Genomic DNA, 222,199 nt, shown 5'->3' with positions numbered 1-222,199 from the left:
CGGCACGTGCGGGGACTGGACCGGCCGGAGGTCGCGCAGCGAGGCCCCGGCGTCCTTCAGCTCGTAGAAGCGTCCCTTGTGGTCGAAGACCTCGCCCGCGGTGAGCCGCTTCACGATCGACCAGTACTCGGCGCTCAGCGCGTACCGCTCGTCGTGGCCGACGTGCAGCCCGTACTCCTGCAGCGCCCTGGTCGAGCCGTTGACGACGTTGAAGCGCAGCCGGCCGCCGAAGAGGTGGTCGAAGGTCAGCGCCATCTTGGCGAGCAGGGTCGGCGAGATCAGCCCGGGGTGGACCGCCAGCAGCGGCCGGAAGCCGGGGCCGGTCGCCGTGGCGAGCGCGCTGCCGAGCGGCCACACGTCGTGCAGGTCGGTGGCGAGCAGCGCGCCGCTGAAGCCGAGCCGCTCGACCGAGGCGGCCAGGTGCTGGAGGTAGCCGAGGTCGACCGGGCGCCGCCCCTCGGGTTCCCAGGGGTAGGCGCCCTCGCGCGGGATGACGTACCAGAGGACTTCGGGTGCGGTGTGCGGACTCATGCGCGGTGGGCCTCTCGGGGCAGGGCGTCGGCGACGGTGACGGGGCGACCGGTGAAGCCGGTGCGGTGGAAGATGTCGGCGGCCCGCTGCTGCTCGGCCAGGAACTCCTCCGACACCTCCTCGATCGTCCAGGGCAGGGCCCGCAGCGCGGTCTCCCAGTCGTCGGCGGAACCCCCGAGCGCGGCCGCGGTGACCTCGGCGGCCTCGCGCGGACGGTCCGCGACCCACGCGTCGGCGCGCCGCAGCGCCCGGGTCAGCGCCGCCACGAGCTCGGGGCGCCGCTCGGCCAGGTCGCGGCGGGTGAAGAAGACCGAGCGGTCGGAGATGACCTCGCCGGTGGGGATCAGGACGCGCAGGCCTCCGGTGCGGCGGGCCGCGGCGAGCCGGTCGCCCTGGGCGACCCAGGCGGTGATCGCGCCGGAGCGGAGCAGGTCCTCGCTGCCGTCGCCGGAGCGCACGGCGGTGATGTCGGTGGCGTACGAGAGGCCGGCGTCGTCCAGCGCCTTGGCCACCAGGTGGGTCTGCCAGGAGCCGACGGCGAGGTGGACGGTGCCGCCCGCCAGGTCCGCGACGGTGCGGACGGGCCCGTCCTCGGTGACCAGGAGGGCGCCGTGGCCGGGCCGGGGCGCGGAGACGGCGGTGTAGACGATGTCGTGGCCCTCGGCCTGAGCGGTGACCGGCGGGGTGGAGCCGGTGCCGCCGAAGTCGATGGTGCCGTCGGCGAGATGGGCGCCGGTACGGACACCGTCGGTGTACGCGTGCCAGGCCACGGTCTCGCCGAGGGCCGCCAGCTCCTCCTCGGCGTAGCCGAGCCGGGAAAGGTGGAAGAGGGTGGGGTTGCTGCTGTGGACGCCGATGGTGACGGTCATGCCGGGAGCTCCGTTCCGGGGGCTGGGGGTCAGGGGACGAGGGGGGCGAGCGGGGTGCGGACCGGTGCCGGGCCGGCCGGTGCCGGTTCCGGTTCCGGGCTGTGTACGCCGAGGTCCGCGAGGAGGCGGCGGCGCAGGGCGGTGAAGGCGGGGTCGCCGGGGTCGCGGGGCCGGTCGACGGCGACGGGTTCGTCGGTGATCAGCCGGCCGTCGCGCAGCACCGCCACCCGGTCGGCGAGCCGGATGGCCTCGTCGACGTCGTGGGTGACGAGCAGCACGGCCGGGCGGTGGATCCGGCACAGCTCGCCGACGAGGTCCTGCATCCGCAGCCGGGTCAGCGCGTCCAGCGCGGCGAACGGTTCGTCGAGCAGCAGGAGTTCGGGCTCGCGGACGAGGGCGCGGGCGAGCGCGGCGCGCTGGGCCTCGCCGCCGGAGAGAGTGGCGGGCCAGGCGTCCGCGTGGCGCTCGAGACCGACCTCGGCGAGCGCCCGCAGCCCGGTGGCCCGGGTGTGCGCGCCGCGCGGGAGGCCGATGGTGACGTTGGCGAGGACCTTCTTGGAGGGGATGAGCCGGGGCTCCTGGAAGACGAGGGTGCGGACCGCGGGGACCAGGGCCTCTCCCCCGTCGGCGCCGTCGAGGGCGCCGAGGATCCGCAGCAGGGTGGTCTTCCCGCTGCCGCTCGCCCCGAGGAGTGCGACGAACTCGCCGCGCCGGATACTCAGGGCGAGTCCGTCGAGGACGGCCCGGTCGCCGAAGACCCGGCGCAGGCCCCGTACGCGTACGGCGTCGGTCATCGGGCACCTCCGCCGCCCGGACCGGCCGTGCGCCAGGGCATGAGGACCCGCTCCAGACCGCGCACGAGCACGTCGGCGGTGAGGCCGAGCAGCCCGTAGACGAGGATGCAGACGGCGAGGACGTCGGTGCGGGCGTAGCTCTGCGCCTGGGCCATCAGATAGCCGATCCCTTCGGTGGCGTTGATCTCCTCGGCGGCGATGAGCGCGATGACGCTGAGGGTCATCGAGAGCCGCAGCCCGGCGAGGAGCGAGGGCAGCGCGCCGGGCAGGACGACCTGCCGCACGATCGCGAGCCGGCCGAGCCCGAAGGCGCGCATCGCCTCGACGAGCCGGCGGTCGGTGTCCCGGACGCCGCCGGCCGTGGAGACGTACATGGGGAAGGTGGTGGCGACCGCGATGAGCAGGATCTTCGCGGTCTCGTTGATCCCGAACCAGACCATGAAGAGCGGGACGAGGGAGAGGAAGGGGATGGTCCGCAGGGTCTGGAGGGAGGAGTCGAGCAGTTCGTCGCCGAGCCGGGTGAAGCCCGTGACGACCCCCAGGGTCAGTCCGGTCACGAGCCCGATCACCAGGCCGATCCCGGACCGGGTGAGCGAGGTGGCGAGCGCGTCGGGCAGCTGCCCGTTGCCCCACAGCTCCCCGACGGCGTCCAGGACCTGGGCGGGCGAGGCGAGTACGTCGGGGGTCAGCGCTCCGGTCGTGGAGGCCGCCCACCACAGGACGAGCAGTCCGACCGGGCCGAGGGCGCGCACGACGAGGGTGTACGTACGGGAACGGGCGCGGCGCGCGGGAGGGCGCGGCAGGACGAGCGGGGACGGCTCCGGGGCACGGGCATCGGAGGCGGGTGCGGGCGTACCTGCTTCGGGGGCCGGGGTCACGAGAGCTTCTCGACGTCGAGGAGGTGGGCCGCGATGTCGACCCTGCCGGGGGTCACCTTCCGCTCGGCGTAGAACCGGGCGACCTCCTCGAAGCGCTTCACGTCCTCGGGGCCGATGGGGTCGACGGTGCCGCCCTTGGCGGTGAAGCCGAGCTGGACCTCACGGGCCCGGCCGGTGACGGCGGTCGGCCCCGCGTCGGTGAAGACGTTGAGGTAGGCGGCCGGGTCCCGACGCTCCTTGGCGCTCTCCTCGTGGAGGTAGCCGTACAGCGCCCGGACGATCTCCGGGTGGGCGTCGGCGAAGCCCTTGCGGACCGCGTTGAGGCTGTAGTTGTCAGAACCGATCGCGGCGCCGTCGGCGACGAAACGGGCCTTGCCGCCGCCGATCTCGGCGACCGCGTAGGTGGACCAGACGGCCCAGGCGTCGACCTGCCCCGCGTTGAGGACGGCGGCGGTCTGGTCGGGCCGGAGATAGACGCGCTCGACCTTCTCGGCCGGGACGCCCGCCGTGGCGAGGGCCTTGAGCAGCAGGTACTCGCCGGTACCGCCCTTGTTGACGGCGACCTTCCGGCCGACGAGGTCGGCGACCGAGTCGATGCCGGAGCCCTCACGGACGAGGATGCCCTCGCCGACGGGGTCCGGGTCGGTGGCGGTGAAGAACACGAAGCCGGGGCTCTGGGCGAGCGAGGTGATACCGGAGGTGATGGAGCCGGTGGCGATGTCGAGCTGGTCCGCGTTCATGGCCTGCGCGGCCGGTGCGAAGGGCCCGGCGCTGCCGGTCCAGGCGACCTTGGCGTTCACCTTGGCGAGCGCCTTGTCGAGGCTGCCGTCCTTCTTCCCCCGGGCCAGCACTCCGGAGTTGCCGGGGTCGGGGATGCGGACGGTGACGGTGCCCTTCCCGGCGGCGTCCGCGGTGGAGCCGCCGCAGGCGGCGAGCGCGGGGAGGGCGGCGAGGGCCGCGAGAGCGGCGAGGACGCGGAGCGGGCGCATGGCGGAGGTCCTTCGGTACACGGGCGGGCGGGCGGTGGTCGGGGCGTTCACGGGAGCCTGCGCGGAGCCGGGGTTCACGGGCGCCCCGCCCTCGGTGCGGGCACGGGCTCGGGTGCCGGTGCGCCGGCCAGGAGCCGGGCGCGGCGCAGCGGCTCGGGGTCGGCCCATTCCCGTACGTCCACGGCCCCGGCCAGGAAGCCGTGGGCGCGCAGGGCCGCCGACTGCCGGGCGAGCAGGTCGAGCCGGGTCGTGGAGAGGTCGGGGTGCAGGGTGCGGTGGGTGCCACCGCGGTAGGCCCCGGCGACGCCCTCGGGTCCGGCCCCGGTCTCGGCACCGAGGATGCGGGCCACCTCATCGGGCTCGTCCGCCGCCCAGTCGGCCGCGCGGAGCAGGACGGCGAGGAAGCGGTCGACCAGCTCCGGGCTGCGGTCGAGGAGGTCCTGGTGGACGGTGAGGGGACGCGGGGTGCCGTTGTTGACGCGGTGCGCCGGGTCGGGGAGCTCGTCGAGCTCGACGGCCACCTCGGCCCCGGCCCGGCGGGCGGCCTCGACGGCCAGTGCGCCCTTCACGTACACCGCGTCCACCTCGCCCCGGCGCAGGGCGGCCAGCTCGGCGGCCCACTGGCCGCGGTGGCCCTCGGCGTCCACGTCGACGAGGACGGCGTCCGGCAGGCCGTGCCCGGCGGAGGCGAGTGCCCCCTCGAACCCGCGCAGGGCCATCGCCCGCCAGAAGTCGATGGCGATGGGGTGCCGTGGCAGGGCGAGCCGGCGGCCGCGCAGGTCGGCGGCCGAGCGCACCGGCGAGCCGGGGGCGACCAGGACGGCCTGGCGTTCCTCGATCCAGGTGAGCCCGATCAGCCGGGTGCGTTCGCCGCGCGAACGGGCCCACAGGGCGGGGACGTTACCGCCCTCGCGGAAGAGACCGGGCAGGGCGTGGGTGTAGTGGGCGGCGCGGTCGGCGCCGGGTTCGGCGTCCTGGAGCGAGCGTACGGCGATGCCGTCGGGCGCGAAGGCCTCGGCGAGCCAGCCGCGGTCGGCGGCGATGCCGGTGGCGGTGGGCACGGGGCAGCGGGTGAACCAGAGCGTGTCGGGCACGCGGGCAGTCGTCATGGGGACTTCCGGGAGAGGAGGAGGCGTGGCGGAGGAGGCGGACGCCGGACGGGGACGCCGGACGGGGTCTCGGCCGACGGGGCCGTGAGGAGAGCGACGCGGACCGGGCGGGCACCGTGGGAGGCGAGCGTGCGGAACCGGCCCGTGCGGAGCGGTCGCGATCCGCTCCGGGAGGCCCGGACCACCGCCGGGGCGGCGGTGGGGTCAGCGACAGGCGGCGGCGGTGGCGCGGGCCAGGTCGATGTGACGGCGGCGGGTGAGGGCCGCGGGAGCGGGCGCTACGGCGCGTCGGCGTGCGGTCATGGCGGCCTGCTCCCTTCCGTGCTCGTTCCGCTGCTGGTCCGGGTCGGCGCCGCGGTGCGTCGCGGCGGCGTTGGCCGGAACCTTGCCATGGACGTTCCGCCGCGTTCAACTCGCCTCCCACGATGTGGGATTGCACATGAACGGCATGTTTCCGACCTGGTCTCGATGCTGCTTCGGCTCCCGCCATGTGGGAGCGTGGGAGCGCGTTCAGAGCATTCGGCGAGGGGGAGCGAACCACATATGACCACCGAGGCCGGCCCGGTCCGCGCACCGGCCGGGGCCCAGGCGGTGCGCCGGGCCCTGGACGTCCTGCACTGCTTCCACGACAACGGGCCCGACCTCAGCGCCTCGGACCTGGCGCGCCGGCTCGGCCTGTCGACGTCGACCGCGCACCGGCTGGCCAGGACACTGCTGGGGGCCGGTTTCCTGGAGCAGGACGCGCGCACGGCCCGCTACCGGCTCGGCCCGGCCGTCACCGAGCTGGGCCGGCTCTCCTACCACCAGCGCGGGCTGCACCTGGCCGCGCCGGAGCTGGGCGACCTGGCCGCGCGCACCGGCGCCACGGCCGACCTGGCGCTGCGCAGCGGCGCGTACGCGGTGATCGTGGCGGGCGGTTCGGTCACGCCGAAGGTGGGGCTGCGCCGGCCGCTCCACTCGACGGCGCTCGGCAAAGTGCTGCTCGCCTGGCCGCGGGTGGGCGAGGGCGTGCCGCGGGCGCTGCCTCCGCTGTACGCGTTCACCGAGCGGACCATCGTCGAACCCGTGGCCCTCGCGGGCGAGTTGACACGCGTCCGGGAGCAGGGCTACGCCCTCAACGACGGCGAGTCGGCGCTCGGGGTGCGGACGGTCGCGGTACCGGTCCTGGAGCGGGCCGGTCACGCGCGCTTCGCGCTCGCGGTGCGGGCGACGCCTTCGCTGATCACCGACGAGCGGCTCGACTGGTTCCTGGCGCAGGCGCGGGCCTGTGCCCGCGCCCTGGAGGTGCTGCTGCTCGCACCGGGCGAGCGGCGCGCGCCGGAGGCGTAGCCCCCGCACGAGGGCACGCACAGAGTGTCCGCACGATCGTGCGTTCAGTACGATGGGGGCATGAGCGGCAGCACCAGCACCGACGGGCGCGTCGAGCGCGGCAACCAGACCCGGCGGCTCGTGCTGGGCCGCACGATGGACATCGCCTCGGTCGAGGGCCTGGAGGGCCTGTCGCTCGGGCGGCTCGCGACCGAGCTGAAGCTGAGCAAGAGCGGCGTCTTCGCCCTGTTCGGCTCCAAGGAGGAGCTCCAGCTGGCGACGGTACGGGCGGCCGCCGCCGTCTTCGCCCGCCGGGTCGTGACCCCGCTGGCCGAGCTCCCGCCCGGCCCCGGCAGGGTCTGGGCGCTGTGCCGCAACTGGCTCGCCTACTCCGCGGAGCGGGTCTTCGCCGGTGGCTGCTTCTTCTACGCGGTCTCCGCCGAGTTCGACGCCCGTACGGGCCCGGTGCACGACGCGATCGCGCGGGCCCGGCAGGACTGGATCACCTATGTGGAGGGGACGGTCGAGGAGGCCCAGCAGGCCGGCGGTCTCGTCGAGGACGTCGACGCCCCGCAGCTCGCCTTCGAGATCATCGCCCTGATGGAGTCGGCCAACGCCCAGTCCGTCCTGCTCTCCGACCCCTCCGCGTACGAGCGGGCCGCACGCGGCATCGTCCGCCGCCTGCGGGCCGAGGCGACGGACGGGGCACGGGACGAGATCGACGCCGCCGGGGTCTGACCCCCGGCGGGAGGTCAGCGGGAGCCGGCCTCCGCCGTCACGGCGGGCGGGACCGCACGATCGCGCGCACCGGACACGCCGGGCGCCTGGGTCGCACCGGGCCCGACGGGTGCGCCGGACTCACCGGGCTCACCGGTGTCTCCGGCGACGAACTCCACCACCTGTGCGACGACCTGAGGGTCGATCAGGACGCGGCGGTGGCCGAGGCCCTGGGTGACCACGAGCCGGGCGCGGTCGCCGTGCGCGTCCCGGAGGGCGTGGGCGTGGGCGAGCGGCACCATGTCGTCCGTCTCGTCATGGATCAGCAGGAGCGGGGCGCCGAGGTCCTCGGGCCGCCACGAGGCGTCGAAGTGGCCCCAGACGCCGGGCTCTTCGGGGGCCAGCCGCCGCTCGACGTGCCGGCGCATCGTGGCGAGCGCGCGCTCGCCGAAGCCGGTCATGGCCTGGAAGGACGCGGTGAGCAGGCCGAAGGACCCGACCCCCGCGATGCCGACGAACCGCTTCGTCCGGACGCCGTCGCGGAGCGCGAAGAGCGAGGCGAGGGCGCCGAAGGAGTGTGCCACGACGGCGTCGAAGTCGCCGTGCCGGGAGTGCAGTTCGCGGATGATCGCGCGGTAGTCGAGGATGTTGCTCGCCCGGCCGGCGGCTTCCCCGCTGCCGGGGGCGTCGAAGGCGATCGGGCTGTAGCCGCGGGCGAGCAGCGCCTCGGCGAAGGCGGCGAGCCGCGAGGCGCGCGAGGTCCAGCCGTGCACGAGCAGGACCGGGCGCTCGCCGTCGCCCCAGACGTACGTGACGGCCTCCTTGCGCCCGACCCGGATCCGGTCGACCCGGGCGGAGCCCATCAGTGGCTCCTCGGCCGGCTTGACGCGGGGCCGCCCGAGGGGGCGGACGAAGAGGTGGAAGACGGCCCGTCCGGTCGGTCCCGGGGCGACGTACGCGGTGGCGTTCAGTGTGGTGCGGGCCAGCAGGGCCATGGCATGCATGCCGGTTCTCCTCGATCGGTTCTCGCGCGCCCTCGACAGCAAAAATGCTAGCACGATCGTTCGTTTAGTTTCTGGGTGCGAAAGAGGGGGAGGCGGGGCCGCCGCACCGGGCGCGGCTCCCGCCTCCCCTCACGCCCCTACTCGGGCTCCTTCTTCGCCCGGCTCGGCTGGACCCGTTTCGGCTCGCCCGGCATCTTCGGGTACTCCGGCGGATACGGCAGGTCGCCCAGGCCGTGGTCCGCCTCGTCCCGGCGGGCGAGCTCCAGGAGCGGTTCCAGGCTGAAGCGCTCGGCGTCCATGTCCGCGTGCACGTCGCCGAGTTCGGCGTACCGCTCGGGCATGGTGCGGATGTCGAAGTCGCGCGGCACCGCGTCGTCGATCTCCTCCCAGCGCAGGGGCGCGGAGACGGGGGCGTGCGGGCGGGGGCGGACGGAGTACGCGGAGGCGATGGTGCGGTCGCGGGCGGTCTGGTTGTAGTCCACGAAGATGCGCTCGCCGCGCTCCTCCTTCCACCACTTGATCGTGACCTGGTCCGGCATCCGCCGCTCCAGCTGCCGGCCGCAGGCGATTGCGGCCCGCCTGACCTGTGTGAACGTCCATTCCGGCCGGATCGGCACGAAGACGTGCAGCCCGCGCCCGCCGGAGGTCTTCGGCCAGCCGCGCAGCCCGTGCTCGTCGAGGACGGCGCGCAGCTCGTGGGCCGCGCGGACGGCGTCCGCGTAGTCGGTGCCGGGCTGGGGGTCGAGGTCGATGCGCAGTTCGTCCGGGTGGTCGGTGTCCTCCCTGCGCACCGGCCAGGGGTGGAAGGTGACGGCCCCCTGGTTGGCCGCCCACAGCACGGCGGCGGGCTCGGTCGGGCACATCTCGTCGGCCGAGCGCCCGCTGGGGAAGGTGATGTGGGCCGTCGGGATCCACTCCGGGAGGTACTTGGGCGCCCGCTTCTGGAAGAAGGACTCCCCCGTCACGCCGTCCGGGTAGCGCTCCAGCGTGGTGGGCCGGTCCCGCAGGGCGCGGGTGATGCCGTCGCCGACCGCGAGGTAGTAGCGGACCATGTCCAGCTTCGTGTAGCCGGGCTCGGGAAAGTACACCTTGTCCGGATGGGACACCCGCACGGTCCGGTCGCCGACCTCGAGCTCCACCGCGTCCGCCTTGCCTGCCATGGCGGCCAGCCTAGGCGGGACACCCGTAAGCCGCATATCGGCACTTAATGACACGGATCGCCCCGGATCGTCTCTAGAATCGCCGCATGGACCTGCCGGTGATGCCGCCCCTGAAGCCGATGCTGGCGAAGGCGGTGAAGAAGATCCCGCCGGGGATGCAGTACGAGGCCAAGTGGGACGGCTTCCGCGCCCTGGTGCACCGGGACGGGCCGGAGCTGTTCCTCGGCAGCCGTACGGGCAAGCCGCTGACCCGCTACTTCCCGGAGCTCGTCGAGGCCCTGCTCGCCCGGCTCCCCGAGCGTTGCGTGGTGGACGGGGAGATCGTCGTCGAGCACGGCGGGCGGCTCGACTTCGACCGGCTCAGCGAACGGATCCACCCGGCGGCCTCGCGGGTGCGGATGCTCGCGGAGACCACCCCGGCCCGCTTCATCGCCTTCGACCTGCTCGCCCTGGGCGACGACTCCTTCCTCGACACCCCGCTCGCCGAGCGCCGGGCCGCCCTCGAACGCGCCCTGGCCGGCGTCGACGCCCCGGTCCATCTCGCGCCCGCCACCCGGGACCCGGAGCTCGCGGCGCGCTGGTTCGAGCAGTACGAGGGCGCCGGTCTGGACGGTGTGATCGCCAAACCCCTCGATCTGCTGTACCGGCCGGACGCCCGGCTGATGTACAAGATCAAGCACGAGCGCACGGCCGACGTGGTCGTGGCCGGGTACCGCCTCCACAAGAGCGGCCCGGTGGTCGGCTCGCTGCTGCTGGGCCTCCACGACGCCGGGGGCGCCCTCCAGCACGTGGGCGTCTGCGCGGCGTTCACCGCGAAGCGGCGCGCGGAGCTGGTCGAGGAGCTGGAGCCGCTGCGGATGGACCCGCCCGACGGGCATCCGTGGGCGGCATGGACGGACGAGTCGGCGCACGAGGGGGCCCGGCTGCCGGGTGCGCCGAGCCGCTGGTCCGGCAAGAAGGACCTGTCCTGGGTGGCGCTGCGCCCGGAGCGGGTCTGCGAGGTGGGGTACGACCACATGGAGGGCGACCGGTTCCGGCACACCGCGCAGTTCAAGCGCTGGCGCCCGGACCGTACCCCGGAGTCCTGCGGGTACGGGCAGCTGGAGGAGCCGGTCTCGTACGATCTGAACGCGATCCTGGGGTGAGATGCCCCACACTCCGGGGGTGCCGCAACTCCCTTCCGCCAGATCGGCGTTCGGCGCGCTGACGGACGCTCCGGCGCGCGGACCCGCGCGCACCTGCGGGAACGCGGGCCGGGCCGGCCGTCCGCTCCGTACGGCACGCCGCATCCGGCGCGGGCGCGTTGCCGTGCGGTGACGGGCCCGTCGTCGAACCGCCACCGCGATCCGGTACGTATGGAGGGGAGAACCTCTCCCGCCCGACAGACCCACAAGGACTGCCCGTGATCGCGTCGCCCTCGCCGCTCGTACCCGTCCCGATCCCCGACAGCGTCGCCGCGCTGATCGGGTCCTGCCTGCCGCTGGACGTGCTCCAGGCCGAGGTCGACGCCGACTGCGCCGCGCGCGAGGTGTACCGCTTCCGGGGCCCGCTCTGCGCGGAGGACCGCGCCGACCGCGAGCACGCGCTGGCCGCGCTCGCCCGGGCCAACAAGGTGCTGGCCAAGCACCACCCGCAGCTGCCGGTGCGGCCCGGACACTGACGGCCGGGTCACTGACCGCAGGGACACTGACGGCTGGGACACTGACCGCAGGGACACTGACGGCTGGGACACTGACCGCTGAGGCACCCAAGGCCGCTCCGGCACCGACCACGGGGACGCCGATCGCCGCCGGGCTCTGACCCCGGGGGCGCCCGCGCCGGACACCGCCCCGCGCCGCTCGGCCGTTCGGGGTGCGGCCCCGGTGCCGCACCGGTTCGGGTGTACTCCCCATGCGGGACACCGCAGCCGGTGTGAGGCTGCGAGAGTGACCACCACCAGCGAAGCCGCTCCCGCGCCCCGGACCAGCGAGCCGCCCGTGCTCGACCGCCGTCGCCGCAACATCGTCTTCGGCACGATCATGCTCGGCGTGCTCCTGGCCGCCCTGGACCAGACGATCGTGGGCACCGCCCTGCCGACGATCGTCTCGGATCTCGGCGGTGCCGCCCACATGTCCTGGGTGGTCACCGCGTACCTGCTGGCCGAGACGGTCGCGACCGTGCTGGTCGGCAAGTTCGGCGATCTCTTCGGCCGCAAGGTGATCTTCCAGATCTCCGCGATCATCTTCATCACGGGCTCGTTCCTGTGCGGTCTCGCCACCAACATGACCCTGCTGATCGTCTGGCGCGGTCTCCAGGGTATCGGCGCCGGCGGGCTCATGGTCACCTCGATGGCGCTGATCGCCGACGTCATCCCGCTGCGCGAGCGCGGCAAGTACCAGGGCGCCATCGGCGCGGTGTTCGGCGTGTCGACCGTCATCGGGCCGCTCCTCGGCGGCCTGTTCACCGACCACCTCACCTGGCGCTGGGCGTTCTACGTCAACGTGCCGATCGCGATCCTGGTCGTCATCGCCGCCGCCCGCACCATCCCCTCCGTCCGCTCCGTGAGCCGTCCGGTCATCGACTACGCGGGCATCGCGCTCGTCGCCGCCGGGTCCAGCGCCCTGATCCTGGCCACCAGTTGGGGCGGCAACGAGTACGCGTGGAGCTCGGGCGTCATCATCGGGCTGTTCGCCGGCGGTCTGCTCGCCCTCGGCCTGTTCTGCTGGGTGGAGACCCGCGCGGCCGAACCGATGCTGCCCATGCGGCTCTTCCGCAATCCGGTCTTCACCGTCTGCTCGGTGCTCAGCTTCGTCGTCGGCTTCGCGATGCTCGGCGCGATGACCTTCCTGCCGACCTATCTGCAGTACGTCGACGGGGACTCGGCGACGATCTCCGGCATCCGCACCCTGCCCATGGTCGTCGGTCTGCTCATCGCGTCCGTCTTCAGCGGCAACGTCGTCAGCAAGACCGGCCACTACCGGACCTTCCCCATCGTGGGCTGCCTCGTGATGGGCCTGGGCCTGTACCTGCTCTCCCTCATGGAGCCCGGCACCAGCACCTGGCTGGCGTCCCTGTACATGTTCGTCCTCGGCGTCGGCATCGGCCTGTGCATGCAGGTGCTCACCATCGCCGTGCAGAACACCGTCGACTACGCGGACCTGGGCACCGCCACCTCGGGCGTCACCTTCTTCCGTACCCTGGGCAGCTCCTTCGGCACGGCCGTCTTCGGCACCATCTACGCCAACTCCCTCAAGCCCAACCTCACCGAGGGCACCGCCGAGGCCGCGGCGATCGCCTCGGGTCTCGGGCTGGACCCGGCGTCCGTCGCCAAGGCCGCGCAGAGCCCGGCGGGCGTGCACGGACTGCCGGACGCGGTGGCGGAGCCGATCGTGCAGGCCTACGCGGACACCCTGCACACGGTCTTCCTGTGGACGGTGCCGGTGGCGGCCGTCGGCTTCGTCGTGGCGCTCTTCCTCAAGCAGGTGACGCTGCGCGACACGGCCCGCGCCTCGGCCCCCGACATGGGCGAGGGCTTCGCCTCCCCCACCGGCGGCGGCGACTCGGCCACGTACCTGGAGCTGTCCGTCGGGCGGATCATCCGCAAGACCGACCTGGACACCGCGCGGCGGATCATCGACGGCTCCGACACCCGGCTCGACATGGCCGGCGCGTGGGCGGTCATGCAGGTGGAGCTCTACACCCGGGTGGTCGGGCACGCGAGCCTCGGTCTGGTCTCGGCCGGCCGCCGCGTGCCGCCGGAGGTGCTGCTCCCGGTCTTCGACCGCATGGTCGACGAGGGCTTCCTCACCCGGGACGGCAACCTGCTCTCCCACACCTCCGCCGGGAAGCGGGAGGCGGAGGTCATCACCCGGGCGTGGGGCGACTGGCTGAGCGACCGGGTGGAGCAGGAGCGCGGCCGCCCCAGCGGCCCGGAGCTGCGGGCCGCGACGGACGCCATCGCGAAGAAGCTGATCGCGGAGGACCTGGCGCAGGGACTGCCGCAGCGGGAGCCGGCGGCGGTGGGCGCCCCGGCGCGATGAGGTGCGGTGAGCCGAGGCGGGTGAGCCTAGCTGGGGCGGGATGAGCCCAGGCGACGCGGCGTGAGCCGGCGGGCGCTCCGGTCCGACCGCTCCGATCAGTCCAGGAACTCCCCGTCCACGTACACCCACGCCCCCTCGTGCCGCTCGAACCGGCTCCGCTCGTGGAGTTCGCCCGCCGCGCCGCCCTGGCGGTAGTGGGCCCGGAAGGTGACGGTGCCGTGCTGGTGGAAGGCGGTGCCGTCGCCGGTCTCCTCGATGTCGAGGCCGGTCCAGCGCAGCGCCGGGTCGAAGTCGACGTCCGCGGGCCGGGTGCGCGGCGCCCAGGTGCGCAGCAGGTACGCCTCGTCGCGGGCGACGAAGGCGCTGTAGCGGGAGCGCATGAGCAGTGCGGCGGTGGGCGCGCCGGCCGGTCCGGCGTGGAAGCGCCCGCAGCACGCGCCGTACGCGGCGTCGAGGCCGCAGGGGCAGGGCGCGTCCGGCGTGAGGGCGGGGGCGGCGGGACGGGCGGGCTTGGTGCGGGCGTTGCGTCGGGACATGCGGTCATTGTCTCGTGCGGATGCGGGGTCGGGATCGCGCCATGTGCGGGGCGGGACGGGGCGCGGTGCTTCCGGTGTCCGGCGGGCGCCCCTATGCTCCTGCGCCGGACCGGACTGTTACCGGCGGTAAAGGGGTGGGGCATGGAGCGTACGGGCACCTCACGGCGCGGATTCGTGGCGGGAGCGGCCGCCGTCACCGGAGCGGTCGCGGCCGGAGGCGTCGCCTTCGACGCCCGGCCGGCGGTCGCGGCCGGGACGGCGGAGGCACCCTCCGTCGCCGTCCTCGGCGGCGGGGTCGCGGGGCTGACCGCGGCCCACGAACTCGCCGAACGCGGCTACCGCGTCACCGTCTACGAGCGCCGGGCGCTGGGCGGCAAGGCGCGCTCCATGGACGTGCCGGAGAGCGCCCGCGGCGGGCGGCGAGCGCTACCGGCCGAGCACGGCTTCCGCTTCATCCCGGGCATCTACCACAACCTGCCCGACACGATGCGGCGCATCCCGTTCCCCGGCAACGCCAACGGCGTGTGGGACAACCTCGTGGCCCCGGCCGAGATGTCCTTCGCCCGGACCGGCCGCGAGGACCTGCGCATCCCGCTGCCCTGGCCCGGCCACCGGCCGGCCGAGCTCACCCTCGACGAGATCCACCGGGCGCTGACCGCCCTCCTGGACACCGCCCGCTCGATCCCGCTGCACGAGGCCGCGTACTTCGTCGACCGCTTCCTCGTCTTCCTCACCAGCTGCGACGAGCGCCGCGACGACACCTGGGAGCGCACGCCCTGGTGGGAGTTCCTGCGGGCCGGCCGGATGAGCTACGACTACCAGCGCGTCCTCGCCGTCGGGCTGACCCGCAACATCGTGGCCACCAAGGCCGAGGAGGCCAGCACCCGCACGGTCGCCACGCTCCTGGAGGCCTTCGCCTTCAACGCCCTGGGGCGCGGCGCCGACGGCCCCCTCGACCGGATCCTCGACCTGCCCACCAACGAGGCGTGGATCGACCCGTGGGTCACCCACCTGACCGGTCTGGGCGTGGAGTTCCGGGTCGGCTGGACCGTGCGGGAGCTCGACTACGACGCCACGGCCGGGCGGATCGCGGCGGCGGTGACCGAGGACCCGCAGGGCGTCCGCCGGCGGGTGACCGCGGACCACTACGTCAGCGCGATGCCGGTCGAGCACGCCCGGCGCACCTGGAGCGCCGCCCTGCGCGCGGCCGACCCGCAGCTGGCCCGCTGCGACGCGCTGGAGACGGACTGGATGACCGGCATCCAGTTCTATCTGACCGAGAGCGCCCCGCTGCTCGCCGGCCACGCCAACTGCATCGACTCGCCCTGGTCGCTGACCGCCATCCAGCAGGCCCGGCACTGGCCGTCGCGGTCCTTCGCCGCCGACTACGGCGACGGGACGGTCGTCGACTGCCTGTCGGTGGACATCTCCGAGTGGGACCGGCCCGGCATCCTCTACGGGAAGACCGCGAAGCAGTGCACCCGCACGGAGGTCGCCCGGGAGGTGTGGGCCCAGCTGAAGGCCTCGTTCAACGACACGGGGCGCACGGTGCTGAAGGACAGCACCCTGCACTCCTGGTTCCTGGACCCGGGCGTGGACGGTCTCGGCACCCCGAACCCGACCAACGAGGACCAGCTGCTGGTGCACCCGGTCGGCACCTTCCACAACCGGCCGAAGGCGGCCACCCGGGTCCCGAACCTGTACCTGGCGGGCGACTACGTGGCCGTGGACATCGACCTGGCCACCATGGAGGGCGCCAACGCCTCCGCGCGCCAGGCCGTCAACGCGCTGCTCGACCGCACGGGCTCGACCGCCGCCCGCTGCACGGTCCAGCCGCTGTTCCGCCCGCCGGAGCTGGAGGGCCTCAAGCGGCACGACCGGCTGCGCTACCGGCTGGGGCTGCGCAACGCGCTCGACCTGGGGTGAGGCGCCCGGCGCTCCCGGGGCGACCGGCCGGGGCGTCCAAGGGCTGGTCACGGAAACGGACGGGCGGCGGCGAATCCCGTGGCCGCCGCATCCGGCCGAGTAGCGTACGCGCATGAAACTGACGATTCTCGGAGGCGGCGGATTCCGGGTGCCGCTCGTGTACGGCGCCCTCCTCGGCGACCACGCCGAGGGCCGGGTCACCCACGTGACCCTGTACGACCTGGACCCGGGGCGCCTGGCGGCGATCGCCCGGGTCCTCGCCGAGCAGGGCGAGGGGGTGCCGGACGCGCCGGTGGTGACCGCGACGACGGAGCTCGACGAGGCCCTGCGCGGAGCGGACTTCGTCTTCTCCGCGATCCGCGTGGGCGGGCTCGCCGGCCGGGCCGCCGACGAGCGGATCGCGCTGGCCGAGGGCGTGCTCGGCCAGGAGACGGTGGGCGCCGGCGGCATCGCGTACGGCCTGCGGACGCTGCCGGTGGTGACGCACATCGCGCGCCGGGTCGCCGAACTCGCCCCGGACGCCTGGGTCATCAACTTCACCAACCCGGCGGGCATGGTCACCGAGGCGATGTCGCGGATCCTCGGCGACCGGGTGATCGGCATCTGCGACTCCCCCGTGGGCCTCGGCCGCCGGGTGGCGCGGGTGCTCGGCGCGCGCCCGGGCGAGGCGTGGATCGACTACGTGGGGCTCAACCACCTGGGCTGGCTGCGGGGGTTGCGGGTCGGCGGGGAGGACCTGCTGCCGCGCCTCTTCGAGGACGACCAGCTGCTCGGCTCGTTCGAGGAGGGCAAGCTCTTCGGCACCGAGTGGCTGCGCTCGCTGGGCGCGGTGCCCAACGAGTACCTGCACTACTACTACTTCAACCGGGAGGCGGTGCGCGCCTACCGGGAGGCCGAGCGGACCCGGGGCGCCTATCTGCTGGACCAGCAGTCCGGTTTCTACGACGAGGCGGGCCGGCCGGACGCGCCCGCCCTGACCGCCTGGCACCGCACCCTCGCCGAGCGCGAGGCGACGTACATGGCGCACAACCGGGAGGCGGCCGGGGTCGGCGAGCGGGACGAGGAGGACCTGGAGTCGGGCGGCTACGAGAAGGTGGCGCTCGCGCTGATGCGGGCCATCGCCCGTAACGAGCGGGCCACGCTGATCCTCAACGTGCGCAACCGGCACACCCTGTCCGTCCTGGACGCCGACGCGGTGATCGAGGTGCCCTGCTTCGTCGACGCGGCCGGCGCCCACCCGGTGTCGGTGGAACCGCTGCCCTACCACGCGGTGGGTCTGGTGACGGCGGTGAAGGCGGTCGAGCGGGAGGTGCTCGCGGCGGCGGAGAGCGGTTCGCGGGCGACGGCGGTGAAGGCGTTCGCGCTGCATCCGCTGGTCGACTCGGTGACGGTGGCCCGGCGGCTGGTCGAGGGCTACACGGCCGAGCACGCGGGCCTTGCGTATTTGCGTCACTGAGCTGGACGGCCGACGAACATCTTTACGAGGTCAGGGGTGCGGCCTAGGCTCGCGCCCCATGACTTCACAGCGACGCAGAGGTGTTCGAAGAGGGGTGGCCCGGTTCGCCGCGGGCTGTCTGCTGGCCGCGGGCCTGGTGGGCACCGGGTCCGTGGCCGGCGGCGGCAGCCCGGCCGCAGCGGAGACCGCGACCGCGGCGGGCGGGGCGACGGTCGTGCCGGTCCAGTCGACCGGGCCCGCCGACCGGCGCTTCAACCTGGTGGTCATGGGCGACGGGTACACCGCCGCCGAGCTGCCGAAGTTCCGGGCGGACGTCGAACGGCACCTGAGCACGCTGTGGAGCTTCGAGCCGTTCGCCTCGTACCGCTCCTACATCAACGTGTGGGCGGTGGAGGTGCCGTCGCGGGAATCGGGCGTGGACTGCGACCCGGGGCTCGACGCGCCCGCCCGTGACACGGCGCTCGACATGGGCTTCTGGGGCGGCTGCAATCCCGGCAGCGTGCAGCGGCTGCTCACCGTCGACAGCGCGAAGGCGGCGGCGTTCGCCGACCTCGTCCCGGGGACGAGCCGCGCCAACCGGCAGATCGTGGCGCTGGCGAACAGCTCCACCTACGGCGGCGCGGGCGGGAGCTACGCCACCGCGTCCGGCGGGAACGCGCTGTCCGCGCTCATCACCCCGCACGAGATCGGGCATTCGCTGGGCGGGCTCCAGGACGAGTACGACTACTACGGGCGCGGGGTGCCCGGCGGCGCGTACACCGACGGCGAGCCGTCCTCCGCGCACCACACCCTCCTGACGGAGCGGCAGATGCGGGACCAGCGGGCCAAGTGGTGGCGCTGGCTCGGCGAGGAGAGCGAGTCGGGCGGGGTCATCGGCCGCCACGAGGGCGGTCTGTACAGCACCGCGGGCGTGTGGCGGCCCAGCCGGCACTCGATGATGAAGACCCTCGGCTACGCCTTCGACCAGGTCGAACGCGAGGTGATGGTGCGGGCGATCTCCGCGAAGGTGGACCTGGTCCAGGAGCACGCGCCGAACGCGGCACCGGTCGGCGCCGACCGCGTCCTGTGGGTGGACACGCTGCACCCGGTGGGCGGCGAACTGGCCGTCGACTGGCGGCTCGACGGGCGCCCGCTGCGCACCGGCGGCGCCCGCTCCCTGGACCTACGCGGCCTGGACCTGGCCCCGGGGCGTACGTACGCGCTGACGGCGACGGTCACCGACCCGACCCCGTTCGTCCGGGACCCGGCGGTACGCGCCTCGGCGGCGCTGACCCGTACCGTCACCTGGACCGTGGACCCGGCGCTGAGCACCCCGAAGGACACCGTGCGGCCGGCCTTCACCGGGCACACGGCGACCGGCGTCCCGGTGGGCGCGCGGTCCGTCGTGCACGCGGACACCACCCACCCGGCGCGCCGGATCCCGGCCGTGCGCTGGACCGTCGACGGGCGGACGGTGCCGAACCCGGGCAACGACCGCGATCTGGACCTGGGCGCGCTGCGCCTCTCCCCCGGCACCCACACCGTGGCCGCCCGGATCCCTGGCACGGACGAGAGGCTGAGCTGGACGGTGGACGCGGTGGCCGCCTCCGCCGGGTACGAGCTGTCGCCGCCGCTGCGTACGGTGAAGCGGCCGGGGCGGCCCGTCGAGTACGTCTACGACGCCGAGTTCACGATGCGGCTGAACGCGCGGGACGACCGGGACGGGGCCGTGGTGAGCCAGTTCCGGGTGGACGGCGACGGCTGGTACACGTACTACGGCTGGCCGACGGACGCCTCGGCGCCGTTCCGCTTCTCGCCCTCGGGCACGGTGATCGACGACCTGGTCTACGGCAAGCTGGGCCGCAGCCGGGCGGTGCCGTGGGACGACGCGACGCCGGACTACGGCACGCACACGGTGGAGTACCGCACGGTCGACGCGGCGGGGAACGTCGGCCCGGCGCGGAGCTTCCTGGTGACGCTGGTGCGGAAGTAGGACCCCTGACAGGCCGAAGGCCCGCCGGATTCCGGCGGGCCTTCGTGCGTCGTGCGTGTGCGTCGTGCGCCGTGCGTGTGCGTCGTGCGTGTGCGTCGTGCGTGTGCCGGGCGCTCCGTACGGGCCGGTCAGCGCTTGCGGCCGACGGCGGCCCAGCCGGGGATGGGGTCGTCGCCCTGGACCTGGACCGGCTCGCCCAGCTCCGGGTGCCACTCGGCGGTGAGCGAGACGCCCGGCTCGACCAGGTCGAGGCCGTCGAAGAAGGCGGCCAGCTCGTTCCGGGAGCGCGGCCGCAGGGTCAGCCCGCGCGCCTTGTACATGGCGGCGGCCTTCGCCGCGCCCTCGGGGTCGAAGTCCCCGGTGACGTGCGAGAGGACGAGGTAGCTGCCCGGGGCCAGCTTCTCGACCAGCTTGCCGACCAGGTCGTAGGCGCCGTCCTCGTCGCCCACGAAGTGCAGCAGCGCGAGCATGGACAGGGCGATGGGCTGATCGAAGTCAAGGACCTTTCCGGCCCTTTCGAGGATCAGTTCGGGGTCGCGGGCGTCCGCCTGGATGTACTCGGTGGCCCCGGCGGGGGTCGAGCGCAGCAGCGCGGCCGCGTGCGCGAGCACGATCGGGTCGTTGTCGCAGTAGACGATCCGGGAGTCCGGCGCGACCCCCTGCGCGATCTGGTGCAGGTTGGGCTCGGTCGGGATCCCGGTGCCGACGTCCAGGTACTGGCGTACGCCCTCGGCGCTGAGCCAGCGGATGGCGCGGTGCATGAAGGCCCGGTTGACGCGGGCCATGTCCCGGCCCCGGGCGTCGACGGTGAGGAGCTGGCGGGCCATCTCCTCGTCGACGGGATAGTTGTCCTTGCCGCCCAGGAACCAGTCGTACATCCGCGCGGGATGCGGCTTGCTGGTGTCGATGATCGCTGCGCCGTGCGGGGCTGCGGGGTCCTGGGTCATCGGCTCTCTCCTCGGCGGGTCCAACGGTGGTGCTCACTGCAAGAGTTACGCGATATGCGGGGTGGGGCGGAAGGGGTCAGGTGAGCAGAAAGTCAGCCTGACCTGATTTGGCCCCCTGGATGAAGGCGGCGATCTCCCCGTGGGTGTAGATGAGCGCGGGTCCTTCAGGGTCTGCGGACTGTCGCACGGCGACCCTGCCGTCGGCCAGCTTCATGGCCTCGACGCAGTTGCCCCCGTTCCCGCCGCTCCACGGCTTGTGCCATCCCTCGGCACCGAGCTCAGCGGCGGGCATGCCGTTGTATATGCGATCCATTCACAGCTCCTTGCGGAGGTTCCGCAGAACCTCCTTCGTGCGTTGTGCAGTCGCGGCCTGAGCCGCCATGCGGTCCATGACCTCGAGGTGGGAGGCCACCTCGGGACGCGCGTCGAGATAGACCGCGCCGGTCAGGTACTCGCTGTAGACCATGTCCGGGAGTTCGGGCATGGCGAAGCGGAAGAGGACGAACGGCCCGTAGGTACCGGGGTGGTGGCCGGAGCCGAACTCCGCGATCTGCAGGGTGACGTTCGGCAGCTCGGACGCTTCGAGCAGCCGGTCGAGCTGGTCGCGCATCACCTGTGGCCCGTCACCGACCGGTCGGCGGAAGACCGTCTCGTCCATGATCACCCAGAACTTGGGCGCGTCCTCCCTGGTGAGCAGGGACTGGCGCTCCATGCGGAGGGCTACATGGCGGTCGATCTCCTCGGCGTTGCTGCCGCCGACCGCCCCGCTGCGCAGGATGGCGCGGGCGTAGTCCTCGGTCTGCAGCAGACCGGGGACGAACTGGGGCTCGTACGCGCGGATGAGGCTCGCGGCCCCTTCCAGGCTGACGTACATCGAGAACCAGCCGGGCAGCACGTCGTGGAACCGCTGCCACCAGCCGGGGAGGTTGGCCTCCTCCGCGAGGGCGATGAAGCCCTCGGCCTCGGAGTCCGTGATGCCGTACGCCTTCAGCAGGAGCTGGACGTACGGGATCTTCAGCGCGACTTCGGCGGTCTCCATGCGGCGGATCGTGGCCGGAGCCACCCGAAGGATCTTCGCGGCCTCTTCCCGCTTGAGGCCGGCCCGCTCCCGCAGATCCTGCAGACGCCTGCCGAGTACGACCTGTCCCACCGTGGGGGCGGACCGCGGCTCGCTCACTCTCAAGACCTCCCCGACGCGCTGTTTCGTCGAGTGTGCCACGAACACCGCCAGAGAGAACACAGCACTCTGCATTTTTCAGAGTGCCTCTTGCCAAGTGTCGGAGTCAGGAGCACAGTATTCCGGTGAACCAGTACGCACTGCCGCCGTGCGCCGCCGCGGAGGAGTGTGTACGGCACCCTGCCCACAGTTGTGAGGACCCGGTCGTGGCTTCTGGTAACGCGCACTCCTCAGGTCTCATGAGCCCTCGCGTCATGGACCAGCGCCCACGGCCCCACTCCGACGTCCGCAGGTTCGCCTTCGAACTGCCCGCACGCACCGCGTCCGTCGCCCGCGCCCGGCGCCTCGCCGAGGAGCGGCTCGTCCTGTGGGGCTGCGACCCGGAGATCCGCGACACCGTCGCCCTCGTCGTCTCCGAGCTCTTCACCAACGCCATCGTGCACACCGCGAGCGACCGCGTCGTCTGCGAACTGCGCGAGGGCGAGGAGCGCCTGCGGATAGCCGTGCGCGACGAGGGAGGCCCCGCCGGGCCCTGCATACGCGAGTGCGGCGAGGACGAACGGGGCCGCGGCCTCATCCTCGTCGACGCCCTCTGCGCGGCCTGGGGCGCCGACCGCACCGGGCACGGCACCGCGCAGGTGGTCTGGGCGGAGCTCGCGCACGGCATGGCGGAGCCGTGCTGAGGTCCATGGCGACGCTGCTCGTCCCGCGCGCCCGCCGGAGCCCCGAGAACTCCGCCACCCGCACCGCGGTCGGCGTGACCCGCCTCCCGGTCCCCGTTGACCTCCCCGCCACCCTGGGCTGCGACGCCGTCGGCGTGCCCGCCCGCTACGGTTTCCGCATCCTGTCCCGGCTGCCCGCCAAGGGCTGTGTGTACGCGGACGGCGACTGGTGGTGGTGGCTGGTCCCGGCCGGCTCCGACCTCGACCTGACCTGGCCCCTCCCGGCCTGCTACGCCCCCGGCGCCGTGGTCCCCGACCGCCGCCCGCGCCTGATCCACCACCCGGACGGCGGCTCCCCGTACACCCCGCCCATCCCGCTCTACCTGCTGATCTGCCAGCTGACCGGCATCGCCCCCGCCTGGAGCGTCCCGCCGCAGGTGCGCAGCGCCCTGTGATGCCCGCGCCCCGGGGGCGGCGGACCGTAGGGTCGGGGCATGTTCTCCCCCGAGGGCCCCACCCTCCGTGAGCTGACCGCGCAGGCACTCTCGTCGGTCGAGCACGGCTACGACCTGCTCGCCACGAAGTTCGACCTGACCCCGTTCCGCACCTCGGACCGGCTCCTCGGCGCGGTCGCCGACGCCCTGGAACCGCTCGGCCCCTTCGACACGGGCCTCGACGTCTGCTGCGGCACCGGCGCGGGGCTCTCCGTACTGCGGTCGGTGTGCGCCGGGCCGGTCACCGGCGTCGACTTCAGCGCCGGCATGCTCGCCGAGGCCCGCGCGGCCCACCCGGACGCGACCCTGGTCCGCGCCGACGCGCTCGCCCTCCCCTTCGCCCCGGTCTTCGACCTGGCGGTCAGCTTCGGCGCCTTCGGCCACTTCCTCCCGTCCGAACAGGAGACCCTCTTCCGCCAGATCCACACGGCCCTGCGCCCCGGCGGCACCCTCGCCTTCCCCCTCCCGGCCCCGCCCCGCGTCGGCTCCGCCCCCTACTGGACGCTGTGGGGCTTCGACGCGGCGATGCGCGTCCGCAACGCGCTGTGGCACCCCCCGTTCGTCATGTACTACCGCACCTTCCGCCTCCAGGACGTCCACCACCGCCTGACCACGGCCGGCTTCCACGTGGAACTCCTCCCCCTGCACTCCCTGGGCACACGCGAGGACGGCAGCCCTCGGTGCCGGCTGGTGGTGGCGCGGAAGGCGTGACGGGTCGGCTCAGCGGGAAGCGCAGGAGGCCGGGCGTTTCTCCCGCGGAGCGATCCTCAACCGGTCGAGCGGCGCCTTCAGGGCCGAACCGGACCGCGGGTCCCACAGCACGACCGTCCCAACGGCGTCTCCCAGCTTGAGATAGGCCGTGGTCACGGAGAGCGCACCGCCGTCGACGGGGACGCCGTCCAGCCTGCCGACGGGCAGAACACAGACCCACTCCGGTTCGATGCCGTAGTAGGCGGCCGGCGTACGTCCCTTCGCCGCATCCGCCACCGCGTCGGCCCCTGCCTGGCCGGCCGGTACCAGCCCGAGTCCGAGCACACCCTGCGTCAGCAAGGCCACGCTCACGGTCAGCAGGACCGCGTTGCCGAACCAGCGGTCCTTCACGTACAGGTGAAAGTGCTTCATGTAGCCGAGGAGGCTCGGTGCGAACAACCAGAGACTCACGCACGCGGTCAGTTTGAGCATCGCGATCAGTTGGTACGCCCGGGGAATCTCGACATCCTCGAGGTTGAGGCCGAAGGCATCCAGATACATCGTGTGGATGCCCAGCCCCAGCCCCGGGAGGAAGCCGAAGCAGAGCGGCACGAGAGCGGGGATCAACCACGGTGCCGTGCGCTGCCAGCTCCACTGACGCACGAGGAGCCTGACGCCGTTGACGAGCACTGCGCCGACGAGGCCCACCAAGAGGACGGACGAGCCGTAGCCGACATTCGGCGCCGCACGGGCGGAGGAAACTCCCATCGTGACCGCGATCAGCGTGAACAGACAGCCGAACACAAAGGATCCGGTACGCGTCGCCCCCGGCGCCATTGCCCTCCAGACTGTCGCGGCACCCCCCGCCACTCCGCAGAGAACGGCGAGGACCGACCACCAGCCGACTCCGCCGGCATGGCCGTCCGCGAGACTCGCCCCGGCCCAGGCGCCGACGACGAAGAGCACGACGAGGCGGACCAGCCGGGAGGAGCCCTCCCTGCGCCCGACGCGTGGCGCGACCGGGCGGGTGCTCCCCCCTGAGGGTCGACGAGCCGCGACTCGGCCGCCATATCGCGGAACACCGGGCAGGGATCGGGTGGCGAGGTGTCGCGCTTCTCCCGGAGTCCGGGCAAGGACCAGCCGACCCGTGTCCCGCGTACCGGCGTGCTCGGCCAGCCACGAGTCCAATCGTTCCCGCCATCTGAGGCTCTGCGGAAGGCTGACGGTCCGGGGGTGGGTGGCGGGGGGCTCATAGGCGAACCAGTGCGGCAGGTCCGCGGGGTCGCGTACGAGGAGCTCGACCGCCTGGACCTGGAGATCGACCTGCAGCTCGTCGGCCAGCAGTTCGATGCGTTCTCTGGCTCCACGCGCCGCATTGCGGCTGCTGCCGGGAAACCGCGTCTCGACGACGTACCAGATGAGCCGGTCCACCACCTCGGACATCTGACCCCGGCGCTCGAAGACCGGCCATCCCTGCTCGTCGAGTGCTCGCTCCAACAGCTCACAGTCCGCGGCTGTGCCCTTCAGCTCGACCAACGCCACAGCCCGCTGGTCGAACCTCCGCCCGCCACTCATGGCAGCCTCCCCCAGAATGCGCAAAAGGCCCCAGCTTAGCTGGAGCCTTTTGTCTGGTGTCCGAGGGGGGACTTGAACCCCCACGCCCGATAAAGGGCACTAGCACCTCAAGCTAGCGCGTCTGCCATTCCGCCACCCGGACTAGGTGGTTGTCGCTCCGGGGCGTTCCCCGCGGCGACATGGATAACTCTACCAGGGGTTCGAGGTGCCTTTCACCAGTGTTTTCCGTGGTCAGTGGGGTGAACCCGCCTTGTTGTCCTTGATCCAGTCCTGGTTGTCCTGCCAGGCGTACAGGGTGTGTCCGTCCATGTACGCGTAGGTGAGGCCGCAGCGGGCGGTGGCCTTGGCGGGGGCGTCCTTCGGGAACCAGTCGGGGGTGAGGGCGGGGGCGGGGCGGGGGGTGTCGGCCGGGAGGGGGGTGCAGATGGTGGGGAGGGTGGTCGTCGGGAGGGTGGCCTTCAGGGCGCGGTCGCCGCCGGTGGTCTTCATGGCGTACTCGACGGAGGTCGCGTCGTCGGGGAGCCAGCGGGGGACCGAGGCCCGGTCGGTCTTGGCGGCGGCGCCGGTCGCGTACGAGGCGTATTCGTCGTGGCGGCCGTCGAACCAGTCGGCGACGGCCGGGGCGGCCACGGCGCCGGTGAAGGCGACGGCGGCGAGGGTGCCGCCGAGGGCGAGGGCGAGGGTGGTGCGCTTCATGTGTTCCATCGTCGGGGCGGTCCGGGTCGGCTCCCGTACGCCGGGAGGACCGTTCCGGGTACGACCGGGGGCTCACGGGGCGTCGCCGCTCCCTAGGGGACACCTGCGCCTAATCTGCCCCGGATGAACCAATTCACGCCTTCCGTACCGTATCGGCGGCCCCGGATGCTCTCCCCGCTGCGCGAGCACCTGCGGGACACCTTCTGGTTCGCGCCCGTGGCGTCGATGGTCCTGGTCACCCTGTTGTGGTGGGGGTGCTCCGCGATCGACACGGCGATCGTCGAGACCTTGCAGGACGCCGGTGAGTACGAGGTGGTCGCGGATCTCGCCGGGGTCGCCGAGGACGCGAAGACGATCGTGACGACGATCAGCTCGGCGATGATGACCTTCATCGGTGTGGTCTTCTCGATCTCCCTGGTCGCGGTGCAGATGGCGAGCGGGCAGTTCAGCCCCCGGATCGTGCGGATCTTCATCCGGAGCCGCATCACCAAGGCGACCTTCTCCGTCTTCCTCGCCACCTTCCTGCTGTCGCTGCTCGTGCTGACCTCGTACGAGAGCGAGACGGACCCGCGGCTGATGTCGACCGTGCCCCTGGTGCAGTCGATCCTGACGCTCGTCATGGTGGGCCTGAGCCTGTTGCTCTTCGTGGCCTACGTGAACCAGACGCTGCGGCTGATGCGGGTGGGGCACGTGGTCGACCGGATCACGGGTGAGGCGTTCCGGGTGATCGAGAAGACCCCGGCGTACGCCGCGCAGGCCCGGGACCTCGGACGGCCGACCGGCGAGCTGCTGCACCGGGGGCGCGCGGGGGTGCTCCGGGACGTGAACGTGGTGCTCCTGGTGGCGGCGGCCCGGCGGCACGGGGTGGTGCTGCGGCTGCTGCCGCGCATCGGCGACTTCGTGGTGCCGGGGACCCCGATCCTGGCCGTGTACGGCGGGACGGTGCCGCGCCGGGTGTCGGGCGCCGTGTCGGTGGGCATCGAGCGGACCTTCCACCAGGACCTGGGCTTCGGGCTGCGGCAGCTCTCGGACATCGCGCTGCGGGCCCTGTCCCCCGCCGTCAACGACCCGACGACGGCCGTGCAGGCGCTGGACCGGATCGTCCAGTTCCTGACGGCGCTCGCCACCCGGCCGCTGGGCCCGGTGGAGTACCGGGACGGGCGGCACGGCAGCGGGGAGGTCCGGCTCGTGCAGGACGGGCCCGAGTGGACGGACCTGGTGGATCTGGGGTTCGCCGAGATCCGGGGGTGCGCGGCGGACAGCCCGCAGGTGTCGCGGCGGATGCTCGCCGGCCTCGACGACCTGCTCGCCCGGGTGCCTCCGGAGCGGGCGGAGCCCCTGCTGCGGCACCGCACGCTGCTGGTCCGGCTGGTGGAGCGCACCGTGCCGGAGGCGGCGGACCGGGCGTTCGCCCTGGAGCCGGACCGTCAGGGCATCGGCTGAGCCGCCCCTCGGTCGAGGGGTCGAGGGGGCTAGGGGGCCAGGGGGCAAGAGTGGGGAGGTGGGAGCTCGACGCCCCCCGACGCCGGCTCCGTACGGCCAACATCGACGACCCCCGGCCTCAGGTCCAGTCCTCTCCGGAAGTCCGTCAGGTCGGAGGGGCGGTCCGCTCGGGCGGGAGCGGGATCGGGAGCGGCGGCGGGAGCGGGCCCGGTGGCTGCGCCCGCGCCCGCGCCCCCGGGTCAGCGGGGGCTCGTGCGGATCTCCGTCAGGCGGGCCGAGACGACCACGTTGCCCTCGTAGCCCCCGTCCCGCGCGTACGGCCCGCCGCAGGTGATCAGGCGGAGTTCCGGGCGTCCCGTCGAGCCGTAGACGCGGTCGGCGGGGAAGCCGTCCTTGGGGACGACCTCGATGCCGTACACGGTGAAGACGGCGGTCCGCCCGTCCGCGCGGGCGATCTCGACGCGCCGGTCCTTGGTGAGCGCGCCGAGGTCGTAGAAGACCCCGCGGCCCTCCGGGGTGTCGACGTGTCCGACGACGACGGCCGTGCCGCGTTCACCGGGGGTGACGGCGCCGGTGAACCAGCCGGCCGACGCGCGCGCGTCCGGGGGCGGGGCCTCGATCCAGCCGTCGGCGTCCAGGCCCACCTCGGCGACGGGCGCGTCGATGCGGACGGACGGCACCCTGACCCGTACGGGGAGCGAGGCGGGCAGCGGGCCGGGGGCGGCGGCCCCGGGGAGGAGACCGGCGGTGTCCGGGGCGGCGGCGGCCAGGGGCTGCGGGGGCCCGTCGGCCCGCAGCTCGTCCGCGCCGCCGCGCAGGAGGTGCACCCCGATCAGGAGGACGACGGCGACGACGCCCCAGGCACCGCGCCGTCCCGGCCCGCTCGACCCGTGCACCGTCCGTCCTCGCCTTCTCCTCGTACCCCCGCACGGGGGTGGTTGGCGCCCCTTCGCCCCGGTCCTCGTCACACCGGGGCGAAGGGGCCGTCTCGGGTTCCCCTGGGTCGTGTCCGGAAAGTAGCGCCGTCTGCCCGCGAGCCAGGCGGGACTCTCCGGACACGACCTAGGGCCCGGCTCAGGTGCCGAAGGTGTCGCGGCGGCGGATCAGCACCACGGCCGCGCCGAGCGCGCCCACGATGAGCACCGCGCCGGTGACGGCCTCGGTGGCGCCGATGCCGTCCGAGCCGTCGGCTCCCGCGGCGGTGCCGAAGCCGGCCTTGACGCCCTTGTGGGCTCCGGTGGTGCCGGTGGTGCCGCCGTTCTCGTGGCCGCCGTTCTCGTGGCCGCCACCGCCGGAGACGGTGAGCTTGGCGGCGCCGCGTTCGCCCTTGCAGTCGAAGGTGACCTCGTACTGGGCTCCCGCCTTGGCGTCGAAGTCGACGATGGCGGTGGACTGGCGGCCCTCGGTGAGGGTGACGGTGTCGAAGACGCCGGACTCGACGGTCACGGAGGGCACCTCGCAGCCGTCGGCCTTGAGGGTGACGGTGCCGCCGGGCGCGACGGTCTGCGGCGTCACGGAGTAGCCGAACGACGTGATGCCGTGGCCCGTGCCGTCGTTCGGACCGCCGCCGTCCTCCGCCAGGGCCGCCGGGGCGGCGAGGACGAGCGCGGTGGCGGCGAGGGGGGCGGCGAGCAGGGCTGCGGAAGCGACGCGTATCGCACGCATGGCGGATCCTCCAGATCACGCGAGGGGCGGACGCGGAGGGTTCCGCGGACGGGCCGTCGAAAGACCCTCGCCGCGATCGAAGCTAGGCGCGCCCCCGGTGCCCCGCCACCGGGCTCCGCCGAACGGGCCAGCGGGGCGGGGAGCCCGTCGGCCGGGGCGTCCGCCGCCCCGGCGCGGGCGTCACGGGACGCGGACGACCTGCCCCGCGTACGAGAGGTTGCCGCCGAAGCCGAAGAGCAGGACCGGCGCGCCGGAGGGCAGCTCGCCGCGCTCGACCAGCTTGGACAGGGCGAGCGGTACGGAGGCGGCGGAGGTGTTGCCGGAGTCGACCACGTCGCGGGCGACGACGGCGTTGACGGCGCCGATCTTCGCCGCGAGCGGCTCGACGATCCGCAGGTTGGCCTGGTGGAGCACGACGCCGGCGAGCTCCTCGGGGGTGACGCCGGAGCGCTCGCAGGCCTGGCGGGCCAGGGCGGGGAGCCGCTGGGTGGCCCAGCGGTAGACGGCCTGGCCCTCCTGGGCGAAGCGCGGCGGGGTGCCCTCGATGCGGACGGCGTGGCCCATCTCGGGGACCGAGCCCCACAGGACCGGGCCGATGGCGCCGGTGTCGGTCTCGGTGGCCTCGACGACCGCGGCGCCCGCGCCGTCCCCGACCAGCACGCAGGTGGTGCGGTCGGTCCAGTCGGTGACGTCGGTCATCTTGTCGGCGCCGATGACCAGGGCACGGCGGGCGGCGCCCGCCCGTACCGCGTGGTCGGCGGTGGCCAGCGCGTGGGTGAACCCGGCGCAGACCACGTTGAGGTCCATGGTCGCGGGCGACGCCATGCCGAGCCGGGCGGCCACCCGGGCGGCGGTGTTCGGCGAGCGGTCGATCGCCGTGGAGGTGGCGACCAGGACCAGGTCGATGTCGGCCGCGGTGAGGCCGGCGGCGGCGAGCGCCTTGCCGCCGGCGTGCGCGGCGAGCTCGTCGACCGGCTCCTCCGGGCCGGCGATGTGCCGGGTGCGGATGCCGACCCGGCTGGTGATCCAGTCGTCGCTCGTGTCGACCAGCGCGGCCAGATCGTCGTTGGTGAGCACCTTGGCGGGCTGGTAGTGCCCGAGCGCGGCGATTCGAGTGCCCGTCATACCCGGGACCCCCTCGGTGGTTCGTTCGTCGGCAGGACCCCCCAGTCTTGTGAGCGACTGATGGGTAACCGGTGACGTAAACCACCAAGATTCACCCGAAGTGCCTGTCCGACCGTGACAAGAGGACAATGGGGCGGTCAGGCCTCTGGGGCTTACGCACGGACGGAATCGAGTGCAGAGCATGGGACGGGTCACCGAGCGACGGCGGGTCGTGCGCATACGGGGCGGGGCGGTGAACGAGCGGCCGGACACCCTGGTGGCGGAGGAACCGCTGGAGATCCGCCTCAACGGGCGGCCGATCGCCATCACCATGCGCACGCCGGGCGACGACTTCGCGCTCGCCGCGGGCTTCCTGGTCAGCGAGGGGGTCCTCGGCGCCGCCTCCGACGTGCGGAACATCGTGTACTGCGCCGGCGCGAAGGACGACGGCTCCAACACGTACAACGTGGTGGACGTGCAGCTCGCGCCGGGCGTGCCGGTCCCGGACATCACGCTGGAGCGGAACGTCTACACCACCTCCTCGTGCGGCCTGTGCGGCAAGGCCAGCCTGGACGCGGTGCGCACCACGGCGCGCTTCCCCATCGCCGACGCTCCCCCGCTGCGGCTCGCCCCGGCCCTGCTGTCCGCGCTGCCCGACCGGCTGCGCGCGGCGCAGCGCGTCTTCGACCGGACCGGCGGCCTGCACGCGGCGGCGCTGTTCTCGGAGGACGGCGAGCTGCTGGACGTACGGGAGGACGTGGGCCGGCACAACGCGGTGGACAAACTGGTCGGCCGGGCGCTGCGGGAGGGCCTGCTGCCGCTGACGCGCGCGGTGCTCCTGGTCTCGGGGCGGGCCTCGTTCGAGCTGGCGCAGAAGGCGGTGATGGCCGGCCTCCCGGTGCTCGCGGCGGTGTCGGCGCCGTCCTCGCTGGCGGTGGACCTGGCGGCGGAGACGGGCCTGACGCTGGTGGGCTTCCTGCGCGGGGAGGACATGAACGTGTACGCGGGCGAGCACCGGATCGTGCTGGAGCGGGGGGTGTGACGGCGGGAGGGTGCGACGGCGGGCTGTGGCAGCGGGGCCGTGACGGCGGGGCGCTGACAGCGGGGCCGCAACGGCGGGCTGTGACGGCCGAGCTCTGACGGCGGGCTGTGACGGCGAGGCTTTGACGGCGGGCTGTGACGGCGAGGCTTTGACGGCGGGCTGTGACGGCGAGGCTTAACGGCCGGGCTGTGACGGCGAGGCTTAACGGCCGGGCTCCGACGGCGGCGTGGTCCGCTGGGGACGAGCGGGGCCGGGTGCCGCCGCGGCGGGGCGCGGCGGGCGAAGTGGCGGCGGGCCGGGCCCTGTTGCGCCGAGAGTGAAGCGCGGTCCGGGCGGCGACCCCGGCCGCTAGCGTCCGGGCGTATGACCACGATCACGACGCACACGGTCGCGTACCCGGCCGACGGCCTGACGATGACCGGGCACCTCGCGCTGCCCGCCGGCACCGGCCCCCGGCCCGCGGTCCTGGTCGGGCCCGAGGGGCCGGGGCTGAGCGACGTCGAGCGCGGCCGGGCCGAGGCCCTGGCCCGGCTGGGGTACGTGGCGCTGGCCTTCGACCTCCACGGCGGGCGCCTGCTCGACGACCCCGAGGAGATGCTGGCCCGCTGCATGCCACTGCTCGCGGACCCCGTCCGGATGCGGGACATCGGCCACGCGGCCCTCGACGTGCTGCGCGCGGAGCCGCGGACCGATCCCGGCCGGATCGCGGCCGTCGGCTACGGCACCGGGGGCGCGATCGCGCTGGAGCTCGGGCGGGACGGGGTCGGGCTGCGGGCCATCGCGACGGTGAACGCGCTGACCACGGGCCGACCGGGCGAGGCGGCGCGCATCCGCTGCCCGGTGTGGGCGGGGGTCGGCTCGCGGGACCCGATCATGCCACCCGCCCAACGGGAGGCGTTCGCCGCCGAGATGGAGGAGGCGGGCGTCGACTGGCGGCTGGTGGTCTACGGCGGGGCTCTGCACGCCTTCCACCACCCGCCGGTGCCCGGTCCGGTCGTCCCGGGGGTCGGCCACCACCCGCTGCACGCTCAGCGGGCCTGGCGGGACGTCGTCGCCGTTCTCGACGAGTGCGTGCCCGTGAGGACGCCGGTCGCCGCCTCCCACTGAGCGCGGGTCGGGCCGTCGTCCTGGGGCGTGAAGTCCGGGTGGGCGTCCAGCCAGGCGGTGAGGTGGCGTTCGACCTCCTCGGTGCCGTACGCGTCGGCCGCCGGGAGCAGGAGGTGGCGCACCTGGGCGCGGGCCCGCATGACGACGGGGTCGTCGAAGGCGCAGGCGCCCCGGGCGGCGGACCGGCGGTCTGCGGGCGGCTCGTCGCCGGTGAGGCGGCGTTCGTGGCCGCGGTCGGCGGTGACCTGGGCGTCGAACCACGGGCGGAGGGTCCGGGTGGTCCAGGCGTGGTAGCCGGCGGGGTCCGCGGCGACGGCGTCGGCGTGGGCGGCGAGGTACTGGGCGGCCTGGAGGCCGAGGGCCACTCCGTGCCCGAGGGTGGGGTTGGTGTGCAGGAGGCTGTCGCCGGCGTTGACGAGGCCGGTGACGACGGGGCCTTCGGCGTCGGCGAGGGAGGCCCAGCGGTTGTCCAGGCCGGCCATCGCCAGGACGCCGGAGCGGGGTTCCGGGTCCAGGTCGAGCCAGGCGGCGGTGGCGGGGAAGCGGCGGGCGGCGGCCTCGAAGACGGCGGGGTCGGTGAGCGCGCCGCGGGTGGGATCAGCGGTGGAGACCACCAGGTGCAGCGCGAAGGTGTCGTTGTCGGAGGGGAAGACGCCGGCGAGGGCGAACGGCGCGGACGAGCCGGTCTTCACCCGCCCGGGGTCGCGCGGGCCGTCGTCGCGCAGGCGGTACCAGCGGCAGAGGTAGGCGATGCCGGTGCGGTGGGCCTCGACGACGGGCGGCCGGCAGCCAGCCTCGACGAGCCAGCCGGGGACCGGCGAGCGGCGTCCGGAGGCGTCGACGACGAGGTCCGCGGCGTGGGTCTCGTCGGGGGGTCCGCCGAGGGGCCCGCTGGGGGGCGTGTCGGGGCGCGTGTCGGGGGTCGCGTCGGGGGTGGCCCGGCTCGTCCGTACGCCGGTGACGCGGGCGGGGCGGCCCGCCTCGATGGTGAGGCCGCGCACCCGGTGCCCGGTCCGGACGTCGACGCCGCCTTCCCGCCGTACGGCCGCCGCGAGGGCGGCCTCCAGGACGATACGGCGGGTCCGCACGGTCACCAGGTCCTCGTCGCCCGGCCGGTGCGGCGGACGCGTGTCGAACCAGTCGAAGTCGTGGTACTCCCGGGCGCCGCGGGCCAGCAGGTCCGCGTAGACGTCGGGGGCCTCGGCGCGCAGCACGGTGCGCACCGGCGCGAGGAACGAGTGGGGTTGGACGGCCTGGGGGACGCGGGGTCTGGTCCAGTGGTGGAAGTCGTGGTCCGGTTCGTCCCCGGCCTGTCGCGCGTCCTGCTCGAACAGCGTGACCTGGTGGCCCCGTCTGCCGAGCATCAGGGCCGTGCCCAGTCCGCTGATTCCCCCGCCGATCACCGCAACCCGCGCCACCCGGTTCCCCTTCGCGTCGTGTTGCGAACGGATCCTATCGAACGGCCTGTTCTAGTTCTTGGGCGGGTCGATCATCTGGAGTTGGAGGGTGGCCGGGGGCGGGACGACGCCGGGGCCGCCTGCCGCGGTCCAGGCGAGGACCTCGTCGAGGCAGTCCTGGTCGGCGCTCCAGCCGATCCACGCGGCCCGGCCGCCGCGGCGGCGGCCCTCGGTGGAGGGCTGGACCACGAGCACGTTGGCCTGGGCGCAGGGGCCGAGGCAGTCGCTGGTGCGGACGACGAGCCGGCCGCCGGAGGCCGCGGCGGCCTCGCGGAGGCGGGCGAGCTGCCCGGCGTGGTCCATGCCGGGGTTCTTGCGGGCGTCGCCGCAGCAGCAGCCGCGGCAGACGACGAGCGAGCAGGGGCGGGCCCCGTAACGTATCGGCACCGGGGTCACGCGGGGCCGTCCAGGGTGATGGCGGCGGTGGGGGCGACGGTGCCCAGGCGCGGGAAGTCGAGCTGGACGGAGGCGCGGTGTTCGTCGGCGGTGAGAGCGGTCATGGCGTCCTCGGCGAAGACGAGGTCGTAGCCCAGGTCGGCGGCGGCGCGGGCGGTGGACTCGACGCCGAGGTTGGTGGCGATGCCGCCGAACACGACGGTGGAGACGCCGTGTCCGGCGAGCAGCTCGTGCAGACCGGTGTCGTGGAAGCCGCCGATGGTGCGCTTGACGACCACGGCGTCGTCCGGGTGGACGAGCGCGGCGACGAGCTCGCTGCCGGGCGGCTGGGTGTCGACGCCCGGCCGTTCGACCCGGATGTGGACGACGGGCGCGCCGGCGGTCCGGAAGGCGTGGGCGAGGCGGTCGGCCGCGGCCAGGACGTCGGTGCCGGAGTGGGGGGCGAGGGGCAGCGCGACGATGCGTTCCATCAGGTCGACGAGGACGAGCGCGGTGCGGCCGGGTGCGAGTGCGGGCATGGGAGCACCGTAGCGGCCCCGATGATCACCGCGGGGTGGCCGGGGATGTGATCCCGCCAACGGGCTCGGCGTCCGGGCCGCGCGCAGCCCCCGCCGACCGCCCGGTCGCCGGGGGCGGCGGGCTGGTCGGCGGGGGCGGCGAACTGGTGGGTGGGCGCGGCCTGATGGGCAGGCGCGGGCCGGTCGGCGGCGCGAGCTGGTGGGCAGGCGCGGCCTGGTCGGCGGGGCAGGCTGGTGGGCAGGCGCGGCCTGGTCGGCGGGGCAGGCTGGTGGGCAGGCGCGGCCTGATGGGCACGCGCGGCCTGGTCGGCAGGCGCAAGACCGGCTGCCGCGGCCTAGCGGGCACGCACGGCCTAGCGGGCACGCACGGCCTAGCAGGCAGGCGCGAGGCGGTCGGCAGCCGCGGCCTAGCGGGCAGGCGCGGCCTGATCGGCGAGCGCGGCCTGATCGGCGGTGTCCTGGCTCGTGTCCGTGTCCTCCGGGTCGCGCGAGCGGCGCTTCGCGATCACCGCGCAGACCATCAGCTGCATCTGGTGGAAGAGCATCAGCGGCAGCACCGCGAGCGCGGCCTGGGCGCCGAACAGCACGCTCGCCATCGGGAGTCCGGCCGCCAGGCTCTTCTTGGAGCCGGCGAACTGGATCGCGATCCGGTCCGCCCGGCCGAAGCCGAGCCGCTTCGCCCCGTACCAGGTCAGCGAGAGCATCACGGCGAGCAGCACCGCCTCCACCGCCACCAGCATCCCGAGCCTGGCGGGGGTGACCAGGTGCCAGACGCCCTGGGTCATGCCCGCGCTGAAGGCGGTGTAGACGACGAGCAGGATCGAGCCCCGGTCGACGTAGCCGAGCACCTTCTTGTTCCGGACCAGGAAGCCGCCGACCCAGCGGCGCAGCAGCTGTCCCGCCACGAAGGGCACGAGCAGCTGGAGCACGATCTTCACCAGCCCGTCCCCGGAGAGGCCGCCCGCGCTGTTGCCGAGCAGGGCCGCGGCGAGGAGCGGGGTGAGGACGATGCCGGCGAGCGAGGAGAAGGAGCCGGCGCAGATCGCGGCGGGCACGTTGCCGCGCGCGATCGAGGTGAAGGCGATCGAGGACTGGATGGTGGACGGCACCAGGCACAGGAAGAGGAGGCCGCTGTGGAGGGAGGGCGTGAGCACCGTCGGCACCAGAGCGCGCGCCGCCAGCCCGAGCACCGGGAAGAGGACGAACGTGCAGACCAGGACGGTGATGTGGAGCCGCCAGTGCTTCAGTCCTTCCAGCGCCTCGCGGGTCGACAGGCGTGCCCCGTAGAGGAAGAACAGCAGCGCGACGGCCGCCTTCGAGGCGCCCTCCGCCACCGTCGCGGCGGTCCCGGAGGCGGGCAGCAGCGCGGCCAGGCCGACCGTGCCGAGCAGCGCCAGTATGTACGGGTCGACCGGCAGCCAGGACGGCAGCAGGGGCCTGCGGGACGGGCGGGGCGGGCGGGAACTCATGCGTCCATCCTGGTGGACCGGCCGCCGATCGGGAATCCCGCACAGCACACTGACTGTCATCACGAACCGTGATAGCCGCCGCCGCGCGCGGTACGGTCGGCGGGTGACCGTGACCGTGTACGAGCCGACGCAGCTGCGCACCTTCCTCGCGGTCGCGCAGACCCTGAGCTTCACCCAGGCGGCCCGGAGGCTCGGGCTGCGCCAGTCGACCGTGAGCCAGCACGTGCGCCGCCTGGAGGAGGCGACCGGCCGCCCCCTCTTCGTCCGGGACACGCACGGGGTGGAGCTGACCGAGGACGGCGAGGCGATGCTCGGCTTCGCCCGCGCGATCCTGGAGGCGCACGAGCGGGCGGCGGCCTTCTTCACCGGGACCCGGCTGCGCGGGCGGCTGCGCTTCGGGGCCTCGGAGGACTTCGTGACGACCCGCCTCCCGGAGATCCTGGAGGCCTTCCGGCGCGAGCACCCCGAGGTCGACCTGGAGCTCACGGTGGAGCTCTCCGGCACGCTCCAGTCGCGGCTGGAGGCCGGGCGGCTCGACCTGATCCTCGCCAAGCGGCGGGGTGACGAGACCGGCGGCGAGCTGGTCTGGCAGGACGTGCTGGTGTGGATCGGCTCGCCGCGGCTGCGGATCGACCCGGAGCGCCCGGTGCCGCTGATCGTCTTCCCGCCGCCCGGGATCACCCGGGCCCGCGCCCTGGAGGCCCTGCGGGAGCAGGGGCGGCCCTGGCGGATCGCGTGCACCAGTACGAGCCTGAGCGCGAACGTGGCGGCGGCCCGCGCCGGCCTCGGGGTCATGGCGCACACCCGCGGCCTGGTCCCGCAGGGCCTGGCCGAGGTCCCGGCGCGGGCGGGGCTGCCGGAACTCGGCGCGGTCGACTTCGTGCTCCGCAAGGGGCGGCGGGGCGGGGCGACCCAGGACGCGGCGGACGCCCTCGCCGCGGCGATCCTGGCGGGCGGCGACCGGCTGCACCGGCCACGGTGAGGCGGGGCCCGACCCGCTCCCGATCCGCTCCCGCTCTGCCCCTGCCCCACTCCCGATTCGCCCCCGATCCGCCCCGACCCGCCCCCGACCCATCCCCCGTCGAGAACGGCCGACATCCCTCTTGCGCTCCCCGCGCCCCCTCCGGACCCGGTCTCCCGGTGAGCGCTCGGTACAGATTCCGTGGAGATTCCCCGCCGCGGGACTTACCGGCGGTCACGCAACGAGGCCCCGACTCCTTCCACTTGCCCGGTTTCCCGGGCCTGACCTGTGGATACGGTCAATGTCGCGGCTTGGTGAAGGCCCTCCCGCCCGTGAGCGCCGTGGGGTACCGTCACCGGCGCCGTACGGATGGCGACATCGAGTGGGCGAGGAGCAGGTCAGTGCGCGAGTTCACCGTGCCGCCCGTCGAGGCGGCGCCTCAGGTCGGCGGTCTGGCGGACGCCGTGTTCGATCATGCCGAGCGGGATCCGGACAGGGTCGCCCTCGGCCGCAAGGACGCCGAGGGCGAGTGGCGTGATGTGACCGCTGCCGCGTTCCGCGACGAGGTGCTGTCCCTCGCGAAGGGGCTCATCGCGCACGGGGTGCGGTTCGGCGACCGGGTCGCGATCATGTCGCGGACCCGGTACGAGTGGACCCTCTTCGACTTCGCGCTGTGGACGCTGGGCGCGCAGCCGGTGCCGGTCTATCCGACCTCCTCGGCCGAGCAGGTCTTCTGGATGCTGCACGACGCCGAGGTCACCGCGTGCGTGGTGGAGCACGAGGACCACGCGATGACGATCGGCTCGGTGATCGACCGGCTGCCCCGGCTGCAACGCCTGTGGCAGCTGGACGCGGGCCGCGGCGCGGTCGCGGAGCTGGTCGAGGCGGGCGTCGAGATCGACGAGGACGTGGTGCACCGGCACCGGCGGGCGGTGACGCCCGATTCGGTGGCGACGGTCATCTACACCTCGGGGACGACGGGCCGCCCCAAGGGCTGTGTGATCACCCACGCCAACTTCATGTTCGAGACGGACATGCTGATCGGGCGCTGGGAGCCGGTGTTCCGCTCCCGTCCGGGGGACGCCGCGTCCACGCTGCTCTTCCTGCCGCTCGCGCACGTCTTCGGGCGGATGGTGGAGGTGGCGGCGATCCGGGGCGCGGTGAAGGTGGGCCACCAGCCGGTGATGGCCGCCGCCGAGCTGCTGCCGGACCTGGCCGCGTTCCGGCCCACGTTCGTGCTGGCCGTGCCGTACGTCTTCGAGAAGGTGTTCAACGCGGCCCGGCGCCGCGCCGAGTCGGAGGGCAGGAGGGGCCCGTTCGACAAGGCCGTGGACGTGGCGGTCCGCTACGCGGAGGCGCTGGAGCACAAGGCCTTCGGCATCGGTCCGGGTCCGTCGGCGGCGCTGCGGATGCAGCACCAGTTCTTCGAGAAGACGGTGTACGGGAAGGTCCGCGACGCGCTCGGCGGCCGGGTGCGGCACGCGATGTCGGGCGGCTCGGGCATGGACCGGCGGCTGGGCCTGTTCTTCGAGGGCGCCGGGGTGACGGTCTTCGAGGGGTACGGCCTGACGGAGTCGTCGGCGGCGGCGACGGCGAACCCGCCGGAGCGCACGAAGTACGGGACCGTGGGGCAGCCGGTGCCGGGGACGACGGTGCACATCGCGGAGGACGGCGAGGTGTGGCTGCACGGTGGGCAGGTGTTCTCCGGCTACCTCAACGACCCCCGGTCGACGGCGGCCGTGCTGAACGACGGCTGGCTGGCCACCGGGGACCTGGGCGTCCTCGACGAGGACGGCTATCTGACGATCACCGGGCGGAAGAAGGAGATCCTGGTGACCTCGGGCGGCAAGAGCGTCGCCCCGGCCGGCCTGGAGGAGCGGGTGCGCAACCATCCGCTGGTGGCCCAGTGCATCGTCGTGGGCAACGACCGGCCGTACGTCGCCGCGCTGGTCACGCTGGACCAGGAGGCCGTGGACCACTGGCTCTCGATGCAGAACCGGGCCCCGCTGCCGGCCGCCGAGCTGGTGCGGGACCCGGTACTGGAGGCGGAGATACGGCGGGCGGTGGTGACGGCGAACACCGCCGTGTCGCAGGCCGAGTCGATCCGCACCTTCCGCATCCTGGCGCACCCGTTCAGCGAGGAGCACGGGCTGCTCACCCCGTCCCTGAAGCTGAAGCGGAAGGCGATCGAGAAGGCGTACGCGGTGGAGGTCGACGCGCTGTACGGCTGACCCGGGCGGGTCCGGAGCGAGGCCGGAGCGGGGCCGGAGCGAGGCCGGAGCGGGCCCGGAGCGGGCCCGGAGCAGGGCCGGAGGACCGGACATGGCCTCGCCAAACACTACTGACGCATCATCAATTGACGTCGCATCAGTTATTGACGGTTCATCAGGTCACTCACAGAATGCGGTCACCCGACGGAGGGATGACCGACCGTGTCCAGAACGATCCGCACCCTGGCCACCGCGGCGGCGGCCCTGCTCCTCGCCACCGCCTGCAACTCCGCCTCCACCAACGGCGGTCCGACGAAGCCCACGGACGCGAAGGGGACGGTACGCGGAGTGACCGCCGACTCGGTCAAGGTCGGCGGCATCGTCTCCATGACCAGCGCCAGCGGCTACTCCAAGAAGGACACCGACCTCGGCGCCCGGGCCCGCTACGACCGGGCCAACGCGGAGGGCGGCGTCAACGGGCGCCGCATCGAGTACCTGGGCGCCGAGGACGACGGCCAGGACCCCGCCCGCAACCTCGCCGCCGCCCGCAAACTGGTCCAGCAGGAGCAGGTCTTCGCGGTCGCGCCGATGAGCTCGGTGACCTTCGCGGGCGCCGACTTCCTCGACTCCCGGGCCGTCCCCACCGTCGGCTGGGGCACCCTGCCCTCCTTCTGCGGCCCGAAGCACCTCTACGGCTTCAACGGCTGCCTCGTCCCCACCCCCGGCGGCACCCTCAACCAGACCTGGCCCGAGGGGCTCGCCACCGTCCTCGGCGGCGCGAAGGGCCGCTCGGTCGCGCTGATCGCCGGCGACAGCGACGCCGGGCGCTTCGGCATCCGCACCTTCACCCAGGGCTTCCGGGCCGCCGGCTTCGGACTCGCCTACGCCAAGGCGTCCGTGCCCGCCACCTCCCTGCCGAGCGACTGGTCCGCGTACACCAAGGAGATCCTGCGCTCCGGGCCCGGCGGCCGGGCCCCGGACGCCGTGGTGTCGGTCATGCAGACCCCGTACAACATCGGTCTGTTCACCGCGCTCAAGCGGGCCGGGTACAAGGGCGTGCTCTCCGACCCGACCGACTACGACCCGGGGCTGCTCGCCAAGGACGCCACCCGGCAGGCCCTCGACGGGGTCGTGGTGCTGCTCCAGTTCCAGCCCTTCGAGTCCGACAGCCCGGCGATGCGCCGGTTCAAGGCGGACATCAGGAAGGCGGCGGGCGGCAAGGACGTACCGCTGAACATGCACATGCTCACCGGGTACATGAGTGCCGACCTCTTCCTCTCCATCGCCGCCAAGGCCGGCAAGGAGCTCAGCGTCGAGTCCTTCCAGAAGGCGGCGGCCGGCTTCTCCGACACCGGCACCCTCGTCGGCGACCGGGCCGAGCCCAAGGGCCAGAAGGAGAGCTTCGGCTGCGGCGCGCTCGTCCGGCTGACGAACGGGCGGTACGAGGTGGCCGTGCCCTTCCGCTGCTACCCGCCGATCCCCTTCGCGTAGGGGCGCGGTCACGTGGGCGACCTCCTGGGCTTCGTGCTGAGCGGTCTGGTCTCCGGGGCGCTGTACGCGCTGCTGGCGACCGGTCTTGTGCTCTCCTCCGCCGCCTCCGGGCTCTTCAACTTCGCGCACGGCGCGACGGCGTACCTGTGCGCGCTCGCCTTCTACGAGCTCCACTCCGGCTTCGGCTGGCCCGCCGTGCCGACCGCCCTGCTGCTCGTCCTCGGCGTGGCGCCCTGCCTCGGCTGGGCGCTGGACCGGCTGATGTTCCGGAAGCTGGCCCGGGTCGGCGAGACCGCGCAGATCACGGCGACGATCGGCCTGCTGGTCGCGCTCCCGGCGGCCGGGCTGTGGGCGGTGGAGCTGCTGGAACGGGCCGGGGCCCCCGTCAGGCCCGCCGAGAACCAGTTCGGGCTGCCGGGGGTCGGGCCGAGCCCGGCGGTCTCCTGGCAGCCGTTCGAGGGGCTCGGCGTCGACGGGGTCGGCGTCGACTCCGACCAGCTGATCACCTGGCTGGTGACGGCGGCCGTGGCGGCCGGCCTGTGGGTGCTGCTGCGGCACACCCGGCTCGGGCTGCGGCTGCGGGCCGCCGTCGACAACCGCTCCCTCGCCGAACTGCGCGGCGTGGACGCCGACCGGCTCTCCTCCGTCGCCTGGATGCTGTCGTCCGCGCTCGCCGGTCTCGCCGGAGTGCTCGCGACGCCGCTGCTCGGGCTCTCCGCGCACGACTACACCCTCTTCCTCTTCGTCTCGGCGACCGCCGCCGTCCTCGGCCGCTTCGCCTCCGTGCCGCTCGCGTTCGCGGGCGGGCTGGCACTGGGCGTGGTGCAGAACCTGGTCGCCGGGTACGCGAGTTTCGCCGAGGGCCTGACCGGCTTCCGCACGGCGGTGCCGTTCCTGATCCTGTTCGCCGGCCTGGTGCTGCTGGCCCGGCGGGAGCGGGCCGCGGGCACCGCCGCCGCCGACCCGCCGCCCGACGACCGGCTCGCGGGCCTCGGGCCGCTGCGCCGCTGGGGCCCGTGGGCGCTGGCCGGGGCGCTGCTGTGCGCGGCCTTCTACACCGTCACCACCCCGTTCTGGAGCGGCATCCTCGCCCAGGGCCTCGCCATCGGGCTCGTCTTCCTCTCCTTCGCGGTGGTGACCGGGCTCGGCGCGATGGTGTCGCTGGCCCAGTCCACGTTCGTGACGAGCGCGGCGCTGGTGGCCGGGCTGCTGATGAGCCGCGGCTGGCCGTTCGCGGCGGCGGCGCTCGCGGGCACGGCGGTGGCCGGGCTGCTCGGCGCGGTCGTGGCGCTGCCCGCGCTGCGCCTCGGCGGGCGCTCCCTGGCCCTGGCGACGCTCGCCCTGGCCTTCCTCGCCGACCAGGTCCTCTTCCAGTTCGGGTGGCTGCGCAACGGCGACACCGGCTGGGAGATCCCGCGCCCGGTCCTCGGGCCGCTCGACCTGTCCGACGACCGGGCGATGGGCGTCGTCCTCGTCCTGCTCAGCGCGGCGGGCGTCGCCGGGCTGACCCGGCTGCGGAACTCCCGGCGGGGCCGGGCGATGCTCGCGGTCCGCTCGGCGCCCGCCGCCGCGGCGGCCTCGGGGGTGTCGGTGGTGCGCACCAAGCTGCTGGTGTTCACGGTGTCGGCGGCCCTCGCCGGTTTCGGCGGGGTGCTCTACGCCTCGTACAACACGCGGGTCACGGCGACCGACTTCCCGGCGATGACGGGCCTGGTGTGGCTCGCGGTGGTGGTCGCGGCGGGCGTGCGGCGCCCGCAGTACGCGGTGCTCGCGGGGCTGGTCTTCGCGGTGGCCCCGCAGCTGCTCGCCCAGTACGTGACGGACTCCGCCCATCTGCCCGTCGTGCTGTTCGGCCTCGCGGGCCTGGCCCTCGCCAACGACCCGGACGGGTACGCGGCGGCCGTCCCCGCCCGCTGGGCGGCCCGCCGGGCGAGGGCCGCCGCCGCGAAGGCCGAGGCCGGAGCCCGGCCCGCGCCGGTCGCGCCGCCACGCCCGGCGGCCCTGGAGCTCACCTCCGTACGGGCCGGGTACGGCGGCGGAGCGGATGTGCTGCACGGCGTCGACCTGCTCGTACGGCCCGGGGAGATCGTCGCCGTCCTCGGGGCCAACGGCGCCGGGAAGTCCACCCTGTGCCGGGTCGCCGGCGGGCTCCTCGCGGCCAGGGAGGGCGCGGTCCGGGTCGACGGGACCGAGGCGCGCGGCGACTCGGCGGTCGCGCGGGCCCGGCGCGGGGTGCGGCTCGCACCCGAGGGGCGGGGCATCTTCGCGGGGCTCTCCATCGAGGAGAACCTGGCGCTCCAGCTCCCCGGCGCCGAGGACCGGGAAGCCGTCTACGCCCGCTTCCCCGCGCTCGCCGCCCGCCGCGCCGTGCCCGCCGGCTCGCTCTCCGGCGGCGAACAGCAACTGCTCGCCCTCGCCCCGCTGCTCCAGCGCCCGCCCGCCGTCCTCGTCGCCGACGAGCCGTCCCTCGGGCTGGCGCCCCGCGTCGTCGACGAGGTGTTCCGGCTGCTCGCCGAGCTGAGGGCGCGGGGCACCGCGCTGCTCCTGGTCGAGGAGAAGGCCGCCGAGGCGCTGGGGCTCGCGGACACCGTCGCCTACCTGGCCGAGGGGCGGATCGTGTGGTGCGGGCCGCGCGCCGAGGCCGACGCCGACCGGCTGGCCGACGCCTACCTGGGAACGGGGGTCCGGACATGAGCGAGGGCACGCTGCTCGACGCCCGGGGCATCGGGGTCCGCTTCGGCGGGGTCCGAGCCCTCGACGACGTCGACATCTCCGTACGGTCCGGTGAGGTCTGCGGCCTCATCGGGCCCAACGGGGCGGGGAAGACGACCCTCTTCGACGTGCTGTCCGGGATCCGGCGCCCGGACCGGGGCCGGGTCCTCCTGGACGGTACGGACGTCTCGCGCCGCTCCCCCGTGTGGCGGGCCCGGCACGGGGTGCGGCGCACCTTCCAGCGCCAGCAGCTCTTCGGCCAGCTGACGGTGACGGACAACCTGGTCGTCGCCCAGGAGTGGCGCCGGGGCCCGGTCGCGGCCCGCCGGGCCCGGGCCGCCCGGGTGCTGCGCTCCTGCGGGCTCGACGCGCTCGCCGGCGCGTACGCGGGCGCGCTGCCGGTCGGGCAGGCCCGGATGGTGGAGCTGGCCCGGGCGCTGGCCGACCCGCCGCGGCTGCTCCTGCTCGACGAGCCCGCCTCCGGCATGTCGGCCGAGGAACGCGGGCAACTCGCGGCCGTGGTGCGCTACATGGCGGACGAGGAGGGGTGCGCGGTGCTGCTCGTCGAGCACCACGTCTCCTTCGTGATGGAGCTGTGCGCCCGGGTCGTGGTGCTCGACCTGGGCCGGGTGCTGGCCGAGGGACCGGCGGAACGGGTGCGGGCCGACCCAAGGGTGCGGGCGGCGTATCTGGGGACGGCGGAGGGGGCCGAGGAGACCAGGGGGTCGGCGCCGGCGGGCGGGCCGCGCGCGGCGGCCGGCCCGGCCGATTCCTCCCGCACGGCGGAGTCGTCCGGCACGGCGGAATGAGATCGGCGCGCCGATCGTTGAAGCTGACACCTGCAATGGACGACGAACGTAAGGATCGACCGCTCGTGAGCACGGACAGCAAGGTCCCCTTCCTCACCCTCAACAACGGCGTGCGGATGCCGCAGCTCGGCTTCGGCGTCTGGCAGGTGCCGGACGCGGAGGCCGAGCAGGCCGTCGGCACGGCCCTTGAGGCGGGCTACCGCTCCATCGACACCGCCGCCATCTACGGCAACGAGACCGGCACCGGCAAGGCCGTCGCCGCCTCGGGTCTGCCCCGCGAGGAGCTCTTCGTCACCACGAAGCTGTGGAACAGCGACCAGGGCTACGACTCGACCCTGCGCGCCTTCGACGACTCGCTCGGCAAGCTGGGCCTGGAGTACGTCGACCTGTACCTGATCCACTGGCCGGTGCCGAACAAGGGGGCGTACGTCGACACGTACCGCGCCTTCGAGAAGATCCTGGCCGACGGGCGCGCCCGGGCCATCGGCGTGTCGAACTTCCTGCCCGAGCACCTGGAGCACCTGATCGGCGAGACCTCGGTGGTGCCCGCGGTCAACCAGATCGAGCTGCACCCGCAGCTCCCGCAGGCCGCCTCCCGCGCCGCGCACGAGCGGCACGGCATCGCGACCGAGGCGTGGTCGCCGCTGGGCCAGGGCCGGGGTCTGCTCGACGTCCCCGCGATCGTCGCCATCGCCCGCAAGCACGCCCGCACTCCGGCCCAGGTGGTGCTGCGCTGGCACATCCAGCTGGGCAACCTGGTCATCCCCAAGTCGGTGACCCCGTCCCGCATCCGCGAGAACATCGCCGTCTTCGACTTCACGCTGGACGCGGAGGACCTCGCGGGCCTCGCCGCCCTCGACGAGGGCCGCCGCCTCGGCCCGGACCCGGCCGAGTTCCACGTCGGAGCCTGATCCATGCAGGTCACGGAGGGGGTCTACCGGGTACGGAACGTGGCCAGCGGGCTCCTTCTGGAGGTGTACGAGGGGTCCACGCGCAGCGGGGCCCCGGTGCGGCAGGCCGTGGACCGGGGCACCCCGGGCCAGCACTGGCACATAGCGCCGGTCCCGAACGGCGGCGGCCTCTACCACCTGGTGAACGTCGCCGGGGGCAAGCGCCTCGACGTGAAGGGCGCCTCAACGGAGAACGGCGCGGCGGTCCAGCAGTGGAAGCCGAACAACTTCGGCGCCCAGGAGTGGACCATCGAGGAGGACCTCCAGTCGCCGGGCACGGTGGCGCTGGTCAGCTTCGTCAGCGGGCTGCTCCTGGAGGTCGCTGACGGCTCGCCGGAGGACGGCGCCGACGTGCGGCAGTGGGAGGACACCGACTCCCCGGCGCAGTGGTGGCGCCTGGAGCCGGTGTCCTGAGCCCGGGCCTCAGCCGTCCTTGCGCCCCGTGTGGACGGTCCGGGCACTGAGCAGGAACAGGTCCGGGCGGCGGTGCAGGGAGAGCGGGTCGGCCGGGTCGAGCAGCCGGTCGAGGGCCGCGCGGTCGTCGGCCGCGAGGCTCTCGACCAGGCCGTCGCGCTGCCGCTCGTAGTGGGCGACGATCTGTCCCCGTACCTCCGCCGGCAGCGGCGCCGGGACGTCGGACAGGAAGCTGCGGGTGCCGCTCGGGGTGAGCCCGGCGCCGCTGAGCAGCGCGTTCCAGTCGTCGATCTCGTCCTTGGCGTCGGGCAGCGAGGCCCGCATCTCGCCGAACCAGTCGGCGGCGGCCGCGTCGATCCGGGCCTCCAGGCCCGGGCGTCCGACGCCGGCGTTCCACGGCAGGTGCCGGGCCGGCAGCCCGCCTTCGGCGAGGGCGATGATCCCGCCGGGGTTCAGCACCTTGGCGAACGAGGTGAGCGCGGCCTGCTGGTCGCCGATGTGGTGCAGGGAGTGGCTGGCCCAGATCAGGTCGGCGGTGCCCAGCGCGTCGAAGTCGGCGGGGAGTTCGGCGCGCAGGGTGGTGACCCGGTCGCCGAGCCCGCGGGCCTCGGCGCGCTCCTTGGCGAGGGCGAGGAGTTCGGGGGTCGCGTCGACGGCGACGACCTCCGCCTCCGGGAAGGCCTCGGCGAGCAGGGCGGTGACGACCCCGGGCCCGCTGCCGAAGTCCAAAACCCTGCGGACCCGCGCGGCGGGGGCGAGGGCGGCCAGCCAGGCGGCGGCCTCCGTGTAGAGGGGGCTCGCGGTCTCGGCCTGCGCGGTGAGGAGCGGTGCGAGCTCGGCCCAGTCGAGGTGGGTGTGGTCGTGGTGGTGGCCGGAGCCCTTGCCGTGACCGTGGCCTTCGCCCGTGCCGTGGGCGTCTCCGTGGCCGTGCCCGTGCCCGTGGCCGTGGCCCTTGCCCTGCCGGTGTCCGTCGTGGAGGTCGTTTTCGCTCATGCGGACAGCGTGCGCCGCTTCTGCCGGAAGTGCGAGGAAACTTGCCGTTCCGGCAAGCATCCGGGCGTCCCGTCCCGGCGCCCGGGTCAGCCCCGCGCGCCGCGGTGCTCCTGCGGGCTCACCCCGCGGACCCGCTTGAAGGCGGCGCTCAGCGCGAACGCGCTGCTGTAGCCGACCTGGCGGGCGACGGACTCCACGGTGACGTCGCTCTCCCGCAGCAGGTCGGCGGCGCGCGCGATCCGCCAGCCGGTGAGGTACGCCATCGGGGGCTCCCCCACCAGCTCGGCGAAGCGCCGGGCGAGCGCGGCCCGGGAGACGCCCGCCTTCTCGGCGAGCGAGGCGACGGTCCACGGGTGGGCCGGGTCGTTCTGCAGCAGCCGCAGCGCGCGCCCCACCACCGGGTCGCCCATCGCCCGGTACCAGGCGGGCGCCTCGGCGCCGGGGCGGGAGAACCAGGCGCGGACGGCGGCGATCAGCAGCAGGTCCAGCACCCGGTCGAGGACGACGCTCTGGCCGGGCTCGTCGCGGGAGATCTCGTCCTCCAGGAACGGCATGAGCGGGCAGTCCCACACCTCGGCCGGCAGGTGGAGCAGCCCGGGCAGCGCGTCCATGAGCCGACGGCTGACCTCGCCGGCCAGCAGGTAGGTGCCGACGAGGACGCTGGTGCCGCCGTCGGGGGCGTTGCCCCAGGTCCGTACGCCCAGGTCCATCGCCTCGGCGAGCGGCTCGCCGCGCAGGGTGGTGCAGCGTCCGCCGGGCCCGATGACGGCGGAGGGCGGCGCGTCGGGGGCGTGGGCGACGGTGTACGGCGCGGGGCCGCGGGCGATGGCGATGTCACCGGGGCGCAGCAGGACGGGCGCTCCGCGCTCGGGCACGACCCAGGCCTCGCCGTGGGTGACGCACATCAGACAGAGCGGGGCCCGGTCCTCGATCCGTACGGACCAGGGCGGGTCCATGACCATGCGGAGGATGAAGGCGCCCTGGGCCCTCGGCCCGTCGAGCAGGCCGGCGAGTGCGTCCATGGCGGCAAGCGTAGACGGACGCGTATGCGGGTGAGTCTGTGGAGCATGGGAACGCGGCGGCCGGGCCGCGAAGGTGGAGCCATGACGAACACGACGCACCACACGACGAACACGACGAACACGACCGACACCACCGACACCACCGACACCACCGACACGAAGAGCACGACGGACACCGCGAGCGGCGCGGGCCGCGCCGACGGAACGGACGGCGTCACGGTGTCGACGGTCCTCGTGACCGCGGCGACCGGGAAGACCGGCCGCCGGGTGGCGGAGGGGCTGGCCGCGTACGGCGCGCGGGTGCGGGCGGGATCGCGGGCCGGCACCACCCGCTTCGACTGGGAGGACGCCGCCACCTGGGGCCCGGCCCTGGACGGCGCGGACGCCGCGTACGTCAACTACTACCCCGATCTCGCCGCGCCCGGCGCGGTGGAGGCGGTGCGGGCCTTCGGCGAACTGGCACTCGCGCACGGGGTGCGGCGGGTGACGCTGCTGTCCGGGCGGGGCGAGCCGGAGGCGTTGGCGGCGGAGGAGGCGCTGCGCGCGACCGGGGTCGAACTCACCGTGGTCCGGGCCTCGTTCTTCGCGCAGAACTTCGACGAGGGGCTGCTCGCGGAGGGCGTCGCAGCCGGCACGATCCCGTTCCCCGCGGGCGACACGGCCGAGCCTTTCATCGACGCGGACGACCTCGCGGACGTGATCGTGGCGACGCTGGTCCAGGACGGGCACGCGGGCCTGGTGCACGAGGTGACGGGCCCGCGTCTGCTGACCTTCGCCGAGGTGGCCGCGGAGGTGTCCCGGGCGGCCGGCCACGAGGTCGCGTACCTGCCGATGAGCGAGCCCGAGTTCGCGGGCATGCTGGGCGGGTTCGGGCTTCCGGAGCCGGAGGCGGTCTGGCTGGCGGGCCTGTTCGCGACGCTGCTCGACGGGCACAACGCGTCGGTGACGGACGGGGTGCAGCGGGTCCTCGGCCGGGAGCCCCGTGACTTCTCGGCGTACGCGGAGCGGGCGTTCGGCGCGGGGGCGAAGACGGCGCGGGCGGACGTACGGGCGTGACGCCGGGCCGGGGCCCCGGCGCGTCGATGGGCGTCGCCGCCTCACCCGTACCGCGCGGCCAGGGTCCGTGCCGTCGCGGCGACGCGGGCGCGGAGGTCCTCGGGGGCGAGGACCTCCACCTCCTCGCCGAGGGCGAGCAGGAAGCCGTGCGCGTGCTCGGGGGACTCCACGGGCAGAGTGGCCCGGGTCCAGCCGTCGGGCTCCGGGGTGCCGTTCTCGGCGAGGGCCCGGGCGGCGGCGCCGGTGAGCCGGGCGGCGCCGCGTGGGGAGAGCCGGACGAGGGCGTCGCCCTGGTGCAGCCGGGCGTGGAAGTCGGCCTGGCTCGCCCGCCAGTGGGCCGGCAGGTCGAAGTCGTCGGGGATCCGGGCCTCCTCGTCGGTGACGGTGAGGTCGAGGATCTGGTCGACCCGGTAGGTGCGGGGTCCGGGCCCGGCGACCAGGTACCAGCGGCCGGCCTTCAGGACGAGCCCGTACGGTGCGAGTCTGCGGTCGACCTCGGTCGGCTCCTTCCAGCGGCTGTAGCGGACCGCGAGCACCCGCCCGGTGCGCACGGCCTCGGCGACCTGGGCGAGGAAGGGGACCTCGGTCTCCTCCGCGTACCAGCCGGGGGCGTCGATGTGGAAGCGGGCCCGCAGCCGGTCGACGTGCTCCCGCAGCGGGGCGGGGAGGGCCGCGCGCAGCTTCAGCTGGGCGTCCGCGAAGTGCCCGCCCAGGCCGAGCTCGTCGGCGGCGACGGGCAGTCCGGCGAGGACGAGGGCCTCGGCCTCGCGCGCGTACAGGTCGGTGAGGCGGGAGCGGTGGCCGGCGAGCAGCCGGTAGCCGCCGCGATGGCCGGCGTCCCCGTACAGCGGCACGCCGGCGGCGTGCAGCGCCTCCACGTCGCGGTAGACGGTCCGGACCGAGACCTCCAGCTCCTCGGCGAGCCGGGCCGCGGTCATGGTGCCCCGGGTCTGGAGGAGCAGCAGGATGGACAGGAGTCGGCTGGACTTCACTGACACAAGGTGTCAGTGAAGGGTTCCTACAGTCCAGCCATGGCTTTCGCAGAGAAGAACCTCTTCGTCCTGGAGCCGGTCGAGATCGCCGGCCGGCACGTCAAGCGCTACCACGTCACCGCCGACCCGGGCGGCATCGAGCCGGAGGTGGAGCAGGCGGCGTACGCGCTGCTCCCCGAGCTCCTTCCGGAGCCGGACGGCACCCCGGCGGCGGCCTTCGCGGTGCTGCACCGGGGCGGCGACACCGGCGCGTACCTGAACGTCTACAGCTGGGTGTGGGACAACGTGCTCCACTTCGGCGGCGCGGCGGCGGGCCAGCCGGCCCTGGACTGCCCCGACACCGATCCGGCGCACTTCGTCCGCGTCGCCCCGGGCGCGCGGAACTGGATCGGCTGTGTGTGGGAGCTGGCACCGCTCGGCCACGAACGGGACGCCTGGGTACGGCACATGCTGGCCCCGGACCGCCCGGACCTGGCGGGCTACCTCGCGGACGCGCTGACGTCCGGGACGACGGGGGCGACGGGGACGACGGAGGCGGCAGCGGCGACGGAGGTAACGAGGACGACGGGGACGACGGGGACGACGGGGACGACGGAGGCGGGCGCGGGGCCGGTCGCCGGGCGCCCCTAGCGCTTCACGAACAGGGCCAGCCGGTAGTCGGGGGCGTCGCGGGGGCGGTCCTGGTCCGGCAGGGCCGCGAGGGCGGTCGTCAGCCGGTCCACGGTCGCGGGGGTGCCGTGGAACCAGGAGGCGTAGTAGCCGCGCCGCAGCTTCTCGGCGGTGCCGCGCGGGGTGGCGCCCTGGCCGTGGCCGGTGAAGCTCGTGCCGGGTGCGGGCGTGAGGCCGTGGGCGACGGCGTGGGCGGTGACGAGGCCGGCCCGGTCGGAGCCGCTGTCGGGGGCGCGGTGCGGGCGCAGCACGGCGTCGATGTCGCTGCCGACGTCGTGGGCGGTGTCCTTGTCGACGGTGGCGACGAGGACACCGCCGGGGCGCAGCACCCGGGCCGCTTCGGCGACGATCCGCCCGGTGAAGGGGACGAGGTGGAGGAGCCAGATCGCGCTGACCGCGTCGACGGAGGCGTCGGGCAGCGGGAGGTGGCGGGCGTCGGCGCGCACGGCACGGCCCGGGAGGCGTCCGGCGGCGGTCCGCAGCATGGCGTGCGCGGCGTCGGCGCCGTAGACGGTGAGGCCGGGCCGCGCGAGGCGTTCGGTGACGAGGCCGGTGCCGCAGGCGACGTCGACGAGGGTGCGGGTGCCGGGCGGAAGGAGCCGCAGCACGGCCGCGGCGGCGGCTTCCGCCCTGGGCACCCCGCCGCGGGTCTCGTCGTAGCGCGCGGCCTCGGTCTCGTAGTCGAGCATGGTCTCCCCCATGCGGTGATCGTACGGGGGGGGGTTGCGCGGGGTCAGTTCGCGCCGTGTCCGGGGGCCACCGCCTCGACGCGGTCGGCGAGCGCGAAGTCCTTGTCGGTGACGCCGCCGGCCGTGTGGGTGTTCACGGACAGGACGACGCTGTTGTAACCGAGCGTCAGATCGCTGTGGTGGTCCAGCTCCTGCTGGATCGAGGCGACGTGGACGACGAGGGCGGTCGCGGCGAAGTGGTCGGCGAGCCGGTAGGTGCGGGTGATGCGGTCACCGTCGAGGGACCAGCCGGGGAGCTCCCGCAGGCGGTCCTCGATCTCCTTCTGCGACAGCGGCTGTGTGGGCACGTGTTGCTCCCTCCGGTCGGGTCCTGCGGTGACCTGGTGGCCACGGGGGAGAAGGTACCCGAGTACCCCTCTGGGATACCGTCTGCCCATGACGACTGTCGCGAGCGACACGGGTGTGGGGCCGCTGCTGCGCGGCTGGCGCGAGCGGCGGCGGCTGAGCCAGCTGGAGCTGGCGCTGCGGGCGGACTCGTCCGCGCGGCACATCTCCTTCGTCGAGACGGGCCGTTCGCGCCCGAGCGAGGAGATGGTCCTGCGGCTGGCCGAGCACCTGGAGGTGCCGGTGCGGGAGCGCAACGCCCTGCTGCTGGCGGCCGGTTACGCCCCTCGGTTCACCGAGTCGACGATGGACGCGCCGCTCCTGGAGGCGCTCCGCGACGGCATCGACCGGCTGCTCCAGGGCTACGAGCCGTATCCGGCGCTGGTCGTGGACGGCTCGTACACGGTGGTGGCGGCCAACCAGGGCATCGGGATGCTGCTGGCGGGGCTGCCGGAACATCTGCTGACCCCGCCGCTGAACGCCATGCGGATCACCCTGCACCCGGAGGGCCTCGCGCCGCGCATCCGCAATCTGCGGGCGTGGCGGGGACACCTGCTCGCCCAGATGGAGCGTCAGATCGGGCTGGTCCGCTCGGAGTCGCTGCGGGCGCTGTACGAGGAGGTGGCGGCCTATCCGCTGCCGGAGGGTGCCGGCGATCCGGCGGACCGGGAGGACCCGGAGCCGTACCCCTACTTCGCGCTGCCGCTGCGGATCGAGCACGACGGGCGGGTGCTGTCGTTCGTGTCGTCGATCTCGACGTTCAACACGCCGCTGGACGTGACCGTCGCCGAGCTGGCCATCGAGACCTTCCTGCCGGCCGACCCGGAGACGGTCGCGTACCTCCAGTCGCTCAAGGGGTAGCGTTCGCCCGCAGCGCGCCCCACTGGAGGGCGGCGAAGCCGGCGACGGTGCCCGCCTGGAGCAGGGTCCAGACGGCGCCCGCGGTGCTGGGCTCCAGCCAGGCGACGAGCGCGACGACGCTGAGCGCCGCCCACAGCAGGTTGGCGTCGACGACGGCCTTCACGCCGAGGACCGGGGGCTGCGGCCGGCTCGCCAGCCAGGCCACCCCCGCGGCGAACACGGTGAGGAAGACGCCGAGTTCGAGCAGCAGGCCCCGGCTCACCCCGAGGAGCTCGGCCAGGGGCCCGGAGGCGGCGAGGTACGCGAGTCCGTTGCCGCCGGTGACGACGGCGTCGAGGGCGAGGAACCGGCGCACCATGGACCGCGGCCGGGTGGTGCGGGAGAGACCGGCGAGCAGAGCCTGGGACATGGTGGATCACCCTCCTGGAAGGCTGTTTCTACGGCTTGGGGGCCGGCGCCCGGGCGGAGTGCGCCGCCCGGGACCCGGTGCTCACGAGCATGCCGGGGCGGGCCGCGGGGGTCGATTACGCGGGAGGTAATGAGGCACCCGCCGGGGCCGCGCCGCGAGCCCGCCGGCCCGCCGGGCCGCTACGCCGTGGTCGGTGCGGCCGTCCTGGCGGCCCGCTCGATCGTGGCGCGGTGGGCCGCGCGGGCTTCCTCGTCGATCCGCCGCTCGTGTTCGGCGCGCACGCCGGTGCGGCCGTCGAGGCCCTCGCGCAGGATGTCGGCGTGCCCGGCGTGCCGGTTGGACTCGCCGAGGACGTGGACCATGACGGCGAACAGGTTCGTGCGGGAGTGCGGCTCCGGCCACCACGGCACGTGGCCGGGGGCGTCGAGGGGAAGCGCCTCGATCGTCGCGTCCGCGTGCTCCCAGGTACGCCGGTAGAACGCGGCGATCCGGTCGAGGGTCTCGTCCTCGGTGGCCCACAGGTCGCTGCCGTCGGCGTCCTGCCACCGGGGCAGCGGTTCCGGGGAGGGGCGGTCGAAGACCTCGCCGAAGTACCGGGCCTCGACGGTGGCCACGTGCTTGACCAGTCCGAGGAGGTTGGTGCCGGTCGCCGTCAGAGGCCGACGGGCGTCGTACGCGGACAAGCCGTCGAGTTTCCAGAGCAGCGCCTCGCGGTCCCGCCGCAGTCTCCTGTGCAGGTTGTCCTTCGCGAATTCATCGATCATGCGGCACGAGCCTGCCACGCGCCGCTCACGACCTCAAGATCACCTACGTGGCCCGCGACGACGGGGCGTTGTAGGGTGCGCGCCTGGATGGCCGAAAGTGTGTGCTGCGCAAGGGGGATGCGGTGGCTGGCAGGGAACGGGCGCGGATGGTCGCGGCCGGGGGCGATCACAAGGTGACGCCCGCGGAGCTCTTCTTCGATCTGGTCTTCGTCTACGCGATCACCCAGGTGACCGCCCTGATGGCGGCCCACCCGACCCCGGTGCGGGTGGTCGGCGCGATGACGGTGCTGGCGCTGCTGTGGTGGTGCTGGTGCGCGTTCGCCTGGCTGGGCAATGTCGTACGAGCCGACTCCGGCGCCCTGTTCGCGGTGCTGGTCACCGTGATGACCGTGGTGTTCGTGGTGTCGCTCGCGGTCCCGGAGGTGTTCGCGGACGCACCGGGCGGGCTGCCCGCGCCGGTGGTGTTCGTGGTCTGCTACGGCCTGGTGCGGACGCTGCACCTCGTCTCCTACTGGGTGTCCAGCCCCGGCGACACGGCCCTGCGGGCCACCCTGCGGCGCACGGCCCTGCTGTCGGTGGCGCCGCCGTTCGTGCTGCTGCTCATGGGCTGCGCGTACGACGGGCCGCCGCGGCTGCTGCTGTGGCTGGGCGCGGTCGTCGTGGACTACGGCGGCGTCTACGTCACCGGCGCCTCCGGCTGGCGGATCGTCTCCCCCGGGCACTTCTCCGAGCGGCACGGCCTCATCGTGATCATCGCGCTCGGCGAGTCCATCGTGGCGATGGGCGTCGGCATGGCCGGGTTCCCGCTGACGGTGGCGGTGATCGGGGCGTGCGCGGCGGGACTGCTGCTCGCGGCGGCGCTGTGGGCGCTGTACTTCCGGCGCTTCGGGGAGCCCGCGGAGCACCGGCTCGCGGCGCTCGACGGCGACGAGCGCACCCGCTTCGCCCGGGACACGTACACGTTCCTGCACCTGCCGCTGGTCGCGGGCGTGGTGCTGACCGCGCTCGGCATGAAGAAGGTGCTCACCCAGGTCGCCGACACCGGCCACTACGGCCTCGCCGAGCCCCTGCACGGCACGGTGGCCTGGTCCCTGACGGGCGGCGTCGGCGTCTTCCTGCTCGGCGCGGCGGCGATCGTGCTGCGCTGCTCGGGCCCGCGCCCGACCGCCCTCCTCGTGGGCGGCGTCTGCTGCCTGGCGGCGGGCCCGCTGGTGGCCCTGGTCCCGGCCCTGCTCGCGCTGGCCCTGCTGGCGGCGGTGGTGACGGCCCTGGTGCTCACGCACGACCACCGGGCACGGGCGGCGACGACGACGGCGACGGCCGGGTAGCGGGGGTCGGGCGACCGGCGAGTAGCGGGCGACTGGCAGCGGCCGGGCGGCGGGAGTCGGGCAGCGGCCGGGAGTCGGGCAGCGGCCGGGGGTCGGGCAGCAGTCATCGGCAGGGGCTGTTTTCGGACGGGTTCGGTGTGTGCTCGGGCTCGGAGGATCGTGGCGGGGGCCGGGTCGTGGGACGGGCGATCGGCCAAGGACCCGCGAGCCCTCGGGTGGGAGGGGGTCGACATCGGCACACTGACCCCATGTCACCCACAGTCCCCAGTGGTCCCGCCGCCCCCACGCTCATAGGCTCGGTCCGTCGCGCGCTCGGCCTGCTCCAGGCGGTCGCCGAGCACGGCGAGCTCACCGCCAAACGCCTGTCCCGGATGACGGACCTGCCGCTCCCGACCACGTACCACCTGCTGCGGACCCTGGTCCACGACGGCTATCTGCACCACGAGCACGGCGCGTTCCGGCTGGGTCCGGCGGCGCCCCGGCTCTCGGGGCAACGGGACCGTCCGGGGGTGCGGCTGCCCGAGTGGCTGCGGCTGCTGCGCGACGAGCTGGACGCGCCGGTGTACTGCGGCGTCCTGGACGAGGGCGAGGTCGCGGTGGTGGGCGTCGCCGACTCGCCGGAACGGCCGGCCGCCGAGCAGTGGACCGAGTTCCGCGCGAGCGCCCACGCGCACGCCCTCGGACAGTGCCTCCTCGCCCAGCTCGACGTGGCGGCCCGGCGGGAGTACCTGGCCCGGCGGCCGGTGAGCCGGCTGACCCCGCGCACGGTGCGCGACGAGGACGCGCTGATGTGGCGGCTGGCGCGGGTGCGGCGCGGCGCCCCGGTCCACGAGGTGGAGGAGTACGCGCTGGGCACGGTGTGCGCGGCGGTGCCGGTCACGGTCGGCGGGGTGGTGGCGTCGGTGGGGTTCTCGCTGCCGCTGGCCGAGATCGACCGGCTGCGGCCCACCGCGGTCCGGCTCCGGGACCGGCTGGAGCGGGCGCTGGTCACGCAGTCGTTCACGATCGTGCCGTGAGCGGGCCGGCGTGGGCCGGCCCGACGGGGCGGTCCCGGGCCTGACCGGGGGTCAGTCCTTCGTGGGTTCCGGTTCGGCGGCCGGCCCGGGGGTCGCGCGGAGGGGGCGCCGTTCGGGTTCGCGTTCCGGTGCGGCGGGGTGGCCGGAGCGTTCCTGACGGGCCGCCTCGGCGCGCAGCAGCGCGTTGAGCACGGCGAAGGGGTCCACGGGCATGACGAAGCTCCTTGCGGTGGGGTGACGGGGTGCTGGGGAGGCCGGGCCTCTCAGCACCGCATCACCGCCGACCGGTGCGCGTCGCCGCGCGAGGGCGGGACGGGCACCGGCGCGGGAGCCGGAGCGGTGGCGGGCGCCGCCGTGCGCACGCCGCGGGGCGGAGCGGGGCGGCGCGCTCCTCGTACGGGGGTGGTCGCCTCGGTCCCGGCGAGGTCGTGGACCTCGGGCACGGGGTCGGCCGCCGCGCCGACGGCGCGCGGTTCCACGCCGGACGTCCCGGCGAGGGCTCCCCCGGTGCCGAGCAGCGCGGCGAGCACGAGCAGCACCGCGACGGCGAACCGCCGGGCCCGCACGGCGGTGACGCCGGGGTGCGCGGGGAGGGACCTCATGGAGATGCGTCCTGCCCCGTAGGGGCGGCCCCGAGCCGCCCCTATCGCCGCATTCGCCCGTGTGGCCTACGTCCGGGGCCGGGAATTCACCGCACCGGCGGGCGCGCGCGCCGGTGCGCGGGGGCGCGCGTTCCGCCGGACGGCGGCGCCCCGGCGCGGCCGGTCCCCGGCGGTCAGTCCTCGGTGCGCCCGGCGGCCGTCGCGCGCGTCCGGCGCGCCGCCATCGCCGCGTAGACGAGGACGCCCGCGAAGAGGAAGAGGACGCCCTGGTAGACCGCCGCGTAGCCGGAACCCGCGACGAGCCAGAGGGAGAAGCCGAAGGCGGCGACGGCGAGGACGGCGTCGCGGGCGAGGCGGCCGGGCGAGACCTTCTCGCCCTGGCCGGAGAGCAGGAAGTAGACCTGGGCGGCGGTGGAGAGCAGGTAGGGGACGGTGGCGGTGAACGTGGTGACGAGCACCAGCGTCTCGAAGACGCCCTGGGTGCCGGCCGTGTAGTTGTAGACGGTCAGGAGCGAGGCGAGGACGACGGTCACCAGGACGCCGACCGTCGGGACGCCGCGCCGCTTGACGGCGAAGACCTTCGGGAAGAGGCCGTCGCGGGCGGCGGCGTACGGCGCCTGGGCGCTCAGCAGGGTCCAGCCGTTGAGCGCGCCGACCATCGAGACCAGGGCCATGCAGGCGACGGCGGCGCCGCCCCAGGATCCGCCGAACATGACGTCGACGGCGTCGGAGAAGGGCGCGGTGGAGGTGATCAGCTTGTCGTGGGCGACGGTGCCGAAGACGGCGAGGGTGCCGAGGAGGTAGAGCGTGGCGGCGCCGAGGGTGCCGAGGACGGTGGCGCGGCCGACGTTGCGGCGCGGGTCGCGGACCTCGCCGGCGCTGACGGCGGCGGACTCGACGCCGAGGTAGCTGAAGAGCAGGATCGCCGCGGACGCGGAGACCGCGCCGAGCGCGCCGGTGTCGCCGGTCCTGAAGGGGCCGAGGTTGGCGCTGTCGAAGAAGAACAGGCCGCCGACGGCGACGAGGAGCAGCGGGACGAACTTGAGCACGGTCGCGACGAGCTGGACGGCGCCGACGTACCGGGTGCCGGCCAGGTTGGCGAGCGCCGGCAGCCACTGCACCAGCAGGGCGGCGCCGATGGTGGCCGCCGTGGAGTCGTGGATCGGGACGAGCACGTCGAGGTAGCCGACGGCGGCGACGGCGAGGGCGGCGTTGGAGACCCAGGTGGTGATCCAGTACGACCAGGCGGCGAGGAATCCGGCGAAGTCGCCGAAGGCGGCGCGGGCGTAGACGTACGGGCCGCCGGTCTGCGGGTGGCGCCGGGCGAGCCGGCCGAAGACCAGGGCGAGGGAGAGCGCGCCGAGGGTGAGGATGCCGAAGGCGACCAGGCTGATGGTGCCGTAGGGGGCGACGGAGGCGGGGAGGAGGAAGATGCCGCCGCCGATGATGTTGCCGACGACGAGGGCGGTGGCGACGGGGAGGCCGAAGCCCCGGGTGTGCCGGCCGGCCGCTTCCCCGTCCGGCCGGTGTTCGGGCTGCGGCTCCTGGTCGGGGGTGCCGCGGTGGGTCTCGGGGGTGGCCGTGCTCATGGGGGGTGGTGCGCCTCTCGTCGTACAAACGCACCTATCGTCCGCTTGCTGAGACGGCGCTCCAAATCACCCGCTTTTGTCCTGTACGGCCGGACCCTCGACCGGAAGAAATGCTTCCGCATCGCCCTCGGACGGTGGAATCTCCAGCGGGACCCGCGGCCCCGCGCTCTCCCGCAGCCAGCCCCGCAGCACCCGGTGCACCTGCTCCGCCCCCACGATCCCGGCGGGCGGCTCCGTGAGCTCGCGCGGCCAGAGCAGGAAGGGGCGCCCCTGCTCGCCGCCGAGGCCGCCGTGCGAGCCGATCTGCTCCTCGAAGGCGTGCACGGTGCCCGTCGCCGGGTCGTACATCGAGTTGACCATGATGTCGGCGACGTGCGGGAAACCGTCGGTGCGCCGCACGGCGTCCGCCGCGCCCGGGCCGAAGACGGCCAGCGGCCCGCCGTCGGTCAGCTCCGCGACCGGCACCTCGACCCCGTCGCAGGCCAGCACGACCGAGCCGTGCTCCTCGCTCGCCACCAGCAGGAACCCGATGCCCGGGTGGTGGGCGAGGGTCCGCAGGAGCGCCGGGTGGAGCCGGTCGATCTCCTCGCGGGTCATCCGGTGCGGCACGCCCGGGAAGGAGATCAGGCCGAGGTTGCCGGAGGCCAGCACCAGCGGCTCGGGCGCCCTGGCCGCCGCCACCGCGGCCGCCTCCGCCCCCTCCCTGCCCTGCTCGGCCGTCTCGTCGACGGTCCGGTGCAGCGCGCCGCGCAGCGCGTCGCGGGCGGCGTCCCGCGCCTCCGAGCCTCCTCCGGACTCCGTCTGCGGGTGCCCCCAGCGGGTCCGCCGCACCCGGCGCGGCACCGGCAGCCCGCAGCCGGCCCGCACGAGCTCGCGCAGGGTCAGCCCGTACGCGCCCCCGAAGGTCTCCCCCGGGCTCTGGCCGTGATCGGACAGCAGCACGATCCGGTACGGGCGGGGCGCGTGCTCGGCGACCTGGGCGATCAGGGCCAGCGAGCGGTCCAGCCGCCGGAGCACCTGGTCGGTGTCGTGGCCGTGCGGTCCCGAGTGGTGGGCGACCTCGTCGTAGGCGACCAGGTCGGCGTAGACGGCGGTCCGGCCGGCCAGCATGTCGCCCATCACCGCCGCGACCACCACGTCCCGCTCGACGACCGTGGCGAAGGCCCGGACCAGGGGGTAGAGGCCGCCGCGGGAGACCCGGGGCGTCGTGCGGCGCAGCCGCGCCCGGGTCGACTGGGCCAACTCGCGCAGCGTCTCGGTGACGAAGGAGCCGGCGGTGCGGACCGCGTTGGCGGGGTCGGAGAAGTACGCGAAGTAGCCGGACCGCGAACGGTTGCGGCGGCCCCGGCGGGCGGCCATCGACAGGACCAGGGCGAGCTGGTCGGCGCCGCCGCTGAAGAGGTTGCCGCGGGAGGCGCCGTCGAAGCCGAGCAGTCCGGCGTCGCCGGTGCGCTCGACCGCGCGGCGCTGGAGCTCGACCGCGCTGGCGGGCCGGTTGGAGACCATCAGCCGGCCGGTGTCCTTCTCGTACCACCGGAAGGCCGGCACGTCCTCGTTGGAGCCGTGCAGGATGCCGAGCTGGCTGGCGCCGGTCTGGCTGGACCAGTCGGTGCGCCATTCCGTCAGCCGGTGGGTGGTGGCGAGCCACTCGCCGACGGTGGGCATCAGGCCGTCGTCGACGGCGTCGCGGAGCACCCGGTGGCCGACGCCGTCGAGCTGCAGGAAGACGGTGCCGGGGACGGGTTCGGGGCCCTCGGCGAGGCGGGGACGCCGGCGGTCGGCGAGCCGGTAGAGGCGCCGCCGGTACGCCCCGTCGTCGCGCACGGCGAGGGAGGTGGAGGTGGCGGAGGCGACCGCGGACATCACGGCGGCCACCAGGACGGCGGTCTGCGGGGCCGCGGTGCCGCGCCCGTCGGGGGTCAGCCAGAGCGCGACGAGCAGCAGCGAGCCGTTGAGGAAGAACACCAGCAGGCCCAGCACGAGGGCCGGGACGAGCAGCAGCGCGCGCACGATCACCGGCCACACGAGGGCGCTGAGCAGGCCGAAGACCCCCGCGCCCAGGGCCGCGGTGAACGCGATCGTGGTGAGGCTGTCGCCGTCGCGGGACTGGAGCTGGAAGTCGGGCAGGATGCCGGCGAGCATCAGCATGGTGAGGGTGGAGACCGCCCACACCGTGATCACCCGCATCGCGGCCCTGCCCATGCTCAGCCAGCGGCCGGAGGGACGCCCTCGCCGTTCACCCACGCCTGGTTCACCTTTCACCCGATTCCTGCCCCAAGCGTGGCACAACGGCCACCGCACGCAGGCCGGCCGGGAGAAGGCGCGTGGGTACGGACGCTCTCAGCAGCCGTCGTACCCGGCGGTGGGCATGGACATGCGCCGGTGCACCCCGGCCTTCATCGGCGCGTCGTAGGCGGGTTCGTCGAGACCGGCGGTCTCCAGGCGCACGCCGCGCCGCTCGCACTCCGCGAGGAACGCCGGCACGTCCGTCAGCGCGCGGGCCAGGACGCGCTCGTTCGGGGCGACGAACAGGTCCACGACCCCCGCGTCCACGTCCGCCCACAGGGCCTCGTGGTCCGGCCGGATGCCGTAGAACAGCAGCCGCCTCGCCACCACGTACCCCTTGTCGAGGGCCCAGCGGACGCACATGGCGTGCTGGCTGCGGGTGTCGACCAGGAAGGGATCTTCGTCGAGCTCTTCGAGCGGGGTGAGGCTGGCGATCGCCGCCACCCGAACGTCGTCCATGGGGGGACCCTACTGTGTCGCCGGACACCCGAGGTGCCTTCCGGGCACCGGCTCCGGGCGGTCCGTCGAAGACCGGCCACGCCGACGGCACCGGACATTTACCCTCGTTACGGAAGGGCTCGCGGACAGGCACGGGCGACGGGCGGAACGGACGAGGAAGGACGGCGTGCCGGTGGAGGTCACCTGGTGGGGTCATGCCACATGCACGGTCGAGGACTCCGGGGTCCGCATTCTGACGGACCCGCTGTTCACCCGGCGGCTCGCGCACCTGCGCCGGCGCCGCGGCGAGCTGCCCCCGCCCGAGGCGGCCCGCGCCGAGGCCGTGCTCGTCTCGCACCTGCACGCCGACCACCTCCACCTCCCCTCGCTGGCCCGGCTCGCCCCCGGCACCCGGGTGATCGTCCCGGCCGGCGCGCCGCGGGCCGTCCCCGCGCTGCGGCGGCTCGACGGGCTGGGGCTGCGGCTGACCGAGGTGCTGCCCGGTGACGAGGTGGATGTCGAGGGCGTGACCGTACGGGCCGTCCCCGCGCTGCACGACGGGCGGCGGCTGCCGGTCGGACCGCACCGCTCCCCCGCGCTCGGCTACGTGGTGGAGGGCGAGGCACGGACCTACTTCGCCGGGGACACCGGACTGTTCGACGAGATGGCGGAGGCCGTCGGCGCGGTGGACGTGGTGCTCCTCCCGGTCGGCGGCTGGGGTCCGTACCTCGGCCACGGGCACCTCGACGCGGGCCGGGCGGCGCAGGCGCTCGCCGCGCTGTCGCCCGCCGCCGCGGTGCCGGTGCACTACGGCACGTACTGGCCGATCGGCATGGACGCGATCCGCCCCCACGAGTTCCACGCGCCGGGCGACGAGTTCGTCCGGCACGCGGCCCTCCTGGCGCCCAAGGTGGCGGTGCATCTGCTCGGCCACGGCGAGCGGGTGCGGCCGGAGGTCGCCCGGTGATCGACCGGATCGTGGCGGCGGTGCGCGAGCTGCCGCCGGAGTCGACCCAGCAGGCCGTCGGCTATCCCTCCCTGTTCCTTCTCGTGGCGCTCGGCGCGCTGGTGCCGGTGGTGCCGACCGGGGCGATCGTGAGCTCGGCCGCGGTGGTGGCCTTCCATCAGACGGCGCCGCTGTCCCTGCTCTACGTCTTCCTGGTGTCGGCCTCCGCCGCGTTCCTCGGCGACCTGTGCCTGTACTGGCTGGGGCAGCGCGGGGTGCGCTCCCGCAACGGCTCGCGCTGGCTGGAGGCGCTGCGTGGCCGGGTCACCCCGGAGCGGCTCGCCCAGGCGCGGGAGCGTCTGGACACGCACCAGGTGCCGGTGCTCGTCCTCTCCCGGCTGGTGCCGGCGGGCCGGATCCCGGTGATGCTGGCCTGCCTGCTCGCCGGGATGCCGCTGCGCCGCTTCGCCCGCGGCGACCTTCCGGCGTGCCTGGCGTGGGCGGCGACGTACCAGCTGATCGGCATCCTCGGCGGCTCGCTCTTCCCCGAGCCGTGGCAGGGCGTGGTGGCGGCGGTCGGCCTGACGGTGCTGCTCAGCGCGGCGCCCGCGCTGTGGCGACGGCTGCGGGGGCGGGACGGCGACGCGAGCGGGGGGAAGCCCTCGGCCTCCTGAGGCGCCTCCGCCGCACCGGCTCGGGCCAGGCCTGAGACCCGACTCAGGGCCGGCCTGAGGCCCGGCTCAGGCCCGGGGGCCTAAGGCCCGAGCGTCCGTGAGGCCCCGACCGGGAGGTCCCACAGGTCCTCTCGGGGCAGTCCGGTCCGCTCCCAGGCGGCCCGGACCCGGGTGAGCGGTTCGAGGACGGGCTCGGACGAGAGCACGAAGGTCGCCCAGTGCATGGGCGCCATCCGGCGCGCGCCGAGGTCCTGGAAGGCCCGCACCGCCTCCTCCGGGTCGGTGTGGACGTCGCTGAGCCACCAGCGCGGGTCGTACGCGCCGATCGGGAGCAGCGCGAGGTCGATGCCGGGGTGGCGCCGGCCGATCTCGGCGAACCAGTGGCCGTAGCCGGTGTCCCCGGCGAAGTAGACCCGCCGGCCGTCCCGGTCGCCGATCACCCAGCCGCCCCACAGGGAGCGGCAGGTGTCCAGGAGGGTGCGCTTGGACCAGTGGTGGGCCGGGACGAACTCGAAGCGCACGCCGTCGAGTTCGGCGGCCTCCCACCAGTCGAGCTCGGTGACGCGGCTGAACCGGCGGCGGCCGAACCAGCGGCCGAGCCCGGCGGGCACGAAGACCGGGGTGTGGCGCGGGAGGCGCCGGAGGGTGGGGGCGTCGAGGTGGTCGAAGTGGTTGTGGCTGATGACGACGGCGTCGACGCGCGGCAGGTCCTCCCAGCGGACGCCGACGGGCGTGAGCCGCGCCGAGGTGCCGAGGATGCGGCGCGACCAGACGGGGTCGGTGAGCACGGTCAGCCCGCCGATCCGCACCACCCAGCTGGCGTGTCCCGCCCAGGTGACGGCGAGGGTGCCGGGTCCTGCGTCGGGCAGCGGCCCGGGGGCGAAGGGCAGCAGCGGGATGTCCCGCAGCCCCTCGGGCCCGGGGCGGACGGCGCCCTCGCGGGCGAGCCGGGCCATGGCGCGGACGCCGGGCAGCGGCGCGGTGAGCCGGTCGGCGAAGGAGCGCGGCCAGTCGTGGCGCAGCCGGCCGAGGGGCTGGAGGGCGGGCGCGGGACGCGGGGCTTGGGGGGTGCCCGCGGTGTGCGGGGCCCGGGGTGGCCGGGCGGTCCGTTCCGTCATCGCTTCGACCTCCTTCTCTAGCGGGCCAGTTCGTCGAGCGCGGCCCCGAAGGTGCTCAACGCGCGGGCCACGTGCGGTGATTCCTCGGGGCGGGCGGACGCGAGGGCTTCGGTCCGCTCCTCCTCGGTGGCGCCCAGGAAGGCGGCGGTGCCGAACCGGACGCGGAGCGCGCCGAGTTCGTCGCCGAAGCGGTGGCCGCCGGGGACCGGGGTGCCGAGCCGCCCGGTGAGGTGGTTCTCCAGCTCCAGGGAGTCCGTGACCCCGCGAGCGGCGAGCCCGGCGCGCAGCGGGCCCAGGTCGGCGTAGAGGTGGCGGCCGGCCTGCGGGGGTCGGGCGAGGGCCCCGGCGGCCAGGACGGCGCGGTGGGCGGCCGTGGCGATCCGCCCGTGCAGGGCGGCCGTCGTCCGGACCCGTACGGTGACGTCCTCGGGTTCGTCGAGGGCGTGGGCGGCGGCCGGGGCGACCGGGCCGGCCACGAGGGCGCCGAGCACGGTGAGGATGTCGAGGGTGCGGGCCCTGCGGTCGGCGTACCGGTCCGCCCGGGTGGCGGCGGTGGGCGGGAAGCGGGCGACGGCGCACGGCCAGCCGGCGGGCGTGAGGGCCCCGGACAGGTCGCTGAGGACGGTGACGTCCTCGGGGCACATCTCGGCGGGGCTGAGCAGCACCGTCTCCTGCGGGCGGTGCACGGTGTCGCGCCAGGTCTCGTCGCTGATGATGTGCAGGCCCTCGGCGACGGCCGCCTCGCATGCCTCGCGGACGAGTTCGGGCGGGGCGACGGTGGCGGTGGGGTCGTCGGCGACGGAGAGGAGCAGCAGGCGGGGGTCGCCGCCTTCGGCGCGGACCCGCCGTACGGTCTCCAGCAGGGCGTACGGGTCGGGGACGCCGCCGCACTCGGCGGGCGTGGGCACGTGGTAGGCCGGCCGGCCGAGCAGCCGGGCCTGCGGGGTCCACCAGGCGGGGCAGGGCCGGGGCAGCAGGAGGTCGCCGCCGTGGGCGGCGATGAGGGCGAGCAGCAGGGGCTGGGCGCCGGGGGCGGCGACCACGTCCTCGGCGTGGGTGCGCAGGCCGCGGCGCCACCAGTAGCCGGCGGCGGCCCCGCGCAGGACCGGTCCGCCGCCGGGCGGTTCGGGCGCGGTGCGGCCGGCCGCGGCGGCGACGAGGGCGGCGAGGCCGGGCAGCACGGGGAGGCCGGGCTCCGGTGCGGGCGGTCCGTAGCGCACCGGTCCGCGGCCTTCCGGAGCTGTCTGCCGCATGTTCCGAACCTCCCGGGCCCGCTGGGGACGCTGCCGGGGCGCGCACGGCACCGACGGCACCCCAGTGCCCTTTATACGGAGGTTCGGGGCATCTCGCCGCCCGGCCCGAGCCGGGCGGGGTCCGCCAAGGGCTCAGTCGAGGGTGACGGGATGGCGGACGATCCCGTCGAAGAGGTACCCCTGGGTGTTGGGGACGGCCCGCTCCGGCTGGACGTTGCCGGCCGCGTCGGTGACCCGGGACAGCAGGGTGGCGGGCCCGGTCCCGTGCGGGTGCCAGGACGCCGTCCAGCGGACCCAGCCGGCCCGTCGGGGCGGGTCGAGGAGCCGCGCGGGCCGCCAGTGGGCGCCGCCGTCGGTGGAGACGTCGACGCGGCGCACGGGCGCGAGGGCGGACCAGGCGCGGCCGGTGAGCCGGTGCGTCCTGCGCGTCTCCAGGGTGGCGCCGAAAGGCAGTTCGTAGGCGCTCTTGAGGGTCTGGCGGGTGAGCGGGGCGCTGCCGCCGGGCGGGTGGGCCGCGCCGAACAGGCGGTAGTAGTCGGTGGACCAGGGCGAGGCGAGCGGGGTGCGGGAGACCTCGATGTCGCCGAGCCACTTGATGGAGGCGATGCCGATCCAGGAGGGGACGATGAGCCGCACCGGGTACCCGTGGTCGTACGGGAGGGGCTCGCCGTTCATCTCGTACGCGAGGATGACGTCGTCCAGGGCCTTGGCGACGGGCAGCGGGCGGCGGACCCGGCCGAGGTCGGCGCCGCCGGTGACGTACGGGTCGTCGAGGCCGCGGGGCTGGACGTCGACGGCGTCGGCGGCGATCCCGGCGAGCCGCAGCACGTCGGAGAGCCGGGCGCCGCGCCAGCGGGCGGCGCCGATCGCGCCGAGGGTCCAGGGGGTGCCGGCGACGGTCTCGCCCTGCTGGGTGGTGTAGAGGCTGCGGCCGTTCCCGGCGCACTCCACCAGGGCCGTCCGGGTGACGGCGGGCAGGTCGCGCAGCTGCCCGTACCCGAAGCGGACCGGGGTCCGGCCGTGCAGTCCGTCGCCCCAGACGGTGAGGCTCCAGGTGGCGGCGTCGAGGACGGGCGTGGAGGTGTGGTTGCGGACGAAGAAGCGGTCGACCGGGGTGAGCGGGCCGGTGCCCGCGAAGGTCTCGTACCGGGCCTCGGCGTTGGTGCCGCGGAGGGTGAAGTACGCGGACGGCGTCGGCTTCACGATGCCGGGGGCGAAGCCCGGCGCGGGGGCGGCCACGGGGGCCGCCGCGGCGGGCGTGCCGCCCAGGAGGGGCAGGGCGGGGGCGCCGGCGAGCGCCTTCAGGAGGGTGCGGCGGGCGGGCACGGGGCGGGTTCTCCTCGACACGTCGGGGCGGGGTCCGCCACACCCTAGGGGCGGGCCGGGGGGTGGGACGGGCCGTTCACGGAGCCGTCATGTGAACATTCGTCAGGTCGGCGTGGATCGGGGCGGCTCGGGGCGGACCAGGGAGGCCCCACTCGACTCACCCACCTCATCCACCGCACCGGGCTCCCCTGTCCCACACGCCTCGGGCGACACTGGTCTCATGATCCCCGCCTTCACCACCGTTCCCCTGCGCACCGCTCGTCTGGACCTGGAGCCGCTGCGGCTCGACCACGCGCCCGAGATGGCGGTGGTGCTGGCCGATCCGGCGCTGCACGCGTTCATCGGGGGCGCCCCGCTGTCCGAGCCTGAGCTGCGGGCCCGTTACGCCCGGATGCTGGCGGGCCCGGCGGATCCGGGGACGGCCTGGTGCAACTGGGTGCTGCGGCTGCGGGAGACGGGGGCCGCCGTCGGCACCGTCCAGGCCACGGTCACGGGTGGGGCGGCCGAGATCGCCTGGGTGACGGGCTCCGCCTGGCAGGGCCGGGGGTTCGCCAAGGAGGCGGCGGGCGCGCTGGCCGGCCGGCTGCGGTCGCTCGGCAGCCCGGTGATCCTGGCGCACGTCCACCCGGACCACCACGCCTCCGCGGCGGTGGCGTCGGCGGCGGGACTGGCGCCGACGGAGGAGTTCGAGGACGGGGAGCGGCGCTGGGAGTGGCGGGCGGCCTGAGCGGGCCCCGGAAACGCCAAGCGGGACCCCCGTCGGGGGTCCCGCTCCCGGCTGGGGGTCAGCAGCCGCTGGTCAGCCAACGGCAGGCGGTGATGAGCGCGGCGGCGTGCTCCTCACCGCGGGCGTCCTCGGTGCGGACCTCCTGGGGCAGCACCTGCAGGGCGTCGATGTCGTGCTCCATCATGGCGTTCTCCTTCGCGTGTTCCGGGCGGGTGCCGGCCCGTGCGGGACCGGCGTCCGTCGGCCGGCGACCGACGGAAGTCTCAGGGGATGCGGGCGGCTCAGCCCTCGGGGAGCCAGGCGCGGGGGCCGCCGGCGCTCAGGCGCAGCAACAGGGAGAGGCTGCCGGCGAGGCCGGTGGCGTACTCGGCGAGCACGGTCCTGCGGTTCTCGTCGGGCACCAGGAGGCGTCCGTCGCGCAGGACGGCCTGGGCCGCCAGGTGTTCGACGAGCAGTTCGGCGTCGGCGCGGTGGCGCGGGTCTCCGGTGAGCTCGGCGGCGTCGAGGAGGAACTCGGCGTTGCCCACGAGTCCGTGGCAGGTGGCGGGCGAGTCGGTGACCCGGCCCGCGCGGACGGCGCGGGCCGCCCCGTCCACGAGGGCGAGCAGGCCGTCGGCGGCGCGGTCGCCGGCCGCCCAGAGCCGGACCAGGAAGGTGCCGACGCCGGACGAGCCGCTGCACCAGTGGCGGGCGAGTTCCGGGGAGTCGGACAGGTGGCGGGCCCGGTCCACGGGCCACAGCACGCCGGCCGCCCCGCCGCGCGCGGCGCAGGCCAGGGTGGCGCCGGCTTCGACGGCCGCCGCGCGGAACCGTTCCTCCCCGGTCGCCTCGGCGGCGAGCAGGAGGAAGGCGCCCACTCCGGCGACGCCGTGCGCGAAGCCGTAGTGCCAGGCGCCGGCGAGCGCGGACCCGAAGTCCTCCGGTACCGGCCAGAACAGGCCCTCGGGGGTGCGCCGGCCCGCCTCCAGGAGCCCTTCGGCGGCCTGCGCGGCCCGGTCGAGGAAGCGGGGGTCGCCGGTGGTCCGCCAGAAGTGCAGCTGGGCCAGGCCGGAGCCGGCGGCGCCGTGGCAGACGTCGGGGTTGGGCCAGCGGACGGGCAGGGCGAGGGCCAGGGCGGTGGCGCGCCCGGCCAGCGCGGGGTCGTCCAGGGCCCGGGCGGCGTCGAGCAGCGCCCAGGCGGTGCCGGAGCGGCCGAAGTGGAGCCCGGGGAGGTGCCCCGGCAGGGCGTCGGCCCGGTCCGCGGTCCATCGGGCCGCGGTGCGCAGTCCTTCGCGGAGCGCGGCCCGGTCCAGGGGTGCTCCGGCGGTGTCGAGGGCGTCCGCGTGGCGCAGGGCCCGGGCGAGGACGGCGACCCCGCCGGTCGAGCCGTGCTGGACGGCGACCGGGTCGCAGTTCTCGCCGAACGAGTCGGAGGACCAGAGCCGTTCGGGGTGCTCGGGGCGGAGGGTGGCCAGCAGGTGGGCGAGGCCGTCGCGGAGCAGGCGGTCGCGGACCGCCCGCGGCTCGGGCGGCTCCGTCGCGCGGGTGTCCGCCGTCCGGGCTCGGGCGAGGGGCGCGGGGGCCGGGGGTCCGTCGCCGCGGAGCCGGGTGACGAAGGTCCGTGCCCGGTCCAGGGTCCAGCGGTCCTCGGCGGCGTCCCGCATCAGGCCCCGTACGAGCGGGGCGAAGCGGCGGACGAGCGGGTGGTCTCGGGCCAGCAGGGCCACGAGGCCGGCGAGGCGTTCCTCGTCGGGGCGGGCGTCGGCGGCGGGCCGGTCGGCGGCGAACAGCGGGTCGGCGCCGCTCAGCGCGTGCAGGACGGTCGCGCCCAGGGCGTACAGGTCGACGGCCGGCGGGAAGGCGGGGGCCACCTGGTCGGCGGCGCGGAGTTCGGGCGCGGTGTAGCCGGGGGTGGCGCCGAGCACCCAGCGTTCGCCGGGCGGGGCGGCCATCTCCAGGTCGATGAGGAGGAGCCGCCCGTCGGGGGTGACCATGACGTTGTTGGGGTTGAAGTCGTGGAGGGTGACGCCGAGTCCGTGGGCGGTGGCGACCAGTTCGATCAGCTGCCAGACGAGGGAGTCGGCGGTGCGTTCGTCGGGGCAGGCGGTGCCCTCGGCGGCGAGGCGCTCGGCGACCGTGCGGCGCAGGGTCGCCCCGGGCACGGACTCGGCGGCCAGGAACACGCTGCCCTGCTGCTCGAACACCTCGACGGGCTCCGGGACGCGGTCGCGGGCGGTGGCGGCGAAGCGCCCGAGGAGGGCGGCCTCGCGGCGCAACAGGTCCCGGACGTCGAGTCCTTCGAGTCCGGCGCCGACGTGCGGGCGGGCCTGCTTGACGACGACCTGGGCGCCGGTGCGGGTGTCCTCGGCGCGGAAGACGCCGCCCTTGTTGGAGTGCTGGATGGCGCCCGTGACGACGTAACGGTCGGCGAGGAGGACGGGTTTGGCGGCGGCCGTGCTGCGGGCGGGGGCGGCCGGGCGGTCCGGGAAGGGGTCTCCGGCCCAGGCGGGCGGACTGAACCAGGCGTTGCGCTCGTCCTCGACGGGGCGGCCCTCGGGGTCGGTGAGCCGGGCCGCGAAGCCGCCGTCTGCGGTCAGCTCCCGTACGCCCGTGAACACGCCGTACCGGTAGGAGACCTGGCTGTCGGGCCGGTAGCGGCGGTCGGAGAGGACCGCGGGGCCGGGCAGGCCGGCGGTGGCCCGGTGCAGCTCCTCGGCGAGCAGCCGGAAGCGGTCGTCGTCGGCCGGGTAGACGGTGAGGAACTTGCCGCCCCCGCCGCGGGCGGAGCGGCCGGAGACCAGGGCGGCGACCCGGGCGGGGCTGCCGGCGAACTTGAAGGTCGCGCCGTGGGCGACGAGCACCTCGGCGGCGCGGGCCAGGACCAGCGGGGCGGACAGCGGGGTGGCGGAGACGTGCAGTTTCCAGCCCTGCGCCCGGCGGACCGCTCCGGCCGGTACGACGTGGCACCAGAACGCGCCCGGTTCGACGGACCAGCCGGCGGCGCCGGAGCGGGCGACGGCGGCGCGCACCAGATCGGGCAGGAGCGCGAGGTCGGCGGCGTGTTCGGCGCGGGCCCGGCGGGGGCCGGGGCCGGTCGTGAACGGGGAGGAGGTCGACACGGTCTCGCCCCGCCCTACTTCAGCGGCCGGATGTAGTCGTCGCCCCAGCTGGTGTCCAGCGGGGAGGCGGCGACCGTGCGCACCGTGAGCGGGCCGTCCCCGTCTCCCTGATGCCCCGCGGTCGCGGCGGCGGCGCCGGTGAGCAGGACGGTGAGGACGAGCAGACAGCGGACGGCTGCGGACATGCGGGGGCTCCTGGTTCGGGAGGCACGGGACGGCGGAGGACCCGCGTGTGGCGGGTTCGCGCCGCATGTCGTCCTGGTGGGGTTCTCCCCTGCCGGACATCCACAGTCCATCCCGGCGGGCCCCCGTGGTCCAGGGCCGCGACCCGGCAATACCCTGCATGGCACGGAAGTAGCAGGGCCGCAAAGCGGGGGGAATCCATGCCGATGGGGGCACATCTCGATGCAATGCCACGACTGGACGCGCGGGCCGTCGCCGTCTTCGAGTACGTGCTCGCGCGCGGCAGCCTGACCCGCTGGCCGCCCGACGTCGTCCCCGCGCTCGGCCTGAGCCAGGAGGAGGTGGAGGCCGCCTCCCGCACGCTGCTGCGCCTGCGGCTGCTGCGCCCGGCGCCCGGCAGGCCCGAGGAGTTGATCCCGGTGAGCCCGGACGCGGCGGCGGCGGAGGTGGTCGGCCCCCTGGAGGCGGAGCTCGCCCAGGCCGCCGCGCACGCCCAGGCCCTGCGCGACGAACTGCACGCCCTGATGCCGCAGTACCGGGCCGCGCGGAGCGAGCAGGCGCGCCGGCAGGGCGTCGACGTGCTGCCCGACATGGCCTCCTCGTCCGCGATGCTGACGGAGGAGTCGGCCCGCTGCCGCGAGGAGGTCTTCAGCATCCAGCCGGGCGGCGGGCGCGCGCCCGGCCGGCTCGGCGACGCCATCGACCGGGACCTGGCGATGCTCGGCCGGGGCGTGCGGATGCGCACCCTGTACCAGCACTCGGCGCGCTCCAGCCTCTCCACACAGGGGTACGTGGAGAGGCTCACCGAAGCCGGGGCCGAGTACCGCACGGCCGCCGAACTCCCGGACCGGGCCGTGGTGTTCGACCGGGCGGTGGCGTTCCTGCCGCGCCGCGCCGACGGCGGTACGGGCGAGGGCGCGGTCCTCGTCCGCGACCCGGACGTCGTGGCGTACCTGTGCCGCGTCTTCGAGCAGCACTGGTCCGGCGCCGTCCCGTTCCGCGGCACCAGCGAGGCCGCGTACAAGGAGGTCGGCCCGAGTCTGCGCCGCGCGCTGGTGGGGCTGCTCGCCGAGGGCGCCAAGGACGAGGTCATCGCCCGCCGCATGGGGATGTCGCTGCGCACCTGCCGGCGCCACGTCGCCGAACTCCTGGAGGAGCTGGGCGCCGAGAGCCGCTTCCAGGGCGGCGCGCTCGCCGAGCGGGCGGGCCTCACGGGCCCGGAGGCCGGTCCCGAGTAGCCCGCGCCGTCCCGGGAAACCGGCTGGCCGGCGGCGGGGCCGGGTCTCCAGAATGCGCCCATGCCGATCCGTGAAGCAGGACCCTCCGACGCCGCGGCCGTGGCCGCCGTGCACGTCCACTCCTGGCGCGCCGCCTATCGCGGTCTGGTGCCCGACGCGTACCTCGACTCCCTCGATGTCGGGGAGCGGACGGAGGTGTGGCGGGAGAGGCTGTCGGCCCCCGGCGCGCCGACCGTCCTGGTGGCCGAGGAGGAGGGCGGCGGCACGGTGGCGTTCTCGTGCTTCCGCCCGTGGTCCGGCCAGGAGGCGGACCCCTCGGTGACGGCCGAACTGTCGGCGCTGTACGCGTTGCCGGAGGCGTGGGGCCGGGGTGTGGGCCGCACGCTGCTCGCCGCGACGGGCGCCGCGATGACGGCCGCCGGTTTCCGCGAGGCGGGGCTGTGGGTGCTGGAGGGCAACGCGCGGGCGCGGGCCTTCTACGAGGCGGCGGGATGGCGGCCGGACGGGACGTCCGTGGCGGAGGAGACGGGTGGCCGGGTGCTCGACGAACTCCTTTACCGGGTGGGCCTGTTGCGCTGACACACCCTCGGGCTGTCCATATGGCGAGAACAGGGTCTCACGATGCGGGTGATCGGCGTACCGTTGCCGTACCCACTCACACGAGCACGAGGCACGAGGGAGTCCGGCCATGACGCACGCCGAAGAGCGGACCGCGCCGCACGAGACCGCCGTCTACACCCACGGGCACCACGAGTCGGTGCTGCGGTCGCACACCTGGCGCACCGTGGAGAACTCCGCCGCCTACCTGATCCCCGAACTGCGGGCCGGGCTGGAGGTCCTGGACGTCGGGTGCGGGCCGGGCACCATCACCGCCGATCTGGCCGCGCGGGTCGCGCCGGGCCGGGTGACCGCGGTGGACGCGGCCGAGGACGTACTGGAGACGGCTCGCGCGACGGCGGCCGAACGGGGCGTGGAGAACGTCGCGTTCGCGGTCGCCGACGTCCACGCCCTGGACTTCCCCGACGACTCCTTCGACCTCGTCCACGCCCACCAGGTGCTGCAGCATGTCGGCGACCCGGTCCAGGCGCTGCGGGAGATGCGGCGGGTGTGCCGGCCGGGCGGCGTGGTCGCCGCCCGGGACAGCGACTACGGGGCGTTCACCTGGTTCCCCGAGCACCCGGGTCTGGACCGCTGGTCCGGCCTGTACCGGCAGGTGGCCCGCGCCAACGGCGGCGAACCCGACGCCGGGCGGCGGCTGTTCTCGTGGGCCCGCCGGGCGGGCTTCACCGAGGTGACCACCACCGCCGCCACCTGGTGTTTCGCCCAGCCCGACGAGCGGGCCTGGTGGAGCGGCCTGTGGGCGGACCGCACCACGCAGTCCTCGTACGCGCGGCTGGCCGTCGACGGCGGCCACGCGCGGCGGGAGGAGCTGGAGGAGATCGCCGGGGCGTGGCGGGCCTGGGGCGCCCAGGAGGACGCCTGGTTCATGGTGCCGCACGGCGAGATCCTGTGCCGCGTCTGACCGCGCCCCCCGCCCGGGCCGCCGCCCCGGCCACCGCCATGGCCCCGGCTCAGCTGGGGCGCATCCTGAACTCGTAGGCGTCCGGGAGCGGTTCGTCCGTGATCCGGGCCCACACCTCGCCGAGGACCTCCGCGCCCTCGCGCAGGTCGGCCACCTCGAAGCCCGCGTCGAACACGGCGCGGGCCTCGTCCTTCCGGCCCTCGGCCAGCAGCAGCCGCGCCTCCAGGAAGCGGAACGCGCCCCGGGCCCGGGTCTCGGCGGGCAGGCGCTCCAGGACGGCGCGGGCCCGCGCGGTGCCGCCGGTCTCCAGGAGCACGGTCACCGTCTCGCGCCCGAGGGCCGCCGTGACCAGCGGATCGCCCCCGTACTGCTGCTCGAACGCCTCCTCGTGGCGCTCGGCGGCCCGGCGCGGGTGGCCGCACTCCCGGTCGGCGACGGCCAGGCAGTACAGCAGCGGCCAGCGCACGGAGGCGTTCTTCAGGCCGCGTTCCCAGCTGCGTACCGCCTGGGCCAGGTCGCCCGCGGCCCACTGGGCGACGCCGAGGTGGTACTCGGTGGCCGGATCGGCCGGGGCGGTCTCCAGCATGTCCCGCCAGGCCCCCGACACCGGCGCGTGTCCGGCGGGCGCCGCCTCGGGCGCGGGCAGGGCACCCGTGCGGAGCAGGTGGACCCACGGCCGCTGCGCGTCGCCGAGCTGCTCCTCGGTGAACGGCGTGCCGGGCAACGTGTAGCCCCCGCGCAGGACTTCGAGCGCACCCCAGCCGGAGCCGGCGGCGAGCGGCGGGCCAGGCTCGGCGTCGGCGCCCCGCTCCCGCCACCGCGCGTACGCGGCCTCCACCTCGTCCCGGGGCAGCACCCGGCCGAGCTCCTCCTCGACACCGCCGGTGGCCTCGGTCCAGTCCGTGCCGTGGACGGCCGCCGGGTCGACGGAGAGCGGACCGTACACCTCCATCCAGGAGACCTCGGTCTCCGGTTCCAGGGTCGGGTGCTCCAGCTGGGTGCGGGCGAGTCCGGCCTGGATCTCGGCGTACCCGGGGGTGCCGGGTTCGGTCAGCCACTCCTGCCAGCGGCGCCCGCCGCGGCCCGAGCCCCACAGGAACAGCTTGCGGCCGCGCAGCCCGTCCGTGGAGGTCTGCACGAGTCCCGTGCCGCTCTCGTCGAGCGCGGCGATCCAGCGGCGCCGCCCGTCCGGCAGGTCGTAGAAGTAGTCGGCGGCGTGGGTGCTCCGCAGCGGGTACGTGTGGTCGGCGCCGTCCGGGGCGGCGGGCACCGGCACCCGGCGCAGGGCGCGCTCGTAGCCGTACTGCCAGGCCCGGTCGGCGGGGGCGAGGACGCGGCGGTCCTCGGGGACGGCGGTGTTGGACCACCAGTAGGTGGGGACGGCCCGCTCGTGCGGGTTGCGGATCCGGATCCCGACGCGCAGGTGCGCGGCCCCGGCCGGCAGCCACAGGTCGACCTGGAACGGCAGGTCGCGCAGCGGCTCCCACTCCCACAGCCGGAGCATCTCGCCGCCGTCGGGCGCGGGGACGGCCGCCGCGTGCAGCGGGGCGCAGGAGAGGGTGGTGTGGCCGCGGGCGCCGATGTTCCACTCGATGCCGCCGGAGTACCAGGCCCCGTTCAGGGCGAAGGCCGCGGGCTGGAACACCGGGTTGCGGTACAGCAGTTCGCGGCCGGCCGTCTTGTCGAACAGGGAGTGGACCCGGCCGCCGAGACCGGGCAGCACGGTGACCCGCAGCCGTTCGTTCTCGAGCACGAGCGCGTCGAGGTCCAGGGGCGTCCGCTCGCGCCCGTAGCCGTCCCGGACCGGGACGGGCAGCAGGGTGCGCAGCGGGGCGTGACCGAGTCGGCGGGCCATGTCGCGCGGGAGGGCGGCCCGGTCGTCGACCGCGGGGGCGGCGAAGCCGTCGAGGAGACGCAGGGCCGGGAGGGGGTTGTCCGGGCCCAACGGCGCCGCGGGCAGGGTGAGTACGGCACGTCGTACGGTCGTCATGACGCCCATGGAACACGCCGGAACCACCGCTGGCCAGAGGGTGGACAACACCCCGCCCGGGTGCCCGGAAATTCCGTTGCGGCGTACACCCGTCGCCGTAGGCTGGTCGCTTTGCGGTTGTTCCACCGAGGAGGCAGGGCATGGGCACGCAGCACACCTACCGGGTGATCGTGCGCGGTACGTTCGACGGGCTGACCGACGAGAGCCGCGAGCGGCTGCTCGCCGAGGTCGACGAGCACGGGATGTCGGCGATGCAGTTCACCGAGGAGGGCTCCCTCGCCTACGACCGGACCCTGAAGCCCTTCTCGTACCGCCTGGTCGTCGTCTCCGAGGCGGCGGACGGCGACGAGATGGCGGGGGCGATCGCCGAGGACCGGGTGGAGAGCGCGCTGAAGGAGCGGGGGCTCGGCTTCCGCGGTCTGAAGTCCAAGGTCACCGACATGGACACGATGAAGATCAACTACAAGCGCTGAGCGTGGGGGCGGGCGCCCGTCGGACACCGCCGGGCGCCCGGACACCGCCGGGGGTCGCCGCCGTCACCGCCCGGACCGTCGCCGTCACCGCCGGGCCGTCGCCGTCACCGCCGGGCCGCCGTCACCCGGGCCGGGCAGACCTCGCCCTTCTTCACCACGCCCACCACCACCCTCCCCCGGGCGCGCCGGCGGCACCCCGGCGCGGGGTGCTGTGTGCAGACGCGCCAGTTCGGCGGCCACAGCACCCGCCGGTCGCCGCCGCCCACGTCGTGGACGTCGAGCCGGGTGCGCGGGTCGAGCGAGGTGAACACCCGCCACAGCCCCTTGCCCAGGAAGTCCGGCATCGGCGACCCGCCGGTGCCGCCCGCACCCGCCGCCTCCTCCGCCTCGGCCTCGGCCTCGGCCGCTGCCGCCGCCTCCGCCGAGCTGACGGCCATCGCGGCGAGCGCGAGCACGGCCCCCGCGCCCACGAGCGCCGCGCGCCTCACTTGCGCCTCCGGGCCGCCGCGTAATAGCCGCAGACCGCGCCGAGCAGCGTGGTGGCCAGCAGGGCCAGGTAGAGCGGCATGGAGACCTCGGGGATCAGCAGCCGGATCCGCACCTGCCGGGTGTTCTCGAAGATGAAGACGAGCAGCAGGACCAGGACCACCCCGATGGCGATCCGGCCGGGGGTGAGGACCCCGCCGGAGCGGGCCGCCCTTTCCGTGCTCGACGTACCCCTGGAACTCATCGCCGGCCCTCTCCTCCGTCGTCCGTCCCACCAGGATGGGCCGATTCACACCTCGGGGAGGCGGTGAACACGCCCGTCCGAGTGACTTGTCAGACAAGGTGGGGCGGCTACGGTAAGAGCGCAGGCGCAGGCAGACAGGCGGGCACGAGCACGAGGAGGATCCGTGGCAGCCGGCGGACAGCAGCGGCGACCGGTCGTCGCGCTCTACGAGCGGATCGCGGACGCCATCCACGAGGGCACCTACCCCCCGGGATCGACGCTCCCCTCCGAGCCCAAGCTGGCGGGCGAGCTCGGCGTGAGCCGGCCCGCCCTGCGCGAGGCGCTGCTGCTGCTCCAGGAGGACGGGCTGCTCACCGTGCGGCGCGGGGTGGGCCGGACGGTCAACGCGCACCCGCCCCGGCGCGGCTTCGAACACCTCCAGCCGCTGGAGGAGCTGCTCGGCGGGGCCGGCCCGCTGCGGGTGCGGGGGCTGCTGCGCTCCACGGAGGAGCCCACCGACTTCACCACCCAGCACCTGCTCGCCCCGGCCGGTTCCGAGCTGCGGTTCTGGGAGTCCGTGCTCACCGGGGAGGCGGGTCCGGCCGCGCTGAGCCACGAGTGGGCGGCGGCCGACGCGGTCCTGGAGAGGACCCATCCGGGCTTCGCGGAGGCCCTGCGCGCGGCGGGATCGCCGGAGCTCACCTCGATGCTGGCCGTCCTCGCCGGGGCCTCGCGCGGCCTCCAGCTCGCGGGGCACAGCGCCGTCACCGCGACCCTCCTCGGCCGCCGCAGGGGCGAGCAGCTCGGGCGCTCGGCGGACACCCCGGCGGTGCTGGTCACCCAGGTCGTACGGGTCGGGGAGACACCGGTGCTGGCGGCCAAGCACATGCTGCCGACGGGAGCCCCGGCGCTGCCGGTCCTCCAGTCGAACTGACCGGTGTCACCGGGGTCACATCCCGGCCCCGCCGCGGTGGCGTACACTTCCCGGCCATGCACTTGTCTGACAACCCTGCCGCCCCTGCCTCCGCCCCGGCCCCGACGCCGGTCTCCCCGGCGTCCGCCCCCGCCGTCGCCGACTGGATCCGCGAGGCTCCGAAGGCCGTCCTGCACGACCACCTCGACGGCGGCCTGCGCCCGGCCACGATCATCGAACTGGCCCGGTCCTGCGGCTACACCGCGCTCCCCACCGAGGACCCGGCGGAGCTCGCCGAGTGGTTCCGGGACGCCGCCGACTCCGGTTCGCTGGAGCGGTACCTGGAGACCTTCGCCCACACCTGCGCGGTGATGCAGACCCGCGAGGCCCTGGAGCGGATCGCGGCCGAGTGCGCCGAGGACCTGGCCGGGGACGGCGTCGTCTACGCCGAGATCCGGTACGCCCCCGAGCAGCACCTGGAGGGCGGGCTGACCCTCGACGAGGTGGTCGAGGCCGTGAACGAGGGCTTCCGCGAGGGCGAGCGCCGCACCGGCGGCCGGATCACCGTCCGCACCCTGCTCACCGGCATGCGGCACACCGACCGCTCGCTGGAGATCGCCCGGCTCACCGTCGCGCACCGGGACCGGGGCGTGGCGGGCTTCGACATCGCCGGCGGCGAGATCGGCAACCCGCCGGCCCGCCACCTCCCCGCCTTCCAGCACCTGAAGCGCGAGAACTGCCACTTCACCATCCACGCGGGCGAGGCCGTCGGCGCGGAGTCGATCCACGAGGCCGTGCAGGTCTGCGGCACCGAGCGGATCGGCCACGGCGTGCGGATCACCGACGACATCGCCGAGGACGGCACGCTCGGCCGGCTCGCCTCGTACGTGCGGGACAACGCCATCGCCCTGGAGGTCTGCCCGACCTCCAACCTGCAGACCGGCGCCGCGAAGGACTACGCCTCGCACCCGATCGACGAGCTGCGCCGGCTGGGCTTCCGGATCACCCTGAACACGGACAACCGGCTGGTCTCCGGCACCACCATGAGCGAGGAGTTCCAGCACATGGCGGACGCCTTCGGCTACGGCCCGGAGGTCTTCGAGGAGTTCACGGTCGCCGCCCTGGAGGCCGCGTTCCTGCCGCTGCCGGAGCGCCGTCGCCTGATCGACGAGCTGGTCCGGCCCGGGTACGCGGCCCTGACGGCGCGCTAGCCGCTACTCCACCCGCCCCCGCACCAGGGGCAGCTCCAGCGCCCCCGGCTCCCCGGGGGCGCTGGAGACGGTCACGGGCTTGATCCCCCGGTTGCCGAAGTACGCGGTGTCGCTGGCCGCGATCGCGAACTCCAGCCGGTGGCCGGTCTCGTAGCGGTGCACGATGCCGGGGAGTTCGACCGTGAACGGCCGGGTGACGTCCGGTACGCGGACCGGGGCGACCAGCCGGTTGACCAGGGTCCGGGTGCCGTCCGGGGCGACGTCGTACAGCTTGGCGAAGAGCACCAGCTTGTCGGCGGCGTCGCCGGAGTCCTGGACGCGCTCGGTCCACGGCGACTCGACCCGGAGCGTCGCGCGCGGCGCGCCGACGAGGTCGACGGGGGCGGTGAGCGGGGCGCTGCGCCAGCCGAGGTAGGTGCCCGGGAGGTCGTACGGGGCGGGGTCGGGCAGTCCGACCAGACCGGCGATCGAGGACTCGGAATGGCTGGTCGGCAGCGGCCAGTTGAGGTACGAGCGGGAGCCGCGGGCCACCTTGGACGGGGCGTCGACCAGCGTGCCGTCGCCGGAGAGGTACAGCGTCTGGCTGAGCGCGGGCACGGCGGCGGCGGTGCCGTAGCCGCCCTGCCAGTCTCGGTAGTAGGCGAACGCGGGCCCGGTGTCGGCCGTCCGGTCGTCGCGCAGGTGCCGGTCGAACCAGCCGAGGATCCGCCGGCCGACGTAGCTGCTCTCCAGGTCCCCCTGCCCGAGGTCGAGTTCGCCGGGCCTCCGGCCGCCGCTGTGGCCCCAGGACTGCCAGATCATCCGCGTGTCGACGCCCCGGGCCGCCAGCCGCTCGTAGGTGGCGCGGGCCTCGTTGAGGTTGAACAGGCTGTCGGCCTGGCCCTGGACGATCAGCGTGGGGGCCTTGACCCGGTCGAGGTAGGAGACCGGGGAGACGCCGCGGGCGAAGTCGAGCACCTTCCTGGTCTCGGCGTCCGGGTAGGAGCCGGAGTTGAGCAGCCGGACCGTGTCACAGGCGTCGGTGACGAAGTGCAGGCAGCTCAGGGAGTTGATCCGGCTGGGGTCGAGCGAGGGCACGAGCAGCGGCTGGCCCTCGCCCATCAGGTAGAAGGCGTTGGCCCACTGCCATTTGAAGACGCCGGGGGTGGCGCGGTCGGCGCCGTTGGGGGCGAGGGAGTAGGCCAGGTCGTTCCAGGTGATGAGAGGGACGAGCGCGTCGAGGCGGGGGTCCACGGAGGCGGTGGCGAGCTGGACGGCGCCGCCGTAGGAGCCGCCGATCATGCCGACGCGGGGGTCGCCCGTGCCGTCCTGGGTGACGAAGTCGGCTCGGGTGCCGTCGTCGGCGGCCCGGCCGCCGGCCAGGAAGTCGACCAGCCGGGTGGCGGCCCGGCCGTCCGCGCGCGGGTCGTCGAGGGAGATCAGGCAGCCGGTGCGACCGAAGCCGAGACCGGAGTAGACGAGCGCGACGTAGCCGTGGGAGGCGACGGCCCTGCCGATGGCGTCGGTGGTGCCGTCGGCCTTGCTGCCGCCGAAGCCGTTGGTGGCGAGGACGGCCGGGGCGGGGTGGGCGGCGTCGACACCGGCGGGCCGGTAGAGGTCGGCGTCCACGGCGCAACGCCGGCCGCCCGCCTCGACGGTGAAGCTCAGCGGGGTCACCGTGTACGGGCCGGGCCCGGCGCCCTGCGCGGGGGCGGCGAGCGCGAGGGGCGCGGCGAGCGCGGCCCCGGCCGTGAGCGTCGCGAGCAGGTTTCGGGAGCGGGGCAGGGCACGGGACACGGGGACCTCCACACCGAGGGCGCACGAGGTGCCCACCTGTCGGCAGACACCGATCCGCGCCCATCGTGTGACAGGCGTCACTGGGCCGTCAACGCGCCGGGCGGGGCTTGTTGACGGATGTTCAGCGACGGGCCGTGCGCCCGCGCGCCGGTCAGCGCAGGGCCGGCACCTCCAGCGTGAGCGTTCCCGCCTCCGCGTCCAGCACCCCGGGAATCCCGAACGGCACGGTCGGCGCGCTCGCCTCGTGCCCGAAGCCCATCCGCTCGACGACGGGGACCCCGAGCCCGCCGAGCCGGTCGGCGAGCACCGCGCGCACCTCCTCGTACGGACCGCACTCCTCCCAGGACCCGAGCCCGATCCCGGCGACCCCGTCCAGCCAGCCGGAGCGCAGCAGTTGGGTGAGGATCCGGTCCAGCCGGTACGGCTCCTCCCCCACGTCCTCCAGGAGCAGCAGCCCGCCGCGGGCGGAGGGCCGGGCCTGCGGGGTGCCGAGCTCGGCCGCGAGCAGGCTGACGCAGCCGCCGAGGGTGACGCCGCGGGCCCGGCCCGGCACCAGGGCGCCGGCCGTCGCCGTGGCGAGGGTGCGGACCGACTCGGGCTCGAAGAGGGTGGCCCGCAGGGACGCGCGGGTGTGCGGGTCCTGGAGGAAGGCGGCGGCCGCGACCATCGGGCCGTGCAGGGTGACGAGGCCGAGCCGGGTGGCGAAGGCCTCGTGGAGGGCGGTGACGTCGCTGTATCCGACGAGGACCTTCGGGCCGGCGGCCCGCATCGCCGTCCAGTCGACGAGCTCGACGGTCCGCTGGGCGCCGTAGCCGCCGCGGGCGCAGAACACGGCGGAGACGTCCGGGTCGCACCACGCCTCGGTGAGGTCGCGCGCGCGGTCCTCGTCCGTCCCCGCGAGGTAGCCGAGGTCCGGGTGGGTGTCGAGGACGTGCGGGGCCACGACCGGGTCGAGGTCCCAGCCGCGGAGGATGTCGAGGCCGGCCCGGAGCCGGTCCTCCGGGATGGGGCCGCTGGGCGCGACGACGGCCACCCGGGCACCGGGGCGCAGCCGGGGCGGCCGGGTGAGCGCGGGCACCGGTCCGCTCGCGGGCGGGCCGGCGGGCGGCGTCGTGGCGGTGGTGGCGGTCACGTGCGGAACTCCAGGTGGGGGACGTCCGTCCGCTCGATGCCGAAGGTCCTCGTGTAGAGCGCGAGTTCGGCTTCGAGGGCGCGGATCATGGTGTCGGCCCTGCGGAAGCCGTGCCCCTCGCCCTCGAAGGCGAGGTAGGCGTGCGGGACGCCCCGGCCGGCCATCCGGGCGAGGAAGCGCTCGGCCTGCGCGGGCGGGCAGATGGGGTCGTCGAGCCCCTGGAGCAGCACGAAGGGTGCGGTGATCTTCTCGACGTGTTCCAGCGGGGAGCGTTCGCGGTACCGGTCGGGCACCTCGTCGAGCGGGCCGATCAGCGAGTGCAGGTACTGCGACTCGAAGTCGTGGGTCTCCTCGGTGCCCCAGCCGGTCAGGTCCAGGACGGGGTAGATGATCGTGCCGCAGGCGTAGACGTCGCTCTGCGCGAGGGAGGCGGCGCTGGTCCAGCCGCCGGCGCTGCCGCCGCGGATCGCGAGGCGGTCCGGGTCGGCCGTGCCCTCGTCGGCCAGCGCGCGGGCGACGGCGGCGCAGTCCTCCACGTCGACCACGCCCCACTGCTCGCGCAGCCGTTCGCGGTACTCCCGGCCGTAGCCGGTGGAGCCGCCGTAGTTGACCTCGGCGACGCCGATGCCCCGGGAGGTGAAGTAGGCGATCTCCAGGTCGAGGACGAGCGGGGAGTGCCCGGTGGGACCTCCGTGCGCCCACACCACGAAGGGCGGGAGCTCGGTGTCGGGCGCGGTCCGGTCGGGGCTGTGCGGCGGGTGGACGTGGGCGTGGATCTCCCGGCCGCCGGGTCCGGTGAAGACCCGGCTGCGAGGCTCGGGGTAGTAGGCGGGGTCGACCGGGTCGGTGTGCGGGGCGCCGATGACCCGGGCCCGGCCGGTACGGGTGTCCAGCTCGACGACCTCGGCGCCGCTGCGGGGGCCGGCGGCGACGCCGACGACCCGGGTGCCGTGGACGGCGAGGGTGGCGGCCCATTCGGTCCAGGGGCCGGCGGCGTCGACGAGTTCGCCGCTGCCGGGATCGAGTATGCCGAGGGCGTTGGCGCCCTTGCCGTGGACGACGGCGATCAGGCCGTTCTCCAGGGGCGCGAACCAGCTCCGGCCCAGCGTCCAGAGCGGTCCGCCGAACTCCTCGGGGCGCGGGGTGAGCGCGACCGGGGCGCCGTCCGCGCCGGTGCGGTAGAGGTTCCACCAGCCGGTGCGGTCGCTGAGGTGGAGCAGCTGTCCGTCGGCGGTCCAGCCGACCTGGGGCACCGACTCCTCGGGGCCGCCCGCGACGGTGCGGGTGTCGTGGAAGGTGCCGTCGTCGGCGACCCGGGCGAGCTGGACCTCGGTGCCGTCCCACGGCATCCGGGGGTGGTCCCAGGCGATCCAGGCGGCCTGCCGGCCGTCCGGCGAGAGGCGCGGTGCGGTGACGAACCGGTGCCGCCCGTCGGACAGTTCGCGCACCCGGCCGCGGTCCTCGGCGGCGGAGCCGTCCAGCGGCACGGCGGCGATCACCCGGCGCACGTCGGTCGGCGCGGGCCCGGTGAACTCCTCCAGGACGCACCACACCTCGCCCCGGTCGGCGTGGACGACGGGGTCGGCCCAACGCAGTCCGCCGCCGGTCGCCGAGACCGGGGTGAGCGGCCGGGGCTCGGTGCCCGGTGCCGCGTCCGGCTCGTGGGCGTAGAGGCGCTGGTCGGGGAAGTGGCAGAAGACGAGGAGCGGCGAGCCGTCGGGCCGCACCGTGCCGGCCCAGGGCTGCCCGCCGTACTCGATGACCCGGGTCCGCACGTTCCACGGCGCGGGCAGGACGGATTCCTCCGTGCCGTCGGGGCGGCGCCGCACCAGCGCGCGGCGGCCTCCCTCGGTGGGGCGCGGCGCGGTCCACCACACGTCGTCGCCGACCACCCCGACATGGTCGGGGCGCCCGTCGTGTGCGGCGGCGAGCGCGGCGCCGATGGGTGACGGCCAGCTGCCGTAGGCGGCCGTGGATACCATCTCGATCCCCCCTGGGTGGAAACGTGAGAACGGTCGGGTGTCACCACCGCGGCGGGCCGCCGCGATGGTCAGGCGGACCGCAGATAGCGGTCCAGGACGCGGACGCCGAAGTGGAGCGCGTCGACGGGGACGCGTTCGTCGACGCCGTGGAAGAGCGCCCCGTAGTCGAGCTCCGGGGGCAGCTTCAGCGGCGAGAAGCCGTAGCCGGTGATGCCGAGGCGGGAGAACTGCTTGGCGTCGGTGCCGCCCGACATGGAGAAGGGGACGACGCGCCCGGTCGGGTCGACGTGCTCGACGGCGGCGCGCAGCTTGGCGAAGGTCGGCGAGTCGACGGGGGCCTCCAGCGGCACCTCGCGGTGGTGGAACTCCCACGCGACGTCCGGGCCGGTGAGCCGGTCCATGGTCGCGACGAACTCCTCCTCGCCGCCCGGCAGCATCCGCCCGTCGACGTAGGCCACGGCGTGGCCCGGGATCACGTTCACCTTGTAGCCGGCGTCCAGCATCGTGGGGTTGGCGCTGTTGCGGACGATGGGCTCGACCAGGGCGGCGGCCGGGCCCAGCTTCTTCAGGAGCAGGTCGACGTCGAAGTCGGGGGCGTCGACGTCGACGTCGATGCCGTACACCGCGGCCAGCTCGGTGAGCGAGGCCCTGACCGTCCGGGTGAGCCGGACGGGCCAGGTGTGGGCGCCGATGCGGGCGACGGCCTCGGCGAGGCGGGTGACCGCGTTGGCCGTGTTGACCTTGGAGCCGTGGCCCGCCCGGCCGCGGGCGGTGAGCTTGATCCAGGCGGTGCCGCGCTCGCCCGCGGCGATCGGGTAGAGGGTCGTGCGGGGGTCCGGGTGGAAGCTGAAGGCGCCGGACTCGCTGATGCCCTCCGTGCAGCCCTCGAAGAGGCCGGGGTGCCGCTCGGCGAGGAACTCGGAGCCGTCCTCGGCGCTGGCCTCCTCGTCGGCGGTGTAGGCGACGACGATGTCACGGCGGGGCCGGAAGCCCTCGCGGGCCCAGGAGCGGACGACGGCGAGCACCATCGCGTCCATGTTCTTCATGTCGACGGCGCCGCGCCCCCACACGACGCCGTCGCGGATCTCGCCGGAGAAGGGGTGGACGGTCCAGTCGGCGGCCTCGGCCGGCACGACGTCCAGGTGCCCGTGGACCAGCAGGGCCTCGGCGGTGGGGTCGGTGCCGGGGATGCGGGCGACGACGTTGGTACGGCCCGGGGTCCGCTCCAGCAGGGCCGGTTCGAGGCCGGCGCCGGCGAGCCGCTCCGCCACGTACTCGGCGGCGGGCCGCTCGCGGCAGTCGCCGCCGCCGCGGTTGGTGGTGTCGATCCTGATCAGCTCGGAGGTGAAGGTGACCACCTCGTCGAGCGCCGTCGCGTCCGGGCCCCGGACCTCCTCAGCCATACTGCTCCTCCACTGCGGCGGAGACGATGGTCGTGACCGCCTTGAACGTGCGAATCGCCTCGTACATCGTCTCGCTGGTGTAGGCGGTCCTGCGTTCGCCACTCCGCTCGGCGCCGGGGACCACCGTGGCGGCGGCGGCCAGGTGCTCCGCGTCGAACTCCAGCTCCACGGTGAACGGCCCGCCGACGACCGGTTCGCGCCGCACGGCGAGCGCGGCCGCGGCCTTCGCCGCCGCGCGGATGTCGGCGGCCGTCCTGGTGGGGGTGCGGCAGACCGCCGCGTACCGCGAGACGTGGTCCTTGACGGCGACCTTGTGCGCCTCCGGCGCGTACCCCAGCGCGTCCTCGCAGGTCAGGTCGTCGCCGGTGACCAGGACGACGGGGACTCCGTACTCGGCGACCACGTGCGCGTTGAGCAGGCCCTCGCTGGCGCGCACCCCGTTGAGCCAGACGCCGGTGATGGAGTTGGCGAGGTAGGTGTGGGCGAGGACGCCCTCGGCCCCGGCGCCGGTGTGGTAGCCGACGAAGGCGATGCCGTCGACGTCGCCGTGCTGGACGCCCTCGACCATGGAGAGCGACTTGTGGCGCCCGGTGAGCATCTCGGCCCGCTCGTCGAGCCGCTCCAGGAGCAGATTGCGCATGCTCCAGTGCGCCTCGTTGATCAGCACCTCGTCGGCGCCGCCGTCGAAGAATCCGAGCACCGCCGCGTTCACGTCCGAGGTGAACAGGGAGCGGCATCTCTCCCACTGGGGAGTCCCGGGCAGCACGTCGGCGGGCCAGGTCACACCGGTGGCGCCTTCCATGTCGGCGCTGATCAGGATCTTCATGTCTGGCACCGTACGCGCCGACCGGCGGAGCCGACCACCCCTGTGGAAAAGTGTCGGAGGCGTGGACCACTGGCGGTGTTGATTCGGGCGAATCCGTTCATCTCGTACGTATAGGCTGACGGGCGCAGTTTTCTCGCCCCGCAGACCCCAGGAGACCCCTCGGTGACCACCTCGCTCGCTCCGTCCGAGACCCCCGCCGACCTCACGACCGACGTCGCGGCCGACCTCACGACCGACGTCGAGGCCGATGTCGCGACCGACCTCACGACCGACATCGAGGAGGCCCCCGTCGTCCTCGACACCGGTGAGTGGGTCGAGCCCGCCGCTGAGGCCGTCGCCGAGGCCGTCGTCCGGGACGCCCACGACTTCGGCGTGTACGCGCGGACGGGCGGCTGGGCGTTCGCGCTCAAGGTGGCGCGGAGCGTGCGGCCGGGCGGTCAGGCCGCCGAGGGCACCGAGAAGGTGTCGGCGAAGGCGTTCGCCGAGCTCGCCGGCTGCTCCCCCGAGCGGGTCATGCGCTACTACAAGGCCTGGGACATGGCCGCGGACGACGCCCTCGTGCCGCAGTTCGAGGCGCTGGCGCCCGGCCAGGAGGTCGAGCTGCCCGAGGCCGACGTCTGGCTCTCGTACTACTCCTCCCGCTCCAGCGCGACCTCGGTCCGCGGCCACGCGATCAGCGCGGCGGCCGAGGCCGAGGGCATCAAGCCGACCAAGGCGCTGGAGGTGGCCGAGAACCCGACCGCGCTGCGTGCGGCCATCCTCGCCGACCCCGGTACGGCCGAGGCGGCGCGCGGCGCGCTGCTCGACCGGATGAAGGAGGACCCGGCGCTGCAGACCGAGATGGCCCGGGCGATCGCCCGCACCGGCGACCTGAAGAAGGCGGTGGCGCAGGAGGCGAAGGCGGCCGACCGGATCGAGTACGTCCGGCAGATCGCCGAGGGCGGGCAGATCAGGACGCCCGCGGGACAGACCGTCGCCGCCCCGGCGGAGCTGCGCGCGGAGGCCGAGCGGCACCTGTCGCTCATCGACGAGCTGGACGACTCGGAGGAGGCCGGCGAGTGGGCCGGCGAGGCCTACGACACGGTGAAGTCGCTGGTCGTCCAGGCCGTGGAGGCGGACCCGGCGCTGCGGGTGCAGGAGCGCCGCACGAAGTTCTACAGCAGCCTGCAGAAGGCGACGAAGGTCTTCGAGGAGCTGACCCTGGACGAGGTCCTGGAGGAGGACGTCGTCGAGGAGGACATGCTCCAGCGCCTTGAGGCGCTCCAGGAGGCGATCGGCGCCTGCATCAGCGCGATCCGCAAGGCGACCACCGCCTCCTGATCCGTACGGGCCGGCCCGGGCGACCGGTCCGGCCCGCGGTCCCGCCGGTCCGGTCAGTCCTCGTGGCCGAGCTGGAGGTCGCGCTCGGTGCGCCCGCCGCCCGCGACCTGGAGGACGGTGGCGACCGGCGGGTATCCGGCGGCGATGACCGTGTACTCGCCGGAGGACAGGTCGACGAAGCGGAAGGTCCCATCGGGACCGGTGGTGAGGGTGTCGACGACGTTGCCGGCGGCGTCGAGCAGGGTCACCCGGGCGTCCTCGACGGGCCGCCCGCCGCCCGCCCGCACCGTGCCGCGCAGCACCGCGCCGCCGGCCAGCTCGATGTCCTGGCGGGTCTCGCGGGAGGCCTGGACGCTCACCGGGAGGGCGGCGGGCCGGAAGGCGGGGGCGCTCGCGGCCAGGGTGTACTCGCCGGCGACCAGCTCCCCGATGACGTAGCCGCCCTCGCGCCCGCTGCGGGTGGAGGCGACGACCTCGCCGCGGACGTCGGTGAGGGTGACGGCGGCGTCCCGTACCGGGGTGCCGTCGGCGGTGACCACGGCACCGGCGAGCCGCCCGGCGCCGCCGAGGACGACGTCGAGGTCGACCGGGCGCTCCCCGACGGTGACGGAGACGGCCTGCGGCTGGTGTCCGCCGGCCGCCGCGATCAGGACGTACGCGCCGGGGCCGGGCACGCTCAGCGCGTACCGTCCGTCGTCGCCGCTCGCGCCGCGGCCGACCTGGCGGCCCTGGACGTCGATGAGCGTGAGGGCGGCGCGGGGCACGCAGCTGCCGTCGTGGTGCTGGACGGTGCCGCAGACGGGCACCCCCGCGAGCAGCGGGGCGGGGGCGCCGGTGGGCACGCCGGGCCGGGCGTGCGGGACGGCGGAGACCGGGGCGGGCGCGGGGGCGGTGGCGGGCAGGGGGACCTCGGTGGCGGGGGTGTGGTGGGACACCAGCGGTTTCTCCTTGAGGAAGAAGGCGAGGACGAGGCCGAGCACGAGGACCGGCACGAGGTAGAGGAAGATCCGGGGCATCGCGTCGGCGTACGCCTGGACGAAGGCGTCGCGCAGGGCGGGCGGCAGCGCGTGGACCACCTGCGGGGTGATCGAGTCGGCGGGCGGCAGCGCGGCGGCGCCGTCCTCGGGGAGCCGCTCGGCGAGGGCGGAGTCGAGGCGGGAGGCGAAGAGGGTGCCGAACACGGCGGCGCCGACGCTGCCGCCGATCTGCCGGAAGTAGGTGTGGGCGCTGGTGGCGGTGCCCAGGTCGGCGGGGCGCACGGAGTTCTGCACGGCGAGCACGAGGACCGGCATGACGAGGCCGATGCCGAGGCCGAGGACGGCCTGCCAGAGGCTCTGCTGGAGGCGGGGCGTGTCGGTGTCCAGGCGGGAGAGCAGCCACATGCCGAGGGTGGCGACGGCGCCGCCGAGCACGGGGTAGACCTTGTAGCGGCCGGTGCGGCTGATGAGCTGGCCGGAGACGACGGAGGCGACGACGATGCCTCCCATCAGCGGCAGCATGAGCAGGCCGGACTCGGTGGCGGAGGCGCCCTCGACCATCTGCAGGAAGGTCGGCAGATAGCTGGCGGCACCGAAGAGGGCGATGCCGACGACCGTGCCGACGAGGCTGGTGACGGTGAAGACGGAGTCGCGGAACAGGCGCAGCGGGATGAGCGGTTCGGGCGCGAGGCGCTCGACGACGAGGAAGAGGGCGGCGGCCGCGACGGCGCCGCAGCCGAGGCCGAGGATGACCCCGGAGTCCCAGGCGTGGCGGGTGCCGCCCCAGCTGGTCAGCAGGACCAGACAGGTGGAGGAGGCGGCCAGCAGCAGGGCGCCGAGGACGTCGAAGCGGGCCCGGACGGCGGGCTTGGGCAGTTTCAGGACGACGGCGACGACGGCGAGGGTGACCAGGCCGAAGGGCACGTTGAAGTAGAAGCACCAGCGCCAGGAGACGTGGTCGGTGAAGAAGCCGCCGAGCAGCGGTCCGGCGACGGAGGCGAGCCCGAAGGCGGCGCCGATGAGGCCCATGTAGCGGCCGCGTTCCCGGGAGGGGACGATGTCGGCGATGATCGCCTGGACGCCGATCATCAGGCCGCCGGCGCCGGCGCCCTGGAGGGCGCGGAAGGCGATGAGCTGGTCCATGCTGCGCGACCAGCCGGCCAGTCCCGAGCCGATCACGAAGACGACGATGGCGAAGAGGAACACGCCCTTGCGGCCGAGGAGGTCGCCGAGCTTCCCGTAGACGGGCAGGCCGATGGTGGCGGTGAGCAGGTAGGCGGTGATCGCCCAGGACATCCGGTCCAGGCCCTGGAGTTCGCCGACGATCTTCGGCAGGGCGGTGGCGACGATCATCTGCTCCAGCGCGGCGAGCAGCAGCGCGAGCATGAGGCCGCAGAAGACGAGCCGGACCCGTCGCGGGTCGAGGGCGACCGGCGCTCCGGGCGGCGGCGGGGCCTGGCCGACGGGCCGGTCCTCGACGGGCAGCGGGACCGTTTCCCCGGCCTCCTGGGCGGCCTGGGCGGCTTCGGTTCCTCGGGCGTGCTTCGCCAGCGTGATCGCACCCACGTGCTGCTCCCCTCGTCACGGCGTCTGCGCGCGTCATTCTTCGCATTGCGCGCGAAGCGGGAGCAAGTCGGGCGGTACGGGAGGAGGGTGGGCCACCGGGCCCCGAACACCCCTCGGGGGCGGCGCACTTGGGGCGCTCATCAGGGCGTTTACGAGGCTCCCCGCGACCCCTGGGCGCGCCGGGCGCTCTTGTGGGGGCCGCGGGGAAACCACTCGAATCGGTGACGGACCGGGGCGTTACTTCTCCGATCCGTTTCCCGAGGCTACTTCTCTACTTCTTCTCCACCTCGGCGGCCAGCTTGGCCAGCACGGCGTCGTAGATGCGCCCGAGGCCCTTGGGCGCGAAGGTCCGCTCGAAGAAGCCGCCGATGCCGCCGGCGCCGTTCCAGACGGTGCTGACGACGACCTTCGAGCCGCCCTCGCCGGCCGGGGTCACGGTCCAGGTGGTGACCATGGAGGAGTTGCGGTCCTTCTCGACCAGCTGTCCGTCGGTGGGCTCGGCGACCTCCAGGAGGCAGTCGCGGACGCGCTTGCTGGTGGCCTGCAGCTTCCAGTGGACGAGGGTGCCCTGCCCGTCGCCGCCCTCGCGCACCTCGTACTCGCTGAAGTGCTCGGGGAGCAGCTTCGCGCGCGTGCCGCTGTAGTCGGCCAGGGCATCGAACACCGTCTCCGCGTCGGCGGCGATGATCCGCTCCGTCGTGGCCTCGACCTGCGCCATGGGACTTCCTCCAGCTTGAACTCTCGGGGATGTGCGCCAAGCCAACCACCTGCGCGCCGGGGCGCGAAATCCGGGCGGCAGCTCCGGGCCGCGGAGTTCGTCGTCAGGGACGATCAGCGTCTCCGGCTCGCCGACATTGCGCCGGCGGCGCTGTCGTCCGCCTCCTCCAGGACCACGTGTGCGCCGGCCATGGTCAGTCCTCCAGCGCTGGGCGTGTGGGCTTGGGCTTGTGCGTACGCACGCGCCCTGGGCCGGCTGCTGTGCCGCCCTCACTGGCGCTCTTCCTACGGTGGCACCAGGTGCACAGCAACCGCCGGTTGTCGTCACTGTGGTCATCGCCAGGGATGACGTGCCCTACGCTGTGCCCTCATCGCGGGGCCCACGGGAGGGGCTGCGCTCATCGGGGTGGGGATCATGAACAACCGTGTCCGGTGGGTCATCAACGCTGCCGCCATGGGGGCGTCTGTTGCCCTTCTGGCAGCCTGCGGCGCCTCACCCAAGGTCGAGACTCGGGCGCCTACTACGACGCACTCTGCAGCCCCGCCGGCGGCCACGCCCAAGTCGGCCTCACCGTCCTCCGCGGCACCGAAGGTGGCGGAGCTGAAGATCGGCGAGACAGGTCGATTCGAAGACATGGAGCCGAACCCCGACGCCACAGACTCCGCACCGAACACGACCTTCGAGGTGAAGGCCGTCAGCGCGAAGTACGCGACGCCGGCAGAGGTCGGAACAACCCATAGGCCGAAGCTCGGCCAGTACCTCGTCCTCACCCTCGCCGTGAAGAACGTCGGCGCCAAGGACGGCCGCTTCAGCAGCCACGGCATGATGAAGTGGGAGAACGAAGGGACGGCTGCACAGGAGGCCACGACGCTGGAATCCGTCGGCGGCCCCGAGCTTGACACGACATACAAGCCGGGTCAGTCCGTTACGGGGAAGCTCGTGCTCGACGTCGGCGGGAAGGGCGGCCTCGTGAGCTACTTCGACGGCATGACGGACGTGCCGTCGCTCGTCGTGTCGCTGCCCTCCTCCTGACTTTGTCGGGACGGCTGGATTCGAACCAGCGACTCCCCGGCCCCAAGCCGGGTGCTCTGACCTCTGAACTACGTCCCGTTGCACGCATGTTGCTTCTGCTACTCTGGGGTGTACGCCCTCAACTCCCCTGTTGGAGGGTCTGTGCCTGCACTACGGCGCGCACTCAGAGCGACATTCCGTCGCCCTCAGGCTCCATAGAGCCTGTCGCGCGTCTCACCCATCGCTACGGCGTTTCGCCGTACCGCGATTCGGTGTACTCGCACGCAGACCTAGCAGGAGGACGACTTCATGGCTACCACTCAGGCGACGCCCCAGGCTTGCACTCACCCGGGCCGTGACCTGGCGATCGTTGCGCTCAGCGCTGCCCTTGTCGGCCTCTTCGCCTTCACGGTGGTGACGCTGCTGAACGGCACCCCGCTGGGCGCACTGAAGGCCGGCAGCGGCGCCTTCGCTACCGTTGCCGGGTTTGGGCTCGCGCTGCTGCAGCACCTTAAGCGGAACCAGTAGGCCTGCTTGAAGGGGCGGTCTCATGACGAGGCCGCCCCTTCCGCATGTGTGCCGCACGAGGGATTCGAACCCCCGACCTCCTGATCCTGGATCAGGCGCCTCTACCAGTTGGGCTACTGCGGCACGACGTCGGCCGGCTGTGCCGGATGCCTTCGGAGAGACGGCCGTACGTCAGTGGGATCAGTGGACGTGCACCATCTTGGGCCCGGTGATCAGCACGGGCTTAGCGACTTGCATCCCCCGTCCGGACCGTGAGGCCCGGGTGCCGGCAGCCGCGGACCTCATCCCGCTGCCTCTGACGCCCGGATCCTGGTCCGCTTGCACGGTCCCCGCACCCGTCAGCCACAGCCGCGCCGGTCCCGGAGGAGAGTACGGGGAGCACAGGAGCGGCACCGGCCGTCGAGAGGGAGCGGGGAGCCGTGCCAGTCGCCGGCTCCGCCTGATCGACTTGGTGTGCCGGAACCAGGAGCTCATCCGGCAGGCCGCCGAGGTGACGGAGGTCGGCGTGTCCGTCTCCGTCGGCTTCACCGACCGCGAGCTGTGGCGCACGATCGAGCCCGGCAGCCCCTCCCCCGAGCGGCGCCTCGGCGTCGTGCGCGCCTTCGCCGGGCACGGCATCGACTGCGGGGTCCTGATGGCCCCGGTCGTGCCCTTCCTGGGCGACCGGCCCGAGCAGCTGCACGACACGGTCCGCGCCATCGCCGAGGCGGGCGCCGGCTCCGTCACCCCGCTCGTGCTCCCTCTGCGGCCCGGCGCCCGCGAGTGGTTCTTCGGCCGGCTGCGGCACCACCACCCGGCACTGGTGAGGCGCTACGAGCGGATGTACGCGGCCGGGGCCTACGCGCCGACCTGGTACCAGCGCCGGATCACCCGTCAGGTGCACGAAATGGGCGCCGAGTTCGGCACCGGTCCCACCCGCCGGGGCTCCCCGCGCCGCATCCCGGTCCCCGACCACCACGCTCCCCCGGCGGCGGCCGAACAGCTGCCCCCGCTCCGAATCGCCGCACCGGAGCCGCCGGAACGTCCGCTGATCGGGTCAACTCTGACCGGAAGCGGTCCTTCCGGACCGGGTTCTGGGCACGGACGCCGTATGACACCACGCGCAGGAACGCTGATCGCCGTTGGGGCTCTGGTCGCCGGGACGGTCACCGTCCTGCCCGCATCCGCCTCGGCCACCACCCCCGGCGGGACGGCGCCGGCCCCCCGCCCCGCCGCCCCGCTCCGCTGGTCCGGCTGCGCCACCGCGGCGTACCCGAGGCTCCAGTGCGCCACCCTGAAGGTGCCCCTGGACCACGACCGGCCCACCGGGCGGACGATCACGCTGGCCCTCACCCGGGTCGCGCACACGGCCACGACCTACCAGGGGCCGCTGCTCGTCAACCCCGGCGGCCCGGGCGGCAGCGGGCGCGGGATGGCCGGGTACGTGGCGGCCGCCCTGAAGCCGGAGGTGGCGGCCCAGTACGACGTCATCGGCTTCGACCCGCGCGGCGTCGGCAGGAGCGAGCCCGCCCTGGACTGCCGGCCCGGCCACTTCGCCCCCGTCCGGCCGGACTCCGTCCCGCGCGGCGCCGACGAGGAGCGGGCCGGCGTCGAGCGCGCCCAGGCCTTCGCCAAGGCCTGCGGCGACAAGTACGCCGACGTCCTGCCGTACATCGACACCGTCTCCACCGCCAAGGACCTCGACGCCATCCGCGCGGCGCTCGGCGCGCCGAAGCTCAACTACCTGGGCTACTCCTACGGCACCTACCTGGGCGCCGTGTACGCCCGCCTGTTCCCCGAGCGGGTCCGGCGCATGGCCCTGGACTCCGTCGTCAACCCGCACGGCGTCTGGTACGAGGACAACCTGGCGCAGGACTACGCCTTCGACACCCGGCACAAGGACTTCACCGCCTGGGTGGCCCGCAACGACGCCACGTACCGGCTCGGCACCGACCCCGGGGAGGTCGACGCGGCCTGGTACCGGATGCGCGAGGAGCTGCGCACCACTCCGGCCGGCGGCCGGGTCGGGCCGGGGGAGCTGGAGGACACCTTCCTGCCGGGCGGCTACTACGACGGCTACTGGCCGCGGCTCGCGGGCGCGTTCGCCGCGTACGTCAACGACGCCGACCCCGCCCCGCTGGTGAAGGCGTACGAGGCGCTCGGCGCCGCGGACGCCGCGACGGACAACGGCTACTCGGTCTACACGAGCGTCCAGTGCCGCGACGCCGCCTGGCCGCGCGACTGGAACGTCTGGCGCAAGGACAACTGGGAGGCGCACACCAAGGCGCCGTTCTCCACCTGGAACAACGCCTGGTACAACGCGCCCTGCGCGTTCTGGCCGGTCGCGTCGCTGACCCCGCCGGACGTCACCAACGACCGGCTGCCCCCGGTGCTGATCCTCCAGGCGACCGAGGACGCGGCCACCCCGTACGAGGGCGGGGTAGCCCTGCACCGGATGCTGAGCGGCTCCTCTCTGGTGGTCGACCAGGGCGGCGGCAACCACGGGGTGACCCTGGCCGGCAACGCCTGCCTGGACACCCATCTCGACACGTACCTCGCCACCGGGACGGTGCCGCGCGGCGCGGCCGGTTCGGAGGCGGACGCGGTCTGCGAGACGCTCCCCGAGCCGGAGCCCGCGAAGGCCGACGCGGCCCGCGGGGACGCCCCGACGGCGGGCACCGCGCTGCACGGGCTGCTCGGCCACGAGCAGTGAGCGGGCGCCTGATCCGGACCCGGCCGGGCGGCGGGTCCGCCGCCCGGGCTACGGGGATCCCGGGGTGCCCGTCGGGACGGCCGGTCTCGGGCAGGCGACCGCGCCGCGCTTGACCGACAGGCTCAGCCGCGGGGCGGTCAAGCGGACCGGGGATCCGCATGTCCTGCGCGGTGCCGGTGATCGCGTCGAACTTGGCGTAGCGGGCCTGGATGCCGAAGCGGTGCCGCGGGCTGTCCAGCGGGTTGACGACATAGCCGCCCGAGGTGTCCTTCACGGTCCTCACGTCCGCCCGGCCGACCTCCCCGCCGCCCGCCCGGCCGACCATCCCGTCACCCGACCACCCGCCGCCCCGCGCCCCGCCCCTACCCCTCCAACCGCCCCAGCGCCTCCCGCGCCGCTCCCCCGAGTCGCGGGTGCGGCAGCGCCGCCTCCAGGACGTCGCGGGCGCGCGCGTCGGCGAGCGTGCCGAGACCCTCCACGCACGCGAGGCCGACCCGCCAGTGCGGGTCGCCGGCCGCCAGCCGTCGCTCCAGGACCGCGACCAGCGCGGGCACGCTCTCCGGGGCCCGCAGCTCGGCGAGCAGCCGGACCGGCAACAGGGCGTAGGCGACCCGCAGTTCGTTGGTGGCGAGCGCGGCGGCGGCGCGCGCGGTGCGCGGGTCGCCGAGCCGGGTCAGGGCGTAGGCGGCGGAGACGCAGCGCTCGGGGTCGCGATGGTTGAGGAGGAGGACCAGCGCCTCGAAGGAGCGTGGATCACCGGCGAGGCCGAGCCGGAAGGCCGCGATCTCACGGGCCCAGAGCGGCTGTCCGGGGGCGGTGAGCGCCTCGTGCAGCCGCTCCGCCCCGAGTGGCCCGGCGAGTTCCTCGAATGCGGCGGGGAGGGCGCCTTCCGCATTCTCGATCTCTTCCCTCAATCGATCGATCATCGAGCAGAATTCGGGATCCTCGGCGCTGTTCATGAATCGGACCATGAATCGGAGCCTATCCGCGATCCAGATCACATCTTCCTCAACTTCCCGGGGCTGGCGCGCTCGTTACCGGCCGGTTAGTCTCAGGTGAGCGGGTCACCCCCCGCACTTCTCACGACGGCCTGGTGACGCAGCCTTCGTGAGCGCTTGTCGGTTCGGCAGTTTCGACGTGGCTCCGGGACAGGGTCCGTCTCCTCTCTTCTTTTACGTGCGCCCTCGCGCGCCTTCCTCCGGCATTCCGCGTGCCTTTCCGCGCGGTTTTCGCCGCACTGCCTTCAGTCGTCACTCTTCCTCCCAGGAGTCCCCTGATGGACACCCCTCTCTCCACCATCGCCGTCGTCGGTCTCGGCACCATGGGCACCGGCATCGCCGACGTCCTCGCCCGGGCCGGCCGTACGGTCATCGGCATCGACATCAGCGAGAACGCCGCCGCCAAGGCCGTCGCCGCCCTGGAGGCCTCCACGGCCCGCGCCGTCGACCGGGGCCGGATCACCCAGGAGGAGCGACAGGACGTCCTGGCCCGTTTCCGCACCTTCTCCGACCTCGGCGCCGCCGCCGACGCCGACCTCGTCATCGAGGTCGTCCCCGAGTCGTACGAGACGAAGCAGGAGGTGTTCCGGGCCCTGGACGGCATCGTCCGGCCCGGCACGATCCTCGCCACCGGCACCAACGCGCTCTCCGTCACCCGGCTCGCCGCCGACTCCGCCCACCCCGAGCGGGTCCTCGGACTGCACTTCTTCACCCCGGTCCAGGCGATGAAGCTGGTCGAGGTGGTCTCCTCGGTGCTGACCGCCCCGCAGGCCGTCGACGCCGTGACCGTCCTCGCGCAGGAGCTCGGCAAGGAGCCCGTCGCGGTCGGCGACCGGCCCGGCTTCGTCGCCGACGGGCTGCTCTTCGGCTACCTCAACCAGGCCGCCGCGATGTACGAGGCCAAGTACGCCTCCCGCGAGGACATCGACGCGGCCATGCGGCTCGGCTGCGGTCTCCCGATGGGCCCGCTGGCGCTGCTCGACCTGATCGGCGTCGACACCGCCCGTACCGTCCTGGAGGCGATGTACGCCTCCTCGCAGGACCGGCTGCACGCCCCCGCCCCGATCCTCAAGCAGCTCAGCGAGGCGGGCCTGACCGGCCGCAAGTCCGGCCGCGGCTTCTACACCTACGCCGCCCCCGGCTCCGCCGAGGTGGTCCACGACGCGCTGACCCCGGCGGACGCCGCCGCCACGGGCGAGAGCCGTGAGGTCCGGTCGGTGGGCGTGGCCGGTTCCGGCACCATGGCCTCCGGCATCGCCGAGGTCTTCGCCAAGGCCGGCTACGACGTCGTCCTCGCCGCCCGCTCGCAGGAGAAGGCGGACACCGCGAAGGCCCGCATCGCCAAGTCCCTGGCCCGCTCCGTGGACAAGGGCCGGATGACGGGCGAGGCGCGCGACGAGACGCTGGCCCGGATCGTCGCGGCCGGCTCGCTGGACGCCTTCGCCGAGGTCGACCTCGCGGTCGAGGCGGTCGCCGAGGACCTGGAGATCAAGCAGGAGCTCTTCGCCCGCCTGGACAAGATCTGCAAGCCGGGCGCGGTGCTCGCCACCACGACCTCCTCGCTGCCGGTCGTCGCCTGCGCCCGCGCCACCTCGCGCCCGCAGGACGTCATCGGGATGCACTTCTTCAACCCGGCGCCCGCGATGAAGCTGGTCGAGATCGTCCGTACCGTCCTGACGGCCGACGACGTCCACGCCACCGTCCGCGAGGTCACCACGAAGATCCGGAAGCACCCGGTGGACTGCGGCGACCGGGCCGGCTTCATCGTGAACGCGCTGCTCTTCCCGTACCTGAACAACGCGATCAAGATGGTCCAGGAGCACTACGCGACCCTGGACGACATCGACGCCGCCATGAAGCTGGGCGGCGGCTACCCGATGGGGCCCTTCGAGCTCCTCGACGTGGTCGGTCTGGACGTGTCGCTCGCCATCGAGCAGGTGCTGCACCGCGAGTTCCGCGACCCCGGCCTCGCCCCGGCGCCGCTCCTGGAGCACCTGGTGGCCGCGGGCTGCCTGGGCCGCAAGACCGGGCGCGGCTTCCGCGAATATGCCCGCCGCTGAGGCCCCTACCGAGGCGTACGGGCAGTGGGGAGGGCTGCTGAGCCCCTCCGGCACCACCGGTGCCGGGTCCGGCTCCCCTCCCCCACCTGGGCACACTCCCGCTCCGATGCAGTACGTTCGGGACATGTCCAAGGCCGCGAAGACACCCCGTGCCACGTCCACGCCCGACGCTCAGGAGAGCGCGGCGGGGACCCGAGCCGCCGCGCAGCGGCTCAAGATGCGCCGGGAGCTCGCGACCGCGGCCATGGAGCTCTTCGCGACCAAGGGGTACGAGGCCACCACGGTCGACGAGATCGCCGCGGCGGCGGGGGTGGCCCGGCGGACCTTCTTCCGTCACTTCCGCTCCAAGGAAGAGGCGATCTTCCCGGACCACGACGACACCCTGGTGCGCGCCGAGGCGGTCCTGAACGCGGCCCCGCCGCACGAGCACCCGCTCGACACGGTGTGCCGGGGCATCAAGGAAGTCATGAAGATGTACGCCGGTTCGCCCGCGGTCTCCGTGGAGCGCTACCGGCTGACCCGCGAGGTGCCGACCCTGCGGGAGCGCGAGATCGCCTCGGTGGCCCGTTACGAGCGCCTGTTCACGCGCTATCTGCTCGGGCACTTCGACGAGCGCGACCACCACGACGGCAACGACGACCCGCTGCTCGCCGAGGTGGCCGCCTCCGCGGTGGTCACCGCCCACAACCACGTGCTGCGGCGCTGGCTGCGGGCGGGCGGGCAGGGCGACGTGGAGACGCAGCTCGACCACGCCTTCGCGATCGTGCGGGAGACCTTCGGCACGGGCATAGGCGCGGGCCGTCCCACGACGTCGGCGGGGACGCCGGTGGCCTCCCCGGCCGCCGAGCCGGTGCCGGCCGCGGCCGTCTCCGCGGCGGGTGACGTGGTCATCGCCGTCGCCCGGACGGACGCGCCGCTCGACGAGGTCATGCGGACCATCCAGAAGGCACTCAAGCAGGGCTGAGCGCCCTCCAGGGGCCTCTCGGGGCCTCTCCGGCACCCTCACTCATGGGCCGTTCCCGGTTTTCCGGGGGCGGCCCATGTCGCGTTTGCGCAGCTCAGCCGGGTTTTCGATCGATCATCGCTCATCCGTGACCACCAGATTGCATCTGAGTGAAATTGTTGGCACGCAGTGCCTTGTCACGTGACACGGCGTGCCATACGTTGATGTTGTCCGGGCGGTCGGCCCGCCGAGAAACTCCTCGCGCGCCGGCTGTCCCCACGAGCGATCCCGCTCGTGCGTCCGGGCGCCTGCGTCACAGGCATCCCTCGCGCCACACCCGGCGCCGCCACCGCACCACCGAGCCGAACCGACGGCACACCTCCACAGCACCCACCCCGACGAAACCCTCAGCGCGTCCCCCTCGGACGCCGCACCGCCGGAGGCATCCCGTGAAGGACATCCTGGACGCGATCCAGTCGCCCGACTCCACGTCGGCCGACTTCGCCCACCTCAAGCTCCCCGAGTCGTACCGTGCCGTGACCGTCCACAAGGACGAGGCCGACATGTTCGCCGGGCTCGCCAGCCGCGACAAGGACCCGCGCAAGTCGCTCCACCTCGACGACGTGGCCCTGCCCGAGCTCGGCCCGGGCGAGGCCCTGGTCGCCGTCATGGCCAGCTCCGTCAACTACAACTCGGTCTGGACCTCGATCTTCGAGCCCGTCTCGACCTTCGGCTTCCTGGAGCGCTACGGCCGTCTGTCGGAGCTCAGCAAGCGCCACGACCTGCCGTACCACGTCATCGGTTCCGACCTCGCGGGCGTCGTCCTGCGCACCGGCCCGGGCGTCAACTCCTGGAAGCCCGGCGACGAGGTCGTCGCGCACTGCCTGAGCGTCGAGCTGGAGTCCTCGGACGGCCACAACGACACGATGCTCGACCCCGAGCAGCGCATCTGGGGCTTCGAGACCAACTTCGGCGGCCTCGCCGAGATCGCCCTGGTCAAGTCCAACCAGCTGATGCCGAAGCCGGACCACCTCAGCTGGGAGGAGGCCGCCTCCCCCGGTCTGGTGAACTCCACCGCGTACCGCCAGCTGGTCTCCCGCAACGGCGCCGGCATGAAGCAGGGCGACAACGTCCTCATCTGGGGCGCGAGCGGCGGACTCGGCTCGTACGCCACCCAGTTCGCGCTGGCCGGCGGCGCCAACCCGATCTGTGTCGTCTCCTCCCCGGAGAAGGCCGACATCTGCCGGGCCATGGGCGCGGACGCGGTCATCGACCGCAACGCCGAGGGCTACAAGTTCTGGAAGGACGAGCACACCCAGGACCCGCGGGAGTGGAAGCGCTTCGGCTCGAAGATCCGTGAGCTGACCGGCGGCGAGGACGTCGACATCGTCTTCGAGCACCCGGGCCGCGAGACCTTCGGCGCCAGCGTCTACGTCACCCGCAAGGGCGGCACGATCGTCACCTGCGCGTCCACGTCGGGCTACAACCACGAGTACGACAACCGCTACCTGTGGATGTCGCTGAAGCGGATCATCGGCTCGCACTTCGCCAACTACCGCGAGGCGTGGGAGGCCAACCGCCTGATCGCCAAGGGCAAGATCCACCCCACCCTCTCCAAGGTCTACTCCCTGGCGGACACCGGCCAGGCCGCGTACGACGTGCACCGCAACCTGCACCAGGGCAAGGTCGGCGTCCTCGCCCTCGCCCCGGAGGAGGGCCTCGGCGTCCGCGACCCGGAGATGCGCGCCAAGCACATCGACGCCATCAACCGCTTCCGTAACATCTGACCCCGGGACCACAGATGACAGAGCGTCAGAAGGACCGGCCGTGGCTCATGCGGACCTACGCCGGCCACTCGACCGCCGAGGCGTCGAACGAGCTCTACCGGCGGAACCTCGCCAAGGGCCAGACCGGCCTCTCGGTCGCGTTCGACCTGCCCACCCAGACCGGCTACGACCCCGACCACGTCCTCGCCCGCGGCGAGGTCGGCCGGGTCGGGGTGCCCGTCTCGCACCTCGGTGACATGCGGCGGCTGTTCCAGGACATCCCCCTGGAGCAGATGAACACCTCCATGACCATCAACGCCACCGCGATGTGGCTGCTGGCGCTCTACCAGGTGGTGGCCGAGGAGCAGGGCGCGGACATCACCAAGCTCCAGGGCACCACCCAGAACGACATCGTGAAGGAGTACCTGTCGCGCGGGACGCACGTCTTCCCGCCCGGGCCCTCCCTCCGTCTCACGACGGACATGATCGCCTACACGGTGAACCACATCCCGAAGTGGAACCCGATCAACATCTGCAGCTACCACCTGCAGGAGGCGGGGGCCACCCCGGTCCAGGAGATCGCGTACGCGATGTCCACGGCCATCGCCGTCCTCGACGCCGTCCGCGACTCGGGGCAGGTGCCCGAGGAGCGGTTCGGCGAGGTCGTCGCCCGGATCTCCTTCTTCGTCAACGCCGGCGTCCGCTTCATCGAGGAGATGTGCAAGATGCGCGCCTTCGGGCGCATCTGGGACACCGTCACCCGGGAGCGGTACGGCATCGAGGACGCCAAGCAGCGCCGCTTCCGCTACGGCGTGCAGGTCAACTCGCTGGGCCTGACCGAGGCCCAGCCGGAGAACAACGTCCAGCGGATCGTCCTGGAGATGCTGGCCGTCACCCTCTCCAAGGACGCCCGCGCCCGGGCCGTGCAGCTGCCCGCCTGGAACGAGGCGCTCGGCCTGCCCCGCCCCTGGGACCAGCAGTGGTCGCTGCGCATCCAGCAGGTCCTCGCCCACGAGTCCGACCTGCTGGAGTACGAGGACATCTTCGCCGGCTCGCACGTCATCGAGGCCAAGGTGGAGGCCCTGGTCGCCGAGTGCCTGGCCGAGATCGAGCGGATCCAGGAGATGGGCGGCGCCATGGCCGCCGTCGAGTCCGGCTACCTCAAGGCCCAGCTGGTCTCCTCGCACGCCGAGCGGCGGGCCCGCATCGAGTCGGGCGACGACAAGATCATCGGCGTCAACATCTTCGAGACGACCGAGCCCAACCCGCTCACCGCCGACCTGGACACCGCGATCCAGACGGTCGACCCGGCCGTCGAGGCCCAGGTGGTCTCCGCCGTCGGCCGCTGGCGCGCCGAGCGCCAGGAGTCCACGGACCGGCAGGGCAACGGCGACCCCTTCGTCTTCCCCACCACCCAGCAGGCCCTGGAGCAGCTCAAGGAGGCCGCGAAGGGCACCGGGAACCTGATGGAGGCCACCCTGGAGTGCGCCAGGGCCGGTGTCACCACCGGCGAGTGGTCCGGGGCGCTGCGCGAGGTCTTCGGCGAGTTCCGCGCCCCGACCGGCGTCTCCTCCGCCCCGGTGGCCGTGCCTGCCGAGCCGGGCTCCCCGATGGCCGAGGTGCGCCGCAAGGTGGACCGCACGGCCGAGGACATGGGCGTCGGCAAGCTGCGCTTCCTGGTCGGCAAGCCGGGCCTCGACGGACACTCCAACGGCGCCGAGCAGATCGCCGTGCGGGCCCGCGACGCCGGTTTCGAGGTGGTCTACCAGGGCATCCGGCTGACCCCCGAGCAGATCGTGGACGCGGCCCTGGAGGAGGATGTGCACGCCGTCGGCCTGTCGATCCTCTCCGGCTCCCACGCCCAGCTCGTGCCGGACGTGCTGGACCGCCTGAGGCTGGCCGGCGCGGCCGACATCCCGGTGGTCGTCGGCGGGATCATCCCGAACGCCGACGCCGAGGAGCTCAAGGCCGCCGGCGTGGCCGCCGTCTTCACCCCGAAGGACTTCGGCATCACCGGGATCATCGGCCGTATCGTCGACGAGATCCGCACAGCGAACCAGCTCGCCCCCCTTGAAAGTACGGAGGTCCCCGCATGACCAGCCCTGTCTCCCCCGTGAACCGCCTGCGCCCCCGCCGTTCCTGCCTCGCGGTGCCCGGCTCCAACCCGCGGTTCCTGGAGAAGGCCCAGGGCCTCGCCGCCGACCAGGTCTTCCTGGACCTGGAGGACGCCTGCGCGCCGCTGGCCAAGCCGGAGGCCCGGCACACCATCGTGAAGTTCCTGAACGAGGGCGACTGGACCGGCAAGACCCGCGTGGTCCGCGTCAACGACTGGACCACCCACTGGACGTACCGTGACGTCGTCACGGTCGTCGAGGGCGCCGGCCAGAACCTCGACTGCATCATGCTGCCGAAGGTCCAGAACGCCGAGCAGATCGTCGCGCTCGACCTGCTGCTCACCCAGATCGAGAAGACCATGGGCTTCGAGGTCGGCAAGATCGGCATCGAGGCGCAGATCGAGAACGCCCAGGGCCTCAACAACGTCAACGCGATCGCCCAGGCCTCGCAGCGCGTGGAGACCATCATCTTCGGCCCGGCCGACTTCATGGCCTCCATCAACATGAAGTCGCTGGTCGTCGGCGAGCAGCCGCCCGGCTACCCGGCGGACGCCTACCACCACATCCTGATGAGCATCCTGATGGCCGCCCGCGCCAACAACCTGCAGGCGATCGACGGCCCCTACCTGCAGATCCGCAACCAGGAGGGGTACCGCGCGGTCGCGCAGCGCGCCGCCGCCCTCGGCTTCGACGGCAAGTGGGTGCTGCACCCGGACCAGGTCGCCGCGGCGAACGAGATCTTCTCGCCCGCGCAGGAGGACTTCGACCACGCCGAGCTGATCCTCGACGCGTACGACTACTACACCTCCGAGGCCGGCGGCAAGAAGGGCTCGGCCATGCTCGGCGACGAGATGATCGACGAGGCCTCCCGCAAGATGGCCCTGGTCATCTCCGGCAAGGGCCGCGCCGCCGGCATGCAGCGCACCACCAAGTTCGAGATCCCGGAGGCCTGAGTTCCATGCAGTTCGGCCGCACCTACGAAGAGTTCGAGATCGGCGCCGTCTACAAGCACTGGCCCGGGAAGACGGTCACCGAGTACGACGACCATCTCTTCTGTCTGCTGACGATGAACCACCATCCGCTGCACATGGACGTGAATTACGCGGAGAACACGACGGACTTCAAGCGGAACGTCGTCGTCGGCAACTACATCTACTCGCTGCTGCTCGGCATGTCCGTCCCGGACGTCTCGGGCAAGGCGATCGCCAACCTGGAGATCGAGTCGCTGCGCCACGTCGCGCCGACCTTCCACGGCGACACGATCTACGGCGAGACGACCGTCCTGGACAAGACGCCGTCGAAGTCGAAGAGCGACCGCGGGATCGTCTACGTCGAGACCAAGGGCTACAAGCAGGACGGCACCCTGGTGTGCGTCTTCCGCCGCAAGGTGATGGTCCCGACCGCCGAGTACATCGAAGCGCGCGGCGGCGAGCAGCCCGGCCGCCCCCAGCTGAAGGAACAGGGGAAGTAGTCATGGCGCGACTCGCCCAGACCCACGGTCTGACCGACGTCCAGCAGGAGATCCTGGCCACCGTCCGGGACTTCGTCGACAAGGAGATCATCCCGGTCGCCACGGAGCTGGAGCACCGTGACGAGTACCCCCAGCAGATCGTCGACGGGCTCAAGGAGCTCGGTGTCTTCGGTCTGATGATCCCCGAGGAGTACGGGGGCCTGGGTGAGTCGCTGCTCACCTACGCGCTGTGCGTGGAGGAGATCGCGCGTGGCTGGATGTCGGTCTCCGGCATCATCAACACCCACTTCATCGTGGCGTACATGCTCAAGCAGCACGGCACGCAGGAGCAGAAGGACCACTTCCTGCCGCGGATGGCGGCCGGCGAGACCCGGGGCGCGTTCTCGATGTCGGAGCCGGCTCTCGGCTCGGACGTCTCGGCCATCACGTCCAAGGCGGTCAAGGACGGCGACGAGTACGTCCTCAACGGCCAGAAGATGTGGCTGACCAACGGCGGCACGTCAAGCCTGGTCGCCGTCCTCGTCCGAAGTGACGAAGGACACCCGGAGGGCACCGCCCCCCACAAGTCGATGACGACCTTCCTCGTCGAGAAGGAGCCGGGCTTCGGAGAGGTGCGTCCCGGACTCACCATTCCCGGCAAGATCGACAAGATGGGTTACAAGGGCGTCGACACGACGGAACTCATCATGGACGGACTACGCATTCCGGCCAATCGGGTCCTCGGCGGCGAGACCGGACGAGGGTTTTACCAAATGATGGACGGCGTGGAAGTCGGCCGGGTGAACGTGGCGGCCCGTGGTTGCGGTGTCGCGCAGCGTGCTTTCGAACTCGGCGTCCAGTATGCCCAGCAGCGTCACACTTTCGGTAAGCCGATCGCCCAGCACCAGGCCATTCAGTTCAAGCTGGCCGAGATGGCTACCAAGGTCGAGGCCGCCCATGCGATGATGGTGAACGCAGCACGCAAAAAGGACTCCGGGGAACGAAACGACCTCGAAGCGGGGATGGCGAAGTACCTCGCCTCCGAATACTGCAAGGAGGTCGTCGAGGATGCGTTCCGCATTCACGGTGGCTACGGCTTCTCGAAGGAGTACGAGATCGAGCGCCTCTACCGCGAGGCCCCGATGCTGCTCATCGGTGAAGGTACCGCCGAGATCCAGAAAATGATCATTGGCCGCCGCCTCCTGGAGGAGTACCGAATCCAGGGCTGATTGTCGCTTTTGAGTCGGTTCGGCCGCGAAGAAGATCACACCCCGTGTTCGTCTTCCGGCCTCCGACTCGGTTCCTGGCTTGCCCAGTTGCGCCCCGCAACCGATAGCATCGCCGGAAAGCCGCCGTCCCCCTGTTGCCAGCGCGGCATCATCCGCTACGAAGGTCATCCATGCCCCACAGCCAAACCTCTGCACCTCGCGACAGCCGCAAGGGCGTTCGCATCGCACGCGGAGCATCGCCGTGGCTTCTGCCGACCGTCGCCACCGCGGCGCTCAGCCTCGCGCGCTCCCGCAAGTCGAAGCGCGCCGCGGCCATCGCCGTACCGGCCACCGCTCTCGCGGCCGGCATGCTGTGGTTCTTCCGCGACCCCGAGCGCGAGATCGCTCAGGGCCGGGTCATCTCGCCCGCCGACGGCGTGGTGCAGAGCATCATGCCGTGGAAGGACGGGCGCACCCGCGTCGCCATCTTCATGAGCCCGCTGAACGTGCACGTCAACCGCGCGCCGCTGGCCGGAACGGTCACGTCCGTGGAGCACGTCCCCGGCGGCTTCGTGCCCGCGTTCAACAAGGAGAGCGAGAACAACGAGCGCGTTGTCTGGCACTTCGACACCGAGCTCGGCGACATCGAGATGATCCAGATCGCGGGTGCCGTCGCCCGGCGCATCGTGCCGTACATCCCGCAGGGGACGAAGGTCGAGCAGGGTGACCGCATCGGTCTGATCCGCTTCGGGTCGCGCGTCGACATCTACCTTCCGGAAGGTGTCGAGGTCGCCGTCGAGGTCGGGCAGACCACGACCGCGGGGGTGACTCGCATTGACCGTGATTGATCCCGACACACGGGCGGCCGACTGGGCCGCCGACGCGGAGCCGGAGGCCGCCGACGAGGCCGAGGAGATGCCGTTGTCGCTGAGGCTGTCCATAGCGGACGCCCTCACGCTCGGTAACGCCACGTGCGGCTTCATGGCGGTGTACTTCACCACCACCGGCATCCTCATCCCGCACCTCACCGGCAGCAGCGAGACCGGCATGGCGCGCAACAGCGCCGCCACCGCCGTGATCCTGATGCTGGCCGCGGCGATCTTCGACCTCTTCGACGGCATCGTGGCCCGCAAGCTGCGCAGCTCGCCGATGGGGGCCGAGCTCGACAACCTGTCGGACCTGATCAGCTTCGGCCTCGCCCCGGCGTACTTCGTGCTCGTGTACGGCATGGTCGCGGACGACGCGCAGCAGAAGGTCTCGGCGCTGGCCGCGATCGTGGTGCTGCTGGCGGTGGTGCTCAGGCTCGCGCGGTTCTCCTGCGTGACGATGAAGGACGGCATGTTCCAGGGCATGCCGAGCCCCTTCGGCGCGCTGACCGTCGTGTCGATCATCCTGCTCGAGCTGCCGTTCATCCCGACGCTGCTCGCGATCATCGGGGTCGCCTGGCTGATGGTGAGCCGGGTCGAGTACCCGAAGCCGCGGGGCATCCTCGCGGTGGCGATGCTCAGCTGGATCGTCGGCGCGATGGCGATGCTGGCGGCGTGGGCGTTCGACGCGCCGGGCGGAGCGTTCCTGCTCCAGACCGGCTGCGCGCTGCAGGTGGTGCTGGGCGCCGTGATCCCCCTCTTCGCGACCGCCCGCCGGGTGAACACCTTCCGCGACAACCGGCGCGAGAGCCGGGAGGCGCGGCAGGCGCAGACGGCGCAGCTGCCGTAGCGAAGCCCGCAGGACCTGGGAAGGGCCCCGGACGTGAGAACGTCCGGGGCCCTTTCGCGTGCCGGCCGGGAGTCCGGTCCGGCGTCGCGCCGGCGGCTCGGCGGCCTCCAGGTCAGCCGAGCCGCTTGTAGAACAGGGTGGTGGCCCGCAGCGTGCCGCCGGGGTCGGCGGCGAAGTCCGGGACGGTGCCGGCGGCGGTCCAGCCGGCCGCGCGGTAGAGGCGTTCGGCGGGGCTGCCGGTCTCGGTGTCCAGGACGAGCAGGGTGAGCCCGCCGGCCTCCGCGTGGGCCTCGGCGGCGGCCAGCAGCCGGGGCCCGAGGCCACGGCCGCGCGCCCCGCTGTGCACGACCAGCTTGGCGATCTCGCCCCGGTGCCGCCCGTTGGCCTTGTCCTCCCGGACCAGGGTGACGGCCCCGAGCACCTCGCCCCCCGGGCCGTACGCCGCCCAGACCGCGCGGGTACCGGCCGCGGCGGACCACCAGGCGGCGGCCTCCGCGGCGTCCAGGGGCGCCAGGAAGCCCAGGGAGGCCCCATCCGCCACGGCATCCACGAGAAGGGCTCCGAGGCCGTCAGGGGCCCGCTGGAGCACTTCCTCGGGCGGGAGCAGCCGGATGGTGTCGTCGTGTGCGTTCATACGGGCGAGCCTCACATGTGCGTGTTACGTACACGTGTCCGGCGGCTCAGGGCGGCCGGGGCCCTCGGCGCAGGTGCCTGGGCGCGGGTGACCGGCTGTCCGCGCCCGGCGGCCGGGGCCGGCGGCCAGGGCTTGGCCGCGGGGGCGTGGGCGCGGGTGCCTGGGCGCAGGCGACCGGGCACGGGTGACCGGCTGTCCGCGCCCGGCGGTCGGGGCCCGGTGGGCAGGGCTTGGCCGCGGGGGCGTGGGCGCGGGTGCCTGGGCGCAGGCGACCGGCCGCAGGTCACCGGCACAGGTGACCGACTGTCCGCGCCGGGCCGTCGGGGCTCAGCCCTCGGCGGCCGGCCCTCGGCGGCCGGCCGTCCGCGGCCAGTCGTACGCGGCCAGTCGTCGCGCCCGGCGGCTCGACGCCCGGCCGGCCGTGGCCTAGCCGAGGAAGTCCCGTGCGATGTTCGCCGCGACCCGCTCCAGCAGGGGTCCCGCGTTCGCCATGGACTTCGCGGGCTCGGGCTCCAGGTCGGTCAGCGGGTAGGCGCGCCGGATCCCGGCGGCGCCCAGCGCCTCGGGGGGCAGGGCGAGGCGCCCGCACACCGCGACGACCTCCTTGCCGGCCGCGCGGGCCGCGGCGGCGACGCCCGCCGGGGCCTTGCCGTGCAGGGTCTGCTCGTCGAGGGAGCCCTCGCCGGTGATGACGAGGGTCGCGCGCTCCAGGGCCGGGGCGAAGCCCAGCACCTCCAGCATCAGCTCGATGCCGGGCCGGAAGCTCGCGTCGAGGAGCAGCGCGCCGTAGCCGATGCCGCCCGCGCCGCCGGCGCCCGGGGAGGCGGCCAGCTCGGCGGCCTTGGGCCCGATGGCCTTCTCCAGGATCCCGGCGTAGTGCGCGAGGGCGGCGTCCAGGGTCGCCACGTCCTCGGGGGTGGCGCCCTTCTGCGGGCCGTACACCGCGGCGCAGCCCTTCGGGCCGGTCAGCGGGTTGTCGACGTCGCTGGCGAGGACCAGGTCCACGGCGGCGAAGCGCGGGTCGACGCCGGTCAGGTCGGCGGAGGCCAGGCCCGCGAGGGCGCCGCCGCCGGGGCCGACCGGGGCGCCGTCCGCGTCCAGGAAGACCGCGCCGAGCGCGGCGAGCATGCCGGCGCCGCCGTCGGTGGTGGCGCTGCCGCCCACGCCGAAGACGATCGAGGTGGCACCGGCGTCGAGGGCCGCGCGCAGCAGCTCGCCGGAGCCGTAGGTGGTGGCGGTGAGCGGCGCGAAGACCCCGGCCGGCAGGAGCTGGAGGCCGGAGGCCTCCGCCATCTCCACCACCGCCGTGGTCCCGCGCAGCGCGAACGCCGCGGTGACGGGCGCGCCGAGCGGCCCGGTCACGGTGACCTCATGGCGCTCGAATCCGGCCGCGACCGCGGCCGCGACGGTGCCGTCGCCGCCGTCCGCGACGGGCAGTGTCTCCACTTCGAGCTCCGGGACGACCTGTCGCAGGCCGGCCGTGACCCGCTCGGCGACCTGTACGGCCGTGAGCGAACCCTTGAACTTGTCGGCCGCGACCAATACGCGTGCGACCTCAGTAACTGCTCCGTCCGTCACCTTGCATCCCTTGCTTTCGAACAGGCAGTCGCGCCGAGGCCGACCCTATCCGCACGGCAAGACGGCGTGCCACCCCCTGATAAAGCGAAATTCCGCACCATAGTGGGCCATCATGAGTACCGAACTGATCGATCAAACATCACAAGAAGGCCCTGGTCCCGCTCCTTCTCCCGGCCCCGACGCAAAAGTCATCGCCATCGGAATGGCGGCCGTGGTCGGCGTGGTCGGCTGGGCGGCGCTCGGCAAGAGCTCCTTCGACAGCGCTTCGTCCTCCGCACTGAACTGGGTCCTGTCGAATTTCGCCTGGCTCTTCGTGACCGCCGCCGACGTCTTCCTGGTGCTGTGCGTGGTGATCGCGCTGAGCCGCTACGGGCGGATCCGGCTCGGCGCCGACGACTCGGAGCCGGAGTTCACCGATCTGGCCTGGATCGCGATGATGTTCAGCGCCGGCATGGGCATCGGCCTGATGTTCTACGGGGTGGGGGAACCGCTCCAGCACTTCCTGAGCCCGCCCCCGGCGAGCGGGGTGCCGGCCCAGTCCGGCGAGGCGGCCCGTACGGCCCTGGAGTACTCGTTCTTCCACTGGACGCTCACCCCGTGGGCGATCTACGGCATCGCGGGTCTCGCCCTGGCGTACGCGGGCTTCCGCAAGGGGCGCGGCAACACGCTGAGCGCCGCGTTCGTGCCGCTGATGGGCGAGCGCAGGGCGCGCGGCTGGCCCGGGAAGTCGATCGACCTGCTGGCCGTCTTCGCGACGGTCTTCGGCACGGCGACCAGCCTGGGGCTCGGCGCCCTCCAGGTCGCCGAGGGCCTGAACCTGACGATGGGCGTGAAGGACTCCACGGCCACCGAGCTGATCATCATCGTGTCGCTGTCGGCGGCCTTCGTGCTGTCGGCGTTCTCGGGCCTGCACAAGGGCGTGAAGTGGCTCTCCACGCTGAACATCGTGCTCGCCGGGTGCATGGCGCTCTTCGTGTTCCTGCTCGGCCCGACGGTCTACATCCTCGACACCATCCCCGCCTCGGTCGGCGGCTATCTGTACCAGCTGCTGCCGATGGCCAGCCGCACCGGCGCGTTCACGGACCGGACGTGGCTGGGCGCGTGGACGATCTTCTACTGGGCGTGGTGGCTGTCCTGGGCCCCCTTCGTCGGCACCTTCATCGCCCGCATCTCGCGCGGCCGGACGGTGCGCGAGTTCCTGTTCGGGGTGCTGCTCGTGCCCTCGGGGGCGACGGTCATCTGGTTCTGCGTGATGGGCGGCACCGCGATCCGGCTCCAGTCCACCGGCGAGGCGGACCTGGCGACCGCGGTCAAGGACGGCCCGGAGGCCTCGCTGTTCGCGATGCTCGACGCGCTGCCGATCGGCACGGTCACCTCGTACCTGGCGATGCTGCTGGTGATGACGTACTTCGTGACCAGCGCCGACTCGGCGTCCCTGGTGATGGGTTCGCTGACCAGCCGGGGCGCCCTGGACCCGCCGACCTGGCTCGTGGTGGCCTGGGGCGTGCTGATGGCCGCGGTCGCGGCGGTGCTGCTGGTGGCGGGCGGGCTCAGCTCGCTGCAGACGGCGACGATCCTGGTCGCGCTGCCGTTCGTGCTGGTGATGCTGGGTCTGTGCTGGGCGCTCCTGAAGGAGCTCCGGGAGGACCCGGGCGCGGGCCCGGCCCGGCACCAGGCGCTCCACGGGGTGCGGGACGCGGTCCGCGCGGCGGTCGGCGAGGCGATCAGCGAGCAGGGGGTGTCCCGTCACCACCGGCTGCGCCGGGCGGCGAAGTCCCGCTCGGGCACGGAGACGGAGGACGACTGAGGACGCTTCGGGGACGGTCCGGGGCCTTGCCCGGGGCCGAGCCGGGGACGGTCCGGGGACCCGTCCGGGGCCTTGCCCGGGGCCCGTCCGGGAACAGACCGGGGACGGTCCGGGGACAGACCGGAGGTCGCCCGGGGACAGACCGGGGACGGTCCGGGGACGGTCCGGGGACCGTCCGGGAACAGATCAGAGGTCGCCCGGGGCCGAGCCGGGGACGGTCCGGGACCCTGCCCAGGGCCGAGCCGGGGACGGTCCGGGAACCCCGTCCAGGGGCAAGCCGCAAAGGGCCCCCCGGGGACCGACGGAACGATCTCTCGGGGCCGCGCGGGTGCGTCGGCGCGCGGCTCGGCGGCGCATTCGGTAGACCGGTGCCATGGGCCTCCTCAAGCACAGTGAACTCGCCGACCGGATCCTCGGCGGCTGGACGGGGCGGATCGCCGGGAACATGCTCGGCAAGCCGGTCGAGTGCGGCGACCACTGGACGCCCGAGCGGATCGACGCCTATCTGCGCCTGACCGACGCCCTGCCGCTCACCGACTACCTGCCCCCGCCGCCCGCCGGCGCGGACGGCTTCGAGCTGCGGCCCGAGTGGCCGCAGTGCGTGCGCGGCCGGATCCACGGCAGCTGCCGGGACGACGACATCGACTACTCGATCCTGGGCCTGCACCTCCTGGAGACGCGGGGTTTCGCCTTCACCACGGAGCAGGTCGGCGAGGTGTGGCTGCTGCGGCTGCCGTATCTGCAGACCTTCACGGCCGAGCGGGCCGCGTACCGCAATCTCGTCAACGGGCTGAGGCCGCCGCTGACGGCCACGTACGACAATCCGCACCAGGAGTGGATCGGCGCGCTGATCCGGGCGGACGTGTACGGCTGGACCTCCCCCGGCGACCCGCGCCGGGCCGCCTCGCTGGCGCGCCGGGACGCGGTCCTGTCGCACACGGGCAACGGGGTGTACGGGGCGATGTGGGCGGCCGCCCTGGTCGCCGCCGCGTTCACCGCGCCGGGCCCGCGCGCCGCGCTGGAGACCGCCCTGGACCGGGTTCCGGCCGGCAGCCGGCTGGCCAGGGTGGTGCGGCACACCATGGCCCTGCACGAGGCGGGCCTGGAGTGGTCCGAGACCCTCGCCGAGCTGCGGAAGGACACCGGCGGGCTGGGCTGGATCCACACCGTCCCGAACGCCGCCGTGCTCACCGCCGGACTCCTGTACGGGGAGGGCGACTTCACCCGCACCATCACGCTCACCGTGCGCGGCGGCCTGGACACCGACTCCAACGGGGCGACGGCCGGCTCGGTGGCGGGGGTGCTGTGCGGGGCGGCGGCGATCCCCGCGCAGTGGTCGGAGCCGCTGCGCGACCGGGTGCGCAGCGCGGTGTCCGGCTTCGACGGCGTCCGGATCGGCGAGCTGGCCGAACGGACCCTGCGGCTGGCTACGCTGACGGGATGACGACCTCAGAATCCTCCGCGTACGCCACGTACATCGCGGGTCTGCCCCGCGTCCTGGCCGGCGCGGCCGCCCTGTTCCGCGACGCCGACGGCCGCATCCTCGTCGTCGAGCCGAACTACCGGGAGGGCTGGACGCTGCCGGGCGGCACGATCGAGTCCGACACGGGCGAGACGCCCCGGCAGGCGGCCCGCCGCGAGACGGCCGAGGAGATCGGCCTCGACCTGGAGCTGGGCGCGCTCCTCGTGGTCGACTGGGTCCACGGGGCGGCCCGGCCGCCGGTCGTGGCATACGTGTACGACGGCGGGGTCCTGTCGGACGCGCTCTTCGCGGCGATCCGACTCCAGGAGGAGGAGCTGCTCTCCTGGAAGCTGATCGACCCCTCCGAGGCCACCGCCTACCTGCCGGGCGCCCTCGGTCCGCGGGTCCTGGCCGCCCTCGACGCCCTGGCCGCGGGCCGCGGCCCGGCGGAGCTGGAGAACGGCCGCCCGCCGCGCTGAGCGGCGCGGGGACACCGGCCGGGCGCGTCCGGCCGGTGCCGTCCCCGGGCGATGCGCACCGTGGCCACGCCGGGGGACGCGGCACCCGATTATCGGCTCGCGTGAGCCGTTCGGGCCGCTCTACGCTCGCGGTATGACCATGGTCGCGATCCTCAGCGGAGCCGGAATCTCCACCGACTCGGGCATTCCCGACTACCGGGGGCCCGACGGGCTGTGGCGGCGCGACCCGGGGGCGGAACGGCTCGTCACCTACGGGCCCTACATGGCCGACCCGGAGATCCGCCGCCGCTCCTGGCGGATGCGGCTCGACGGGCCGGTCCTGCGGGCCGAGCCGAACGTGGCGCACCGCGCGATCGCGGCCTTCGAGAGGAGCGGGCACGCGCTGCGGGTCGTCACGCAGAACGTGGACGGGCTGCACCAGGCCGCCGGGGTGCCGGAGCGCAAGGTGCTCGAACTGCACGGCTCGGCGCGGTCGGTGGTGTGCACCGCGTGTCACGCCCGGTCGTCGATGGCCCAGGCCCTGGACCGGGTGCGGGGCGGCGAGGACGATCCGGCCTGTCGGGTGTGCGGCGGGATCCTGAAGTCGGCGACGGTGATGTTCGGGCAGCGGCTCGATCCGAAGGTGCTCGGCGACGCGATGGGCATCGCCAAGGCGGCGGAGGTGTTCCTCGCCGTCGGCACGAGCCTGCAGGTGCAGCCGGCCGCCTCCCTCGCGGGGCTCGCGGCGGAGCACGGGGCCCGCCTGATCATCGTGAACGCCGAGCCCACGCCGTACGATCGGCTGGCCGACGAGGTGGTGCGCGAGCCGATCGGGACGGCGCTGCCGGCGCTGCTGGAGCGGCTGCGCTAGAAGAGGGTGTCCTCGCGGCCCGACTCGAAGGCGAGCAGGCGCTTCTTGCGGTCCAGGCCGCCGCCGTAGCCGGTCAGGGAGCCGCCGGCGCCGATGACGCGGTGACAGGGGACGATCACGGAGACCGGGTTCTTGCCGTTGGCCAGGCCCACCGCGCGGGAGGCGCCGGGGTTGCCGAGGGCCTCGGCGAGTTCCCCGTACGTCCGGGTCTCCCCGTACGGGATGAGGCGCAGCTGCTCCCAGACGCGCAGCTGGAACGGGGTGCCGAGGAGGCGCAACGGCAGGTCGAACTCGGTGAGTTCGCCGGCGAAGTAGGCGTCGAGCTGGCGGATCGCCTCGGTGAAGGGGCGGGGGTCGGGCGAGCCGAAGGTGTCCTCCGCCGGGCGGTGGCGCTGGTCGGTCATGTGGACGCGGCTGAGGACTCCGTCGACGGCGACCAGGGTCAGCGCGTCGTAGGGACTGTCCACGACCGTGTGCTGGACGGTGGGCATGAGCGGGGTTCCTTACGCGGGGAGTCGGTTGATCGGGTGGGCTTCGGTGGCCCACAGGTACTGGACCGCGTAGGCGCGCCAGGGCCGCCAGCGGGCGGCGCGGTCGGTGAGCGCGGCGGGCGTGGCGGGCAGTCCGAGGCCCTGGGCGGCGCGGCGGACGCCGAGGTCGCCGGGGAGGAAGGCGTCGGGGTCGCCGAGCGCCCGCATCGCGATGACCTCGGTGGTCCACGGGCCGAAGCCTTGCAGGCCGAGGAGCCGGGCGCGGGCCTCGGCCCAGTCGCTCTCCGGGCCGAGGGTCAGGCCGCCGTCGGCGAGCGAGGTGACGAGGGTGAGCAGGGTGGCGCGGCGGCTGCGGGGCAGTGCGAGGGTCTCCGGGTCGAGCCCGGCGAGCGCCTCGGGGGTCGGGAAGAGGTGGGTGAGGCCGCCCTCGGGGTCGTCGACGGGGGTGCCGTGCGCGGTGACCAGGCGGGCCGCGTGGGTGCGGGCGGCGGCGGTGGACACCTGCTGGCCGAGCACGGCCCGTACGGCGAACTCGGCGGCGTCCACGGTGCGCGGCACGCGGCGGCCGGGCGCCGCGTCGACGAGCGGGGCGAGCACCGGGTCGGTGCGCAGCTGTCCGGCGACGGCGACGGGGTCGGCGTCGAGGTCGAGCAGCCAGCGGCAGCGGCTGATGGCGTGGGTGAGGTCGCGGGGGTCGGTGAGGGAGAGCCGGCACAGGACGTGGTCGGCGCGGGGCGCGAGGGCGACGATCCCGTGTCCGTAGGGCAGGGCGAGGGTCCTGCGGTAGGCGCCGTCGCGCCATTCCTCGACGCCGGGGACGGCGGTGGCGGCGAGGTGGCCGAAGAGGTTGGAGGGGTCGAGCGGGGCGCGGAACGGCAGCCGGAGGGTGAGCGTGCCGGGGGTGCCGGTGGGCGCGGTGCGCGAGCGGCCGGCGCGGGCGCGGAGTTCGCCGGGGGTGAGGGCGAAGACCTCACGGACGGTGTCGTTGAAGGTGCGGACGGAGGAGAAGCCGGCCGCGAAGGCGATCTCGGCCATGGGCAGGGCGGTGGTCTCGATGAGCAGCCGCGCGGTCTGGGCGCGCTGGGCGCGGGCGAGCGCGAGCGGCCCGGCGCCGAGCTCGGCGAGCAGCTGCCGTTCGATCTGGCGGGCGGAGTAGCCGAGCCGGGCGGCGAGCCCCGGCACGCCCTCCCGGTCCACGACGCCGTCCCGGATGAGCCGCATGGCGCGGGCGACGGCGTCGGCCCGGACGTCCCACTGGGGCGAGCCGGGGCTGGTGTCGGGGCGGCAGCGCTTGCAGGCCCGGAACCCGGCCCGCTGGCAGGAGGCGGCGCTGGGGTGGAACTCCATGTTCTCGGCTTTGGGCGGGACGGCCGGGCAGCTGGGCCGGCAGTAGATCCGAGTGGTGCGGACGGCGGTGAAGAAGACGCCGTCGAAGCGGGCGTCCCTCGATCGGACGGCCCGCACGCAGCGCTCGGAGTCGGTGTGCATGGGTCAAGGATCGGTGATCGACGGCGGTCGGGGCTGGCGGGAAAACGACATCAACGTCCGGTGGCGTCGGCCTCGGCGAGCGCCAGGGCGAAGACGGCGTAGGCGGCGGTGTCGAAGAGCACGAAGCGGATCTCCCGGAGGGGCGCGGTGGCCTCCGCGCGGACGGTGCGGATCGCGATGCGGGCGGCGTCCTCCATGGGCCAGTGGTAGACGCCGGTGGAGACGGCCGGGAAGGCGACCGTCTCGGCGCCCAGCTCGGCGGCCACCCGGAGGGATTCGGCGTAGCAGGAGGCCAGCAGCTCCGAGCGGTCCTCCTCGGTGCTGTGCACGGGGCCGACGGTGTGGACGACCCAGCGGGCGGCGAGGTCACCGGCGGTGGTGGCGACGGCGCGCCCGGTGGGCAGGCCGCGGCCGTAGTGCCCGGCGCGCAGCGCGCGGCATGCGGCGAGGACGGCGGGTCCGCCCTTGCGGTGGATGGCGCCGTCCACTCCCCCGCCGCCGAGCAGCGAGGAGTTGGCGGCGTTCACGATGACGTCGGTGTGCTGCTGGGTGATGTCGCCGAGGACGAGGACGATCGCGGGCCGGTCGGTCATGCCCCCATCCTCCCGCCCCGGCCCCCGGGGCCGCACCCGCTTTGCCCGCGGGGCCGGTGGTCCCGCGGGCGTCGGCGGGTCCTGGCGGCTACCGTCCGACGGGGGTGCGCAGTCTGCGCCAGACCGCCTTGGCCGCGTTGTGGCCGGACATGCCGTGGACGCCGGGGCCGGGCGGGGTGGCGGAGGAGCAGAGGAAGACCGCGGGGTGCGGGGTGGAGTACGGGAAGAGGGACAGTTTGGGGCGCAGCAGCAGCTGGAGGCCGCGGGCCGCGCCGCAGGCGATGTCGCCGCCGACGTAGTTGGCGTTGCGCTCGGCCAGCTCGGGCGGGCCGGCGGTGGCGCGGGCGAGGACCAGGTCGCGGAAGCCGGGGGCGAAGCGCTCGATCTGCCGCTCGATGGCGTCGGTGAGGTCGCCCTGCCAGCCGTTGGGGACGTGCCCGTAGACCCAGAAGACGTGCTTGCCCTCGGGGGCGCGGCCGGGGTCCACGAGGCTGGGCTGGGCGGCGATGAGGAAGGGTGTGTCGGGGGCCGTGCCGGAGGACGCCTGGCGCAGGGCGGTGCCGATCTCGCCCGCGGTGGGGCCGATCTGGACGGTGCCGGCGCGGCGGGGGGCCTCGGCGGTCCACGGCACGGGGCCCGAGAGCGCGTAGTCGATCTTGAAGGCGCTGGCGCCGTAGCGGTAGGCGTCGTAGTGGCCGCCGAGGTCGGCGATCCGGGCGAGGGCGGTGGGCGAGGTGTCGAAGACGTAGGCGCGGGCGGGCGGCAGGTCGTCGAGCCGCTTGACCTCGTAGTCGGTGTGGACGGCGCCGCCGAGCTCCGTCAGGTACGAGGTGAGGGCGTCGGAGATGGACTGGGAGCCGCCCCGGGGCAGCGGCCAGCCGCCCGCGTGCGCGGCCAGCGCGAAGACCAGGCCGACCGCGCCGGTGGCGAGGCCGTCGAGCGGGGCGATGACGTGGCCGACCAGGCCGGCGAACAGGGCGCGCGCCTTCTCGTCGTGGAAGCGGTGGGTCAGCCAGGTGGACGGCGGGAGGCCGGCGAGTCCGAAGCGGGCCAGGGTGAGCGGGTCGCGGGGCAGTGCCGTCAGCGGCAGCTGCATGAAGTCCGCGGCGAGGCGGTCCCACTTGCCGAGGAACGGCGCGACGAGCCGCCGGTAGGTGCCGGCGTCGCGCGGCCCGAAGGAGGCGGCGGTCTCGGCGACGGAGCGGGAGAGGACGGCCGCGGTGCCGTCGTCCCAGGGGTGGGCCATGGGCAGCTCGGGGTGCAGCCACTCCAGGCCGTGGCGGTCCAGTGGCATCGTCTTGAAGACCGGCGATCCGGCGCCCAGCGGGTGCACCGCCGAGCAGGGGTCGTGGCGGAAGCCGGGGAGGGTGAGCTCCTCGGTCCGGGCTCCGCCGCCCACGGTGGACTTCGCCTCGAAGACCGCGACGGAGAATCCGCGCCGCGCGAGCTCCACGGCGGCGGTCAGCCCGTTGGGTCCGGCTCCCACGACGACGGCATCGAGCATCGACGGCACCTTCGGACTCCTTCGTCAGCCGACGGCCAGGGATTCCAGCATATGCGCGGCCCCGTAAGGGACTTACCCGGCCCCGAGCAGGGTTCGGATCCGCCGCGCGGTGGCCGCGTCGCGGGCCGCGGTGAACGGCAGCGCGTTGCCCCCGGTGACGCGGAACCGCTCGCCGGTGAGGGTGAGGTCGGTGCCGCCCGCCTCCTCGACGAGGAGCAGCCCGGCGGCGTGGTCCCAGGCGTACTCCCAGGAGAAGGCGACGGCGTCGAGCTCGCCCTTGGCGACGGCCAGGTACTCCAGGCCCGCCGAGCCGCAGGGGCGGGGGCGGACGCCCTCGGTGCGCAGTCCGAGCAGGGCGCGCTTCTGGTCCGGGGTGGTGTAGTCGGGGTGCGAGGTGGCCACCTCCAGGACGGCTCCCGGGGCGGGGGCGCCGGAGCGTATGGGCGTGCCGTTCACCGTGGCGCCGCGGCCGCGCACGGCGACGGCCAGCTCCTCCCGGACGGGGGCGAAGGTCCAGGAGGCGAGCAGCTCGCCTCGGACGGCCAGGGCGACCAGGGTGCAGAAGCCGGCCTCGCCGTCGACGAACTGGCGGGTGCCGTCCACCGGGTCGACGATCCAGACGGGGGCGTCGCCCTTGAGCGCCCCGTACACCTCGGGGTCGGCGTGCACGGCCTCCTCGCCGACGACGACGGAGCCGGGGAGCAGGGCGGTGAGCGAGGCGGTCAGGTGCGCCTCGGCGGCCCGGTCGGCGACGGTGACCAGGTCGTGCGGCCCGTTCTTCTCGACGATCTCCTCCGCGCCGAGCTGCCGGAAGCGCGGCATGATCTCGGCGGCGGCGGCCTTGCGGACCGCCTCCTCCACCTCGGCCGTACCCCCGGCGAGGACGTGGTCGAGGAAGGCTGCGGTGTCTGCGGCGGCTGCGGTCTCGGCGTATCCGGTCATGTGACCAGCCAAGCACACCCGGCTGACATTCCGGAGGCTCCGTGGCGACCTGTGGACAACCGGCGGACGACCTGACGGCCGCGAGTACGCTTTGATCGAGTTCACCCCTTTTTACTTCCAGGGAGGGTCCCGTGCACGGCGAGTACAAGGTTCCGGGCGGCAAGCTGGTCGTCGTCGACCTCGACGCGGAGGACGGCGTCCTGCGCCGGGTCCGGGTCGCGGGCGACTTCTTCCTGGAGCCGGACGAGGCGATTCTGGCGATCGACCGCGCGCTGGAGGGCGCCCCGGCCGACACGGACGCGGCCGGTCTCGCGGCCCGGATCGACGCGGCGCTGCCGCCGGGGACGCAGATGTACGGGCTGACCACGGAGGGCATCGGGGTGGCGGTCCGGCGGGCCCTCGCGCACGCCACGGACTGGACGGACTACGACTGGCAGCTGATCCACGAGCCGGCGCAGTCCCCCGCCCTGCACATGGCGCTCGACGAGGTGCTGACCGCCGAGGTCGCGGCGGGCCGCCGGCCGCCGACCCTGCGGGTGTGGGAGTGGGGCTCCCCCGCCGTCGTCATCGGCAGCTTCCAGTCGCTGCGCAACGAGGTGGACCCGGAGGCGGCGGAGCGGCACGGCATCGAGGTGGTGCGCCGGATCAGCGGCGGCGGGGCGATGTTCATCGAGCCGGGCAACACCATCACGTACTCGCTCTCGGTCCCCGACGCCCTGGTCCAGGGCCTGTCCTTCACCGACAGCTACGCGTATCTGGACGACTGGGTGCTGGGCGCGCTCGGCGACATGGGCGTCAAGGCGTGGTACCAGCCGCTCAACGACATCGCCACCGAGGCCGGCAAGATCGCCGGGGCCGCGCAGAAGCGGATGGTCGCGGGCGACGGCGCGGTGCTGCACCACGTGACGATGGCGTACGACATCGACGCCGACAAGATGACCGAGGTGCTGCGGATCGGCCGGGAGAAGCTGTCCGACAAGGGCACCCGGAGCGCCAAGAAGCGGGTGGATCCGCTGCGCCGCCAGACCGGGCTGCCCCGGGAGGCGGTCATCGACCGGATGGTCGCCTCCTTCCGCTCCCGTTACGGCCTGTCCGAGGGCACGGTCACGGAGGAGGAGCTGACCCGGGCGAAGGAGCTCGCGGAGACGAAGTTCGCCACCCCGGAGTGGACCGCCCGGGTGCCGTGAGGCGGGGTGCCGGGGCCGGTCCCGCGGACCGGCCTCAGGTGCGGGCGACGAGGATGAACTCGTTGTACGGGAAGACCTTGCCCATCGACCGCGCGAAGGGGAACGAGTACACCCGGTCGACGGTCAGGCCCACCTTCTCCGCGTGCCCGCGCAGGCCCTCGAAGTCGACGAAGCGGACGTGGGTGGCGTCCGTCTTGTAGCCGGCCTCCTGCGGGGTGATGAGGACGACCGAGCCGCCCGGCTTCACCAGCGGCAGGTACTGCTCCAGGATCGAGTTCGCCAGGGACTCGTCCATGTGCTCCAGGACGTGGGCGCACAGCAGCGAGTCGAAGGAGCCGGGACCGCAGTCCGGGGCGGCGGCGAGCTCGTCGGGCGTGTAGGCGGTGAGGCCGCGCTCGCGACAGGTCTCCACCGAGGTCGCGTTGTGGTCGACGCCGACGCTCTCGGGACCGCAGTTCAGCAGGTTGCGCCCGAGGCCGCAGCCCACGTCGAGCACCCGGCCCAGACCGAGGCGCTTGAGATTCCATCGGTAGGGGGCCTGTGTCGGCAACAGCCGCTTGATCCCCGAGGTCTCCAGCCGCGCGAGCCGCTGGGTGTAGTCGGAGGACTCCGTACCGGGCATGTGATGACCGCCTTCGCTGCGTGGTGTACACGCAGAACGACACCGTGGGAAGCGAGTTACGGAGGCGGACACCCGTCCGGGCAGGGTCGGGCACCGGACCCGGGCACGTCTTTTCCGTGTCTCGGTACGGGGAGGCTATGGCAAGGGGGACGGTCGGGTCCAGGGTTCACGGCGCGTCGTCGTGATCAGTGCGGCCGGGGGTCCGGCGGGGCAGTTCCACGCGGACCGTGAGGCCGCCGTGGGGGCGGGGTTCGGCGGTGACCCGACCGTGGTGGGTGGCGGTGATCGCGCGGACCACGGCGAGTCCGAGACCGGTGCCGTCGGCGCGGCGCTCCGTTCCCCGCCGGAAGGGTTCGAACAGCTCGGGGACCTCCGCCGGGTCCAGCACCGGGCCGGTGTTGCCGACCTCGACGAAGGACCGGTCGCCGGCGGTGCCGGTGGTCACCGTCGCCGTGCCGCCGGGATGGTTGTGCCGCACCGCGTTGGCGACCAGGTTGAGGGCGATCTGGCGCAGCAGGGAGACGTCGCCGGTGACCGGCGCGGGCCGCGTGTCGGAGGTGATCAGGACACCGGCCGCCCGGGCCTCCTCGGCCAGGTCCCCGACCGCGGCCCCGGCGACGTCCGCCAGGTCGGCCGGGTACGGCGCGGGGCGCTCGCTCTCGCCGCGCGCCAGGGTCAGCAGCGCGGCGATGAGGCGCTCCGTACGGGCGTTGGCGTCCAGGGCGCGCTGGAGGTCGGGGCGCAGGTCGGCGGGGACCCGGCCCTGGGCGAGCGGGATCTCCAGGGCGGTGCGCTGGAGGGTGAGCGGGGTGCGCAGTTCGTGGGAGGCGTGGGCGGTGAAGCGGCGCTGGGCGGTGAAGCTGCGGTCCAGGCGGTCGAGCATCGCGTCGAAGGTGTCGCCGAGCTCGCGGACCTCGTCGTGCGGCCCGGTCAGGGCGAGCCGCTCGTCCAGGGTGCTGCCGGAGCCGATCCGCCGGGCGGCGGCGGTGACCTGGCTGAGGCGGAGCAGCGACCGGCGTCCGGCCCACCAGGCGAGGAGCGCGGCGAGCGCGGTGAAGACGAGGAGCAGGAGCAGGGAGCGCGCCAGCAGGTCGCCGAGGACGCTGCGCTGGAACTCCTCGAAGCCCTGCGCGGGCGCGACGGTCGCGGCGGGCGCCTCGAACGTGGCGTTCGGGTCGGGGAGTTCGAGGGGAGCGGGGCTGGTGGCGGATCCCGGCCCCGAGGTCTGCGCGGGGACCGTCGCGGGGGGCTCGGGGGGCCGCGCCGGGTTCGTGTCGACCGCGGGGACGATCAGGTAGCGGTTGTCCTCGATGAGCTGACGGGAGCTCAGCCAGTTCAGGACGAGGAGTCCGCAGCCCAGGAGGGCGAACACCACCGTGGTGACCAGGGTCAGCCGGCCGCGCAGCGGCAGCCGCGGGCGCGGGGTCCGGCGGCCGGTCCGGGCCCGGTTCACAGCCGGTACCCGAATCCGGGGTCGTGGGTGATCAGGGCCGGTTCGCCCAGCTTGCGGCGCAGCGAGTGGACGGTGACCCGCACGGCGGTGGTGGCCGGGTCGAGCGCCGCGTCCCACAGGCTGTCCCGCAGCTCCTCGGTGGTGACGGGGGCCCCGTCGGCGGCGAGCAGCATCTCCAGGACGCCGAGCTCCCTGGGGGTCAGCCTGAGCGGCCTGCCGTCGCGTTCGGCGACCCGGCGGGCGGTGTCCAGGCTGAGGCCGCGCCGGCTCAGCACCGTGGGCAGGCCGCCCCCGGCGGTGCGGCGGGCCAGCGCGCGCAGCCGGGCGACCAGCTCCAGGTAGGAGAACGGCTTGGTCATGTAGTCGTCGGCGCCCTGGCCGAGGCCGTCCACGAGGTCGGACAGGGCGCCGGCGGCGGTCAGCATGAGGATCCTGGCCGGGTAGCCGGCGGTGTTCAGCGCCCGGCAGACGGCGTCCCCGCTCAGCCGGGGCAGGTCCCGGTCCAGCACGAGGACGTCGTACGTGGTGGCGGCCGTGAGTTCGAGGGCGCGGGCGCCGTCGTGGGCGACGTCGCAGACCATGCCCTCGCCGCGCAGGCCGTCGGCGAGCATCGCCGCCAGTTCCGCCTCGTCCTCGACGATGAGCACCCGCATCCTGTCCCACCCGCTCCGCTCGGCCGCGTCCCGCGCCGTGCTCGCCACGGCTCCTGCCCGCCAAGGATGCCCCGGCCGGGGTTAGCCGCACGTTAGGCGCACGCTCACGGGTGGCTCACCGGACCCTCCGTAGAACTGACCGACGTCAGTGACGACAGCCGGCAGGGAGATGCGAGATGCGAAGCGGAACACGACGAGTGGTACTGGCGGCGGCCGCCGTGGCGGCCGTGCTGATGGCGAGCGGCTGCTCGGCCGAGGACGCGGCCCCCCGGGTCGCCGGCGACGGCGGCGCGCAGAAGAGCGGCGGGCAGAACGACGACGCGGTGCGCAAGGCCTGGGTGGACTGCATGCACGCGCAGGGGCAGAGCGGCGTCCAGCAGGACAAGGAGGGCAACATCGCCATCCCGGCCGCCGGTACCGACGGCAGCTCCCCCGAGGGCTACGAGAACGCCGCCAAGGTGTGCGACGCGAAGGTCCCCGGCATCCACCAGGTCAAGTCCAAGAACGACGCGAAGTTCGCGGAGATGGGTCGCGCGTACGTCGCGTGCGCGCGGAAGAACGGCTACCCGGACCTGCCCGACCCCGACGAGAAGGGCATCCTCGTCATCCCGACGAACGTGTTCGACGCCGCCAAGTGGGACGCCATCCAGCCGGCCTGCTCCAAGCTGCCGATGCCCGGCTACCGGATCGGGCAGTGACCATGAGCGGCACGCTGGAGAACACCGACGAGAACACCGGCGCCTCCGCTCCCGCCGACCGCGCGCACGGGCGGCCCCGGCGCGGGCGGCGCCGGATCGTGATCCCGCTCGCCCTGATCGCGGTGATCGGCGGCTCGGGCGCGCTCGCCGTGACGCGCCCCTGGGAGGGCCCCGGCACCGCCTCCGCGCAGCCGTCCCTCGGCCACGGCACCGTGGTCGTGGAGAAGGGCTCGCTGTCCAGCGGCATCCAGGTCGGCGGCGCGCTGGCGTACGACGCGCCCACGCCCGTCGTCCCCGCCGGCCAGGGCACGCTCACGGGCCTGCCCGCGGTCGGCTCCGTCGTCAAGGCCGGCGGGAAGCTGTACGAGGTCGACGGGCGTCCGGTGATCCTGATGACCGGGAAGCGTCCCCTGTGGCGTGACCTCGGCCCCGGGATACCCGACGGCCCCGACGTGGAGCAGCTGGAGCGCAATCTGGTGCGGCTGGGCCACGCGGACGGGCTCGGCCTGAGCGTGGACGGGAAGTTCACCAAGGCCACGGAGACGGCGGTGAAGCGCTGGCAGAAGGCGCACGGCGAGCGGCAGACCGGGACGGTCGCCCGCGGCGGCGTCGTCATGCTGCCGCACTCCGCCGTGCGGGTGGAGCGGGTCGGCGCCCAGCTGGGCTCGGCCGTCGGCTCGACGTCCGTCATGACGGTCACCGACACGGCCCTCGTCGCCCTCGTGCAGCCCGCCGAGAACCAGCTCTCCCGGTTCAAGCCGAACGGGCGCGTCACGGTGAAGCTGTCCGACGGCGGCACCGTCCAGGGGCGGATCCGCTCCCTCATCCGCGGCGGCGCCGACGGCGGGGGCGACGGGGACCAGGGCGGCGGCGCGGAGAAGACCAAGGTCACCATCACCCTGGACGGGCAGCGGGAGGCCCGTCAGGCCGGTCCCTCCTCCGTGACCGTCACGATCGTCGGCGACACCGCGCAGGACGCGCTGATCGTCCCGGTCACCGCGCTCCTCGCCCTCGACGTCGGCGGGTACGGCGTGCGGATCGAGGAGGGCGCCGGGTCCCGGCTGGTCAAGGTCCAGCTGGGTCTGGTCGCCGACGCGCGGGCGCAGATCAGCGGCGAGGTCCGCGCGGGCGACCGGGTGGTGGTCCCGAAGTGACGCCCCGACAGTCCCCGGCGGCGGCACCCGTACTGGAGCTCACCGGCGTGGTGAAGGAGTACCCGGGCTCGCCCCCGCTGCGGATCCTGCACGGCATCGACCTGACGGTCGAGGCGGGCGAACTCCTCGCCGTCGTCGGGCCCTCGGGCTCCGGCAAGTCGACGCTCCTCGCCCTGCTCGGCTCGCTCGACCGGCCCACCGCCGGGCGGCTGCGCTTCGAAGGGCGCGACCTGGACGGCCTGTCCGACCCCGAACTGGCGGCGCTGCGCGCCCACCGGATCGGCTTCGTCTTCCAGCAGTTCTTCCTGCTGGCGGGCCTCAGCACGGTCGAGAACGTCGCCACCGGGCTGCTCTACAGCGGGGTGCCCGCCGCGCGGCGCCGGGCCGCCGCCGTGGAGGCCCTGCGCGAGGTGGGGCTCGGGCACCGGCTCGACCACCGTCCGGACCAGCTGTCCGGCGGGGAGAAGCAGCGCGTGGCCATCGCCCGCGCGCTGGTCGGCCGCCCGGCCCTGCTCCTCGCCGACGAGCCCACGGGCGCCCTGGACAGCGTCTCCGGGGCGGCCGTCGTCGACCTGCTGCGGGCGCTGAACGGGAAGGGCACCACGGTCGTCGTCATCACCCACGACCGCGAGCTCGCCGCCTCCTTCCCCCGGCGCATCGGCATCCACGACGGCCGCGTCGACTTCGACGAACGCGGCCCCCACCCCGTAGGAGCTGCCCTGTGACGACCGCACCACGCCGCACCCGGCTGCGTCCGACGGACCTGCTGCGGCTGGGCATGATCGGACCGCGCACCCGCAGGACCCGCTCCGCGCTGTCCGCGCTCGGCATCGCGCTGGGCATCGCCGCGGTCATCGCGGTGACCGGGATCTCCCTGTCGAACCAGGAGCACCTGCTGGCCCGGCTGGACCAGCTCGGCTCCAACCTGATCACCGTGGGGCCCGGCAAGGACGCCTCCCAGCAGCCGGTGCCGCTGCCGGCCACGGCGGAGAAGATGCTCGCCGACATCGCCCCCGTGCAGCGGGTCACCGCGACCGGGGCGACCAAGGCCGAGGTGTACCGCAACGACCTCGTGCCGAAGCAGCAGACCGGCGGCCTCAGCGTGCTGGCGGCCCGGCTCGACCTCCTGGACGTCCTGCACGCGAAATTGCGCAGCGGCAGGTGGCTGGACCGGGCGAGCGAGCGGCTCCCGGTGACCGTCCTCGGCGACCAGGCCGCCGAGCGGCTCGGCGTCACCGCACCCGGCGAACGGGTGTGGCTCGGCGGCCAGTCGTACGTCGTGGCCGGGATCCTGGCGCCGAACGAGCTCGCGCCCGAACTGGGCACCGCCGCGCTCGTCGGCTGGCCGCAGGCGACCGCCCAGCTGGGCGCGGACGGCACGGCCGCCACGGTCTACCTGCGGACCTACCCGGAGCGCGTCCCCGACGTGCAGGCCGTGGCCGGCGCGACCGCCAACCCCGCCAACCCGAGCGGGGTGGCCGTCAGCCGTCCCTCCGACCTGCTCGCGGCACGCGGCGAGACGAAGGACGCGCTCACCGGTCTGGTGCTCTCGCTCGCGGCGGTCGCCCTCCTGGTGGGCGGCGTGGGCATCGCCAACACCATGGTGGTGGGCGTGATGGAGCGGCGCGGCGAGATCGGGCTGCGCCGCGCGCTCGGCGCGCGGGGCGGTCAGATCGCCACCCAGTTCCTCCTGGAGGCCGTCCTGATGGGCTTCGTCGGAGGGGTCGGCGGCCTCGCGATGGGCGCCCTCACCGTGTACGGCTACGCCCTCGCGCAGGGCTGGCCCGCGGCGGTCCCGCTGACGATGGTGGTCGCGGGCCCGGTGGTCTCCGTCGTGGTCGCGGCCCTCGCCGGCATCTACCCGGCCCTGCGCGCGGCGGGCTCGTCGCCGACGGACGCCCTGCGGTCGGCCTGACGGGACGGGGCCCCACTCCCGTGCCCGCGGCCCAACGGCACGGGGTCCCACCCAGGCCCGACGGCACAGGGGTCCCACCCACGGCCCGACGGCACGGGGTGGGACCCCCGTCCCTCGTTCAGCCCGCTCCCGTGGCGTCGCGCCAGCGGGTGAAGAGCTGTTCCGGGTCGCCGGAGCAGTCCCACGGGACCTCGGTGGCGTGGTTGCCGAGGAGTCGGAAGATCTCGCCCGCGCGGTCGGTCAGGCCGGCCTTGACCAGGCCGTGGGCCAGGTGGTTGAGGTCGGCGACGTCCTGCGCGTGCGGGCGGCGGTGCGCGATCCACGCGTCGAGGGCGTGCCGCAGGTCCCCGCGGGCCCGCTCGTCGCTCCAGTGGTGCGCGAGGCCGAGCGCCGCCCTGCCCTCCGTACGGACCCGGTGGCGGTAGTGCTCGGCCCGCGCCACCTGGGCGAGGATCGCGAGCGGTGAGCCCTGCGGGGCGCAGCCCGCCGCGTCCCAGGCGAAGTTGAGCGCCGCGCCGTACGAGCCGTGCCAGCGGGCGGAGAGGTGCCGCAGCACCTGGTGGTGCCCCTCGCGGTGGTACGGGTCGCGGGCGAGGAGCTCCTGCCACCAGGCGGACATCGGGGCGTGGCCGTCCGGGTGGAGCCGGCCCAGGGCGAGCAGCGAGACCCACGGGTGCGGGTCGGCGGGGGCGAGTTCGGCCGCCCGGTGGCAGAACCGGGCCGCCTTGCGGAGGGCTTCGGCGTCGGGGGCGCGTCCGGTGCGGGCGGCGGCGAACATCCGCATCACCTCGGTCTCCGCGCGGAGCACGGCGGCGTCGGGATGCCCCGGCTCGGACGCCTGCCACAGGTCGACCGTGCGGCGGCCCGCCGCGGCGTCGGCGAGCAGCCGGATGCGGTGCGCCCGCCGGTCCCAGTCGCCGGGGGTCCGCGCGAGCAGGTCGCGGGCTCCTTCCCAGCGGCCCAGGAGCATGTCGTCGCGGCCCTCGGCGAGTTCGGTGTCGCCGAACGCGGGATCGTAGACGGGTGCCGATCCGTCCCGGCGGCGCAGCCATGCGGACATGTCGGTGCTCCCTCGTGCGGGTTCGAACGGTGGGGTCGGAGGTCCCGGGACGTCCGGGGCGCGGTCAGAAGTCGGAGAGGACTCCGCCGCGTCGGCCGTCGGCCGGTCCGGGCACCGGGAGGGCGTCCGTGAGGCGGTCCTCGGCGGCGCCCTGCTCGTACGGGACGAGCGGCCGGGGGCGGAAGTAGGACCGCCCGCCCTGGAACCAGGCCGCGCCCAGCGGGACGAGGCCGAGGGCCAGCGCGCCGAGGCCGATGCCGAGCTGGGTGCCGGTGAGGGTGCGGACCGACCCGTACAGGATCCAGAGGTTGAAGGCCGCGCCGAGAAGCGGCCACAGCCCCAGCAGGACGAGGCGGCCCGGGGAGTCGAGGAGCAGGCGGCGGCAGGCCACGGCGACGGTCAGGCCGGCCAGCGCGTAGTAGAAGGCGATCAGCAGGCCGATGCCCATCAGGGCGTCGTCGAGGATGTCGACGCCGCGGCCGGCGAGCACGACGGCCGCCAGCGCCGTCACGGTGATCCCGGTGACGAACAGGGTGGAGGCCACGGGGGTCCCGCGCCGGGGGTGGACGCGGCCGAGGAACGCGGGGACGGTGCGGTCGCGGCCCATGGCGAACAGGGTGCGGGTGGCCTGGAGGAGCGTGGTCTCCAGGGTCGCGACCATGGAGAGCGGTACGGCGAGGGCGAGCAGGTCGCCGCCCGTGCCGGGCCAGGCGGCCTCGCCGAGCCGGTGCAGGAAGTCCCCGTCGGCGGCGGTGGTGGCCTCGGGGCCGAGGAGCACGTTCGCGCTGAGGGTGAGGGTGATCAGGGTGGCGGCGACGGCCAGGAGGCCGATCAGCCCGCCGAGTCCGGAGCCGCCCCGGCCGCCGCGGGTCTCCTCGCTGAGGTTGGCCGTCACGTCCCAGCCCCAGTACAGGCCGCCGACGATGAGCGCGCCCGCGGTGAACGAGTGGGTCGCGTCGAAGTGCCCGAAGCCGAACCAGGAGAGCGAGAACGCCGCGGCGTGGGTGTCCCGGGTGAGCGCCGCTCCGGCCACGACGAGGAGCACGGCCAGCTGGGTCGCGACGGCCAGGGCGCGCACCCCGGCGGCGATCCGCACGCCGGAGGCGACGAGGGCGGCCGTCAGCAGGAACAGGCCGAGGCCGACGCCCGTGGCGAGGACGTCGTCGCCGGCCGGGCGCGCGTCGAGGAGGGACAGGGTGGCCGCGCCGGTGGGGGTGGTCGAGGCGATGACGAAGAGGGTGGTGGCGGCGACCACGGCCCAGCCGCCGAGGAAGCCGAGGACGGGGTGGAGGGCGCGGGCGGCCCAGGAGTAGGTGGCGCCGGAGTTGACGTCGAGCCGTCCCAGGTGGCGGAAGGCGAGGGCGATGCCGACCATCGGGACGGCGCCGTAGAGCAGCGCGGCGGGGGCGGCGAGGCCGACCGCCGCGACGAGGGCGGGGATCAGGGCCACGACGGTGTACGCGGGTCCGCACCCCGCGACCGCCATCACCACGGAGTCGAGGGTGCCGAGGCTGCCGGACCTGAGCCCGCCCCCGCCGTGGTTCCTTGATCTGTCGAGCACCTGGGTGCGCCTTTCCTCTGCGGTACGGGACGGGGGGCGGGGTCCGGCCGGGGCGGGCGGTGGTCTCCCGCCCCGGCCGGACGTCCGGCGGCCGGCGGCGTGCGCGGCCGCGCACGCCGGTGCGTCAGCGGACGGGCTGCTGCTGGGTGACGCAGTGGATGCCGCCGCCGCCGGTGCCGAGGCGGTCGATGTTGAGCTGCTCGATCACGCGGTCGGGGTAGAGCCGGGCGAGGGTGGCCCGGGCGGCGGTGTCGGCGGCGGTGTCACCGAACTGGCCGGAGATGACGGCCCCGTTGCACAGGTAGTAGTTGGCGTAGGAGGCGAGGAAGTCCCGGTTGGTGGAGCGGATCTTGTAGTAGTCGGGGCCCTGGAGCTTGCTCGCGGTCATGGCGGCGCCGGTGGCCGTGGTGGCCGCCGACAGCACCTGGTACTGCTGGCGGGCGTCCTTGGCGTAGGCGTCGGTGTCGGTGGACAGCGGCATCTGCACCAGCGCCTTGCCGGGGGCGAGGAAGCGCGAGGTGGCGTCGACGTGGTCGTCGGTGATGTCCTGGTTGCGGACGCCGTCGAACCAGATGACCTTGGAGGCGCCGTAGGCGGCGCACATCGCCGCCTCGATCTGGCGCTCCGTCATGCCGGGGTTGCGGTTGGTGTTCACGAGGCTGCTGCGGGTGGCCATGAGCGTGCCGGCGCCGTCCTGCTCGATGGCGCCGCCCTCTCCGACCAGGTCGGCGGAGGTGAACGGGACGCCGACGTAGGCGGCGATCCGCCCGGCGACGAGCGCGTCCTTGGCGTGGGTCTGCTTGTTGCCCCACCCGTTGAAGTTAAGGCCGACCGCGTCGAGGCCGCCGGCCCCGTCGGTGCGGAAGACCGGGCCGGAGTCGCGCATCCAGCAGTCGTCGACGGGGATGGTGCTGATGACGGTGACCGTGGAGCCGCACAGCGAGCGGGCCTTGGCGGCGCTGCCCGAGTTGGCGCACACGATGACCGGCTCGTACTTCGCGATGGTCCGGGCGATCAGGGCGATGTCGTTCTGGACCCCGCTCAGCTTGCTGCCCCAGATCGAGGTGGAGTCCGGGAAGGCCATCCAGGTGCGGGTGTGCCGGACGTCCTCGATCGGGACGGCGAAGGTGCCCGCCGCGGCGGTGCCGTTGACCAGCGACCTGACCCCGGCGTGGGCCTCGGTCCCCATCAGCGCGGTCCCGACGGCCGCGAGTCCCGCGGCCTTCAGGAACCGGCGCCTGCCCAGCCCGCCGCCGTCGCGCGGGCCGCTCTCGGCGTGATCGTTCACTGCTGCCTCCTGCTGTCAACTCACCGCGGAACGCCCGCGGTTGCTTCGAGAACGTAGAACTGACCGAGCGCTCGGTCAATATTTTCGGACGGTGCAGTTCGGCCACGTCGGCCGGCAGGCCGGCGCACGGACCGGGGCGCACGCCGGCCGGCCGGCCGCGTACCCCCGGGGCAAGCCGCGGAAGCCGCAGGTGGCGGCCGGTGGGGCTGACTAGAGTGAGGCCATGGCCGCATCCGCGAAGGACTCCCGGAACGTCACCGCTCCCCCGCCCCCGAGGGTCGCGACACCGCGCCCGCGGGCCTCGGCCAAGGGCGAACAGACCCGCGCGCGCCTGATCGCGGCGGCCCGCACCCTGCTGGCCGGCGAGATGAGCGAGCGGTTCACCACCCGCAACGTGGCCGCGCTGTGCGGGGTCTCGCACGGGATGTGCCACTACCACTTCCAGGACCGCACCGACCTCGTGCTGGCCGTCGTCGAGGACATCCGCCCCGAGTGGATCCTGCCGCTGGAGGAGGCCGTCGCCGCCCCCGGCACCTTCGCCGAGCGCGCCGAACGGGTCCTCGGCCTGCTCGACGGCCCCGAGGGCGCGGACCTCGCCCACCTCCACTCCGCGCTGCACTGGCACGCCCTCAACGACGAGCGGGTACGGGCGTCCCTGGAGGCGGAGTACCGGCGCTGGCGCGCCTGTTTCGTCGCGCTGTTCCAGGTGCTGGCCGACGAGCGCGGCGGCGGCGTCGACCCCCGGCCGCTGGGCGAGGCGGTCGCCGCGGCCGTCGACGGGCTGGCTGCGGTGGAGTCCCTGGACGCCGAGGTCGACGGCGGGGCGGTGCTGCGGACGCTGGTCCACACCCTCGCGGCCGGGGTCTGAACCGGCCGCGCGGCGCCCGTCCCGGGCCGGCCTCCCGGCGCCCCTCCCGGCGCCCCTCCCGAGCCGGCCTCCCAGCGCCCGTCCCTAGCCGACCTCCCGGCGCCCGTCCCGGGCCAACCGCCCGGCGCCGTTACAGCGCCCGACGGGCGGCCGCGATCCGCTCCGGGTCCCAGCCCGGCCGGGGCACCGACTCCAACAGGAGCCGGGTGTAGGGGTGTTGCGGGTCGGCGAGTACCTCGCCGGTACGGCCGGCCTCGACGACCGCGCCGTGCCGCATCACGATGACCTCGTCGGTGACGCAGCGGACCACGCCGAGGTCGTGGGTGATGAAGAGATAGCCGATGGAGGTCTCCTCCCGGATGTCCGCGAGCAGGTTGAGGATCTGTGCCTGCACGGACACGTCCAGCGCCGCGACCGCCTCGTCCAGCACCAGCACGGCCGGTTCCACGGCCAGCGCCCGCGCGATGGCCACCCGCTGCCGCTGTCCGCCGGAGAGCTGACGCGGCAGCGCGTCGGCCGCCCGCGTGCCCAGTCCGACCTGGTCGAGCAGTTCCCGCACCCGCCGGGCGTGGTCCCGGTCCGGGAAGTGCAGCCTGAGCGTCTCGCGGAGGGCCGCCTCGACGCTGGTCCGGGGGTCGAGCGACAAGTAGGGGTCCTGGAAGACCATCTGGACCTCGCGGGCCCGGGCGAGGCGCTGGGCCCGGCCGCGGCCCCGTTCGGTGCGGGACCGGCCGAGGACGTGGACCTCGCCCTCGTCCGCCCGCTCCAGGCCGACGACGATCCGCGCGGTGGTGGTCTTCCCGGAGCCCGACTCGCCCACGATGCCCAGCGATCCGCCCGGCGGCAGCGTGAACGACACGTCGTCGACGGCCTTCACGGGCCCGTAGGTGCGGCGCAGTCCCTTGACGACCAGCACCGGCTCGGCGTGCGCGCCGGGCGCGCCGGGTGCGGCGGACTCCTCGGCGCGTGGGGGCGTCTCGCGGTCCTCGACCCGCTCGGCGTTCTCAGACATCGACGGCGCTCCCTTCGAGCCGGTCGCTGTGGTGGCAGGCGGCCTGGTGGTCCGGCCGTCCGGGGGCGGAGATCGGCGCGGGCGCCCGCAGGTCGCACACCTCGGTGGCCAGCACGCAGCGGGCGGCGAAGGCGCAGCCCGGCAGTTCCGCCCGCAGGTCGGGGGGCTGCCCGTCGATGGCGGCGAGCCTGCCCGCGGGGCCCTCCATCCGGGGGGTGGAGGCCAGCAGGGCGGCCGTGTAGGGGTGGCGGGGGTGCGCGAAGATCTCCCGCGCGGGCCCGCTCTCGGCGATCCGCCCCGCGTACATCACGTACACGCGGTCGCTGATGGCGGCTGCGAGGTCGAGGTCGTGGGTGACGAACAGCAGCCCGGTGCCGAAGCGTTCGCGCAGCCGCCCGAGGAGCGCGATGACCTCCGCCTGGGTGGTGACGTCCAGGGCGGTGGTGGGCTCGTCGGCGAGCAGCAGCGTCGGATCGCCCATGAGGGCCGCGGCGATCATGACGCGCTGGAGCATGCCGCCGGACACCTGGCTGGGGTACTTGGCCAGGGCGGTGGCGTCCAGGCCGACCGCCTCCAGGAGTTCCACGGCGCGGGCCCGGGCCTGGGCGGCCGTCATCGTCCTGGTCAGGCAGACGCTCTCGGTGAGGAAGTCGCCGATGCGCCGGAGCGGGTTGATGGCGGCGCGCGGGTCCTGGAAGACCATGGCGACGGTGCCGGTGCGCAGCGCGCGCAGCCGGTCGGCGTCCAGGGTGAGGACGTCCTCGCCGTCGACGAGGACGGAGCCCTCGGTGACAGCGCCGGGCGGCAGCAGGCACAGGGCGCTGCGCGAGGTGAGGCTCTTGCCGGAGCCGGACTCGCCGACGAGCGCGACGGTCTCGCCGGCCGCGACGGTGAGGTCGACCCCGTCGAGGACGGGGCGGGCGGTGCCGGGGAGGGTGATCCGGAGCCCTCGGACGTCGAGCGCCGGCCGGTCGGTCGTGTTCATCGGTCTCTCCTGGCGACGCGGTCGGCCCAGCGCTCTCCGGCCACGTTGAACGCGACGACCGTCAGCACGATGAACGCGCAGGGCAGGATCGCGGACAGCGGGTAGCCGTGCTGGACGGCGGTCTGGCCGTCGAAGACCATGCGGCCCCAGTCGGGGGTGAGCGCCGGGACGCCGAGTCCGAGGAAGGAGAGGCCGGCGAGGTCCATGAGGGCGTAGCCGAAGTTGATGGTGGACTGGGCGAGCACGACCGGGGCGATGTTGGGCAGGACGTGGCGCAGGCAGATCTGGAGCGCCGAGTGGCCCTGGACCTGGTAGGCGCTGACGTACGGGCGGGCCCGTTCGGCGAGGACCAGGGAGCGGGTCAGGCGGCTGACGTAGGGCAGGTAGGCGATGGCGAGGGCGAGGACCGGGGCCGTCAGCCCCTCGCCGTACATCGAGATGATGAGGATCGCCAGCAGCATGCCGGGGAAGGCGAAGACCAGCTCGGTGCTGCGGGAGAGGAGCGAGTCGAGCCAGCCGCCCCGCCAGGCCGCCGCCATGCCGACGACGACGCCGGCGACGGTGGAGAAGAGGACCACCCCGAGCGGGCCGAGCAGCGAGGTGCGGGCCCCGAGGAGCAGCCGGGAGAGGGTGTCGCGGCCCGCCGCGTCCACGCCGAGCAGGTGCTCGGGCGAGGGTCCGGCGAGCGCGTTGCCGAGGTCGACGGCGTTCGGGTCGTACGGCACGACGAGCGGGGCGAGCAGCGCGGCGGCGACGACCAGCAGGACGAAGCCCAGACAGCACAGGTGCAGCGGTGAGCGGGCCGTACGGATCCGGGCGAGGCCGGGCCGGCGGCTGAGGACGGCGGTCATGCGGCGGACCCCTTCGATCCGAGGGTGATCCGCGGGTCGACCAGCGGGAGCAGGAGGTCGACGACGAGATTCACGATCATGAACAGGGCGACGATGATCAGGGAGATGGCCTGGACGGTCGGGAAGTCCTTGGTGGAGGTCGACAGTTCCAGGAGCTGGCCGATGCCGCCGATGCTGAACGCGGTCTCGACGAGGATCGTGCAGACCAGCAGGGTCGAGACGATCAGGCCGCCGGTGGTCAGGACCGTGCCCAGGGAGTTGCGGAACACATGGCGGCGGATGACCTGGCGCTCGGGCACGCCCCGGCTGCGGGCCACGGTGACGTGCTCGCTGTCGAGGGCTTCGAGCATCGCCGTGCGGGTGACCCGGGCGAGCATGCCGATCAGGTAGAGGGCGAGCGCGACCGCCGGCAGGACCAGGTGCCACACCTGGTCGAGGAAGCCCTCTCCGGCGCCGCCGCTGGGGAACCAGCCCAGCTTCACGGCGAACAGCGCCTGGAGCAGGACCGCCGCGACGAACGACGGGGTGCCGACGGCGAAGGTGGTGGTGACGAGGACGGCGGAGTCGGTGGCGCCGCCGCGCACGGCGGCCACCCGGCCGAGCACCAGGCCGACGGCCACGACGACGACCAGCGCCATCAGGACGAGGAGCAGGGTGGTGGGCAGCCGGTCGGCCAGCAGGCGCGAGACGTCGGTGCGGTAGGTGATGGAGCGTCCGAAGTCGCCCTGGAGCATGTCGCCGAGCCACCGGAGGTACCGGACCAGGAACGGGTCGTCCAGGTGGTACTGGGCGTTGATCGTGGCGAGCGCCTCGGGCGAGGCCGAGCGGCCCGAGAGCAGGAAGCTCGCGGGGCTGCCCGGGGCCAGGTACATCGCGCCGAAGACGACGAACGACGCGCACAGCAGGGTCGCGGCCATCTCGGCGAGCCGCCGGGCGGCGAATCTCGTGAAGCTCACCGCGCGGCCCCCACATCGGCGGCCCACGGGTAGTACATGTACGCGATGGTGGTGGGCGCGCCGGTGATCCTCTTGTTGAGGAAGACGGCGGTGGGCCACTCGGCCACCGGGATCCACAGCAGCTGCTCGGCGGCCTGCTTCTGGAGATCGGCCTCGATCATCAGGCGCTTGTCGGGGTCGTACTCGGCGGTCGCCCGGTCGACGCCCGCGTCGTACTTCTTGTCGCTGTAGCCCGCGAAGTTCAGGTACGCGCCGGTCTTGAAGCCGGTGAGCAGGTCCAGCGGGTCGGTGATCGAGTCGTAGTAGGTGAGCGGGAACATGTCGATGCCCTCGCGCGCCTTGGGGTCGGTGAAGAGCGCCGTGAACGCGTTCGGGGCGATGGTCTTGAGCCGGATGTCGAGACCGATCTGCGCGCCGGCGGACTGGACGGCGGTGGCGAGCAGCGAGACGTCCTGGCCGATCGAGCTGGTGGCGACGGTGAGGGTCTTGCCGGTGGCACCGGCCTCCTTGACGAGTGCCTTGGCCTTCGCGAGGTCGGGTGCCGCGGACGGCAGGCCGTCGAGGGCCGCCTTCCGGGTCTCCGGCGAGGCCGCGGCCCAGGCGGCGCGGGTGGTGAGCGAGTGGGTGACGGTGCCCGCGCCGCCGAGGCCGGCCTTGACGAAGCCGGAGCGGTCGAGCGCGAGGGAGAGCGCGCGGCGGACGCGGACGTCGCCGAGCGGGCCCTTCATGTTGGTGATGTTGACGTTGACCGTGCTCAGGCCCTCGCCGAAGTAGAGGGTGCCGACGCCGCTGCCCTTGAGCCGGCCGTAGCTCTCGGTCGGGATGAGGTAGCCGCCGTCGGCCTCGCCGCTGAGCAGGGCGTTGGTCCGGGCGGAGGGGTCGGTCATGAAGCGGAAGACGACCTTGCCGGACTTGGCCTTGCGGCCCCAGTAGCCGTCGAAGCGGTCGAGCTCGACGGACTGGCCCTTGTTCCAGGTGCCCAGCTCGAACGGGCCGGTGCAGGCGAGGCCGCCGGAGGTGCCGTAGTCCTTGCCGGCCTTCTCGACCCCGGCCTTGGAGGCGACGACGCCCGCGGCGGTGGCCATGTACTGGGGGAACTGGGAGTCGGGCTTCTTGAGCTTGACGGTGACCTGGAGCGGGCCGGTCTTCCGGATGGTGGCGACGTTCTGGAAGTTCTGGGCCCAGGCGGCGGCGTTGTCGGGGTCCGTCTGCCGGCCGAGGCTGTACACCACGTCGTCGGCGGTCATCGTGCCGCCGTTGTGGAACCGCACCCCGGGGCGGAGGTCGTAGACCCAGGTGGTGGGGTCGGGGTTGGACGCCTTGCGGGCGAGGCCGGGTTCGAGGGTGAGGCCCGGGGTCCAGCGCATCAGGCTCTCGCACACGTTGGACAGGATGGTGTTCTGCGGGTAGTCGAACGCCACCGTGTAGTCGAGCGTGGGCGGCTCGGCGTAGACGGCCCAGGTGAAGGAGTCGAGCTCGCCCTTGGCGGCGGGCGTGGTCTTCGACAGGGACACGTCGCCGGCGTCGTCCCCGCCCTTCGGCGGCCCCGCGCAGGCGGCGAGCAGGGCCGCGGACGTCAGGAGGGCGGCCGCGGCGGCGAGCGGGCGGCCGGACCTGCGGCCGCGCAGCGCGCCGGCGCGTCTGCTGGTGCGGAGTACGGGTGTGATCATCGTCGCGCTCTCTTTCCGTACGGTGTGTGCGTACGCGATGGGGGAGGCTGCCGGACCGGGGGGACGGTCCGGCAGGAGCGGTCGGGGCCGGTCCGGTTACGGCAGGGGGCGCGCGACGGGGATCTGCTGCGTGATGCAGTGCACTCCCCCGCCGCCGAACGCGATCGCGAGCGCCCGCACGCCGACCACCTTGCGGCCGGGGTGGGCCGCGGCGATCACCGTGAGGGCCGCGTCGTCCTGGGGCAGACCGGCCACGGGCACGACGACACCGCCGTTGGCGACGTAGTAGTTCAGGTACGACACCTCGACCTCGCCGTCGGCGACGTCGACGAACGCGGCCTGCGGCACGTCGACGATCTCCAGGCGCCGGCCCTGTGCGTCGGTGGTGGCCTCCAGTACCGCGCGGTTGGCCCGCATCCGGGCGTAGTCGGGGTGCGCGGGGTCCTCGGGGAGGGAGACGACGACCTTGCCGGGGGCGGCGAAGGCGCACACCCCGTCGACGTGGCCGTCGGTCTCGGTGTCGAGCAGACCACCGTACGGAAGCCAGACAACCTTAAGGACGCCCAGCCGGGATTTCAGCTCGGCCTCGATCTCGTCCCGGTTCATGCCGGGATTCCGGTTGGGATGCAGAAGGCACTGCTCGGTCGTGATCAGGGTGCCCTCGCCGTCGACGGTGATCGCGCCGCCTTCGAGGATCATGTCGGAGCCGATCCGCTCCACCCCGAGGTGGTCGAGGAGCAGGGAGCTGATCCGGTCGTCGGAGTCGTACGGGTGGTGCTTGCGGCCCCAGGCGTTGAAGCGGAAGTCGAGGCCGGCGCGGCGGCCCTCGCCGTCGAGGACGAACAGCGGGGCGGAGTCGCGGAACCAGGAGTCGTCCAGCGGGAGCTCCACGACGGTGATCTCCGGACCGCACCAGGTGCGGGCGTCCTCGCCGTGGCCGGGCGGGGCGACCATCGTCACCGGCTCGAACTCGGCGATGGCCCGGGCGACGTTCGCGTACTCCTCCTTGACGTCGTTCAGCACGCTGCCCCAGAGGTCGGGGCGGGTGGGCCAGGCCATCAGACAGCCCTCGTGCTCGGACCACTCGGCGGGCATGCGGAAGGTGCTCATCGGAAGCTCTCTCTTCGGTGGGTGGAATCTTCCTCTCGACTGAAAATTCAGTCAAGAGGCGAGTCATGCGAGATCGCGGCCCTGATCAGGGCCTGGGGGCCCGGGTGGGCTGGTCGGGCGGGCTGGCTGGCTGGGCGGGGCCGGTCGGGGCTCAGAGGAAGTAGAGGCGGCTGAGCGAGACCTCTTCGGCCGGTTCTGACCGCAGCGGCTGTCCGTCGAGCGTGACGAGGCCGGTGGCGCCGTCGACCTGCACGTCGCCGACCCGGCTGTTCCCGATCATGTCCGCGGGTCCGATGCCCCGGGTGCCGCGCACGGCGACCCGGCGCCTGCGGGTGGCCATCGCGTCGTACGGGCGCCCGAAGGACCCGGACTCGGCGGCGGCCCGGCTGACGAAGGCCACCGACAGGTCGGCGGGGGTGGCACCGTGGGCACCGAAGAGCGGGCCGAGGACGAGCGGCTCGCAGGTGTCCGTGGCCGCGTTCGGATCGCCGGTGACGCCGTAGGCGGGAAAGCCGTTCTTGATGACCATCTGGGGCTTGGCGCCGAAGAACGGCGGGCGCCACAGCACGATGTCGGCCATCTTGCCGACCTCGATGGAGCCGATCTCGTGGGCGAGGCCGTGGGCGATCGCCGGGTTGATGGTCAGCTTGGCCATGTAGCGGAGCACGCGCGCGTTGTCGTCGTGCGCGCCGTCGCCCTCCAGCGGACCCAGTTCGCCCTTCATCTTGCCGGCCATGGCGAAGGTGCGGCGGATCGTCTCGCCGGCACGGCCCATGCCCTGGGCGTCGGAGGAGGTGATGCCGATGGCACCGAGGTCGTGCAGGACGTCCTCCGCACCCATGGTCCCGGCCCTGATCCGGTCCCGCGCCATGGCCGCGTCGCCCGGCAGGTCCGTCTTGAGCGCGTGGACGGAGACGATCATGCCGTAGTGCTCGGCGACGGCGTCGCGTCCGAAGGGGAGCGTGGGGTTGGTGGAGGAGCCGATGACGTTCGGCACGCCGGCCATCTTCAGGACGTTGGGGACGTGCCCGCCGCCGCAGCCCTCGATGTGGAAGGCGTGGATCGTGCGCCCCTCCAGGACTCGCAGGGTGTCCTCGACCGACAGGCACTCGTTCAACCCGTCGCTGTGGAGCGCCACTTGCACGTCGTGCTCCTCGGCCACCCGCAGCGCGGTGTCCAGGGCCCGGGTGTGGGCACCCATGTCCTCGTGCACCTTGAAGCCCGACGCGCCGCCCTCGGCCAGCGCCTCGACCAGCGGGGCCGGGTCCGAGGACGAACCCCGGGCCAGGAAGCCGATGTTCACCGGCCACGCGTCGAAGGCGTTGAACGCGTGGCGCAGCGCCCACGCCGAGTTGACGCCCACGCCCCAGCTCGGACCTATCTCCTGGCCGATGATGGTGGTGACGCCGCTCGCGAGCGAAGCCTCCATGATGCGCGGCGACAGCAGGTGCACGTGGGTGTCGACGGCGCCGGCGGTGGCGATCAGACCCTCGCCCGGGATCATCGTCGTGCCCGTGCCGACGACGACGTCGACGCCGTCGACGGTGTCGGGGTTGCCGGCCCGGCCGATCGCGTGGATGCGCCCCTCGCGGATGCCGATCGAGGTCTTCCGGATGCCCTGCACGGCGTCGATCACCAGCACGTTGGTGATGACGACGTCGCAGGTCGCGCTGGCCGCCGCGGCCTTGAGGTGCATGCCGTCGCGGGCGGTCTTGCCGAAGCCGGCGAGGAACTCGTCGCCGGGCTTCTGGGAGTCGGACTCGACCCGGACGACGAGGCCGGAGTCGCCGAGACGGACCCGGTCGCCGGCACGGGGTCCGTGCACGGCCGCGTAGTCGTGCGGGTCGACGTGCCGGCTGACGCCCGGCGCGCAGTGGTCACTGTGCTTGGTCGGCTTGCTCACGGGTTCGTTCCTTCCGGCGCCGCGGCGGACGCGGGGTCTGCTGCGGACACGGGCTGCTCCGCCGGTACGCCGAGGTAGCCGCAGGCGGCGGCCCTGCGCAGGGCCTCCTCCTTCGCCCCGGGAGCGTCCAGCGGACCGTCGACCAGACCCGCGAAACCGATCGCCACCCGCGCACCACCGATCGGCACCAGACCCACCTCCGCCTCACCACCCGGATCGAAACGGAACGACGCACCCGCCGGAATCGCCAACCGCATCCCGTACGCCGCACCACGATCGAACGCCAACCGCGGATTCGCCTCGAAGAAATGGAAGTGCGAGGTCACACTCACCGGCACCGCCGCCGTGTTGCGGACGGGGAGGGTCGTGACGGGCTCGGGCCCCTCGACGCTCTCCACGGCGGGCAGGACGGCCCCGGGGGCGGCGTCGTCGCGCTCTAGCGCCCCGAAGGGCTCGGCGATCGCGGCGAGCCGGGTGCCGTCGTCGAAGACGGCCTCGACCTGGACCTCGGTGACGATGTCGACGACCCCGGGCAGCACGTCGTCCGGGCGCAGGACCGTACGGCCCCGCTCGACGGCCTCCGCGAGGCGCAGCCCGTCGCGGGCGGCCTCGCAGACGGTGTCGGCGATGAGCGCGGTCGCCTCGGGGACGTTCAGCCGCAGGCCGCGCGCGTGGCGGGCGCGGGCCAGCTCGGCGGCGGTGAACAGCAGCAGCCGGTCACGCTCGGTGGGAGTCAGGGGCATGACGACCCCTGCCCCGCTTCCGCGACGGGTGCGCCGGTCGAAACCATGGTGTTCATTCCTTCTCCGGAAGGTGGGCGAGTGCCTGTACGGCGGGCCGCCGCCGGGCGCCGGGGCCGGGTGACGGCCGGGGAGGCGAGCGGGGGCGGCGAGGGCCGAGGGGGCCCGGAAGGCACGGGAGCCGGCGGATGCGAGAGCGGTCCGTTCTCGGCGTGTTCACTCTGGCACTGACTGAAAAGACAGTCAAGGTTTCCGACATGACACAGTCCCACCAGGTCGAGCCGGGTGGGACTGCGGGGCGGATGCCTTCAGGAAGGGACCCGGAGGGGGACGGGTAGCGGCCCGGAGGGGTGCAGAGGAGGGCGCGGCAAGGACAGGGATGAGCCCGGGAAGGACGGGAAAGCGCCCGGGAAGAGGTGGTGCGGCGGGCTCAGCGGAGTCCGGCCAGCTCCGCCTCGATGGCACCGAGCAGCAGGGTGCGGGCGTGGTCGACCTGGATGCCGCCGCCGAGCCAGCGCATGCTCAGCCCTTCCAGCAGGGCGGTGAGCCGCTCCCCCGAGGCGGCGAGCGCCGAGGCCGGTGCCATCGGCTGGACCTGGCCGAGCAGGGCGGCGACCTCCTGGGTCCACACCAGGGTGGCCCGGGCGAGGTCCTCGCGCAGCAGCTCGTCGAAGACGGCGCTCGCCCGCAACTCGCCCCAGGCCGCACTGTTCTCCCGTACCTCGACGACGTCCTGGAGTTCCAGGAGCAGCGTCTCCTCCAGCTCCTCGCGCGCGGTCAGCGGCGGGGCGTCGGGGTCGCGGTCGGTGGTGTAGCGCTCGGCGCGGTCGTTGATGAACTCCAGGGTGTGGCGCAGGATGCCGGCGCGGTCCTTGAAGTAGTAGTAGATCAGCGCCGTGGACACGCCCGCCTCGGCCGCGAGTTCCTCCACCCGCAGCCCGCGGATCCCGCGCCGGGCGATCACCCGCGCGGCCGCTTCCAGGATCTGAGTACGACGTGTCGCCATGCCCGAACCCTACCTGGCGGTTCAGCCCTCCCGGTGGTGGCGGTCGACCGAGACGGTGACGGCACCGCCGTCGGACGCCACCTCCAGGAGGCGCACGATCACGAGGTCCTTCTGGTCGGCGCTCCGGACGCAGAAGGGCCGCTCGTCGGCGAGTTCGGCGAAGGGCAGGGCCGCCACCGGCTGCGTCTCGATGCCGCGCACGCAGTCGGCGACGCTCAGGTCGTCGCCGGCCGCGACGAAGGCGTCGCTCTCCTCGGACACGACGAAGGCGCTGCCGGTGCGGGCGAGGTACCAGGGGGCCGTGTCCTCGGGGACGACCTTTCCAGCCCGGAGGTCGAACTCGTAGCCGGTGTCGGGCGAGGTGAGCTCGGCGTTCCGGTATCCGGGCCGGTACCCGGCCGCGCCGGAAGGCCGCGGCGCGGCGCTCCCGGTGCCGGCGCCCGGCCGGGCCGACGGCTTCCCGGAGCTCCCGGCACCCGCCGCCCCGTTCTCCGGCGGATAGTCGAGGTAATAGAAGGCGGCGGCGCCGCCGAGGAGCAGCGCGAGGACCGCCACCAGGGCGGTGAACAGGGCGCGGCGGCCACGGCGGGGCGCGCGGCGCGGTGACGGGGTGCGGGCGGCGGGGTGCGCGCCCGGCCGTTCGGTCCCCGCCGTGCCGGCGCCGTCCGTGTACCCCTGTCCCTGGAGGCCCGCGGCGGCGGTGACGGTGGCCTGTACGTGGGTCGGGGTCCGGGTCGGCGCGGGCGTCGGCGGCGGGGTCGGTACGGGGGGTGGCGTCAGGCCCGCGCCGTACTCCTCCACGTCGTCGCTGACCCGGTGGGGCAGCCAGTCGTCGGCGAATCCGGGCCGGGGGCCGACGGCCGGGTGGGACTGGACGGCCGCGATGAGTTCCACGGTGGTGGGCCGGTCGCGCGGGTCCTTGGCGAGGCAGCGTCCGAGCAGGTCCCGCAGCTCCGGCGGTACGGGGGTGAGGTCGGGCACCTCGTGGACCACGCGGTAGAGCGCGGCGGCCTCCGGCCCGTCCCCGAAGGGCGTGCGGCCGCAGGCGACGTAGACGGCGAGGGCGCCGAGCGCGAACACGTCGGTCGCGGGGGTCACCGGGTGGCCGAGCGCCTGCTCGGGTGCCATGTAGGCGGCGGTGCCGATCCGGAGCCCGGTCCCGGTGAGCGCGGCGGCGTCGGCGGCCCTCGCGATCCCGAAGTCGATCACGCGCGGGCCGTCGGCGGCGATCAGCACGTTGGCGGGCTTGAGGTCCCGGTGCACGACGCCCACGCCGTGGATGCCCTGGAGCGCCTCGGCGATGCCCGCCACCAGCGGCAGGACCGTGCGGACCGGCAGCGGGCCGTGCCGCTGGACGACCTGCTGGAGGGTGGGGCCGGGGACGTACGCGGTCGCGAGCCACGGGGTGCGGGCGTCGATGCCGAAGTCGACCACCTGGGCGGTGAACAGGCCGTGGATCCGGCGGGCGCTGGACACCTCCTGGGCGAAGCGCTCACGGAACTCGGGGTCCGCGGCGAACTCCTCCCGTACGGCCTTCAGCGCGATGGGCCGGCCGCCGGGGGTGTACGCCAGGTACACGACGCCCATGCCGCCCGCGCCCAGCCGGGCGTGCAGGCGGTACCCGCCGATCTCGCGGGGGTCGTCGGGGGACAGAGCCGTGCGGGCGGGTGGTGCACCGGGGGGCTGAGCGGACATGCGGCGGCTCTTTCGGCAGGGGTCGTGAGGCCCCCGCATCGTGCCCCTAACTAAAGTTTCAGTCAATATGGGACGATGGTCGGCAGAAACACGGGAAGGGATCACGTGGCGACGGATCGCAGAACCGCCATCCTGGAGGCGGCAGCCCGCACCCTGACACGGCGCGGAGTCCGCGGACTGCGGGTCGACGAGCTCGCGGCCGAGGCCGGGGTGTCGACCGCGCTGGTCTACTACCACTTCAAGGACCGGTCCGGCCTCCTGAGACGCACCCTGGAGTTCCTCACCGACCGGGCAAGACAGTACACGGCGGGGCAGAACGGGGCCGCGGCCCCCGCCGACCCGCGGGTCCTCCTGGAGCTCGCCTTACTGGGAGGGCTCCCTGACACCCCGGGTGTGCCGGACACCCCGGGGGTGCCGGACGACAGCACCGCCTGGAGCGAGCTGCGGGCCGGCGCGGTCTTCGAGCCCGAGCTGCGGGCGGCGCTGGCCGAGGCCGGCGCGGCGCGGGTCCGGGAGGTCACGGGCCTCCTCGCGCGCGTGCGCCCGGCCGCGGGCCCGACGGAGCTGAGCTCCTCGGCCGAGCGCCTGACCGCGCTGCGCGAGGGGCTCGACGCCCGCCGGCTCGGCGGGGTCCTGCATCCGCGGCACGCCCGCGCGCTGATGCGGGAGGCGATCGGGGTGGAGATCGCGCACCTCTCCCGCGCCGTCCGGCCCAACCAACCCGTCCAGCCCACCCAGCCCACCCAGCCCGTAGACGCCTCTACACCTCCCCCACAGTTTGACTGAAATTCCAGTCAGTGCCATGGTGTGGACCATGAGGCCGTTCCCGCCGTCGCGGCAACCGGCGCTCGGGGTTCGCGTCACGCACTCTTGAAGCAGGACTCGCCCGGCGCTCTCGCGCCCCCACTCCCCCGTGCCCCCCACCTCGGCCGGACGCCCTCCGTCCCGTCAGTCCACGATCGGAGTCCACCGTGACCTTCCTCCCTTCCCGTCGTTCCGCCCTCCGCTCCTTCGCCGGCATCAGCGCGCTCGTCCTCGGCGTCTCGGCCTGCGGCCCCGCCGACCCCGGCCTGGCCGGTACCGCCGCCGGCAGCACGGGCACGGACTCCGGGTCGGGCGGGGAGCGCCGGCTGGGCGCCGAGTGGGAGAGCCACACCCGTACCTTCATGTCCTGGCCGGCCCTGGAGGCGGTCTGGGAGGACGACCTGCGCTACGTACGCGAGGACATCGCCCGGATCGCGCGGGCCGTCGGCGAGTACGAGGCGGTCGTGATGATGGCCCGCCCGGACCAGCTGAAGGCGGCCCAGCGGGCGTGCGGGTCCCAGGTGGAGGTCATTCCGCTGGAGGTCGACGACCTGTGGGCCCGTGACACGGTACCCGTCTTCGTCGAGGAGGACGGTGTCGTCACCGGCGTCGACTTCAACTTCAACGGCTGGGGCGACAAGCAGCGGCACGACAACGACGCCCTGGTCGGCGAGACGCTGCTGGGGAAGTACCGGATCCCGCGGGTCGAGGCGCCGCTGGTGGCCGAGGGCGGCTCCTTCGAGACCGACGGCGAGGGCACCCTGCTCATCACCGAGAGCTCGATCGTCAACGACAACCGCAACCGGGGCAAGAACCGCGACCGGATCGAAGCCGGACTCAAGGACACCCTCGGGGTCGAGAAGGTGGTCTGGCTGGCGGGCGTCCGCGGTGAGGACATCACCGACGCGCACGTCGACAGCCTCGTCCGCTTCACCGCCCCCGGCGTCGTCCTGCTGGACCGGGCGCACCCCAGCACCCCCGCCGACTCCTGGTCGCGCTCGGCCGACCAGGCGAAGTCCGTGCTCTCCCGGGCCACCGACGCGCGCGGGCGGCGCTTCGAGGTCATCGACCTGCCGCAGCCCGACCTGAACAGGATCACCGGCGAGGGCGACGACTTCGTCTCCACCTACGCCAACTTCTACATCGCCAACGACGCCGTCTTCATGCCGAGGTTCGGCGACCGGAAGGCCGACGCCCGGGCGAAGGGCATCCTCCAGGAGCACTTCCCCAAGCGGGACATCGTCCCGGTCCCGATCGACACCATCGCCTCGGGCGGCGGCGGCATCCACTGCTCCACCCACGACCAGCCCGGCAAGCCCGCCGCCTGACCGCACGCACCCTCGGAGTCACCGTGTCCAAGAACCGGCGCCAACGGCCCACCCGTAAGAGAACGCTGGTCACCAGCCTGATCCTGCTCGCCGTGGTGGCGGCCGTCTCGGTGGGCGCCTGGCTGCAGTTCGGCGAGCGCCAGGCCCTGGACACGGTGTACTCGGCGGGCGAGGAGGAGCCCGACCGGATCGACGTCGACGCCACCCTCCAGCGCGTCGACGCGGCCGGCCGGGAGCTGGTGCTGCGGATCCTGGTGACGCCGCGCGGTGCGCTCGCCGAGGCCGGCGGGGTGTCCCCCGCCGAGGATCTCGTCGTGCAGACCTCGACGTCCACCGGGGGCGACCTGACCTTCAAGGCCCACAGCCGGATCTCCACCCGGGACGTGCCGGTGGCCCTCACCGGCGGGCCGATCACCGACTACCCCTTCGACGCCTACGACACGACCCTGGAGTTCGGCGCCACGCAGGGGGGCGAGAAGGTCCCGGTCCGCATGCGGCTGACCAACAACGACGCGCTCTTCGCGGCCTCGGTGGACGCCTCCGAGAGCGACGGGGTCGCCGTCTTCGAGATCGGTCTCGCCCGGTCCAACAGCGTGCTCGTGTTCGCCGTCTTCATGATGGCGGCCATGTGGGCGCTGGCCGTGTCGGTGCTGATCGGCGCGTGGTACCTGGTCACCCGCCGCAAGGGGCTGACCTGGCCGGCCCTCGGCTGGATGGCCGCCACGCTGTTCGCCCTGGCCGCGTTCCGCAACACGGCCCCGGGCGCCCCGCCCATCGGCTCCCTCCTCGACTACCTGGCCTTCCTCTGGGCGGAGTCGATCGTCGCGTTCTGCCTGATCACCGTGGTGGTGGCGGGCATCAGGGCCGAACCGCCCGCCCCCTCCGACCCCGCCACACCCACGGACGCGCCCACGGACGCGCCCTGAGGCCGCGCCCCGAGGACGCCTCCGACGCGACGGCCCGCCCGGTACCCCGTACCGGGCGGGCCGTCGCGTCCGTGCGTCCGTGCGTCGGCGGTCGGACGTCTCGGGCCGTCGGGCGTCGGGCGTCGGGCGTCCTGGGAGGTCCTCACTTTCGTTGCGCCGTCATGGCCGATCGGCAGTTTCGGCCGCCCCCGCCGTCGCTGAAGGCTGGGGACGTGCAAGACCTCCTGAAGAACGAAACGTATACGGACGGGTCCTCCGGGCGGCGGCTCCGCAAGGCGCCGGCCCTCGTGAAGGTGCTGGCGGCCGTGGCCGGCCTGGGCGTCCTCCTCCTCGCAGTGCTCGGCTCCCCGGACCGGCCCATCGGCCGCGGCCCCGAGGTCGTCGGCGAGCGGGAGATGGTGCGCGTCAGCGGGCCCGACGGCCGGTCGGCCGAAGTCCTCGCCATGATCGACACCGGCGCCTCCGCCTCGTCGCTGGACACCTCCCTGGCCAGGGAGCTCGGCTTCGACCTGGCGGCGGCGCCCAAGATCACCGTGGCCTCGGCGCTCGGCCGCGAGAGACGCCCGGTGGTGGACACCACGGTGCGCCTGGCCGGCCGCTCCTTCGTCGCCAAGACCAGCGTCAACAACCGGACCCGCCGCGACACCCCCGTACTGCTGGGGCGTCAGGACGTGCAGGGCCTCCACATCGCCGTCGGAAAGCGGCTGCTCACCCAGCCCGACGCGACGGCCGCGCCCTCGGCCCTGCGCATCCTGTTCGCCAAGGCACCGGCCATCGACCCGGTGTCGATGATGGCGCTGCTGCCCCTGGCCGCCCTGCTGATCGTGGTGCTCCGGGTCGTCGTCGGGCTCAACACGCTCGGCACGTTCAGCCCCGTACTGCTCGCCTTGGCGTACGCGCAGTCCGGCCTGCCCCTGGGCGTCCCCCTGACCCTGGCGATGTTCGCGCTCGGCTTCGTCCTGCAACCCCTGCTCCGCGGCCTCCATCTGCCCCGGGTCGCCCGGCTCGGCGTCCTGATCGCGGTGGTCACCTCGGGGCTGATCGGCGCCCAGCTCGGCCTCGGCAGCTTCGGGCTCTCCGACTCCTGGGGCATGTCGCTGCCCATCGTCGTCACGGCGATCGTCACCGAGCGCCTGTGGGAGGCGTGGGACCTCGACGGCCTCCGGGCCGCCGCCACCGGGGCCGCCCTCACCATGGGCACCGCCGTCCTGGTGGCGGCGGTCCTGCTCACGCCGTACGTGCGGGAGCTCGCCGAAGCGGTCCCCCTCCAGCTCGCGGTCGTCTGCGCCGTCTGGACCGCGGTCGTCGGCACGTACCGGGGACTGCGCCTGAGCGAACTCTTCCGGTTCGCTCCCGCGGCCCGGGCCCAGGAGGGCGCCTCGTGATCGGGCTCCGCAGCTGGGACCCCGTCATGGGCATGAACCTGCGCAACGCCCGGATCGCCCGGCAGAACCCGTCCGCCGCGATCCGGCTCGTCAACGACAAGTACGCCACCAAGGAGGCGCTGGCCTCGGTCGGCGCCCCCACCTCGCCCACCCTCGCCGTGCTGCGTTCCCGGCGGGAGATCGCCGCCCTCGACTGGGACGCCCTGCCCGCCTCCTGGGCGCTCAAGCCGAACCAGAGCCTGGGCGGCAACGGCATCCTGCTGGCCTTCGGCCGCCGCCGCGCGTACTGGACGTCCTCCTCCGGGAAGCGGATCACCCGGGCGGTGGTCGCCGACCAGCTGCGCCGCATCGTGGACGGGGAGTTCTCGCCGCGGCCCAGCGACTGGGCGATGTTCGAGCCGCTGATCCGGGCCCATCCGGGGCTGGCCCACCTCTCCCACCAGGGCCTGCCCGACATCCGGGTCATCTGCGAACGGGACCGGCCCCGGCTGGCGATGCTGCGGCTGCCCACCCGGTTCAGCGGCGGCCGGGCCAACCTGCACCAGAGGGCCATCGGCGCCGCCTTGGACCTGCCCACCGGCCGGATCACCCACGCGCTGGTCGGCAAGGAGCCCACCGACACCCACCCCGACACCGGCGCGCGCCTCATCGGGGCGACCGTCCCGCACTGGCCGGAGGTCCTCGACGCGGCCCGCCGCTGCGCGGGGGCGACCGGCCTGCGCTACCTGGGCGCGGACATCGTCGTCGACGCCGACCGCGGGCCGCTCGTCCTGGAGGTCAACGCCCGTCCGGGACTGCAGATCCAGAACGTCACCGGTCGCGGCCTGATGGACGCGGTCGAACCCCCGAGGAGCCTCTGATGCGCCGGATCGCGTGGACCGCGCTCGTGACCAAGACCGCCGTCGCCGGAACGGCGGGCGCCTTCCTGGCGTTCAGCGCGGCGGGGGCAGGACCGGCCCCGACCCCGGCACTGACCCCGGCCGAGACCCCGGCGGAAACCCCGGCTCGGACCCCGGCTTCGGATCCGAAGCCGACCCCCACACCCACACCCACACCCACACCCACACGGATACCGGCGCCGACACCGACGTCTACGCCCCCGGTCGGCGTTCCCCCCGCCTGAGCCGGGCGTCATGGGCCAGGAGTGCCGCCTGGACGCGGTTGGCGCAGCCCAGCTTCGTCAGCATCCGGCTCACGTACGCCTTGACCGTGCCCTCCCCCAGGTGCAGCCGCTTGCCGATCTCCGCGTTCGAGGCGCCGGTCCCCACCATCGCGAGCACGTCCCGCTCGCGGTCGGTGAGGGCGGCGATCCGGCCGACGCGGGGGTCGGCCGGCGGCTCTCCGCGGTCGAGGTAGTGGTCGATGAGGTGCCGGGTGATCGGCGGGGAGACGACCGGTGCGCCGCCGGCGACCCGGCGGACGGCCTGGATGAGCTCCTGGGGCGTGCTGTCCTTCAGCAGGAAGCCCATCGCCCCCGCCTTGAGGGCGCGGTCCACGTACGCGTGCTCGCCGAACGTGGTGAGCATGACGACCCGTACCGAGGGCGCCGCCCCGGCGATGCGTTCGGCCGCCTCCAGTCCGTCCTCCGTGCCCTGCATCTGGATGTCGAGCATCGCCACGTCGACCCGGTGCCGGGCGGCGAGCCGGGCGGCCTCGGGGCCGTCGGACGCCTCCGCCACGACCTCGATGTCGTCGGCGTGCTTGAGGACCAGTCGGATGCCGGCGCGGACGAGGTCCTGGTCGTCGGCGAGGAGAACACGTATCACTGCGGGGCCTCGGGTCGTGGGGGAGGAAGGTGCGCGGCACGCGGTCTAGGGGAGGTCGGGGCAGGGGACGAAGGCGAGGGTGACGAACTGCAGGGCGACCACGCCGGCGACGCCGAGCACCATGGCCGCGGCGGCGGCCACCCGGTCCCCCCAGGTCCGTTCGGCGGAGACGGCCCGGTGCCCGGGCGGTGCGGGGGTGCGCACCACGGCCGGTCCGGCGCCCAGCGGGATGCGGGCGGCCACGGCGTAGCCGCCGCCGTCGGCGGGTTCGGCCCGCAGCGTGCCCCCGAGGAGGCGGATCCGCTCGTGCAGGCCGACCAGGCCGAGGTCGCTGCCGGGCAGGCGGTACGGGCTGGCGCCGGCCGTCTCGGGCCCGTTGCGCACGTCGATCCGCACCTCGCGGGCCTCACGGCGCACGACCACCCGCACGTCGGCCGCCGCCGCGTGTTTGTGCACGTTGGTCAGCGCCTCGCGGACCACCCGGTCCACGGCCCGCCGGGCGGTGGGGCTCTCCCCCGACAGGTCCGTGCCGGTCCATTCGAGGTCCACGGCGATGCCGGCCCTGCGGGACTGGGCGACCATGGCGACGAGCTCCGCGTGGGTCCCGGTCCGGGCCGTCAGCGGCTCCGGGCCGGCCACCGGGTCCCCGGCGCGCAGGACGCCCAGGATGTCCCGGAGTTCGTCCATCGCGCGCCGCACGGTGCTGTGCACGAGCAGCGCGCTGCGGTGGACGTCGGGGTCGCCCCCCTCGGTGGCCATCCCCAGGCCGCCCGAGTGCAGGGCGATGAGGCTCAGCCGGTGCCCGAGCAGGTCGTGCATCTCGCCGGCGATCCGGGAGCGTTCCCGGGCCCTGGCCTGTTCCTCGGCGGAGTGGTGCGCCTTCTCCAGGTGGGCGTTGCGTTCCGCCAGGGCGTGGACCAGCCGCTCGCGCTGGCCGGCGAGGGCGCCGGCGAGACCGGGCAGCACCCCGCAGACGATGCCGGTGACGAGGACGACCATCACGTCGTACTCCAGGATCGGGGTCGGCCGCGTGGCCGAGCCGGCCGCGGTGACCGCCAGGGGCAGGGTGACGCACCCGGCCAGGAGCGGGACCCGGCCGCGGAGGCGGGCCCAGCGCGCGCCGGCCGTGTACGCCACGGCGGCCAGGGCTCCGCCGGTGAGCGGCTCCAGGGCGACGAGCAGCGAGGCGCCCGCGAGTGTGGTCGCGGGCGCCGCCCGGCGGGCGAGGACGGCGACCACCGCGCCGGCGGCGATGAGGAGCCGGCCCGCGGTGCCGAGCGGCGCTTCCTGTACGGAGCTCCAGCCGTCCCAGTCCAGGAGCGCGCCGACCGTCGCCCCGGTCACGGCGATGAGGACGAGATCGGCGCCCGTCCGGAACACGCGGTCCCGCATGCCGCTCACCTCTTCTCTTCTGCTCCGGCAGGACGCCGGCCGTCGCCCGGGGGCGGCGGCCGGCGCGTGGTACGGGTGTGGTGCGGGTGTGGCTCAGACGGCCGGGGGGACGACCGGCTGCGACTGGGTGGCGCAGTGGATGCCGCCGCCGCCGCTCGCGATGTTGTCGATGTCGAGCTGGACGACGGTCCGGTCGGGGTACGCGGACTGGAGGATCGCGTAGGCGACGCCGTCGGCGTGGGGGTCGCCGAACTGCGGCATCAGGACGGCGCCGTTCGCGGTGTAGTAGTTGGTGTAGCTGGACAGGAAGCCGTCCTCCCCCTTGCGGCGGATGGCGGCGCGGTCCGGGCCGGGGAGCTCGGTGACGGTGAGGCGGCGGCCCTGGGCGTCGGTGGCGCTCTGCAGCACGCGCTTGGTCTCCTCGTAGACGGCGACCCACTTGGCTTCGGTCTTGGGGCCTGGCTTGTCGAGGATGACCTGGCCGGGGGCGACGAAGCGGGCCAGGCAGTCGATATGGCAGTCGGTGATGTCCTGGCCCGCCAGGCCGGGCACCCAGACGACCTTGTCGATGCCGAGCGCGGACTTCAGGGCCTGCTCGACCTGCGCCTGGGACATGCCCGGGTTGCGGTTGGCGTTGACCAGCGAGCTGACGGTGGCGAGCAGGGTGCCCTGGCCGTCGGTCTCCAGGGAGCCGCCCTCGCCCACGAAGGCGGCCTGGACGCGGTCGACGCCGTACTGGCCGAGCAGGGTCGCGGCCGCGGCGGCGTCGTTCGCGTAGGGCTGGGCGTACGTGGTGCCGGCCTTGCCCCAGCCGTTGAAGTTGGTGTCCACGCCCGCGACGGCGCCGGGGGCGACGAGGAAGGTGGGGCCGAAGTCGCGGATCCACAGGTCGTCGTTGGGGATCTCGACGACCTCGATGCCGTAGGAGGCGCCGCTTCCGCACTGGTAGCGGGCCTCGGCGGCCTGACCGGGCCGGGCCAGCATCACGACGGGCTCGAAGCGCGAGAGGGCGTACGCGACGTTGGCGATGTCACGGCGGACCGCGCCGAGGGAGCGCGGCCACACGGACGCCAGGGCGGGCCAGGCCATGAAGGTGCGGACGTGCGGGTCCGTCTCGGCGGGCATCCGGAGGGTGGCGCCGGACGGCGCGGTGGCCGCGCGGGCGACCGTCGGCAGTGCGGCCCCGAGAGCGGCGAGGGGCACGGCGGCGGCGGCGAGCTGGAGCAGCCGGCGTCGGGAAGGGGCTGGCGTGTTCATGGGACTCCCCTGAGGAGGGACGGGAGGACGCCGTCATCCTGGCCCGGACTGAATTTTCAGTCAATACGCGAACTGAAGATTCAGTCAGCATGAGACAATCGCCGGGACCAGGAGGAGGAAAGAGTGGCGACGGACCGCCGAACGGCAATTCTGGAGGGGGCCGCCCGCGTCATCGCCCGGCGGGGAGTGCGCGGGCTGCGGGTCGAGGAACTGGCCGCCGAAGCGGGGGTGTCCACCGCGTTGATCTACTACCACTTCAAGGACCGGGCGGGCATCCTGCGCCACACGCTGGAGTTCATCAGCGACCGGGCCGACCGCTACACCGCCGACCTGGACGGGGCGGACGGCCCGTTCGACCCGCACCAGGAGCTGGAGCGGTCACTGCTCCTCGAGTTCCAGGACCTCCCCGAGGTGCGGGAGAACAGCACGGCCTGGGGCGAGCTGCGGGCCAGCGCGGTCTTCGAGCCGGAGCTGCGGGCGGACCTGGCCAGGGCCGGGCTCACCTGGGTGCACGAGGTGGCGGCCCTGCTGGCCCAGGCCTGCCCCGCGGCCCCCGCCCCGACCCTGACGGCGTCGGCGGAGCGCCTGACGGCCCTCCTGGAGGGCCTGAGCACCCGGTGGCTGACCGACGCCCTCACCGTGAGCCACGCCCGCACCCTGATGCGGGAGGCCGTCGCCGTGGAGATCGGCCACCTGCGCGGGAGCTGGGCGCCGGACGGCGGGCGCGCGGCCGACGGGTGAGGAGATCTCGTCGCACCAGCGGGAGCCGCCCGGATCAGGCGCCGAGCGCCGGGATGACCGCGGAGCCGTAGGCGTCGATGGTGCCCTCGCGGTCGTCGTGCATGGCGTAGACCGCGAACTGGTCGACGCCGAGGTCCTTCAGGTGGCGGAGCTTGGCGAGGTGGGCCTCGGCGGGGCCCAGGAGGCAGAAGCGGTCGACGATCTCGTCGGGGACGAAGGCGGTGTCGGGGTTGTCGGCGCGGCCGTGGTGGGAGTAGTCGTAGCCCTGCCGGTCCTTGATGTACGCGGTGAGCTCCTCGGGGACCATCGAGGAGTGCTCACCGTACTTGGCGACCAGGTCGGCGACGTGGTTGCCGACCATGCCGCCGAACCAGCGGCACTGGTCGCGGGCGTGCGCCAGGGCCTTTGGGGAGTCGTCGGCCGTGACGTAGGCCGGGGCGGCGACACAGATCGTGAGGGCGTCGGGGTCGCGGCCGGCGTCCCGGGCGGCCTTCCGGACCGCCTTGACCATCCACTCGGTGAGGAACGGGTCGGCGAGCTGGAGGATGAAGCCGTCCGCCTTCTCGCCCGCCAGGGCGAGGGCCTTCGGCCCGTACGCGGCCATCCAGACGGGCAGCTTGCCGTTCTTGATCCAAGGGATCTGGATCGCGTTGCCGTCGACGGTCGCCTCCCGTCCCTCCGCCAGGTCCCGGATGACGTCGATGGCCTCGCCCAGGCGGGCCAGGGTGTTCGGTTTGCGGCCGGCGACGCGCATGGCGGAGTCGCCGCGGCCGATGCCGCAGACGGTCCGGTTGCCGTACATGTCGTTGAGGGTGGCGAAGGTGGAGGCCGTCACCTCCCAGGTGCGGGTGCCCGGGTTGGTGACCATGGGGCCGACGTGGAGCTTGGTGGTGTTGGCGAGGATCTGGCTGTAGATGACGAAGGGTTCCTGCCAGAGCACGGCGGAGTCGAAGGTCCAGCCGTAGCGGAAGCCGTTGCGCTCCGCGCGGCGCATCAGGCCGACGACCTGCGAGGCGGGCGGATCGGTCTGCAGGACGAGTCCGAAGTCCACGGGGCGGTCTCCTAGTTCAGGTACTGGCAGGTGGAACGGGGTACGAAGCTGCCGTGTCCGGCGCGGCCGACGTACGCGCGCCGGTCGATGACGGGTTCGCCGCGCGAGAGGACGCTCTCGACCTGCCCGGTGACCGTCCTCCCCTCGTACGCGGAGTAGTCGACGTTCATGTGGTGGGTGGCCGCGGAAAGCGTCTGGCGGGCGTGCGGGTCGTAGATGACGACGTCCGCGTCCGCACCGGGCGCGAGGGTCCCCTTCTGCGGGTAGAGGCCGAACATCCGGGCCGGGGTGGCGCACGCGATCTCGATCCAGCGGCGCCGGGAGATGTGCCCGTCGACGACGGCCTGGTGGAGCAGGTCCATCCGGTTCTCGACGCCCGGCAGCCCGTTGGGGATCTTGGAGAAGTCGCCGAGGCCGAGCTCCTTCTGCCCCTTGAAGCAGAACGGGCAGTGGTCCGTCGACACCACCTGGAGGTCGTTGGTGCGCAGCCCGCGCCAGAGCGCCTCCTGGTGCTCCTTCGGCCGCAGGGGCGTCGAGCAGACGTACTTGGCGCCCTCGAAGCCGGGCTCGGCGAGGTTGTCCGTGGACAGGAACAGGTACTGCGGACAGGTCTCGCCGAAGACCGGCAGGCCCTTGTCGCGGGCGGCGGCGAGTTCGGCGACGGCCTCCTCTGCGGAGACGTGCACGACGTAGAGCGGGCTCCCGGCGACCCGGGCGAGCTGGATCGCCCGGTGCGTCGCCTCCGCCTCCAGGAGCGCCTTGCGGACCTCCCCGTGATGGCGCGGGTCGGTCTCGCCGCGGGCCAGGGCCTGTTCGACGAGGACGTCGATGGCGAGCCCGTTCTCCGCGTGCATCATGATCAGCCCGCCGTTGGCGGAGGCCCGCTGCATGGCCCGCAGGATCTTTCCGTCGTCGCTGTAGAAGACCCCGGGGTAGGCCATGAAGAGCTTGAAGGAGGTGATGCCCTCCTGGACCAGCTTGTCCATCTCCTTCAGGGAGTGCTCGTCGACGTCGGAGAGGATCATGTGGAAGGCGTAGTCGATCGCGCAGACGCCGTCGGCCTTGGCGTACCAGGTGTCGAGCCCTTCGCGCAAGGAGTGGCCGACGGTCTGTACGGCGAAGTCGACGATGGTGGTGGTGCCGCCCCAGGCGGCGGCGCGGGTGCCGGTCTCGAAGGTGTCGGAGGCGGCGGTGCCGCCGAAGGGGAGCTCCATGTGGGTGTGGGCGTCGACGCCGCCCGGGATGACGTAGCGGTCGGTGGCGTCGATGGTCCGCTCGGCGGTCCACCCGGCGGCGATGTCGGAGCCGTGGGCGGCGAGGGCGGCGATCCGGCCGTCCTCGATGAGCACGTCGGCGTGGAGCTCGTCGGCGGCGGTGATCACCAGACCGCCCCGGATGAGAGTACGGGTGCTGCTCACGGACTTCTCCCCTGCGAACGGGACGGGTGCGGTCTGGTGGTGACGGGCGGGCGGGGCGGGGCCGGGCCGGGGGCCCGCCGGCGGCGGGCTAGACCGACCGGAGGGCCTGTTCGAGGATGGCCGCGCCCTCCTCGGCCTCGGCGACGGTCAGGGAGAGCGGGGGTGCGACACGCAGGGCGCTGGTGTTGTGGCCGCCGCCCTTGCCGATGAGCAGGCCGCCGGCGCGGGCCGCCTCCAGGACGGCGCCGGCCGTGTCGGGGGCGGCGCGGTCGGTGCCGGGCTCGGTGAGTTCGATGCCGATCATCAGCCCGCGGCCGCGGACCTCCCGTACGGACGCGGCTCCCGCGGCGGCGGCGCGCAGCCGCTCGATGAGCAGGCCGCCGACACGGCGGGCGTTGCCCTGGAGGTCGTGTTCGAGGAGGTACGTGAGGTTGGCGAGGCCGGCGGCCATGGTGACGGGCGAACCGCCGAAGGTGGAGATGGAGTTCGCGTCGAGGCAGTTCATGATCTCGGCGCGGGCGACCACCCCGCCGATGGACATGCCGTTGCCGATGCCCTTGGCGAAGGTGAGGATGTCGGGCGGTCCGGCCTGGCCGTGCGCCTGCCAGCCCCAGAAGTGCTCGCCGGTCCGGCCCCAGCCCGTCTGCACCTCGTCGGCGATCCAGAGGATGCCGTGCCGGTCGAGGACGCGGCGGAAGGCGGCGTAGAGGCCGTCGGGCGGGGAGGTGAAGCCGCCGACGCCCTGGATGGGTTCGGCGATGAGGGCGGCGACGTCGCGGGTGTGGCCGAGGAGGTCCTCCAGGTCGGCGACGCAGGCGTCGACGAACCGCTCGTCGGTGAACTCGGCGTAGGGGCCCCGGTGGCGGACGCCGCCGTGCACGTACAGCGTCTGCAGCGGGGAGAGGCCGGTGGGCGACCAGGAGCGGTTGCCGGTGATGCCGACGGTCGAGAAGGAGCGCCCGTGGTAGCTGTTGCGCATCGCCAGGATCTGGGAGGAACGGCGGTACGCGGTGGCGAGGAGCAGGGCGGTGTCGTTGGCCTCGGTGCCGGAGGTGGTGAAGAAGACGCGGGCGTCGGGGATGCCGGAGAGGGCGGCGATCCGTTCGGCGAGCTCCACCATGGGGCGGTTGAGGTAGAGGGTGGAGGAGTGGATGATCCGCCCGGCCTGTTCGGCGACGGCCTTGGTGACCTCGGGGAGGGCGTGGGCGGTCATCGTGGTGAGGATGCCGCCGAAGAAGTCCAGGTAGCGGTTGCCGTCGGCGTCCCAGACGTGGCGGCCCTCGCCGTGGGTGAGCTCGATCGGGTCGCGGTAGTAGAGCGAGACCCAGTCGGGGATGACGGCGCGGTGGCGCGCGTAGAGGCCGCTCACGGCTGCACCAGCCCGTCGTAGGCGTCGGGGCGGCGGTCCCGGTAGAAGGCCCACTGCTGCCTGACCTCCTCGATGAGGCCGAAGTCGAGGTCGCGGACGACGAGTTCCTCGGTCTTGTCTGAGGCGGTGTCGCCGACGAACCGGCCGCGGGGGTCGACGAAGTAGCTGGTGCCGTAGAAGTCGTTGTCGCCGTACTCCTCCTGGCCGACACGGTTGATGGCGGCGACGAAGTACTCGTTGGCGACGGCGGCGGCGGGCTGTTCCAGCTGCCAGAGGTAGGAGGAGAGGCCGCGCGAGGTGGCGGACGGGTTGTACACCAGCTGGGCGCCGTTCAGGCCGAGTTGGCGCCAGCCTTCCGGGAAGTGCCGGTCGTAGCAGATGTAGACGCCGATCTTGCCGACGGCGGTGTCGAAGACGGGCCAGCCGGCGTTGCCCGGGCGGAAGTAGTACTTCTCCCAGAAGCCCTTGACCTGCGGGATGTGGTGCTTGCGGTACTTGCCGAGGTAGCTGCCGTCGGCGTCGATGACGGCGGCCGTGTTGTAGTAGAACCCGGCCTCCTCGACCTCGAAGACGGGGACGACGATCACCATCCCGGTCTCCCGGGCGAGCTCCCGCATCCTGCGCACGGTCGGCCCGTCGGGCACGGGCTCGGCCCAGCGGTAGTGCTCGGGCTCCTGCACCTGGCAGAAGTACGGGGCGTTGAACACCTCCTGGAACCCGATGACCTTCGCGCCCTGCCGGGCCGCCACGCGGGCGTGTTCCTCATGCTTGGCGATCATGGATTCGGTGTCGCCGGTCCAGGTCGCCTGGACGAGCGCGGCGCGTACGACGTCGGTCATGAGCTGCTCCTTCGGCACGGCGTCAGAGAGCCTCTACGCACGTAGACGCGGTGCGTAGGAGGAGAACGTAAGCCCCGTCACAGCCCGGAGCAAGACCACTGCCGTGAACCGGCCGAGTCGATCATGTTTCATACCCGAGTGGTCCACGTCGGACACGTACCGACACGTCCTCTTCGGCCCGATCGCGCCCTTGTACGAGCCTTCCGCGGGCCGGCCGGCGGGCGGGACGGGTCCGGCACCTCAGGCCGGACAGGCCCGTCGCCTCAGGCCAGACCGGCGACCCGCAGGGCGTGCAGCAGGTCGCGCGCGTGCGACGGCGAGACGGCGCGGGCCGCGGCGAGCAGCCGGGGCGTGAGGGCGGCGGGGTCGAGGGCGGCCAGGCGCGCCGCGTCCTCCGGTGTGCGGGTGCGGACGAACGCGGTGAGCAGGGCCTGCGCCTCGGGGTCGTGCCCCTCGGCGGCCAGGACGGCGCAGGCGTCGGCCAGTTCCGCCACGGGGCGGGCGACGCCCTGGCGGAGGAGCTGGTCGCGGTCGTGCGGGCGGCCGGCGTCGGCGAGGGCACCCGCGACCGCGGCGAGCCGGGCCGGTGGCAGTGCGGCGGCCTCCCACAGCAGCGTGTCCCAGTCGGCGGCCAGACCGGCGCGGTGCAGCTCGGCCGCCAGGACCGGCAGCCAGGCGGGCGGCCCGGCCAGCGCCTCGCACAGCAGCCCGTGCGCGTCACCGCCCCGCCCCTGGGCGCGCAGCCGGCGCAGGGCGTAGACGGCGTTCCCCGCGGCGCGGGCCGCGTGCCCGGGGTCGGCGGCCGGGGCGGGCACCGGGGCGACGGCCGGGGCGGGCACCGGGGCGGCGGCCGGCGCCCCGCCGAACCGGGCTCCGCGCGGGGCCGCGCCCCCCGCGGGCAGCTCGGGGACGGCGGCCTGCGCCGGACCGTCGGCGGCGTCGTCCAGCCAGGCGTAGCGGGCGCCGCGGGGGCGGCGCTTGGGCGGGCGCACGGAGTCGGCCGGGGGTGGGGCGGGGGCCGGGGCCACGCTCGGGGCCGCTGCCGCCCCCGCCGCCGGGGCCACGGTCACCACCCCCGGCACTCCCGCCACCCCCGGCACTCCCGCCGCTCCCGCCGCTCCCGCCGCCCCCGTCCCCGCCAGCCTCGTCATCCGTGCCGCGAGTTCCGCCACCCGGGCCCGGGAGCGGGTCAGGTCGTCGCGGGCCCAGGCCAGGGCGGGGCCGGGGGTGGCGGACAGGTGGTGGAGGCGGGTCTCGGCGTCGGCGGCGGCCCGGTGTGCCTGGCGGTGGCGGGCGGCGAGGGTCCGCGCGGCGTCCGGGGCGCGGTCGTGGGCGGCCGCCGCGGCCCCGTGCAGGGCCAGGCCGCGCACGGCCCGGGGGCCGCCGGGCGGTTCGCCGAGGTCCTGGAGCAGGGAGGCGACGAGGTCCCAGGGCGGCAGCTCCGTACCGTCGAAGCAGGCGCGCAGGCCCTCCGGGTCGCGGGCGGCGAAGACCCCGTACCAGCCCTCGCCCGGCCGGAGCCGGCCGGCGAGCTCGCTCAGCCAGCCGGCGAACGTGACCTGCTCCGCCGGGAGTTGATGCACCGTCATAACCCTGCCTTTCGGTCCCGGGCATTGGACCGCAGTCGTGTTACGGGACGGCTACGCAGAGTTTTCGGTCAGGCGCCGGGGAAGCTCACGACGATCCCGGTGTGGGGGCGCTTTCCGAGGCGGGCGACGGTCGCGGGCCAGTCGACGGCCCAGAACTGCCAGGTGTACTTGCGGGAGAGCAGCCGGCGCACCCGGCGCAGCTCCTCCCCCGTCACCAGCCGGGCCGTGCCCTCCACCCGGACGGCCCCCTCGGGGACGTTCCCGCGCACGTCGCAGACGGCGGCCACGGTCCGGGGGTCGCGGCGCAGCCGCTTGACCTTCCAGGAGTCGGTGCGGGTCCAGGCGTACAGCCGGTCGCCGTCCACCGCGTACCAGACGGGGGTGGCGACCCCGGTGCCGTTCTTGCGGAAGGTGGTGAGGCTGACGTAGCGGCCGTGGCGCAGCTCGTCGGGGATCGTGTCGGGCGTCATGCCCGGGAGCCTACGCAGGGGCCGGGGCGACGGCGCGGGTGAGGGTCTCCCGGGCCGCCGGACGGCCCGGGGCGGAGCGGGACGTGACGGACCGGTCAGCCCTTGGGCTGGATGGCACTGAGGCCCCTGCGCAGGTCCTCCGGGTTCATGACGGGCGAGTAGTGGATCTTGGCGTCGAGCCCGACGAAGAAGGGCTCCGAGATCATCGGCAGGTCGGAGGGGTCGATCAGGTCGAAGAAGAGATACGCCGTCCGGCAGCCGTCCTCGACGGTGAAGTAGGCGGCCTCGGGACGCAGTTTGTCGAGCGCGGCCTCCATGGTCTTCTGGAGGGTGCCCGACTTGATGGCCTCGTTGGAGGCCGGCGTGTCCATCTGAACCTTCAGCAGCATGCGCATGACGCGGCCCTTCCCGGCCGGGCGGAGGCTCCGTTCGCTACGCCCTCGGCACACCCGGACGCTCGTTTCCAGCGTCCCCCCTCCGGCGCGGCCGGTCCACTCGGCACCCCTCCTACACGGGGGCGAGGGCGCAGCGGGTCACGAGCTCGTCCATCGACAGGCCGAGCACCCCGGCGAGGGCGGCGACGGTGAAGAAGGCCGGGGTCGGGGCCCGGCCCGTCTCGATCTTGCGGAGGGTCTCGGCGGAGAGGCCGGCCGCCGCGGCGATCTCGGCCATCGAGCGCCCGCCGCGGGCTTCGCGGAGCAGCGTGCCGAGGCGTTCGCCGCGTTCGCGCTCTTCTGGGGTGAGGGGTGTGCGCACCATGCCACCCATTCTAATACCGGTATAGTAATTGGCATGATGGAGATCAAGACGGATGCGACCCTGCTGGCGATGCGCGAGGCCGGCCGGGTGGTCGCGCAGGCCCTCGCGGCCGTACGGGAGAAGGCGGCGCCCGGTGTCACACCGGCCGAACTGGACCGGGTGGCCCGGGAGGTGCTGACCGGGGCGGGGGCGGGATCGCCGTTCCTGGACTACCACCCGGAGTGGGCCCCGCGGCCCTTCCCGGCGGTACTCTGCCTCTCGGTGAACGACGCGATCGTGCACGGGATCCCCGACGGCACCCCGCTCGCCGACGGCGACCTGGTCAGCGCGGACTGCGGGGCCGTCCTGGGCGGCTGGGTCGGGGACGCGGCCGTCAGCTTCACGGTCGGCCGGGCCCGCCCCGAGGACACCCGGCTCGTCGACACGGCGTACGAGGCGCTGGAGGCGGGGATCGCGGCGGCGACGGTCGGCAACCGGGTCGGCGACATCGCGCACGCGATCGGCCGGGTCTGCCGCCGCGCCGGATACGGCATCCCCGACGGCCTCGGCGGCCACGGCGTGGGCCGCACCATGCACGAGGACCCGGGCATCCCCAACGAGGGACGCCCGGGCCGGGGCGTGCCGCTGCGGCACGGCATGGTGATCGCGATCGAACCGATGCTCGCCGGCGGCGGCCTCGACGCCCACTACACGGCGCGCGACGGCTGGACCATTCGCACCCTCGACGGCTCCCGCGCGGCCCACGCCGAACACACCGTGGCGATCACGGACGAGGGGCCGCGCGTGCTGACCGCACTCTGAGCGCGGCCGTGGCCACTCAGGGCGCCGGCCGGACCACCATCGCCGAGCCGCCGCCCCTGCGGACCGGCTCCGCCGCGGCCAGCCAGCGGCCGTCCGGGAGGCGTTGGACACCGGTGGCGGCGCCGATCTCCGGGTTCTGGCGGAAGCCGTGGCCGATCGCTTCGAGTTCGGCGCGGAGCGGGCTGTTCCACAGCTCGGGTTCGAGCTCGGTGGTGGCCTGGTTGCGCTGGCTGGCCCGGGGCGCGGCGATGGCGTCGACCAGCGGCAGGCCCCGGTCCACGACCCCGGTGAGGGTCTGGAGGACGGTGGTGATGATGGTCGCGCCGCCCGGCGAGCCGAGCGCGAGCACCGGCCGGCCGGTCTTGTCGAGCACGATCGTCGGCGAGATGGAGGAGCGCGGACGCTTCCCGGGGCCCGGCAGGTTGGGGTCGTGGACGGCCGGGTTCGCCGGGGCGAAGGAGAAGTCGGTCAGCTCGTTGTTGAGCAGGAAGCCGCGCCCGGGGACGGTGATGCCGCTGCCGCCGGTCGACTCGATGGTCAGCGTGTAGGCGACGACGTTGCCCCACTTGTCGGCGACCGTCAGGTGGGTGGTGTTCTCGCCCTCGTACGGCGTCGGCGCGGCCGTCCCGCCGCTCGCGCAGGCCGCCGGGTGGCGCGGGTCGCCGGGTGCGAGCGGGCTGGTCAGGACGGCGTCGTCGCGGATCAGGCAGGCCCGGGAGTCGGCGAACCGCTGGGAGAGCAGCGCGCGGGCCGGGACGTCCTCGAAGGCCGGGTCGCCGACCCAGCGGCCCCGGTCGGCGAAGGCGATCCGGCTGGCCTCGATGAAGCGGTGCAGGTAGCGGGCCTGCGAGGCGCGGGAGAGGTCGGTGCCCTCCAGGATGTTGAGGGCCTCGCCGACGGTGGTGCCGCCGGAGGAGGACGGCGCCATGGAGTAGACGTCGAGGCCGCGGTAGGACACCTTCGTGGGCTTGCGCTGGATCGTGTCGTAGCCGGCGAGGTCCCGTTCCGTCAGGTCGCCGGAGCGCACCACGCGGGTGGCGCCCGCGCGGACCGGCGGGCGCTGGACGGTGTTCACGATGTCGCGGGCGAGCGGGCCCCGGTAGAGCGCGCCGACGCCCTCGCGGCCCAGCTTCGCGTACGTCCGCGCCAGGTCGGGATTCTTGAACGTCGTGCCGACGACCGGCAGTTGCCCGCCGGGCAGGAAGAGTGCGGAGGTGGCGGGGAAGTCGCGGAAGCGGGCCTCGTTCGCGGCGGTCTGGGCGCGGAAGGTCGCGTCCACGGTGAAGCCCTGGCGGGCGAGCCGCTCGGCGGGTTCGAGGAGCCTGCCCAGCGGCCTGCTGCCCCACTCGTCGAGCACGGTGTCCCAGGTGGCGGGGGTGCCGGGGGTGCCGACGCCGCGACCGCTGGTCTGCCCCTCCTCGAAGGGGATGGGCTTGCCGTTCTCCACGAAGAGTCCGGCGTCGGCGGAGCGGGGCGCGGTCTCGCGCCCGTCGACGGTGTGGACCGTACGGGTCCTGGCGTCGTAGTAGACGAAGTAGCCGCCTCCGCCGATGCCGGCCGAGTACGGCTCGGTGACGCCGAGCGCGGCGGCGACGGCGACGGCGGCGTCCACCGCGTTGCCGCCCTTGCGCAGCACCTCGATGCCGGCTGCCGACGCGTCCGCGTCCACGCTGGACACCGCGCCGCCCCAGCCGCTGGCGACGGGCACCTTGGCGGGCGGCGGCGGTGCCGCAGCCGTCGGGGGTGCCGCGGCACCCACCGAGAGGACCGTCGCGGCGACGGTGAGGACCGCCAGGTTCCGCGCGGTCGAACGCCGCATTCGAGACTGCATCCGTACCTCCAGTCAACGCCCGTCCCCGCAGCGTAACTTCTGCCCGTGCTCCCGTCAGGAGCGCGTCCGGGCCGCAACAGGACTGTCACGCGGACGCCCCTCGAACAACGGCCCGCTCCCCCGCTAGCATGCGCGCCCATGAACGAAGACCTGCGCAACATCGTGCTGGGCGTGCTCGCCACCGGGGTCAGCGGCTCCCTCGGCTGGCTGACCCGCACCCACCTCTGGCGACGCGGGCTCCGCCGGAAGCAGGCCTTCTTCGGCCTCCCCCACCACTCGGAGTGCCTGCTGGTCGTCAACCGGGAGGCGGGCAACGACGGGGCCGTGCACCGCTTCGACGTCTCGGCGCTGCTCGAACTCGCCGCGCTGATCAAGGACTGCGGTGCGCACGCGCAGATCGTCCAGCACGATCTGGCCCGGCTCGGCTTCGGCGACCGCACGGAGTTCTGCGTCGGCGGCCCGGGGTCGAACCGGCGCATGGCGGCGCACCTCTCGTCCCTTCTGCCCGGTCTGACGATGAGCGTGGCGCGGGAGCCGGTGGAGGAGCGGGGGGCGATACGGATCGGCGAGGACCGCTACCTCATGGAGCCGGGCGTGTCCGAGTACGTCCTGCTCGCCCGGGTCACCGCGGGCGAGGGCGGGCGCCCGGTGTTCCTGTTCTGCGGCCAGCGGGCCATCACCAACCAGGCGGCCACCCGCTATCTGGCCCGGCACCACGAGCGGCTCGCGCGTTCCCACCGGGGCGGCAGCTTCGTGCTGCTCCTGAGGGTGGTCAACTCGCAGGCGTACGGCCCCGACGTCGTGGAGCTGGTGGCCGACGTGACCCGGCGGGCGCTGACGCCTAGCCCCGCCACTCCACCCGTACCGGCAGCGACTTGACGCCGTTGATGAAGTGGGAGACCAGCCGCCGGGGCGGTCCGGCGGTCTCCAGGTCCGCGCAGGCGTCCCTGATCTCCTCGTGGAGGAGCCGGAGTTGGAGCCGGGCGAAGTGGGCGCCGAGGCAGACGTGCGGGCCGTCGCCGAAGGAGAGCTGAGGGTTCGGCGTCCGGGTGAGGTCGAGGCGGTGGGGGTCGGCGAAGACGCGGTCGTCGAAGTTCGCGGAGGCGTGGAAGACGACGACCTTGTCCCCGGCGCGGATCGGCACTCCGGCGAGCTCGGTGTCGCGGGCGGCGGTGCGCCGGATGTGCAGCACGGGCGGGTGGACGCGCAGGAGTTCGCCGACGGCCGTGTCGACGTCCCGGTCGCCCGCCCAGAGGCGGCGCCGTTCGTCGGGGTGTCCGGCGAGCGCGAGCACGCCGCCGGGGGCGGCGCTGCGGACGGTGTCGTTGCCCGCGACGGTGAGCAGGAAGAAGAACATCTCCAGTTCGGCGTCCTGGAGTTCGGAGTGCGCGAGGACGGTCATGACGTCGTCGGCGGGGTGGGCGCGCTTGTGCGCGGCGAGGTCCTGCGCGTAGCCGAACATGTCCGCGAGCATGGCCGGTGAGCGGGGGTTGACCGGGCGCCCGTCGGCGTCGAGGACGGGCGGTTCGTCGGGGTCCTGGTAGGCGATGACCCGTTCGGTCCAGGTGTGCAGGAGGCCGCGGTCGTCGGGCGGCACGCCGAGGAGGTCGGTGAGGTTGAGCAGCGCGTAGTCGTCCGTGACGGCCCGGACGAGGTCGGTCACGCCGCCCGCCTCGCGCGCGTCGCGCAGCAGTCCGCGGGCCCGCAGCCGTGCGGTGCCGGCGAAGCGCTCGATCCGGCCGGGGGTGAAGGCGCGGCTGACCAGACGCCTCAGCCTCCCGTGGTGGGGCGGGTCCTGATTGAGCATCATGCGCCGGATGAACGGCAGGTCGGCGGGGTCGGGGTCGCGGATCTGGGTGGCGCCGAGGTGCGAGGACCAGGTGCCGGGGTCCTTCAAGACGCGCAGGACGTCGGCGTGCCGGGTGACGGCCCAGAACCCGGGGCCGGCGGGCCAGCCGAGCACCTCGTACTCGTCCTGGCGGGCGACGGGGTGGTGGTCGCGCAGGACGCGGAACCGGTCGTGCGGGATGCCCTCGACGTAGAGCCGCGGGTCGAAGACGTCGGGCACCTCGGGCACGTGGCTCGCGCCGGGCCCTTCGCGTACGTCGCTCGCGTCGCTCAACGGCCCTCCCGTAGGGGTGAAGACGTCACCATGATGACAGGCCGGCGCGTTTTCCGTGGGTCCTCCTCGCCGTGCGGCGGTACGGGGAGGCGGCGGGGCCTCGCGGACGCGGTGGAGGCACGGGCGCGCTGTCGTGAGGTGGACGCCTCAACAATCGTTACCCTCGCGTAACTTACCGACCGGTTACCTGGAGTAAGCCACCGAGGTTACCGTCGGGTCACTTTCACTGCCCCCCACTCAACGCACCAGTGAGGAGTGACCCGTGCGCACAGCCCTGGCCTTCGCCGTCTCGGCCGCCCTCGTCGCCGGGACGGCCCTCGGGCTCGCCCCCGCCGCCCAGGCCGCCCAGGCCGACGCCTCCCTCCGCTTCGTCGACATCGCCGGGGACGGCGGAACCGTCCTCAAGGCCAACGTCGTCACCCCGGCCGGCGCCGACGGCTCGTCCCGCTACCCGGTGATCGTGCTCCCCACCAGCTGGGCCATGCCCCAGGTCGAGTACCTCGCCCAGGCCAAGAAGCTGGCCGACTCCGGCTACGTCGTGGTGAGTTACAACTCGCGCGGCTTCTGGCAGTCCGGCGGCGAGATCGAGACCGCGGGCCCCAAGGACATCGCGGACGCCTCCCTCGTCATCGACTGGGCGCTCGCCCACACCCCCGCGGACCCCGCCAAGGTCGGCATGGCCGGCGTCTCCTACGGCGCCGGCATCAGCCTGCTCGCCGCCGCGCACGACAAGCGGATCAAGGCCGTCGCCGCGCTCAGCGGCTGGGCCGACCTCATCGACTCCATCTACAGCGGACGCACCCAGCACCTCCAGGCCGCCGCCCTGCTCGGCGGCGCCGGCTACCTCACCGGGCGCCCCGGCCCCGAACTCCAGCAGATCCTCGCCGACTTCCTCTCGTCCAACCTGGACAAGGAGGACGAGATGATCGCCTGGGGGCGCGAGCGCTCCGCCGTCACCTACCTGGACGCCCTCAACACCAACCGCCCGGCGGTCATGCTCGGCAACGCCTGGGGCGACACGATCTTCCCGCCCAACCAGTTCGCGAGCTTCTACGAGAAGCTCAGCGGCCCCAAGCGGCTGGAGTTCCGCCCCGGCGACCACGCCACCGCCGAGGCCACCGGCCTGCTCGGACTGCCCAACGACACCTGGACCAACGCCCACCGCTGGTTCGACCACTACCTCAAGGGCGCCGACAACGGCGTCGACCGCGAGCAGCCCGTCCAGCTCAAGCCCCGCTCCGACGCCGGCTACGAGGGGTACGCGGACTGGAAGTCGGTCAACGCCGACCGGCGGAAGTTCGCGCTGGCCGGCTCCGAGCACGTCTGGGCCAACGTCGACTCCGGCGCCAACGGCGGCATCGTCATGCTGTCCAACCTGCTCGACCAGTTCTTCCAGGCACCCCCGGTCGCCTCGATCCCGCTGCTCCCCCGCGCCTTCGCCGGCGTCTGGCAGTCCGAGCGGTACGCCACCGCGCAGCGGGTACGCGGCACGGCCCGGCTGCACACCACCGTCACCCCCACCGCGGAGAGCGGCACCTTCGTCGCGTACCTCTACGACGTGGGCCCGCTCGGCGTCGGCAAGCTGGTGACCAACGCCCCGTACACCTTCCACGACCGGACCCCGGGGAAGCCCTTCGCCGTCGACCTGGACCTGTTCTCCACCGCGTACGACGTGCCCGCCGGACACCGGCTCGCCCTGGTCGTCGACACCGTCGACCCGCTCTACATCGAGCACAACCCGACCGGCGCGCAGCTGACCTTCTCCTCCCCCACGGCCGACCCGTCGTACGTGTCGGTACCGCTTCGGACGGAGTGATCACCGGCTGCTGCCGGGCGGGCAGGGCCCGTGCGGGGCGGGCTAGTCCCGGCCCGGCAGCACCGTGACCGGCTCGGCGGGGGCCACGTCCGCGGCCCTGGTCCGCGGACTGCGCCGCTCCCGCCTGGCCACCCAGGTGGCGAACCAGGAGAGCAGCATGCACATCCCGATGTAGATGGGCGAGATCACCATCACGACCGGGATGAACGGCAGGTCGTAGTCGAGGTTGGACGCGATCAGCTTGCCCGCGTGCAGGAACTCCTCGTAGGTGATGAGGTAGCCGAGCGAGGTGTCCTTCAGCGCCACCACCAGCTGGCTGATGATGGCGGGCAGCATGGCCCGCAGCGCCTGCGGTGCCAGCACGTACGTCATCACCTGGGTCTTGCGCATGCCGAGCGCGTACGCCGCCTCCCGCTGGCCGCGGGCCACCGCGTGGATGCCGGTGCGGAAGACCTCGGCGAGCACCGAGCCGTTGTACAGGGCGAGGCCGGCCACCAGCGCGGGCAGCGGCTGGACCTTGAGGGCCACGAAGATGAAGAAGATCATCACCAGGACCGGCATGGCCCGGAAGAACTCCACCAGCACCGTGCAGGTCCAGCGGAAGACCCGGTGCTCGGAGAGCCGCCCCGTGGCGAGCACCGCGCCCAGCGCGAGCGAGAGCACCGAGGCGTACGCGAAGGCCTTGAGGGTGTTGCCGAGGCCGCGCAGCAGCAGCTCCTGGATGCCCTTGTACGTGAAGGGCGCCCACTTGGTGGCGGTGAACTGGCCGGTGTCGAAGAGGAGATAGAGGACCCAGGCCGCGAGTCCCAGGATGACGACGGTCGAGATCAGTCCGTAGATCAGGTGGCGCTTGCGGGTGCGGGGGCCCGGGATGTCGTAGAGCGCGGTGGAGGCGGCGGCGGCGGCGGTGGTCATCGGGCGACTCCCCAGCGCTTCTCCAGGACGTGGAAGAGCGCGCTGATGGCGAGGGTGATGATGAGGTAGCCGACGGCGATCCAGACGAAGGTCCAGACGATGTTGTAGCCGAGCTCGCTCAGGGTCTTGTACGTGCCGAGGAGTTCGGTGACGCTGAACGCCCCGGCGATGGCCGAGTTCTTGGCGAGGGCGATGAGGGTGGAGCCGATCGGCGGGATCACCGAACGGAAGGCCTGCGGCAGGACGACGGCGCCGAGGGTCTGCCCGAAGCTCATGCCGAGGCTGCGGGCGGCCTCGCCCTGCCCGAGGGGCACGGTGTTGATGCCGGAGCGCAGCACCTCGCAGATGAAGGCCGAGGTGTAGCAGCCGAGCGCGAGGATCGCGAACAGCTTGAAGGGCAGCACGAGCCCGAACCGGGGCAGTCCCAGCATCACCGCGAAGAACAGCAGGGTGAGCGGGGTGTTGCGCAGGATGGTCACCCACACGGTGCCGAAGACCCGGAAGGAGCCCACGGGCGCGACCCGGAACGAGGCCATCAGGAAGCCGAGGACGAGGGCCAGGATCGAGGCATAGAAGGTGAGTTCGACGGTGCCGAGGAAGCCGTCGCCGTAGAGCGAGAAGTTCTGTGTCAGGACGTCCATGGGAGGCGGTGCTCCTTCCTCAGCCCGCCGGGTAGCGGTCGATGGCGGGCGGTGTCGGGGCGGGCACGCCGGACAGGCCGAGGGTCACGTCGTAGGCCTTCTTCCAGTCGCCGTTCTTCTCGTGGGCCGCGATGGCGTCGTCCAGCGCGAAGCGCAGCGCGTTGTCGTCGTGCGGCACGCCGATGCCGTAGGGCTCCTTCGAGAACGGCTTCCCGGCCAGCTTGAGCTCGTCGGGCACCTTGGCCGCGTACCCCATGAGGATGGTGTCGTCCGTGGTGACCGCGTCGACCTGGTAGGTGAGCAGGTTGTCGACGCAGACCGAGTAGGTGTCGTACGCGACGAGTTCGGCCTTCGGGTACTCCTTCTGGATGCGCTGGTACGGGGTCGATCCGGCGGCCGAGCAGACCCGTTTGCCGTCGAGGTCCTGCGGCCCGTGGATGTCGTTCTCGTCGGTGCGCACGAGCAGCGACTGGCCGGCCATGTAGTAGGGGCCGGCGAAGCCCACCAGCTTCTTGCGGTTGTCGTTGATCGTGTACGTGCCGACGTAGTAGTCGATCTGGCCGTTCTGCAGGGCGGTCTCGCGGTTGGCCGAGGCGATGGTGCGGAACTGGATGGTGGCCGGGTCGAAGCCGAGCGAGGCGGACATCATGCGGGCGATCTCGATGTCGAAGCCCGAGTAGGTGCCGGTGGCGGGGTCCTTCTCGCCCATGTAGGGCTGGTCCTCCTTGGCGCCGACCACCAGGTGGCCGCGCTTCTTCGCCCGGTCCCAGGTCGGCGAGTCGGGCAGGGTGAAACCCGACCGGACCTGGTAGACGGGGAGTTGGCCGGGCTGGGGGCCCTTGACCGGCGGACTGCCCTCCTTGCCGCAGCCCGCGGTGCCGCCGAACGCGGCGGCGAGCAGCAGGGCGAGCGCGGCGAGGGTTCGTTTCGTACGCTGCATGGCTCCCGGTCCGGTCAGTGCTTGAGGATCTTGGACAGGAAGTCCTTGGCGCGCTCGCTGCGCGGGGCGGTGAAGAAGTCCTCGGGCGCGCGGTCCTCGACGATCCGGCCGTCGGCCATGAAGACCACGCGGTTGGCGGCGGAGCGCGCGAAGCCCATCTCGTGGGTGACGACCACCATCGTCATGCCCTCCTGGGCCAGCTGCTGCATGACCTCCAGGACCTCGTTGATCATCTCCGGGTCGAGGGCGGAGGTCGGCTCGTCGAAGAGCAGCGCCTTGGGGTCCATGGCGAGGGCGCGGGCGATGGCCACGCGCTGCTGCTGGCCGCCGGACAGCTGGGCGGGGAACTTGTCGGCCTGCGCGGCGAGTCCGACGCGTTCGAGGAGTTCGCGGGAGCGCCGGTCGGCCTCGTCCCGTTTCCGCTTGCGGACCTTGATCTGCGCGAGCGAGACGTTGGCGAGGACGGTCTTGTGGGCGAAGAGGTTGAAGGACTGGAAGACCATGCCGACCTCGGCGCGCAGCCGGGCGAGCGCCCGGCCCTCCTCGGGCAGCGGCTGCCCCTCGATGAGGATCTCGCCCGACTCCACGGCCTCCAGGCGGTTCATGGCACGGCAGAGCGTGGACTTGCCGGAGCCGGAGGGGCCGATGACGACGACCACCTCGCCGCGGCCGACGGTGAGGTCGATGTCCTGGAGGACGTGCAGCGTGCCGTAGTGCTTGTTGACGCCACGCAGTTCGATCAACGGTTCGTCGACGACGCCCATACGCTGCCCCTGCCCCTGTGTCTCTCGGCCGGTGTCGAGGTCAGCGCAAACTATCCAGCTCGGAAAGGGACTTCACCGCCGACACGCATGAAAGCGGGATAAGCGCGATAAGCCGTATTTACTGCGGAAGGAGCGGCGGGCCGTCAGTACTCCGCCGACTCCGCGTAGACCTGGGAGAGCTCGGGGGCACCGGTGGCGGCCCAGTCGAGCCCGGCCTCCACCACGTTGACCTCGCGGCCGGAGGGCAGCAGCACGACCGGCTGCCCGTCGGGGCGCAGCCGCCAGCCGGCCGCGGCGACCGTGCGCACGATGACCGTGCCCAGGTACAGCCCCGCGTCGTTGCCGAGCCAGGGCAGCTCCTCGGGGTCGTCCCGCCAGCGCGGCGGGAGCTGGTCGAGCGCCGCGAGGGAGCGGGGCGTGTCGTCGAGCGCCACCCCGGCCTCCTGGGCACGGGCGCGCAGCAGCTCGCACTCGGCGAGCAGTTCGGCGGCCCCCTCCGGGTCCCGGTCGAAGGCCGAGACCAGAGGGGAACGCCCCGCATCATGCTTCTTGCGCCAGTTGTCCAGGAAAGGAATGTTCATCCGAACAGCGTCGCATCGGTCCCTCCCGGGGCACCACCCGGCGCGCGGAGATCATCGGGAGTGGACGGCCCGGCCGGCCCGCGCCGGTCGGGGACGCCGCCCCGTCGGTCACACGTCGAGGTCGACGACGACCGGGGCGTGGTCGGATGCTCCCTTGCCCTTGCGCTCCTCGCGGTCGACGTAGCTGTCCTTGACGGCGTCGGAGAAGGGCTTGTTGCCGTAGACCAGGTCGATGCGCATGCCCTTGTTCTTCGGGAAGCGCAGCTGGCGGTAGTCCCAGTACGTGTACGGGTGGGCGTACTTCAGCGGGCGGGGCACCACGTCGCCGAGCCCGGTCTCGCGCAGTCCGGCGAGCGCGGCCCGCTCCGGGGCGGTGACGTGGGTCGCGCCCTCGAACTCGGCGATGTCCCAGACGTCCTCGTCGGTCGGGGCGATGTTGTAGTCGCCGAGCACCGCGAAGGGGCGCTCGCCCGCCGCGTCGTCGGCGACGGCGGCCTTGAGCGCCTCCAGCCAGCGCAGCTTGTACGCGTAGTGGTCGTGGTCGACCTCCCGCCCGTTCGGCACGTAGACCGACCAGACGCGGACGCCGCCACAGGTCGCGGAGATGGCCCGGGGCTCCTGCACGCCCTCGTAGTCGGGGCCGCCGGGCAGCCCGGTGACGACGTCCTCCAGGCCCACCCGGGAGATCAGGGCGACCCCGTTCCACCGGCCGGTGGCGTTGACGGCCGACTCGTACCCCAGTGCGCGGAGCTCCTCGGTGGGGAACTGCTCGGCGGTGCACTTGGTCTCCTGGATGCACAGCACGTCGGTGCCGGTGCTCTCCAGCCAGGCCAGGAGCCGGGGCAGTCGGGCCGTGATCGAATTGACGTTCCAGGTGGCGATGCGCATGGGCGCAAGCCTAGCCGCGCCCTGTGACAGTCACCGGGACCCCGCTCACAGCTCGGCGGAGGCCCCCGGGGCGAGCCGTCCGTGGTCGGTGCCGCCGAGGGCGCCGATCTGGCGGTCGTAGATCGGCCGGGCGAGGTCGGTGAGCAGGGCGTCGTGGACGTCGTAGGCGCGCCGCGGCTTCACCTCGCGCACGTAGTCGATGACCTCGGAGATCTTGTTCCAGGGGGCCATCACCGGGAGCAGCAGGGTCTCCACCGGGTGGTCGGGGACGGTGAGGGCGTCGCCGGGGTGGAAGACGGACCCGTCGACGAGGTAGCCGACGTTGGTGACCCGCGGGATGTCGGGGTGGATCACGGCGTGCAGCTCGCCGTGCACCTGGACCTCGAAGCCGGCCGCGCTGAAGGTGTCGCCGTGCCCGACGGTGCGGACCCGGCCGGGGAACGCGGCCGTCAGCTGCTCGGCGACGCTCCGCAGCGTCCACAGCTCGGCGGCCGGGTTCGCGTCCAGGGCGGCCCGCAGGTGCCCCTCGTCGAAGTGGTCGGGGTGCTCGTGGGTGACGAGCAGGACGTCCGCGCCGAGCGCGGCGTCCTGCTCGGTGAACGCGCCGGGGTCGATGACGAGCGACCGCCCGTCCTTCTCCAGCCGGACACAGGCGTGGGTGTTCTTCGTCAGCTTCACGGCACCCACCCTAGGCCGGTCAGGCCTGCGGTGTGGTGTCCTCCTTGACGACCCGCCCGACGACCCGCAGCGCGCTCTCGGCGGCGGGCAGGCCGCAGTAGACGGCGGTCTGCAGCAGGATCTCGCGGATCTCGTCCGGGGTGAGGCCGTTGCGCAGGGCGGCCCGGGTGTGGTCGGCGAGGGCGTCGTGGTGGCCGCCGGTGATGAGCGCGGCGAGGGTCACGGCGCTGCGGGTGCGCCGGTCGAGGCCGTCGCGGCTCCACACCTCGCCCCAGGCGAAGCGGGTGACCAGGCCCTGGAAGTCGGTGCCGAACTCGTCGGCCAGGGCCTCGTCGACCTGGGCGTCGCCGAGGATCTCCCGGCGCAGCTTGAGCCCGTGCTCGTACGGGTCCGGGAGCGGCGCCCGCTCGTCCTCGGCGGGCGCGGCGGGGGCCGGCTCCCCGGCGGTGGCGACGGGGGCGGGGCCGGGCGGCATCGGCGGGGCGGTGAGGGAGCCGGTGTCCGAGGCGAGGCCGGCGAAGTGCCCGACGAGCAGTTCGGTGACGGCGGCGGGCTGCTCGACGGGCGCCAGGTGGGAGGCGCCGGGGACGACGGCCAGCGGCGCGTCGGCGATCCCGGCGACCAGGGTACGGGCCTCGGCCGGGCCGGTGACCTGGTCGTCGGCGCCGACCAGCACGAGCGCGGGGACCGCGATCCGGCCCAGCGCCTCGCGGACGTCGAAGACGGCGAGCGCCTCGCAGCCGGCGATGTAGCAGCCGGGGTCGGTGGTGCGGACCATCTGCACGGCCCAGTCGACGATGGCGGGCTGCGCGGAGGCGAAGGCGGGGGTGAACCACTGCTCGGGCGCGGTGCGGGCGATCGGCTCCAGACCGTTGGTCCGCACGATCACCCCGCGCTGGCGGAACTCGTCGGGGGTGCCGAAGCGGGGCGAGGTGGCGACCAGGGCGAGCGAGGCCACCCGGTGCGGCGCCCGGAGTGCCAGGTCGAGCCCGATGGCCCCACCGAGCGCGCAGCCCGCGTACCCGAACCGCTGGATCCCCAGCTCGTCGAGCGTGGCGAGCACCCGGTCCCCGAGCTCGGCCACCGATCCGGCGGGCTGCACGGGCGCGCCGCCGTGCCCGGGCAGATCGAAGCGGACGACCCGCCAGGTGCGGGTGAGCTCCGGTATCTGCCGGTCCCACATGTGCCAGGTGGTGCCCAAGGACGGGCCGAGGACCAGGACGGGGGCGTCCTCCGGGCCGTCGGATCGGTATTGCAGGGGGTTCGTCGCTGTCTCACTCACTCGCCCGACCCTCTCATCTCCCGTCCGACCGCACGTCGCCGGGTCGGATCCCGCACCGTTTCTCCATGAAGGGGCGGCGGCGCGCGCTCAGCGTGTCCCGAGCCACTGCTCGGCGCCGTACTCCTCGTAGCGCTCCACCTCGGTGAAGCCCAGTTTCTCCGCGAGGCGCAGGGAGGGGGTGTTGGCGGTGCGGGTGACGAGCAGGACGGGTGCGCCGGGGTGGCCGGTGGTGAACCAGTCGAGGGCGGCCGCGCAGGCCTCGGCGGCGTAGCCCTTGCCCCAGGCGTGCGGCAGGAGGAGGTAGCCGAGTTCGGTGGCGCCGGGGGCGGGGCGGTCCGGGCCGCGCGGGTCGAGGGTGACGAGTCCGATCATCGTGCCGTCGAGGTCGACGACGAAGCAGCCGGGGCGTTGCCCGGGGACCTCGGGCATCGTGCGTTCGACCTCTTCGCGCGGGCGGGCGCCGCCGATGTGGGTGCCCACCTCCGGCGAGGAGAACAGGTCGACGAACGCCGCCCGGTCCCGGGCCTCGGACGCGCGGAGCGCGAGCCGGGCGGTGCGTATCGGGGCGGGCGGCGGCCAGGCGGCGGCGCCGGGTGCGGTCGGTCCGTCGGGTGTGGTCATGCGGGGGAACCTACCCCAACGGCCTTGAGCGGCCCGGCAGTCGGGTCAGAGGGTCGGGATGCCGGCCCACGGACGGACGGCCTCGATCGCGGTGGCGGCGCGGAAGACGGTGGTGTCGTCGTAGGTGCGGCCGACGATCTGCACCCCGGTCGGCACCCCGTGGGAGGCGAAGCCGGACGGCACGCTCAGCACCGGGCAGCGGCTGGCGATGTTGAACACCGTGGTCATGGCCGCGTCCATGTAGTGGCCGAGGGTCACGCCGTCGACGACGACCTCGGTCGAGGTGTAGTCGTCGTCGGCCGCGTAGGCCGGGATGGCGAGGGTCGGGCAGAGCAGGACGTCGTACCGGTCGAGCAGCGTGCCGAGCGCGGCCTGGATCTCGCCCTCGACGACCAGGCCCTCCAGGAAGCTGCCGGGCTCGGCGACGTACGCGGCGGTCTCCTCGGCGAAGGCGAGCGCGTACGGGGTGAGCAGCTCGGCGTGCTCGGCGGCCACGGAGGCCACGTACGGGCCGAAGACCGAACCGAAGTGGATCATCGACGCCTTGCGGACCTGGGCCCGGGTGATCGGGACCGCGACCTCCTCGACGACGGCCCCGGCGGCGCGCAGCGCGTCGGCGACGGCGCGGGTGTTGGCCTCGACCTCGGGGTCGACCGGCCAGTCGCCGAGGCCGACGGAGAGCGCGACCCGCAGTCCGGCGGCGCCCTCGAAGCGCTCCGGCAGCACCAGCTTGGGCCGCAGGGACACCGCGTCGAGCGGGTGCGGTCCCGCGATGACGTTCTGCAGCAGGGCGCAGTCGGCGACGGTGCGGGCCATCGGGCCGTCGTGGCAGTACGTGTCGAGGTTGAACGGCGCCATGGCCGGTACCCGCCCGTACGGGGGCTTGTAGCCGACCGTGCCGGTGGCCGAGGCGGGGATGCGGATGGAGCCGCCGATGTCGGAGCCGGTGGCGAGGGTGGTCTCGCCCGCCGCGAGGGCCGCGCCGGCGCCGCCGGAGGAGCCGCCCGGCGAGTAGGCCGGGTTCCACGGGTTGCGGGTGACGCCCCACAGCCGCGACTGGGTGAAGGCGGCGCTGCTGAACTCCGGTGTGGTGGTGCGGGCGTGCACGATGCCGCCGGCGGCCAGGACCCGTTCGACGACCGGGTGGGTCTCGTCGGCGACCTCGTCCTTGAAGGCGAGGGAGCCGTCGGTGGCCAGGCGGCCGGCGATCGGCTGCTCCTCCTTGGTGGCGACGGCGAGCCCCTCCAGGGGGCGCGGGGCCTCGCCCTTGCCGGCGTAGCGCGCCTCGGCGGCCCGGGCGGCGTCCATCGCCGCGTCGAAGGTCCGCTCGGCGAGGGCGTTGACGGTCGGCTCGGCGGCCTCGGCGCGGGCGATGACGGCGCCCATCAGCTCGACGGGTGACAGCGTGCGGTCGCGGAACCGGCGCAGCGCCTCGGTGGCGGGGAGGTAGGCGAGCTCGGTGGTGTCGGTCATGTGCCTGTTTCCTTGTGACGTACTGCCCGATGGGTACGGCCTGTTGACGCATGCGTGCTCCGGATGGGCGTCATGAAAGCCGTCGCGCTCGGGGAACGTCAATGCTGTTGTCGTAAGGCCGCCCCTCGCGCGGCTCAGGCTCCGTCGCCGCCCGCCCAGGTCAGCGCGGCCTCCCGGGTGTCGAACTCCTCCCAGGTCCGCGGCTGTCCCTCCGCCGCCTCCTCGAAGGTGAGCCGGGTGGCGACGGCGACGCGGTGGCCTCGGCGTACGAGGTCGGCCAGGACGGCGGACAGGGCGGTCGCCGGGCCCGGGAGCACGCCGGAGACCGCCGTCAGGTCCAGGACCAGCCGGCCGGCGGCGGGCGGGGTGAGGTCGCGCAGGGCGTACAGGAGCGCTTCGGTCTCGGTGAACTCCAGGGTGCCCTGGGCGGTGACGACGCCGATGCTCCGGCCCTCGCGTTCGACGCGTTCGACGCCGGTGACGGTCGCCGCGCGGAGCCCGGAGTTGTGCATGATGTGCAGCCCGAAGCGCCCGGACATCTCGCCGAGGGCCGCCACGGCCCGGACCGGGTTGCCGGAGGCGTCGAGCGGGGGACTGTGGACGGCGACGCCGAAGCGGCCGGGGCTGGCGGCGATGAGGCCGCCCGAGACACCGCTCTTGGCGGGCAGGCCGACGTCCAGGAGCCACTGCCCGGCGCCGTCGTACATGCCGCAGGTGGCCATGACGGCGAGGGTGCGGACGGCGTCGGGTTCGGCGACGACCCGGACGCCGGTGACGGGGTTGCGGCCGCCGTCGGCGAGGGTCGCGGCCATGACGGCGAGGTCGCTCACGGTGACCCGGACCGCGCACTGCCGGAAGTACGTGTCGGCGGCCTCCGCCGGGTCGGCGCGCAGGGAGCCGGCCGAGCGCATCAGGTAGGCGAGGGCGCGGTTGCGGTCGCCCGTGGCGGCCTCGCTGGCGTAGACGTCCTCGTCGACGTCGAGGGGGCGGCCGGCGAACGCGGACAGGCAGGCGAGGACGCGGGCGAAGCGTTCGGCGGGACCGTCGGCGCGGACGAGGGCGGTGGTGGCGATGGCGCCGGCGTTGATCATCGGGTTGGCCGGGCGGCCGGTGCCGGGTTCCAGGCTGATGGCGTTGAACGCGTTGCCGCTGGGCTCGACCCCGACGTGGCGCAGGGTCTCGCGCGGGCCGAGGTCGCCCAGGGCGAGGGCGTAGACGAAGGGCTTGGACACCGACTGGATGGTGAACGGGCTGTCCGCCTTCCCGGCCCGGTACACGTGTCCGCCCATGCTGACCAGGGCGAGGCCGAAGTCGTCCGGGTCGGCCCTGGCCAGCTCGGGGATGTAGTCGGCGACCTTCCCGTCCCGCAGGCCGCCGAGTCTGCGGTGGATGTCGTTCAGGGATTCGGTCACCGGATCCACGGCACCGGACCTTCCTCGCGCGGGAGTGCTGGCGAGACAGATCCTTTCCCCGCCGGTCAGGAAAGCTCCGCCGCCTCGCGGGCGATCCGCTCGAACTGGGCCCCCATGGCCTCGGCGAGCGCCTGGGCCGCGGAGAGCGGGCGGACCATGACGGTGAAGTCGTCGATCCTGCCGTCCTCGTCGAAGTGGAGGAAGTCGCAGCCCTGGATCCGCCGGCCGCCGACGGTCGCGGTGAAGACGAGGGCGTGGTCGCGGCCGCCGGGGTCGGCGATCTCGCGGACGTAGCTGAAGTCCTCGAAGACGCGCAGCACGGCGCGCAGGATGGCGGCGGTGATCGCCTTGCCGGGGTACGGCTTGAAGGCGATCGGGCTGGTGAAGACGACGTCCTCGGCGAGCAGCGCCTCGATGGCGGCGATGTCGCGGGCCTCGACCGCCGTGCGGAACGGGTGCATGGGAAACGTACCCCTCAATACTCAACGAGTTGATTAGGTACGTCGGACAGTACTGTCTCGCCGGACGCCCGACAAGGAGCGGTGGCCGCGCCTCAGGGCGAGGTCGCGGAGACCACGTACACGCGCGGGAAGGCCGGGTCCGTCAGGTCGACCGTGATGTCGCTGGTGGGGCGCGGCTTCTCGTGGGTGACGGTCGTGCCGGTCCAGGCGTGGGCCGGCACGAAGTCCCAGCCGACGATGCCGGCGTCGTGGTCGCCGACGGTGACGCCCGGGGTCAGCGCGGAGCGGCTGGTGCCGCTGTCGTGGAGGTAGCTGTCGAGGCCGTTCGCGGTGGTCGTGAACTGGACGTAGAGCCGGCTGGTCTTCCAGTTGCTGGTCTCGTAGTAGCTGACGTCCCAGGCGCCCGTGGGGACGGGGATCTCGAAGACCCGGCGCTTCATCTGGGAGGGCCAGTTGTCCTGGAGCCCGGCCGCGGAGGACTCGCGCTCCTTGTCGCGGCCGCTGTCGCGGCTCTGACCGGCCGAGATGACGAGGTAGCCGGCCGGGATGCCGACGAGGAGCACGATGGTGATGGCGGTGAGCCAGCGGCGGCGCAGCATGTGGCGCCGGTCCTCGGGGAGCTTTCCGTCCTGGGGGGCCGTCGGGTGGGGCAGGGTCATGAAGGCGGGTCCTGGGGGTTGCGGGGGTCCCGGTCCGTCGCGGGGACCCCGCGCAGGACCTGGGCGTAGCGGCCGTAGCGCTCGTAGCGCTCGACCCGGCGGCGGTTGGCGCGGCGGAAGCGGCGGGCGACCAGCCGGGCGAGGTCGGCGGCGCCGACCATGCCGGCCTCGGGGCCGAGCTGGGCGCGGGCGATCCGGGCCTCGGGGCGGTAGCCGCGGCCGGTGAGGTGGCGGCGGAAGGCGTCCCTGGCGGGGCCGATGAGCAGGTCGTCGGCGGCCGAGACGCCGCCGCCGATGACGAAGCAGGAGGGGTCGAGCGCGGCGGCCAGGTTGGCGATGCCGACGCCGAGCCACTGGCCGATGTCCTGGAGGAGCTCGACGCACATGGCGTCGCCCTCGCGGGCCAGCTCGGTGATGAGCGGGCCGGTGATGTCGGGGACGTTGCCCTTGACCCGCTCGATGATGTTGTACGCGACCGGGGAGTCGGCCGCGGCCAGCTCACGGGCCTCGCGGACCAGCGCGTTGCCCGAGCTGTACTGCTCCCAGCAGCCGCGGTTGCCGCAGGGGCAGCGGTGCCCGCCGGGGACCACCTGCATGTGCCCGAACTCGCCGGCCACCCCGTACTTGCCCCGCTTGACCTGGCCGTCCTCCAGGATGGCGCCGCCGATGCCGGTGCCGAGCGTGATCATGACCAGGTGGTCCTCGCCGCGGCCGGCGCCGAAGCGCCATTCGGCCCAGGCGGCGGTGTTGGCGTCGTTGTCGACCATGACGGGGACGGCGAGCCGGTCCTGGAGCGCGTCGCGCAGCGGCTCGTTGCGCCAGGCGAGGTGGGGGGCGAAGAGCACCCTGGCCCGGTCGGCGTCCACCCAGCCGGCCGCGCCGATGCCGACGGCGTGCACGTCGTGCCGGTCGGACAGGTCGAGGACGAGCTCGGTGATGGTGTCCTCGACGACCTTGGCGCTCTTCGACTTGTCGGGCGTCTCGGTCTTGATCTTCTCCAGGATGTTGCCGTCCGCGTCGACGACGCCGGCCATCACCTTCGTACCGCCGATGTCGATGCCGACGGTCGGCACCCGCGGCGCGGTGAGGTGCGAGCGCCGCTCCCGGGTGCCGACGGTCCGCAGGACCGTGCCGCGAGCCGAGCCGCGGTGCGTGAGGTCACGGTAGGTACTCATCGGCTCGATTCTGCCAGCAGTGGCGTGTGGGGCGCGTTACGAAGCGGAGGTCGGTCCGGAGGGGCGTTCCAGCTCGTGGCGCAGGTCCTCCAGCTCGCTGCCGCCGGCCATCTGGCGGGTCAACTCGTCCAGGGTGACGGAGTTCTTGGTGTGGCTGCCCGCCATGACACCGCGCTTCAGGAGCACGAAACGATCACCCACGAGATACGCGTGGTGCGGGTTGTGGGTGATGAGGACCACGCCGAGGCCCTGGTCACGTGCGGCGGCCACGTACTTCAGGACCACCCCGGACTGCTTGACGCCCAGCGCGGCCGTCGGCTCGTCGAGGACGAGGACCTTGGCGCCGAAGTGGACGGCCCGCGCGATGGCCACGCACTGCCGCTCGCCGCCCGACAGGGTGCCGATCGGCTGGTCGACGTCGCGCAGGTCGATGCCCATGCGCAGCAGCTCGGTGCGGGTGGTGGCGCGCATCAGGTCGACGTCGAGGCGCTTGAAGGGGCCCTTGCCCTTCGTGGGCTCGGAGCCGAGGAAGAAGTTGCGCCAGACCGGCATCAGCGGGACGACGGCGAGGTCCTGGTAGACGGTGGCGATGCCCCGGTCCAGGGCGTCGCGCGGGTTGGCGAGCTCGACGTCCTCGCCCTCGATGCGGAAGGTGCCGCCGTCGTGCCGGTGCAGACCGGCGACGATCTTGATGAGGGTGGACTTGCCCGCGCCGTTGTCGCCGAGGACACAGGAGATCTCGCCGGCCCGGACCTCCAGGGACACCCCTTCGAGGGCCCGGATGTTGCCGTAGTACTTGCTGACGTCGTCGAGCTCCACGAGGGGAGCGGGCGAGCCGGGGGTGGCTTCCGTGGTCGCTTCAGTCACTTCGTCGCCTCCACGCGCTTGCGGATCCAGGCGTTCAGGAGGGTCGCGAGCAGCAGCATGGCGCCCAGGAAGAACTTGAACCAGTCCGGGTTCCACTCCGCGTACACGATGCCCTTGCTGGTCATGCCGAAGATGAGGGCGCCGACCGCCGAGCCGATCGCCGAGCCGTAGCCGCCGGTGATCAGACAGCCGCCGATGACGGCCGCGATGATGTAGATCAGCTCGTTGCCGACGCCCTCGCCCGACTGGACGACGTCGAAGGAGAACAGCAGGTGCTGGCCGGAGATCCAGGCGCAGAAGGCCACGCCCATGTAGAGGCCGATCTTCGTCTTGAAGACCGGGACGCCGACCGCGCGGGCCGCGTCGGAGCCGCCGCCGACCGCGAAGATCCAGTTGCCGAAGCGGGTGCGGAGCAGGATCCAGGTGGCGACGGCCACCAGGCCGAGCCACCACAGGATGGTGACCTTGAGCTCGACGCCGCCGACGGTCCAGGTCGAGGCGAAGAGCTTCTTGGCGGAGGGGAAGCCCTCCATGTCGGCGATCGACTTGGTGGAGACCGTGCCGCTGATCAGCTTGGTGAAGCCGAGGTTCAGACCGGTCAGCATGAGGAAGGTGCCGAGCGTGATGATGAAGCTGGGCAGTTTGGTGCGGGTCAGCATGAAGCCGTTGAACGCGCCGATGGCGAGGGTGACGAGCAGCGAGACCCCGACGCCGACCCAGACGTTCGCGGTCAGCTGGTAGCTGACCATCGAGGAGATCAGCGCCGAGCTGGTCACCAGCACACCGGCCGAGAGGTCGAACTCGCCGCCGATCATCAGCAGCGCGACCGGCACCGCCATGATGCCGATGGTGGACGCCGCGTACAGCACGGTGCCGAGGCTGGCGGCCTTCACGAAGCTGTCGGCGGCCAGCGCGAAGAAGACGAAGACGGCGAGCGCGCCGACGACCGAGCCGAGCTCGGGGCGGGCCAGCAGCTTCTTCATCGGCGAGGTGCGCAGCAGCCGCTCGTCGACGTGGTCCAGGCCGTCGGCGGGCGCCGGTGGCGGGGCGGTGGCGCTCATCGGGTACCCCGCTCCGTGTAGCCCTTGAGCGCGGCGGCGTCGTCCTTGGTGATGATCTGCGGGCCGGTCAGGACCGGCTTGCCGCCGCCGAGGACGTCGGCGTTGTAGCGGTAGAGCCAGAGCAGGTCGACGGCCTCGTACCCCTGGAGGTAGGGCTGCTGGTCGACGGCGAAGCCGAGGGTGCCGGCGGCGAGCGCGTCGGCGACCTTGGCGTTGAGGTCGAAGGTGTCGACCTCGGCCTTGCTGCCCGCGCTCTTCTTCGCCTGGACGGCGGCGTCGGCGAACGGCGCGCCGAGCGTGACGACGGCGTCGATGGACGGGTCGGACTGCAGCTTGGCGAGGATGGACGCCTGCACGTCGGGCATGTTGGTGCCGTCGACGTAGAGGTTGGTGAGCTCGCCGCCGAAGGTCTTCTTCGCCCCGGCGCAGCGCTGCTCGTGGCCCACGTTGCCCTGCTCGTGCAGGACGCACAGGGCCTTCTTCCGGCCGCGCTTGTCCAGCTCGTCGCCGACCGCCTCGCCCGCGACGGTCTCGTCCTGGCCGATGTGGGTGAGGGCACCGAAGGCCTTGGAGGCGTCGGCTCCGGAGTTCACCGTGATCACCGGGATGCCGGCCTTCACGGCCTTCTGCACGGCCGTCTTCATCGCGTCCGGCTTGGCGAGCGTGACGATGAGACCGTCGACGCCCTTCGCCACGTACGAGTCGATCAGCTGGGCCTGCTGCTGGGCCTCGTCGCTGTGGGCGTAGAGGAAGTTGATGTTGTCCTTGACCGCGGCCTGCTTGGCACCGTTCTGGACGATGTCCCAGAAGGTGTCGCCGTCGCCCGAGTGGGTGACCATGGCGAAGGTCCAGCGGGGGGTGTCCACCGCTGCCCGTCCCTGGGCCGCGGCCGCCTTGCGGGCGTCCTCCGCGCGCTTGCCGCCGGTGCTGCTGCATCCCGCGAGCGCGGCGGTCAGCGCCACCGCGAGCACGGCGGTCAGCGCCACCGCGAGCACGGCGCCGATGGCCGCGCGTACCCCTCCATTAGGAACCCTGGTCACGAGGCCGTGCCCTCCTTTGTGTCCTTCTGCGTGCATTGCAGTATCGGTCATGGGGGTCGCGCGGATCTTCAGGGGGCCTACCCACGGGCCAGCAACTGGAACTCGAAGGAGTAACGCGAGGCCCGGTAGAGGTGCGAACCGAACTCCACGGCACGGCCCGTCGCGTCGGAGGTGACGCGTTCCATCGTGAGCAGCGGCGCGCCCGGGCGCTCGCCGAGCGGCTCCGCCTCCGCCGGTTCCGCGGCGCGCGCCCCGACGGTCTGGCGGGCGCTGTGCAGGGTGAGTCCGGCGGCGCGCAGCAGCCGGTAGAGGCCGGTCGCGGCGACCCCCTCGGCGTCCGCGGCGAGCAGGCCGGCCGGGAGGTGGTTGCGCAGCAGCGCGAGGGGTTCGCCGTGCGCGGAGCGCAGCCGCTCCAGGTAGCGCACCTCGGTGCCCTCGGCGACACCGAGCGCCGCGGCGGCCCGCGGTCCGGCCGGTTCGAGCCGGTCGGCCAGGACCCGGGTGGCGGGCCGCTGCCCGGACGCCTCCAGGTCGTCGTACAGACTGCTCAGCTCCAGCGGACGGCGGACGCTGCTGTGCACGACCTGCGTGCCGATGCCCCTGCGGCGCACCAGGAGGCCCTTGTCGACGAGCGAGCGGATGGCCTGGCGGACGGTGGGCCGGGACAGGCCCAGACGCGTGGCGAGGTCGATCTCGTTGCCGAGCAGGGTGCCCGGGGTCAGCGCGCCGGTCTCGATCGCCGCCTGGAGCTGCCCGGCGAGCTGGAAGTAGAGGGGCACCGGGCTGGCGCGGTCCACGGACAGCGGGAGCGAAGCGGGGTCGGTCGAGGGTGACGGGGAGGGCGAGGACGAGGGTGAGGACGAGGGGGGTGGGTACTGGGGCGGCTGGGGAAGCACGTCCGGGAGCGTAGCCCCGGGGTTCGGCCCCGGGAAGGCGTGGCGTCCTGTTGTCCTGACATTTCCTTGACAGGGAGTCCGTTCCGCACCACCTTGGGGCCATGCGTATCGGACTGATCGGCACGGGACGGATCGGGGCCTTCCACGCGGGGGTGCTCGCCCGGCATCCGGAGGTCGAGGCGCTCGTCCTGGCCGACGCCGACGCGGTGCGGGCGGCCCGGGTGGCGGAGGCGATCGGGGCCGGGGCGGCCCCGTCGGTCGACTCCCTGCTGGAGCACCCGCTGGACGCCGTGGTCATCGCGTCGGCCACCGCCGCGCACGCAGAGCTGATCGGGCGCGCCGCGGCGGCGGGTCTGCCGGCCTTCTGCGAGAAGCCGATCGCCCTGGACGTGCCGGGGACGCTGGAGGCGCTGCGGGCGGTCGAGGCGGCCGGCACCGAGTTGCAGCTGGGCTTCATGCGCCGGTTCGACGCCGGGTACCGGGCGGCGCGGGACGCCGTGCTCGACGGGCGGCTCGGGCGCCTGCACACCGTCCGCGCGGCCACCTCCGACCCGGCGCCGCCGCCCGCCGCGTATCTGCCGCAGTCGGGCGGGCTGTTCCGGGACTGCCTGGTGCACGACTTCGACATCGTGCGCTGGGTGACCGGCCGGGAGGTCGTGGAGGTGTACGCGACCGGGTCGGACGCGGGGCCCGCGATGTTCCGGGAGGCCGGGGACGTGGACACGGCGGCGGCCCTGCTGACCCTGGACGACGGCACGCTGGTGACGGTGACCGGGACCCGGTGCAACGGGGCCGGGTACGACGTGCGGATGGAGCTGGCGGGCGAGCTGGACCAGATCGCGGTGGGGTGGGACGAGCGGACCCCGGTCGAGTCGGTCGAGCCGCTGGGTCCGCGCCCGCCCGCCAAGCCGTGGAGCGGCTTCCTCGACCGGTTCACGCCGGCGTACGAGGCGGAGTTGGACGCGTTCGTACGCCTGGTGCGCGGCGAGCGGGACAACCCCTGCGACGGGGCCGAGGCGCTCGCCGCGCTGCGCGTCGCGGAGGCGTGCGAGCGGTCGCGGCGGGAGCGGCGCGCGGTGCGGCCGGCGGAGATCCCCTAGGCCGTTTCTCCCCGATCCAGCCCGATCCGGAAGAAACGGCCTAGTTCGCGGGCCGGAGGCGGGTCGCGGTGCGGACGAGGTCGGCGACGGGTCGGGATCGGCTGTGGGGTGGCCAGGCGATGACGGTCGTGACGGCCGGCGCGTCCGGCACCGGCACCGTCGTGTGATCGTCGCGCAGGTGGGCCCGGAGGGACTCGGGCACGAGCGCGCAGGCCCGTCCGAGCGCGATCAGCTGGAACAGCTGGGTGTGGTCGCGCACCTGCGGGCCGGGCCCGTCCGGATAGCCCCCGCCCCGTAGCGGCCAGCGTGGCAGGGGCAGTTCCGTCAGGGTGGTGACCTCGGCCATCGACAGGTGGGGCCGGTCGGCCAAGGGGTGCCCCGCGGGCAGGACCACGACCTGCCGTTCGGTGTGCAGGTCCTCGGTGTCGAGTCCGGCCGTCGTGTCGAAGGGCCGCAGGAGCAGGGCGACGTCGGCCCGCCCGTCGCGCACCAGCCTCTCCTGCTCGCCGGGTCCGCACAGCATCACCTCGACGGCGACCGCGCCGGGCTCGGCGGCGTAGGCGTCGAGCAGCTTCGACAACAGCTCGCTGGACGCTCCGGCCTTGGTTGCCAGCACCACACCGGGCCGTTCGGCGGCCGCGCGGCGGGTGCGGCGCTCGGCGGCTTCGACCGCGTCGAGTGCGGCCCTCGCCTCCCTCAGGAGCACCGCCCCGGCCTCGGTCAAGGCGACCGAGCGGGCGGTGCGGTGCAGCAGGACCACTCCGAGCCGCCGTTCGAGCTGCTGGATCGCCCGCGACAGCGGCGGTTGCGCCATGGTGAGCCGCTGCGCCGCCCGCCCGAAGTGCAACTCCTCTGCGACGGCGACGAAATACCGCAGCTCCCGCGTCTCCACCGCGTCATCGTATCCGGCGCTCACCAACCATCGAGATCCGCGTAACCGGCGCTCACCACCATCGACATCCGCGCATCCGGCGCTGACCACGATCGATATCCGTGAGGTATCGCCGTCCACCCGGTCGGTCTTGGACGTCCCGCCCGGGTCGGCAGCACGCTCGACGGCATGAGTGAACGGACGATCGCGCTGGTGACCGGCGCGAACAAGGGAATCGGGTACGAGATCGCGGCGGGCCTGGGCGCGCTCGGCTGGCGGGTCGGTGTGGGGGCGCGGGATCGACGGCGCCGCGACGCCGCGGTGGAGAAGCTGCGTGCGGCCGGGACCGACGCGTTCGGCGTTCCGCTCGACGTGGCGGACGACGCGAGTGCGGCCGCCGCGGCCGAGCTGGTCGCCGACCGCGCCGGCGGGCTCGACGTCCTGGTCAACAACGCCGCGATCACCGGCGGGATGCCGCAGACGCCGACCACGGTCGATCCCGCGACCGTGCGGGCCGTCGTGGAGACCAACGTGGTCGGGGTCATCCGCGTCACCAACGCGATGCTGCCCCTGCTGCGCGCCTCGGCATCGCCGCGGATCGTGAACATGTCCAGCAGTGTCGGCTCGCTCGGGCTGCGGACCACGCCCGGCGTCGACATGGGCCCGGTACCCGCCGCGTACGCGGCGTCCAAGACCTTCCTCAACGCGGTCACCGTCCTCTACGCCGAGGAGCTGCGCGGCACCCGCGTCCTGGTCAACTCCGGCTGTCCCGGCTTCACCGCCACCGACCTCAACGGCTTCCGGGGCGTCCGCACTGCCCGGCAGGGCGCGGCGATCGCGGTGCGCCTCGCCACGCTGCCCGACGACGGACCGACCGGCGGGTTCTTCGACGACGGCGGCACCGTGCCCTGGTGACAGGCTCAACCGCCCTGGATGGAGCGGGTGTTCGCGGGTGTCACCACACGACGGGCAGGCGGCGGGTGCCGCGGATCAGCATGCCGGGGAGCCACTCCAGGGGATCCGCCTCGGGGTCGAGTTCCAGCCGCGGGAAGCGTTCGAGGAGTGTCCGGATCGCTGTCTTGCCTTCCAGCCGGGCGAGCGGGGCGCCCAGGCAGAAGTGGATGCCGTGGCCGAAGGCGAGGTGGCCGCGCGGGTCGCGGCGGATGTCGAAGCGGTCCGGCTCCGGGAAGCGGCCCGGGTCGTGGGCGCCGGCGGCGAGGCCGATCAGGACGATGGCCCCGGCGGGGATCTCGGTGCCGCCGAGGGTGAGCGCCTCGGGGGCGAAGCGGAGGGTCGCGTTCTCCACCGGGCCGTCGTAGCGGAGCCCTTCCTCGATCGCGCCGTCGAGCAGGCCGGGGTCCGCCCGCAGGGCCGCCAGTTGCTCGGGGTGCGTGAGCAGGGCGCGGACCGTGTTGGAGATCAGGTTGACGGTGGTCTCGTGGCCCGCGATGAGCAGCAGGTAGGCGAGGGCCCGGAGTTCGGGCAGGGAGAGCCGGTCGCCGTCCTCGGCGCGGGTGGCGATGAGGGCCGAGAGCAGGTCGTCGGCGGGGCCCGCGGCCCGCTTGTCCTCGATGAGCGCGTCGAGGTAGCCGCCGAAGCCCTCGACGGCCTCCCGGTCGGTCATCGCGCCGGTCGGCGTGACGAGTTCGTTGGACCAGGCGCGGAAGGAGTCGCGGTCGGCGGCCGGGACGCCGAGGAGCTCGCAGATGACGGTGATGGGCAGCGGGAAGGCGAAGGAGTCGACGAGGTCGGCGCGGCCGTCCGGCTCCATCGCGTCGAGGAGTTCGTCGGTGAGCTGCTGGACGCGCGGGCGCAGGGCCTCGACGCGGCGGCCGGTGAACTCGCCCGCGACCAGCTTGCGCAGCCGGGTGTGGTCCGGCGGGTCGACGATGAGCAGGTTGGGTCCGACGATCTCCTCCTCGGGCAGTGGCATGCCGAAGGCGGAGAAGGACTTGGAGAGGCGCTGGTCGGCGAGGGCGGCGCGGGCCTCCTCGTACCCGACGACCAGCCAGGCAGGCATGCCGTCCGGTGTCAGGACCTCGTGGACGGGCCCCTGTGCGCGGAGCTTGGCGTAATACGGGTACGGGTTCGCGGTGAAGTCCGCGCCGTACTCCCCCAGATCGATGACGGACATCGTTCAAGCCTATGCATCGGGCTCGCCCTCGTGAAGATCGACAAGTCCGGCGTCGTGGACGAGCAGGGCGATCTGGACACGGTTGTTGAGGCCGAGTTTGGCCAGAATCCGTGAGACGTGCGTCTTGACGGTGGGGACGCTCATGTACAGGGCGGCGCCGATCTCGGCGTTGGACCGGCCCTGCCCGACGGCGACGGCGACCTCGCGCTCGCGGTCGGCGAGCAGGGCCAGGCGCGCGGTGGCGGTGGTGCGGCGGGGCGGTTCGTGCGCCTGCGCGGCGACGTGGCCCATCAGCTGGCGGGTGACGGCCGGGGAGAGCACCGGTTCGCCGGCGGCGACCCGGCGGACCGCGGTGACGATCTCGGCGGGCGGGGTGTCCTTGAGGACGAAGCCGGCGGCTCCGGCGCGCAGCGCCCGCAGCACCTGCTCGTCGGCGTGGAAGGTGGTGAGGACGACGACCTCGGGGGCTCCGCCGGTGGCGCGCAGCCGTTCGGTGGCGGTGAGGCCGTCGACCCGCGGCATGCGGATGTCCATGAGGATCACGTCGGGGGCGAGCCGTTCGACGAGCGCGGGCACCTCGGATCCGTCGGCGCCCTCGCCGACGATCTCGATGTCCTCGGCGCCGCCGAGCATCAGGGCGAGGCCGCCGCGGACCAGTGGGTCGTCGTCGACGATGAGCAGACGGATGGTCATGCGGGCCACGGTAGCCAGGCCCGCAGGGCGAACCCTCCGTCGGGGGCGGGTCCGTGGTCCAGCCGCCCGCCGGCGAGGGTGGCGCGTTCGGTGAGTCCGATGAGGCCCTGTCCGGAGCCGGGGACCTCGGGGACGGGTCCGGTGGGGGCGGGATTGCGGACCTCGACGGTCAGGCCCTCGCCGGGGCGGCCGCGCAGGGTGACGGTGACCTCGGCGCCGGGGGCGTGCTTGCGGGCGTTGGTGAGGGCTTCCTGGGCGATGCGGTAGACGGTGCGCCCGGTGGAGGCGGGGACGGACCCGGGGTCGGTGACGGTGGTGTCGAGGACGACCCGCATCCCTGCCTCGCGGACCTCCTCGACCAGGGCGTCGAGGGTGGCGAGGGTGGGCTGGGGCCGGTCGGCGGCCTCCTCCCCCGGGGCGCGCAGGACGCCGATGATCTCGCGCAGGTCCTGGAGGGCCTCGTGGGCGCTGTCGCGGATGACGCCGGCGGCGCGGGCGACCTGCTCGGGCGGGGCGTCGGGCCGGAACTCCAGGGCGCCGGCGTGCACGCTGAGCAGGGTGAGCCGGTGCGCGAGGACGTCGTGCATCTCGCGGGCGATGGCCTCCCGGGCGAGCCGCTGGGCCTGCTCGAAGCGCAGTTCGGCCTCGGCCTCGGCGCGCAGGGCCCGGTCGCGCAGGGCCTCGACGAGCTGGCGGCGGGAGCGGACGAGCATGCCCCAGGCGGTGACGAGGAGGATCAGGACGATGCCGAGGCCGATGGCGACGACGACGTTGACGGTGGGGTCGGGCCGGACGAAGACCTGGACGACGGAGGCGCCCGCGGCGAGCGCCCCGATCCAGGCGACCTCGCGGAAGGGGCGCCGTACGCCGACGCTGAACAGACTCGCGAGGACGGCGCCGCTGGCGGTGGGCGCGACGACGCTGACCGCGGAGAGGGTGACGGCGAGCCCGGCGGGCCAGCGGCGGCGCAGCCAGAGGGCGCAGCAGGCGAGGCCGCCGAGGATCTGGTCGGTGAGCGCGACCGGCTCGCTGCTGTATTTGACGCTGGTCTCGGCGGCGAGCAGCCCGACGAAGGCGGCGAGCAGGAAGAGGGTGGTGTCGACGATCCAGTCCCGCACGGTGCGCCGGGGCCGGCCGTGCGGACCGGGCGGCTCGGTCCCGGCGGCCTCGACGAGGTGGGAGGGGAGCAGCCAGGTGTGCCGCTCCGGGCGTGCCGTGCGTGTCATACCGGAAATGTACGCAGGCGGGGGCGGGGAACGCGGGGTGCGGCGGCCGGTCGGATACCAAAGTCGCGGGGGCGTCGACTTCGGTCGTACGGCGGGGTCCGGGCGGGATACCGGTGGCCGACGCGGCCCGCGGCGCGTGTGGATCATGCTCGGGGCATGAAGAGGTTTCTTGAGGTCACGGGTTTTCTGGTCATGGTCTTCGGCGTGTGCGGGGTGGTCCGCGAGCTCACCGACGGCTGGTTCAAGCTGATGGGTCTGACCCGGTTCCTGACGGACCACGTGTGGTTCCTGGAGGGCCGGGAGCTGTTCGCGAACATCGTGATCGCGGCGCTCGGCCTGGTGATCATGGTGGTGTCGGACCGGGTCCCGAAGTCCTGACGCCTACCGCGCGGCGGTGTCGGCGTCGTCGGCGGCGTCGGCGGCCCGGCGGCCCCAGGTGGTGCCGGCCAGGACGAGGACCGCGCCCGCGAGGCCGAGGGTGCCGGGGCGGTCGCCGGCGAGGGCGATGCCCGCGCCGGCGGCCCACAGCGGCTCGGTGCCGAGCAGCAGGCTGACCCGGGACGGGGAGGTGCGGCGGACGGCCCACATCTGCACGAAGAAGGCGAAGAGCGTGCAGAAGACGGAGAGGAAGAGCAGTCCGGCCCACTCGCGGGGCCCGAAGCCGAGCGCGACGGACCAGGGGGAGGCCCCGGTGCCGGGCAGTGCCGCCAGGACGGCGAAGACCGCGACGGCGGAGCCCAGCTGGACGGTGGTGAGGGAGAGCGAGTCGGCGCTCCGCACCGCCTTGATCCGGGACATCGCGAGGACGTGCGCGGTGCGGGCCAGGGCGGCGAGCAGCATCAGCAGGTCGCCGAGGGTGGGCGCGGTGAAGCCGCCGCCCTGCGTCAGCAGCACCACGCCCGCGACGGAGAGCGCGGCGGCGGCGAGGAAGGCGCGGGGCGGCCGGGTGCCGGTGACGGCGGCTTCGGCGAGCGGGGTGAGGATCATGGTGAGGCTGATGATCAGGCCCGCGTTCGTGGCGGAGGTGTGGACGACCCCGTACGTCTCCAGGAGGAAGATCCCGGCGAGGATCAGCCCGAGCGTGCCCGCCCCGCGCCACTGGGCGGCGCTCAGGGCCGTCAGCCTGCGCCACCCCGCCGCCACGAGGACGGGCAGCACCACCGCGAAGCGCAGGACCAGCACCGCGATGACGGTGTGGGTGGTGGTGATGCCCTTGGCGGCGAGGTAGCTGGCGCCCCAGACGACCGCGACCAGCAGGACGGGCAGGTCGGTGAGCCAGCCGCGGCGCGGGGCGTCGAGGGGTACGGGTACGGCGAAGGAGGACATGGGAGCCGGCTCCAACTCGATGAACGGGGTGGAGACTTCGACGGCTCGCACGCGGAAGGGTCACCGTATCCAAAGCGGCCCGTGGTGGCTACACCTTGTCGGTGCGAGGTGGTCAGTAGCTCCCGTATGTGGGGCGTCCCGCCTGCTCGTACGTCTGGATGGCGACGCCGGCGGCCGTGGTGCGGGCGTCGGTGAGCCGGAAGGCGCTGGGGGTGGCGCCGTCCGCGAAGAAGCGGAGGCCCTTGCCGAGGACGACGGGGAAGACGGCCAGGTGCAGGGTGTCGATGAGGTCGTGCTCCATCAGGGTCTTGGCGAGCCCGGCGCTGCCGTGCATCTGGATCTCGCCGTCGAGCTCCTCCTTGAGCGCGGCGACCTGCTGGGCGACGTCGCCGGAGAGGACGGTGGTGCCGTTCCAGTCGGCGGTGGTGAGGGTGCGTGAGGCGACGTACTTGGGGAGGCCGTTGAGCTTGCTCGCGACCGGGTCGTCCGGGTCGGTGTGCTTGGGCCAGTAGCCCGCGAAGATGTCGTACGTGCGGCGGCCGAGCAGGAAGGCGGTGGGCCGTTCGAAGACCTCGGTGATGAAGCGGCCGAAGTCCTCGTCCCCGTACGGGACGGACCAGCCGCCGAGGTCGAAGTCGTCGCTCGGGTCCTCCTCCGGGCCGCCGGGGGCCTGGTGGACGCCGTCGAGGGAGAGGAACTGGGTGAGGCTCAGGGTGGCCATGACAGGTGCCCTTTCTCTTCTTCCGGACCATCGTGTCTCACCCCTGTGGACCGCGCCGCCCGGCGGAACTCATCGGTGATCGCCTCACCGTCCGATTCCCGCCAGCGTCGGAACCGCGCCCCGCGTTTGATTGAACTCGCAACGATGCGAACGACGCAGACGACGCGAACAACGCAAGCAACGCGGACAACGCGGCGGCATGACGACGAACGACGGATACGAAGGAGTACGACATGGCCGGCATGAGCGGCAAGGCGGTTCTGGTCACCGGGGGCAGCCGGGGCATGGGGGCGGCGACGGCTGTCCGGTTCGCCCAGGAGGGCGCGGACGTGGCCTTCACCTACGTCCAGGGCGAGGAGCGGGCCCGCGAGGTCGCGGCGCGCGTCGAGGCCGCCGGCGGGAAGGCGCTGGCGCTGCGCGCCGACGCGGGGAGCGCGGGCGACGCGGCCGGCGCCGTGGAGTGGGCGGCGGACGCCCTCGGGCGCCTGGACGTGCTCGTCAACAACGTGGGCGCCGGGGTGCTCGGCCCGCTGGAGTCACTGACCCTGGCCGACGTGGACCGGGTGCTCGCGGTGAACGTCCGCGCGGCCTTCCTGGCCTCGCAGGCCGCGGCGGCGCGGATGGAGCGGGGCGGGCGGATCGTCACGATCGGCAGCTGCATGACGCAGCGGGTCCCGGGTCCCGGCGGCACGCTGTACGCGACGAGCAAGGCGGCGCTGGTCGGCCTGACGAAGGCGCTGGCGCGGGAGCTGGGCGGCCGCGGCATCACCGCGAACATCGTCCACCCGGGCCCGACGGACACCGACATGAACCCGGCCGACGGCCCGTACGCGGAGCCCCAGACGCAGATGACGGCCCTGGGCCGGTTCGGCACCGCCGAGGAGGTCGCGGCGATGGTCGCGTTCCTGGCCGGTCCGGACGCGGCGTACGTGACGGGCGCGGAGTTCTCGGTGGACGGCGGGCACGCGGCGTAGCCGCACCACCGGGACCGACGAGTGAGCCGAAGGGCGCGCCGGTCGCACGGCTCCGAGCGCGCGGAGCCTCCCGAGGAACGAGGGAGGCGAGCACGCTCGGAGCCGTGCGACGGGCTCAAGGCGCCCGGAGGCGAACCGAGTCCCGAAAAAGAGCGAAGGCGAGGGCGCACCGTTGCTGTCGGTCGGTGCGCCCTCGTGTGCCGGGCGGGGTGTCGTGCCCGCCCAGTTCATGGTCCGGGTGGCGTCAGCCGCCCAGCTCCTGGTGGCGGGCGGTCAGCCGCGCCGTGCCCGCTTCGGTGAGCGAGCCGAAGAGACGGAGGCGGGAGATGCCGCCGTCGGGGAAGATGTCGATCCGCACCCGCGAGCCGACGGCCGGCGTGTCGAGCACGAAGCGGTGGTTGGTGTCGGGCTGGAGGCGGGTCCGGGGCAGGATCTCGGTCCAGTCCTCGGAGCCCTCGGCGGCCACGGAGAGCGCGGCCCAGCCGGCGCTGTTGCCCTTGAGGTACGCGGTGTCGATCTCGACGGCGCGGATCTCGGACTCGGCGGCGAGGCTGTAGCGGATCCAGTCGTTGCCCTTGTCGCGGCGGCGGCGCGTCTCCCAGCCGTCGTCCATCTTGCGCGAGCGGCCGGGCTGGATGGTGTTGGTGGCCGGGGAGTAGAAGCGGTCGGAGGCGTCCTCGACCTGGCCGCCGTTCTCCAGGGCCGCGAGGTCGAAGGTGCCGAGCACGCCGAGCCACCGCGGGTCCGGGGCGACCTCGCCGTACACCCGCAGGCGGGCGATGCCGCCGTCGGGGTGCTGGTTGACGCGCAGGTGGGTGAAGCGCTGCTCGACGTCGACGGCGAAGCCGTTGGCGGCGTGGCCGCCGATGGCGGTGCGCGGGACGAGCGTCGTCCACTTCACGTCGTCGGCGAGGAGTTCCTCGGGCGAGGGCGAGCCGGCGACGGAGGTGGCCTCGACGGAGACGGCCTGCGGGTAGTTGCCGCGGAAGTGGGCGGTGTCGACGACGATGCCGCGGATGACGCCGGGGGCGCCGAGGCGTACGAGGGCCCAGTCGTGGTCGTCCTCGGTGGGGTGCGGCACGGCGGCGGAGACGCCGCGGCGGCGGCGGGTCTCCCAGCCGTCCATGATCTTGCCCTTGTGCCCGAAGTGCTCGGGGTCGAACTCGGCGGCCTCGGGCTTGAGCAGGTTCTCGCGCTCGGCGAAGAACTCGTCGTTGGCGGCGGTCACGCCCGCGCCGAGGCGCCGGTCGGCGAGGTCGGCGTACTGGGTGAAGGGGAAGTCCGCGGTGCGGTAGTCGGCGTACGGGTCGCCGCCGCCGTAGGGGCTCGCGTCACCGGTGAAGCTGGGTATGGACGACACGTCAGTTGTTCCTTTCGAGGAGGCGGCCGGAGGGCTCGGCGAGGGTGCCGCGGTCGGCGATCCGCTCTCCGCGCAGCCAGGTGGAGGTGACGACGCCGTACAGGGTGCGGCCCGCGTAGGCGGTGACCCGGTTGCGGTGCTGGAGCTCCGCCGGGTCGACGGTGAAGGTGGCGTCGGGGTCGACCACGGCGAAGTCGGCGTCGCGGCCGGCCTCGATGGCGCCCTTCTGCCCGAGGCCCGCGAGCCGTGCCGGTGCCTCGGACATCCAGCGGGCCACGTCGGTGAGGTCGTGGCCGCGGCGGCGGGCCTCGGTCCAGATGGCGGGCAGGCCGAGCTGGAGGGAGGAGATGCCGCCCCAGGCGGAGGCGAAGTCGGGGGTCTTGAGGTCGGCGGTGGACGGCGAGTGGTCCGAGACGATGCAGTCGATGGTGCCGTCGGCGAGGCCCTGCCAGAGCAGGTCCTGGTTGGCCTCCTCGCGGATCGGCGGGCAGCACTTGAACTCGGTGGCGCCGTCCGGGACCTCCTCGGCCGTGAGGGTGAGGAAGTGCGGGCAGGACTCGACGCTGATGCGCACGCCCTCGGCCTTGGCGGCGGCGATCAGCGGCAGCGCGTCGGCGGAGGAGAGGTGCAGCACGTGGACGCGGGCGCCCAGGCGGCGGGCCTGGTTGATCAGGTTCTCGATCGCGGTGTTCTCGGCGACGCGCGGCCGGGAGGCGAGGAAGTCGGCGTACTTGACGGCCTTCTCACCGGCCATCTGGGGGGCCGCGGCGAGCTCGTGCGGGTCCTCGGCGTGGACGATCATCAGTCCGTCGAAGCCCGCGATCTCGGCCAGCGAGGCGGCCAGCTGGTCCTGGTCGAGTTGCGGGAACTCGTCGACGCCGGAGGGCGAGAGGAAGCACTTGAAGCCGAAGACGCCGGCGTCGTGCAGGGGGCGCAGGTCCTTGACGTTGTCGGGCAGCGCGCCGCCCCAGAAGCCGGTGTCGATGTGCGCCTTGGCCCGGGCGACGTCCTGCTTGACGCGCAGGTGGTCGACCGTGGTGGTGGGCGGCAGCGAGTTGAGCGGCATGTCGACGAGGGTGGTGATGCCGCCGGCGGCCGCGGCGCGGGTGGCGGTCCAGAAGCCCTCCCACTCGGTGCGGCCGGGGTCGTTCACATGGACGTGGGTGTCGACGAGTCCGGGCAGGACGACATCGTCGCCGACGTCCTCCAGCCGGGCGCCGGCCGGTACCTCGGCGTCGTACGGCAGCACGGCCGCGATCGTCCCGCCGGCGACGGCGATCGAGGCGGCGCGCGTCCCCTCGGGAGTGATGACGCGCGTCGAGCGCAGGACCAGGTTGACGTCCACCCGTACCCCTTCTTCCAGGAACTTCTTCCACGAACATCCACGAAGAACTTCCACGAAGCAGAAATTCAACGAACTGTTGAAGGAGTCTTCCCGCGAGACGACATGTCGTCAAGGGCACACTTCCAGCATGGGCGACTCTTGAACCCGCCTTGGATGTTTCCACAGAGTGGAATGTAAATTTCGTACAGTAGAACGTAGCTCCGCACATGCGGGGCCCACAAGGACCCCTCCCGGCGGCCTCCGACACCGGACAAACACCCCCCTGACCGGCCCGGACGCCGGAACCGGGCCGTGTGTCCCGGCCACCCGCCCGGTAGGCTGCTGCCTTGCCCGCCTGCCCCGAAAGGACCGTTGCCGTGCCGACGTCCAGCGCCAGCACCACCGACGCCGCCAAGCCCGCCGCCGCGAGCGGCGGCGTCCAGTCCCTCGAGCGTGCCTTCGATCTCCTGGAGCGGATGGCCGACGCCGGCGGCGAGGTCGGGCTGAGCGAGCTCTCCGCCAGCAGCGGGCTCCCGCTGCCCACCATCCACCGCCTCATGCGCACCCTCGTCGCCTGCGGGTACGTACGCCAGCAGCCCAACCGGCGGTACGCGCTCGGCCCCCGGCTGATCCGCCTCGGCGAGTCCGCCTCCCGCCTGCTCGGCACCTGGGCCCGGCCGTACCTGGCCCGGCTCGTCGAGGAGACCGGCGAGACGGCGAACATGGCCCTGCTCGACGGCGACGAGATCGTGTACGTCGCACAGGTGCCGTCCAAGCACTCCATGCGCATGTTCACCGAGGTCGGCCGCCGGGTGCTGCCGCACTCCACCGGTGTCGGCAAGGCGCTGCTCGCGTACACCCCGGCGGACGAGGTGCGCGCGCTCCTCTCCCGTACCGGCATGCCGGCCGCCACCGAGAAGACCATCACCACGCCCGAGGGCTTCCTCGACGCGCTCGCCGCCGTGCGGGAGACCGGGTACGCGGTCGACGACAACGAGCAGGAGATAGGAGTCCGCTGCCTGGCGGTCTCCGTCCCCGACTCCCCCACCGCGGCGGCGATCTCCATCTCGGGCCCGGCCGGCCGGGTCACCGAGGCGGCCACGGAGAAGATCGTCCCGATCCTCCAGCAGGTCGCCGAGGAGCTGTCCGCGGCCCTCGCGAACACGGCGGCCAACGGCAACGGGCAGGGCTGAGACCCGTACACCGGCACACCGAAGGGGGCGCCCGGAGTCCGAAGACTCCGGGCGCCCCCTTCGCCGTACCCGCGCCGGATCAGACCGCGGCGGGATCCCCGGCGTCCGTCGCGAGGTCCGCACCGCCGACGCCGTGAGCACCGTGAGCACCGTCCGTGCCGCCCGTGCCGTCCACGCCGTCTTCGGTGAGGCGTCCGTCCCGCACGGTCACCGTGCGGTCCGCGCGGCTCAGGTGGGTGCGGTCGTGGGTGACCAGGACGGTCGCGGTGCCCCGCTCCCGGGTGAGGCCGGCGAGCAGTTCCATGACCGCCGCCCCCCGCTCGTGGTCCAGGGCGCTGGTCGGCTCGTCGACCAGGAGGACCGAGGGCTCGTTCATCAGGGCGCGCGCGATGTTCACGCGCTGGCGCTGACCGCCGGACAGCTGGTGCGGGCGCTTGTGGGCCTGGTCCGCGAGGCCGACCGCGTCGAGGAGCTCCATGGCCCGCTGCCGCGCCGCCCGGCCCATCCGCCCGGACAGGTGCGCCATCACCTCCAGCTGCTCCAGCGTGCTGAGCGAGGGCAGCAGGTTGGGCTGCTGGAAGACGATGCCGATCTTCTCCCGCCGCAGCTCCGCCTTGGCCGCCTGGCTCAGCGGCCCGATGTCCGTGCCGGCCACCACCACCCGGCCGCTGTCCGGGGTGACCAGCGTCGCAGCCACCGCGAGCAGGCTGGACTTGCCGGAGCCCGAGGGGCCGACGACGGCGGCCAGGGTGCCGCCGGGGACGTCCAGGGAGACCGCGTCGAGGGCGGTCAGGCGTCCGTCGCCGTCGGGGTAGGTCAGGGTCACGTCGTCGAGGACGAGGTTGTCGGTGGTCACCGCGCGCTCCCAAGGGCGGTCAGAGGGTCGACGGCCGTGATCCGCCGGATGGACAGCGCCGCGCCGAGCACACCGAGCACGATGATCACGGCGGCCGGGCCCAGCACGGTCAGCGGCTGGAGGACGAAGGGCACGTTCCCGCCGCTGATCAGGGCGCCGATGCCGGTGGCGAGACCGGTGCCGACCAGGGTGCCCGCGCCGAGCATGATCACGGCCTGCCCCAGCGCGTCCTTGAGGAGGTACGGGGTGGAGGCGCCAAGCGCCTTGAGGACGGCCACGTCACCGCTGCGCTGGATGGTCCAGACGGTGAAGAAGGCTCCTATGACGAGCGCAGAGATCGCGAACAGGAAGCCGCGCATCATCTGCAGCGAGCCGTTCTCGGCCTGGTAGGACCCTATGGCGGTGAGCGCCTCGTCGGGCGTCTTCGACGAGGTCTTGTCGGCCGCGTCGCCGGCGGCCCAGTCCACGCCGGAGCCGCTGAGCGCGATCACCGTGGCCTGCTCCTCGGACGTGGTGCCGCTGTGGCCCAGCTTCTGCCAGTCGTCGAGCGACGTCCACACGACGGGCGTGTGGCTGTACGAGGCGTCGCCGGAGACCGCGACGACCGTGGCCTCCACGGAGCCGAGCCGCACGGCGTCGCCCGTCCGGACGTCCAGCTCCTCGGCCGCCGACTCCGACAGGACCGCCTTGCCGGGGGCAAGCCTGCCGCTCTCCGGGGCGATCCCGGAGCCCGGCTCCGTACCGAAGGCGGAGAGCGCGGCCGTGCGGTCGCCCGCGGTGGCGTTGAGGCTGCGGATGCCGAGCGGCTCCGCGCTCTCCACGCCCGGGCGCGCGGCCCAGTCCCGCCACTGCTTCTCGGTGACGGTCGAATTGGTGAAGGACACCGACTGGCCGGCGGGCGGGGCCGCGAAGGCCAGCCGGTCCGCGGACAGACCGGTGATCGCGGAGATGTTCTCCCGCGCGAGCCCGGCGGTCAGGCCGGACAGCAGTCCCACCAGCAGGGTGATCAGGACGATCACCGTGCCCATCAAGGTGAATCGCCCCTTGGCGAATCTCAGGTCTCTCCATGCCACGAACATGGGACCAAGCCTGCTCGGCGGGGCCCTCCCCGGGCATCGCGCCACGGATTGCACCGCAATCAAACTTTCGGTTGAGTCCGGAATGTCCGGACCGGCCCCCGGGCCCGCATACGCTGGACGGACCATGGATCCCCGTTCACTGACCCCCGTCATGCGCGCCCTGCGGCTCTGCCTCCATCTGCTGATGGCGGGGCTGCTGGTGCTCGCCGCGCTGCGCGCCGAGTCGGCCGCGGGTGTCGCGGCGGCCGTACTGACCGCCGCCGTCTACGCGGCCGGCTCGCTGCTCCCGTCGGTGCGGGAGTCGCGGCGGGGCGCGGCGGTGTGGCTGGGCGCGCTGTCCGCGGCCTGGCTGCTGCTGCTGTGGACCACGCCGGACGGACTCTGGGTGGCCTTCCCGCTCTACTTCCTCCAGCTGCACCTGCTGCCGGTGCGCTGGTCGGTGCCGGCCGTGGCGCTGACGGCGGGCGCGGCGATCCTGTCGTACGTGCGGCACGGCGCCCAGCTCAATCCGGGGGTGTTCATCGGGCCGGTGCTCGGCGGGGCGGTGGCCGTCGCGACCGTGCTCGGCTACGAGGCCCTGTACCGGGAGAGCGAACGGCGGCGGCGGCTCATCGAGGAGCTGATCGCCACCCGGGCCGAGCTGGCGGCTGCGGAGCGGCACGCGGGGACGCTCGCCGAGCGCGAGCGGCTGGCCCGGGAGATCCACGACACGCTGGCGCAGGGGCTCTCCTCGATCCAGCTGCTGCTGCGGGCCGCCGAGCGGGCGCTGCCCGCGGACTCCCCGGCCGCCGGGCACATCGAGGAGGCCCGGCGGGCCGCGCAGGACAACCTGGCGGAGGCCCGGCGCTTCGTGCGCGCGCTCAGCCCGCCGGACCTGGAGCACGGCTCACTGGCCGGGGCCCTGGAGCGGCTGTGCCGGACGGCCGGTCCGGACGGTCCCCGGGTGCGTTTCTCGGTGAGCGGGACGCCGGCCGAGCTGCCCACCCCGTACGAGGTGGCGCTGCTGCGGATCGCGCAGTCGGCGCTCGCCAACACCGTCCGGCACGCCGCGGCCTCACGGGCCGAGATCACCCTGTCGTTCATGGGCGGTTCGGTGGCCCTGGACGTCGTGGACGACGGTACGGGCTTCGAGCCGGGCGCGGTCCGGCCCTCCTCCGAGGGCGGCTTCGGGCTGCCCGCGATGCGCTCCCGGGCCGAGTCGCTGGGCGGTGCGTTCACCGTCGAGTCGGCGCCCGGCCAGGGCACCGCCGTCGCCGTCACCCTTCCCCTGCCCGCCGCCCCTCTGCCCGCTGGAGCCGACGCATGACCATCCGACTGCTGCTCGCCGACGACCATCCGGTGGTACGGGCCGGGCTGCGCGCCGTCCTCGACACGGAGCCGGACTTCGCCGTGGTCGCGGAGGCCGCCACGGCCGAGCGGGCGGTGGAGCTGGCCGCCGCCGGGGACGTGGACGTGGTCCTGATGGACCTCCAGTTCGGTGCCGGGATGCACGGCTCGGAGGCGACGGCCGCGATCACGGCCGTGCCGGGCGGGCCGCGGGTGCTGGTCCTGACGACGTACGACACCGACGCGGACATCCTGGCGGCGGTGGAGGCCGGGGCCTCGGGCTATCTGCTGAAGGACGCCCCGCCGGAGGAGCTCGCGGCGGCGGTACGGACAGCCGCGGCCGGCCAGTCGGCGCTGGCGCCCGCGGTGGCGCACCGGCTGATGGACCGGATGCGGACCCCGTCGGAGGCGCTGACCAAGCGGGAGCTGGAGGTGCTCCAGCTGGTGGGCGAGGGCCTGTCGAACCAGCAGATCAGCAAGGCGCTGTTCCTGAGCCAGGCGACGGTGAAGTCCCACCTGGTGCACGTCTTCGCCAAGCTGGGCGTCGACTCGCGCACGGCGGCGGTGGCGACGGCGACGGCCCGGCGGCTGATCAGGCGCTGAGCTCGGGCCCGGGTGGGCACCCTGGGGCGGCCCACCGTCGGCGGGAGCGTCGGCGCCGTGGGCCCGCCTACCGTCGGCGGGCGGTTGGGCGGGTGTCCCCCGTCGGCCGGAGGTTCGGCGGGTGTCCCCGTCGGCGGGCGGTTGGGCGGGTGTCCCCCGTCGGCCGGAGGTTCGGCGGGTGTCCCCCGTCGGCCGGAGGTTCGGCGGGTGTCCCCGTCGGCGGGCGGTTGGGCCGTGTCGCCGTCGGTCGGTGGGCGGTTGGGCGGTGTCGCCGCCGGTCGTCGGACGGTTGGGCGATGTCGCCGTCCGTGGACGGTGCCGCCCTCGGCGGTGTCAGCCCGTCGGCGGGCCGAAGAGGTCCACGGCGCGGCGGAGGACGGTCAGGCCGTCGGCGAGGGCGCTGACGGAGCCGACCGAGCCGGCGACGAGCAGCAGCGAGCGGCGCAGCCGGCGGACCTCGGGGGCGCCGCCCGCGGCCATGGCGTCCAGCGCCGCGAGCTCGTCCTCGGCGATGCCCCGGTCGGTGAAGTCGGTGCGCAGCGCGGCCAGTTCGCGCCTGAGCCGGGAGACGGCGGTCCTCAGCCCGTCCACCCTGGGGTCCACGCCCTCGCCGGTCACTCGCCTCTGCCCCACGCTTCGCAACATGGTTCCCCCCTCGTGCACGTCCTTGTGCCGACCCGCCGGGCGCACTCCGGCGCCCGGGGTCGCGGGCCAGTTAACTCCTTCGCGCGCCCGGCGCGCCAGCGGGCGGACGTAATTCAGGCGTCCGTGTGACGGGGGCGCGGGAAGGGCGATGCGGTATGCAGTCCTCATGACTGGTGAGACGACTGGTGAGACGACTGGTGAGATGACCGGTGAGACGGCGGAACCCCTCGTGGCGGGCCTGCTGCTGGCGGCCGGCGGCGGCCGGCGGCTCGGCGGCCGGCCCAAGGCCCTGCTCACGCACCGCGGGCGCCCGCTCGTCGAGAACGCGGTGCGGGTGCTGCGCGAGGGCGGCTGCGAGGTGGTGCACGTGGTGCTCGGCGCGGCGGCCGACGGGGTGCGGGAGCGGGCGGTGCTGCCGGGCTGCGTGCTGGTGGACAACCCGGACTGGGCCGAGGGCATGGGCTCCTCGCTGCGGGTGGGCCTCGCCTCCCTGCGGGCGGCGGCGCTGCCGGTGGACGCGGCACTGGTGTCGCTGGTGGACCAGCCGGGGATCGGGGCGGCGGCGGTGGCCCGGGTGCGGGCGGCGTACCGCTCGCGGGACAGCCTGGCGGCGGCCTCGTACGAGGGGAAGCGCGGCCATCCGGTGCTGTTCGGCGCCGGCCGGTGGGCGGGGATCGCGGCGGGGGCGGTCGGGGACCAGGGGGCGCGCGACTACCTGAAGGCGCACCGGGATGCGATCACGCTCGTGGACTGTTCGGATGTGGCCGAGCCCTATGACATCGACACGGAGGCGGACCTGGTGCACCTGGAGTGAAGGCGGTGGCACCGAGCGCCACGTTGTGTCGACCCGAAGAATCTCGACATCAACAAACCATTGAACTTCCACCATGAGGAAACTAGTATCCACTGTTCAGAAGCGCCTGCTCTTTGAGACGGCGCTCGCGGCCGTACCTCGGCGCCTATGGCACTCCGTGCCGTACGCGATGCCCGGCGGCCGTCTGGCACCGCCCGTGAAGCCCGCTGAAGGAAGTGACAGTTCATGTCCGCACCAGCGCCGTCCTCCCTGGTCGTCGTCGAAGCCGAGCCCCTGCCGCGCCAGGAGGAGGTGCTCACCGACGCGGCGCTCGCCTTCGTGGCCGAGCTGCACCGCCGGTTCACCCCGCGCCGCGACGAGCTGCTCGCGCGCCGCGCCGAGCGCCGCGCCGAGATCGCCCGCACCTCCTCGCTGGGCTTCCTTCCCGAGACCGAGGCGGTCCGCGCCGACGACTCCTGGAAGGTCGCGCCCGCCCCGGCGGCCCTGAACGACCGGCGGGTCGAGATCACCGGCCCGACCGACCGCAAGATGACGATCAACGCGCTGAACTCGGGCGCGAAGGTCTGGCTCGCGGACTTCGAGGACGCCTCGGCGCCCACCTGGGAGAACGTGGTCCTCGGCCAGGTCAACCTGGTCGACGCGTACACCCGGAACATCGACTTCACCGACCCGCGGTCGGGCAAGTCCTACGCGCTGAAGTCGGCCGACGAGCTCGCCACGGTCGTCATGCGCCCGCGCGGCTGGCACCTGGAGGAGCGTCACCTGACCGTCGACGGGCGCCCGGTGCCCGGCGCCCTGGTCGACTTCGGCCTCTACTTCTTCCACAACGCCCAGCGCCTCATCGACCTCGGCAAGGGCCCGTACTTCTACCTGCCGAAGACCGAGTCCCACCTGGAGGCCCGCCTCTGGAACGAGATCTTCGTCTTCGCCCAGGACTACGTCGGCATCCCGCAGGGCACCGTCCGCGCCACGGTCCTCATCGAGACCATCACGGCCGCGTACGAGATGGAGGAGATCCTCTACGAACTCCGCGACCACGCCGCCGGGTTGAACGCGGGCCGCTGGGACTACCTGTTCTCCATCGTCAAGAACTTCCGTGACGGCGGAGCCAAGTTCGTCCTCCCGGACCGCAACCTGGTCACGATGACGGCCCCGTTCATGCGCGCGTACACCGAACTCCTCGTCCGCACCTGCCACAAGCGCGGCGCGCACGCGATCGGCGGCATGGCGGCCTTCATCCCGTCCCGCCGGGACGCCGAGGTCAACAAGGTCGCCTTCGAGAAGGTCAAGGCCGACAAGGACCGCGAGGCCGGCGACGGCTTCGACGGCTCCTGGGTCGCCCACCCCGACCTGGTCCCGATCGCCATGGCCTCCTTCGACGCGGTGCTCGGCGAGAAGCCGAACCAGAAGGACCGGCTGCGCGAGGACGTGCACGTCGAGGGCCCCGAGCTCATCGACATCGCCTCCCTGGACGCCCACCCCACCTACGACGGCCTGCGCAACGCGGTCCAGGTCGGCATCCGCTACATCGAGGCATGGCTGCGCGGCCTGGGCGCCGTCGCGATCTTCAACCTGATGGAGGACGCGGCGACCGCCGAGATCTCCCGCTCGCAGATCTGGCAGTGGATCAACGCCGAGGTCGTCTTCGAGAACGGTCAGCAGGCCACCCCGGAGCTGGCCCGCGCGGTCGCCGCCGAGGAGCTGGCCGCGATCCGCGCGGAGATCGGCGACGAGGCGTTCGCGGCCGGGAAGTGGCAGCAGGCGCACGACCTCCTGCTGCACGTCTCGCTCGACGCCGACTACGCGGACTTCCTCACCCTCCCCGCGTACGACCAGCTGGTCGGCTGACCGCACAGCGGCCGAACAGCACAGGCGTTCACGCGCCGGACACCGCGCGCGGCCCCGCGCGCACAGGCTCCGCCCCCGTTGCCGAGGCACCGGGGGCGGAGCCCTTTCCGTATGCCGTTCGCACGTTTGCCTTCCTTTCGATCCATGGCGTTTCACAAGTCACGTGACGTAACCGAGACGCGCGGCTACCTAGCGGTAATAAGCCGTGCCGTGCGAGATTCCGCCATGCCACCGGCCGGCGGCTGTCCCCCACTCACTGCGCACCGCACACCGCAGGAGCACAGCCATGCCTTCGTCCCCCCACCGCGCCCTGCGCGGACTGCTCACCCTGTGTCTCGCCGCCGGACTCGCCTCGCTGGCCCCCACCCCCGCCCTGGCCGCGCCCGGCTCCGGTCCCACCGCCGTCGTCTCCATGGGCGACAGCTACATCTCCGGCGAGGCCGGCCGCTGGCAGGGCAACAGCCTGACCACGAGCGGCTCCCGCACCGGCACCGACCGGGCCTGGACCGGCAGCGGATACGACCCGAGCCGCGTGTACGGCGCCTCGCAGACCAACGGCTGCCACCGCTCGGACTCGGCCGAGGTGAGGAGCGCGGGCGGCCTCGCCACCGAGCAGATCAATCTGGCCTGCTCCGGGGCCACCACCCGCAACGTCTTCCGCGCCTCCAACGGCGGGGTCGCCTACAAGGGCGAGGCCCCGCAGGCCGACCAGCTGGCGTCGGTCGCCGCCACCCGTGACGTGAAGCTGATCGCGCTGTCGATCGGCGGCAACGACCTCGGCTTCGCCGACGTCATCACCACCTGCGCCACCGACTACATCGTCTGGTACTCCTACTGCCACGACGACCAGCAGGCCGCCGTCGACGCGAGGATCGACGGGGCGATGGCCGCCGTCGGCAAGTCGATCGACGAGATCAGGGCCGTGATGACCGGCGCCGGCTACGCCACCGCCGACTACCGGATCGTCCTCCAGTCGTACCCCTCCCCCATCCCCCGCTCCACGGAGAACCGTTACGGCGAGAGCGGCTGGAGCCGGACGAACACCGGCGGCTGCCCCTTCTGGAACGCCGACTCCGACTGGGCCCGCGACTCCCTCGTCCCGCAGATCGCGAACCGCCTGAAGGCGGTGGCGCGGGCCAAGGGCGCGCAGTTCATGGATCTGCGCGACATGCTCCAGGGCCGCGAGGTGTGCGCGAAGACAAGCAAGCTGGTCGGCTCCACCGCCCCGGCCTCGGCGACGACGAGCGAGTGGGCGCGCTGGATCGACCAGAACGAGACCCAGGGACCGCTCCAGGAGGACATGCACCCCAACTACTACGGGCAGTTGGCGCTGGGCCGCTGCCTCGCCCTGATCAACGGCCGCACCACCGGTGACTACAGCTGCCGCAACACGGCGGGCACGGGCGCCTCGGGGATGTACCTCACGGCGGGGTGACAGCTCGACCACCAGGTGACGGCGGGAGGCACCCCGGCCGGGTCACGGCGGAACGGCACGCCGGCACCCCGGCCGGGTCACAGCGGGACGATGCCCAGGGGTCCGAGGACCCGTACCGTCTCGTGCGGGTCGGCCGCGGCCATCGCGGCCACCAGCGCGGCCGAACCGCCGGGCCAGCGCCCGGCCGCCGTGTCGAAGGCGGTACGGCGGGACTCCAGCGGCCCCTTCTTGCCGGGCAACCCGTCGAGGACGGCCAGGGCCCGGGCGGAGGCCGGCACCGCCTTCGGATCGACGTCCTCGCCCCGGGCCCGCAGGGCCGCCTCCGCGCGGGCCCCGGCCACCGGGTCGGTGAGGGTGCGGCGCAGGGCGCCGGCCGGCGCGGCGGACAGGTCGAGGACGCCGAGCAGCGCCCGGGCGGACGCCGCGTCGGACGTGCCCGCGTGCACCCGGCCGACGGCGCCGAGCAGCTCCGTCCAGGCCTGCTCGTCGACGTCGCCGGGGGCCGCCTCCAGGGCCCGCAGCCACTCCCTGAGCACCCGCTCGGCGGCGGCCGGAGGCCAGCCCGCGGCGGCGCCCACCAGCGTGGGCGCGTCCCAGGCGGCGGCGTCGGCGGCGTCGGGCACGGCGACCCCGCGGACGGCGAGCAGATAGCGGACGGTGGCGGCGCCGTCCGGGGTGAGACCGAAGGCGTCGCCTCGGCGGAAGACGAGCCCGGTCGAGGCCAGCCGGTCGACGACGGCGGCCAGCTCGTGGGCGGGCCCGTCGAGCCGCGCCCGGTCGGTGTCGTTGATGCCGGGGGTGCCGAGCAGGCGGGCGAGCTCACCGGCGGTCGGCGTCGTGTACGCGGGTGAGGCCGGCGGCGGTACGCGGACGGGGGCGTCCTCCAGGGCCGGGTCGACCGGCCAGTCCTCGAACTCGGCGGCGCGGCGGGCGACGGACTCGGCGGAGCAGCCGCGCTGGTACAGCGTGTAGAGCAGGTGGGCGGCCTCGCCGCCGTACGTGCCCTCGTCCGCGAGGGCGTCCACGGCGGCGGCGAGCAGGTCGGCGTCGCCCTCGGGGTCCGGCGGGTCGCCCTCCTCCTCCGGCGGGGGCAGCGGCTCGGCGGGGTCGCCGTAGTAGTCGAGGTGTTCGTCGAGCAGCGCGTCGGCGAGGACGAGGTGCGGGAAGGCGTCGGGTCCGGGCGCGAGGTGGGCGTAGGCGCCCGTGAGACCTTCGGCGAGGCCGGCCGCGGTCCACCGGTCGAGCAGCGCGGCGGCGACCGTGCCGATCCCCTGGGCCACGTCGTGGTCGGTCAGCACCGGTCCGGCGGACGGCGGTTGCCCGGCGTCGCGGACATAGGCCCGGGTGAGCGCCTCGGCGAGCAGGACGTCGGCGACGGCGGTGCGCCCCATGAGGTCGGCCCGCCGCACCCCGGCGGGGACCGGCGGCCCGTCGAGCCGGGCGAGCCAGGCCCGTACGGCCGCGGGGTCGTCGGGATCGGTGCCGTCGGCCCGCAGGAGCTGGGCGTACCAGCGCGGCCAGGTGAGGTTGCCGGGGTCGCCCATGGCCCGCTCGAAGTCGTCGGCGGCCTCCCCGATCACCCCCTCGACCCCCGCCCGGCCGTCGCCGTCGAAGCGGCGGGCGAGCGCCCGGAGCACGGCCGGGTAGGCGGCCAGCTCCTCGGGTGCCGCGCACACGAACGCGGGCAGGTCCTCCACGAGCAGCCGCCGCACCAGGGCGGGCGTCGGCTCGGGCAGCCCCGTGGCCCGGTCCGCCCCGCGCAGCGCGAGCAGACCCAGCACGGCGTCGGCGGCCCTGCGCGCTCCAGGGCCCCGGAACTCGGGGCTCGCCTCCAGGAACGCGGCGAGCCCGGTGTTGGTGAGAACGATCTCGGCCACGCTTCCCAGCGTAGTTCCGACGCGGTGTGCGTGCGTGCCTTCAAGGGGTCACCCTTCAGGGGGTCACCACCGTGCGGGGCGCGGAGAAGTCGCCCCAGGTGCCGTCGGGGAGCCGGGCGCGGAGCGTGACGGTGTAGCGGGTGCCGGGGGTGGTGGGGACGGTGAGGGTGTACGTGACGGGGCCGGGCGGGGGCTGGGCGCCCCAGACGATCGTGGTGGCGAATCGGCCGTTCAGGTAGAGCTGGTGCTCCTTGACGGGGTCGCCGGTACGGGGCGGGGTCCAGGTGAGGGTGACGGCGCCCTTCGTGGCCTTCGCGGTGACGGCGGTGGGCGCGGTGTTGGGCGGGGCGCCGGCGGCGGGGGCGGTGGTGAGGTCGGCGGGGGCGCTGTCCGGGGAGGAGTTCTCGGCGGCGTCGCGGGCCCGGACGGTGAACGCGTAGGCGGTGCCGGGGCGCAGACCGGTGAGCCGGGCGGTGGTCCCGGTGCCGGGGACGGTGTGGACGCGGGCGTCGCCCTGGTAGACGTCGTAGGCGGTGACCCGGGTGTCGTCGCGGGCGGGACGCCAGGTCAGGGTGGCGCCGTCGGGTCCGGCGGGGGCGACGCGCAGGGCGGTGGGGCGGGTGGGGGGCGTGCGGTCCTCGGCGGTGGCGGCGAGGGTCGTGGCGGAGACGGCGGCGCTGTCCGGGGAGAGGTTCCCCGCGGCATCGCGGGCGCGGACGGTGAAGGTCTGCGGGGTGGCGGGGGCGAGGCCGGTGACGTCGGTCATGAGGGTGTCGGCGGGGAGGTCCTTGACCTTGCGGCCCTGGCGGTAGACGGCGTAGCCGGTGACGCCGCGGTCGTCGGTGGCGGCGCTCCACATGACGTGCACGGTGCTGGCGCTGCCCGCGGCGGCGGTGACACCGGTGGGCGCGGTGGGGGCGCCGGTGTCCTTCGCGGGCGCCGCCGAGCAGGCGGCGACGGCGAGGCAGGCGACGGTCAACAGGCTTGTGGCGAGCGGGCGTTGCACGGGACGCCTCCGTCCGGCCGGGCGATCCGGGAAAGGTCTGGACCTGTATGACACAGGGGTGGGCGGCTCGACAAGGGGCGGGCGGGGAGGGGCGCTGTCAGCGGGGTGCGCTTCACTGGATCCATCACTCTCCGTAGTCGATTTCAGGGGGATTCGTGACGGACCGTACGACCTATCTGACCGTGACCGGGCTGCGCCTGCGCGGCTGGAGCGACGCGATGATCGCCGAGCTGCTGGGCCAGGCCGATGTGCAGGGGCGGGACCCGAGGCGCTGGTCGCTCACACCGGTGCGGCTCTTCCTGCTCGCCCGGATCGAGGCCGTCGAGCGCACCCCGGAGTTCCTCCACGCCGCCGCCGTCGCCGGGCGGGGGTCGGCGGCGGCCGGGGCGGGGGCCGAGCGGCGGCGCAGGGCGGTGCTGGCCGCGATCCGGGCCGAGCCCATCGAGGTCCCCCGGCTGCTCGCCGCCGAACTGGAGCGCCGCGCGGTGCGCCACCGCCACCTGCTCGGGGCACGCGGACCGGGCGGCATCACCGCGGGCGCGATGGTGCGCTGGCAGGTCGGCTACCTGCGCCAGGCACTCGCCCGGTACGAGACCCTCCTCGACGGCCTGTACGGCGACACCGGCCGCGCCGAGGCGGAGCGCCTGCTGCGCCGCCGCCTGTACGAGGCGATCGCGGCGGCGTATCCGGCACTGGCGCACGAGTGCGGGCGACGGATGGAGCTGGAGCGGTGAGGGCGGAAGCGCGTACGGCCGATCCGCACACGACATCCGCCGCGCCCTTCAGCGATCGAATCGAAAGGACCACCGCCGTCGGTTCCGCCGTGCACACTGTGCACACCAGCACGTCACGAACGTCAAGGAGCCTTCGTGGAGGACGAATTAACAGCCTTCTCACTCACCGCTGGGGCCAGGCTCGTCGCCGTGATGACGACCGACGCTCACCCGCGCGCCCTGCAGGCGGTCCTTGAGCAGTGGCGCCGGATTCGCCCGGCGGAGGCCGACATACTCCTCGAACAACTGGAGGACTCTCGCGCTGCTCTGATGGACGCCAGGGCCCGAGGCATCGTGCGGCGTGAGGGAGAGCTGGGTGCGTGGTGGCAGGAACGCCTCACTTGGTTGTTCTCCACCGACCCGAGAGCGGTCGGCGCGCTGCACCTTGCTTTGACCCGCAAGACCACAGAGGCCACTTCCCAAGTTGACGTCCGGGCCGGATCCATACGGATGGCAGGCAGAGCACGAGGACACGCGCGGGTTTTCCAGGCCGGCCGCGATCAACACATCATCGAGCACTGACAGCTGCACGGCACGCCGTGCAGCTGTCTTCAGTCCTTCCTGACACGTCCAGCGGCAATCCATCCAGAGAACGGAGCACACGTTGCTGTTTCGCGACAGTGACATGGTCCAGCACATCAGGCAGAAGGCACGGGTCTCCGGGGAGGGTCGCGTCGTCCAGGCCGGACGCGACCAGGTGAACATCGAGGGCGACGTCGTGAACGTCTACCCAGGCGCCCACGATCCATCGGAATTCGCCAGAGTCTCCGTCACTCCTCCGAAGGGTCTGCACCCACGCCACTTGCACGGCCGTGACGCGGTGCTTCGCGCACTCGGTGCGGACGGCATCGAACCCTTGAGGGGCAGCGTCACCGTCCTGCACGGCATGGGTGGGGTCGGAAAGTCCGCCGTTGCCCTGTCACTCGCCTCCATCGTTCAGGACAACGGCATCCAGGTGTTCTGGGTCCGAGCCTCCGACGCCGAGGGCATTCCGGCTGCCTTGCGCCAGATCGCCGCGAAACTGGTCGGTTCCGAAAACCACGCGCGACAGGTGGCCGCCGGTGTTCTGGCCCCGGTGGACCTGGTGTGGGAGGCCCTCGATGCGAGCAGCCGGCCCTGGTTGTTGGTCATCGACGGTGCGGACGCCCCTGCTGAGATCGAGCGCACGTTGGAGCCGGCCTGGCTGAGGGGATCCATGACCGGAGCGGTCTTGGTCACCACCCGACTCGGCAGCCCCGATCTGTGGCCAGCAGAGGCATCCATGATCAAACTCGAACCTCTGGATCCGGCATCCGGTACCGAATTGCTGCTCGATCTGGCCGGCGGCTCGGAGGCTCAGTGGCAAGCGGCCGACCTGCTCTCCCGGCGCCTCGGCGGCATTCCGCTCGCCTTGCGACTCGCTGGCCGATGCATCTCTCAGCCGCTTTCCCCCCTCCGTGACTTCGCGACATTCCACGCCGCCCTGGACAAGGACTTTGCGAACGTGGTCGACCGAGCCGTCGACGCGTCGGTCCGTCCTCGTTCCGACGGAGACGCCCGAGATCTCGTGATGCAGACCTGGGAGGTGTCGCTGGACGCCTTGGAGTGGCAAGGCGTACCTCACGTCAGGTCGATCATGCGCGTGCTGTCGTGCTGGGCAGCGCAGTCGGTACCCGTGGAGCTCCTCTCGCCCAAAGTCCTCCTCCGCACGCACGGATCCGACGAAGGGCCCTGGGACCCTCTCGCCGTGGAGCGCGCACTGAGTGCTCTCCACGCCGTCGGGTTGATCGACATCGTCGACGAGAGTCCGGTGATCCAACCAGTGGAGGGAAGCACCTTCTACCACTGGACAGGTGACGTTCGTACCCATAGATGCGTCGTCGTGCATCCGTTGGTCTCCGAGGTCAACGCCGCGAAGCTGATGGGCTCACCGGGACGCGCCAGCGCATGGGCCGCCGCCGCTCGTTGTATCGGGGCGATGCGAGGCGGATGGGGAGCCCCGTCCTCCGCCGGCCTCTGGCAGCTCCTGGTTCCGCACCTGGCGGCGACAGCCGCGCGTCTCCCGGCTGACTTACCCGAGTTGTTCGAAACGATCGTCGAAACACAGATGTACCTGAGCAGGTATCTCAGACTGTCGGGGCAGTACGAATCCGGGCACAGGACTTCCCGAGCACTCCATGACCGGCTCAGCAGTATCAGCCCCAGCGACGGATGCCGCTTCCAGATCGTGTACGAATGTGCGGAATGGGCATGGCACATGTCCCGGCTGGAGGAGGCGAACGCCCTCGTCTCATCGGCATGCCATCTCGCCGAAAGGACCTTCGGGAAGCAGAATTTCCACACCCTGATGGCACGCGAACTGGCCATCGCCATCCACACGGAACTCGGAAACCTCAGCTCTGGCGAACTCCTGGCCCGCGAGCTGTGCCAGGAGTTGGAAGACCTGCCGCAGTTTCCCTACCTCTCTATGCAGGCACATCACCATCTGGCGACCACCCTCAGAGAATCTGGACGACTCGAAGAAGCGGAGGTCTACTCCCGCAAGGCTGTCGGACTCATGGACGGGCTTAACGTGGCGCCCTTCACTCGCGCCGTGCTCCAGCACGAGCTGGGAGTCATCTGGTGGCATCGAGGTCATCTCGACCGGGCCCGCCGGCTGCTGGAGAGGGTGCTACTCCTGCAGAAGAAGTCCCTTCCTCCGTGGCACCCGTCCATTCTGGTCACTCGCTACGACATCGCATCCATTCGAGGTATCGAAGGAAACCTCGTACGGGCACTGTTCGAGTTCATGGACATCCAGCTCATCGAGCAGGACGTCCTGGGTGATGATCACCGGAACACCCTGCAGACCAAGCATCAAGTAGGGCAGCTCCTCGTGCAGCTGAAGGAACTCGACCGGGCCGAAGCCATTCTCGACCAGGTGGAAGAGGGATACCGTTCGGGGGGACTTCTCGGCCGCACAGCCGATGTGCTGTCAACACGTCATGAAAGGGTCCACATCTTGGCTCAGCGGGGGCGCCACAGGGAGGCCCATCGCGAGTGGAGACAGATCCTTGCGGAAGAACAGCGGAGTCTCAGCGCCGAGCACCCGTCGACACTGAGAACCCACTACAACTGGGCTGTCTGCTGGGCGAGACTCGGCTTCCCGGCATTGGCCCGCGCCGAGATGCGGAAGGTTCTCGCGGCACGACGCCGTGTCCTCGGACCCAATCACTATGAGACCCTCGAAGCCGTACAGACGCTCGCCGACCTGGGCCGCCTACCCGCCAAGGGATGGTCCTTCGGCGGTACGGGCAGAGCCAACATTCCCCGCAATCGGCAGGAACGCCGGAGCAAAGGCGGCTCCCAGGGCCCCACTCCCGCACAATGACCGCCTCGGGACACCATCTGGTCCGCAGCCTCGTCTCGTGCCCAGGCCCGCTCGCCGGCTAGGTCAGAAGCCGTGTGATCGTGCGGCAGGCGGCGGGGACCGGGGCGATGACCGGCACCGGGAGTCGGGTGCACAGGGACTCGGCCGCGTCGCCCAGTGGGCCGCCGCCGATGACGACCGCCTCGGCGCCGTCGCGCCGGACGCAGGCGAGGGCGGCGCCCTCCAGGGCGGCGAGCAGGGGCCCGGGGTGGGCGGCGAGGCGCTCGGGGTCGGCGGCGGTGAAGCGGGTGCCGGTGTACGAGGCGGCCAGACCGAGGTGTTCGACCCGGGCGTCGATCGCGGCCGCGAGGCGTGGGGTGGTCGTGGCGATGCCGAAGCGGCGCCCGCCGGCCGCCGCTTCGGCGAGCGCGGCCTCGCCGATGCCGACGACGGGCAGGGCGTCCCCGAGGGCCGCCCGCAGTGCGGCCACGCCCGGGTCGCCGAACGCGCCGACGATCAGGGCCGCTCCGTCGCCCCCGGCCAGGGCGGCGCGCGCGGCGGCGACGGTGTGCGGGGCGGCGGCGCGCAGGGCGGCCGGGTCGGTCAGCATCGCCGGGCCGTGGGCGGCGGTCGCGCCCCGGACGCGCAGGCCCGTGCCGGTGAGGGCGCGGCGGGCGAGGGTGGTCATCATCCGGGTGGTCGCCGTGGAGGTGTTGGGGTTGACCAGCACCACCGCCCCGGGCCCCGCGGCGTGCGCGGGGACCGGGGCGGGCGGGGGTGGCGGGCGATGGTTCAGTGGACGTGCGCCGCCTTGGCGCTTCTGGTGTCGGAGATCTCGCCGCCCGGCTCCATGGGCGCGGTCACGGTGTCCTCGTCACCGCGCTTGCCGAGGTGGTTGAAGACCAGGTTGAGCAGGACGGCCGCGACACAGCCGGTGGAGATGCCGGAGTCCAGGATGATCTTCGCGGTCTCCGGGAAGGCGTGGTAGAACTCCGGCTTGGTGATCGGGATGATGCCGACCGCCAGCGAGACGGCGACGATCAGCACGTTGTTGTCCTTCTCCAGGCCGGCCTTGGCCAGGGTCTGGATGCCGCTCGCGGCGACCGAGCCGAAGAGGACGATGCCCGCGCCGCCGAGGACCGGCCGCGGCACGACCGATATCAGCGAGGCGGCCACCGGCGACAGGCCCATGAGGACCAGGAAGCCGCCGCCGCAGGCGACCACGAAGCGGCTGCGGATCCGGGTCATGGCGACCAGGCCGATGTTCTGTGCGAAGGCGCTGCACATGAAGCCGTTGAACAAGGGGCTGAGCGCGGAGCCGAGGGTGTCGGCCCGCAGTCCGGCCGCGATCGTCTTCTCGTCGGCGGGCCGCTCGACGATCTCGCCGAGCGCCAGCATGTCGGCGGTCGACTCGGTCATCGAGACGAGCATGACCACGCACATGGAGATGATCGCGGCGACGGCGAACTGCGGTGCGCCGAAGTGGAACGGGCTCGGGAAGCCGACGATGTCCGCCTCGGTGACCGGGGTGAAGTCGGTGACGCCGAACGGTATCGCGAGGAGCGTGCCCACGACGAGGCCGACGAGGACGGCAACCTGCTTGAGGAAGCCGCGGGTGAAGCGGCGCAACAGCAGCACGATGACCAGGGTGATGCCCGCGAGGGACAGGAAGGTGGTCGAACCGTAGTCGTCCGCCTTGGGGTTGGGCCCTTGGGCCCAGCCGAAGGCGACCGGGAGGAGGGAGACTCCGATGAGGGTGATCACGGAGCCGGTGACGACCGGCGGGAAGAACCGCACGAGCCGGGAGAAGAAGGGGGCGGCGAGGAAGCCGAGGAGTCCGGCGACGATGATCGCGCCGAAGATCACCGGCAGGGCGTCGGCCTTGTCCTTCGTGGTGTCGACGATGGCGAGCATCGGGGCGACGCCGGCGAAGGTGACGCCGTTGACGAACGGCAGGCGGGCGCCGATCTTCCAGACGCCGAGGGTCTGCAGGAAGGTGGCGAGTCCGGCGGTGAAGAGACTCGCCCCGGTGAGGAAGGTGAGTTCGGTCCCCGAGAGGCCGACGGCCGCTCCGACGATCAGCGGCGGGGCGACGACTCCCGCGTACATGGCGGCCACGTGCTGGAGGCCACTGGTGAGCATCTTCAGTGGGGGCAGGACCTCGTCTACCGGGTGTGTGTCCCGGGCCTCAAGGGCGGACCCTGCGTCTTGTGCATTGCGAACCTGGGGCTTGGCGGCCACGGCGGTTCCTCCGGTCGGGTACGCGTCGGCGGAGACGCGGGTGTCAGGGAGGTGGTGCGATGCGGTGCGAAGTGCAGGAGGTGCGGCTCGATGCGGCGCCGGCGGAGGGGGTGCGGCGCTGACGGGGTGTCCGATGGGGAATGCCCGGGTGGGGCACGGAGACCGTTCACCGTCCCGGGGGGTGCGTACGACTGGGCGCACGTCACCCCCCGGTCGGGCTGCCGCGGACCCCGCTCGGGTCCGCGGCGACCGGTCGAGGGCCGTCCCCCTCGACCGGACTCCTTGGGGAGGGTCAGGCCTGGGCCGCGATACGGGCCAGGCGCTGCGCCTCCGTGCGCGCGTCGCGCGCGATCCGGTCCTCGTCGGCGGTCAGCAGACGGTTGTTCTCCACGATCTGCTTGCCGTTGACGAAGGACGCGGTGACCGGGGCGGCCGCACCGAAGACGATGGCGGTGACCGGGTCGGCGATCGACGAGTGGCCGAGGCCGTCGATCTTCCAGAGCACGAAGTCGGCCAGCTTGCCGGCCTCCAGCGAGCCGATGCTGTCGGCGCGGCCGAGGACCTCGGCGCCGCCGTAGGTGCCGAGGCGCAGGGCCTGGCGGGCGTTGAGCGCGGCCTCGCGGTGGGCGCCGAGCCGGTTGATCAGCAGGGCGTTGCGCAGCTCGGTGTGGAGCTCGCCCGACTCGTTGGAGGCGGTGCCGTCGACGCCGAGGCCGACCGGCACGCCCGCCCTGAGCATGTCGGGTACGCGGGCGATGCCGGCGGCGAGGCGCGCGTTGGAGGAGGGGCAGTGCGCCACACCGGTCTTGGTACGGGCGAAGGCCGCGATGTCGGAGTCGTTCATGTGGACGCAGTGCGCCATCCACACGTCCTCGCCGAGGAAGCCGGTGGACTCGAAGTAGTCCGTCGGGCCCATGCCGAAGAGCTCGTGGCAGAACTTCTCCTCCTCCACGGTCTCCGAGCCGTGGGTGTGCATGCGCACGCCCAGGCGGCGGCCGAGCGCGGCGCCCTCGCGGAGAAGTTCGGTGGAGATGGAGAAGGGGGAACAGGGGGCGACGGCGACCTGGGTCATCGAGTCGAAGGAGGCGTCGTGGAACTTCTTGACGGTCTCCTCGGTCGCGGCGAGCGCGCCCTCGGTGGTCTCGACGGCGAAGTCCGGCGGCAGGCCGCCGTCCTTCTGGCTGCGGTCCATGGAGCCGCGGGCGAGGGTGAAGCGGACGCCCATGTCGCTCGCGGCACCGATGATCGCGCCGGACAGGTCGCCGGAGCCCTGCGGGTAGACGTAGTGGTGGTCCATGGCGGTGGTGACACCGCCGCGGGCCATCATCGCCAGCGATCCCTGGGCGGCGACGCGCACCATCTGCTCGTCGATGCGGGCCCAGGTCGGGTAGAGCGCGACCAGCCAGTTGAAGAGGTTGTGGTCGGTCGCGAGACCCCGGGTGATCCACTGGTAGAAGTGGTGGTGGGTGTTGACGAGACCCGGCGTGATCAGATGGCCGGTGGCGTCGATCCGCCGGACCACGTTCTCCAGGCCCTCGGGGGCCTTCCCGGCACCGATGGACTCGATCTTGTTGTCGGCGACGACGAGGTGGCCGGTGGCGTACTCGGTGTCGTTCGCGTCGACGGTCGCGATCGCCGCGTTCTCGATGACGATGCGCTGGGCTGCCGAAGGTGCTGCCATGACGGTGCTTCCTTCATTCCTGGGGGGATGGTCGGGCACGGCAGGACCCTAGGAGGATTTGAGTGCCGGGGCCGTGTGACGGCTCCGGGTGCCGAGATGGTGGAAGAAGAGATTCAGCAGGACGGCGACGAGCGCCCCCGCGCTGATGCCGGAGCCGAGCACGGTCTGCGCCCAGGCGGGGAATCCGGCGTAGAAGGTGGGTGCGGCGAGCGGGATGATGCCCGCTCCGAGCGCGACGGCCACCAGGATGATGTTGGAGCTGTCGTCGAGTCCCGCCTCGGACAGGGTCCGGATGCCGCTCACGGCGATCGAGCCGAAGAGCACGATGCCCGCGCCGCCGAGGACCGGCATGGGCACCAGGGAGACCACCGCGCCGAGCACCGGGAAGGCACCGAGGACCAGGAGGGCGCCGCCGGCCACGGCGACGACGTACCGGCTGCGCACCCGGGTCAGCGAGACGACGCCGACGTTCTGGGCGAAGGCCGAGGTGGGGAAGCCGCCGAAGACGGGGCCGATCAGGGTGGCGATGCCGTCGGTGCGCAGTCCGCGGGTGATGGTCCGGCCGTCGCTGCGCCGTTCACAGATCTCGCCGAGGGCGAGCATGCCGGCGCTGGACTCGGTCATCAGGACCAGCATCACGATGCACAGGGAGATGATCGCGGCGGGCTGGAACTCGGGGGCGCCGAAGGCGAAGGGCGTGGGCAGTGCGGCGACCGGGGCCTCCCGCAGGGCGGTGAAGTCCGCCATGCCGAAGGGGACCGCGGCGAGCGTGCCGATGAACAGGCCGAGGAGCAGGGCGATCTGCTTGACGAAGCCCTTGCCGAAGCGCTGGAAGAGCAGGACGACGACGAGGGTGAACCCGGCGAGGGCCAGGTACTTCATGGAGCCGAAGTCGGCGGCGTTCTTGTCGCCGCCCTGCGCCCAGCCGACCGGCACGGGCATCAGGGTGACCCCGATGAGGGTGATGACGACGCCGGTGACGAGCGGCGGGAAGAAGCGCAGGAGCCGGCCGAAGAAGGGGCCGACGGCGAGGCAGAAGACTCCGGCGACCATCACCGCGCCGTAGATGGCGGGGAGTTGGTGTCCCGGGGCGGTGTTCTCGGCGATGGCGAGCATCGGGGTGATGCCGGCCGACGAGGCGGCGTTCACGAACGGGAGCCGGTTGCCGGCGAAGCGGCCGAGGCCGAGGGTCTGCAGGATGGTCGCGCAGCCGGCGATCAGCAGGCTGGCGGCGATGAGCCGGGTCATGCCGGCGGTGTCCAGGCCGACCGCCTGACCGATGATGAGCGGAGGGGTGACGACGCCCGCGTACATGGCGGCGATGTGCTGGAGTGCCGCGGGGACGAGCCGCGAGGCGGGGAGTTTCTCGTCCACCGGGTGGCAGGCGACCGCGGTGGTGGACGGGGTGGAACACGGGCCTTCGGCGGTTGCCGGCCCCTTTGCAGGCTGTGCCATGGAAGTTCCCTCCGGTGTGCGCGCCCCCGCCCGACTGCGGGGCGGGCGGAAGCGCGCACTCAGGGCCGCTTAGAGGTTGGTCATGTCGACCGGGATCTGCGCCGTGGCGCCGTCGCGCAGGACCGTGGCCTCGATGAGGCCGTACATGCGGTCGGCCGCGTAGTAGACCTCGTTGTCGTTCTTCAGGCCGAAGGGCTCGAGGTCGACCAGGAAGTGGTGCTTGTTCGGGAGCGAGAAACGGACCTCGTCGATCTCCGAACGGTGGTTGATGATCCGCGTGGCCATCTGGTACAGCGTCTGCTGCAGGGAGTACGAGTACGTCTCCGAGAAGGCCTCGAGCATGTGCTTCCGGGTCTGCTCGTAGGACCGCTCCCAGTTGGGCATCCGCTGCTCGTCGTCGGTCCAGTTGAACCGCCAGCGGCCGGACACCTGCGTGGCCAGGATGCGGTCGTACGCCTCCTGGAGGGTCGTGTACTTGTCCTTGATGTAGCCCCAGAACTCCGAGTTGGTGGAGTTCATGACGACGAGGTCCTTGAGGCCGGAGATGACCTCCCAGTTCGTGCCGTCATAGGTGATCTGGGTGACGCGGGTCTCCTGGCCCTTGCGGACGAAGGAGTGGTTGACCTCGTCCGAGCCGATGAACTTGGAGTTGGCGTCCGAGCTGGCGATCCGCTCCCAGGAGTACTCCTCGATCTGGATGCGGGCGCGGTGGATCGGCTCCTGGCTGGTCACGAAGTGACGCGCCAGGTGGATGCCGAACTGCTCGGCGGACTCGATGCCGTACTCCTTGGCGAACGCGAAGACGGTGTTCTTCGTCGTGTCGGTGGGGAGGCAGTGGGCGTTCGAGCCGGTGAGGTGGACGTCGTCGAGGTCACCCGAGAGGGCGACGGAGACGTTCAGGTCCTTGATGTGGTGGGTCGCGCCGTCCCGCGTGATCTTGACGACGCGGTTCTCTGCTTTGCCGTACTGGTTCTGGCCGAGAATCGTGGGCATGTCTGCTAGCTCCCTCGGTAAACGGAGTAGCCGAACGGGTTGAGCAGCAGCGGCACGTGGTAGTGCTCGCCCGGGACGACGGCGAACGTGATCGCCACCTCCGGGAAGAACGCTCCGGTCGTACCGCTGTCCCGATTCGCGGGGGCGTCCTGCTGCGCCTCGGCTTGCTTGTCCTGCTTGCTCAGGAAGTACGCCTCGGTCTGGAAGTCGAGCCGTACGTGGGTCGTGCCCTCCGGCAGGGCCGGGAGGTCCTTGCATCGCCCGTCCGCGTCGGTGGCGGAGCCGCCCAGGGCGGTCCACTCGGCGTCGGAGCCGGCGCGGGCCGCGAGCGTGATGGTCACGCCCTCGGCCGGACGGCCGACGCTGGTGTCCAGGATGTGGGTGGACACGGAACTGCTCGGCAGAGCCGCGGTGTCGGTGCTCATCAGTTCTCTTCCTCGGTCTCGACGAGACGGGTCAGACGGATGCGGTTGATCTTGCCCAGTTCGGTGCGGACGATCTCCCGCTCCTGTTCGGGCGAGTTCTCGATCCGGTCGCGGACCGCGTCACGCATCTGCTCGCCGGTCCTGCCGGTGGCGCAGATGAGGAAGACATGCCCGAACTTGTCCTGGTAGGCCAGGTTGAGTTCGAGCATCTCGGCCTTGAGCTCCGCGGAGGCGCCGGCCATCCCGCTCTGCTCGCGGGAGGAGGTCGGGTCCCCTGCCTTCGGACGACCGATCGGCGGGTGGCCCGCCATCGCGTCGGCCAGGTCCTCCGCGGTCAGTTCCGCCATGGCGGCGTCACTGGCGAGGAAGAGGGCTTCCGCGGTGGCGTACGGGCGCTGGGCGAGCAGTTTGCTCCCCCACGCCGAACTGGAGCACACCTCGTGGAGTGCGGCGACGGCGTCGCCGTCCGCCGAGGTGTTGAACCGGGTCAGACCCGGTGTCGTACCTGAAGTCACGGGAAGCCTCCGTGGCTGTTTTTCGCTGTGCGTCGGACGGGCTGCGGATAGCTAACGCCCTCCGCAACACGACGTCAACACTTTGTTGAAAACTCGGCCACACAAAAGCCGTCGTCCCGACATCTGGACGACGGCTTGTGGCCACTCATGATCAACTACCCGCTCTTGGGGGCCTTTTCCCTGTTCAGGGCGGTCTCCCTGTTCAGGTAGTTGTACACGGTGAAGCGACTGACGCCCAGCGCCCCCGCCACCGTCTCCACCCCGTGACGCACGGAGAAGGCGCCTCGCGCCTCCAGGATCCGCACGGCCTCCTGCTTGCTCTTGCGGTCGAGCTCGGCGAGCGGCATCCCGTGCCGACGTTCCATCGCGGCCAGAATGTGATCGAGCGATTCGGACAGCTGCGGAAGCCGCACCGCGAGCACGTCCTCGCCCTCCCAGGCGAGCACCACGTCGTCCACTCCGGCCTGCTCCGGCACCAGCAGCTCGGCGCCCATCGCGTCGACCAGCGGCTTCACGGCCGCCACCAGGGGGTGCTCGCTCACTTCTCCCCCTCCTTGAGCTCCTTGGACCCCTCGGACTCCTTGGACTCCTCGGGCTCCCCGGACTCCCCGGCCTCCGGGGACTCCCCGATCACGTTCACCTGGAGCGAGACGCGGGTCGCCCCGGCCGCCAGGGACTGGCGCAGCAGCGCGTCCACGGCGGTGAGCACCACGTCGGCACCGCCTTCCGCCGTATTGCCGAAGGGGCCGACATCCACCGCGTCCAGTTCGGCCGACTGGATGACCTCACGTGCCACGACCGCGTGCGCCGGCGCCTCTTCCAGGTCGAACGGCTCGGTCGTGAACTCCACTCTCAAACGCACCATGCCCCCACGCTACGGCCCGGTCGTGGCCCACGGCAGCCCCGGACCTGCGGGGACCTCTTGACAAGTCGACCGGTCCGCTTGCAACATTCCGTCAGACAGAAAGTTACTTCCGCAATACGGAAGGAGCGCCGCCCCTCATGGCCCGCTTCTCAGACGGCGCAGTCACGGACCAGCGCTTCGATGTGAACCTGTCGATCCTCTTCACGGAACTCCCGCTCCTGGAGCGCCCCGCGGCCGCCGCCGCGGCGGGCTTCACCGCGGTCGAGCTGTGGTGGCCCTGGATCGACACCGCCACCCCCGAGCAGAGCGAGCTCGACGCCCTCAAGAAGGCTCTTGAGGACGCCGGCACCCAGCTGGTGGGCCTGAACTTCTACGCCGGCCGGCTCCCGGGCCCGGACCGCGGCGCGGTCTCGGTGCCCGGTGAGGAGTCCGACCGCTTCCGGGCCAACATCGACATCGCCGCGGACTTCGCGGCCTCGGTCGGCTGCAAGGCGCTCAACGCGCTCTACGGCAACCGCGTCGAGGGCGTGGACCCGGCCGTCCAGGACGAGCTCGCCCTGGAGAACCTGGTGCTGGCCGCCCGCGCGGCCGACCGGGTCGGCGCGATCCTGCTGATCGAGACCCTCAACAAGCCGGAGTCGCCGCTCTACCCGCTGGTGAGCGCCCCCGCCGGCGTCGAGATCGTGGACAAGGTGAACGCGGCCACCGGCCTCGGCAACGCCAAGTTCCTCCTCGACATCTACCACCTGGCCATGAACGGCGAGGACGTCAGCCGGGTCATCGCCGAGTACGCGGACAAGACCGGCCACGTCCAGATCGCCGACAAGCCGGGCCGCGGCGCCCCGGGCACCGGCGAGCTCCCCCTGGAGCAGCTCCTCGGCGAGCTCGTCAAGGCCGGTTACGACGGCTGGATCGGCCTGGAGTACAAGGCGGCCGACGCCGCCTCGTCCTTCGAATGGCTCGCCCCCGAGGCCCGCCCCGCCCGCTGACGCAGGCCCCCTCCCCGTACCACCTTGTTTTGAGAGGCACCCTCATGAGCAACCTCGCTGATTCCTCCCAGCCCGCCCGCCCTGCGATCGCGTGGATCGGTCTCGGCATCATGGGCTCCCCCATGTCCGAGAACCTGATCAAGGCCGGCTACTCGGTCACCGGCTTCACCCTGGAGCAGGACAAGCTGGACCGCCTCGCCGCGGCGGGCGGCACCGTCGCCGGCTCGATCGCCGAGGCCGTCAAGGACGCCGACGTGATCGTCACGATGGTGCCCGCCTCCCCGCAGGTCGAGGCCATCTCCTACGGCCCCGCGGGCATCCTGGAGAACGCCAAGCCGGGCGCGCTGATCGTCGACATGTCCTCGATCACCCCGCAGACCTCGGTCGACCTGGCGAAGAACGCCAAGGAGAGGGGCATCCGCGTCATCGACGCCCCCGTCTCCGGCGGCGAGGCCGGCGCCATCGAGGCCGTCCTGTCGATCATGGTGGGTGGCGAGCAGGCCGACTTCGACGAGGCCCTCCCGATCCTGGAGGCCCTCGGCAAGGTCATCGTCCTGTGCGGCCCGCACGGCTCCGGCCAGACGGTGAAGGCGGCCAACCAGCTGATCGTCGCCGTGAACATCCAGGCGTGCGCCGAGGCCGTCGTCTTCCTGGAGAAGTCCGGCGTGAACCTCCAGGCCGCCCTGGACGTCCTCAACGGCGGTCTGGCCGGCTCCACGGTCCTGACCCGTAAGAAGGACAACTTCCTGAACCGGGACTTCAAGCCCGGCTTCCGGATCGACCTGCACCACAAGGACATGGGGATCGTCACCGACGCCGCCCGCAACGTCGGTGCGGCCCTCCCGGTCGGCGCCGTGGTCGCCCAGCTGGTCGCCTCGCTGCGCGCCCAGGGCGACGGCGGCCTGGACCACTCGGCCCTGCTGCGCGCCGTCGAGCGCCTCTCCGGCCAGCAGGTCTGACCCCGCCCCCCGTCCCGACGGGGCCCTGAATTCCGGGCGGCGGCGGCGCTGACACCTGTCCTGTCGCGCCCAGGCGTCGCCGCCGTCCGGAACACCACACTTCATTTTCAACAAACTGTTGACGCTGCTCGGCGGGCGTACATACGCTCCTGAGCACTCCCAGCAGTGCAGCTCCCGTACGGAAGGTCACGATGTCGAAGCGCGTGCTTACGACCGAGTCCGGCGCCCCTGTCGCCGACAACCAGAACTCCGCCACCGCCGGCGTCGGTGGCCCCATCCTGCTCCAGGACCAGCACCTGCTGGAGAAGCTCGCGCGCTTCAACCGTGAGCGCATCCCGGAGCGCGTGGTGCACGCCCGCGGCTCCGGCGCGTACGGCTACTTCGAGGTGACCGACGACGTCACCGCCTTCACCAAGGCGGGCTTCCTGTCCCAGGTCGGCAAGAAGACCGAGACCTTCCTGCGCTTCTCCACCGTGGCCGACTCGCTCGGCGGCGCGGACGCGGTCCGTGACCCGCGCGGCTTCGCGCTGAAGTTCTACACCGAGGAGGGCAACTACGACCTCGTCGGCAACAACACCCCGGTGTTCTTCATCAAGGACCCGATCAAGTTCCCCGACTTCATCCACTCCCAGAAGCGCGACCCCTTCACGGGCAAGCAGGAGCCGGACAACGTCTGGGACTTCTGGGCGCACGCCCCCGAGGCGACCCACCAGGTGACCTGGCTCATGGGCGACCGCGGCATCCCCGCCTCGTACCGCCACATGAACGGCTACGGCTCGCACACCTACCAGTGGACCAACGAGGCGGGCGAGGCCTTCTTCGTCAAGTACCACTTCAAGACGAACCAGGGCATCCGCTCCCTCTCCGGCGAGCAGGCCGCCGAGCTCGTCGGCAAGGACGCGAACTCGCACCAGACCGACCTGCTCCAGTCGATCGAGCGCGGCGTGAGCCCCTCCTGGACCCTCTACGTCCAGGTGATGCCGGCCGCCGAGGCCGCCGACTACCGCTTCAACCCGTTCGACCTCACCAAGGTGTGGCCGCACAGCGACTACCCGCTGCAGCGCGTGGGCCGTCTGGTCCTCGACCGCAACCCGGACAACGTCTTCGCCGAGGTCGAGCAGGCCGCGTTCTCCCCGAACAACTTCGTTCCGGGCATCGGCCCCTCGCCCGACAAGATGCTCCAGGGCCGCCTCTTCGCCTACGCGGACGCCCACCGCTACCGCCTCGGCGTCAACCACACCCAGCTGCCCGTGAACGCCCCCAAGGCGACCACCGCGGACAACTACGGCCGCGACGGCTACATGGCCACCCGCAACGGTTCGCGCCACGACAAGAACTACGAGCCCAACTCGTACTCGGGTCCGAAGCAGACCGACGCCGCGCTGTCCGCGCCGCTGGCCATCCACGGC

The 222,199-nt window shown here is 73.5% G+C and carries 207 protein-coding genes, 3 tRNA genes and 2 pseudogenes (2 of these 212 cut by a window edge); 83 read left to right on the top strand and 129 right to left on the bottom strand.

What is annotated here, in order from left to right; genetic code table 11:
* From AB0Q96_RS10895 to AB0Q96_RS10870, 6 genes are all read right to left on the bottom strand, one after another.
* Positions 1-531, bottom strand: the 5' portion of a protein-coding gene (locus AB0Q96_RS10895) for an LLM class flavin-dependent oxidoreductase (RefSeq protein ID WP_365323858.1). The gene continues 555 nt to the left of window position 1, outside the view; the window shows 531 of its 1,086 coding nt (coding positions 1-531); it begins with the start codon at positions 529-531; its stop codon lies off the left edge, out of view.
* Entirely contained in the window at positions 528-1,400 is an 873-nt protein-coding gene (locus AB0Q96_RS10890; RefSeq protein WP_365323857.1) for an ABC transporter substrate-binding protein, read from the bottom strand. Before AB0Q96_RS10890 ends, AB0Q96_RS10895 begins: the two co-directional genes overlap by 4 nt.
* A gap of 29 nt (positions 1,401-1,429) precedes the next feature.
* Entirely contained in the window at positions 1,430-2,194 is a 765-nt protein-coding gene (locus tag AB0Q96_RS10885; protein ID WP_365323856.1) for an ABC transporter ATP-binding protein, read from the bottom strand.
* Positions 2,191-3,072, bottom strand: coding sequence for an ABC transporter permease (locus AB0Q96_RS10880; protein WP_365323855.1), 882 nt, complete (start codon positions 3,070-3,072; stop codon positions 2,191-2,193). The genes AB0Q96_RS10885 and AB0Q96_RS10880 overlap by 4 nt, the downstream gene beginning before the upstream one ends.
* On the bottom strand, positions 3,069-4,061 hold the full coding sequence (locus tag AB0Q96_RS10875; protein ID WP_365323854.1) for an NrtA/SsuA/CpmA family ABC transporter substrate-binding protein: 993 nt from the start codon (positions 4,059-4,061) through the stop codon (positions 3,069-3,071). The genes AB0Q96_RS10880 and AB0Q96_RS10875 overlap by 4 nt, the downstream gene beginning before the upstream one ends.
* A gap of 74 nt (positions 4,062-4,135) precedes the next feature.
* Positions 4,136-5,170, bottom strand: coding sequence for an ABC transporter substrate-binding protein (locus tag AB0Q96_RS10870; RefSeq protein WP_365323852.1), 1,035 nt, complete (start codon positions 5,168-5,170; stop codon positions 4,136-4,138).
* Between the two features lie 543 nt (positions 5,171-5,713).
* On the opposite strand from AB0Q96_RS10870, the gene AB0Q96_RS10865 reads away from it, so the two are divergent.
* The gene (locus AB0Q96_RS10865) at positions 5,714-6,499 is read left to right on the top strand and encodes an IclR family transcriptional regulator (protein ID WP_365323850.1); all 786 of its coding nucleotides are present in this window, start codon (positions 5,714-5,716) and stop codon (positions 6,497-6,499) included.
* A gap of 60 nt (positions 6,500-6,559) precedes the next feature.
* Positions 6,560-7,216, top strand: coding sequence for a TetR/AcrR family transcriptional regulator (locus AB0Q96_RS10860; RefSeq protein ID WP_365323848.1), 657 nt, complete (start codon positions 6,560-6,562; stop codon positions 7,214-7,216).
* 14 nt (positions 7,217-7,230) lie between these two features.
* Here the strand turns inward: AB0Q96_RS10860 and AB0Q96_RS10855 are convergent, their stop codons facing one another.
* Together AB0Q96_RS10855 and ligD are read right to left on the bottom strand one after the other, a co-directional pair.
* Positions 7,231-8,199, bottom strand: a complete 969-nt coding sequence (locus AB0Q96_RS10855; protein ID WP_365323846.1) for an alpha/beta hydrolase — start codon at positions 8,197-8,199, stop codon at positions 7,231-7,233.
* 137 nt (positions 8,200-8,336) lie between these two features.
* The gene (gene ligD, locus AB0Q96_RS10850; protein WP_365323844.1) at positions 8,337-9,359 is read right to left on the bottom strand and encodes a non-homologous end-joining DNA ligase; all 1,023 of its coding nucleotides are present in this window, start codon (positions 9,357-9,359) and stop codon (positions 8,337-8,339) included.
* Between the two features lie 86 nt (positions 9,360-9,445).
* Between ligD and AB0Q96_RS10845 the strand changes: the two genes are divergently transcribed.
* The 3 genes from AB0Q96_RS10845 to AB0Q96_RS10835 all read left to right on the top strand — a co-directional run bounded on the left by AB0Q96_RS10845 (position 9,446) and on the right by AB0Q96_RS10835 (position 13,378).
* Positions 9,446-10,504, top strand: a complete 1,059-nt coding sequence (locus AB0Q96_RS10845; protein ID WP_365323842.1) for an ATP-dependent DNA ligase — start codon at positions 9,446-9,448, stop codon at positions 10,502-10,504.
* 260 nt (positions 10,505-10,764) lie between these two features.
* Entirely contained in the window at positions 10,765-11,019 is a 255-nt protein-coding gene (locus AB0Q96_RS10840; RefSeq protein WP_365324066.1) for a hypothetical protein, read from the top strand.
* A gap of 265 nt (positions 11,020-11,284) precedes the next feature.
* Positions 11,285-13,378: an MDR family MFS transporter gene (locus AB0Q96_RS10835; protein ID WP_365323840.1), complete on the top strand. Its 2,094-nt coding sequence runs from the start codon at positions 11,285-11,287 to the stop codon at positions 13,376-13,378.
* A 95-nt stretch (positions 13,379-13,473) separates the two neighbouring features.
* On the opposite strand, the gene AB0Q96_RS10830 is transcribed toward AB0Q96_RS10835, so the two are convergent.
* Positions 13,474-13,914, bottom strand: a complete 441-nt coding sequence (locus tag AB0Q96_RS10830; RefSeq protein WP_365323838.1) for a YchJ family metal-binding protein — start codon at positions 13,912-13,914, stop codon at positions 13,474-13,476.
* A gap of 141 nt (positions 13,915-14,055) precedes the next feature.
* Here AB0Q96_RS10830 and AB0Q96_RS10825 point away from each other — a divergent pair, with 141 nt between their 5' ends.
* The 3 genes from AB0Q96_RS10825 to AB0Q96_RS10815 all read left to right on the top strand — a co-directional run bounded on the left by AB0Q96_RS10825 (position 14,056) and on the right by AB0Q96_RS10815 (position 19,268).
* A complete protein-coding gene (locus AB0Q96_RS10825; protein ID WP_365323836.1) occupies positions 14,056-15,840 on the top strand; it encodes an FAD-dependent oxidoreductase in 1,785 nt (594 codons plus the stop codon).
* 112 nt (positions 15,841-15,952) lie between these two features.
* Positions 15,953-17,296: a 6-phospho-beta-glucosidase gene (locus tag AB0Q96_RS10820; RefSeq protein ID WP_365323834.1), complete on the top strand. Its 1,344-nt coding sequence runs from the start codon at positions 15,953-15,955 to the stop codon at positions 17,294-17,296.
* A gap of 94 nt (positions 17,297-17,390) precedes the next feature.
* Positions 17,391-19,268 (top strand): M64 family metallopeptidase, encoded by a 1,878-nt coding sequence (locus AB0Q96_RS10815; protein WP_365323832.1) that lies wholly within the window; start codon positions 17,391-17,393, stop codon positions 19,266-19,268.
* A 128-nt stretch (positions 19,269-19,396) separates the two neighbouring features.
* Here AB0Q96_RS10815 and AB0Q96_RS10810 read toward each other — a convergent pair whose 3' ends face one another.
* From AB0Q96_RS10810 to AB0Q96_RS10800, 3 genes are all read right to left on the bottom strand, one after another.
* The gene (locus AB0Q96_RS10810; protein ID WP_365323830.1) at positions 19,397-20,215 is read right to left on the bottom strand and encodes an SAM-dependent methyltransferase; all 819 of its coding nucleotides are present in this window, start codon (positions 20,213-20,215) and stop codon (positions 19,397-19,399) included.
* A 76-nt stretch (positions 20,216-20,291) separates the two neighbouring features.
* Positions 20,292-20,528 carry a DUF397 domain-containing protein gene (locus AB0Q96_RS10805; protein ID WP_015037566.1) on the bottom strand — a complete coding sequence of 79 codons (237 nt, stop codon included), beginning with the start codon at positions 20,526-20,528 and terminating at the stop codon, positions 20,292-20,294.
* Positions 20,529-21,392: a helix-turn-helix transcriptional regulator gene (locus AB0Q96_RS10800; RefSeq protein WP_329425889.1), complete on the bottom strand. Its 864-nt coding sequence runs from the start codon at positions 21,390-21,392 to the stop codon at positions 20,529-20,531.
* A 254-nt stretch (positions 21,393-21,646) separates the two neighbouring features.
* Between AB0Q96_RS10800 and AB0Q96_RS10795 the strand changes: the two genes are divergently transcribed.
* The 3 genes from AB0Q96_RS10795 to AB0Q96_RS10785 are packed head-to-tail and all read left to right on the top strand — an operon-like array spanning position 21,647 to position 23,259.
* On the top strand, positions 21,647-22,075 hold the full coding sequence (locus AB0Q96_RS10795) for an ATP-binding protein (RefSeq protein WP_365323828.1): 429 nt from the start codon (positions 21,647-21,649) through the stop codon (positions 22,073-22,075).
* Between the two features lie 5 nt (positions 22,076-22,080).
* A complete protein-coding gene (locus AB0Q96_RS10790; RefSeq protein WP_365323826.1) occupies positions 22,081-22,509 on the top strand; it encodes a hypothetical protein in 429 nt (142 codons plus the stop codon).
* Positions 22,510-22,548: 39 nt separating this feature from the next.
* Complete coding sequence (locus tag AB0Q96_RS10785) at positions 22,549-23,259, top strand: class I SAM-dependent methyltransferase (RefSeq protein WP_365323824.1); 711 nt, start codon at positions 22,549-22,551, stop codon at positions 23,257-23,259.
* 9 nt (positions 23,260-23,268) lie between these two features.
* Here AB0Q96_RS10785 and AB0Q96_RS10780 read toward each other — a convergent pair whose 3' ends face one another.
* From AB0Q96_RS10780 to AB0Q96_RS10770, 3 genes are all read right to left on the bottom strand, one after another.
* Positions 23,269-24,780, bottom strand: a complete 1,512-nt coding sequence (locus AB0Q96_RS10780) for a hypothetical protein (protein WP_365323822.1) — start codon at positions 24,778-24,780, stop codon at positions 23,269-23,271.
* A gap of 87 nt (positions 24,781-24,867) precedes the next feature.
* A tRNA-Leu gene (locus tag AB0Q96_RS10775) sits at positions 24,868-24,955 on the bottom strand.
* A gap of 89 nt (positions 24,956-25,044) precedes the next feature.
* The gene (locus AB0Q96_RS10770) at positions 25,045-25,509 is read right to left on the bottom strand and encodes a hypothetical protein (protein ID WP_365323820.1); all 465 of its coding nucleotides are present in this window, start codon (positions 25,507-25,509) and stop codon (positions 25,045-25,047) included.
* A 123-nt stretch (positions 25,510-25,632) separates the two neighbouring features.
* Between AB0Q96_RS10770 and AB0Q96_RS10765 the strand changes: the two genes are divergently transcribed.
* Positions 25,633-26,952 (top strand): DUF2254 domain-containing protein, encoded by a 1,320-nt coding sequence (locus tag AB0Q96_RS10765; RefSeq protein ID WP_365323818.1) that lies wholly within the window; start codon positions 25,633-25,635, stop codon positions 26,950-26,952.
* Between the two features lie 239 nt (positions 26,953-27,191).
* On the opposite strand, the gene AB0Q96_RS10760 is transcribed toward AB0Q96_RS10765, so the two are convergent.
* The 3 genes from AB0Q96_RS10760 to AB0Q96_RS10750 all read right to left on the bottom strand — a co-directional run bounded on the left by AB0Q96_RS10760 (position 27,192) and on the right by AB0Q96_RS10750 (position 29,742).
* Positions 27,192-27,848: a class F sortase gene (locus AB0Q96_RS10760; protein ID WP_365323817.1), complete on the bottom strand. Its 657-nt coding sequence runs from the start codon at positions 27,846-27,848 to the stop codon at positions 27,192-27,194.
* 178 nt (positions 27,849-28,026) lie between these two features.
* Positions 28,027-28,617, bottom strand: a complete 591-nt coding sequence (locus AB0Q96_RS10755) for a hypothetical protein (protein ID WP_365323815.1) — start codon at positions 28,615-28,617, stop codon at positions 28,027-28,029.
* Between the two features lie 180 nt (positions 28,618-28,797).
* Positions 28,798-29,742 carry a beta-ketoacyl-ACP synthase III gene (locus AB0Q96_RS10750; RefSeq protein ID WP_365323813.1) on the bottom strand — a complete coding sequence of 315 codons (945 nt, stop codon included), beginning with the start codon at positions 29,740-29,742 and terminating at the stop codon, positions 28,798-28,800.
* A 181-nt stretch (positions 29,743-29,923) separates the two neighbouring features.
* Here AB0Q96_RS10750 and fdhD point away from each other — a divergent pair, with 181 nt between their 5' ends.
* Together fdhD and AB0Q96_RS10740 are read left to right on the top strand one after the other, a co-directional pair.
* On the top strand, positions 29,924-30,763 hold the full coding sequence (fdhD, locus tag AB0Q96_RS10745; RefSeq protein WP_365323811.1) for a formate dehydrogenase accessory sulfurtransferase FdhD: 840 nt from the start codon (positions 29,924-29,926) through the stop codon (positions 30,761-30,763).
* 363 nt (positions 30,764-31,126) lie between these two features.
* Entirely contained in the window at positions 31,127-31,870 is a 744-nt protein-coding gene (locus tag AB0Q96_RS10740) for a dienelactone hydrolase family protein (protein WP_365323809.1), read from the top strand.
* Here the strand turns inward: AB0Q96_RS10740 and AB0Q96_RS10735 are convergent.
* The 4 genes from AB0Q96_RS10735 to AB0Q96_RS10720 form a co-directional block, all read right to left on the bottom strand.
* Positions 31,792-33,288: an FAD-dependent oxidoreductase gene (locus tag AB0Q96_RS10735; protein WP_365323807.1), complete on the bottom strand. Its 1,497-nt coding sequence runs from the start codon at positions 33,286-33,288 to the stop codon at positions 31,792-31,794. The genes AB0Q96_RS10740 and AB0Q96_RS10735 overlap by 79 nt on opposite strands.
* A gap of 51 nt (positions 33,289-33,339) precedes the next feature.
* On the bottom strand, positions 33,340-33,723 hold the full coding sequence (locus tag AB0Q96_RS10730) for a (2Fe-2S) ferredoxin domain-containing protein (RefSeq protein WP_365323805.1): 384 nt from the start codon (positions 33,721-33,723) through the stop codon (positions 33,340-33,342).
* Positions 33,720-34,241 (bottom strand): isochorismatase family protein, encoded by a 522-nt coding sequence (locus tag AB0Q96_RS10725; protein ID WP_365323803.1) that lies wholly within the window; start codon positions 34,239-34,241, stop codon positions 33,720-33,722. The genes AB0Q96_RS10730 and AB0Q96_RS10725 overlap by 4 nt, the downstream gene beginning before the upstream one ends.
* A gap of 407 nt (positions 34,242-34,648) precedes the next feature.
* On the bottom strand, positions 34,649-35,710 hold the full coding sequence (locus tag AB0Q96_RS10720; RefSeq protein ID WP_365323801.1) for a bile acid:sodium symporter family protein: 1,062 nt from the start codon (positions 35,708-35,710) through the stop codon (positions 34,649-34,651).
* Between the two features lie 115 nt (positions 35,711-35,825).
* Between AB0Q96_RS10720 and AB0Q96_RS10715 the strand changes: the two genes are divergently transcribed.
* The 7 genes from AB0Q96_RS10715 to AB0Q96_RS10685 all read left to right on the top strand — a co-directional run bounded on the left by AB0Q96_RS10715 (position 35,826) and on the right by AB0Q96_RS10685 (position 45,257).
* Positions 35,826-36,692, top strand: a complete 867-nt coding sequence (locus AB0Q96_RS10715; RefSeq protein ID WP_365324064.1) for a LysR substrate-binding domain-containing protein — start codon at positions 35,826-35,828, stop codon at positions 36,690-36,692.
* Positions 36,693-37,072: 380 nt separating this feature from the next.
* Positions 37,073-38,902 (top strand): AMP-dependent synthetase/ligase, encoded by a 1,830-nt coding sequence (locus AB0Q96_RS10710; protein ID WP_365323799.1) that lies wholly within the window; start codon positions 37,073-37,075, stop codon positions 38,900-38,902.
* 201 nt (positions 38,903-39,103) lie between these two features.
* Complete coding sequence (locus AB0Q96_RS10705) at positions 39,104-40,372, top strand: ABC transporter substrate-binding protein (RefSeq protein ID WP_365323797.1); 1,269 nt, start codon at positions 39,104-39,106, stop codon at positions 40,370-40,372.
* 12 nt (positions 40,373-40,384) lie between these two features.
* Positions 40,385-43,066 carry an ATP-binding cassette domain-containing protein gene (locus AB0Q96_RS10700; RefSeq protein ID WP_365323795.1) on the top strand — a complete coding sequence of 894 codons (2,682 nt, stop codon included), beginning with the start codon at positions 40,385-40,387 and terminating at the stop codon, positions 43,064-43,066.
* Entirely contained in the window at positions 43,063-43,893 is an 831-nt protein-coding gene (locus AB0Q96_RS10695; RefSeq protein WP_365323793.1) for an ABC transporter ATP-binding protein, read from the top strand. The genes AB0Q96_RS10700 and AB0Q96_RS10695 overlap by 4 nt, the downstream gene beginning before the upstream one ends.
* A 116-nt stretch (positions 43,894-44,009) precedes the next feature.
* On the top strand, positions 44,010-44,804 hold the full coding sequence (locus tag AB0Q96_RS10690; protein WP_365324062.1) for an aldo/keto reductase: 795 nt from the start codon (positions 44,010-44,012) through the stop codon (positions 44,802-44,804).
* 3 nt (positions 44,805-44,807) lie between these two features.
* On the top strand, positions 44,808-45,257 hold the full coding sequence (locus tag AB0Q96_RS10685; RefSeq protein WP_365323791.1) for an RICIN domain-containing protein: 450 nt from the start codon (positions 44,808-44,810) through the stop codon (positions 45,255-45,257).
* Positions 45,258-45,266: 9 nt separating this feature from the next.
* Here AB0Q96_RS10685 and AB0Q96_RS10680 read toward each other — a convergent pair whose 3' ends face one another.
* Together AB0Q96_RS10680 and AB0Q96_RS10675 are read right to left on the bottom strand one after the other, a co-directional pair.
* Positions 45,267-46,250 carry a methyltransferase domain-containing protein gene (locus AB0Q96_RS10680; RefSeq protein ID WP_365323789.1) on the bottom strand — a complete coding sequence of 328 codons (984 nt, stop codon included), beginning with the start codon at positions 46,248-46,250 and terminating at the stop codon, positions 45,267-45,269.
* 86 nt (positions 46,251-46,336) lie between these two features.
* Entirely contained in the window at positions 46,337-47,272 is a 936-nt protein-coding gene (locus AB0Q96_RS10675) for an AraC family transcriptional regulator (protein ID WP_365323787.1), read from the bottom strand.
* Positions 47,273-47,353: 81 nt separating this feature from the next.
* Here AB0Q96_RS10675 and AB0Q96_RS10670 point away from each other — a divergent pair, with 81 nt between their 5' ends.
* Complete coding sequence (locus AB0Q96_RS10670; protein WP_365323785.1) at positions 47,354-48,328, top strand: NmrA family NAD(P)-binding protein; 975 nt, start codon at positions 47,354-47,356, stop codon at positions 48,326-48,328.
* 41 nt (positions 48,329-48,369) lie between these two features.
* Here the strand turns inward: AB0Q96_RS10670 and AB0Q96_RS10665 are convergent, their stop codons facing one another.
* Positions 48,370-49,320, bottom strand: a complete 951-nt coding sequence (locus tag AB0Q96_RS10665) for a YafY family protein (protein WP_365323783.1) — start codon at positions 49,318-49,320, stop codon at positions 48,370-48,372.
* 39 nt (positions 49,321-49,359) lie between these two features.
* On the opposite strand from AB0Q96_RS10665, the pseudogene AB0Q96_RS10660 reads away from it, so the two are divergent.
* Positions 49,360-49,836, top strand: a pseudogene (locus AB0Q96_RS10660) (hypothetical protein); the annotation flags it as partial.
* A 110-nt stretch (positions 49,837-49,946) separates the two neighbouring features.
* Here the strand turns inward: AB0Q96_RS10660 and AB0Q96_RS10655 are convergent.
* Together AB0Q96_RS10655 and AB0Q96_RS10650 are read right to left on the bottom strand one after the other, a co-directional pair.
* Positions 49,947-50,678 (bottom strand): class I SAM-dependent methyltransferase, encoded by a 732-nt coding sequence (locus AB0Q96_RS10655; protein WP_365324060.1) that lies wholly within the window; start codon positions 50,676-50,678, stop codon positions 49,947-49,949.
* Between the two features lie 44 nt (positions 50,679-50,722).
* Complete coding sequence (locus AB0Q96_RS10650) at positions 50,723-51,025, bottom strand: 4a-hydroxytetrahydrobiopterin dehydratase (protein WP_329425848.1); 303 nt, start codon at positions 51,023-51,025, stop codon at positions 50,723-50,725.
* A gap of 88 nt (positions 51,026-51,113) precedes the next feature.
* On the opposite strand from AB0Q96_RS10650, the gene AB0Q96_RS10645 reads away from it, so the two are divergent.
* Positions 51,114-51,923 carry a helix-turn-helix transcriptional regulator gene (locus AB0Q96_RS10645; RefSeq protein WP_365323781.1) on the top strand — a complete coding sequence of 270 codons (810 nt, stop codon included), beginning with the start codon at positions 51,114-51,116 and terminating at the stop codon, positions 51,921-51,923.
* On the opposite strand, the gene AB0Q96_RS10640 is transcribed toward AB0Q96_RS10645, so the two are convergent.
* Together AB0Q96_RS10640 and AB0Q96_RS10635 are read right to left on the bottom strand one after the other, a co-directional pair.
* Positions 51,913-52,332, bottom strand: a complete 420-nt coding sequence (locus AB0Q96_RS10640) for a hypothetical protein (protein WP_365323779.1) — start codon at positions 52,330-52,332, stop codon at positions 51,913-51,915. The two genes, AB0Q96_RS10645 and AB0Q96_RS10640, sit on opposite strands and share 11 nt — an antisense overlap.
* 179 nt (positions 52,333-52,511) lie before the next feature.
* Entirely contained in the window at positions 52,512-53,096 is a 585-nt protein-coding gene (locus AB0Q96_RS10635; RefSeq protein ID WP_365323777.1) for a DinB family protein, read from the bottom strand.
* Between the two features lie 122 nt (positions 53,097-53,218).
* Here AB0Q96_RS10635 and AB0Q96_RS10630 point away from each other — a divergent pair, with 122 nt between their 5' ends.
* Together AB0Q96_RS10630 and AB0Q96_RS10625 are read left to right on the top strand one after the other, a co-directional pair.
* Positions 53,219-54,424, top strand: coding sequence for a low temperature requirement protein A (locus tag AB0Q96_RS10630; RefSeq protein WP_365323775.1), 1,206 nt, complete (start codon positions 53,219-53,221; stop codon positions 54,422-54,424).
* Between the two features lie 248 nt (positions 54,425-54,672).
* Positions 54,673-55,440: an IclR family transcriptional regulator C-terminal domain-containing protein gene (locus tag AB0Q96_RS10625; RefSeq protein ID WP_365323774.1), complete on the top strand. Its 768-nt coding sequence runs from the start codon at positions 54,673-54,675 to the stop codon at positions 55,438-55,440.
* A gap of 51 nt (positions 55,441-55,491) precedes the next feature.
* Here the strand turns inward: AB0Q96_RS10625 and AB0Q96_RS10620 are convergent, their stop codons facing one another.
* The 5 genes from AB0Q96_RS10620 to AB0Q96_RS10600 all read right to left on the bottom strand — a co-directional run bounded on the left by AB0Q96_RS10620 (position 55,492) and on the right by AB0Q96_RS10600 (position 60,376).
* Positions 55,492-55,653, bottom strand: a complete 162-nt coding sequence (locus AB0Q96_RS10620) for a hypothetical protein (protein ID WP_365323772.1) — start codon at positions 55,651-55,653, stop codon at positions 55,492-55,494.
* A 50-nt stretch (positions 55,654-55,703) separates the two neighbouring features.
* The gene (locus AB0Q96_RS10615) at positions 55,704-56,042 is read right to left on the bottom strand and encodes a hypothetical protein (RefSeq protein WP_365323770.1); all 339 of its coding nucleotides are present in this window, start codon (positions 56,040-56,042) and stop codon (positions 55,704-55,706) included.
* Between the two features lie 173 nt (positions 56,043-56,215).
* A complete protein-coding gene (locus AB0Q96_RS10610) occupies positions 56,216-57,631 on the bottom strand; it encodes an amino acid permease (RefSeq protein ID WP_365323768.1) in 1,416 nt (471 codons plus the stop codon).
* Between the two features lie 66 nt (positions 57,632-57,697).
* On the bottom strand, positions 57,698-59,833 hold the full coding sequence (locus AB0Q96_RS10605) for a phage holin family protein (RefSeq protein WP_365324058.1): 2,136 nt from the start codon (positions 59,831-59,833) through the stop codon (positions 57,698-57,700).
* A gap of 138 nt (positions 59,834-59,971) precedes the next feature.
* A complete protein-coding gene (locus tag AB0Q96_RS10600; RefSeq protein ID WP_365323767.1) occupies positions 59,972-60,376 on the bottom strand; it encodes a recombinase family protein in 405 nt (134 codons plus the stop codon).
* Positions 60,377-60,542: 166 nt separating this feature from the next.
* Between AB0Q96_RS10600 and AB0Q96_RS10595 the strand changes: the two genes are divergently transcribed.
* The gene (locus AB0Q96_RS10595) at positions 60,543-61,322 is read left to right on the top strand and encodes an MBL fold metallo-hydrolase (RefSeq protein ID WP_365323765.1); all 780 of its coding nucleotides are present in this window, start codon (positions 60,543-60,545) and stop codon (positions 61,320-61,322) included.
* On the top strand, positions 61,319-61,975 hold the full coding sequence (locus AB0Q96_RS10590; protein WP_365323763.1) for a VTT domain-containing protein: 657 nt from the start codon (positions 61,319-61,321) through the stop codon (positions 61,973-61,975). Before AB0Q96_RS10595 ends, AB0Q96_RS10590 begins: the two co-directional genes overlap by 4 nt.
* Positions 61,976-62,055: 80 nt before the next feature.
* Here AB0Q96_RS10590 and AB0Q96_RS10585 read toward each other — a convergent pair whose 3' ends face one another.
* The 3 genes from AB0Q96_RS10585 to AB0Q96_RS10575 all read right to left on the bottom strand — a co-directional run bounded on the left by AB0Q96_RS10585 (position 62,056) and on the right by AB0Q96_RS10575 (position 65,693).
* The gene (locus tag AB0Q96_RS10585) at positions 62,056-63,093 is read right to left on the bottom strand and encodes an MBL fold metallo-hydrolase (protein ID WP_365323761.1); all 1,038 of its coding nucleotides are present in this window, start codon (positions 63,091-63,093) and stop codon (positions 62,056-62,058) included.
* Positions 63,094-63,110: 17 nt separating this feature from the next.
* Positions 63,111-64,346, bottom strand: a complete 1,236-nt coding sequence (locus AB0Q96_RS10580) for an aminotransferase class I/II-fold pyridoxal phosphate-dependent enzyme (protein WP_365323759.1) — start codon at positions 64,344-64,346, stop codon at positions 63,111-63,113.
* Positions 64,347-64,478: 132 nt separating this feature from the next.
* The gene (locus tag AB0Q96_RS10575; RefSeq protein ID WP_365323757.1) at positions 64,479-65,693 is read right to left on the bottom strand and encodes a sulfite oxidase; all 1,215 of its coding nucleotides are present in this window, start codon (positions 65,691-65,693) and stop codon (positions 64,479-64,481) included.
* A gap of 199 nt (positions 65,694-65,892) precedes the next feature.
* On the opposite strand from AB0Q96_RS10575, the gene AB0Q96_RS10570 reads away from it, so the two are divergent.
* Positions 65,893-66,399, top strand: coding sequence for a GNAT family N-acetyltransferase (locus AB0Q96_RS10570; RefSeq protein WP_365323755.1), 507 nt, complete (start codon positions 65,893-65,895; stop codon positions 66,397-66,399).
* Positions 66,400-66,457: 58 nt separating this feature from the next.
* Here the strand turns inward: AB0Q96_RS10570 and AB0Q96_RS10565 are convergent, their stop codons facing one another.
* The 3 genes from AB0Q96_RS10565 to AB0Q96_RS10555 all read right to left on the bottom strand — a co-directional run bounded on the left by AB0Q96_RS10565 (position 66,458) and on the right by AB0Q96_RS10555 (position 69,682).
* Positions 66,458-66,583, bottom strand: a complete 126-nt coding sequence (locus tag AB0Q96_RS10565; RefSeq protein ID WP_205628270.1) for an ALQxL family class IV lanthipeptide — start codon at positions 66,581-66,583, stop codon at positions 66,458-66,460.
* Positions 66,584-66,680: 97 nt separating this feature from the next.
* Positions 66,681-69,497, bottom strand: coding sequence for a class IV lanthionine synthetase LanL (lanL, locus tag AB0Q96_RS10560; protein ID WP_365323753.1), 2,817 nt, complete (start codon positions 69,495-69,497; stop codon positions 66,681-66,683).
* Between the two features lie 14 nt (positions 69,498-69,511).
* The gene (locus AB0Q96_RS10555; protein ID WP_365323751.1) at positions 69,512-69,682 is read right to left on the bottom strand and encodes a hypothetical protein; all 171 of its coding nucleotides are present in this window, start codon (positions 69,680-69,682) and stop codon (positions 69,512-69,514) included.
* 225 nt (positions 69,683-69,907) lie between these two features.
* Between AB0Q96_RS10555 and AB0Q96_RS10550 the strand changes: the two genes are divergently transcribed.
* The 3 genes from AB0Q96_RS10550 to AB0Q96_RS10540 all read left to right on the top strand — a co-directional run bounded on the left by AB0Q96_RS10550 (position 69,908) and on the right by AB0Q96_RS10540 (position 72,440).
* The gene (locus tag AB0Q96_RS10550) at positions 69,908-70,918 is read left to right on the top strand and encodes a hypothetical protein (RefSeq protein ID WP_365323749.1); all 1,011 of its coding nucleotides are present in this window, start codon (positions 69,908-69,910) and stop codon (positions 70,916-70,918) included.
* 60 nt (positions 70,919-70,978) lie between these two features.
* A complete protein-coding gene (locus tag AB0Q96_RS10545; protein ID WP_365323747.1) occupies positions 70,979-71,497 on the top strand; it encodes a GNAT family N-acetyltransferase in 519 nt (172 codons plus the stop codon).
* A 109-nt stretch (positions 71,498-71,606) separates the two neighbouring features.
* On the top strand, positions 71,607-72,440 hold the full coding sequence (locus AB0Q96_RS10540) for a methyltransferase domain-containing protein (RefSeq protein WP_365323745.1): 834 nt from the start codon (positions 71,607-71,609) through the stop codon (positions 72,438-72,440).
* Between the two features lie 49 nt (positions 72,441-72,489).
* Here AB0Q96_RS10540 and AB0Q96_RS10535 read toward each other — a convergent pair whose 3' ends face one another.
* Positions 72,490-74,439 carry a DUF5107 domain-containing protein gene (locus AB0Q96_RS10535; RefSeq protein ID WP_365323743.1) on the bottom strand — a complete coding sequence of 650 codons (1,950 nt, stop codon included), beginning with the start codon at positions 74,437-74,439 and terminating at the stop codon, positions 72,490-72,492.
* A gap of 131 nt (positions 74,440-74,570) precedes the next feature.
* Between AB0Q96_RS10535 and AB0Q96_RS10530 the strand changes: the two genes are divergently transcribed.
* Positions 74,571-74,903 (top strand): DUF6204 family protein, encoded by a 333-nt coding sequence (locus tag AB0Q96_RS10530; RefSeq protein ID WP_365323741.1) that lies wholly within the window; start codon positions 74,571-74,573, stop codon positions 74,901-74,903.
* 104 nt (positions 74,904-75,007) lie between these two features.
* Here AB0Q96_RS10530 and AB0Q96_RS10525 read toward each other — a convergent pair whose 3' ends face one another.
* Together AB0Q96_RS10525 and AB0Q96_RS10520 are read right to left on the bottom strand one after the other, a co-directional pair.
* Positions 75,008-75,391 (bottom strand): hypothetical protein, encoded by a 384-nt coding sequence (locus tag AB0Q96_RS10525; RefSeq protein WP_365323740.1) that lies wholly within the window; start codon positions 75,389-75,391, stop codon positions 75,008-75,010.
* Entirely contained in the window at positions 75,388-75,633 is a 246-nt protein-coding gene (locus tag AB0Q96_RS10520) for a DUF1049 domain-containing protein (RefSeq protein WP_365323738.1), read from the bottom strand. Before AB0Q96_RS10520 ends, AB0Q96_RS10525 begins: the two co-directional genes overlap by 4 nt.
* A 163-nt stretch (positions 75,634-75,796) precedes the next feature.
* Here AB0Q96_RS10520 and AB0Q96_RS10515 point away from each other — a divergent pair, with 163 nt between their 5' ends.
* Together AB0Q96_RS10515 and AB0Q96_RS10510 are read left to right on the top strand one after the other, a co-directional pair.
* Complete coding sequence (locus AB0Q96_RS10515) at positions 75,797-76,546, top strand: GntR family transcriptional regulator (protein WP_365323736.1); 750 nt, start codon at positions 75,797-75,799, stop codon at positions 76,544-76,546.
* Between the two features lie 56 nt (positions 76,547-76,602).
* The gene (locus AB0Q96_RS10510; RefSeq protein ID WP_365323734.1) at positions 76,603-77,736 is read left to right on the top strand and encodes an adenosine deaminase; all 1,134 of its coding nucleotides are present in this window, start codon (positions 76,603-76,605) and stop codon (positions 77,734-77,736) included.
* A gap of 3 nt (positions 77,737-77,739) precedes the next feature.
* On the opposite strand, the gene AB0Q96_RS10505 is transcribed toward AB0Q96_RS10510, so the two are convergent.
* The 5 genes from AB0Q96_RS10505 to AB0Q96_RS10485 all read right to left on the bottom strand — a co-directional run bounded on the left by AB0Q96_RS10505 (position 77,740) and on the right by AB0Q96_RS10485 (position 84,855).
* Positions 77,740-79,512 carry a CocE/NonD family hydrolase gene (locus tag AB0Q96_RS10505; protein ID WP_365323732.1) on the bottom strand — a complete coding sequence of 591 codons (1,773 nt, stop codon included), beginning with the start codon at positions 79,510-79,512 and terminating at the stop codon, positions 77,740-77,742.
* A 151-nt stretch (positions 79,513-79,663) separates the two neighbouring features.
* Positions 79,664-80,590 carry an LD-carboxypeptidase gene (locus AB0Q96_RS10500; RefSeq protein ID WP_365324056.1) on the bottom strand — a complete coding sequence of 309 codons (927 nt, stop codon included), beginning with the start codon at positions 80,588-80,590 and terminating at the stop codon, positions 79,664-79,666.
* 50 nt (positions 80,591-80,640) lie between these two features.
* Positions 80,641-82,626 carry a prolyl oligopeptidase family serine peptidase gene (locus AB0Q96_RS10495; RefSeq protein ID WP_365323731.1) on the bottom strand — a complete coding sequence of 662 codons (1,986 nt, stop codon included), beginning with the start codon at positions 82,624-82,626 and terminating at the stop codon, positions 80,641-80,643.
* 68 nt (positions 82,627-82,694) lie between these two features.
* The gene (locus AB0Q96_RS10490; RefSeq protein WP_365323729.1) at positions 82,695-84,029 is read right to left on the bottom strand and encodes a M20/M25/M40 family metallo-hydrolase; all 1,335 of its coding nucleotides are present in this window, start codon (positions 84,027-84,029) and stop codon (positions 82,695-82,697) included.
* Positions 84,022-84,855 carry a M55 family metallopeptidase gene (locus tag AB0Q96_RS10485; RefSeq protein ID WP_365323727.1) on the bottom strand — a complete coding sequence of 278 codons (834 nt, stop codon included), beginning with the start codon at positions 84,853-84,855 and terminating at the stop codon, positions 84,022-84,024. Before AB0Q96_RS10485 ends, AB0Q96_RS10490 begins: the two co-directional genes overlap by 8 nt.
* A 273-nt stretch (positions 84,856-85,128) precedes the next feature.
* Here AB0Q96_RS10485 and AB0Q96_RS10480 point away from each other — a divergent pair, with 273 nt between their 5' ends.
* A complete protein-coding gene (locus AB0Q96_RS10480; protein ID WP_365324054.1) occupies positions 85,129-86,175 on the top strand; it encodes a hypothetical protein in 1,047 nt (348 codons plus the stop codon).
* Between the two features lie 53 nt (positions 86,176-86,228).
* Here the strand turns inward: AB0Q96_RS10480 and AB0Q96_RS10475 are convergent, their stop codons facing one another.
* Together AB0Q96_RS10475 and AB0Q96_RS10470 are read right to left on the bottom strand one after the other, a co-directional pair.
* Entirely contained in the window at positions 86,229-88,637 is a 2,409-nt protein-coding gene (locus tag AB0Q96_RS10475; RefSeq protein ID WP_365324052.1) for an MFS transporter, read from the bottom strand.
* Between the two features lie 352 nt (positions 88,638-88,989).
* Positions 88,990-89,436: an SRPBCC family protein gene (locus tag AB0Q96_RS10470; protein WP_365323725.1), complete on the bottom strand. Its 447-nt coding sequence runs from the start codon at positions 89,434-89,436 to the stop codon at positions 88,990-88,992.
* A gap of 414 nt (positions 89,437-89,850) precedes the next feature.
* Between AB0Q96_RS10470 and AB0Q96_RS10465 the strand changes: the two genes are divergently transcribed.
* Positions 89,851-90,468: a DUF4352 domain-containing protein gene (locus tag AB0Q96_RS10465; RefSeq protein ID WP_365323723.1), complete on the top strand. Its 618-nt coding sequence runs from the start codon at positions 89,851-89,853 to the stop codon at positions 90,466-90,468.
* 5 nt (positions 90,469-90,473) lie between these two features.
* Here AB0Q96_RS10465 and AB0Q96_RS10460 read toward each other — a convergent pair.
* Positions 90,474-90,546: transfer RNA gene (locus AB0Q96_RS10460), tRNA-Pro, on the bottom strand.
* Positions 90,547-90,756: 210 nt separating this feature from the next.
* Here AB0Q96_RS10460 and AB0Q96_RS10455 point away from each other — a divergent pair.
* A complete protein-coding gene (locus tag AB0Q96_RS10455; protein WP_365323722.1) occupies positions 90,757-90,975 on the top strand; it encodes a hypothetical protein in 219 nt (72 codons plus the stop codon).
* Between the two features lie 49 nt (positions 90,976-91,024).
* On the opposite strand, the gene AB0Q96_RS10450 is transcribed toward AB0Q96_RS10455, so the two are convergent.
* Positions 91,025-91,098 (bottom strand) — tRNA-Leu (locus AB0Q96_RS10450).
* A 967-nt stretch (positions 91,099-92,065) separates the two neighbouring features.
* On the opposite strand from AB0Q96_RS10450, the gene AB0Q96_RS10445 reads away from it, so the two are divergent.
* The gene (locus AB0Q96_RS10445; RefSeq protein ID WP_365324050.1) at positions 92,066-93,667 is read left to right on the top strand and encodes an alpha/beta hydrolase; all 1,602 of its coding nucleotides are present in this window, start codon (positions 92,066-92,068) and stop codon (positions 93,665-93,667) included.
* A gap of 362 nt (positions 93,668-94,029) precedes the next feature.
* On the opposite strand, the gene AB0Q96_RS10440 is transcribed toward AB0Q96_RS10445, so the two are convergent.
* Positions 94,030-94,626, bottom strand: a complete 597-nt coding sequence (locus AB0Q96_RS10440) for an adenylosuccinate lyase (protein ID WP_365323720.1) — start codon at positions 94,624-94,626, stop codon at positions 94,030-94,032.
* 317 nt (positions 94,627-94,943) lie between these two features.
* Here AB0Q96_RS10440 and AB0Q96_RS10435 point away from each other — a divergent pair, with 317 nt between their 5' ends.
* The 9 genes from AB0Q96_RS10435 to pssA all read left to right on the top strand — a co-directional run bounded on the left by AB0Q96_RS10435 (position 94,944) and on the right by pssA (position 105,922).
* Positions 94,944-96,725 (top strand): 3-hydroxybutyryl-CoA dehydrogenase, encoded by a 1,782-nt coding sequence (locus tag AB0Q96_RS10435; RefSeq protein WP_365323718.1) that lies wholly within the window; start codon positions 94,944-94,946, stop codon positions 96,723-96,725.
* A gap of 106 nt (positions 96,726-96,831) precedes the next feature.
* Positions 96,832-97,689, top strand: a complete 858-nt coding sequence (locus AB0Q96_RS10430) for a TetR family transcriptional regulator (RefSeq protein WP_365323716.1) — start codon at positions 96,832-96,834, stop codon at positions 97,687-97,689.
* A 428-nt stretch (positions 97,690-98,117) separates the two neighbouring features.
* Positions 98,118-99,455 (top strand): crotonyl-CoA carboxylase/reductase, encoded by a 1,338-nt coding sequence (ccrA, locus tag AB0Q96_RS10425; RefSeq protein ID WP_365323714.1) that lies wholly within the window; start codon positions 98,118-98,120, stop codon positions 99,453-99,455.
* A 14-nt stretch (positions 99,456-99,469) separates the two neighbouring features.
* Positions 99,470-101,530: a protein meaA gene (locus AB0Q96_RS10420; protein ID WP_365323712.1), complete on the top strand. Its 2,061-nt coding sequence runs from the start codon at positions 99,470-99,472 to the stop codon at positions 101,528-101,530.
* Positions 101,527-102,501, top strand: coding sequence for a CoA ester lyase (locus AB0Q96_RS10415; RefSeq protein ID WP_361835396.1), 975 nt, complete (start codon positions 101,527-101,529; stop codon positions 102,499-102,501). The genes AB0Q96_RS10420 and AB0Q96_RS10415 overlap by 4 nt, the downstream gene beginning before the upstream one ends.
* A gap of 5 nt (positions 102,502-102,506) precedes the next feature.
* Positions 102,507-103,019: a MaoC family dehydratase gene (locus AB0Q96_RS10410; RefSeq protein ID WP_132917147.1), complete on the top strand. Its 513-nt coding sequence runs from the start codon at positions 102,507-102,509 to the stop codon at positions 103,017-103,019.
* A 2-nt stretch (positions 103,020-103,021) separates the two neighbouring features.
* A complete protein-coding gene (locus tag AB0Q96_RS10405) occupies positions 103,022-104,227 on the top strand; it encodes an acyl-CoA dehydrogenase family protein (protein ID WP_365323710.1) in 1,206 nt (401 codons plus the stop codon).
* A gap of 170 nt (positions 104,228-104,397) precedes the next feature.
* On the top strand, positions 104,398-105,054 hold the full coding sequence (locus tag AB0Q96_RS10400) for a phosphatidylserine decarboxylase (RefSeq protein ID WP_365323708.1): 657 nt from the start codon (positions 104,398-104,400) through the stop codon (positions 105,052-105,054).
* Positions 105,047-105,922: a CDP-diacylglycerol--serine O-phosphatidyltransferase gene (pssA, locus tag AB0Q96_RS10395; RefSeq protein ID WP_365324048.1), complete on the top strand. Its 876-nt coding sequence runs from the start codon at positions 105,047-105,049 to the stop codon at positions 105,920-105,922. The genes AB0Q96_RS10400 and pssA overlap by 8 nt, the downstream gene beginning before the upstream one ends.
* 112 nt (positions 105,923-106,034) lie before the next feature.
* Here pssA and AB0Q96_RS10390 read toward each other — a convergent pair whose 3' ends face one another.
* Positions 106,035-106,556 carry a GNAT family N-acetyltransferase gene (locus AB0Q96_RS10390; RefSeq protein ID WP_365323706.1) on the bottom strand — a complete coding sequence of 174 codons (522 nt, stop codon included), beginning with the start codon at positions 106,554-106,556 and terminating at the stop codon, positions 106,035-106,037.
* Between the two features lie 426 nt (positions 106,557-106,982).
* Positions 106,983-108,134, bottom strand: a complete 1,152-nt coding sequence (locus AB0Q96_RS10385) for a glycerate kinase (RefSeq protein WP_365323704.1) — start codon at positions 108,132-108,134, stop codon at positions 106,983-106,985.
* A gap of 112 nt (positions 108,135-108,246) precedes the next feature.
* On the opposite strand from AB0Q96_RS10385, the gene AB0Q96_RS10380 reads away from it, so the two are divergent.
* The 4 genes from AB0Q96_RS10380 to AB0Q96_RS10365 all read left to right on the top strand — a co-directional run bounded on the left by AB0Q96_RS10380 (position 108,247) and on the right by AB0Q96_RS10365 (position 112,732).
* Positions 108,247-109,941, top strand: a complete 1,695-nt coding sequence (locus AB0Q96_RS10380; RefSeq protein WP_365323702.1) for a BCCT family transporter — start codon at positions 108,247-108,249, stop codon at positions 109,939-109,941.
* A gap of 373 nt (positions 109,942-110,314) precedes the next feature.
* Entirely contained in the window at positions 110,315-111,385 is a 1,071-nt protein-coding gene (locus AB0Q96_RS10375) for an ADP-ribosylglycohydrolase family protein (RefSeq protein WP_365323701.1), read from the top strand.
* Positions 111,382-111,882, top strand: a complete 501-nt coding sequence (locus AB0Q96_RS10370) for an NUDIX hydrolase (protein ID WP_365323699.1) — start codon at positions 111,382-111,384, stop codon at positions 111,880-111,882. Before AB0Q96_RS10375 ends, AB0Q96_RS10370 begins: the two co-directional genes overlap by 4 nt.
* Before the next feature lie 133 nt (positions 111,883-112,015).
* Complete coding sequence (locus tag AB0Q96_RS10365) at positions 112,016-112,732, top strand: Sir2 family NAD-dependent protein deacetylase (RefSeq protein ID WP_365323697.1); 717 nt, start codon at positions 112,016-112,018, stop codon at positions 112,730-112,732.
* On the opposite strand, the gene AB0Q96_RS10360 is transcribed toward AB0Q96_RS10365, so the two are convergent.
* From AB0Q96_RS10360 to AB0Q96_RS10340, 5 genes are all read right to left on the bottom strand, one after another.
* On the bottom strand, positions 112,729-113,223 hold the full coding sequence (locus AB0Q96_RS10360) for a methylated-DNA--[protein]-cysteine S-methyltransferase (protein ID WP_365323695.1): 495 nt from the start codon (positions 113,221-113,223) through the stop codon (positions 112,729-112,731). The two genes, AB0Q96_RS10365 and AB0Q96_RS10360, sit on opposite strands and share 4 nt — an antisense overlap.
* Before the next feature lie 12 nt (positions 113,224-113,235).
* The gene (locus AB0Q96_RS10355) at positions 113,236-114,711 is read right to left on the bottom strand and encodes an AlkA N-terminal domain-containing protein (RefSeq protein ID WP_365323693.1); all 1,476 of its coding nucleotides are present in this window, start codon (positions 114,709-114,711) and stop codon (positions 113,236-113,238) included.
* 50 nt (positions 114,712-114,761) lie between these two features.
* Positions 114,762-115,304, bottom strand: a complete 543-nt coding sequence (locus AB0Q96_RS10350) for an O-acetyl-ADP-ribose deacetylase (protein ID WP_365323691.1) — start codon at positions 115,302-115,304, stop codon at positions 114,762-114,764.
* 88 nt (positions 115,305-115,392) lie between these two features.
* Positions 115,393-116,817 carry an NAD(P)/FAD-dependent oxidoreductase gene (locus AB0Q96_RS10345; protein WP_365323689.1) on the bottom strand — a complete coding sequence of 475 codons (1,425 nt, stop codon included), beginning with the start codon at positions 116,815-116,817 and terminating at the stop codon, positions 115,393-115,395.
* Between the two features lie 63 nt (positions 116,818-116,880).
* Positions 116,881-117,750 (bottom strand): inositol monophosphatase family protein, encoded by an 870-nt coding sequence (locus AB0Q96_RS10340; protein WP_365323687.1) that lies wholly within the window; start codon positions 117,748-117,750, stop codon positions 116,881-116,883.
* A gap of 131 nt (positions 117,751-117,881) precedes the next feature.
* On the opposite strand from AB0Q96_RS10340, the gene AB0Q96_RS10335 reads away from it, so the two are divergent.
* The gene (locus tag AB0Q96_RS10335; RefSeq protein WP_365323685.1) at positions 117,882-118,937 is read left to right on the top strand and encodes a biotin/lipoate A/B protein ligase family protein; all 1,056 of its coding nucleotides are present in this window, start codon (positions 117,882-117,884) and stop codon (positions 118,935-118,937) included.
* A 34-nt stretch (positions 118,938-118,971) separates the two neighbouring features.
* Here AB0Q96_RS10335 and AB0Q96_RS10330 read toward each other — a convergent pair whose 3' ends face one another.
* The 3 genes from AB0Q96_RS10330 to AB0Q96_RS10320 form a co-directional block, all read right to left on the bottom strand.
* On the bottom strand, positions 118,972-119,559 hold the full coding sequence (locus tag AB0Q96_RS10330) for a class I SAM-dependent methyltransferase (protein ID WP_365323683.1): 588 nt from the start codon (positions 119,557-119,559) through the stop codon (positions 118,972-118,974).
* A gap of 166 nt (positions 119,560-119,725) precedes the next feature.
* Positions 119,726-121,012 (bottom strand): HAMP domain-containing sensor histidine kinase, encoded by a 1,287-nt coding sequence (locus tag AB0Q96_RS10325; protein ID WP_365323681.1) that lies wholly within the window; start codon positions 121,010-121,012, stop codon positions 119,726-119,728.
* On the bottom strand, positions 121,009-121,665 hold the full coding sequence (locus tag AB0Q96_RS10320) for a response regulator transcription factor (RefSeq protein ID WP_365324046.1): 657 nt from the start codon (positions 121,663-121,665) through the stop codon (positions 121,009-121,011). Before AB0Q96_RS10320 ends, AB0Q96_RS10325 begins: the two co-directional genes overlap by 4 nt.
* A gap of 176 nt (positions 121,666-121,841) precedes the next feature.
* Between AB0Q96_RS10320 and AB0Q96_RS10315 the strand changes: the two genes are divergently transcribed.
* The 4 genes from AB0Q96_RS10315 to AB0Q96_RS10300 are packed head-to-tail and all read left to right on the top strand — an operon-like array spanning position 121,842 to position 125,432.
* On the top strand, positions 121,842-122,363 hold the full coding sequence (locus tag AB0Q96_RS10315; protein ID WP_365323679.1) for a hypothetical protein: 522 nt from the start codon (positions 121,842-121,844) through the stop codon (positions 122,361-122,363).
* Between the two features lie 2 nt (positions 122,364-122,365).
* A complete protein-coding gene (locus AB0Q96_RS10310; RefSeq protein WP_365323677.1) occupies positions 122,366-123,517 on the top strand; it encodes a peptidoglycan-binding protein in 1,152 nt (383 codons plus the stop codon).
* Positions 123,514-124,242 carry an ABC transporter ATP-binding protein gene (locus AB0Q96_RS10305; RefSeq protein WP_365323675.1) on the top strand — a complete coding sequence of 243 codons (729 nt, stop codon included), beginning with the start codon at positions 123,514-123,516 and terminating at the stop codon, positions 124,240-124,242. The genes AB0Q96_RS10310 and AB0Q96_RS10305 overlap by 4 nt, the downstream gene beginning before the upstream one ends.
* Positions 124,239-125,432 carry an ABC transporter permease gene (locus tag AB0Q96_RS10300; protein ID WP_365323673.1) on the top strand — a complete coding sequence of 398 codons (1,194 nt, stop codon included), beginning with the start codon at positions 124,239-124,241 and terminating at the stop codon, positions 125,430-125,432. The genes AB0Q96_RS10305 and AB0Q96_RS10300 overlap by 4 nt, the downstream gene beginning before the upstream one ends.
* 118 nt (positions 125,433-125,550) lie before the next feature.
* Here the strand turns inward: AB0Q96_RS10300 and AB0Q96_RS10295 are convergent, their stop codons facing one another.
* The 3 genes from AB0Q96_RS10295 to AB0Q96_RS10285 form a co-directional block, all read right to left on the bottom strand.
* Positions 125,551-126,492, bottom strand: a complete 942-nt coding sequence (locus tag AB0Q96_RS10295; protein ID WP_365323672.1) for a hypothetical protein — start codon at positions 126,490-126,492, stop codon at positions 125,551-125,553.
* 64 nt (positions 126,493-126,556) lie between these two features.
* Positions 126,557-128,053: an APC family permease gene (locus AB0Q96_RS10290; RefSeq protein ID WP_365323670.1), complete on the bottom strand. Its 1,497-nt coding sequence runs from the start codon at positions 128,051-128,053 to the stop codon at positions 126,557-126,559.
* 124 nt (positions 128,054-128,177) lie between these two features.
* Positions 128,178-129,341 (bottom strand): agmatine deiminase family protein, encoded by a 1,164-nt coding sequence (locus AB0Q96_RS10285; RefSeq protein ID WP_365323668.1) that lies wholly within the window; start codon positions 129,339-129,341, stop codon positions 128,178-128,180.
* A 223-nt stretch (positions 129,342-129,564) separates the two neighbouring features.
* On the opposite strand from AB0Q96_RS10285, the gene AB0Q96_RS10280 reads away from it, so the two are divergent.
* Complete coding sequence (locus AB0Q96_RS10280; protein WP_365323666.1) at positions 129,565-130,209, top strand: TetR/AcrR family transcriptional regulator; 645 nt, start codon at positions 129,565-129,567, stop codon at positions 130,207-130,209.
* A 130-nt stretch (positions 130,210-130,339) separates the two neighbouring features.
* Here AB0Q96_RS10280 and AB0Q96_RS10275 read toward each other — a convergent pair whose 3' ends face one another.
* The 10 genes from AB0Q96_RS10275 to AB0Q96_RS10230 form a co-directional block, all read right to left on the bottom strand.
* Positions 130,340-131,221, bottom strand: a complete 882-nt coding sequence (locus tag AB0Q96_RS10275; protein WP_365323664.1) for an ABC transporter ATP-binding protein — start codon at positions 131,219-131,221, stop codon at positions 130,340-130,342.
* Entirely contained in the window at positions 131,214-132,206 is a 993-nt protein-coding gene (locus AB0Q96_RS10270) for an ABC transporter ATP-binding protein (protein ID WP_365323662.1), read from the bottom strand. Before AB0Q96_RS10270 ends, AB0Q96_RS10275 begins: the two co-directional genes overlap by 8 nt.
* Complete coding sequence (locus AB0Q96_RS10265) at positions 132,203-133,057, bottom strand: ABC transporter permease (protein ID WP_365323660.1); 855 nt, start codon at positions 133,055-133,057, stop codon at positions 132,203-132,205. The genes AB0Q96_RS10270 and AB0Q96_RS10265 overlap by 4 nt, the downstream gene beginning before the upstream one ends.
* The gene (locus AB0Q96_RS10260) at positions 133,054-134,013 is read right to left on the bottom strand and encodes an ABC transporter permease (protein WP_365323658.1); all 960 of its coding nucleotides are present in this window, start codon (positions 134,011-134,013) and stop codon (positions 133,054-133,056) included. Before AB0Q96_RS10260 ends, AB0Q96_RS10265 begins: the two co-directional genes overlap by 4 nt.
* Entirely contained in the window at positions 134,010-135,683 is a 1,674-nt protein-coding gene (locus AB0Q96_RS10255; protein WP_365323656.1) for an ABC transporter substrate-binding protein, read from the bottom strand. The genes AB0Q96_RS10260 and AB0Q96_RS10255 overlap by 4 nt, the downstream gene beginning before the upstream one ends.
* 96 nt (positions 135,684-135,779) lie before the next feature.
* Positions 135,780-136,793 carry an agmatine deiminase family protein gene (locus tag AB0Q96_RS10250; protein ID WP_365323654.1) on the bottom strand — a complete coding sequence of 338 codons (1,014 nt, stop codon included), beginning with the start codon at positions 136,791-136,793 and terminating at the stop codon, positions 135,780-135,782.
* Positions 136,794-136,944: 151 nt separating this feature from the next.
* The gene (locus tag AB0Q96_RS10245; RefSeq protein WP_365323652.1) at positions 136,945-138,696 is read right to left on the bottom strand and encodes an urease subunit alpha; all 1,752 of its coding nucleotides are present in this window, start codon (positions 138,694-138,696) and stop codon (positions 136,945-136,947) included.
* A complete protein-coding gene (gene ureA / locus AB0Q96_RS10240) occupies positions 138,693-139,439 on the bottom strand; it encodes an urease subunit gamma (protein WP_365323650.1) in 747 nt (248 codons plus the stop codon). Before ureA ends, AB0Q96_RS10245 begins: the two co-directional genes overlap by 4 nt.
* A gap of 427 nt (positions 139,440-139,866) precedes the next feature.
* Positions 139,867-140,442 carry a helix-turn-helix domain-containing protein gene (locus AB0Q96_RS10235; RefSeq protein WP_365323648.1) on the bottom strand — a complete coding sequence of 192 codons (576 nt, stop codon included), beginning with the start codon at positions 140,440-140,442 and terminating at the stop codon, positions 139,867-139,869.
* 21 nt (positions 140,443-140,463) lie between these two features.
* Entirely contained in the window at positions 140,464-142,137 is a 1,674-nt protein-coding gene (locus AB0Q96_RS10230; RefSeq protein WP_365323646.1) for a serine/threonine-protein kinase, read from the bottom strand.
* A gap of 105 nt (positions 142,138-142,242) precedes the next feature.
* Here AB0Q96_RS10230 and AB0Q96_RS10225 point away from each other — a divergent pair, with 105 nt between their 5' ends.
* The 5 genes from AB0Q96_RS10225 (at position 142,243) to AB0Q96_RS10205 (ending at position 147,440) form a co-directional block, all read left to right on the top strand.
* A complete protein-coding gene (locus tag AB0Q96_RS10225) occupies positions 142,243-142,923 on the top strand; it encodes a helix-turn-helix domain-containing protein (protein WP_365323644.1) in 681 nt (226 codons plus the stop codon).
* 185 nt (positions 142,924-143,108) lie between these two features.
* Positions 143,109-144,269, top strand: a complete 1,161-nt coding sequence (locus AB0Q96_RS10220; protein WP_365323642.1) for an agmatine deiminase family protein — start codon at positions 143,109-143,111, stop codon at positions 144,267-144,269.
* A gap of 23 nt (positions 144,270-144,292) precedes the next feature.
* Positions 144,293-145,195 (top strand): DUF4436 domain-containing protein, encoded by a 903-nt coding sequence (locus AB0Q96_RS10215; RefSeq protein WP_365323640.1) that lies wholly within the window; start codon positions 144,293-144,295, stop codon positions 145,193-145,195.
* A gap of 212 nt (positions 145,196-145,407) precedes the next feature.
* Complete coding sequence (locus tag AB0Q96_RS10210) at positions 145,408-146,580, top strand: 7TM domain-containing protein (RefSeq protein ID WP_365323638.1); 1,173 nt, start codon at positions 145,408-145,410, stop codon at positions 146,578-146,580.
* Entirely contained in the window at positions 146,577-147,440 is an 864-nt protein-coding gene (locus AB0Q96_RS10205) for a sugar-transfer associated ATP-grasp domain-containing protein (protein WP_365323636.1), read from the top strand. Before AB0Q96_RS10210 ends, AB0Q96_RS10205 begins: the two co-directional genes overlap by 4 nt.
* Positions 147,441-147,671: 231 nt before the next feature.
* On the opposite strand, the gene AB0Q96_RS10200 is transcribed toward AB0Q96_RS10205, so the two are convergent.
* The 3 genes from AB0Q96_RS10200 to AB0Q96_RS10190 all read right to left on the bottom strand — a co-directional run bounded on the left by AB0Q96_RS10200 (position 147,672) and on the right by AB0Q96_RS10190 (position 150,995).
* A complete protein-coding gene (locus AB0Q96_RS10200; RefSeq protein WP_365323635.1) occupies positions 147,672-148,346 on the bottom strand; it encodes a response regulator transcription factor in 675 nt (224 codons plus the stop codon).
* A gap of 45 nt (positions 148,347-148,391) precedes the next feature.
* Positions 148,392-149,738: a histidine kinase gene (locus AB0Q96_RS10195; RefSeq protein WP_365323633.1), complete on the bottom strand. Its 1,347-nt coding sequence runs from the start codon at positions 149,736-149,738 to the stop codon at positions 148,392-148,394.
* Positions 149,739-149,831: 93 nt separating this feature from the next.
* Positions 149,832-150,995, bottom strand: a complete 1,164-nt coding sequence (locus AB0Q96_RS10190; protein WP_365323631.1) for an agmatine deiminase family protein — start codon at positions 150,993-150,995, stop codon at positions 149,832-149,834.
* A gap of 123 nt (positions 150,996-151,118) precedes the next feature.
* Here AB0Q96_RS10190 and AB0Q96_RS10185 point away from each other — a divergent pair, with 123 nt between their 5' ends.
* On the top strand, positions 151,119-151,736 hold the full coding sequence (locus AB0Q96_RS10185) for a TetR/AcrR family transcriptional regulator (protein WP_365323629.1): 618 nt from the start codon (positions 151,119-151,121) through the stop codon (positions 151,734-151,736).
* A 34-nt stretch (positions 151,737-151,770) separates the two neighbouring features.
* Here AB0Q96_RS10185 and AB0Q96_RS10180 read toward each other — a convergent pair whose 3' ends face one another.
* The 8 genes from AB0Q96_RS10180 to AB0Q96_RS10145 form a co-directional block, all read right to left on the bottom strand.
* On the bottom strand, positions 151,771-152,787 hold the full coding sequence (locus AB0Q96_RS10180; RefSeq protein WP_365323627.1) for a TIGR03842 family LLM class F420-dependent oxidoreductase: 1,017 nt from the start codon (positions 152,785-152,787) through the stop codon (positions 151,771-151,773).
* An 11-nt stretch (positions 152,788-152,798) separates the two neighbouring features.
* Positions 152,799-154,205 carry a dihydropyrimidinase gene (hydA, locus tag AB0Q96_RS10175; protein ID WP_365323625.1) on the bottom strand — a complete coding sequence of 469 codons (1,407 nt, stop codon included), beginning with the start codon at positions 154,203-154,205 and terminating at the stop codon, positions 152,799-152,801.
* 88 nt (positions 154,206-154,293) lie between these two features.
* Positions 154,294-155,574 carry an aspartate aminotransferase family protein gene (locus tag AB0Q96_RS10170; RefSeq protein ID WP_365323623.1) on the bottom strand — a complete coding sequence of 427 codons (1,281 nt, stop codon included), beginning with the start codon at positions 155,572-155,574 and terminating at the stop codon, positions 154,294-154,296.
* Positions 155,571-156,413 (bottom strand): nitrilase-related carbon-nitrogen hydrolase, encoded by an 843-nt coding sequence (locus AB0Q96_RS10165; RefSeq protein ID WP_365323621.1) that lies wholly within the window; start codon positions 156,411-156,413, stop codon positions 155,571-155,573. The genes AB0Q96_RS10170 and AB0Q96_RS10165 overlap by 4 nt, the downstream gene beginning before the upstream one ends.
* A gap of 263 nt (positions 156,414-156,676) precedes the next feature.
* Positions 156,677-158,002 carry a UL36 very large tegument protein gene (locus AB0Q96_RS10160; RefSeq protein WP_365323619.1) on the bottom strand — a complete coding sequence of 442 codons (1,326 nt, stop codon included), beginning with the start codon at positions 158,000-158,002 and terminating at the stop codon, positions 156,677-156,679.
* Between the two features lie 68 nt (positions 158,003-158,070).
* On the bottom strand, positions 158,071-158,472 hold the full coding sequence (locus AB0Q96_RS10155; protein ID WP_365323617.1) for a PPOX class F420-dependent oxidoreductase: 402 nt from the start codon (positions 158,470-158,472) through the stop codon (positions 158,071-158,073).
* A 95-nt stretch (positions 158,473-158,567) separates the two neighbouring features.
* A complete protein-coding gene (locus AB0Q96_RS10150; protein WP_365323615.1) occupies positions 158,568-158,867 on the bottom strand; it encodes a hypothetical protein in 300 nt (99 codons plus the stop codon).
* A gap of 112 nt (positions 158,868-158,979) precedes the next feature.
* Positions 158,980-159,231 (bottom strand): helix-turn-helix transcriptional regulator, encoded by a 252-nt coding sequence (locus AB0Q96_RS10145; RefSeq protein ID WP_046911809.1) that lies wholly within the window; start codon positions 159,229-159,231, stop codon positions 158,980-158,982.
* Positions 159,232-159,264: 33 nt separating this feature from the next.
* On the opposite strand from AB0Q96_RS10145, the gene map reads away from it, so the two are divergent.
* Positions 159,265-160,032 (top strand): type I methionyl aminopeptidase, encoded by a 768-nt coding sequence (gene map / locus AB0Q96_RS10140; protein ID WP_365323613.1) that lies wholly within the window; start codon positions 159,265-159,267, stop codon positions 160,030-160,032.
* A gap of 16 nt (positions 160,033-160,048) precedes the next feature.
* Here map and ggt read toward each other — a convergent pair whose 3' ends face one another.
* Positions 160,049-161,851, bottom strand: a complete 1,803-nt coding sequence (ggt, locus tag AB0Q96_RS10135) for a gamma-glutamyltransferase (protein WP_365324044.1) — start codon at positions 161,849-161,851, stop codon at positions 160,049-160,051.
* A gap of 150 nt (positions 161,852-162,001) precedes the next feature.
* On the opposite strand from ggt, the gene AB0Q96_RS10130 reads away from it, so the two are divergent.
* Positions 162,002-162,742, top strand: coding sequence for a hypothetical protein (locus tag AB0Q96_RS10130; RefSeq protein ID WP_365323611.1), 741 nt, complete (start codon positions 162,002-162,004; stop codon positions 162,740-162,742).
* Here the strand turns inward: AB0Q96_RS10130 and AB0Q96_RS10125 are convergent.
* The gene (locus AB0Q96_RS10125; protein ID WP_365323609.1) at positions 162,705-163,985 is read right to left on the bottom strand and encodes a cytochrome P450; all 1,281 of its coding nucleotides are present in this window, start codon (positions 163,983-163,985) and stop codon (positions 162,705-162,707) included. The two genes, AB0Q96_RS10130 and AB0Q96_RS10125, sit on opposite strands and share 38 nt — an antisense overlap.
* Positions 163,986-164,247: 262 nt before the next feature.
* On the opposite strand from AB0Q96_RS10125, the gene AB0Q96_RS10120 reads away from it, so the two are divergent.
* Positions 164,248-165,801: an alpha/beta fold hydrolase gene (locus tag AB0Q96_RS10120; protein WP_365323607.1), complete on the top strand. Its 1,554-nt coding sequence runs from the start codon at positions 164,248-164,250 to the stop codon at positions 165,799-165,801.
* Positions 165,802-165,843: 42 nt separating this feature from the next.
* Here AB0Q96_RS10120 and AB0Q96_RS10115 read toward each other — a convergent pair whose 3' ends face one another.
* The 18 genes from AB0Q96_RS10115 to AB0Q96_RS10030 form a co-directional block, all read right to left on the bottom strand.
* The gene (locus AB0Q96_RS10115) at positions 165,844-166,716 is read right to left on the bottom strand and encodes an amino acid ABC transporter permease (protein ID WP_365323605.1); all 873 of its coding nucleotides are present in this window, start codon (positions 166,714-166,716) and stop codon (positions 165,844-165,846) included.
* On the bottom strand, positions 166,713-167,357 hold the full coding sequence (locus AB0Q96_RS10110) for an amino acid ABC transporter permease (protein ID WP_365323603.1): 645 nt from the start codon (positions 167,355-167,357) through the stop codon (positions 166,713-166,715). The genes AB0Q96_RS10115 and AB0Q96_RS10110 overlap by 4 nt, the downstream gene beginning before the upstream one ends.
* Positions 167,358-167,376: 19 nt before the next feature.
* The gene (locus AB0Q96_RS10105; RefSeq protein ID WP_365323601.1) at positions 167,377-168,297 is read right to left on the bottom strand and encodes a glutamate ABC transporter substrate-binding protein; all 921 of its coding nucleotides are present in this window, start codon (positions 168,295-168,297) and stop codon (positions 167,377-167,379) included.
* Positions 168,298-168,311: 14 nt separating this feature from the next.
* Complete coding sequence (locus AB0Q96_RS10100; protein ID WP_365323599.1) at positions 168,312-169,061, bottom strand: amino acid ABC transporter ATP-binding protein; 750 nt, start codon at positions 169,059-169,061, stop codon at positions 168,312-168,314.
* Between the two features lie 143 nt (positions 169,062-169,204).
* Positions 169,205-169,642: a DUF6278 family protein gene (locus AB0Q96_RS10095; protein ID WP_365323597.1), complete on the bottom strand. Its 438-nt coding sequence runs from the start codon at positions 169,640-169,642 to the stop codon at positions 169,205-169,207.
* Between the two features lie 108 nt (positions 169,643-169,750).
* Positions 169,751-170,530: an exodeoxyribonuclease III gene (locus tag AB0Q96_RS10090; protein ID WP_365323595.1), complete on the bottom strand. Its 780-nt coding sequence runs from the start codon at positions 170,528-170,530 to the stop codon at positions 169,751-169,753.
* A gap of 45 nt (positions 170,531-170,575) precedes the next feature.
* Complete coding sequence (locus AB0Q96_RS10085) at positions 170,576-171,208, bottom strand: MBL fold metallo-hydrolase (RefSeq protein ID WP_365323593.1); 633 nt, start codon at positions 171,206-171,208, stop codon at positions 170,576-170,578.
* Between the two features lie 19 nt (positions 171,209-171,227).
* Positions 171,228-172,490: an alpha/beta fold hydrolase gene (locus tag AB0Q96_RS10080; RefSeq protein ID WP_365323591.1), complete on the bottom strand. Its 1,263-nt coding sequence runs from the start codon at positions 172,488-172,490 to the stop codon at positions 171,228-171,230.
* 87 nt (positions 172,491-172,577) lie between these two features.
* Positions 172,578-173,111: a GNAT family N-acetyltransferase gene (locus tag AB0Q96_RS10075; protein ID WP_365323589.1), complete on the bottom strand. Its 534-nt coding sequence runs from the start codon at positions 173,109-173,111 to the stop codon at positions 172,578-172,580.
* Between the two features lie 45 nt (positions 173,112-173,156).
* Positions 173,157-174,584 carry an amidase gene (locus AB0Q96_RS10070; protein ID WP_365323587.1) on the bottom strand — a complete coding sequence of 476 codons (1,428 nt, stop codon included), beginning with the start codon at positions 174,582-174,584 and terminating at the stop codon, positions 173,157-173,159.
* Positions 174,585-174,718: 134 nt separating this feature from the next.
* Positions 174,719-176,005 (bottom strand): glutaminase A, encoded by a 1,287-nt coding sequence (gene glsA, locus AB0Q96_RS10065; protein WP_365323585.1) that lies wholly within the window; start codon positions 176,003-176,005, stop codon positions 174,719-174,721.
* A gap of 56 nt (positions 176,006-176,061) precedes the next feature.
* The gene (locus tag AB0Q96_RS10060) at positions 176,062-176,457 is read right to left on the bottom strand and encodes a nuclear transport factor 2 family protein (RefSeq protein WP_365323583.1); all 396 of its coding nucleotides are present in this window, start codon (positions 176,455-176,457) and stop codon (positions 176,062-176,064) included.
* Between the two features lie 92 nt (positions 176,458-176,549).
* Entirely contained in the window at positions 176,550-177,116 is a 567-nt protein-coding gene (locus tag AB0Q96_RS10055; RefSeq protein ID WP_365323581.1) for a hypothetical protein, read from the bottom strand.
* Positions 177,113-178,291: an ROK family glucokinase gene (locus AB0Q96_RS10050; protein WP_365323579.1), complete on the bottom strand. Its 1,179-nt coding sequence runs from the start codon at positions 178,289-178,291 to the stop codon at positions 177,113-177,115. The genes AB0Q96_RS10055 and AB0Q96_RS10050 overlap by 4 nt, the downstream gene beginning before the upstream one ends.
* 36 nt (positions 178,292-178,327) lie before the next feature.
* Entirely contained in the window at positions 178,328-179,158 is an 831-nt protein-coding gene (locus tag AB0Q96_RS10045; protein ID WP_365323577.1) for an ATP-binding cassette domain-containing protein, read from the bottom strand.
* Positions 179,155-180,219, bottom strand: coding sequence for an ABC transporter permease (locus tag AB0Q96_RS10040; RefSeq protein WP_365323575.1), 1,065 nt, complete (start codon positions 180,217-180,219; stop codon positions 179,155-179,157). Before AB0Q96_RS10040 ends, AB0Q96_RS10045 begins: the two co-directional genes overlap by 4 nt.
* The gene (locus AB0Q96_RS10035) at positions 180,216-181,199 is read right to left on the bottom strand and encodes a sugar ABC transporter substrate-binding protein (protein WP_365324043.1); all 984 of its coding nucleotides are present in this window, start codon (positions 181,197-181,199) and stop codon (positions 180,216-180,218) included. The genes AB0Q96_RS10040 and AB0Q96_RS10035 overlap by 4 nt, the downstream gene beginning before the upstream one ends.
* Positions 181,200-181,336: 137 nt before the next feature.
* Positions 181,337-182,056, bottom strand: coding sequence for a GntR family transcriptional regulator (locus AB0Q96_RS10030; RefSeq protein WP_365323573.1), 720 nt, complete (start codon positions 182,054-182,056; stop codon positions 181,337-181,339).
* 200 nt (positions 182,057-182,256) lie between these two features.
* Here AB0Q96_RS10030 and AB0Q96_RS10025 point away from each other — a divergent pair, with 200 nt between their 5' ends.
* Entirely contained in the window at positions 182,257-183,255 is a 999-nt protein-coding gene (locus AB0Q96_RS10025) for a Gfo/Idh/MocA family oxidoreductase (protein ID WP_365323571.1), read from the top strand.
* A gap of 40 nt (positions 183,256-183,295) precedes the next feature.
* Here AB0Q96_RS10025 and AB0Q96_RS10020 read toward each other — a convergent pair whose 3' ends face one another.
* Positions 183,296-184,147, bottom strand: coding sequence for a LysR family transcriptional regulator (locus AB0Q96_RS10020; RefSeq protein ID WP_365323570.1), 852 nt, complete (start codon positions 184,145-184,147; stop codon positions 183,296-183,298).
* A 168-nt stretch (positions 184,148-184,315) separates the two neighbouring features.
* Here AB0Q96_RS10020 and AB0Q96_RS10015 point away from each other — a divergent pair, with 168 nt between their 5' ends.
* Positions 184,316-185,041 carry an SDR family NAD(P)-dependent oxidoreductase gene (locus AB0Q96_RS10015; RefSeq protein ID WP_365323568.1) on the top strand — a complete coding sequence of 242 codons (726 nt, stop codon included), beginning with the start codon at positions 184,316-184,318 and terminating at the stop codon, positions 185,039-185,041.
* 40 nt (positions 185,042-185,081) lie between these two features.
* On the opposite strand, the gene AB0Q96_RS10010 is transcribed toward AB0Q96_RS10015, so the two are convergent.
* The 3 genes from AB0Q96_RS10010 to AB0Q96_RS10000 are packed head-to-tail and all read right to left on the bottom strand — an operon-like array spanning position 185,082 to position 188,179.
* The gene (locus tag AB0Q96_RS10010) at positions 185,082-186,260 is read right to left on the bottom strand and encodes a cytochrome P450 (protein WP_365323566.1); all 1,179 of its coding nucleotides are present in this window, start codon (positions 186,258-186,260) and stop codon (positions 185,082-185,084) included.
* 9 nt (positions 186,261-186,269) lie between these two features.
* On the bottom strand, positions 186,270-186,953 hold the full coding sequence (locus AB0Q96_RS10005) for a response regulator transcription factor (RefSeq protein WP_365323564.1): 684 nt from the start codon (positions 186,951-186,953) through the stop codon (positions 186,270-186,272).
* The gene (locus AB0Q96_RS10000; RefSeq protein WP_365323562.1) at positions 186,950-188,179 is read right to left on the bottom strand and encodes a sensor histidine kinase; all 1,230 of its coding nucleotides are present in this window, start codon (positions 188,177-188,179) and stop codon (positions 186,950-186,952) included. The genes AB0Q96_RS10005 and AB0Q96_RS10000 overlap by 4 nt, the downstream gene beginning before the upstream one ends.
* A 156-nt stretch (positions 188,180-188,335) precedes the next feature.
* On the opposite strand from AB0Q96_RS10000, the gene AB0Q96_RS09995 reads away from it, so the two are divergent.
* A complete protein-coding gene (locus AB0Q96_RS09995; protein WP_365323560.1) occupies positions 188,336-188,557 on the top strand; it encodes a hypothetical protein in 222 nt (73 codons plus the stop codon).
* A gap of 3 nt (positions 188,558-188,560) precedes the next feature.
* Here AB0Q96_RS09995 and AB0Q96_RS09990 read toward each other — a convergent pair whose 3' ends face one another.
* Complete coding sequence (locus AB0Q96_RS09990; protein ID WP_365324041.1) at positions 188,561-189,505, bottom strand: DMT family transporter; 945 nt, start codon at positions 189,503-189,505, stop codon at positions 188,561-188,563.
* A 112-nt stretch (positions 189,506-189,617) separates the two neighbouring features.
* Positions 189,618-190,226, bottom strand: a complete 609-nt coding sequence (locus AB0Q96_RS09985) for a dihydrofolate reductase family protein (protein ID WP_365323559.1) — start codon at positions 190,224-190,226, stop codon at positions 189,618-189,620.
* 233 nt (positions 190,227-190,459) lie between these two features.
* Between AB0Q96_RS09985 and AB0Q96_RS09980 the strand changes: the two genes are divergently transcribed.
* Positions 190,460-191,200: an SDR family oxidoreductase gene (locus AB0Q96_RS09980; RefSeq protein ID WP_365323557.1), complete on the top strand. Its 741-nt coding sequence runs from the start codon at positions 190,460-190,462 to the stop codon at positions 191,198-191,200.
* Between the two features lie 244 nt (positions 191,201-191,444).
* Here the strand turns inward: AB0Q96_RS09980 and alc are convergent, their stop codons facing one another.
* Both alc and allB read right to left on the bottom strand, forming a co-directional pair.
* Entirely contained in the window at positions 191,445-192,560 is a 1,116-nt protein-coding gene (gene alc, locus AB0Q96_RS09975; protein ID WP_365323555.1) for an allantoicase, read from the bottom strand.
* A 1-nt stretch (position 192,561) separates the two neighbouring features.
* A complete protein-coding gene (gene allB / locus AB0Q96_RS09970; protein ID WP_365323553.1) occupies positions 192,562-193,905 on the bottom strand; it encodes an allantoinase AllB in 1,344 nt (447 codons plus the stop codon).
* A 356-nt stretch (positions 193,906-194,261) separates the two neighbouring features.
* Between allB and AB0Q96_RS09965 the strand changes: the two genes are divergently transcribed.
* Positions 194,262-195,077 carry an IclR family transcriptional regulator gene (locus tag AB0Q96_RS09965; protein WP_365323551.1) on the top strand — a complete coding sequence of 272 codons (816 nt, stop codon included), beginning with the start codon at positions 194,262-194,264 and terminating at the stop codon, positions 195,075-195,077.
* Between the two features lie 79 nt (positions 195,078-195,156).
* On the opposite strand, the gene AB0Q96_RS09960 is transcribed toward AB0Q96_RS09965, so the two are convergent.
* On the bottom strand, positions 195,157-195,933 hold the full coding sequence (locus AB0Q96_RS09960) for an ABC transporter ATP-binding protein (RefSeq protein WP_365323549.1): 777 nt from the start codon (positions 195,931-195,933) through the stop codon (positions 195,157-195,159).
* Positions 195,930-197,012, bottom strand: a complete 1,083-nt coding sequence (locus tag AB0Q96_RS09955) for an ABC transporter permease (RefSeq protein ID WP_365323547.1) — start codon at positions 197,010-197,012, stop codon at positions 195,930-195,932. Before AB0Q96_RS09955 ends, AB0Q96_RS09960 begins: the two co-directional genes overlap by 4 nt.
* 124 nt (positions 197,013-197,136) lie before the next feature.
* Here AB0Q96_RS09955 and AB0Q96_RS09950 point away from each other — a divergent pair, with 124 nt between their 5' ends.
* On the top strand, positions 197,137-198,318 hold the full coding sequence (locus AB0Q96_RS09950) for a sensor histidine kinase (RefSeq protein WP_365323545.1): 1,182 nt from the start codon (positions 197,137-197,139) through the stop codon (positions 198,316-198,318).
* Positions 198,315-198,941 carry a response regulator transcription factor gene (locus AB0Q96_RS09945; protein ID WP_365323543.1) on the top strand — a complete coding sequence of 209 codons (627 nt, stop codon included), beginning with the start codon at positions 198,315-198,317 and terminating at the stop codon, positions 198,939-198,941. Before AB0Q96_RS09950 ends, AB0Q96_RS09945 begins: the two co-directional genes overlap by 4 nt.
* Before the next feature lie 333 nt (positions 198,942-199,274).
* On the opposite strand, the gene AB0Q96_RS09940 is transcribed toward AB0Q96_RS09945, so the two are convergent.
* Positions 199,275-199,586: a DUF5955 family protein gene (locus AB0Q96_RS09940; protein WP_365323541.1), complete on the bottom strand. Its 312-nt coding sequence runs from the start codon at positions 199,584-199,586 to the stop codon at positions 199,275-199,277.
* Between the two features lie 202 nt (positions 199,587-199,788).
* Between AB0Q96_RS09940 and AB0Q96_RS09935 the strand changes: the two genes are divergently transcribed.
* The 3 genes from AB0Q96_RS09935 (at position 199,789) to AB0Q96_RS09925 (ending at position 203,683) form a co-directional block, all read left to right on the top strand.
* Positions 199,789-200,400 (top strand): nucleotidyltransferase family protein, encoded by a 612-nt coding sequence (locus tag AB0Q96_RS09935; protein WP_365323540.1) that lies wholly within the window; start codon positions 199,789-199,791, stop codon positions 200,398-200,400.
* A 225-nt stretch (positions 200,401-200,625) separates the two neighbouring features.
* Positions 200,626-202,248, top strand: coding sequence for a malate synthase A (gene aceB, locus AB0Q96_RS09930; protein ID WP_365323538.1), 1,623 nt, complete (start codon positions 200,626-200,628; stop codon positions 202,246-202,248).
* Positions 202,249-202,534: 286 nt separating this feature from the next.
* Positions 202,535-203,683, top strand: a complete 1,149-nt coding sequence (locus AB0Q96_RS09925) for a GDSL-type esterase/lipase family protein (protein ID WP_365323536.1) — start codon at positions 202,535-202,537, stop codon at positions 203,681-203,683.
* A gap of 77 nt (positions 203,684-203,760) precedes the next feature.
* On the opposite strand, the gene AB0Q96_RS09920 is transcribed toward AB0Q96_RS09925, so the two are convergent.
* Both AB0Q96_RS09920 and AB0Q96_RS09915 read right to left on the bottom strand, forming a co-directional pair.
* Positions 203,761-205,560 (bottom strand): hypothetical protein, encoded by a 1,800-nt coding sequence (locus AB0Q96_RS09920; RefSeq protein ID WP_365323534.1) that lies wholly within the window; start codon positions 205,558-205,560, stop codon positions 203,761-203,763.
* Positions 205,561-205,615: 55 nt separating this feature from the next.
* Positions 205,616-206,566, bottom strand: coding sequence for a fibronectin type III domain-containing protein (locus AB0Q96_RS09915; protein WP_365323532.1), 951 nt, complete (start codon positions 206,564-206,566; stop codon positions 205,616-205,618).
* 155 nt (positions 206,567-206,721) lie between these two features.
* Between AB0Q96_RS09915 and AB0Q96_RS09910 the strand changes: the two genes are divergently transcribed.
* The 3 genes from AB0Q96_RS09910 (at position 206,722) to AB0Q96_RS09900 (ending at position 210,688) form a co-directional block, all read left to right on the top strand.
* Positions 206,722-207,300 carry a hypothetical protein gene (locus AB0Q96_RS09910; protein ID WP_365323530.1) on the top strand — a complete coding sequence of 193 codons (579 nt, stop codon included), beginning with the start codon at positions 206,722-206,724 and terminating at the stop codon, positions 207,298-207,300.
* 135 nt (positions 207,301-207,435) lie between these two features.
* Positions 207,436-207,861, top strand: coding sequence for a hypothetical protein (locus AB0Q96_RS09905; RefSeq protein ID WP_365323528.1), 426 nt, complete (start codon positions 207,436-207,438; stop codon positions 207,859-207,861).
* A gap of 82 nt (positions 207,862-207,943) precedes the next feature.
* On the top strand, positions 207,944-210,688 hold the full coding sequence (locus AB0Q96_RS09900) for a tetratricopeptide repeat protein (protein WP_365323526.1): 2,745 nt from the start codon (positions 207,944-207,946) through the stop codon (positions 210,686-210,688).
* Positions 210,689-210,746: 58 nt separating this feature from the next.
* Here the strand turns inward: AB0Q96_RS09900 and AB0Q96_RS09895 are convergent, their stop codons facing one another.
* The 9 genes and pseudogenes from AB0Q96_RS09895 to AB0Q96_RS09855 all read right to left on the bottom strand — a co-directional run.
* The gene (locus AB0Q96_RS09895; RefSeq protein WP_365323524.1) at positions 210,747-211,397 is read right to left on the bottom strand and encodes an aspartate/glutamate racemase family protein; all 651 of its coding nucleotides are present in this window, start codon (positions 211,395-211,397) and stop codon (positions 210,747-210,749) included.
* Positions 211,398-211,459: 62 nt separating this feature from the next.
* Positions 211,460-212,809: a nucleobase:cation symporter-2 family protein gene (locus tag AB0Q96_RS09890; RefSeq protein WP_365323522.1), complete on the bottom strand. Its 1,350-nt coding sequence runs from the start codon at positions 212,807-212,809 to the stop codon at positions 211,460-211,462.
* Between the two features lie 391 nt (positions 212,810-213,200).
* A complete protein-coding gene (locus AB0Q96_RS09885; RefSeq protein WP_365323520.1) occupies positions 213,201-214,589 on the bottom strand; it encodes an 8-oxoguanine deaminase in 1,389 nt (462 codons plus the stop codon).
* Positions 214,590-214,637: 48 nt separating this feature from the next.
* Complete coding sequence (locus tag AB0Q96_RS09880; protein WP_365323518.1) at positions 214,638-216,044, bottom strand: nucleobase:cation symporter-2 family protein; 1,407 nt, start codon at positions 216,042-216,044, stop codon at positions 214,638-214,640.
* Between the two features lie 69 nt (positions 216,045-216,113).
* A complete protein-coding gene (gene pucL / locus AB0Q96_RS09875; RefSeq protein WP_365323517.1) occupies positions 216,114-217,037 on the bottom strand; it encodes a factor-independent urate hydroxylase in 924 nt (307 codons plus the stop codon).
* A 5-nt stretch (positions 217,038-217,042) separates the two neighbouring features.
* Entirely contained in the window at positions 217,043-217,462 is a 420-nt protein-coding gene (gene uraH, locus AB0Q96_RS09870; RefSeq protein ID WP_365323515.1) for a hydroxyisourate hydrolase, read from the bottom strand.
* Complete coding sequence (gene uraD / locus AB0Q96_RS09865; RefSeq protein ID WP_365323513.1) at positions 217,462-217,977, bottom strand: 2-oxo-4-hydroxy-4-carboxy-5-ureidoimidazoline decarboxylase; 516 nt, start codon at positions 217,975-217,977, stop codon at positions 217,462-217,464. The genes uraH and uraD overlap by 1 nt, the downstream gene beginning before the upstream one ends.
* 155 nt (positions 217,978-218,132) lie before the next feature.
* Entirely contained in the window at positions 218,133-218,471 is a 339-nt protein-coding gene (locus tag AB0Q96_RS09860; protein ID WP_365324040.1) for a helix-turn-helix domain-containing protein, read from the bottom strand.
* Positions 218,472-218,590: 119 nt separating this feature from the next.
* Positions 218,591-218,839 (bottom strand): annotated as a pseudogene (locus AB0Q96_RS09855) (hypothetical protein); the annotation flags it as partial.
* 140 nt (positions 218,840-218,979) lie between these two features.
* Between AB0Q96_RS09855 and AB0Q96_RS09850 the strand changes: the two are divergent.
* From AB0Q96_RS09850 to AB0Q96_RS09840, 3 genes are all read left to right on the top strand, one after another.
* On the top strand, positions 218,980-219,831 hold the full coding sequence (locus AB0Q96_RS09850; protein ID WP_365323511.1) for a TIM barrel protein: 852 nt from the start codon (positions 218,980-218,982) through the stop codon (positions 219,829-219,831).
* 44 nt (positions 219,832-219,875) lie between these two features.
* The gene (locus AB0Q96_RS09845; protein WP_365323509.1) at positions 219,876-220,790 is read left to right on the top strand and encodes a 2-hydroxy-3-oxopropionate reductase; all 915 of its coding nucleotides are present in this window, start codon (positions 219,876-219,878) and stop codon (positions 220,788-220,790) included.
* Between the two features lie 191 nt (positions 220,791-220,981).
* Positions 220,982-222,199: the 5' portion of a catalase gene (locus AB0Q96_RS09840; protein ID WP_365323507.1), read on the top strand. It continues 240 nt past the right edge of the window; only the first 1,218 of its 1,458 coding nucleotides appear in the window; the start codon lies at positions 220,982-220,984; the stop codon falls past the right edge of the window.

This window comes from Streptomyces sp. NPDC093111 (assembly GCF_040683955.1).
Lineage (GTDB): Bacteria > Actinomycetota > Actinomycetes > Streptomycetales > Streptomycetaceae > Streptomyces.
Note: the sequence above shows the minus strand (reverse complement) of the source record. Positions and strands in the feature narration are given on the sequence as shown.

What these genes read in the sequence shown, in the direction of transcription:
- AB0Q96_RS10890 (WP_365323857.1), bottom strand. Translation starts at nt 1,400, where the DNA reads ATGACCGTCACCATCGGCGTCCACAGCAGCAACCCCACCCTCTTCCAC.
- AB0Q96_RS10885 (WP_365323856.1), bottom strand. Translation starts at nt 2,194, where the DNA reads ATGACCGACGCCGTACGCGTACGGGGCCTGCGCCGGGTCTTCGGCGAC.
- AB0Q96_RS10875 (WP_365323854.1), bottom strand. Translation starts at nt 4,061, where the DNA reads ATGCGCCCGCTCCGCGTCCTCGCCGCTCTCGCGGCCCTCGCCGCCCTC.
- AB0Q96_RS10870 (WP_365323852.1), bottom strand. Translation starts at nt 5,170, where the DNA reads ATGACGACTGCCCGCGTGCCCGACACGCTCTGGTTCACCCGCTGCCCC.
- AB0Q96_RS10865 (WP_365323850.1), top strand. Translation starts at nt 5,714, where the DNA reads ATGACCACCGAGGCCGGCCCGGTCCGCGCACCGGCCGGGGCCCAGGCG.
- AB0Q96_RS10860 (WP_365323848.1), top strand. Translation starts at nt 6,560, where the DNA reads ATGAGCGGCAGCACCAGCACCGACGGGCGCGTCGAGCGCGGCAACCAG.
- AB0Q96_RS10855 (WP_365323846.1), bottom strand. Translation starts at nt 8,199, where the DNA reads ATGCATGCCATGGCCCTGCTGGCCCGCACCACACTGAACGCCACCGCG.
- ligD (WP_365323844.1), bottom strand. Translation starts at nt 9,359, where the DNA reads ATGGCAGGCAAGGCGGACGCGGTGGAGCTCGAGGTCGGCGACCGGACC.
- AB0Q96_RS10845 (WP_365323842.1), top strand. Translation starts at nt 9,446, where the DNA reads ATGGACCTGCCGGTGATGCCGCCCCTGAAGCCGATGCTGGCGAAGGCG.
- AB0Q96_RS10830 (WP_365323838.1), bottom strand. Translation starts at nt 13,914, where the DNA reads ATGTCCCGACGCAACGCCCGCACCAAGCCCGCCCGTCCCGCCGCCCCC.
- AB0Q96_RS10825 (WP_365323836.1), top strand. Translation starts at nt 14,056, where the DNA reads ATGGAGCGTACGGGCACCTCACGGCGCGGATTCGTGGCGGGAGCGGCC.
- AB0Q96_RS10820 (WP_365323834.1), top strand. Translation starts at nt 15,953, where the DNA reads ATGAAACTGACGATTCTCGGAGGCGGCGGATTCCGGGTGCCGCTCGTG.
- AB0Q96_RS10810 (WP_365323830.1), bottom strand. Translation starts at nt 20,215, where the DNA reads ATGACCCAGGACCCCGCAGCCCCGCACGGCGCAGCGATCATCGACACC.
- AB0Q96_RS10805 (WP_015037566.1), bottom strand. Translation starts at nt 20,528, where the DNA reads ATGGATCGCATATACAACGGCATGCCCGCCGCTGAGCTCGGTGCCGAG.
- AB0Q96_RS10795 (WP_365323828.1), top strand. Translation starts at nt 21,647, where the DNA reads ATGGACCAGCGCCCACGGCCCCACTCCGACGTCCGCAGGTTCGCCTTC.
- AB0Q96_RS10790 (WP_365323826.1), top strand. Translation starts at nt 22,081, where the DNA reads ATGGCGACGCTGCTCGTCCCGCGCGCCCGCCGGAGCCCCGAGAACTCC.
- AB0Q96_RS10785 (WP_365323824.1), top strand. Translation starts at nt 22,549, where the DNA reads ATGTTCTCCCCCGAGGGCCCCACCCTCCGTGAGCTGACCGCGCAGGCA.
- AB0Q96_RS10770 (WP_365323820.1), bottom strand. Translation starts at nt 25,509, where the DNA reads ATGAAGCGCACCACCCTCGCCCTCGCCCTCGGCGGCACCCTCGCCGCC.
- AB0Q96_RS10765 (WP_365323818.1), top strand. Translation starts at nt 25,633, where the DNA reads ATGAACCAATTCACGCCTTCCGTACCGTATCGGCGGCCCCGGATGCTC.
- AB0Q96_RS10755 (WP_365323815.1), bottom strand. Translation starts at nt 28,617, where the DNA reads ATGCGTGCGATACGCGTCGCTTCCGCAGCCCTGCTCGCCGCCCCCCTC.
- AB0Q96_RS10750 (WP_365323813.1), bottom strand. Translation starts at nt 29,742, where the DNA reads ATGACGGGCACTCGAATCGCCGCGCTCGGGCACTACCAGCCCGCCAAG.
- fdhD (WP_365323811.1), top strand. Translation starts at nt 29,924, where the DNA reads ATGGGACGGGTCACCGAGCGACGGCGGGTCGTGCGCATACGGGGCGGG.
- AB0Q96_RS10740 (WP_365323809.1), top strand. Translation starts at nt 31,127, where the DNA reads ATGACCACGATCACGACGCACACGGTCGCGTACCCGGCCGACGGCCTG.
- AB0Q96_RS10725 (WP_365323803.1), bottom strand. Translation starts at nt 34,241, where the DNA reads ATGCCCGCACTCGCACCCGGCCGCACCGCGCTCGTCCTCGTCGACCTG.
- AB0Q96_RS10720 (WP_365323801.1), bottom strand. Translation starts at nt 35,710, where the DNA reads ATGAGTTCCCGCCCGCCCCGCCCGTCCCGCAGGCCCCTGCTGCCGTCC.
- AB0Q96_RS10695 (WP_365323793.1), top strand. Translation starts at nt 43,063, where the DNA reads ATGAGCGAGGGCACGCTGCTCGACGCCCGGGGCATCGGGGTCCGCTTC.
- AB0Q96_RS10690 (WP_365324062.1), top strand. Translation starts at nt 44,010, where the DNA reads ATGCCGCAGCTCGGCTTCGGCGTCTGGCAGGTGCCGGACGCGGAGGCC.
- AB0Q96_RS10685 (WP_365323791.1), top strand. Translation starts at nt 44,808, where the DNA reads ATGCAGGTCACGGAGGGGGTCTACCGGGTACGGAACGTGGCCAGCGGG.
- AB0Q96_RS10680 (WP_365323789.1), bottom strand. Translation starts at nt 46,250, where the DNA reads ATGAGCGAAAACGACCTCCACGACGGACACCGGCAGGGCAAGGGCCAC.
- AB0Q96_RS10675 (WP_365323787.1), bottom strand. Translation starts at nt 47,272, where the DNA reads ATGGACGCACTCGCCGGCCTGCTCGACGGGCCGAGGGCCCAGGGCGCC.
- AB0Q96_RS10670 (WP_365323785.1), top strand. Translation starts at nt 47,354, where the DNA reads ATGACGAACACGACGCACCACACGACGAACACGACGAACACGACCGAC.
- AB0Q96_RS10655 (WP_365324060.1), bottom strand. Translation starts at nt 50,678, where the DNA reads ATGCTCGACTACGAGACCGAGGCCGCGCGCTACGACGAGACCCGCGGC.
- AB0Q96_RS10645 (WP_365323781.1), top strand. Translation starts at nt 51,114, where the DNA reads ATGACGACTGTCGCGAGCGACACGGGTGTGGGGCCGCTGCTGCGCGGC.
- AB0Q96_RS10640 (WP_365323779.1), bottom strand. Translation starts at nt 52,332, where the DNA reads ATGTCCCAGGCTCTGCTCGCCGGTCTCTCCCGCACCACCCGGCCGCGG.
- AB0Q96_RS10635 (WP_365323777.1), bottom strand. Translation starts at nt 53,096, where the DNA reads ATGATCGATGAATTCGCGAAGGACAACCTGCACAGGAGACTGCGGCGG.
- AB0Q96_RS10625 (WP_365323774.1), top strand. Translation starts at nt 54,673, where the DNA reads ATGTCACCCACAGTCCCCAGTGGTCCCGCCGCCCCCACGCTCATAGGC.
- AB0Q96_RS10620 (WP_365323772.1), bottom strand. Translation starts at nt 55,653, where the DNA reads ATGCCCGTGGACCCCTTCGCCGTGCTCAACGCGCTGCTGCGCGCCGAG.
- AB0Q96_RS10615 (WP_365323770.1), bottom strand. Translation starts at nt 56,042, where the DNA reads ATGAGGTCCCTCCCCGCGCACCCCGGCGTCACCGCCGTGCGGGCCCGG.
- AB0Q96_RS10610 (WP_365323768.1), bottom strand. Translation starts at nt 57,631, where the DNA reads ATGAGCACGGCCACCCCCGAGACCCACCGCGGCACCCCCGACCAGGAG.
- AB0Q96_RS10605 (WP_365324058.1), bottom strand. Translation starts at nt 59,833, where the DNA reads ATGGGCAGGGCCGCGATGCGGGTGATCACGGTGTGGGCGGTCTCCACC.
- AB0Q96_RS10600 (WP_365323767.1), bottom strand. Translation starts at nt 60,376, where the DNA reads ATGGACGACGTTCGGGTGGCGGCGATCGCCAGCCTCACCCCGCTCGAA.
- AB0Q96_RS10585 (WP_365323761.1), bottom strand. Translation starts at nt 63,093, where the DNA reads ATGACGGAACGGACCGCCCGGCCACCCCGGGCCCCGCACACCGCGGGC.
- AB0Q96_RS10580 (WP_365323759.1), bottom strand. Translation starts at nt 64,346, where the DNA reads ATGCGGCAGACAGCTCCGGAAGGCCGCGGACCGGTGCGCTACGGACCG.
- AB0Q96_RS10570 (WP_365323755.1), top strand. Translation starts at nt 65,893, where the DNA reads ATGATCCCCGCCTTCACCACCGTTCCCCTGCGCACCGCTCGTCTGGAC.
- AB0Q96_RS10565 (WP_205628270.1), bottom strand. Translation starts at nt 66,583, where the DNA reads ATGATGGAGCACGACATCGACGCCCTGCAGGTGCTGCCCCAGGAGGTC.
- AB0Q96_RS10555 (WP_365323751.1), bottom strand. Translation starts at nt 69,682, where the DNA reads ATGTCCGCAGCCGTCCGCTGTCTGCTCGTCCTCACCGTCCTGCTCACC.
- AB0Q96_RS10550 (WP_365323749.1), top strand. Translation starts at nt 69,908, where the DNA reads ATGCCACGACTGGACGCGCGGGCCGTCGCCGTCTTCGAGTACGTGCTC.
- AB0Q96_RS10545 (WP_365323747.1), top strand. Translation starts at nt 70,979, where the DNA reads ATGCCGATCCGTGAAGCAGGACCCTCCGACGCCGCGGCCGTGGCCGCC.
- AB0Q96_RS10540 (WP_365323745.1), top strand. Translation starts at nt 71,607, where the DNA reads ATGACGCACGCCGAAGAGCGGACCGCGCCGCACGAGACCGCCGTCTAC.
- AB0Q96_RS10535 (WP_365323743.1), bottom strand. Translation starts at nt 74,439, where the DNA reads ATGGGCGTCATGACGACCGTACGACGTGCCGTACTCACCCTGCCCGCG.
- AB0Q96_RS10530 (WP_365323741.1), top strand. Translation starts at nt 74,571, where the DNA reads ATGGGCACGCAGCACACCTACCGGGTGATCGTGCGCGGTACGTTCGAC.
- AB0Q96_RS10520 (WP_365323738.1), bottom strand. Translation starts at nt 75,633, where the DNA reads ATGAGTTCCAGGGGTACGTCGAGCACGGAAAGGGCGGCCCGCTCCGGC.
- AB0Q96_RS10510 (WP_365323734.1), top strand. Translation starts at nt 76,603, where the DNA reads ATGCACTTGTCTGACAACCCTGCCGCCCCTGCCTCCGCCCCGGCCCCG.
- AB0Q96_RS10495 (WP_365323731.1), bottom strand. Translation starts at nt 82,626, where the DNA reads ATGGTATCCACGGCCGCCTACGGCAGCTGGCCGTCACCCATCGGCGCC.
- AB0Q96_RS10490 (WP_365323729.1), bottom strand. Translation starts at nt 84,029, where the DNA reads ATGGCTGAGGAGGTCCGGGGCCCGGACGCGACGGCGCTCGACGAGGTG.
- AB0Q96_RS10485 (WP_365323727.1), bottom strand. Translation starts at nt 84,855, where the DNA reads ATGAAGATCCTGATCAGCGCCGACATGGAAGGCGCCACCGGTGTGACC.
- AB0Q96_RS10470 (WP_365323725.1), bottom strand. Translation starts at nt 89,436, where the DNA reads ATGGCGCAGGTCGAGGCCACGACGGAGCGGATCATCGCCGCCGACGCG.
- AB0Q96_RS10465 (WP_365323723.1), top strand. Translation starts at nt 89,851, where the DNA reads ATGAACAACCGTGTCCGGTGGGTCATCAACGCTGCCGCCATGGGGGCG.
- AB0Q96_RS10455 (WP_365323722.1), top strand. Translation starts at nt 90,757, where the DNA reads ATGGCTACCACTCAGGCGACGCCCCAGGCTTGCACTCACCCGGGCCGT.
- AB0Q96_RS10445 (WP_365324050.1), top strand. Translation starts at nt 92,066, where the DNA reads ATGACACCACGCGCAGGAACGCTGATCGCCGTTGGGGCTCTGGTCGCC.
- AB0Q96_RS10440 (WP_365323720.1), bottom strand. Translation starts at nt 94,626, where the DNA reads ATGAACAGCGCCGAGGATCCCGAATTCTGCTCGATGATCGATCGATTG.
- AB0Q96_RS10435 (WP_365323718.1), top strand. Translation starts at nt 94,944, where the DNA reads ATGGACACCCCTCTCTCCACCATCGCCGTCGTCGGTCTCGGCACCATG.
- AB0Q96_RS10430 (WP_365323716.1), top strand. Translation starts at nt 96,832, where the DNA reads ATGCAGTACGTTCGGGACATGTCCAAGGCCGCGAAGACACCCCGTGCC.
- AB0Q96_RS10420 (WP_365323712.1), top strand. Translation starts at nt 99,470, where the DNA reads ATGACAGAGCGTCAGAAGGACCGGCCGTGGCTCATGCGGACCTACGCC.
- AB0Q96_RS10415 (WP_361835396.1), top strand. Translation starts at nt 101,527, where the DNA reads ATGACCAGCCCTGTCTCCCCCGTGAACCGCCTGCGCCCCCGCCGTTCC.
- AB0Q96_RS10410 (WP_132917147.1), top strand. Translation starts at nt 102,507, where the DNA reads ATGCAGTTCGGCCGCACCTACGAAGAGTTCGAGATCGGCGCCGTCTAC.
- AB0Q96_RS10405 (WP_365323710.1), top strand. Translation starts at nt 103,022, where the DNA reads ATGGCGCGACTCGCCCAGACCCACGGTCTGACCGACGTCCAGCAGGAG.
- AB0Q96_RS10400 (WP_365323708.1), top strand. Translation starts at nt 104,398, where the DNA reads ATGCCCCACAGCCAAACCTCTGCACCTCGCGACAGCCGCAAGGGCGTT.
- AB0Q96_RS10390 (WP_365323706.1), bottom strand. Translation starts at nt 106,556, where the DNA reads ATGAACGCACACGACGACACCATCCGGCTGCTCCCGCCCGAGGAAGTG.
- AB0Q96_RS10380 (WP_365323702.1), top strand. Translation starts at nt 108,247, where the DNA reads ATGAGTACCGAACTGATCGATCAAACATCACAAGAAGGCCCTGGTCCC.
- AB0Q96_RS10375 (WP_365323701.1), top strand. Translation starts at nt 110,315, where the DNA reads ATGGGCCTCCTCAAGCACAGTGAACTCGCCGACCGGATCCTCGGCGGC.
- AB0Q96_RS10370 (WP_365323699.1), top strand. Translation starts at nt 111,382, where the DNA reads ATGACGACCTCAGAATCCTCCGCGTACGCCACGTACATCGCGGGTCTG.
- AB0Q96_RS10365 (WP_365323697.1), top strand. Translation starts at nt 112,016, where the DNA reads ATGACCATGGTCGCGATCCTCAGCGGAGCCGGAATCTCCACCGACTCG.
- AB0Q96_RS10360 (WP_365323695.1), bottom strand. Translation starts at nt 113,223, where the DNA reads ATGCCCACCGTCCAGCACACGGTCGTGGACAGTCCCTACGACGCGCTG.
- AB0Q96_RS10355 (WP_365323693.1), bottom strand. Translation starts at nt 114,711, where the DNA reads ATGCACACCGACTCCGAGCGCTGCGTGCGGGCCGTCCGATCGAGGGAC.
- AB0Q96_RS10350 (WP_365323691.1), bottom strand. Translation starts at nt 115,304, where the DNA reads ATGACCGACCGGCCCGCGATCGTCCTCGTCCTCGGCGACATCACCCAG.
- AB0Q96_RS10340 (WP_365323687.1), bottom strand. Translation starts at nt 117,750, where the DNA reads ATGACCGGATACGCCGAGACCGCAGCCGCCGCAGACACCGCAGCCTTC.
- AB0Q96_RS10330 (WP_365323683.1), bottom strand. Translation starts at nt 119,559, where the DNA reads ATGCCCGGTACGGAGTCCTCCGACTACACCCAGCGGCTCGCGCGGCTG.
- AB0Q96_RS10320 (WP_365324046.1), bottom strand. Translation starts at nt 121,665, where the DNA reads ATGCGGGTGCTCATCGTCGAGGACGAGGCGGAACTGGCGGCGATGCTC.
- AB0Q96_RS10315 (WP_365323679.1), top strand. Translation starts at nt 121,842, where the DNA reads ATGCGAAGCGGAACACGACGAGTGGTACTGGCGGCGGCCGCCGTGGCG.
- AB0Q96_RS10310 (WP_365323677.1), top strand. Translation starts at nt 122,366, where the DNA reads ATGAGCGGCACGCTGGAGAACACCGACGAGAACACCGGCGCCTCCGCT.
- AB0Q96_RS10295 (WP_365323672.1), bottom strand. Translation starts at nt 126,492, where the DNA reads ATGTCCGCATGGCTGCGCCGCCGGGACGGATCGGCACCCGTCTACGAT.
- AB0Q96_RS10280 (WP_365323666.1), top strand. Translation starts at nt 129,565, where the DNA reads ATGGCCGCATCCGCGAAGGACTCCCGGAACGTCACCGCTCCCCCGCCC.
- AB0Q96_RS10275 (WP_365323664.1), bottom strand. Translation starts at nt 131,221, where the DNA reads ATGTCTGAGAACGCCGAGCGGGTCGAGGACCGCGAGACGCCCCCACGC.
- AB0Q96_RS10270 (WP_365323662.1), bottom strand. Translation starts at nt 132,206, where the DNA reads ATGAACACGACCGACCGGCCGGCGCTCGACGTCCGAGGGCTCCGGATC.
- AB0Q96_RS10265 (WP_365323660.1), bottom strand. Translation starts at nt 133,057, where the DNA reads ATGACCGCCGTCCTCAGCCGCCGGCCCGGCCTCGCCCGGATCCGTACG.
- AB0Q96_RS10255 (WP_365323656.1), bottom strand. Translation starts at nt 135,683, where the DNA reads ATGATCACACCCGTACTCCGCACCAGCAGACGCGCCGGCGCGCTGCGC.
- AB0Q96_RS10250 (WP_365323654.1), bottom strand. Translation starts at nt 136,793, where the DNA reads ATGAGCACCTTCCGCATGCCCGCCGAGTGGTCCGAGCACGAGGGCTGT.
- ureA (WP_365323650.1), bottom strand. Translation starts at nt 139,439, where the DNA reads ATGCCCCTGACTCCCACCGAGCGTGACCGGCTGCTGCTGTTCACCGCC.
- AB0Q96_RS10235 (WP_365323648.1), bottom strand. Translation starts at nt 140,442, where the DNA reads ATGGCGACACGTCGTACTCAGATCCTGGAAGCGGCCGCGCGGGTGATC.
- AB0Q96_RS10230 (WP_365323646.1), bottom strand. Translation starts at nt 142,137, where the DNA reads ATGTCCGCTCAGCCCCCCGGTGCACCACCCGCCCGCACGGCTCTGTCC.
- AB0Q96_RS10195 (WP_365323633.1), bottom strand. Translation starts at nt 149,738, where the DNA reads ATGCGGGACCGCGTGTTCCGGACGGGCGCCGATCTCGTCCTCATCGCC.
- AB0Q96_RS10190 (WP_365323631.1), bottom strand. Translation starts at nt 150,995, where the DNA reads ATGAACACGCCAGCCCCTTCCCGACGCCGGCTGCTCCAGCTCGCCGCC.
- AB0Q96_RS10165 (WP_365323621.1), bottom strand. Translation starts at nt 156,413, where the DNA reads ATGACCGACGTCGTACGCGCCGCGCTCGTCCAGGCGACCTGGACCGGC.
- AB0Q96_RS10160 (WP_365323619.1), bottom strand. Translation starts at nt 158,002, where the DNA reads ATGACGGTGCATCAACTCCCGGCGGAGCAGGTCACGTTCGCCGGCTGG.
- AB0Q96_RS10155 (WP_365323617.1), bottom strand. Translation starts at nt 158,472, where the DNA reads ATGACGCCCGACACGATCCCCGACGAGCTGCGCCACGGCCGCTACGTC.
- AB0Q96_RS10150 (WP_365323615.1), bottom strand. Translation starts at nt 158,867, where the DNA reads ATGCGCATGCTGCTGAAGGTTCAGATGGACACGCCGGCCTCCAACGAG.
- AB0Q96_RS10145 (WP_046911809.1), bottom strand. Translation starts at nt 159,231, where the DNA reads ATGGTGCGCACACCCCTCACCCCAGAAGAGCGCGAACGCGGCGAACGC.
- map (WP_365323613.1), top strand. Translation starts at nt 159,265, where the DNA reads ATGATGGAGATCAAGACGGATGCGACCCTGCTGGCGATGCGCGAGGCC.
- ggt (WP_365324044.1), bottom strand. Translation starts at nt 161,851, where the DNA reads ATGCGGCGTTCGACCGCGCGGAACCTGGCGGTCCTCACCGTCGCCGCG.
- AB0Q96_RS10130 (WP_365323611.1), top strand. Translation starts at nt 162,002, where the DNA reads ATGAACGAAGACCTGCGCAACATCGTGCTGGGCGTGCTCGCCACCGGG.
- AB0Q96_RS10115 (WP_365323605.1), bottom strand. Translation starts at nt 166,716, where the DNA reads ATGACCACCGCCGCCGCCGCCGCCTCCACCGCGCTCTACGACATCCCG.
- AB0Q96_RS10110 (WP_365323603.1), bottom strand. Translation starts at nt 167,357, where the DNA reads ATGGACGTCCTGACACAGAACTTCTCGCTCTACGGCGACGGCTTCCTC.
- AB0Q96_RS10105 (WP_365323601.1), bottom strand. Translation starts at nt 168,297, where the DNA reads ATGCAGCGTACGAAACGAACCCTCGCCGCGCTCGCCCTGCTGCTCGCC.
- AB0Q96_RS10100 (WP_365323599.1), bottom strand. Translation starts at nt 169,061, where the DNA reads ATGGGCGTCGTCGACGAACCGTTGATCGAACTGCGTGGCGTCAACAAG.
- AB0Q96_RS10095 (WP_365323597.1), bottom strand. Translation starts at nt 169,642, where the DNA reads ATGAACATTCCTTTCCTGGACAACTGGCGCAAGAAGCATGATGCGGGG.
- AB0Q96_RS10090 (WP_365323595.1), bottom strand. Translation starts at nt 170,530, where the DNA reads ATGCGCATCGCCACCTGGAACGTCAATTCGATCACGGCCCGACTGCCC.
- AB0Q96_RS10075 (WP_365323589.1), bottom strand. Translation starts at nt 173,111, where the DNA reads ATGACCACACCCGACGGACCGACCGCACCCGGCGCCGCCGCCTGGCCG.
- AB0Q96_RS10070 (WP_365323587.1), bottom strand. Translation starts at nt 174,584, where the DNA reads ATGACCGACACCACCGAGCTCGCCTACCTCCCCGCCACCGAGGCGCTG.
- AB0Q96_RS10060 (WP_365323583.1), bottom strand. Translation starts at nt 176,457, where the DNA reads ATGCACCCGTTCCGCACGGCGGTCGAGGCCCGCGACATCGCCGCCATC.
- AB0Q96_RS10055 (WP_365323581.1), bottom strand. Translation starts at nt 177,116, where the DNA reads ATGACCCTGCCCCACCCGACGGCCCCCCAGGACGGAAAGCTCCCCGAG.
- AB0Q96_RS10050 (WP_365323579.1), bottom strand. Translation starts at nt 178,291, where the DNA reads ATGAGTACCTACCGTGACCTCACGCACCGCGGCTCGGCTCGCGGCACG.
- AB0Q96_RS10040 (WP_365323575.1), bottom strand. Translation starts at nt 180,219, where the DNA reads ATGAGCGCCACCGCCCCGCCACCGGCGCCCGCCGACGGCCTGGACCAC.
- AB0Q96_RS10025 (WP_365323571.1), top strand. Translation starts at nt 182,257, where the DNA reads ATGCGTATCGGACTGATCGGCACGGGACGGATCGGGGCCTTCCACGCG.
- AB0Q96_RS10015 (WP_365323568.1), top strand. Translation starts at nt 184,316, where the DNA reads ATGAGTGAACGGACGATCGCGCTGGTGACCGGCGCGAACAAGGGAATC.
- AB0Q96_RS10010 (WP_365323566.1), bottom strand. Translation starts at nt 186,260, where the DNA reads ATGTCCGTCATCGATCTGGGGGAGTACGGCGCGGACTTCACCGCGAAC.
- AB0Q96_RS10005 (WP_365323564.1), bottom strand. Translation starts at nt 186,953, where the DNA reads ATGACCATCCGTCTGCTCATCGTCGACGACGACCCACTGGTCCGCGGC.
- AB0Q96_RS10000 (WP_365323562.1), bottom strand. Translation starts at nt 188,179, where the DNA reads ATGACACGCACGGCACGCCCGGAGCGGCACACCTGGCTGCTCCCCTCC.
- AB0Q96_RS09995 (WP_365323560.1), top strand. Translation starts at nt 188,336, where the DNA reads ATGAAGAGGTTTCTTGAGGTCACGGGTTTTCTGGTCATGGTCTTCGGC.
- AB0Q96_RS09990 (WP_365324041.1), bottom strand. Translation starts at nt 189,505, where the DNA reads ATGTCCTCCTTCGCCGTACCCGTACCCCTCGACGCCCCGCGCCGCGGC.
- AB0Q96_RS09985 (WP_365323559.1), bottom strand. Translation starts at nt 190,226, where the DNA reads ATGGCCACCCTGAGCCTCACCCAGTTCCTCTCCCTCGACGGCGTCCAC.
- AB0Q96_RS09980 (WP_365323557.1), top strand. Translation starts at nt 190,460, where the DNA reads ATGGCCGGCATGAGCGGCAAGGCGGTTCTGGTCACCGGGGGCAGCCGG.
- AB0Q96_RS09955 (WP_365323547.1), bottom strand. Translation starts at nt 197,012, where the DNA reads ATGTTCGTGGCATGGAGAGACCTGAGATTCGCCAAGGGGCGATTCACC.
- AB0Q96_RS09950 (WP_365323545.1), top strand. Translation starts at nt 197,137, where the DNA reads ATGGATCCCCGTTCACTGACCCCCGTCATGCGCGCCCTGCGGCTCTGC.
- AB0Q96_RS09945 (WP_365323543.1), top strand. Translation starts at nt 198,315, where the DNA reads ATGACCATCCGACTGCTGCTCGCCGACGACCATCCGGTGGTACGGGCC.
- AB0Q96_RS09940 (WP_365323541.1), bottom strand. Translation starts at nt 199,586, where the DNA reads ATGTTGCGAAGCGTGGGGCAGAGGCGAGTGACCGGCGAGGGCGTGGAC.
- AB0Q96_RS09935 (WP_365323540.1), top strand. Translation starts at nt 199,789, where the DNA reads ATGACCGGTGAGACGGCGGAACCCCTCGTGGCGGGCCTGCTGCTGGCG.
- aceB (WP_365323538.1), top strand. Translation starts at nt 200,626, where the DNA reads ATGTCCGCACCAGCGCCGTCCTCCCTGGTCGTCGTCGAAGCCGAGCCC.
- AB0Q96_RS09925 (WP_365323536.1), top strand. Translation starts at nt 202,535, where the DNA reads ATGCCTTCGTCCCCCCACCGCGCCCTGCGCGGACTGCTCACCCTGTGT.
- AB0Q96_RS09890 (WP_365323522.1), bottom strand. Translation starts at nt 212,809, where the DNA reads ATGCTCACCAGTGGCCTCCAGCACGTGGCCGCCATGTACGCGGGAGTC.
- AB0Q96_RS09885 (WP_365323520.1), bottom strand. Translation starts at nt 214,589, where the DNA reads ATGGCAGCACCTTCGGCAGCCCAGCGCATCGTCATCGAGAACGCGGCG.
- AB0Q96_RS09880 (WP_365323518.1), bottom strand. Translation starts at nt 216,044, where the DNA reads ATGGCACAGCCTGCAAAGGGGCCGGCAACCGCCGAAGGCCCGTGTTCC.
- pucL (WP_365323517.1), bottom strand. Translation starts at nt 217,037, where the DNA reads ATGCCCACGATTCTCGGCCAGAACCAGTACGGCAAAGCAGAGAACCGC.
- uraH (WP_365323515.1), bottom strand. Translation starts at nt 217,462, where the DNA reads ATGAGCACCGACACCGCGGCTCTGCCGAGCAGTTCCGTGTCCACCCAC.
- AB0Q96_RS09860 (WP_365324040.1), bottom strand. Translation starts at nt 218,471, where the DNA reads ATGGGCGCCGAGCTGCTGGTGCCGGAGCAGGCCGGAGTGGACGACGTG.
- AB0Q96_RS09850 (WP_365323511.1), top strand. Translation starts at nt 218,980, where the DNA reads ATGGCCCGCTTCTCAGACGGCGCAGTCACGGACCAGCGCTTCGATGTG.
- AB0Q96_RS09845 (WP_365323509.1), top strand. Translation starts at nt 219,876, where the DNA reads ATGAGCAACCTCGCTGATTCCTCCCAGCCCGCCCGCCCTGCGATCGCG.